This is a genomic window from Halosimplex rarum (assembly GCF_047715405.1).
GTDB lineage: Archaea > Halobacteriota > Halobacteria > Halobacteriales > Haloarculaceae > Halosimplex > Halosimplex rarum.
In genome coordinates, this window is the sequence record NZ_CP180412.1 from 2,000,085 (window position 1) to 2,230,770 (window position 230,686).

Consider the following 230,686-nt stretch of genomic DNA (forward strand, 5'->3'; position numbering starts at 1 on the left):
GCGAGCACGACGATCTCCGCGTCGACGGCGACGAACTCGCCGGTGTCGATGTCGACGGCCGCGGCGCCCAGTACCCGGTCGCCGTCGGTGATCAGGTCGGAGACGAACAGGTTCTCGCGATAGGGGATCTCGAGTGCCTGCGCGCGCTCGACGAGCGTGTCGAGCATCGACTCGCCGGTGTGGTCACCGGCGAAGGCCGTCCGCCGGAACGACTGGGCGCCGAAGTACCGCTGGTCGATCTCGCCGTCGGGCGTCCGACTGAAGGCCATCCCCCACTCGTCGAGTTCCCGGAGGAGGGCGGGCATCCGCTTCGTGACCGTCTCGACCTTCCCGGGGTCGTTGACGTGGTGGCCCTCGTTCAGCGTGTCCGCGGCGTGGATCGTCCAGTCGTCCTCGGGGTCGAGCGTCCCGAGCGCGCCGTTGACGCCGCCGCGGGCCCACGTCGTGTGCGCGTCGCCGTGGCCTCGCTTGCCGACGACGAGCAGGGCCTCGGGATCGACGCCCTGTTCGACCAGTTCGATGGCCGTCCGCGCGCCGGCGGCGCCGGCGCCGATCACCAGTACTCGCCGCTCGACCGTCTCGTAGTCGTCGGGGTCGACGGCCTCGCTGTCGGCCGGTTCGAACGACTCACCCGTCGCTGTCCAGTGAGGACTGTTCATAGAGAGACTCGGGGCCGGAGAGACTTAACACCAACAATCAGATCGGTCGAAAACGTACGGATCAGGCCGTCGACGGGCAGAATTCGTCATCGACGATCGGGCCGGGTCCGTCCGGGCGGGGAGACCGGGCGCTCCCGCGGATCGAACCGGCGACTCCGATTAGATTTAAAGGGCGACGCTCGGTACAGAGTGATATGTTCGAGAAGGTCCTCGTCGCGAACCGCGGCGAGATCGCCGTCCGCGTCATGCGCGCCTGCGAGGAGCTCGGCGTCGGGACGGTCGCCGTCTACAGCGAGGCCGACAAGCACGCCGGCCACGTCCGCTACGCCGACGAGGCGTACAACGTCGGCCCCGCCCGCGCAGCCGACTCCTACAACGACGGGGAGGCCGTCATCGAGGCCGCGAAGAAGGCCGACGCCGACGCCGTCCACCCCGGCTACGGGTTCATGGCCGAGAACGCCGACTTCGCCGCCCGCGTCGAGGAGACCGAGGGGATCACCTGGATCGGCCCCGCCAGCGAGGCGATGGAACGGCTGGGCGAGAAGACCCACGCCCGCCAGGTGATGCAGGAGGCCGACGTGCCCATCGTCCCCGGTACTACCGAGTCCGTCGAGGACCCCGAACAGGTGGTCGAGTTCGGCGAGGAACACGGCTTTCCCGTCCTCATCAAGGCCGAGGGCGGGGGCGGCGGCATGGGTCAGGAAGTCGTCGAGAGCGCCGAGGACGCCGAGGAGGCCCTCGATACCGCCCAGCGAGAGGGAGAGGCGTACTTCTCGAACGCGTCGGTGTATCTGGAGCGGTTCCTCGACAACGCTCGCCACGTCGAGGTGCAAATCATCGCCGACAAACACGGCAACGTCCGCCACGTCGGCGAACGGGACTGCTCGCTCCAGCGGCGCCAGCAGAAGGTCATCGAAGAGGGTCCCAGCCCCGCGCTGACCGACGAGTTGCGCGAGCAGATCCGCGAGGCCGCTCGCCGGGGCGCCGACGCCGGCGACTACTACAACGCCGGCACGTTCGAGTTCCTCGTCGAGGACGAGGACCGCAACGAGGAGGGGCTGCTCGACGCCGGCACGGACTTCTTCTTCCTCGAAGTCAACACGCGCATCCAGGTCGAACACACCGTCACGGAGGAGCTGACGGACATCGACCTCGTGAAGTGGCAGATCCGCGTTGCCGCCGGCGAGGAGCTGACCTTCGAGCAGGGCGACGTCGAGCTGGAGGGGCACGCGATGGAGTTCCGGATCAACGCCGAGAACGCCGCGAACGACTTCGCCCCCGCCACGGGCGGCGAGTACGAGGTCTACGACCCGCCGGGCGGTATCGGCGTCAGGGTCGACGACGCCCAGCGGCAGGGCGACGACCTCGTCACCGACTACGACTCGATGGTCGCGAAGCTCATCACCCACGGCGAGGACCGGGCGGAGTGTATCGCCCGCGGCAAGCGCGCGCTCGCCGACTACACTATCGAGGGGTTCCCGACGATCATCCCCTTCCACCGCATGATGCTCACCGACGAGCCGTTCCTCGAAGGGAGACACACCACGAAGTACCTCGACGACGACATCGACCCGGAGCGCATCGACGCCGCCCAGGAGAAGTGGGGCACCGAGACGGAACCGAGCGGCGACGGCGACGAGGAGGTCGTCGAGCGGGAGTTCACCGTCGAGGTCAACGGCAAGCGCTTCGAGGTCGACCTCGAAGAGCGCGGCGCGCCGGCGATCCCGACCGGCGGCGACGGGGCCGGGGGCGGCGGCCAGGCCCAGCGCCCCCAGCCGGGCGGTGGCGGCGGGTCGAGCGGCGGCGACTCCGGCGGCGTCTCCGCCGAGGGCCAGGAGGTCGCCGCGGAGATGCAGGGCACCATCCTGGAGGTCAACGTCGCCGAGGGCGACGAGGTCGCCGCGGGAGACGTGCTCTGCGTCCTCGAAGCGATGAAGATGGAGAACGACATCGTCGCCGAGAGCGCCGGCACCGTCACCCACGTCGAGGTCAGCGAGGGCGAGTCCGTCGACATGGGCGACACCATGTTCGTGATCGATTAGCGCTGCGTCGGGCGACGGAACCGCCGAATGTCTCCGGACCAGCCGTCGGCGCCGACGTCGACGTCGAACACCACTGTTCCATCCCTGACTGCCTCGACGAACTCCCACGGGTAGTAGTGGGTCCAGCCGTCGACGTGCGAGCGGTCGACGTCGTCGACGACGACGTACGCCGCCGCGCCGTCGCGGAGGTCGGTGAGCAGCCGGAGTCGCTCGTCGCGCGTGGGCATCATCCCCGAGTCGACGCGCGGGGCGGTCGCCGCGAACATCGTCCGGAGTCCGGGGTATCCGTGGAGGTGCCACTCGATCCGCATCATGCCCGCGAGTATCCGCGATCGGACCCGGCTGACGCCGAGTTCGGCGAGCAGTTCCGGGACGCCTGGGACGCCCGCTTCGTAGCGGAGTCGCTGGTTCCCGATCGCCCACACTTCGACCGCGTCGCCGTCGTCGAACGCCCTGAGCCACGCCAGCGGGACCGCCTCTCGGTCGGCCGGCGGGTTGACGTCGACGGTGTCGTCGCGGTCGACCGCGAGGATCGTCGTCATCCCCCTGACCGAACGGAGCGACACCGGTAGTAACACACCGGTGAACGCGGGTCTCGACTTTGTTCGTAGGCGACCCGAAACTGCGGTTGCAGACGCGGCCGCGGCGAGTCGGTCGAGCGGGCGTCAGCCGGTATCACTCGTCGTCAGCCTCCGGTGGGCGGCGTCTCCTCCCCGAAGCGGACGTCGCTACGTCGTCGAAGTCCCCCTCGATATAGAACACCGCGAGCGGACTCGTGCCCGCTCGTTGCCGTCTCGAGCCGTCTGCGGGTCGGGTCGAGGTTCTCGGGCTCTCCGGGTCCGAGTCCGCCGCTCCGCAGTCGCAGGGACAGTCGCTCGCTCGCGGTGGCCGCCCCTGGGGACACCGCCTGCGTCGCAGCAGCGACAACGTGACGCGGACGGCTAATCGCGAGGACGCCGAGAGGATCAGGCCCACCACCGCCGCGAGCACCAACCACTCGCGGCCGCGATAGAGCGCCCACAGCGCGACGACGAGGAGCATCTGTCGCAATCGACCGGGCCCCGATATCGCCTTGAGGAGGCCACAGACTAGCTGTTCCGGACCGAGCGCGAAACCGCCGACCCCACCGGGGTTCGGATCCGTATCGCATCCGTTGTTTCGTACTGTCATCGTTTGACGAGGGACGCGTCTACGCCTCGCCGCAGTCGGCTGGCGAACTCTCCGTCCCCCTACGAACGGTAACACACCCCATACAGATAGTATTAAGAACTGAACGTCGTTCACCGTTTGATTATTCCGGGCAAAGCGATCCGTTACTCCCGGACCGGAGGCGGTTCGGGCGGTACGTGGGTCTGGCGGCCGCTGGCGGTCGAAACCGCCCGTTCCGCCCGCCGGAAACTGGCGCCTTCGCCCGTTTCACCGTACTTACGGCCGGGACGCCGTCGCGTCGTCGCTCTAGTGCCGTCCGCGGAATGGTCCCCTTACCAGACGCAGCGCCGATAAATGGCATATAGATCACTAATAACAATTTACCTGTTGGTAGAATAACTGCTCGTAGGGGTTCCCGTCGGCTCGTCGGGCCGCGACTCAACCGATGGGAGTCGGCCGGGAACCCGACGGAGACAGTGCAATGTACGTCGGCATAGACCACTCGACGACGGGGATCAAGATCGCCGCAGTCGACGACGGCGGCGAACTGACGACCGCGTTCCGAATCGACCGTCGGAACGTCGAGTCTGCCGAGGCGGTCCTGCACGAACTAAACGACCGTGTCGGGCTCACGCGGATCTCGCTGGCGACGGTGACCTACGCGTTCGGCGACGCGATCGACGAGATCGAGGGGATCGACCACGTCCCGAACAGGGGCGTCACCGACCTCGTGGGGCTGGACTACGGCACCGGCGCCGGAGCGACCGTCTTCGACCGGGTGCGCGACTCCGACGTCCCGACCGTCGTCCTCCCCGGCGTCCATCGCGACCTCGACACGCTCCACGGGTTCTTCAAACACTACTCGGCGCTGGCCGGGCCGGACAAGGTCGCGTCCATGCGGTGCGCGCTGGAGCGGTTCCGGGCCGAGTTCGACGCGGCGGACACTTTCGTCTGGGCGTGTGCGAGCTCCTCCTGCATGGCGGGGCTCGTCTGCGACGGCCGCCTGCGGGGCTTTTTCCACTGGGTCGGTCCGGTCCACGGCTGGCCCGACCCCGAGGCGGTCCGCCGAGGCGTCGAGACGGACTTCGACGACGTGTTCATGCAGTGCGGACTCCTCCCGCGATGCGGTGCGGACCTGACCGAAGTTCACGACCTCTCCGACCCGGAACTGTTCGAGAGCGTCTACTGGTCGACCATGCTGAACGTCTACGCGCTGTATCCGTTCGCCCGTGAGCTGGGGAGCGACGGCCTCGACGCGATCGTCCTGAGCGGTCGGCTGATGCGGCGCGAGCGGCCCGTCCCGCTCGGGCGGCGGGTGTACGAGAGCTGTGTCGACATCGCCCCGGTCCGGTTCGCGGAGCCGTACACGTCGGCCCAGGGCGCGGCGCTGGTCGCCAGGGACGTGGCCGAGGGCGCCGAGCACGTCCTCGGTATCCCCGTCGGAGATGTGCCGGAGGTTGCGGGAGAGTGACCGTGCGGACGGTCAGATCTCCGTGGTGTCGGCGGCGTCGACGAGGCCGTCGAAACACGCCTCGGCCCAGGCCAGCGCGGCGGCGGTGTCGTTCACGATGACGCCTTCGAGGCTCCCGCCGCCGTCCCCGACCGGGACGGCGACGACGTCGTCGCCCACGAGGAGCCCGTACATCTCGGTCGTCGTCGTCTCGTACACCGTGGTATGGGCCGCTTCCGTCAGGTCCGCGAAGCGGTCGGGGTAGTTCGCTTCGAGCGTCTCCACGACGTCGGCGGTGAACACGAGCGTGGCGGGCATCTCTCGGTCGACGACGAGCGAGTAAAACGCGTCGACGTACGAGGGCAGCACCGTGCTCGAATACCCCCGTATCTCCGTCGCGTCCGCCGCGGCCTCGACCACGTCCAGAAACGGCTCCTGCGGGGCGTGTTCTTCCGCCCGATGCGCGGTCGCGCCCTTCAGCAGTCGCATGTCGATCGGCGAGTCCCGCGGGAGGACCGACAGCACGTCGCTCAGCTCGGTGATCGTAGTGAGCCCCGCCCGCGTCCGCGTGAACTCGCGGCAGAACAGCTGACCGAAGGCCGTCAGCTCGTGCGCCGTCCCGGACGACCGCAGCACGCCGAGTTCCTCTAGCTCCCTGAACGAGCGGTCTACCGTCGGCCGCGAGCAGTCGACCTGTCGCTCTATCGCCCGCTTGTCGAGCGTCCCCGCACAGACCAGACACAGCAGTTCTCTCCTCCTGTTATAGATATCGAGAACGTCAGCGACCGATGGGTCCCCCATTAGTGTCACCTTTTCCAGTCAACAAGATATAGTTAACGGGCGTTATTGATAAATGAACTATAGTACGTGGGCACCCAGATCGGTGATGCCGACGTACCGAAGCCCATCTCGACGCCGTCGGGACCGAAGGGCACGGCCAGTTCGTCCTCGACAGCCACGCCAGCGCCCGCTACGGCGACGTCTGCCGCGGAGGATCACGCGGTGCGCGTCGGCGAGATCGACTGAGTGTCGGTTCCATCGGGGGTGACGACCGACGCGCTCCGGACCACTTACGTCCGACCGCTGGCTACGCGGAGCCATGCAGGAGACGCGAGAGCGCGTCCTCGACGCGCTCGTAGACGGGCCGGTTACCGGGCCGGAACTGGCCGAGCGACTGGACGTCTCGCGGGCGGCTGTCTGGAAGCACGTCGAGGCGCTCCGCGACGAGGGGTTCGACGTCGAGAGCGGCAGCGACGGCTACGCCATCGACGAGTTCCCGGAGTTCGGCGGGTCGGCCGTGGAGTACGGTCTGGAGGCGCCCTTCGACGTGGAGTTTCACGAGTCGATCCCGAGCACGAACGCCCGAGCGCGCGACCTCGCACAGGAGGGCGCCGACGACGTGGTCGTCCTCGCGGACGAGCAGACGGGCGGCCGGGGCCGGCTCGACCGCGAGTGGTCCTCGCCGAGCGGCGGGATCTGGCTCAGCGTCCTCGCACGGCCGGACATCCCCGCCACACACGCGCCGGCGTACACGCTCGCCGCCGCGGTCGCCGTCGCCCGGGCTGCACGGGAGGCCGGCGTCGACGCCCGGATCAAGTGGCCGAACGACGTCGTCGTCCCGGGGACCGACGCCGACGGCGAGGCGGTCGAGCGGAAACTGGCCGGCGTCCTGACCGAGATGGAAGGCGAGGCCGACCGCGTCTCGTGGGTGATCGTCGGGACGGGGATCAACGCCAACGTCGATCCCGGCGACCTCCCGAGCGAGGCCGAGCCGACGACGCTTCGCGCGGAGACCGGGGACGTCGACCGTCGGGTGTTCACTCAGCGCGTGCTGGAGGAGTTCGACGACCTGCGGGAGGATCTGGACGCCGTCGTCCCGGCCTGGCGGGAGTACGCGACGACGCTCGGCAAGCGCGTGCGCGTCGACACGCCCGGCGGCGAGGTCGTCGGTGAGGCCGTCGACGTTTCGTTCCCGGGCGCGCTCGTGGTCGACACCGGCGACGAACGGGTGACCGTGACCGCCGGCGACTGCGAGCATCTGCGACCCGTCGAGGACTGAGATCGATCGGCAGACGGATCGATCGGCAGGCGACGTAAGGCTCCCGTTCAGGAGCCTTCGACGCCCGGCGTCCGGTCCGCGTCTGCGTCGGTGACGCGTTCGGATTCGGGGACGCCCCCGGGTTCGGTCGCGGGCTCCGCCTCGGCCGGCTCTTCGGTCTCGGCGGCCGCGGCCGCTCCACCGACGGGCACCGTCACCACCGGAACGGCCGACTTTCTGACGACGCGCTCGGCGACGCTCCCGAGGAGGAGCCTGTCGATCCCGCCGCGGCCGTGGGTCCCCATCACGACCACGTCGACGGGCTGGTCCCGGGTGTAGCGGACGATCTCGGTACTGGGCGTCCCCTCGACCGTCGTCGTCTCCACCGGCACGTCGTCGGGCGCCACCCGTCGCAGCTGTTCCAGGGCCGTCTCCCCCTCCGATTCGAGCACCTGCCGGACCCCCTCCCAGGACGTCTCCATCGGAAGCCCCGTGAAGCTCGTCGCGTCGATAACGTACAGCGCCCGGATCGTCGCGTCGTGGACCCGCGCCAGCTCCCCCGCGTGTTCGATCACCCGTTCGATCCCCGCCGACCCGTCTGTCGGCAAGAGGATCGTCTCGTAGAGACTCATGCTATCAAGTACCACGCGTGGCTGTATAACCCTTCGGCAGGTGCGAGAACTGGGGAAAGCGGAGAACGGGTAGGAGGGGTACGACCGGGCGTCGGCCGCCGAGCGACGTCCGCGGTGAGTGCGCGACAGTCGGCGCGACGCCGATCAGGCGCCGGCCATGTTCCGGCAGGACTCCGCGCACTCGCGGAGCACGTCGGCGCAGACCTGACAGTGGTTGGCGTCGTGCTGTTCGCACTCGTCGGCACACGCCTCGCAGGCGTCTGCGCACGCCTCGGCGAGCTGGCTGCTGCTGTCGGAGCCGCGGGCCATGAACCGCGCGTGCAGCGACGCGAGGTCGGCCACGTCGCGACAGAGTCGCGCGCACTCCTCCATGTCCGGGTCGCCGAGGCACTCGTCGGCGCACCACTCGCAGACCTCGGCGGCCTCGTTGCAGTTCTCGATGCAGTCGCGCTGTTCGTCGCTCAGCCGGTCGATCTTGGAGACGGTGTCTGAGAGTGACATTGCGGGACGAAATTGGGCCCGATTCCCGTTCAACGGCGGGCCTGTATCTCCAAGGCGGCCGACCTCGGTACTCGGGCGTGTGCCGCCTGACGCTTAATGACGGGACGGAGACCGGCCCGGTACTCACCGGCCGGACAGGTACACCTCGGAGACGTCCGCGACGCCGGCCCGTCGCACCGCCGCGCGGACGGGGTCTTTCGCGCCCGAGAGGTTGTCGGAGTCGCCGTCGAGGACGAGCAGTTTCGCGTCCCGGCCGGGTTCGACCAGTCCGCAGTTCAGCCCGGCGATCTCGGCGCCGTTGACGGTCGCCATCCGCAGGACCTCGCGGGCGCTCACGTCGGCGATCTTCGCGGTGAACTCCATCTCGCGGAACATGGAGGGGCTGTTGAGGAAGACGTTGTCCGTTCCGAGCGCGACCGTCGTCCGTTCGAGCAGGTCGGCGATCGGCGGGAAGCCGACGTCGGTGACGAGGTTCGAGCGCGGGCAGACCGCGACGGGGATCTCGCTGTCGGCGACGCGGTCGAGGTGGAGTTCCTCGGCGTGGACCATGTGGACGAGGAAGTCCGGGTCGAGGTCCAGTGCCGGGTTGATGTCCGAGGCGTCGACCTCGCCGGCGTGGATGCCGAACAGCTTCCCGGCGCGGGCGGTCGCGTTGCGCTCGCGGCTGAAGTCGGCGTCGTTCGCACCGCTTGCGCCGAACCCGTCGCTGGCCTCCATCGCGTCGACCGTCTCGCGTCCGAGGACGACCGGGTCGATGTCCAGGCCGTGGGCGGCCCGATCGAACGCTTCGACGCCGTCGACGCCGCCCTCGCGGAACTCGATGCAGGCCGCGGTCCCCGAGTCGACCATGAACTGCAGGGACCGACGCATCGCCTCGACTTTCTCCCGCTGGCCGGCCTGCCGGAGCAGGCGGTGTTTCAGGCCGTCCGGCGGGGCGACGAGTTCTTCGAGCGAGAGGCCGCCGCCGGCCTCCTTGGCGATGGAGTCGCCGATGTGCGTGTGCGCGTTGACGAACGCGGGCAGGATGACGTCGTCGCTGTGGGTGGACTCCTCCTCGATAGCGGTGATCTCGCCGTCCTCGACGACGACGCGTCCCTCGACGGGGTCGAACTCGCGGCCGCGCAGGACGGTGCCGGCGAACGTCGTGGAGTCGGTCATTACAGTGAGACTCCGCTGGCGTCAGTTAAAGTCGTCGAGGGTCGCGTGGACACCCGGGCGCACGTCGCGAACCCTCGTATCTTCGAGGTCGAGACCGAGCGCGCGGACGGCCGCGTTGCCGACGCGTTCGGCGGTCTCGTCGGGGGCGTACACGCCGAGTCGCCACTGGTCGTGCTGGGCCGCCCGGAGCGCGCTGACGAGCGTCGACTGCTCGCTCAGCCGGCGCACCTGGCCGTTGACGAGCACGCGGCTGCTCGACTCCCGCATCGACGGCCGGGGCGGCACGTCGAGGATCACCGCGTCGGGGTCGACGTTCGCCGCGTCGGCCACCGTCCGCTCGTGCTCGCGGATATCCTCGTGGTCCGCGTCGATAAGCGACTCCGGGACGGCCTCCATCTCCGCCCAGACAGCCCGTTTGTACAGGTCGCGGCGGTCGAGGCGGTGGGCGAACGCCGCGGTCGCCTCGCACTCGCGGAGGGCCACCCGGAGCCCGTAGTCGTCCATCCGCCGCAGTTCCTCGCCGTCGATCTCGGTGTGCGCGAGCAGGCGCTGGGTCCCGCGGCGTAGCATCGCCTTGGCGATGCGGGAGACGTGGTGGCTGTAGACGGTCGGGTTCATCAGCGCCCGCGAGAGGAGGAGGCTCTCGGCGGCCTGTACGTTCCCCTCGTCGAGGACGAGGTCGCCGTCGACGAACCGGAGCGCCCGGACGAGCCGCTCGGCGTCGATCGTGCCGTAGGAGACGCCGGTGTGGTGGGCGTCCCTGACGAGGTAGTCCATCCGGTCGACGTCGAGTTCGCCCGAGACGATCTGGCCGAGTTCGCCGTCGCCGGCGACCAGGTCGGCGACGCTGTCGGGGTTCAGCCCGTGGTCGGTCAACACACGCGCGACCGGGCCGCTCCCGAGGAGGTCGCCGACGTCGTCGTGGTACTTCCCGGTGCGGCGGTGGACGACGTCCTCGATGTTGTGGCTGTAGGGGGCGTGGCCGACGTCGTGAAGCATCGCCGCGGCCCGGACGCGCTCGGCCTGCTGGCCCTCGATCCCGAGGTGCGACAGCGCCTCGGTCGCGAGGTGGTAGACGCCGAGCGAGTGCTCGAAGCGGGTGTGGTTGGCGGAGGGATAGACGTAGGTGACGGTTCCGAGTTGCTTGATCCGACGCAACCGCTGGACGGGCGGCGTGTCCAACAGATCCGCCGCGACGCCCTCGACCGCGATGTGGTCGTGGACGCTGTCCTTGATCGTCGTCATTGCGTCGAAATTACGCGGCTCCCGACATAAGGGTCAGCATCCGCTGTCGGGGCTGGGGAGCCTGCCGTCACCGAACACGACGCCGGGGCCGGCGGTCAGGCGAAGGTAGCGAGCAGGTCGTACAGTTCCTGCTCGGTCGCGTTGCCCCTGCGAACGGGCTCGCGGGGCTTGCGGCCCGTCACCTCGACGGTCTCGATGGCGCGTTCGGGTTCGTAGCCGCGGTCGTGGGCGAGCCACGCCGCGAGCACTTGGCCGGTGCGGCCGATCCCGTCGAGGCAGTGGACGACGACCCGTTCGTCGTCCGCGACGGCCTCATCGAAGAAGGGCAGCAGTTCTCTGTCGAGGAGGGCGGGCTCGACGAGGCGGCCGTCCGGGACGGGCGCGTGGAGTACCCTGCCGTCGCCGAACGCGTCGACGTAGCCGTCGTCGCAGTCGTCGGCGGACTCGGGGCCGGGCTGGAGGCTGCAGACGCGCTCGACGTCGTGAGCGCGGACGACGGCGATCCAGTCGGCGAGGGCCTGAGCGTGACCGGCGGCGCTGTGCCAGTCCGGGCTGCACGCACCGTAGACGTGCTCCTCGTCCGGTGCAGCGGGGGCGAATCGGTGTGCGTCTGCACCCGATTCTCGGTTGTGAACGTCTGGCATCGGATCCTGGTCGGATCACTCGACGACCCCCCTTGAGTCTAGAGGTGCAATTCTCACGTCTGACAATGGACCCGGAGTGACGAGCCGGTGCAGTGTGGCGATTCCAGACTGCGCTGCGGTCCGGAGTCGCTGCCGCGGACGCAAAGCTTTAGCCCGGGGTCACCCCTACGGCGGGGTATGGTGACGTTTCTGTCCGGCGGGACGGGCACACCGAAGCTCCTGTCGGGCGCCGACGCCGTGTTCGAGCCGAGCGAGACCGCCGTCGTCGGCAACACCGGCGACGACGTGGAGCTCGGCGGCCACCTCGTCTGCCCGGACGTCGACACCGTCCTCTACCTCCGCGGCGATCGCCTCGACCGCGAGACCTGGTGGGGAATCGCTGATGACACTGCGACGACCCACGAGAAGCTCGTCTCGCTCGCCGAGGCGGCCGGGTTCGAATCGGGACCCAGATATCTCCCCGACGACCGCCAGACCGCGGGCCGACGGATCGCCCGCTGGCGCCGGTTCTCGGGCGTCGGCGAGTTCATGCTCATCGGCGACGCCGACCGCGCCGTTCACCTCACGCGGACGAGCCTCATCGACGAAGGACGCACGCTCACGGAATCGACCCGCGTCCTCGCGGACGCGTTCGGTCTGACCGTCGACCTGCTGCCGATGAGCGACGACCCCGTGGCGACCATCGTCCACACCGAGGAGGGACCGATGCACTTCCAAGAGTTCTGGGTCGCTCGCAGTGGCGAACCCGTGATCGAGTCCGTCGAGTTCCGGGGGAGCGACGATGCAGCGGCGACGCCCGCCGTCCTCGACGCGCTCTCCGAACCCGTAGTCGTCGGCCCGTCGAATCCGATCACGAGCCTCGGGCCGATGCTCGCGCTGGACGGGATCCGCGAAGCGCTCGCCGAGACGCCGGTCGTCGCCGTCTCGCCGTTCGTCGAGGACACCGTCTTCTCCGGCCCGGCCGACGAGCTCATGGAAGCCGAGGGGTACGAGGCCAGCACCGCCGGCGTCGCCGAGGCGTATCACTTCGCCGACGCGTTCGTCCTCGACGACGCCGACGGGACCGACCTCGACCGTCCGGTCGTGCGCACCGACACCCGGATCGACGACGGAGACGACGCGACCCGCGTCGCGCGCGCGGTAGAAGACGCGCTGGAGGCAGTCGAATGAGCCTCGACGATGACGACGGCACTGGCGCCACCCACCACGACCGCACTGGCTCCAGCCACGGGGACGTACCGTTCGAACCGCGTCTCGCGCTCGCCAGCCTGAGCGGCCAGTCCGACGCCGACTGGGCGACCGCCGCGAGCGAGTACGCCGGCTGTGCCTTCCTCGGAGGGATCGCGCTCGACGAACCGACTCGCGACGCTGCACGGGCACTCGTCGACCGCGACCGCGACGAGTTCCTCCCCGACGATCCCCTGGCGTTCATCGACCGGCAGCTATCCGCGCTCGCCGATTCGCCGCTCAGACCCGCGTTCAACGTTCGCGCGAGCGGGCCGGAACCAGTCGGGGAGGCCGCCGCGGTCTGCGCCGACCACGCCGCAATCGTGGAGGTCAACGCCCACTGCCGGCAGGACGAGATGTGCGCCGCCGGCGCCGGCGAGTCGCTCCTGCGCGACCCCGACCGACTCGCCTCCTACGTCCGAGCGGCCGCGGAGACGGAGGCGACGGTGAGCGTGAAGGTTCGCACGGAACTCGAAGGCGTCGACCTGCCCGCAGTCGCCGCTCGCCTGGACGACGCCGGTGCTGATCTCCTCCACGTCGACGCGATGGACTCCGAGGCGGTCGTCGCCGACGTGGTCGACGCGGCCGACGCGTTCGTCGTCGCTAACAACGGCGTCCGCGACCGGGCGACGGTCCGGGAATACCTCGACTACGGCGCCGACGCGGTCAGCCTCGGCCGACCGAGCGACGATCCGAGGATACTCCGGCGAGTCCGCAGGGCCGTCGACGAGTGGTTCGACGGCGCCGAGAAACAGAAGTCCGAGCGGGCCCCCAACGCCGAACCGCGGGGGTCGGACACGTGAGGACGACCGCTCAGAACGCCGAACTCGCGCTCTTGCTGGAAGTCGCCGGAACACCGAAGCCCGGGAACGTCGACCGCCACCGCGAGTACGAGGACCTGCGCTTCGAGCACTTCCTCGCCGGTGCCGTCGGCGCGCGAGCGGGCCTGGAGATGGCCGCCGCCGGCGACCCGCTCGGCGAGTCGTTCCTCGCGACCATCGAGGGGATGAGCGAGCAGCGCGGCGGCAACACGCAGTTCGGCGCCCTCCTCCTCCAACTCCCGCTGGTCGCCGCCGCGGGCGACGAGAATCGATCGCTCAGCCCGGAGGGAGCGACGGCGGTCGTCGACGCGACGACCGTGGCCGACGCCGCGGACTTCTACCGGGCGTTCGAGGCCGTCGACGTGGCGGTCGATGACCCGCCGGAGGGCATGGAACCGCTGGATGTGCGCCGCGGGAGCGACGCCGTGCCCGAACTGGAATCGCGCGGGCTCACGCTCCGGGACGTCATGGAGCGCTCCACCGACCGCGACGGCGTCGCCCGCGAGTGGGTGGAGGGGTTCGAGCGCGTGTTTGCGGCCGCCGACGCTGTCGAGCAGGGCGAGGGTCCTGTCGCCGACCGCGCCGCACGGGCCTTCCTCGAACTACTGGCCGACGAGGTCGACACCTTCGTCGCGACGAAACACGACCGAGCGACCGCCGAATCGACGAGCGAACGGGCCCGTGCGGCTCTCGACGGCGAGATCGATCCGGAGACGCTGGCCGACGAGTTCGTCGCCGAGGGTATCAATCCCGGCACGACCGCTGACATCGTCGCGGCCGGGTTGTTCGTCGCGCTAGAGCGAGGGCTGGACGTATGACTGTCGACGAGAGCGCGGACGAGGGTGCCGGTGACTGGCCGGTCCACCTCTCCGGCGTCGTCGAGTCGGTGGTCACCACGCTCGGCCCGAACGACCGCTGGAACGTCGCCGCGCTCGGCCTCCACGCCGGCGACCCCGTGACGGCGCGCACCTACGGCCGCACGCGGACCCGGCGGAACTTCCGCGACCGCGGCGCCGGCTACGTGCAGTTCACTCGCGACCCCGTCGACTTCGTCGACGCCGCGCTCGCCGTGCGCGAGGTCGACACCCCGGTTCTCGACAGCGCCGACGCGTGGACGGAGGTCGCTGTCGACCGGATCGATTCGACCAGTGAAGACGGAACGGACGTCCTCATCTGGCGACTCGATCCGGTCGACAGCGGCGTCGAGCGGCGCGTCGTTCCGACGACGAACCGCGGGTTCTACGCCGTCGTCGAAGCCACTGTCGCCGCGTCTCGGCTCGGCGTCGAGTCCTACGACACCGAAACGCTCCTGGAGCGACTCGATTACTTCGAGCGCGTCGTCGAGACCTGCGGCGGCGAGCGAGAGCGGACGGCGTTCGACCGCATCGATGACCTCGTCGACGCGGAGTGGTAGCTGCGCGGACCTGTCCGTCGTACCGACAGAGCAGCCGACAGTGTTAGACCACGAACATTTATACCGGAGAGGGAAGCACCAGCGAGTAGAGGATGCTGGACTGGGATCGGGGAAGTCTGACGGCGGCGCTGTGTTTCGCGCTCGTCGCCGGAACGGTGGTGAGTTTCGTCCCGGGAGTCGCTGGAGCGGCGAATCTCGGGACCGAGGCGCCGTTGGCCGACGCTGGACTGGACCAGAACGTCACCGTCAACGCGACCGTGTATCTGGACGCGACGGGGTCGCGAGACCCGGACGGTGAGATCGACGGCTACGAATGGCGGCTCGAGACACCGGACGGCAACTACGAGCACCCCGACTGCCAGACCTGTGGCCGGACGTCGTTCGTCGCCCGGGAGATCGGGACGTACAACGCCACGGTGACGGTCACCGACGACGACGGCACGACCAGTAGCGACACACTCCGCGTCCACGTCGAGGAAGCCGATGGTCCGACGGTAACGCTCTCGGGACCCGAGGAGTTGAACACCGGCGAGGTCGCCGGGTATACCGCCTCGGTGTCGGCCGGTAGCGCAGACGTCGCGGCGGTGACCTGGCGAATCGACGGGGACTGGCAGAACCGGACGAGTATCGCCGGCGAGAGTGCGACCGCGGACTTCCTACACGCGTTCACGGCGGCCGGCAGCTACACGGTCAGCGTGACCGCCGTCGACAGGCTCGGCCGCCAGCGTACTGCGACCAAAGAAGTGACTGTGAACGGCCCTGACGCTGATATTAGTAGTGAGAGCGGTAGCCCGGCGGAAGTTAGCGGGACCGGTGATGGCGAGAGTTGCTCACAGTACAACCGGGACGACGCTACGTACTGTAACAACGATCGCATGACCCTCGACAGCAACGGGATCGTCATCTCTGACGCCGACAACGACGGAACGACCGAGTGGGGCGGACAGACGTTGGACGCGGACTTCGCAGCAAAAAACGAGGGAGTGTCTTTCGACTCGACTGATGGGACCGTCGAATTCGACAGTCAAGAAGCGTACAAGGAGGCGTTAGAAGCAGAGACAGTCAACGTAAATCCTACTGCTGATGCCAACCAAGATACCGATCAAGAAGACACAGGAGACTCCGAAGATCGAAACAATGGTGGCCCTTTTAGCGACGATTCCGACAACACAGACGGTAATTCGGAAGATGATGAAAGTAGTGACGGTGGTGACGACGGGAGTGATGATGCCAATAATGGTGATGATAATGATGGCGGCACTTCTGACACTAATAAAAACGCAAATGGGGAAGATTCCGAGGAAGGTGAAACTGAAGGAAGCGACAACAGTAGGAACCGGACGGGCCGAGTTCCCCATAATGGCCCAGGTGGATTCTAAAATCCCGAATACAAGCATTCTATTAGACAATGTCATTTAGAAAAACGGACAATGATCATCACGCAGTGAGCTCAATTTCTATTTTGGGGATTGGTTTAGTGCTTGCTATCGGATTGGTTCTCGCGCTAACATGGATGTCCGGTGGTGTGTTAGAGCCGGAAAATGATCAAGCAGTATCTAATTCAACTGCATCTACAGAGGGCCCCGTTGAGAACACAACCGCTCCTGTAATACAAACTCATGAATCCACAGATAATTCCGTACCTACACCCACGCAGTCCCCCAAACCGACACCTACTGGCACGCCGTCACTGCCATCTACTACAGCGATCCCATCTGCGACCTCCACACCAAGTCCCTACGCTAACGACAGGTACAGTGGGTTTGTAAGTACAGTCTACGGTGAGGTCAAAATCAGTACAGACGTCCCGATGAGAATCCGTGGGTGGAGAGTTGTAAGAGGAAAAGTATTGATCATGGTATTGAACCTAAGTGCCCCATCAGAAAACGAAGTCCGTCGAACAAGACAGATCAATACTCTTGTGACAAGCGGATATACTCAAGCGGTTGCTCACTATGACAACGGTAAAATTGACGGGAAGATTCCAGACCAATTACGAATTGCAGAAGTGAATAATACCGGCACTCCCCCGAAAACTTGGTACGTAAATACATCATTGGCACGAGACTATTACTTAAATAATCTAAATGCCATGGAGTTTACTGACCGCTATTGGAACTCAATGAGAAATATGAGCGTTAAAGAAGAGAAATATATAAATGAGATGGACAGGGCAGGTGGAAACACTACTTACTTTAATAAGAGTTCAAAGTAGACAGAAGTCACTCAGTATTGGCTCATTTGGGGCATGATGTTATTATGAAAATAATTATTTATTCCTGTCACAAATGGTGTTAAAAATGTATTATAGGTGAGGCCGAAAACATTTGGTCGCACCGTCCCGGAATCCGACCATGGACTACGACGAGGCGGGAGCGACCTGTCAACGGATACTCGACGCCGTCGGTGAAGCGGTCATCGCCGACGAGCGGTTTCTGGAGAGCGTCCTGACGGGAGTTCTCGCGCAGGGGCACGTGCTACTGGAAGACGTGCCGGGAACGGGGAAGACGCTGACAGCGAGGAGTTTCGCCAGCGCGCTCAACCTATCCTTCTCGCGCATCCAGTTCACGCCTGATCTGCTACCATCGGACATCACCGGATCGAACGTCTACAACGAGGGGACCGGCGAGTTCGAGTTCGTTCCGGGGCCGGTGTTCTCGAATCTCCTGCTGGCCGACGAGATCAACCGCGCGCCGCCGAAGACCCAGGCGGCGCTGCTGGAGGCGATGGGCGAGGGGCAGGTGACGGTCGACGGCGAGACGACCGAGCTGCCGAGCCCGTTTTTCGTCATCGCGACGCAGAACCCGATCGAGCAGGAGGGGACTTTCGGGCTGCCCGAGGCCCAGCGCGACCGCTTCGTGTTCAAACTCGCGATGGGGTACCCGGAGTTCGACGACGAGCGGACGCTCATCGACCGCCGGGCCGACCGGACGTCGCAGTCGCCCAGCGTCGAGGCGGTCGTCGACCGGGAGACTGTGGCGGAGTTGCAGTCGGTTCCCGAGACCGTCTCCGTGGACGGAAAACTGCGGGACTACGTGGTCGAACTCGGGCGGGCGACGCGCGAGGACGACCGCGTGGAGGTGGGCGTCTCCCCGCGCGGAGTACAGCGGCTGTTCGAGGCCGCCCGGGCGGCGGCGGTGATCGACGGGCGAGCGTACGTGGTCCCAGACGACGTGCGGCGGGTCGTCTATCCGACGTTCGCTCACCGGCTCGTGCTCACGACGGAGGCGAGCGTCCGTGGCGCGGACCCTGCCACGGTGGTCGCGGACGTACTCGACAGCGTCGCCGTCCCGGCGGTCGAGGAATCGGGCGCGGAGGACCGACGAGCCCGCGACTCAGCGGAGCGCGGCGACCAGCAGGACGAGCGCGGCGACGGCCGCTGAGATGGCGAAGGGGATCGTCGTCACGTCGGTGAGGACGGTCCCGGCCGCGACTCTGTGTATCGCCAGCGCGCCGATCGCACCGATGGTGCCGACGGCGAGCGCGGCGGCGAGATGAACGGCCTCGGGAGTGGCAGTCGCTCCCGCTCGTCCGACTTCTCGGCCGAGAGTCACGCCGAACTCGCCGGCGTCCCAGACGACAATGCTGGCGACGAGTCCCCCGAGAACGACCGGTGCACCGACGCCGGCGCCAGCGGCGAAGCCGGCAGCGACGAACGTCCCCGCGGCCGCGAGCGCCGGTCCGGGGGCAGACTCGGGCAGCGCTCCGATCGCCATCACCAGCGCGAGCGCGAGCGAAAGGGCCGCTGTCATGCCGACGAGCACAGCCGAGACGGTGATGACGACGGCGAGCGAACCGTAGTAGTCGACGACGGCAGTCGACTGGCGAGTGAAGGCCGTCGCGAACTGACCGGGCAGCGCGTCGGCGACGAACGCAAGCGTCGGCGAGAGGACGACCCCGTGGAGCGCGGCCGCGAGCACCACGACTACTGCGCCCCCGACGAACGGCGTAAACGCGACGAGCACGTCGCTGGTCGCGGTGCGAGTCGACCGTTTGAGCGCCCAGACGACCGTCGCGACCCCGCCGGCGAGCAGCGCGAGCGCGACGAGCGCGGTGCGGAGCAGCGGACTGGCGGTCACGCCGGCCACGAGCCCGTACACCGGTACCGTGAGCACGGTCCGCAACGCTGATGGCGAGACGACGACCTCCACGAGCGTCAACGGTAGCACCGCGGCCGCGGCGAGGGCCGTACGGCGAGCGGTGCGTTCGAGCGCGGCCGCCATCTGTTCGATCCGGTCGTCGGTCTGGGGCGTCGACAGCTCTTCGACCGGGAGCGCGTCGATAGCGCGGGCGACCGCCACGGCGGTGGCACCGACGACGAGGCAGAACGTGAGTAGGTGCGTGCGGCCGGGGACGGGAGCCAGGAACGCACCGACGACGTCGCCGACGGCAGTTACCAGCGGCTGGGCGATCGGAGCCTCGTCCGGGCCGCCGAGTCGGCCGAGCAGCGTCGAGAGCAATAGCACGGCGGCGACCGACAGCGGGACGACGAACGTCTTGACGGCGAGCTTCGCGTAAGCCCACGCGCTCTCCGTGGTCAGGCCGCCGGCGAGCGTCGAGAGCGCGCCGACCATCGCGACCGTCCCGCCGAGGACCACGACGGTCGCGCTGGCGACCCGGAGGCCGCGGGGGCGAATCTGGGCGACCGACTGTACCGGGTACAGCGCGGCGACCAGGTCCAGAAACGTGTAGCCGACGGCGGCGGCGAAGCTCGCGCCGACGACCAGCGCGAGCAGTCCGGCGCTCGCGGTCGCCCCAGCGCGCCACCGATCCCGTCTGACCAGCCACAGGCTCCCTGCGAACGTCACAGCGTGGGCGAGCGCGAGAGCGACCGCGAGCGCCGGACCGAGTCGTCCGATCAACGCGCCGGCGGCGACGACCGTCAGCACGACGACGATCGCGGTGCTCACCCGCGACGGGTCGGTCGTGATGCCGGTCGCGGTGGGGTCGTCGGTCGTCGCGTCGCCTTCCGACCGCACGTCAGCCATGGGATCCCCCCGGCAACGACGCGAGCGCGTCGGCGAGCGCAGCGTCGACCGCGTCCGAACGGTCCCAGTCGACCACCGTCGCGCCCGTCGCCGAGAGATCTTGCATGCGAACGTCGCGCTCGTGGCTCGCGACGCGCGCGCCGAGCGAGTCTGAACCGGTCGCGCCGGGACTGAGGACGGTGATCGGATACTCGCGCTGGCGGACCCGGCGGACGAAGTTCACGGGCCAGTCGTCCAGCACCGGCGTCACGAAGACCACGTGCGCCATCGGCGGGAACTGCGACAGCAGATACCGGACCGCGTCAGCGCCCCCGTCCGGCGTCGCCGTCTCCGGCGCTGTCGCGCTCTCGTCTCCAGACGCGTCGCCCGATAGTTCGATGCCGCCCGGCCGGTCGTTCGCGTCGGCTCTTCTCGCGTTCGTTCGTGGAGATTCGACGTTCGTTCCACCGGTAGCCGAGCGAGCGCCGCGGCCCCCGTCGTCGGGGTCGTCGGCGACCCGCTGGACCGCGTCGAAGAGGGCGCGAGCGTGCGCCACCGCGTCGTCCCGATCGCCGGCGATCCAGGGGACCGGTCCGACGCCCGTCGAGACGGACGGATCGGCGCCGTCGACGCCGAACGCCGCCGCACCCGTCGTCACGTCGGCGTCGACGAGGGACTCGTAGATCCGCTCGGCGGCGTAGCCGGTCAGCGACGCCGCCGTCGGCGCGCCAGCGTGTGGCCTGACGCGGCCGACCGGCCTGGCGTCGACCACGACGACGACCCTGACCGCTCGTTCCTCGCGGTACGAGACGGTCGTCAGCTGGTTCGTCTTCGCGAAGCGCCGCCAGTGGATCCGGCTGATCGAGTCGCCCGGTCTGTACTCCCGCGTCGAGTGGAACTCCAGCCCCTCGCCGCCGCTGTCGGTCGGGTGTGTCCCCGCCCGGGCGAGCGTCGCCGACCCGACTGGCGCGGCCGAAACGGGATCGAGCGAGGAGAGCGTGCCGTCGCCGGCCGCCGGAACGGACTCTGTGACGACCCGACCGGCCGCGAACGGCCGCAGTCGCACGACCGGGTCGGCGAACTCGAATTCGCCGCGCAGTGCCACGACATCGTACGTCAGCGTCGCCGATTCCCCCGGCCGGAGCGTGACACACCGGCGCGGCGACCCGTCTACGACTGCCAGGTCGTCGGGGACGCCGTCGACGATGCGGACGTCGGGGAGCGTGCCATCAGAGACGTTTTCGACCGTGACGTCCACCGTTACCGACGCGCCCGGCCGCGGCGTCGCGTCCGAGAACGACCGTTCGACCCGGATCGCGGCGTCCGCCGGAACCGTCGAGAGGGCACCGTAGGCGACGTACGCGAGCGGGACGGCCGTCGACGCGAGCAGGAGCGGCGACGCGAACAGCAGTCCGAGTGCGACGAGCGCCGCCGCCGCGACGGCGCCGATCCGCAACCGGTAGACCCGTTCCCGACTCACTCGCCGACACCCCCGTCTCGGATCGGCTCGACTCCGGGGGCAGTTCCGTCGGTGTCCGCATCGTCGCCGGTCTCCCCGTCGATCCGCTCGTCCTCCGCAATTGCGTCGACCGCCGCGACCGTCTGCCGGACGCGTCGCTCGCGCTCGGTCGCCGGGTCGAGCCACAGCCGGAGACGCGACCGGAGCGACGGAACCACCCCGTCGGCCCCCGAGAGAAACGCCGCCGCGATCCTGTCGTCAGTCCACTTGCCCGTGGCGACGGCATCGGCTGCCGAGTCGTCGTCCCATCCGCCCCGTTCCAGCCGTGCGACCGCGAGCCGGCGGATCCGGTCGCGGATCTGGTCCATCGCGCGCTCGTCGCCGTCTACCGCTCGGTCGACGGCAGCGTCGAAATCGTTCGCCGCCAGCGTCCGGTCGGGGGCCGTGACGGTCTCGGGCGCGTCAGTGACGAGCCGCTCGAACCGTTCGGCCCCGCTCCGGTCGCCCTCCACGAGGCGTTCCTCCGGCGACTTCCAGACCGCGCCGAAGAGGTACAGCCCGACCGCCGCGCTACCGAGGACGAACAGCGTCCGCGGTCCGAGCGCCGAGGCGGCGCCGACCAGCGTCGCCAGCGGCTCCGTCTCGGCGACGAGATCGGGCGCCCCGACCGAGAGCACGGCCAGTCCCGTCGCGAACGCACCGACGACGCCGAACGCGGCCCGGAGCGGTCCGTGCATCAGTCCGCACCCCGCTCCGCGTCGCCGTCGGCCGCCGAAGCGTCGCCTTCGCCGTCGGCCGCGTCCGCAGCGTCTCCCGACGACTCGGCGGGTTCGATAGCGCGTTCGATCCGATCGATCGCCGCCTCGACGGCCGGGGCCGAGTCGTCGGGCGAACGGGGGCCGTACTCGACGGCGCGGAACTCGTCGCGGAGCGTCGCGACGGCGTCGGCGGGCAGGCCGTCCGCGGAGACGGCGTGGTCGGCCAGCTGTCCCGGCGTCTTCGTCCACGGTCGGTTCACCGACACTGTGCCCAGAAATCGGCCCCAGGCCTCGCGGATCGTCACGTGCGCCGCGTCGTCCTCAGCCGACCCTGACCCGTCGCCGTCCGCGGGGGTTCCGCGACCGTTCGACGGCGTTCGCCGGTCGACGGGGCGGCGGAGTCGAGCCGCCCACGCGGCGACCCACGACCGGAACGCCCGGACCAGTTCTGCCGGCGAGCGCTCGCCCGAGACCAGCGCGGCGAGGTGGTCGAGCGTCCGCTCGATCCGGGCCGCCGCGGCGATCGCTGCTCCGACGAACGCCCGAACGGCCAGGCGACCGGCCGTCCGGAGGGGGACCGCGAGACTGCGAACGAGTGACCGGGGTCTGAGCGACCGACGACCGACCGTGACGGCCGCACCGACGAGTACGGCGAGGGCGGCCACGACGACGCCCGCAGCGTTCGCGATCGGGTTCGAGACGGTGGTCCGGGCGGTCTGGCCGTCCGTCTCGACCGCGATCGGCACCGCCGATTCGAGCGGTAGTCGAGTCCTGAGCGTCCCGTCGACGCCGGTCTCGCCGACGCGTTCCCCGCCGATCCGGACCGGGGCGCCGGCGACGGAGTCGTTGCCGAGACGCGCCGACACCTCGACCGGCGTTCCGGCGACCGGGAGCGGCCAGATCGGCTCGGCGGAGACCGTCAGCCCGGCGAGCCGGAGCGTCTGTGAGCCGGCGACCGGATCTCTGTCGACGCCGAGCGTCACGTTCCCCGGCGACCCGGGGAGGCGAACCCGCGCCTGGCCGCCGTCGTCCGTCCGCGCGACCGGCTCGCCGTCCAGCGTCACCCTCGCGTTCTCGACGGGGACGCCGTCGACCGTCGCAGTGACCAGCGCGGTCTCTCCGGTGGCCACGTCGCCGGACACCGACAGCGTCGCCTCGGTCGATACGTCGAACGAACGCGTCGTGTTGTCGGGCTGAGCACGCGCTACGAGGGAGTCGGCGTCCGGCGGCGGGAGCGACAGCGGTTCGGCCATCGACAGCGCCGCTCCCGACGGGGCCTCCGAGTCGACGGTCCGCCCGACGATGACATTGACCGAGAGATTCTCGGTGTAGGGTACCCGGCCGGCGACGGTCCCGCCCCTGTCGGTCCGGCCGATCGGTTCGCCGTCGAACTCGACCAGCGCGCCGACGATGGGCTGAGCGCCGACCGTGACGGACACCTCGACGACCGCCCCGGGCACCGCCGTGCGATTGAGTGTGACCTCGATATCACTCATCGACGGGTCCGCGGGATCGCTCGGGACCGGCGTGTCGTCCTCTCCACCGGGCGTGTTCGGTGTCGGCTGCGGCGTCACCACCGTCCGGTCGTCTCCCCCGGGATCCGCCGGCGTGGCGGTCGCCGTTCCGTTGTTCCGACCGGGGTCCGGCGAGAACGTCTCGCCGGGGCTCCCCTCCTCCTGCGGGCTGTACTCCCCAGGTTCGCCGCTTTCCTCGTAGGACTGCTCCTCTTGCTGCAGGCGCTCCGTGCCCGGCGTCGGGTCGAAGCGCACCCAGCCGACGCCCTCGAAGTAGACCTCCACCCACGCGTGGGCGTTCATCGCCCGGACCTGGAACGTGTTCGCCCCGACCTGCTGGCCCGTCGAGTAGCCGACGACGTACCGCGCGGGGATCTCCTGCGAGCGGAGCATCGCCGTCATCGCCGTCGCGAAGTACTCGCAGTAGCCCGCGTCCATCTGCGTGACGAACTCCCTGGCGACGTGATCGCCCGACGGCTGCGAGACGTTCAGCGAGTACTCCTTGTTCGCCTCCAGCCACTCCTCGATCCGCACCGCCGTCTCGTACGGCGTGTCCGCCCCCTCGGTGACGTTGTTCGTGAACGGTCGCAGCGACACCGCGCTGCTGGGCGGGAGTTTCGTGTAGCGACGCTCGATCGCGTCCGGGTAGTCGCGACCGGTCGCCCGGAGCATCTCGGGGTCCCGCGGCGGTTTCCGACTCACGCCCACGTAGCTGGTGCCTTCCGGCAGCGGCTCGTCGGCGCGCGCCAGCCCGCCGTCGGTCAGTTCGAGGCTGTCGGGCCCGTCGACGCGCAGTGGCCGCCACACCGCCGGCGCCGACGTCGTCGGGCGCGCCAGGTCCACGCGGTAACGGACCTGTCTGCCCTCCACCGGTGCGGTCGCGTCGCTCGTCCCCGACTGCGACCAGCCGTCGCCCGTGTAGGTGTCGTACGCGCCCGTCCGCCAGTACCCGGACTCCTCGCTGCGGACCTGGAAGTGGACCTCCGTGTTCTGCGATCGGAACGGGTTGCCGTCGCTCTCCCCGAGCGACCCGCCGACGGACGTCCGGTTGCCGAGGTTCAGCGCGCCGAATCCGTCACCAGTCCCGAAACCGCCGCCGGAGTTCCCGCCGCCCGAGCGTTGGTCCGCTCCGGGGGGCACCGGGATCAGCGACTCCGCCGGCGCGCCGCCGAGGCCGACCGAGGCGGCCGCGGGGATCAGCGTCGTCGCGAGGATAACCGCGACGATACAGCCGGCGACCAGCGCGACCGACCCGTACTCGCGGTCCGCCGCGTCGCCGGCGAACTCGAATCGCTCGTCGGAGTCGCTCATGTATCGAACAGAATCGGAGTGTGCAACCGGATCGTCACGTTCCACTCCGGGCGTTGCATTCACCGAAAGGAGGCCTGCCAGGAACAAATACTTCGTGGTTGGACCGCCCTCACGCGGTCGAACGGGGCTGTTCGACGCTCGCGACCAGGCGCCCCACGGCCGGGAGCAAGGGTTTTGTGCCCCGGTGACCGAACGCAGGCATGATCGACGGATCGAAGTGTCCCGACTGCGACGGGCACGTCAGCACGACCGACGGCACGACCTACGTCTGCGACGACTGCGACCGCGAGTTCGACGCCGCCGACCTGTTTCTCCCCTGACCGCTCGGGCTATTCCGACCCATCCTCGAGTCGACGCCCCCTCCGGCGGGACGAGCGATGTCGTCTGGCCCGGGTGAGGGATGCACTCACGCGGTCGCTTCGAGACAGGCCTCGTGGACGGTTTCGCCGTTTTCGTTCGGCGTCCGCCGCTCTCCCGGAACGATGGGCTCTCCACAGTACGCGCAGCGCAGTTCGCCGCTCTCGTCGCCCTCGTCCATCACTCCGGTACCGATGCTTTCGATCACCTCGTCGGGCTCGGCCGAGCCGCTCGACACGCTGTAGCCGAGTGCGGCCGCGCCGACTCCCGCCAGCACGCCGCGCGTTCGCTTTTGCTTCCTGAACGACTGGATCGCGACGATCACCAGGACGGCGGTGAGAACCACGCGAGCGAGTCGACCGCGATCACCGAGTTTCTCGGACAGCTCCATACCTGCCTATCGGGTGCCGCGCCCTTGTAAGTCATCCGTCACAGTCGATGCGTTTGCGCGGATCGACCACTCGACGAATGCCGAGCAGGAAAGGAGAGTACGGAATCGTGTTACTGCCGGAGGCGGCGGTCAGTCCAACGGTGCCTCCGGTGCCGACTGTTCCGGCAGGATACCGCCGTCGTCGCTCCCGCCGTCCGCTCGTTCGCCGTCGGTCGCGTCTTCGGCCACGACGAACTGGAATTCCTCGGTCCCCTCCTCGGCGATCTCCTCGGTTCCCACCACCGTCTCGGTAGCCGCCGTTTCGGTCTGTCCGGCGCCCTCGGCGTCGGTGTCGGTCGCTTCGCCGCCGGTGGGAGCCCCCTCGTCCGTCGGGGTCTGCTCGCCGGTCTCCGCCGCCGACGGGTCGAAGTACCCGACGGCGAACCCGCTGTACGCGGTGCCCGCTTCGGGAGAGATCTGGGCCTCCTGGACGGAACCCTCGTCGCCGGCGTCGGTTTCGGTCTCCGCGCCGGCGGTCGTCGTCTCTTCCGCGTCGCCCTCCGCGGCACCATCCGCGGTCGGGGTCTGCGTCGCGGCTTCGGTCTCCGTCTCGCCTTCCCCGTCGCCACCGCCGAAGATGCCGCCGCCGTCGCCGCCGTCCTGCACCGCGACGACCTCGAGCGCGTCGGCGTCCAGGACCGCGTGGAAGACGCGGATCCGCGTCAGCTCCGCACCGTCTGTCTCGGTCTCCTCGCCGGCGGGACTCGCGCCGTCGGTCTCGGTCGCCGTCTCCTGGCCGATCGCGCCCCCGTCAGTGGGCGTCCCGTCGGGCGTCTCCGCACCAGCGGTCGTTTCCTCATCCTCCGCGGCGGAATCGCCCGGCGCGGAGAGGTCGTCTTCGAGGAGTGCGACCGTCAGCGGCCGGTCGTCGTCCGACGCCTCCCCGCTTCCCGTCACGCCGTCGTCGGTCGGGGTAGCAGCGTCGTCAGTCGGCGTCTCCGCACCGACGGTGTCTTCCCCCGCGGCGGTCGTTTCACGGAACTCGAGTGTGTAGTCGCCGGCCTCGGCGGTGAACGACTCGTGTTCGCCGTAGGCGAGCCGGTCGATGACGACTTCTCCGTCGGCGTCCCCGCCTTCGGTCGTCGCCGTCGGCGTCTCCTCGCCGAGACCCGGCGTCTCCGCCTCGTCGGTGGACGTGTCCTCGCCGTCGGTCGGCGTCGCCGCGGTCTCTGTGGGCGTCTCTTCGCCGAGACCCGGCGTGTCCGTCTCGGTGGACGTCTCACCGAGGGCTGTCTCCCTGAGTTTCCCGTAGGCCACCGCGGTGTAGGTGGTCCCCTCCTCCAGTTCGACTTCCTCGTCGTAGATGACGCGCTCATCCGCCTCGCCGAAGATCCCCTCGAGGAACCCGGTGCTCTCCGTGGCGACGATCCGGATCTGATAGGTCCCGGGGTCTACCTCGTTGTAACTACTTACGTTCCCGAACTCAAGCCCATCGACCAGCGGGCCGTCCCCGCCGACGGCCGTCTCAGTGCCCGCTCCGCCGTCCGTCTCCGTGTCGGTTGCATCTCCCTCCGCCGACCGAAGGGTGACGTCGATACTCGGTGTGTCGGGTGACGCGTGGGCGACGCGGAGCGCCGCTCCGTCCTGTTGGACGGCGGCGGAATCGCCGGACGCCGACACGAGGGCGTTCCCGGCGACGCCCGCGACGCCGAGCGCGCCGACTCCCTGTATCACTCGCCGTCTGGTGACATTCGGACTCATGCGTTCGTACCGTGGACCTCGACAGCCTTTGTTAGTGAGAACAATTACACGTTCAGCTACATGACCGACGAATCTGATAACGGAAACTGCAAATTTCCGCGACTATGTCCGATCGCGGAACGGTCGGCGGACACTCAGTCTGCGACTGTTATCACGATCGAAACCACAGACTTCCGTTGCCGTCGGTGGAACCGTCTACCACTGGGAATCGAATCCATCCGTTCTCACCGAGCAGACTGTTTTCGTCCGGACATGACTGTGTAGTGATGTTAATCCACCGTTCGTTTCGCCCGTTTCGCCCGTTTCGACAGCGAAGCGGCGCGAAAGGTCGAGCTATCCGCGCCGTTACCGTAGTTACTCGCCACAGCCCGCTTCGTGCCCGTCTCGGCTCTGGCGTCTATCTCCATGGCCATTCGACGCGGACCGGATCGTAGGCGCGATCGACGACTGATCGTCCGCAATTGGGTCCCAAGTCATCCTACTCATCTTTCCGCCCAGATTGGGCGAAGGTGTTTTCTCACTCCTCGTCGGGATCTCGCGTGTCTCGGTCGACTCGTCCGCCGGGGTGAAATCCGTGTCACTGACCTGTCCGGTGAGTCGAACGGCCGGGCCGAACGTGCCGTCAATCAGCCGACGTATCCGGGCCGTCTTTCGAAATCCTTTTTTCTCCCCTCCTCGCAGTCGGAGATGCGCACGACGGCGCGCCGCCTTAGCTCAGACTGGGAGAGCACTCGACTGAAGATCGAGCTGTCCCCGGTTCAAATCCGGGAGGCGGCATACCCTTCTCGGTTTACATGCCGGAACGACAACCCCCGTAGGAACCCCTACGTCTCGTCTATCGACGTCTTGCGTTAACGGAGGTGAGCGCGGTTGCAGCTGGTAGAGACCGCGCCTCACGAGTTCGCCGCGCACTTCCTGTTCGCGGAGCACGGGCTGTCCCCGTTCTTCGCGTGCGACCGGCGGGTGAAGGAAGGCGGCGGGAGCCAGCGCGCGACCTTCCAGTACGAGAGCGAAGAGTGGGAAGCGTCACTCTCGTATCGAGATTCTGGACTTGCTCATCCCGGCGCGACGCTCCCGACGGGCACCTCATTCGAGTTGGACGAGATGCGCGAGTTCGACCTCTACATCCACAGCTGCTACGACCAGGTGGGCGAGCGCTCGCTGCACGCCCACATCGCCCCCCGCTGGCAGGGGATGGAGAGCAAGAACGGGAAATCGATCTCTGTCCCCGACGACCTCGACGAGGGAGTCAACCTCCATATCCAAGGTTCGAACATTGAGTTCGAGCGCTACCAGCCGCTGATTCGGAAGGCAGCAGCGTCAGTGGGAATAAGTCCCGGTTACTTCCGGCAACTCCATGAGTTCTCGACGATTCTCGACGCGGAGCGGTACGTCCGTCTCCACGAGGGCGTAAGCGGCTCAGTCCACGCCCGCGACGGCCCAATCGCACAGCTGGGGCACTTGCTCGAAAACGACCGGCAGGGCCGTCGTAAGCTTGTCCAGTACGACAGCGACGAACGGGGCCGGAATCAGCCTGGATACTATCACACGGCCACGCTCGGCCCGAGACGTATCCGCGAGGCGTTCCCTGAGCACGAACTCCCGAAAGAGATCAAGCACTACTACGCGAAAGAAGCGGCCGGGTTAGACAGCGGCCGCGCACTTTCGCATCCCAAGGTGGGGGTGTCTTACCAGAAGTCATTCTGGGATGACCAGCTCGGTGCATCCGCCAGCGCTCTTGAACAGCTCACCGTCGAGTTGGAAGAGACGCTGTTCAGTGTGCTCGCAGAAGCCGGAGTCCCTCTTCAAACCGGGATGGGCACCTACGTCGAGGACGCGTATTTCAGCGCGGAAGAATCGAACCGAAATCGAGACGTGGTGGAGCTCGACTTCACGCAGATCAAGCATCGCCAAGAGTCCGTCGTCATCAAGCACATCGCGGACGGGCTCGCACCGACTGCGTGGGATGCTCTTCAGGTCCTCGTGACTGACGGGGGCGAGATCAGTCCGCAGGAGATTGCCGAAGAGGCGGATCGGCATCCGGGGAGTGTCCGGCGGGCACTCGACCGCATCCCGGAGCTGGTGGAGCGGGAATACGGAAGCGTCTCTCTGCGCTCGAAGTACATCGCCGATCTCGTTCACGATGCTGTGAAAGAGGCGAAAGAAGCGACGAGGCGGGCAGCAGAGGCGGGAGCGAAGGCGATGGAAGCCGCCGAACGTGGCGTTGACGAATCGACGAGCGCGTTCATCGCTTGGGCGGCGAAGCATGATATCGATGTGCAGGATCGAGACGGCGGTGATCTGAAACTCGACTTCGGCAAGGTCGACGACATCAGGAAGAAGTTGCGAGAAGGCTTCGATCTCTGGACTTCCGCCAACATGCCGGAAGAGCGGTATCGGATGGCGAAGGTCCGCTACAGGGAAGACGTTGGTTCGAAGGGTAACTACCTCTCGACATCCGACGTGAAATCATTCGCAACGACGGCCTGGCGACTCCTCGACTGAAGCGACCCGAGTAGTGGCAACACTATGGACCGGGGCTAATTCCCGGTAACATTCGCTGTTTTCACCCGGATCTCAAGCCGACCACCCCCCGCGGGGGGTGCCGAGGGGGTGGGCTGTGTTTTGATCTCGTCCCCTTAGGGACACACTTAAGCAAGAATCAAACAGGATAGGGACGAAAAGTCGCCAGCCACATAGCGTCAGTCGCTTGTTTATCTCGCGGTAGCGTTGAGCCACCCGAGACACGAGACACAGACTGGCTCCATATTCGACCGCACGTAGGGTCCGTTGTTGTTGACCGGTCGAATCGTGAGTTCATGTTCACGCCCACCACAACGTGCACACTCACGTTTGCCCTGTTTGATGACGTGGTAAACCATCCGGGCGCGGTAGAACGCCGGCACAGCATTGATCGGGTTCGGGGCGTACTCGAACTCTGTCTCGGCGGGTATGGTGAGGTCGTTATTCTTCCCTCGATTACAGAGTTGGCACGTCGCCTGAAGGTTATCGAGGTCATCAGTACCGAACATCGAGGCCGCCTCGATGTGGTCCACTTCAGTGCGATGGCCGATCCCGTTCCCGTACGGCTTGTAGGGGTCGTCGCGGGTTAGGGTCACGGGTACGTCGTCAAGCGGTGCATGACAGTGCGCACACCGGCCCCCCTGCTCACGGAGTAATTCGTCTTTTTGCCAGTCTGTGCCGCCGGAACTCCCGCTCTCCCAGTGGTCGAGTAGCGTTGCGACACGCTGGGCGATCGGGTGGACGTCAGGGTGATCAGCGTCGAAGCCCAGCGTTTCGGTCATGTACTCCTCGATGAGGGTCGCCCGCGAATGTCGCCCCATGGGGTCGTATTCGATTGCCTCTGGCGGCGAGAGATGGACTGCTAGTCGGAGTTGTAGTTCTGTCCGGTATCGCTCCGAGATCTCTATGTGTGCGTCCAGCACCTGCTCGATGTGTGTCTGCGCCTGCGGTGCGTGATCGAGTTCAGCGACCTTCGCGTCGCTCTCGGGCGAGAGAAAGAGACGGTAGTAGGCCAGTTCGAGTGAATCGAGACTCATGTAGCAGTTACTTTGTTTGCTTGAACAGTTTCATCGAGCCGATCTGGCGGTCGTTAGAGGCCTTCTCCATCTGCTCGCGGAAGAACTCCCGACCCTGGTGCGTGTTGAGACTCGATTCGGTCCACTCGCGGGTGAAGAACTCCTCGGGTAGGTCAGCCAATACCATGCGAACACCTTCATCGACCGCGTCGAGGTCGGCGAACATGGTATCGGCACTGCGGCCACCCATCACCGGCGTGCTGAGGAGTTTGAGACGGTCGAGCAGGAATTCCTGCAGGGTATCCAGCGCGATCTTCTGGGTGATCTGCCGCTCGACGTCGGTAGCATCAGGTTCGCGGGCCGTATTCCACGCATCGGAATACTCGTCCGTCACGGCGTTCCAGAAGGTGAGGAACACCTTCAGTCGGTAGTCATAGTCGGGGTCCTGCTCCCAGTCGTCTACGCCGTCATACAGCCGCTTGTACGAGGTGTTGGGCTTGACGAACGACTTCACGAGGTTGAACGAGATGCTCTCCTTGATGATCCCCTGACTGTTGGGCAGACCGAAGTCTACCATGTGCTGGAATGGTGAGTCGTCACGGCGGTGGAGCCGGTACGAGAGTTTCGCCTCGCGAGCGTGAACGCCTGTCTGCTTGAAGCGCTTGAACAGCACCTCCAGTTCACCGTTTGACAGCGACGTACTGATGACCGCGTGCAGTTGGTCGCGGCTGAGCGGTGACGCCGTGCTATTGAGGACGTAGAACTGGAAAACCTCCTCGGGGTCTGTCAGGCCAGGGATGATGACCGCGGGGAAGTCGACGTCGAACTTCGTGACCTCCTTCGCGCCCCAGAGCCGGTGCTGCCCGTCGATGATGTTGCCTGGCACCGCGAGACCCTCCACGTAGTCGGAGACGGCTTCCTGCCGATCGTCGCTGAGGCTGTCCCAGTCCTCTGAGGCCTGCTTGAGTTCCTTGGTGAGCTCGGCGAGATGCGACGCAGGGAGACTCCCGTTCTCGTGGTCGGCCGGGTCATTGCTGATCTCCCCATCGACGAACCTTTGCTCCTCGTCGCTGAGACGCTCGTAAAACGCCTCGTACTGCGCCTGGATCAGTTCGTCGGACTCGTGCTGGTTGTGTTCGATAGTGAGCGTCACGACGTCCCCATCCTCATCGATACTAACAGCGTCTTCGTCGACGCCGATGAGAACGGCTCCGGGGATGATGTTCTGGTCGGCCGTCGTGAGGTAGTCCTTGATGTCGTCGTAGCGCTCGTTAAGATCACGCTGGTATCCAGCCATGAAGTCGTCCTTCTTGCGGGGGACGTCGGCCCATTCGAGAGTCTCCGCGGCGTCGACTACCGTGGAGTACATCGTGGGGGCACCCGGTTTTTGCTGGATCTTGAGAGCCTGTAGAGTGGTTGAACTCATGTTGCAGTCGAACCGAAGAGTTGTACCGCTATAAATCTTACTCGCTCAGCATACAGAAACCCTTCAAAACACGATTTATATTCGAGTGTTCGATACTAACTGTGCAGGTGTGGACGTACCAAAACCTTCGAACGCCTGTATTATACAGATACAGGGTGATTTATGCTGATGGGGGAAATAGAAGTCTGTATAATACAGCATGACCGACGACACGCCGAACAACACAGGCGCCTCTGAACGTCCAGCAGGCTTTCGCTCGAAGGTCGGTGAAATTCCGGGCGCGCCGGAAAAAACGGCTTTATTGAGTCTCTCGACACTGGATCCGGACCGCGCAATCCTGGAGTTATGTGACAACAGTATCGACGCTGCCCGTGTGAACGACCTGACAGCCACCGACATTGAGCTCGTCCTCGGCGAGGACTACGTCGAAGTGCGAGACGGTTCCGGGGGAATTCCTGAAGACTCATTAGATGTCTGGCTTACACTCGGCGCATCGCGACAAGCAGACGAAGAAGGCTATTTGCTTCCCGATAGCATCGGCTGGGCGGGCGTCGGTGCGATTGAGGCTTCTCTTTCCATCGGACAGAGCGTCATGTTAGCCAGCCGGGCAGAAGGTGCTGATCAGGGATACGCCTACTACATTGACGAGGAGTACATCCAGGCCGACGACTGGAGCCTTGATTATTATGAATATGATGGACTTGACCCGGGGGAGACAGTCGTACGCATCGAAGACCTCACTATCGACAGTCATGACCTTTACGGTGAATACGACACACTTGCCGATCTTCTAGCAACGACGTATGAACTCTATCTCGTCGACACGAACGCAGTTTCATGGGCAGAAAATATCCCAGATCTTGATGTCGACATGACGATCGTCGACGAAGTGGACAATAAGCGCGAGTCCGTAACTGCGGACGTTTCAGTGGACTGGTCGTATTTAAACTTCGATAGCGCCCACCCACGTGCGTACCAATCATTCAAGTTGGCAAACGAAACTACAATGGGACGCGTCCGGTTAGACATAATTTGCGGACTCTCTCGTACGAAACACCCCAAGCCAGGGGTTCATTTGTACGCGAATGGTCGGAAAATATTCGATGGCGAAACCAGTTACGAGGCCGGATTCGGGTTCCCTAATGGACTCAATCAGTTTCGGTCTGAACGACATGGGCGGCTTGTTATCCTCGTATTAGTGCGTTCCTTGGATTCGCCCCGTGACGTACCCACGGAGAACAATAAGACTACGTTGCGGGACGGGAGCGATACGACGAAGGAGATTAAGAAGCGCATCGGTCGGACGGGACTGATGTATATGCATCTGGCAGATGTCCACCGTGTCCCGACCCCAATGAGTGAGGCGTACCCTGCCGAACAGACATTCGCTAGCAATGGCGGACAAATCGAACTGCTGGACTATAGTGAGAATCAAGATGTTCGCGATCATCCTGGCGGCAAGCGTTCGGGACGATACTACGAACTCGAAGAACTAGAGGCCTTTAAGCAGACGACGAAGCGACATGCGAAGCTTTGTCTCTCGTGCGCAGACGCGATAGAGCCTCGTCATCGGCCTGCATATCACGGTCTTCAGCATGAAGACCTCGACACAGATGTAGCCGTCGAGCAATACGACGAGACAAAGGGCTTCCTTCAGGACAGGTTCGATTCCCTCTACGATGCTGAGTCCCGGTACTGGGATGAACCAGTTCAGATAGAAAAAGACGAGCTGCCCGATGTGGATATCGACGTGGATGCACGCATGGGAACGCTAGAAAAACTTGCTCGTCGGCATGCACAAGCAGATGAGTCATTCCGGTATACAGGTATAAAGCCATGGGAGCAGCCGTATTACCTTCAACAGCTGTATCAGTTTGCAGGGAGAGATCCAGAGGAGTTACCCGAAAAAGTACACCTGCCACCAGAAGACAAGCACCTGTACGAACACGGGGCGTTGCCTGAGGAAGCATCCGAAGAAAGCGAAGTAGATAACGCGGAGACGCCCTCTGAAACGCCATCAACAAACGACTCCAGTGATCTATCACTATCCGAATTCATTGCGGCAAACGAGAGTACGATCACAGCGGCGGCTCACGAGGATGAGTCCGAGTACGAGACTGTCACTCGAATGGTGGAAGGATACGCATCGCTGACATCTATGGACGAACTCGGCGAAATTCCTCTTGACGCTGCCACCCCAGAAGAGAAACTTCGTCGAATCGTTGAAAGATACAAGGAGATTGTAGGAGTTGCCACAGATAATTGACCCCCATCTAAGAAACATTGACTAGTTGGGAGACATAAGTTAATCACAAGTGAGATGGATAGAGAACAAGACTACAATTCAGCTATCTATCGGATTTAGATTTGATCCACACCAATAGATCTTTGAGTTTTGAGATTGGGAAATAATCCAGCAATGAGTACCTCCTATCACGATAACTTGCGCAACCAGTCACCCCAATAAGATACACAGTCGTAGCTACCGTGCCGGCAGTTAAGATCAGTAAATATATTGGACGTAAAACATACGTGGTATATTCATCCAACAAGATCAGTGGGGGAGGGAGAATAAAAAGGAAAGAAAACAGCATCAAATGCTTCTTCCGTAGCATTCCGGAAAAGATTTCTAGGAAAAATGGCACTTCTTCATTTCTGATTTTGAGCATATATTCCCATGAGCTGAAAAACAGAGTGAAAGCTACAACACTGTATGTAAGCAATCTACCGGCGGGAATCATCAACTGCTCTTGAGATTCCTATGCAGTAAAAATATACCGATATATCCTAAACTTCGTGACGAATCTTATTGCGGACGAACTCCGCCTTCTCAGGATCGTTCTTTAGGATGATACCGGGGGATCCAGATTCTCCGAAATCACGGAAGTCATGTTCGTCCATCCGGACATACTTCTGATCAAACACCATGTAATGCCGATCTAGCTCTGACGCTGCCTCGCTGAGATGGACGTTTTCATTGCTTTGGGCTAAATTTCGAAGTTTAGAATACTCCTCTCTATGAAGGTGGTCTTCAGCACGAGGATCGAACTTAATTGTAACTTCCACACCTCGTTGAGCAGCATCTGCTATCGAATCAAATATTTTTCTCTCATTATCGAAGCAGTCAAGATCAGTGGTTATGTAGATCTCATCCTCCGTCTTGGCCATTAATTCTGAGAGTTGCTTTTGTTTCCTCCCCTCATCAATATCATTTGTAACCCGCCGAGCAGAATCGATAGCGGCAGCTGCTCCGAGGAGGGCGGCGCCACCAATGATTGTTTTTCCGTCGATATTTGTCATGGTTTATCACCCGGTATTTCTTCGGGTGTGTACTTAAATATTGGCCCCAGCTGTACTAAATGGGCAAATATTGTACAGCCCGCGTGACGGTCACTCATCGCTTTCCGGTACTCATTCTAGATACAAATACTCCACGAATTCCGGAAATACTTTCTTCGCGATAGGACTCAACACCTTGCAGGATAGGCACTGACAGTGATCATTATATTGCAGTCTAGTTATTCTCTATGATTAGTCCCGTGATTTCATCCAGGAAGCGTTAGTTCTCACATGGTCGTGCAATGGAACAGTTGTTGAAGAACTCCATGGTGTAAGCCATGTTGTTGACTGCAGTTAACAACATTCCCCGAATCTTGTGTTCCGCAGTTTGCAGAATGCATCCATAGCTGGGAATGGGTTTTACGAGAGGTGAGAACCCATTCTCCCAGAACTCAGAGAGTTATGACTCAGTTCTTGAAGAACTACGACACGGATCACTCGATACCCGGCTGTTCGCCGGGGGATCCGACCCAAACGGTGGTTTATGATGTCGGACTTGTCATGGACAACTATCCATGAGAATCGAGCGGAACGAGAACCACCACTCGTATCGGTGCTGGCTCATGCCCGAAGAGTACAAGACGCTGAAGCAGACCGCCGGGAGTTACCGCGACTCGCTCATCGTCCAGCTTGGCGGCGAAGTCGGACTCCGGTCCTTCGAGATCCCGCAGATCCATCCGGAACACATCAAGCACGTCGACGGCCACGCTCGTCTCCGCGTTCCCCAGGGGAAGGACACCGAAGGGAGCGGTGGGAAGCCCCGTGACGCCTACCTTCCTGAGAGAGTCGAGAGTGAACTCCTACGCTACGCCAACGTCGAGGACATCGCTCGCGACGAACCGATAGTCGACCTGAGCGAGCGCTCCGTGCAGCGGCGTGTGAAGGCAACCGCCGAACAGGTCGCCGAAGACACCGGGGACTCAGACTGGGAGAAGGTATCGAGCCACGATCTCCGTCGGTACTACGCGCAGACGCTGCTCGTGCGAGAGCGAATGAATCCGCGCGTGGTGATGGAAGTCGGCGGCTGGTCATCGTTCTCAGCTGTGGAGCCGTACTTGAACGCGCCTACAGCAGAGGTAGTGAACGAAGAATTTGATGGGGTCTCACTTTCCTAATCGTCTGGAGCAGTCTCATCGAGCCACTTCTCTTTCGCGCTGTGGGCTCCGCTCTTACTGGAGTATCCGGCGCGCTCCGCTAACTCACTGGTCGAGATCTCACCGCCGGTCTGTTCAAGGAGTAGGTGAACTTTGGCCTGCTTCTCTGTGAGATTTTGAACGTTCGAAATCCCGTTCGCTCGCTGTGGGTGAGCGCCCCCATCGCTGGGTAGTGCGCTATCTCTATTCGACGGCTGTTCTCTCGCTAGCTCTATAGGCGCCGTCGTGCGATTTTGATCTGTGCTCTGTGGGGGCGAAGCAGAGCTATCTGTCGCTGTTCGTTGCCGTTCGATCTCGCGCTCGACCTGCTCTATCTGAATAGTCTCACCAGTGTACCAAACTTGAACGGCGGGAGACTCCCTGAGATGATTTACGACCGTCTCCCCCAGCTCTTCCTCTAGTGACCGATTCTCTGTCGATTCAGGGGGCTGCTCCGGTTGACTGTGTTCGGACTCCTCTGCATTCGGGAACCGGGCCATAGAGATATACTGGTAGCGGGGTACTGTAACCCACATGTTGGGAGTGCTGTGTGGCATCTTCAGAGGGGGGTAGTCCACTGGTCGAAAAGTGACGGAGTTCGAGACCAGCCAGAAGGTACCAACAAGCACCCTGAACCAGCACAGGATCCAGAGAACGGCCACCCCCGAAGTACCCCTCGATTGTTGGTGGTCGCATGACCCCGTTCTATCCACTGACCAAGGATAGTGGTATTGAGTGCCTCAAGGACAGCAGAAACGCGGAATCGACCGGGGGCACGAGGGGGCGAGTTCCGGGTGGTCGTACCGGCTACTCAGGCCGGGACCAGCACGACCAGGCGGGGAAGGAGGTGGCCAACCCCCGGGTGAGACCCCCTCAGATGGGTGGTCTGCCCCCTCAGTCAGCGTTGATTTACAGATGAACACTCTCAGCACCCTGAAGCGACACAGAAGTTTGCTTCGAGGGGGGTGTTCGAAGGGGTATTGAATACCCTCAACCACCCCCTTCGAGGGTGGTCGTTAGATGTCGTCCTCGGGGAAGACCAACTGGATAGGACTATTGAAATCGTACCGCCAATGATACGGTTTGGCAGGATACAGGGCGCACATCGGTTATTGATATTTCGGCAACCGATGAGAATATGAATTGATATAGAAAGGACACATCGCTATCGATTTAAAATCTTCAGTCACAGAACCCCGGCTAAACTAATAACCCAATGAGAACCAGTTTGAATCCGAGAGCAAGGATAGCCAACTGCCGTGCCCTCATTGCGCTCTGAAACTTTCCGAAATACAGGATGTCCAGTGCTTAACAATTAAGATGATAGAGATAAACTCTGTGAGCAACTGGTGACTGGGCGTGCTTGATCAGGACATTAAATCGGCAATACGGACGTACTTGGTTGACCAAGGAGACACTGGATACCTATATTTCGATTTTTATTTTTCATCGAAACGGTTGTCTGAAGACTTAACAGTAGAGTTTCTCAAATCGTCCCTCGGAACAGTCGATATCTCCAAGCATAATAGCATCCAAGGGGACGGCCATTTGATTCGGATTGGAGATGCCCCGATTTTGTTTTGGGAGTTAGACAATCAGAAATGGTTCGTCGTATACTCAAGCACTGGACTCTCTCAAGCCAACCGGAATAAATTGTCTAAGGCTCACAAGAAGGTCGGGTGGATTCTACCAGCGCAACTTGAAAGCGACGTGGTAGATAACTTGTATCAGGAATTTTCGCGAGAAGAAGAATCAGTTAATATTGAACGTCGATGGGATCCGTACTGGGTCTATGAACGCGGGTCAGAAATCCCGGAGAGCCTGAGAGACTACTACAAAGAGAACATTGAGGAGTTTGTCGAAAAGGAGATCGAATTCAATGTGAAGACCCCTGGCTGGTTGGTTGATACAGCATTCAAGCAGGGAGTGAAAGAGGATCTTCTCAATAAGTCTGAAATCTCGCAGTCTCGATTCACCTATGACCCCGACAAATCATCAAGCACAGTCAGTGACGGCGGTGTCTCAGCAGACGAAGATTTCCAGTCGTCCGTGACAATCCGCCAGCGTGGGGAAGTTGTTCACCGGTCAGGAGTCCCAGAAGCCACATTCACGCTGCTGGATGAGGTTGAAATCAGAGATAGTCTGTTTGACGAACTCGCAGAAATTGTTCCTGAAAGAGAGACGCACCGCAGGGAGAACGGGATCGTCGACACGACTCACTTCAACCCTGGCGGCGAGCTCCACATTACATTCAAAGAGAAAGATTTCGACCAGGAAGCAAGTATCACGCTCTCAAATCTCTTGACGGTCGGGCAAGACGATGTTAAAATCCACGGTGTAATACAGTGGCGAGACGAATTAGAATTCCTCGCAGAGACTTACACGCCATTCGACGAGGGGGAGTACCGAATCTTGTTCACTTCCGTTGAAGATGATGATGGCGATGAACGTGCATCGCTACATATACGCCCAAGATCGGCTACAGCAGCAGGCTTAGTATATGTTTTCCAGAAATTGAAGGAAAAGTTCGATCCGCGTGTCGAATACGAGATTGAACACCCGAAATCGATGGAGGTGTAATCTATGGCGGTTAGCAATTATGACGGGAATTCCTGGCATCAGGAGTTCACGATCTACTGGAGTCAACTGTACGCTCTATATGCTCATGAGATCATCTGGCAAGACCAACTCTGCGACCACGGGTATCGTGGGTACCCGGACCCGCAATATGAGACTGATGACGGGGAATTAAACCCTGATCTTACCGGATTCCACGAGGAAGGGGATGCACATCACATCGCTATCCGGTGCTTTGAGGACATCAAGGACGGTGGCAACAAGTATGTAGAAGGGCATGAGGACTCGGTGACTGACGAGATTGAATCTCTGAGCAAGTATCACGATATTGCATCTGAGGAAGTTTCAGACTGGCTTTCCTTTCGAGACCATGATTTTGAACCGAATAATCAGGAAGTAGTTGCGCTAATCCCCCGTGCCCTCTATGCAAAGTACAGTTCTGTAATCGATTCAGCTGCATCTGAGAACGACATCATTGTATGGACTATCCGTCCGAACGGCTCATCAATCATAGAGAAGCAGTGTGGAAACCACTCAAACAGACGATTAGAACGGGCAGTATCTGATGAGTTAAAAACGTATCCGAATGCGACCGATCTACTGCAGTTCAGTAGACGGACCGACACGGAATTTTTGAAATTTGTTTTTGTCAGGAAACTTGTGAACCACTGCTCCCGCGAAAATAAGCTCGAATTCACCTTCGACGAAGTAGATACAATTATGACAGAGAGTCAACCTCCTGTGTTAGGGCACCTTCGGCGTGAAACCAGGGAAGAAGAATTCTGGAGAGATTTCCTCTACAGTATGTTAAGACGCTTCAAAATCATCGAGAAAGGGAACGATGAGAGTACCTACCGGTGGAAGCGGAAGAATTTCATCAACGAACCGCGCTACCAAAGCCGGATCTTAGAGAACGTTCGCGAAGACTTAGGAATCGGTGAAAATGCATGATCGCGTCAATGGAAATTGACCGGCAGGAACTGCGGAACACATTAAACGGGCTTCAACAGTCTACAGAGGTGGAAGAAGAGTCGTTTGAGGATTTCAATCTGATTTCGATGAGTAATCCGAACAGGTTGAAGCTGTACGTGCGACATTTTGAGCTTTTCCAAGTCGTACATACATTGTCTGACTCGGATGCAGTATCACTTGATGTGAAGCAAGACAAAGAAATGGTATTCAATTCTGATGTGCTTACATCTTTGATTAAAAATTCTAAATCCGAGCGGCTCAACATCAGATTCTATGAAGACAAATTCTCAGTAGAAGCTCGAGATAGTTGGTTCTCAACTCCTACTACATTCACGCTAAACCTATTTCAAGAAGATGAATTCCAATCGATTTTGAGCCTCTCTGACTTTGAGACGCTTGCTTCTATCGACCGACGCGAACTGGTTGAGAATTTAGAAATGATGTCCATCGTCTCAAACGTCGTTCAACTCAAATTGACTAGCGACGAATTCTGGATTTCAGTCAGTGACGCTGTGCACGGTGAAGGGAAAGTCATGGAGGCAGTAAACAGAGACGAAATTAGTCTAAATGATTTCGAGCAAAAATACCGTATAGACATTATTGAGTCGTTCCTGGGATCGTTCAACACTGATTTTGTAAATGTTCAGATGAACGAAAACCAGGTACTGCGACTGACTGCTGAAGACGGCGGTCACACCGCTGAACTAACGTTAGCCCCGCGAGTCCGCTGATGCCTCACTGAAACCGCTTGAGAGACCGATTCTCTGCCGATTCTTTACTTGCTTCTAACTTATCCAACTGAGTCTTGATTTCATCAGAAACCCCATCAATCCGGATACCAAGACTGTTTGATCGTTTTTTAATCACTGTTGCAAGATCCGCTTCCCGGATTTCTTCAGCATCTTCATCCCAGTACGTCACGGTGATCGACCAAATTTCCATGTCGAATGCCCCCTTATCAAGTTCCTCTCCAAGTGACGGATGAATCGATTCAGTTCGTAATCGGCGAATAAGCTCGTTCAGCGCTTCTACCTGATAATAGATCTCGTTCAAATCCTTGTATAGATCCGTATCCAGTGAATCGATCACACCCTCTTCGAGTGCAGCTTGCCATGAATCATCAGACAGAACGTCAATAGAGTAATGAGACGTATTTCCGCCGTTTTCACTCTGGAGATGGGAAATCACATCGATATTATGATTCACAGTTTCTCTGTTTCGTTTCAGCTCCTCTTGCACGGATAGCAAATGTTGTCTTGTCCGCTGATATTTTTTTGCCTTGTTTATCTGCCGATCATTGAAAAATGCGACTATAACCCCAATAAGAGTGGCAAACAGAGTCGAAAGAAACCCTGTGAAAACACTGAATCCACCCATCAATACCTTAAAATAAGACCACTCAAATATATCCATCGCAAAACCACCGTAGATACTTTCAGGTCACCGACTACGGCGCAGAAACAGTCGAAATACTGTTACGTCACCCTCTGCAGACGAAGCAAAACCCTGCAATACACTCCTACCGGCCAATTCATACAGTACGTTCGAAATAAGCGGATACGCCGTGCTGATTGTAACCCCTATATTCAGGATACCAAACCCCTCAAATTACAATTAGTTTATCAAGGGAAATGGATTCTATTCGGGGAGTCGCCACAAGCGGGTCATGCCCACTTTCCTACTTTCGAGATAACCCTCGTCGTACAAGGATTTGAGCCGTCGATACGCAGTATCTCTATCACACCCAATCTCTTCGGCAATCGCCTGTGTTCCAGCACCCGGACCGAGCTCACCGACGGCTTCCAGAAATTCCTCGTTAGTGTAACTCGTCGTGTATTTACCTGTCTCCTCATCTCGGTCCTTACCGGGCATCAACTGGTCCATGAATTTCTCTCCGCATGGTGATTTCGGTCGTGACCCCCGAACCACCATACATTATACAATGTATGGGCAAGACTTATCCATACATGCTTCAATGTATGGTCTAAGAACTCGGCTATCTGGGCACCTTCAGTAGGAAATGCCCGGGTGGTAGAGACACCCGAGCCGGGTTCTTGGACCAGAACCCATGCCAACCGACGACACTCAAACGAAAGAAAGCATCGCCTCGGAAACCGACCACAGCCAGCCGTCCCGCCGTGAATTCTTGGGAACTACCGCCCTTTCTGCGCTCCCACTCTCCGAGACCCAGTTCGGGCGAGACAGTGTCCCGGAAATCGTAGCCGCCGAAGTCGCCGCGACGTACGTCGACCCCGCTCGTAGCGACCTGGTTGGGAAACAGCCCGACCCACAGAGGGCGGTTCAGCGATTAGAACACGCTGTCATCCGCCTACGCGATGAAGCGACTCATTCGCTTGACTCGGAACAGGGTCCAGAGTCTCCACCAGCCGAGAGACCATCTGACGACTCACCAATTGCCACCTTCTCAGTCCCGCCAAACTTCGAACGCGAGATCCGGGCTCAGTACCACCGCCACCTCGTACAGACCAATGAAGAAGCTGAACTCGGCTTCGACGAATTTCTAGACGAAGTGGTGACGATTAGAGACGATCCTGCCCGTGGTCTATCTATTTCCTTCGAGGGTTGATTAGTTAATAACTTATTAACTTAACAACAGGTTTGAAGTATGATGGTTTGGAATTTGCATTGTGTAGATGGGCACGAAACGTTGCCGCAGTTCCCTATCGAACGAACAGCCGCTCGATGAGTGAATGACCTAGTGACTCATTCATTCAATCGTTGACATGAACTAAGTAGATCCGCCCGAAACGAACGAGATACACGACCCAAACCAACCCGACAGATCACAACGATGACTCTCCACAGTCGTATAGAACGAACGTATGGCCTGATGTGCTCACCAAGCCTCGGCCATACGTTACGAAAGGTGGACCGGGAAGGGTTCTTCCCAACTGCTGTTACTAGCGCTAGATACTTAGCAATTGGGGATGGTTCCCTCCCGGTCCGGTGTCGCCGGCCTAACCGGCCTGTCATCGGACGATGGAATCCATACACGATGAACTAACGCCGTCCCGTTGGAGTATCGCCTACCACCCGAACAGTCGCCAGACCAGGGGTGATTGGGATGCTTGAGCGGTTCGGACACGACAAGCTCCGGCTCGTCGAGTGCCCCGTCTGCGGAACCGACCTGACGGGTCGGAAGCCCTCCCACCACATCGAGGATCACGCGCCGAGTGAGTTCGGACTCTCGCCGAAGGGGGTGATTCAATGACGGCGACCACTCCCGACGGAGAAGAGTACGTCCGCGAGAACAAGGACCAGCTCGTCCGGATCATCAAGCACGGTGACGATGAGTTTGCCCGTGCTCTCGCACTTCGTGCGCTCGTCAAGTTCGGCAACGAGCCGGCGCTCCACGACGTGGAGAAAGAGATCGAACGAGCGAAAGAGGGGGTCGGACGGTGAGCGCAGGATCAGTCCGCGCCAGCGTCGACGAACTCCCGCGCCTCTCGGATGAGGTCGGGGTTGTCGTCGGCGAGTTCGATGAACTGCTCGACGCGGTCGAGATCGTCCAGGAGTTCCGGGTCGTCGCTAGCAATCTTCAGCAGCTCCCGGCGCGTCTCCCGCTGGTCCTCTTTGATCTGCTCGACCGAACTGCTGTCCATCGCCTGACCGCACCAGACGCAGGTGGGTTCGTCTCGGGGCGTCTCACGGCGGCATCGCGGACACTCGACCGGCGCAATCGGGTCAGTCTCGTCCTCTTCCACGTCGACGCCGTGCGCCTTCGCGACAGCCCGATCGTTCGCATCGCCGAAGACCGCGACGTACCGGGAAGCAACATCAGAACCGCGATCCCAACCGTGGTGGTCCTCGATGTGGGCCTGGTTCACGCCGTCCGACGCGAGATAGGAAGCGGACGACTTCCGCATCCGGGTGAACGTCACCTCGGTATGCGTGACTCCTGCCTTCCGGGCGTGCTTCTTCAGGATCTTCAGCTTCATCTGGTAGCTGATGTCCTCCGGCTTGCTGAGTTTCGACCAGAGAGGTGCATCCGGGGTTTCCGGTGCTGGGTGGACGTTCAGCCACTGTCGGAGATAGGGGACCGCGGTCGTCAGGATAATCGACCGTTCACCCTTCTTCCCGTCGACGGAGATGCGGAGCCCGTACTTGTGGTCAGAAACGTCTCCGACAGAGAGATCACGTATCTCCCCGCTTCGGGCACCAGAATCCCATGCGACGGCGATGAGTGCCTTATCGCGGGCGTGGCGGCACTCTTCGAGCATGGGCTTGATGTGGTCATCCCACCAGAGCATCTTCGACGGGTTCGGCATCGGGTTGTAGTCTTTCGACGTGGTGGCCGAAACCCACGCGATGCTGTCCGGGATCTCGTCCCCGTCGGAAACGTGCTTCCCGTACATACGGAGCGCGACCCGGTAATCCCGGTTCGACTCCTCGTTGTCGTAGGTGTCGTGAATCCAGCGGACGATGTTTTCAGTCGGCCGCTTCTCGTCGAGGGTGTCCGCCAGCCCGCCGACTTCTTCAGCCATTCGCACGCAGTGCCTGAGAAGCTTCTCACGGCGTTGCTTTCCGTACTTACTACCGAGGAGGGCGAGCTGGTTGTCGAAGGCCCTGAGGACTTCTCGGTCGTCCTCGCTCAGTTCCTTGGCGTCGTCGATGCGCTCCTGCAACTTCTCGATTCGCCGGTCCACCGATCGGGTCATCTAGATGGGGGGATGTCTTATCGGCATGTAAACCACCAGTTGATATCCGGGAGGCGGCATCCTCTCACCGCTTGATTTGTGACCCACAGCTTCTGCGTTCTCCAGTGACACCGTTCTATTTCGGCACAATTCGCTCCTCTGCGATGTCCGTACACGCGTATTCACGATAGTCCGGTCGTCGCCTGTCGACTCGAGAGGGCGTCCCACAGCAGGTCGCTCTTCGGGAGCGGTTTTCCGCGACCGAGATGGCGCAACCGAGAACGGGGTCCACGCAAGTACAGCGTCTGACTCGTCTGCGCGACACCGTCCGCCGACGACGTGCTGGCCTCGGAAACGACCGCTCCGTCGTTGCGGATCTCGACGGTGAGTCCCGCGGCCGTATCGTCTCGTTTCTGCCCGTTGACGGAGATGATATCCACGTCGTCGGTGATGTACTCTCCCTGATCTCGACCCCCGTTCGTGACGTGCGAGGACAGGTCTGGCTACAGTCACTTCGGCTGCCGGCCCAGCCGTCACTCGCCGTCTCTTCCGCAGTATCGACCGGTTCGACGGATCGAGTGGCGCCTACGCTCCCGGGACGCCGACGGCCTCTAGAGCACCGATCCCGACGGCCGCGAGCACGTAGAGGACGACGAGCGAGGCGATCCAGGCGATGAGCGCGATGAGGATCGCGTCGCCCCAGCCGCCGGGGTAACGGAACTGGATGACGGCCACGTACGCGACCAGAACCAGAATCGGCCCGAGGAGCGGGATCCAGCCGAACAGGAACCCGACCACTCCCCAGATGATCGCGCCGATCAGTGCCGTCACGATCGCGTACGTGTAGTCCTCGTGATCCGTGATGACGCTCGCACCGATATAGATCCCCAGCGCGCCGACCAGCAGGCTGACCACGAACACGATTATCGAGTCGAGGAGTGCCATATCGGATGAAGTGGGGACAAGCCCGTAGTTACTACACTGTTACTCTCCGATATTCGCGCGTACGACCCGGAGCGAATGCGTAAGTTCGACTTATCGGTTCCACGTCGTTCGCGGCGGGGACGCACTCCCGGTAGACGATTGACCGTTGACGGCCCGATCGCACTGGAACGGCCGTGGACGTGTCGGAGGGGGAGTCACTACAGCAACCGCGGGACGTGAGTCCGGTCTGCGTGACGTTCCCGTCTTCGGACCTAGGCGAATTGACGCGGCAAACTCGATAAGTCGACGTTACCGAGCGAACGGCGCAGCGGGCGCGAGCGGGCTGCAACGGGCGGGAGTAAGCACTCAATTGCTATCGGTGTCGGCGTACAAGTTCGGGCGACAATGGCCGCACAGCCGAACGTCGTCGTCGTCGTCGCCGACACGACGCGTGTCGACGACGCGTACGATCCGCAGGTCGCGCCGACGCTGACGCAACTCGCGTCGACTGGGACGCGGGCCACGCGCGCCGTCTCCGCGGCGCCGTGGACGCTCCCCTCGCACGCCTCGCTGCTGACGGGCGTCCCGCCGTCCGCCCACGGCGCTCACGCCGATCACGAACGCCTCGACGACCGTCACCCGATGCTATCGGAACTGTTCCGCGACGCCGGGTACGAGACGGTGTGCGTCTCGAACAACACCTGGCTGAGCGCCGAGTCCGGGTTCGACCGCGGCTTCGACGAGTTCCGCCAGATGTGGCAGCTCGTCCAGTCCGAGAACGCGCTGAGCGAACTCGTCGACGTGACCGAGGAGAGCCGTGCCCGTCTCGTCGCCCGGAAGCTGTTCGCCGGCAACCCGCTGGTCAACGGCGCGAACGCCCTGTACCGGCGGCTCGTCCGCGACCGCTCCGACGACGGCGCCAAGCGATCGACCTCGTGGATCGCGGACTGGCTGACAGGCCGCTCTCGTGACGACCCCTTCTTCCTGCTCGTCAACTACCTCGAACCGCACCTGGATTACGAGCCGCCCCGCCGGACCACGGAGCCGCATCTGCCCGAGGACGCCACCTACGAGGAGGCGCTGGACGTCCCCCAGGAACCCTGGGACTACCTCGCTGGCATGCTCGAGCTCTCCGACCGGGATCTGCGGCTGCTCCGCGACCTCTATCGCGGAGAGATCACCTACTTCGACGAGCAGCTGGCGGCGCTCAAGGAGGCGCTCGTCGCCGCCGGCGAGTGGGAGGACACGATCCTGGTCGTCACCGCGGATCACGGGGAGAACGTGGGCGACCACGGCCTGATGGACCACCAGTACTGTCTCTACGACACGCTCGTCCACGTTCCGCTGGTCATCACCGGCGGCGCGTTCACCGGCCGGAAAGACATCGACGACCTCGTGAGCCTGCTGGACCTCGCGCCGACGCTCCTCGACGCCGCCGGCATCGACGCGCCGAGCGCCCGCGAGGGCTTTCACGGCAGCTCGTTCCACCCTGACGCCGACGTGCCCGCCCGCGAGTTCGTCGTCAGCGAGTACATGGCTCCCCAGCCCTCGATGGAAGCCCTCGAACGCCACATCGGAGAGGTCCCCGAACACGTCCGACAGTACGACCGATCCCTGCGCGCCATCCGCACGGAGACGCACAAGCTGATCCGGGGCTCTGACGGCTCCGAACGCTGCTACGACCTCGAATCCGACCCCGGCGAAACGACTGACGTGTCCGAGACGAGCCCCGACGTCGTCACCGACCTCGGCGACGCCCTCGACGAGTGGCTCGAAACGGTCGACGCCGCCGGCGACCGCGAGTCGGTGACGATCGGCGACGAACGCAAGGAGCGACTCGAACAGCTCGGCTATCTCCAGTGACGGGTCGAGGGGTCCCCGCTGATACCCGAGAAACGCCGTCGAGAATCGACAGCCATAGCGCCGCTTCTCGGCAGTCACGCCCATTTCACCCATCGAAAAGGATGCAAGAACTTGCCGGCAGGGCGCCCTTTCGAGTGGGGTCCCTAACCCGCCCGTGAATCGAACAGAATCCGAGTCGGTCTCCGTATCCGGCCTTCTCTCGGTCGTTCGAACGCTGTCGGTGGTTGTCGTCGTCGTGACGTCCGTCGGCGTGGCAGGCGTCGCCGCCGGCCAGCCGGCACAGGACGCTTCGGCGAGCGAGGCGGTCACCGGCCTCCAGGACCAGAGCGACCAGACGAACAACACGACTGCGGGCCAACAGAACGAGAGCGACCCGGTATCGCTATCGATCGAGAACGTGACGAACTGCGGCGTTCGATGTCGGACCGTGACGGCCAATCTGACGAACACCGGGAACGAGACGTTGGAGAACGTCACCGCGGACACGCGGATCCTCGCCGACGACACCCGGGTCTGGAACCGCACCGTCCGGTTCGACAACGTCTCCGCCAACGCGTCGGTGAACCGAACCGCGCGGATACGCCTCTCGTACGTCGAGGCGTTCACGATCGCCAACAACGACGGCTGGATCCGGCTCAACACCACCGTCCGCTGGGACGGCGGGAACGCGACGTTCTCCGAGCGCCGCCGAGTCATGCGGTAGCCAGTGCCCGAGACGACCTGGCACGGCCGCCCTGCTCCCCGACGGTACCGCGCGAGTACTCCCTTACGCGCGTGACACTCGGCCCGGATGTCGACTAACGGTGCAGGTAAGCGACCGCTATCTCGCGGGCGAACGAGCGAGAAGGTGCAAACGGAGTCCGGCCTATTTGCGGACCCGGACGCCACTGCCCACACGGGTCACGTACCCGCGATTCGTCATGCACCACACACACCACACAGGAGCCGACCAGCAGGACCGACAGACGCACGACCGCCAGCAGCGACAGGGACAGCAACACCGCCAGCAGGACCAGCAGCATCAGCAGCATCAGCAGGGCCAGCAGGGCCAGCACCAGCGCGGCCAGCAGCAATCCCACCAGCAACGAGGTCAGCACCAGCAACACCAGCAGGGCCAGCACCAGCGCGGCCAGCAGCAACAGGGTCAGCACCAGCAACAGCAGCACGGTCAGCACCCCCAACAGCAGCACGGGCAGATGCAGGGTCAGCAGACGAACCGAGCGCACCAGCCTGGCCAGGGCCAGCAACAGCACGCCGGCCAGCAGATGCACCAGCCCCAAGGCGATTTCGGATCCCCGTCCGCACAGATGCCCCGACAGGATGAGTTCCAGCACCACCGTCGGAGTTCCGGGCAACCGCAACAGTCGGGACAGCACGGCGGCAGCCAGCACCAGCAGGGCGGCCAGCAGTCTATGACTGGCCAACAGCGCCACCAGACCGGCGGGCAGCAACAGGGCCGCCAAGCGAGCAGTCATCAGCACCACCCCGACAGTCAGCAGCAGAGCCACCAGGGCAGTCAGCAACAGAGTCGCCCGACGGGGACCCAGCGCCAGTTCCAGCAGGTGAGTAGCCAGCGAACGAAGCAGACCGGTGGCCACCCGGGTAGCAGCGGCCAGCCCAGTCAGCCCAGCCAGCGCGCGAGCAGCCACCAGCACCACCCCAGCGACCAGCACTACTGGCAGTCCGAACGCCAGGAGCGACAGCACACCGGCGACCAGCAGCAGCGTCAGTCCGGGGTCCAGCACCAGCAGCAGCCGCAGATCGGAGGACAGCACCAGCAGCAGCCCCAGACCGGAAGACAGCACCAGCAACAGGGCCGTTCTCAGCAGGACCAGTTCGGCGGGTCGGGGCAGCCTCGGCAGCCGAACCGACAGTCTATCGACGACGTCGTTCCCCAGTCGAACCAGCACTCGGGGTCGTGGTCCGAGGAAGGGCTCCTGTACGGCGGCGAGGCGCGCCACGACCACGACCCCCAGCACGTCGGTAGCGAGCAGAGCTACGGCCGCTGAGACGCCGGCGAGTTTCGACGCCGACCGTCACCGTCTCCGTCACTTCCCCCGGTAGACCGGCCACCTGACGCCGAGGGCGGGAAGCCGCCACCGGACCTCGGCACCGATCCACGCGAGCGTCGCCCCGATCCCGAGCAGCGCCGCCGCGAACTCCGGGCGGCCCATCCACACCGGCGAGACGAAGATGACGCCGTTGACGACCCGCGAGGGGACGACGAACGTCACCAGGTCGCTCAGCGGATCCAGCGGGTCGAACCCGCCGCCGTCCGCCCGCTCGGCCGTTCTCGATTCGAGGCCCAGGCGGGCCGCGCTCTCGCCGCCGGCGCTCTCGGACCCAGTCTCCAGTCGCTCGGCGTCGTAGGGGTGGGAGACGGGCACCGACCAGACGACCTCGCCCCGCTGGTTCACTTCGAGGACGCGCTTGCCGTGGGTGTCGGCGATCAGCGTGTTGCCGTTCGGAAGGCGGTCGGCGTCGCGCGGCCACTGGAGTCGGGCGTCGCGCCACTGCCAGGTCCGCTCCCAGACGCCCTCCGCGGCGGTCGTCGCCTCGCCCGACTCGGGGTCGACGCGCTGGTACTCGACGATCCGGCCGTTCTCCGAGTCCGCGACGAGGAGGGCCGGCCCGCCGCGCTCCGGTGGGATGTAGTCGGGGTTGTGCTGCTCGTAGAGCGTGTCGTGGTCGCCGTCGCTCCCGAGCGTCCAGTTCTCGACGAGCCCCGTCTCGCGGTCGATGAAGACCACCTGATCCTGGTTGCGGAGGCTGACCACCACGCGGCCGTCGTCGAGCAGTGAGACGTCGTTGATGTGCGCCCAGTCCTCGGGGTACGCCCCGCCGCCCTCGACGGGGAAGTCACTCTGGGCGTCCCAGCGCCACTCGACGAGGTCCGTCGTCGTGTTCACCAGGAAGACCTGGTCGTCGACGATGTCGGCGATCAGGATGCGCTCGTCGTCGACGCGGACGTGGTCGTGCCACTCGGCGGCGAGTTCGCTGTCGTCGTACCGGGCGTATATCTCCCGTGTCTCGCCCGTCGAAAGGTTCACGCGCTCGATCACGTTCCGGGTGCACGGCGGCGACTCGCAGGTGGGACCGCTGGTGTGGATCGTGTCGGTCGCGGCGTACTCGACGGTCAGCGACTCGTTCGCCACCGGGTCGACGTCGAAGTACTTGGTGTGGGTGTCGTCGTAGTAGAGGAGGCTACCATTCGGGCGCCAGGCGACGATCGTCCCGAACTTCGCCGACTCGGTGACGACCGTGTGGCCGTCGCGCGGCTCCGGTCGCGGGACGTCGCCGGCGCTCGCGGTCGTCGGTGCCGTCGCCGCGCCGTAGGCGAGGCCCGCGATCGAGACGACCAGTAGCGCCGCGAAGACGACTCTGACGGCACGGCGTGAGACCACTGTCGTGCGACCGTATGACCGCCGCCGACAAGAAACTGATCCACGCCGCGCGCTCGAAACGGACTACGAGAGCGGGTCTGGCGACGGGTCGGAGCGCCGCCGGTGCGGTCTGGCCGTCACCGGAACAGTCGGAGCGCCGCCGGCGCGGTCACAGCCCGATCAGATCGTCGATGTCGACGTCGGTGACGCGGCCGCCACAGCCCGTGCATTCGCTGACGTTGGACGGCGCCGGGCCGCCTTCCATGTGCAGGAGCCCGCAGTCGGTACACACTTCGAGTTCTGCCTGGAGCATGCGCCCGGGATGTCACGGCGGTCCGACATGTGTCTTGTGCCGGTTCGGACGAGAACGGGTCGATCCGGACGGGAGGATCCGGCGACCGAGATGGACGTGTTCGGCGGCCGACGTGGACGGGGCCAGCGAGAAGTCGACTACTGGTCGATCGAGTCGATGCGGTCCGCGAGCGGGGCCGCGCGTTCGTCGTCGGCCAACCGTGCGCGGACGCTCCCGACGTCCGCGGCGAGTCGGTAGGTCGGCCGCCCCTTCCCAGTCGGGGACGTGGCGTCCCGCGTCCCGTCGACGAGTCCGGCGGCCTCCAGTTCGTTGAGAGTGCGGGCCACCTCCGCTTCGGTCACCGTCCCGAGTACGTCTCCCTCAACGGCGTCCATCGCCGCGTTGCACGTCCGCCGGATCTCCCCCGCGTGGGCCGGCGTCTCGTCGCGGGTCGCCAGTTCGGTCACGCCGGCGAGGATTACCTGCGTCGACAGCGACGCCGACTCGAGGTCCTCAGAATCGCTCATACCACACCGTTCGGCCGGACGTGTCATAACGATTGGGTGCGGGATCAGCCGGTATCGTCCGTCAGGTCGTCGTCTGGGTCGTGTTCCGCTGGGGGATCTTGGGGATGAGCCACGAGAGGAACGCGTCGGGGCTGCGGGTCTGTGTCCACACCGTCCCCTCGCCCTCGAACTCGCAGACCAGTCCCTCGCCGCTGAACAGCGTCGACTTCAGGCCGCCGACCTTCCGCACGTCGAACGAGAGCGAGTCCTCGAAGGCGACGATGTGGCCCGTGTCGACGACGTACGACTCCGCCCCGTCGAGTTCGTGCTCGTCGATGGCCCCGTAGCTCGACAGGAACAGCGGCCCAGTCCCTTCCATCCGTAGGAGAAAGAGCCCCTCGCCGCCGAAGAACGTCTTCGCGCCGCCGAACTCCGTGTCGACGGTGATCGACGGATCCGACGCCAGGAACGACGACGACTGCACGTAGAGCGTCTCGTCGTCGAGCGAGTGATGCTGGACGTCGCCGGACAGCGCCGGCGCCAGCTGGATCCGGCCCGGTTCCGAGGCGGTGAACGTGTTCATGAAGAACGACTCGCCGCCGAACAGCGACCGCGACAGGGACTTGAGCAGCCCGCCCTCGGCCGCCGTCTCGACGTCGACGTGCGGCGACTTGCTCACCATCGCTCCCGCTTCCGACCGGACTGACTCCCCGGCGTCGAGGTCGAGGGTCAACTGCGCGTACGACGGTCTGTGACTGATCTCGTGGTCCATGCCATCAGTACGCTGTCATCACGTTAATCAGTTCTTGCTCGCTTGTTGCCACGATCCGCGGGCGCGTGTGGGCGCTGACCCTGGCCGCCGGACCGGTAACCCCACCCAACCGACTGCCGACGCCGAGTGCCGGTCTGCGAGTACCACTGTCTTACTCCGGGACGCCGTGCACGTCCCCGCTGACGGCGGGACGCGGCCGCGAGCGGCGCCGAAGTTCGCCCGTCATAACAATGGCCGTTCCGCTCCGGCATCGGGTATGACGCTCGAAACGCGGGCGGGGAGCAGTACGGTCGGTCGGCGATCGCTGCTGCAGGCGCTCGCAGCGGCGGGCGCCTTCGGCACGGCGGCGACCGGGGTGACCGCAGCGCGGGGCGGGCAGGATGGCGACGACGACTCGAACGACGACGCCGACCCGCTGTACGCCGTCGAGCAGGGCGACGAACGCTACGAGATCACGCCCCTCTCGGGGAGCGAGCCGGTGGAATCGTTTTACGACCTGCGCATCCCGGAGAAGTACGTCGGCGAAAACGGGGCGACCGACCCCGGAGAAGGCCCGTATTACATGTCGGTCGGCACGCGGGACCTGCAGCGACCGTCGACGTCGCTGCTGTTTTTCTACGACGGTCCGGACGGCGTGAGTCTCGTAGTCGTCCACGACGCCGACGGCGACGACGGCGGGTCGGCCACCTGGACGGTCTCCGGCGTCCCGGCGAGCGCCGAGTGGCTCGTCAAGGACGATTTCTACCTGTTCGAGTCGGGCGAGCGACCGGAGAGCAACTACGACAACTGGGACACCGACGGTTCGAACCACCGGATCGACTGGACCTGGGGCGCGACCAGGGGCGACGGCGGCGTTCTAGGGTATCTCGACCCGGGGGCATCTATCGGGATCAACCCGCAGTTCAACGAGGAGGCGGCGCTCTACGGCGAACACTACGAGGGCGATATCGACGAGTGGCAGCTCCTCTCCGCCGACGGGGAGGGCGGGGTCACCCGGTCGACGCTCGACCTCGGCGCGCCCATCACGGTCGCCGTCGAACGGGCGTCAACCGACGGAGGCGGCGACGGCACGGATCTCGACCTCTCGGTCTCCCCGCCGGACGCGAAGATCAACGTCGAGAGCGAGGGGCTGGTCCCGGTCGACATCGATTGCCCGGACCCCTCGGCGATCGACCTAGACTCGATCTCGTTCGGCGCGCCGGAGGCGGTCGACGGCGGTGACGGCGCGTCCCCGAAACAGCACGACCACGCCGAAGAGAGGACGTGCAGAGTTCACTTCCGCGTCGACGAGACGGATATCGACCCCGAGAACGCGCTCGCGAAGGTCGTCGGGAAGATCCGCGGTTCGGGCGACGGAGGCGGCGGAAGCGACGAGTTCTCCTCGTTCTCGCTCGACGACGCCATCGACGCGTTCGATCCGACTGACGACGGGGAAGACGACGGAGATGACAGCGACGATGGGGAGGGCGAGGAAGACGGACAGAGGAAGGACGGTCGCGGTCCGCCGGATCACGCCAACGACGACGAGAGCAACGGGCGTGGAAACGGGAACGGAAAGGGCAGGGGGAACGGGGAGGGCAAGGGGAACTGACGGACAGCGAACGCCCGAACAGGACGATGTCGTATTTCTGCCAGGTGTTGTTGACGGCGGGAGTTCTCCCGGATTCCGGACTATCATCTGGGCAGCCGCGGAAGCAGACGAATCTGCGGTCGGGAACCGCCGGTTCCGCCGTTACTCGGGGGCGAGCGGCTCGTCCGCTCGGTACGTGATACCCATCGGGAGCCCCTCGGCGTCGGTGTCCGGATCGGTTGGGATCGTCAAGAGGTCACCGTCACCGGGCGCGGCGGTGTACGCGAGGGCGACGGCGTCCAAAACGTCGGCGACGGCCACTTCGTAGCCCTCGGTCGCGGCGGCGGCCGCCTGGACGGTCGGCGGCGCGTCGCGGTCGTACCGCGCCAGCGTGCGCATCCGCTCGGCGTAGCCCGCCGCGTACGCGCTGGAGTGTTCCAGCGGTTCGCCGGCGAAGGCCCGGTAGCAGAGTTCGGGGTGGGACTCCGCGAACGCCGCGTTGGCCTCGGGGACGTTCCGGAGGAGTTCGTCGACGGCGGCGATGCCGTCGCTCATCGCGAACGCCCGCTCGGTGATCCCGCGACCCGCCTTGCGCTCGTTGACCCGCTGGGCCGCGGGGTAGCGGCGCTTGCGCGTCGCCTCGCGGACCGGGGGGACGACCACGGTGTCGGCCATCGGACCGAGGACGTCGCGGGTGAGGGCGTCGCACCGGCGTCCCTCCTCGCCCTCTTCGACCAGTCCGATCGGCACGTCGACGAGAACGCACTCGGCGCGCTCCTCGTATCGGACCCAGAGGTCGCCGATCTCCGTGAACGCGGCGGCGTGGTCGAACCCGGCGCGGTCGAACGCCACCGCGAACCACGCCGCCTCCGACCAGTCGACGCCGACGTACAGCGGTCCCCCTGTCTCGCTCATGCCTCGAAATTTCGAGTCGGCGGACAAAAATCCCTTGCCTACGTGGGTTCCGCCGCGATCCGGCGCGCCACGGCGCACAGCACCCCGAAGGGTCGTGGTAACGCTTCTCTCGGAACTCTTATACATCCCCCGACGTTGTGTTTAGAAGCAATGGCATCCGGTAAGGTTGACTTCTTCAACGACACGGGCGGTTACGGTTTCATCGAGACTGAGGACGCTGACGACGACGTTTTCTTCCACATGGAGGACGTGGGCGGTCCGGACCTCGAAGAGGGACAGGAAGTGGAGTTCGACATTGAGCAGGCGGACAAGGGTCCGCGAGCGACCAACCTGGAGCGCCTGTAACAATGGCGAAAGGTAAGGTCGACTTCTTCAATGACACCGGCGGGTACGGCTTCATCGAGACCGACGACGCGGACGACGACGTGTTCTTCCACATGGAAGACGTCGGCGGCCCCGACCTCGAAGAGGGTCAGGAAGTCGAGTTCGACATCGAGCAGGCCGACAAGGGCCCGCGAGCGACCAACCTGGAGCGCCTCTAATGGCCTCCGGTAAGGTCGACTTCTTCAACGACACCGGTGGATACGGTTTCATCGAGACCGAGGACGCGGACGACGACGTGTTCTTCCACATGGAAGACGTCGGCGGCCCCGACCTCGAAGAGGGACAGGAAGTCGAGTTCGACATCGAGCAGGCCGACAAGGGCCCGCGCGCGTCGAACCTCACGCGACAGTAAGTCGCACTCTCTAACTGCGGCGTCAGCGTTCCGCTGACTCCGAATTTTCATATTATCACGCCTCCGAGCGACAGCGCTCCGAACGACGCCGCTCGTGCGGTTGCTCGCGGCGGATCGCTATCGTCCCGGCAGCGACGGGAGTCGAGAACAGCGAGAAACCCGCTTACTGCGGGTCGATGTCGTTCAGTTTCGCGAGGTCCTCGTCGGTGAGGTCGACCTGCGACGCCGCGACGTTCGATTCGAGGTGGTCGACGCTCGACGTGCCCGGGATCGGGAGCGTCACGTCGGAGTGGTGGAGGAGCCACGCGAGCGCGACCTGGCGACGACTGGCATCGCGGCCGTCCCCGACTTCGTCGAGCACCTCCGCGATGCCCTCGTCGTCGACGGTGTAGAGCGGGCCCCAGGGGATGAACCCGACGTCGTATTCCTCGCAGGCCTGCAGGACGTCCTCGTCGTCGCGATATCCGATATTGTACTGGTTCTGGACCGTCGCGATGTCGACGATGTCCCGCGCGGTCTCCAGTTGTTCCACGGTGACGTTCGAGAGGCCGACGTGGTCGACCTGCCCTTCGTCTTTCATCTCGGCGAAGGCGTGGACCGAGTCCTCGAAGTCCGTGTCGGGATCCGGGCGGTGGTACTGGTAGAGGTCGATCGAATCGACGCCGAGTCGATCTTTGCTGACCATCACCTGATTGTGAAGATAGTCGGGGTCGCCGTGGGGCAGCCACTCGCCGTCGCGGTGGCGCAGGAGGCCCGCCTTCGTGGCGACGACTGGGTCCGCGTCGACCTCGGCGAGCGCCTCGCGGAGGATCCGCTCGCTGACGCCCGGGCCGTAGGAGTCGGCCGTGTCGATCAGGTCGACGCCCAGTTCGACCGCTCGCTGGACGACGCGCCGGGCCGTCTCCTCGTCGTCGGGCCGGCCGATGATGTCCTCGCCGGTGAGCCGCATCGCCCCGAATCCGAGTCGGTGGACGGTCAGCTCGCCGTCGATGTCGAACGTGTCGCTCTCGTTGGATACGTCGTCAGCCATAGCGCCCGATTCTGTGGCTTCCACGCACTAAGCCGTGGGGAAGCCGGAAGGACGTGTGGGGTTCGACGGCAAGGGATTTGTCGGCGGTGACCGATACCGCACCCATGGACGATGTGGTCGTCGCGTTCGAACCGGCGGAGGAACCCGGTCTCGAGTACGCCGAGGCCCTCCTGACCGACGCGGACCTGCCGACCGCCGACCTCGGGAGCGACGCCGTCGACTGCTACGTCGCACGCGCGGCGGGTGAACGGGTCGGCGTCGGCGCGCTCGAACTCCGCGGACCCCACGCGCTCGTCCGCTCGGTCGCGGTCGAACCCGACCGCCGGGGGGAAGGCTACGGCACTGCGATCGCCGACGCGCTCGAAACCGAAGCCAGCGACGCGGGCGCCGAGCGCCTGTTCCTGCTCACCACGACCGCGCGCGACTTCTTCGCGGCCCGGGGCTACGAGGTTGTCGACCGCGAGGCGGTCCCTGACCCGATCCGGGCGACGAACGAGTTCGCCGACCTCTGTCCCGCCTCGGCGACGGTCATGCGCAAGTCACCGTAGCGCCTCGCGCGCGACGAACACCGGCTTCGGCTCCGGCCGCTGTCCGGACAGCACAGCGCCCGCCACTTCGTCGGGTCGAGATCCGCGACGGGCTCGCTGCGAGTGGATCGCTCTCGGCAGACCGAGCGCTCGCAGGTGCCGCAGTAGCGGTCGGCTTCGCTGATCACACCGAGAGTACGGCAACCGATCGCAGAACTGACACACCCGAACAGCGGGGTGCGGGCCGGACCGGGGTGGACCCCGGTAACGGGCCGGACTACTCCAGGTCGAAGCGGTCGGCCCGCATGACCGTGCTCCATGCGTCGACGAAGTCCTCGACGAGTTCGGCCTCGCCGTCCTCGGAGCCGTACACCTCAGCGACCGCGCGCAGTCGGGAGTTCGACCCGAAGACGAGGTCGAAGCGGGTTCCCTCCCACACCAGTTCGCCCGTGTCGCGGTCGCGACCCTCGTAGACCTGGTCGCGGCTCTCGGTGGGCTTCCACTTGGTGCCCATGTCGAGCAGGTTCACGAAGAAGTCGTTGGTCAGCGTGCCGGGCTGGTCGGTGAACACGCCCAGGTCCGAGTCCCCGTAGGTCGCGCCCAGCGCGCGCATGCCGCCGACCAGCGCCGTCATCTCCTCGACGCTCAAGTCCAGCAGGTCGGCCTTGTCGACCAGCAACTCCTCGCCCGGGCTGTCGACGTCGTCCGCGAGGTAGTTGCGGAACCCGTCGGCCTTCGGCTCGAGCGCCTCGAAGGAGTCGACGTCGGTCTGCTCCTCGCTGGCGTCGACCCGACCCGGATCGAACGGGACTTCGACGTCGTAGCCGGCGTCGGCCGCGGCCTGCTCGACGGCCGCGTTGCCGCCGAGGACGATCAGGTCCGCCAGCGAGACGCGCGTGTCGTCGTCCCGGTCGTTGAACTCGGCCTGGATCGACTCGTAGGTCGAAAGCGCCGTCTCCAGCCGGTCCGGCTCGTTGGCCTCCCAGCTCCGCTGGGGTTCGAGACGGATCCGCGCGCCGTTGGCGCCGCCGCGCTTGTCGCTGTCGCGGTAGGTCGACGCCGAGGCCCAGGCCGTCTCGACCAGTTGCGACCGCGGGAGGTCGCTGTCGAGGAGCTCCGCCTTGAGGTCGGCGACCTGCTCGTCGTCGATCAGGTCGTAGTCGCGGTCGGGCAAGGGGTCCTGCCAGATCTTCGTCTCGTCGGGGACCTCCGGGCCGAGGAGCCGCTCGGGCGGCCCCATGTCGCGGTGGGTCAGCTTGTACCACGCCTCCGCGAAGGCCATCCCGAACGCCATCGGACTCTCCTGGAACTCCTCCATGATCTCGCGGTAGTCGGGGTCGCGCTTCAGCGCGATGTCCGTCGTGAGCATCATGGGGGTGACCTCCTCGTCGGAATCCGAAGCGCCCGGGGCCGACTCGACCTCCTCACCCTCCTTGGGCGTCCACTGCCACGCGCCGCCGGGGCCCTTCTCGGGCTCCCACTCGTAGTCGAGGAGGTTGTCGACGTAGCCCATGTCCCACCAGGTCGGGTCCTGCGTCCACGGCCCCTCGATGCCGCTGGTGATCATCTCGCCGCCCTTCGTGCCGTCGGTCTGCCAGCCGAGGCCCATGTTCTCGATGGGCGCCGCCTCCGGCTCCGGCTCGTGATGCTCGTCGGGGTCGTCGGCGCCGTGGACCTTCCCGAAGGTGTGGCCGCCGGCGATCAGCGCCGCGGTCTGCCTGTCGTCCATCGCCATCCGGGAGAACGTCTGGCGGATGTTCTTCGCGGACGCCATCGGGTCGGGCTGGCCCTTCGGACCCTCGGGATTCACGTAGATGAGTCCCATAACGGAGGCGCCGAGCCCCTCCTGGATCTCGCCGGGCTCCTCGAAGCGGTCGTCGGCCTCCCACTCGTCCTCGGGTCCCCAGTCGACGGACTCGTCCGGTTCGAAGTCGTCCTCGCGGCCGCCGCCGAAGCCGAACGTCTTGAACCCCATCGACTCGATGGCGACGTTGCCCGCCAGGACGATCAGGTCGGCCCACGAGAGGCTGCGGCCGTACTTCTGCTTGACCGGCTGGAGCAGTCGCCGCGCCTTGTCGAGGTTCGCGTTGTCGGGCCAGCTGTTGAGCGGCGCGAACCGCTGCTGTCCGCCGGCCGCCCCGCCGCGGCCGTCGTAGGCGCGGTAGGTCCCGGCGCTGTGCCACGCCATGCGGATCATGAAGGGTCCGTAGTGGCCGTAGTCGGCCGGCCACCAGTCCTGGGAGGTCGTGATGACCTCCTCGATGTCGGACTTGACCTCGTCGAGGTCGAGTTCCTGAAACGCCTCCGCGTAGTCGAAGTCGTCCCCGTAGGGCCCGCTGTCGCGGGCGTTCTGGTCGAGGATGCTCAGATCGAGCGTGTTCGGCCACCAGTCACGGTTGCGCTTCCGTGTCTGGGGGTTCGGCTCCTTGTTGCTCATTAGTCATTGTTATAGCGGTGTTGTTGTTCCATAAGGTTTCCTTTGGATAGGAACAATCCGCTCCCGTCGACCGGATCGGTGCCGGACGCGAACGACTCGCTCGCCCCACCGAACGGCTCGATCTCGTGACCCGAGCCCGACGGCAGTGGGTCGCGCAGGGCGGGTCCGCGAGACGACCAGCGAGGGGGTTTAATGGGCCGCTTCCGTATCGGCCGGTATGCTCGTATTTCACGCCGCCTTCCTCGCCCTGCTGGTCGGGACGGAGGCGTTTTTCACCTGGCTGGCGGCGCTGAACGTTCGCTACGGCGCCGATGCGGTGCGCGAGGCCGACCGACAGGAGGCCTCGGACCGAGCGAGCGGTGATAGCGCGGAACGAAGTTCCGCAGACCGTTCGAGCGGGCGAAGCCCGCGAGAAGAGACCGCGAACCGCGAAGCCGCGTGGTTCCACGACCGGCTCGACGTCGACGACACCGACGAACTCCTCGGCTACCAGCGCGCGACGACCGGCGCCTCCCAGCTAGAGGCGTGGGCCGGTCTCGGCCTGGTCCTGCTGGTGCTGTACTCCGGGCTGCTCGTCGACGCCGTCGCAGCGGTCGAGTCGCTCGGCCTCGGCACCGTGCCCTCCGGCGTCGTCTTCTTCCTCGGCGTCGTCCTCGCGCTGCAACTCTCCTCGGTCCCCTTCGACCTCTTCGACACCTTCGTCGTCGAGGAGATCTTCGGGTTCAACGAGCAGTCGCCGCGCCTGTGGGCCCGGGACCAGGTCGTCGGGCTCGCGCTCTCGCTGGTCATCAGCGGCCTGCTCGCCGCGGCGGTCATGTGGGTCGTCGACTCGTTTCCCGGCCTGTGGTGGGTCGGCGCCTGGGCGCTGTTCGTCGCCTTCTCGCTGGCGATGATGGTGATCTACCCCAGAGTGATCGCACCGCTGTTCAACGACTTCGAGCCCGTCGAGTCGGGCGACCTCCACGACGCCGTCACCGAGGTGTTCGACCGCGCCGGCTTCTCGTGCTCGCAGATCTACGTCATGGACGCCAGCCGGCGCAGCGGCCACTCCAACGCCTACTTCGTCGGGTTCGGCGCGACCAAGCGCGTCGTCCTGTTCGACACGCTGGTCGAGCAGATGGAGACCGACGAACTGCAGAGCGTACTCGCCCACGAACTCGCCCACTGGAAGAAGGCCCACATCTGGAAGCGCGTGGGGAGTTCGGCCGTTCGGATGGGCGTCGTGTTCTTCGTCGCCTACCAGCTGGTCACCGGCCCCTGGCTCTACGAGATGTTCGGTCTCGCTTCGGGGACGGGGCGGCCGGTCTACGCCGGTCTCTTCCTCGCGGCGCTGGTCGTGTATCCGCTGAACCGCCTGACCGCTCCGCTCGAAAACAGGCTTTCGCTTGCGCACGAGCGGGAGGCCGACGCCTTCGCCGTCGAGGTGATGGGCGACGGCGAGCCGATGGTCGACGCCCTCTGTCGGCTCGCCGGCGAGAACCTCTCGAACCCGTTCCCCCACCCCCTCTACGAGACGTTCCACTACACCCACCCGCCGATCCCGGACCGCGTCCGTAACATCCGCCGGCAGGCCGGCGACGCGGCGACCGCGAGCGACGAGTCGAGCGCCGCGAACCCGGGGTAGCGCCCCGTTACCAACCGTTCTGCCGAGGCGTGAGAGAGTGAGTGACAGCGCGCACCTGCAAGCCGCGGCCATACCCCCCTGGCGGGGTAAATACGCGTAGTCCGTCATGGAGAGGACACACCTGCGAGCCGACCGCGTCGAGACGGATCTCGACCGCGTGCTCGCGTCAGCGGGCGACGACCTCGTCGTCGCATCGAACCGCCAACCGTACAGGCACGACTACGACGACGACGGCGACGTGACCGTCGACCGCCCCGCGGGCGGCCTGACGGCGGGCCTCGACGCCGTGATGCGCCGCGTCGAGGGCACCTGGATCGCCTGGGGCGACGGCGACGCCGACGCGACGGTCGTCGACGAGGACGACCGCGTGACCGTCCCGCCCGACGGGGAGGACACCTACACCCTGCAGCGGCTCTGGCTCGACGACGACGAAGTCGAGGGGTACTACTACGGGATCGCCAATCAGGTGCTCTGGCCGCTCTGTCACGCCGCGCTCGGCACCGTCGAGAGCTGCGGCGACGCCTGGGCCGACTACCGGCGCGTCAACGACCAGTTCGCGGCTGAGCTGGCCGCGGCCAGCGACCCTGGCGGCCTCGTCTGGCTCCACGACTACCACCTCGGGCTCGCTCCGCGACAGGTCCGCGAGCGCACCGCCGACGCGCCCGACGATCCCACCGCGGACCGCACGCTCGCTCACACCTGGCACATCCCCTGGCCGAGCTGGGACACGTTCCGCGCCTGTCCCCACCGGGAAGAGATCCTCGACGGCCTGCTCGGCAACGACGTCCTCCTCTTTCACGTCCCGCGCTACTGCGCGAGCTTCCTCCGATGCGCCGAGCGGGGGCTCTCTGACGTCGATGTCGACCACGATGCCGGGACCATCACCCACCGCGGCCGGACGACGACCGTCCGCGCGGCGCCGATGGGCGTCCCGGCCGACCGCATCCGCGAGCAGGCCGGAAGCATGGAAGCGAGCGGCTTCTGCGCCGCCTTCCGCAAGAATCGCGGGATCGACCGCGACACGAGAATCGCCGTCGGCGTCGACCGCCTCGACTATACCAAGGGGATCGTCCAGCGCCTCGACGCGCTCGAACGCCTGTTCGAGGAGCGACCGGACTACCGCGGCGAGGTGACGCTCGTCCAGATCGGGACGGAGAGTCGGTCGTTCATCGACGCCTACCAGCGCTACCAGGAGCGCGTCGAGGCGGTCGTCGAGCGGGTCAACGGCCGCTTCGCGACCGACGACTGGCAGCCCGTCGTCTACACCACCGACATGATCTCCAACGAGGGGCTCGCCGGCCTCTACCGCGAGTCCGACCTCGCCGTGGTCAGCCCGGTCCGCGACGGCATGAACCTCGTTGCCCAGGAGTACGTGGCCGCCCAGGACGACGACCCCGGCGTGCTCGTCCTGAGCGACCAGGCCGGCGCCCACGACGTCCTCGGCGAGTGGACGGTCTCCGTCCGCCCGCACGACACCGTCGGGTTCGCCGACGCGCTCGACGAGGCGCTGTCGATGAGCGAGCGCGAGCGCCGGCGCCGTGGGAACGCCCTCGCCGACTACGTGAGCGACAACGACATCGAGTCGTGGGTCGGGACCGTCCTCGGGACCGTCGCGAACCTCGGCCACGCCGACGGAGGTGTGACGACGCGTGCAGGCGACTGACGCGACCCCCCTCTGGCTCGCCCGCGAGGACGTCGCCGACAGCCTCGCCGCCGCCCCGGGCGTCGTCTGCGCGCTCGACTTCGACGGCACGCTCGCGCCCATCGTCGACGACCCCGACGCCGCGCGGATGCCCCCGCCCGTCCGCGAGCGCGTCGAGCGACTCGCCGGGCGTCCCTCAGTCGACGTGGCCGTCGTCAGCGGTCGCGAACTGGCCGACCTCCGCGACCGCGTAGACGTCGACGGGATCGCCTACGCCGGTAACCACGGCCTCGAACTCCGCTACGACGGCGGCGAGGTCGTCAACCCCCAGGCTCGGCGATGCCGCGACGCCGTCGACCGCGTCTGCGACCGCCTGGCCGACCGCCTCGCGCACGTCCCCGGCGTCGAGATCGAAGACAAGGGCCTGACCGCGACGGTCCACGTCCGACAGGTGCCCGCCGAGCGCGTCCCCGAAGTCGAGCGGACCGTCCGCGCCACCGTCGAGGAAGCGGTCGCGAACGGCGCCCCCCTGGAGACCCGCGACGGGAAGGCGATCCGGGAGATCCGCCCCGCCGTCGACTGGGACAAGGGCCGCGCCGTCGAACTGCTCACCGACGAGGTGCCCGACGGGTGGCTCCCGATGTACGTCGGCGACGACGTCACGGACGAGGACGCCTTTCGAGTCCTCGACGACGAGAGCGGATCGGTCGACGGTGTCGGCGTGCTCGTCGGCCAGCGCGAGACCGCCGCGGACTACCGCCTCGAAGAACCCCGCGACGTCCGCGAGTTCCTCGACCTCGTCGCCCAAGCGCAGCGCGAGTGAGTTCTTTGTTAGTTACGTAGTGTGGGAAGTGACGCCAGACCGCCTCGTAGCGCCGCCAACAGTAATGTAGAGCGAAACCGTAGGTTGTCGATATGCGGGACCTGCTCGGAGACGTGTTCGCGCCGACGCGGTACAACGTCGCCGCAGCGGTCGCCGTCGCGGGCCTGCTCCTCGTCGCGTACGTCCTCGTCCCGCACCCCTACGTCCAGTACGGCGCGTGGCTGGTCATCTTCACCGTCTGGATGGTGTGGTTCGTCTACGTCGGCGTCGACCGGATCTACGGCGTCGACTCCTGACGCGAAAATCGTTCCCCAGCCGGGGAAAAGCGCTCGTTTCTCAGTCGTCGTCGGCGGGCTGTTCGTCGCCGCTCTCGGCCTCGTCGGCTGCCTCGACGCGCGGCCCGCCCGCGTGGCCCTCGTGGGCGACTGCGGTCGCGAGCAGCTCCTGCGAGAGAGCGGGCACGTCGCCCGAGGAGACCGGCCCCAGTGCGTCGATGCCCTCGGCCGACCGCGGGAAGGGACGCAGATCCATGTGGACGGCGATGCCGGCTTTGGCGCCCTGACCCATCGCGACGGGGATCTGGTTGTGTCCGGGGGTCACGTCGCCGACGGCGTAGACGCCGTCGACGCTGGTGCGACCGTGGTCGTCCACGTCGATGGTCCCGTCGTCGGTCAACTCGCAGCCGACGGCCTCGGCCAGGTCGGTGTTGTACTCCGAGCCGTACATCGGGAAACCGCCGCGGTACTCGCGGACGGTCCTGTCTTCGAACTCGAAGGATTCGAGCCAGCCGTCGTCGTCGCGGTTGGCGGCCGCGATCTCCTCGTGGATCACCTCGACGGGGTGGTTGCGGAGCATCTCGTCGGTGTCGTCGCTCCACTCGGGATCGTCGCCGCGGGTCAAGAGATCCACCTCGTCGGTGAAGTTCAGCATGATCATCGCGACGTAGGCCGCCGAGTCGCCGGTTCCCATCACGTAGACCGGCTCGTCGGCGAACATGTAGGCGTCGCAGTGCAGGCAGTAGTGGAGCCCGCGGCCCGTCGGCGGGAGCGGCGGGTCCGGGGTGACGTCGGAGAACCCGGTCGCGAGGACGACTCGGCGAGCGCCGTAGGTCGCGTCGCCCGTCTCGAGGCGGAACCGGGGACCGTCCGCAGTCTTGCCATCTCCGCCGTCGGCGCCGTCGACGCGCTCGATCCCGCCGACGAACTCGCGGTGGACGTCGGCGCCGTACGATTCCACTTGCTCGGCGGCCTTGCCGAGGAACTCGCCGCCGCTGACGTCCTCGGTGACGCCGATGACGTTGTGGGTGTCCTGCATCATCGCGGCGCGGCCGCCCCCGCGGTCGACGACCGCTGTGTCCAGCCCGAGCCGCGTGGTGTAGAGCGCGGCCGTCAGTCCCGCCGGACCGCCGCCGACCACGACGACGTCGTACTCGCTGTCGGTCATGTACGAACGGCTAACGAACGAGGCGGCTTAAACCCCGTCAAAGCGGCGCGCGCGGTTACTGACGGGTAATCCCGGCTGGGAGACGGGGTGGCCGCGTCGGTACCGCTCCGACCCGTCCCAGTCACCCGCTTTCCGGGCGAGTCTCGTCCGTGAGCGTGCCGTTCCCGCATTCGCCGGTCCGGCGGAGGACGACGGTGTACTGGTCGACGCCCATGTCCTGCGGGTCGCCGTACTGCATGACTCGCGGGCGGGTCCCGACCCGGAGCAGACGCTGCCACATCCGGGCGCGCCCCTCGCCGCGGAGGAACCGGGGTTCGCGTCCGTACTCGCCGGCGATCTCGTAGGGGTAGGTGTCCTCGGCGAGCAGGTCGCCGACGAACGCCTCGGTGCTCGGGTTCGAGAGAACGTCGGCCCGCTTGCCCCAGGAGTCGGGCGCGAGATACAGCAGCGACTTGTGGTAGTTGAGGACGACGTAGGCCGGACAGCGGTCCTCGAAGGTCCTGACGCCGAAGCGGGGGCGATAGTCGACGCGCTCGCTGTGGGGAACCGCGGCGTCCTGCGGATCTCCCGTATAGGTCTCGATCGTGTCGTTCGTCCCGCCGTGACTGGTCAGGTAGTCGACGGCCTGGTCGCGTGGCTGGGAAGCGTAGGCGAGCGTCCCCGCGCCGGCGTAGGCGGCGCTCGTCACCAGCAGGAGGGCGACGAGCGCCCGACCGACCGCGGGCCTGCGCTCGCGCAGGCGGACGAGTGCCACCGCGAGGACGAGCGCCAGCAGCGCGAGTGTCGGCAGGAGGTGGTGCGTCCGGACGTATCGCCACGTGGAGAACACGAGGAGGTACGTGCCGACGCCCGCCAGCGCGATCCTGAGTGCGTCGGCCGTCAGCGACCGCTCGCGGAATCGTCCGATCGCGGCCGCGACGCCGCCGACGAACCCGACCAGCAGCGGGATCCCGGCGCCGTTGAGGTATCCCCGGAGGATCCACCACCAGCTCGGCTGGACGAGCCACCCGTGGGGTTTGGACTTCGCGCCGAACGCGCGGCTGATCCGCGCGCCGAACTCCTCCGGGGCGCCGAAGACGATGCTCGGGAACCCGACGACGACCGTCGCGATCCCGATCAGCACGCCGATGCCCAGGAACTTCGGGCGGACGAGCGACCCCATGAGTCCCTCGTCGGAGCGCCGAGCGCGGTGGACGTGTGCCACGCCGAGCATCACCGCGCTCACGCCGCCGGAGAGCTTGAACGCGATCGAGATGCCGCCGAAGAGACACCCCCAGTAGAACAGCCGGTCGACGCCCGACTCGACGTAGCGGACAGCGAAGTACAGCGAGAGCAGGAGGAAAAACAGCGACGGGACGTCCTCGCCGCCCTCGTGTGCGAGGACGAGGAATCCCCAGGAGACGGTCAGCAGCGCCGCGGCGAGTCGGCCGACCGCGCGGTCGCGCACCGTCGTTCCGATGCGGTAGACGACGTAGACGCTGCCGACGGCCATCGCGACGTTCGCCAGGCGAACCGGCAGGACGCTCCAGGTCCAGATCCAGCCGGGCGTCCGGAGCCAGTGGGGCCAGAAGCCGACGCCGACGTGCCGGCCCATGTCCGCGAACGACGGGAGCGCGTCGCTCGCCAGGACGACCACGAGCACGGGAACGAGCGCGATCGCCGAGAGGTACATCGCGGAGCCGTAGGTCCGCCAGTACCCCACGCCCTCGGTGATCGAACCGAGTCCCGGGTCGTCGAGGTACGCCGCGAGTACCTCGATCGGGTCGACGACTCGCCAGCGCTCGTCGCGCGTCGCGAAGTTCGGCAGGCGGTGCCAGATCCAAAAGGACGACAGCAGGAGGGCGGCGACCAGGATATACGGGAGATACGGGTCCGCGCGGAGGTCCTCGGCGACCTGCCGCTTCGCCCGCTGGAGGGGATCCGGGAGGGGCATCTGTACGTATCCGTTCGACCGAGGGAACGGTTAAAAACGACCCGCCTTCGACGCGGTAGCCGGTGGATAGGGTCCGGCGCTCCCGCCGGTGGCAGCGACTCCAAGTCACCGCCGCCGTCGTCGTCTGCTCTCCGACACCCCCGTTCGCGGCGCGGTTCGCCCGCTCGGTCACCTTTTTGCCACGGCGTTGCGAACGGAGCGACGACATGACACACCGCATCGCGATCGCCGGGATCGGAGCAGTCGCGACGATGCACGCCGAGTCCATCGCCGACATCGACGGCGCGGAACTCGTCGCCGGCTCCTGCCGTACCGAGGAGCGCGGCCGTGAGTTCGCCGACGAGTACGACTGCGCGTGGTATCCTGATACCGAATCGATGCTCGACGGCGAGGACGTCGACGTCCTCAGCATCTGCACGCCGAGCGGCGCCCACCTCGAACCCGCGCTGGCGGCCGCCGAACGCGGCGTCGACGTGCTCTGCGAGAAACCGCTCGAAATCACCACCGACCGCATCGACGAGATGGTCGCGGCGGCCGACGAGGCCGGGATCCGACTCGGCGGGATCTTCAACCAGCGCTACAACCCCGTCGTCCGACAGCTCCACGAGGCCGCCGCAGAGGGCCGATTCGACGACCTCTCGGTCGCCAGCGCCTACGTACCGTGGTGGCGCGACGACGGCTACTACGACGGCGCCTGGCAGGGGACCCAGGAACTCGACGGCGGCGGCGCGCTGATGAACCAGTCGATCCACGGCATCGACGCGATCCAGTGGCTCGCGAGCGCGGCCGGCGCGGCCGGCGCGGACAGCGCTGCGGACGGCGCGGGGAACCCGAACCCCGTCGAAGAGGTCTTCGCCTACACGGATCGCCGCGCCCATAGCGACGAGATCATGGAAGTCGAGGACACCGCGGTCGCCGTCCTCCGTTACCGCGATGGGACGCTGGGCCAGATCCTGGGCGCGACGTCGATGTACCCGGGCTCGCTCAAGCGCCTCCAGATCGCGGGCCGCGGCGGCACCGCCGAGATCCTGGAGGACGAGCTCGTCACCTGGCAGTTCCGCGAGGCGCGCGACGACGACCCGGAGATCCGCGAGGAGTTCGGCGAGACCGACTCCGGCGGCGGCGCGGCCGACCCGATGAGCATCGACTACGCGAACCACCGGCGCAACATCGAAGACTTCCTCGACGCCCGCGAGGACGACGAACCGTACATGCTCGACGCGAGCGAGGCGCGCAAGGCCGTCGAGATCATCGAGGCGATCTACGAGTCCGCCGAGCGGGGCGAGCCGGTGCGGATCGAGTGAGCGGTCGAGTTTCGCATTACTGATTCAGGAGTCGGCCGATATCGTCCACGAACTGCTGCGTCCGTTCGAAGAGTGAAGCGACGTCTTCATCTATCGGAGCGTATCCGTAGTCGGCCTGCTGTCGAAGATCAGCGAGCGTCGTCAGAAGACGGCCCTGATCGCGAGACATGTCTCCATCGAGAACGAGGTGTTCACCGAAAAGATTCCGAACTGCGCCGTGCGAAGACGGTTCGACCCCACAGTCATACAGCGCCGCCTGTGCAGCGTGAAAGCAGGCGTAGTAGAGACGATTCACAATACCGGCATCGCTCCCACCACTAGTTACGAGGGATTCTGCATCTCCCAGCGCCACTCTTGCTTTCGAAAGTTCCTCTTCGACGTACTCCCGATCAGCCATAGATAGACTGTCCGTCTTCGATCACAGTGCGGAAAAATGGGTGATCCTCACGGCGGTCCATCGTCGATTCCGTCACTGCGTGAATGCTGAACGTGGCACCGCGTTCGAGCATTACGTCGTAGGCGATATCCCGCAATCGCTCTTCGGTTGCAGAGACGTCAGCGCCGTCGTCGAGAACGGCGAAGATGTCGATATCGGAGTCCGACCGGTGGACGCCACGCGCCACGCTCCCGAAGAGGTAGAGTCGGTGGACGGCATCGAGACGCCCATCGTCGACTCGGTCGACGAACGCGTCGACGGCGTCTCGATGGGGGAGCGTCGATTCGGCCATACCGGAACTTGCTCACGACTGTATTTAAATTTCAGCCGCACGTATGGGTAGCCTGGCTACTGGCATCCCTCTCCGCGGTGGCAAGACATACGGTCCCACGCCGCGACCGCGGAGACATGACCGCCCCCTTCGTGATCAGCGGATTCGCCGACGAGATCGCCTCCGACCTCGACGACCAGCTCTCGACTCTGGACGGGCTGGACATCGACCACCTCGACCTGCGCGGCGTCTGGGACGAGAACGCCCTCGACCTCTCGGACGAGCGGCTGGACGAACTGGAGGCGACGCTCGACGAGCGCGGCTTTTCGGTCACGTCCATCGGCTCGCCCATCGGCAAGATCGGGATCGAAGACGAGTTCGAACCGCACATGGAGCGCCTCGACCGCGCGCTGGAACTCGCGAACCGCTTCGACACCGAATACGTCCGCGTGTTCTCCTACTACATCCCCGAGGGCGACGACCCCGCGGACCACCGCGAGGAGGTCCTCCGGCGGACCCGCGTCGCTGTCGAGAAGGCCGAAGACGCAGGTGTGACGCTCGTCCACGAGAACGAGAAGGACATCTACGGCGACACGCCCGGGCGAGTCCGGGACCTGCTGACGACCGTCGATTCGCCGCACTTCCGGGCCGTCTTCGATCCCGCGAACTACCTCGAGATCGGCGTCCGTCCCTACCCCGACGCGCTCCTACAGGTCGTCGAGTACGTCGAACAGGTCCACATCAAGGACGCCGAATACGGCGAGCGCGGCGAGATCCGTCCCGCCGGCGAGGGCGACGGTCGCATCGGCGAAACAGTGGCCGCGTTACGGGACCGGGGATTCGAGGGCGCGCTCTCGCTGGAACCGCACCTGTCGTTCGCCGGGTCGGCGTACGGCTACAGCGGCCCCGAAGGGTTCGAAGCGGCCGCCGAGGCGCTGAAGGGTGTCCTCGACGAGGAGGGCGTCCGCTACGAGTAACGACGCGAAATCGGAACCGCAGTCATTAATTCGGGAGGTGACATGAGATCGGATTCATGCCGCCCGACGAGCGCCCCACCGTCGCTGACGCGTACGATAGACTGGCGCAGACGTACGAGACCCAGGAAGCGGACCCGTACTGCGCGGACCTGGAATTTCCCGCGACGACGGACCTCGTTCCGGACGTCGAGGGGAAGCGAGTTCTCGACGCGGGTTGCGGTCACGGTCGGTACGCGGAGTGGTTGGTAGAGCGGGGAGCGGACGTCGTCGCCGTCGACGAGAACGCCGAGATGCTCGAACAGGCGAGACGGCGGATCGGCGAGCGAGCGGCGATCCGCCGGGCAGATATCACGGAGCCACTGGAGTTCGCCGACGACGGCGATTTCGACGGCGTCGTCTGCGGCCTCTCGCTCCACTACGTCGAAGACTGGCGAGAGCCCTTCGCGGAGTTCGCCCGCGTCCTCCGACCGGGCGGGTTCCTCGTGTTTTCGGCGCAGCATCCGGTCGACGAGTACGTCGCGTTCGACGCCGAGAACTACTTCGAAGTCGAACGGCATCGGATGACGTGGTCGGCCGACGACGAGGAAGTCGACGTCCCGTTCTATCGCCGGCCGTTCTCCGAGGTCGTCAACCCGCTTCTCGAAACCGGGTTCCAGCTGGACGAGCTGGTCGAACCGAAGCCCAGCGAGGGGTTCGAAGCGAAGAAGCCGGAGTCCTACGAGAAACGGCTGACCTACCCGACGTTCCTGTGCGTTCGAGCGTCGAAATCCGCATAGCGACCGAGTATCGAGCGGAGCAGACGGGGCGTTTCTGATCGGCCTCGCCCGCCGACCAGTCGGACCACTTTCGCTCCGGACCCGTAGCCTTTTACCCGACTTCGGACACAGGTCACCGTATGACCGAGGCGACGGGTATCGTCGGGGAGTTCCTCGCGCTCAAGGAGGAGACCGACGCCGACATTCTGGCGATGCAGTGCGGCGACTTCTACGAGTTCTTCGCCGAGGACGCCGAGATCGTCGCCGACGAGCTCGATCTCAAAGTCTCGCAGAAGGGGTCCCACGGCTCGTCGTACCCGATGGCGGGCGTGCCGCTCGACGACCTGACGCCGTACCTCTCGGCGCTGGTCGAGCGCGGCTACCGCGTGGCCGTCGCCGACCAGTACGAGACCGGCGACGGTCACGCCCGCGAGATCGAACGGGTCGTCACGCCGGGAACGCACCTCGCGACGACCGACGACGACGCGCAGTACCTCGCGGCCGTGGTCCGCGACGGCGGGACCGACGGGAGACAGACGGGGGACGACGCGACCTACGGTATCGCCGTCGCGGACGTGACGACCGGGCAGTTCCTCGTCACCGAGCAGTCGGGCGCCGACGCGACCGCGGCGGCGCTGACGGAGCTGTACAAGTTCGACCCCGCAGAGGTGCTTCCCGGGCCCGACGTCCGCTCGGACGACGCCTTCCTCGACGAGGTACGCGAGCGCACCGACGCCTCCCTGTCGCTGCAGACGACCGAGGCGTTCGCACCCGGACGAGCACGCCACCGCGTGCGCGAGCAGTTCGGCGCGGAGACGCTGGAGAGCGTCGGCATCGCCGACGCAGAGGCCGCGGTGCGGGCGGCCGGCGCGGTCATCTCCTACGTCGACGAGACCGGCGCGGGCGTGCTGGCGTCGATGACCCGCCTCCAGTCGTTCGACGAGTCGGCCTACGTCGACCTCGACGCGACGACCCAGCGCAACCTCGAACTCACCGAGACCATGCAGGGGGATCGCGACGGATCCCTCTTCTCGACGGTCGACCACACCGTCACGAGCGCCGGCGGGCGCCTCCTCCGCGAGTGGCTCCAGCGCCCGCGCCGCTCCCGCGGTGAGTTGACGCGTCGGCAGTCCGCGGTCGCCGCGCTCGCCGAGGCGGCGATGGCCCGCGACCAGTTGCGCGAGACGCTGGGCGACGCGTACGACCTCGAACGGCTGGCCTCGAAGGCCGCCTCGGGGAGCGCCGACGCCCGCGACCTGCGCGCCGTTCAGGAGACGCTCGCGCTGCTGCCCGCGGTCGGTGACCTGATCGCGGAGACAGACCGCCTGGCAGACTCACCGCTCACGGACGTGCTGGACCGGCCAGACCGGGAGGCGGCCGCGGAGCTGGCGGCCGACCTCGACGAGGCGCTCGTCGAGGACCCGCCCGGGACGGTCACGCAGGGCGGGCTGATCCGCCAGGGTTTCGACGCCGAACTGGACGAGATCATCGAGTCTCACGAGTCGGCGCTGGCGTGGATCGAGGAGTTACCCGAGCGGGAGAAACGGAAGACGGGTATCACTCACCTGTCGGTCGACCGGAACAAGACCGACGGCTACTACATCCAGGTCGGCAAGAGCGAGACCGACCGAGTGCCCGAGGAGTACGAGCAGATCAAGACGCTGAAGAACTCCGAGCGGTACGTCGTCGACGAACTCGAGGAGCGCGAACGGGAGATCCTCCGGCTCGAAGAACGGCGCCACGAGATGGAGCGGGAGATCTTCGAGCGCCTGCGCGACAGAGTGGCCGCGCGGGCGGAGGTCCTGCAGGAGACGGGCCGAGCGCTGGCGGAGTGCGACGCGCTGGCGAGTCTGGCCGCCCACGCCGTCCGCAACGATTGGACGCGGCCGGAGTTGACCGACGGTCGCGAGTTGGCCGTCGAGGGGGGTCGCCACCCCGTCGTCGAGCAGACGACGCAGTTCGTGCCGAACGACCTCTACATGGACGACGACCGGCAGTTCCTGATCGTGACGGGGCCGAACATGAGCGGGAAGTCGACGTACATGCGCCAGGCGGCGCTGATCACCCTGCTGGCGCAGGTCGGCAGCTTCGTCCCCGCCCGCTCCGCGCGAGTGGGACTGGTCGACGGCATCTACACGAGAGTGGGCGCGCTAGACGAGTTAGCACAGGGCCGATCCACCTTCATGGTCGAGATGCAGGAACTCTCCAATATCCTCCACTCCGCCACCGACGACTCGCTCGTGATTCTGGACGAGGTGGGACGGGGCACCGCCACGTACGACGGCATCTCCATCGCGTGGGCGGCGACGGAGTATCTCGTCAACCGGATCCAGGCTAAGACACTGTTCGCGACTCACTATCACGAACTCACGGCGCTCGGTGAGGAACTCCCGACGGTGGAGAACGTCCACGTTGCCGCGGACGAGCGCGACGGGGATGTCACCTTCCTGCGGACCGTCGAAGACGGGCCGACGAACCGGTCGTACGGGGTCCACGTCGCCGACCTGGCTGGCGTCCCCGAGCCGGTCGTCGACCGCTCGCGAGACGTGCTCGATAGACTCCGCGAGGAGAAAGCGATCGAAGTCCAGGGGAGCGACGTGGCCGACGGCAGTGAGACCGAACAGGTCGTCTTCGATCTGGGGTCCGGTGAACTCGTCGCCGGTGACACGAACAGTTCCCAGCAACAGGTCGCGACCGACGGGAGCCAGATGGAGGTGCCGGCAACCGATTCGAACGGTCAGTCGCTCGATCCGGAGACCGAAGCCATCCTCGACGAACTCGGTGATATCGATGTCAACGAGACGCCACCCGTCGAACTGATGGCCAAAGTTCAGACCTGGCAGGAGCAACTCGACGACAGCGACGCTGATTAGCTGAACTGCGATACCGAGACGTCGAGACTATAGATATCGCGTCGATACAGTACCTCGAGCTCCTCGTAATAGGGGTGTGGCTAAGGCCACAATCTCAAAATACACCGCACGCTATCTGCAGAGTTGAGCTGAAATCCGCCCCCTTTCGGGGCGCGCGAAAATTTAGGGGGAGTGTCAGCACCCGTTTACCAGGGTTATTATAAGACTGTAAATTAATAAGATAGGTCATGTCTGGGACATCGATAACCCCGCAAGTTTCGTCCAAGAATAGCCATGTTGTCCGGGTGAAAATGAAACCAGCGTTGGATGAGTCCCGGATTGAAGAACTAATGAGAGCAGGTATCGGTGTATTAGATTTCGACGCCGGTGCTTCAGTTGAATCAGATGCCGCATCTGGTGGTGGAGCAGACCGGTCGTTCAGTTCCTACATCACATTCACACGCGATGGAGGCTATGGAGTGTTGACGAACGAAAGTCATACTCTGACGGTAATCGGCTTTGTTGAGGGACCGTGCGCGATGTTTCTCGATGAAGAGTATGATGGCGAGATCATCACCGAGAAAGCGTTCCAGTTCGACCGATACACTGTCATAGAGGACACTAAATCTAGAGAACCCGAACTCTACCAAGTTCTGCGGAACTATGATCCTCTTCAGACGATGTCGAATGTCACTGATGAGGAAAACAAGGGAGTGATCTACGAGACATTTCATGAGGCCGAGGAACAGGGAGATGTTCTACGGGTTTGAATGGTTTACACATTCACTGAATAAGGCGTTCTGGACGTACTCTGCTACTTGAGTTCCCCCTCCGTATGTGGCAAGCCACCTCCACACCTGTCGCAGATCTGAGCGGAAGGAAGTCGTTTCTCTCGACCAGGTTCGGAGTTCCAAGGCGCGCGTTCCTATTCTATAATATGGGACGTGCCCGGGTTACTCCAGGCACGTCCAAACGTCCAATCGACGGACAGTCCGGAGATTGACACACGTTCACCGAGGTGTAGAGGGAATGGTTCCCTGAATATAGGAACTCAACCAAGTAATTTCTTCTAATCTCTCAGAGATAAAATCTGATATTCTTTCTACCCCGCCATACACTCCATCAAGCTCAAATCGTAAATTTCCAGTCCGAACCAAATTATGGTATTCTTGGATTGAATTTACCCTGGTAGCATAATCGTCAAAAGGTTCAAAAGCCATAGACCAATTTGCACGGTTACCTCCACCCGCTCGGGAATCAGTTCGTTCGATTAGGTCAAGATCGGAATCGGGGTTACAGTGATCGGGATGTCTCGAGCACTGGAAGCCAAGAACATCTGCTATCGCTTCCACAGATTCTCCTCTGGTTGGCCAACTCTCATCTGGAATTATCTCTATTCTAGAAAGTGGTTGAACGCCTGTAAGCGGGCCAGATAGTACGTTCTTCGCAATGATTTTCTCACCTTGATCTGTTTCTCCCTGTTAATGTTCCGTAGACTCCGTCTTTCAAGTGGCCTTCTGGGTGCTCTACGGTCTCAATTTCTAACTTCCTACCTTCAGTTAGCCAAATCTCTATTTTCACAGAGTCCTCTTCAATATCTAATTCAGCTGTTCGGCTGAAGACCCATGAATGATGATCGATATAGCTCCGAGATGTCGACATTAGTGTACTGAGAGGTGATTTTGGGCGCTTTGTATAAAGGCACGATCAATATCTAAATTTAGGACAATTAATACTCATGCCTGGTCTGATTTGCTCTGAAATCTACGAGCTTCAAATTGCATTTTCTTCACTACAATCGACGACCTACACTCTCGCAGAACTCGAATAACATATTGTGGATCTCGTGAGGGTCTGAGGAATGGACTACTAAATAAACCTCCTCGATCAGCTCGTCGCCTACCTGTTGAACAGCTTCAAACCCACTTGAATCCGTGTTTTCGACGATCTCTCTGATTTCCTCAACCTCGGTGAGATGGTATTCACGGGCAAGATCGCCAATAAGGCCTGGTCCAATAATTTCCAGTTTTAACGCTGTGGCTCCTCCAAGCAGATCCACAGTGATATGCTGTACACGGCACGGCCCAATCCGATAAGAAGACGAGACAAGCTTCTCTCTAATCTCTTTCTCCTTCTGTAAGTCAGGAGAATCCGCAATTTGAGCTGATATCTTCTCTAGGGTCTTGTCTGATAGACTTCGGGCAACTCCTCCAACCACTGCGCCAGAGAGTGGATCCATACTATACTGTGGTAGGAATTCCGGGAAAAGTGTTCGCCCAATATCCAGTGATCTCCCTCAGATTTCCATCACAAAGCTAGGCAGGATCATCTGATGAGAGGCAATTCAGCGATTCTCTACAGGGTGTAGTTCCCGATATACGTCTCTCAACCCCGGTTATGTTCCGGGTTTATGGTGAAACCTCAAATACTTCGAAAAGATACGGCTATATGCAATGGCACATATTACCAAAGGTGCTCAAGTTGCTATTGAAGCAGTATGCAATCATCCCGACCCAGAGAATCCTCTAGAAGACTTTCTGGCTGCCACAATGTTCGTTGCGGGAAATCAAGAAGATCCAATCGGCTACGTCACTGATGGGGAGTTAGCGGAGATCGTCGTCCATGCAAACGAGGACGGACCTCGTGGTGTAGCCCAAGCGTTGTCGACATAAGTCTAAGGGTTCTATATCGGCTAATTGCGGCGCCGATGACTTTGATTGGTTCAAGCGTTTTCTTCTCACAACTATCTTCGGAAAGCCACATAGTTCGTACTCGCTTCTCCACTCATCGAATAAAATCGACGCTTCGTCCGTTCTGGACCCCTCCTTCGCGGAACCAACGAGTATTCCCGCCAGTCTCGTCACTTGGTGGCCGGACCAGAATTTGTTTGGTTGCTCCTCACTGGGCGCTACTCTGTCCGGTGGCTGCCCTCTCGATTACTCTCCCAAAGTCTCCATTCCGCTCCATTGGTTAGTTACATTGAAAGTACATGAGGGTATCAGGATGAGACACGAGGGGGGAAAGCAGATGGTAAACTCGCAAGGACTGCCCGGTCGATTGTCATCGAGCTGGGTCGAGTTCCTCGCGCAGAGTCGTTCCCAGTACCGATTCACCTGCTTGGGAGTCAGTCCACATCCCAGCCAGCGGAGACGGATGCCACCAAGAATGTACCTACCGGAGGCCGGTATCAATGGCGACTGACGTGCCCGAGGGCGAGACCGAACGGCGAACAACGGCCGACTCGTCGGCACTCCCGGTCGCAGTTCCGGACGAGATGCAGGCGGCCGAGTCCATGCCGGCCGCTGACGCTATCGAGCCGCGACCGTACATCGAGATCCGGCCCGCGGAGACCGGGGTCGACCCGGTGGCCGTGACGCGGGCGATGGAACAGGTGCAGGCGCTGCTCGCCGAGCACACGGAGACCGGGCTGATCGCGACGCTCCGTCGGTCCACACAGGTGCCACAGGTCGAGTGGTTGCTCGTCTCCGACGGCCGTCCCGACCCCCAGATCCGGTATCTCGTCGGAACGAACCACCCCGACCTGATCGAGGACCTGATCGGCCTCCTCCGGCGCTGTTTCCCACCGACCTACGAACTCCGGGAGGTGACGTGGCACCCCCGATACGTCGAGGAGTTCCTGCCGATCGCCGACCCGGAGACGGGGCGACACTCGATCACGTTCCCGACCGGCGAGGTGGTCGATACGACGGTCCATCCGTACGTCGCGGGTGTCGAATACTACGGCCGAACGAAGCGCAGTCGTGACTGGCAGACTCCCCTGACGCCGTTTGCCGGTCGGACAGGGTCGAGTCGTCGCTCGAATCCCTCGACCCGTCGCTCACAGACATCGACCCGGCGAACGAACACGATGGGCCGCCAAAACGATGGATCGTCCGGGCCGTCGATCGCACCGCTGATCGAGACGATGGCCAACGCATCGGTCCCGGTCGTTTACCAGTTGGTCTGTGAATCCCACGACGACTGGAGCGAGCAAGCGGACGACTACATATACGATCTCGAAGACGGGACGGCCACGCTGGGAGCGCGCCTCTGGGAGGCCGTCTCACCGCGCACCGAGGAGGAGCGCGAGCAATACACGCCGCCGGCGTCGGACCGCAAGCGAATCGAGGCCATCAACGAGCGCGACCCACAGCGGACGCTCCGTGTCTCTGCACGCGCCGTCGTTCTGACACGAACGGACAACGAGCGCGCCGACAGGGTCGCCCGGCAGCTGAAGACTGCGTTGAGTGACGTCGACGGTCCGCATCACGAACTACGGGGCGAGATCGTCACCGACGCGGATCTGAAACCGCTGGGTGAGACGCCACCGGGAACGGCGCTCTTCGAGGAGGTGATCGAGCGCACGGTCCACCCGGTCACCTACGAATCGGTCGCGAACAAACTGCCGTGGAACTCCTTCGAGAGTCGGGGGATCGTCGTCGCTCCCGAGGAACTGCCGGGACTCTGTCTCGTCGACGGCGGGGACCTCACGCCCGACGGCACCCGCGCACTCGAGACACGGCCGGCCGAACAGACCGCGCTGATGCTCCCGCCGCCACAGCAACTCATGCAGTATACGCCGCCGGGAATGGCGCTGTGCATGCCGCTGACTCACGACCGCCAGCCCTACGGTCAGCCGTTCTACCTGAGACCGAGCCAGCAGGACCGCCATCTCGTCGTCGTGGGGGACACCGGCTCCGGGAAGTCCGTGCTCATGGAGGGTGGGATCGTCACCAACGCCGCGGCGACCGACGGCCCGGAGATCCTCTTCGATTACAAGGGCGGCGGGACCGCCGAGGAGTACCTCCGCGCCCACTACGCCGAATACGGTGACCTCGACGACGTGCTGTACTTCGACCTCTCGCGCGTGCTGCCGGCCTTCTCGTTTTTCGACATCGAACCGCTCCTCGAGGCGGGCGTCCCCAGAGAGGAAGCCCGGTCACGGAAGGCGGGCCACTACGCGGAGATCCTCGAGGGCGTGATGGGCGCCGAGAACTACGGCAAGGCCGCAGAGTCGGTCAAGGCGATTGACAATCACATCCGCGCGCTCTACGACCCGGTCCACGGGAGCGATACGATCGACCACGACGATCTGATCGGCGCGCTTCGACAGACCCAACGCGGTGAGGCGGTGCCCTCGACGACCGACGAGAACCTGACCGACTACTTCCACAGCCTCGACGACCTCGACCGGGACGTCTTCAACGCGATCCTCGGTGGAGCGGTCGGCCGCGTCGAGAACATCGCGACCGACGGCCGGCTTGCGCCTGTCTTCGAACACACCCCGGACGAGCGCGACGACCCCGACGAAACCGCTACAGGCGACTCGAACACGGCCCAGCCGTCCTTCGACTTCACGGAGGTCATCGACGAGGACAAAGTCGTCGTCTTCGATTTCGCGGGGATGGAGGGGAAGGCCAAGCGGACGCTGACGCTGGTCATCCTCTCGAATCTCTGGACGGCACTCAAAGCGCGCGACCAGCGCCGCGACCACGGTGACGACGACCCCCCGCAGGTCAATCTCTATCTCGAAGAGGCCCGCGACGTCGGGGCGACGAAACTACTCGACACGCTACTCTCGGAGGGGCGCAGTTTCGGGCTATCGATCGCCCTCGGTCTGCAGTTTCTCGAACAGCTGGAGTCACCGGATCCCGAGAACAACACCTACCAGGAAGCGCTCAACGAGACGGCGACGTTCGTCGTCGGGAACGTCTCGGTCGATACCGACCTGCCGCGCGTTCTCGCGACCGAAGCAATGTCTGTCGAGGAAGTCGACAGGCGCCTCACGGGGATGAGTCGCGGCGAGTGGCTCGTCCGGCCCGGGACCGACTTCGACGAGCCGGCGGTCAGGCCGTTCCTCGCCCAGTCGCTTGCGGCCCCGCCCGGTCACCCGGCCAGTGACGACCCGCTCTCGGGGGCCGAGGAACGCACGTTCCAGACCGCTTTCGAGCGAGTCCGCGACCGAACGGCCGCAACTGCGGGCCTCCGCCAGCACGACGCCATCGAGACCGCTAATGCTGAAGCGGCCAACGACACCGACGAGACGGACAGTGATCCGGACGCAGACACGGCTGACTCGGAGTCAGCGCCACAACACGCCGAGCAGACCCATCCCGACCTCCGCACCGATACGCTCCTGCCACACACGCGGCGCATGCCCGACTGCGTTACGTACGACGACGAGGTGGACGCGCTGTGCTGTGCAGCGTGTCATAATCGCTACGACCCGTCTATCAACGGGATGGTCCGGGCCATCGAGTGCTGTCACTCCATGGGGGAGGTCGACTCCGACGACATCCCGATCTGTGAGTTCAATCTGAAACTCTCGCCGGAAGAGATCGTGGCCTCGGAGTGGTCGCTGACGCAGTTGCTGTTCATCCAGGCCGTCTACAACGCCGAGCAGCGTCGCTACGACCCGCGGGAGTACGACCTCAAGACCGATTCGATGCTTCGCCTGGAGGAGTACGTCGGGATCGACAGGGAGGACCTCCAGCCACTGCTGGACGCGGATCTGGTCCGCCACGACACCGACCACCCACACCGGCTGTACTCGGTGTCACCCGATGGTCGAACGGTGATCGGCGAAGCCTATCGGCGCGGCATCGATTACGGCCACGGGCGAGGCGATCTCGAAGAGTCCAGCGAGCACGTCTTCGGCGTCGAGGTCGGGATCGAGTTGCTCGAACAGCAGTACAGGGACGACCCCGAATCGCCCGTCGAGACGGTCTCCCCCTATCACGAACTTCAGGAGGGGTCGCTCCCGGCAGCAGCGTTCATGGGCGACGGCTCCGAGGTCGACAAGGACCCCACGGGCTACGATCGTCGGCGACTCGACGTTGCCGGCCTCGACAGCGAGGGGAACGTCGTCGTCACCGTCGAGGTCGAACGCGTCAACAACGACGTCCACCGGGCGGTTCCCGAGGACTACGACAAGATGGCCGCTTGCGACCCGGAAGAGGCCATCTGGATCGTCATGGCACGCAAGGACGGCCACCAGGTGCTGTCGGTCCTGAACGACCCACCCGAGGGCGACCCTCGTGTCGAGAAGACCTACAGTCGGAACACCCCTCCCCGGGACTTCCGGATCGACACGCCGGGGTTGACGGCGATCTATCCGGCCGAGTACGTGCGAGATACGCTCCTGAGCGACGATTAGATCGCCGGCCAGCGAACTGGCACACAGGGCACCGCTTGCAACGGTGGACGCTATCGCCCGCGGCTCCATCGCGAGTGAAGTGAATTCGAAAAAGATAAATTAATTACCAGTACAGATGACAATATGGCCGCCATCACTGACGAGTTCCGTGTGTATCCGCTGCCGGACGGAATCGGCCATCACAATCTCGTCCAGCTCAACCCCGACGGTGCCGACGAGCGGGTGGCAAACCACCGCGTGTTCGGTGTGGAATCCAACGCATATCTGAGTGAGTTACAAGCGCAGGTCAATGGGCTTACGCGCGGTACGAAAATCCGGGCGACGATACGCGATGTCAACTCGCCAGGGGCAGCGGTGTTCGATGGCCAGTTCGATCTCCTCGGCGAGGAAAGCGTCTACATCGACTACTGCCGTATCGAGGCGCTCCCTGACGAACTGCAATCGATGGTGGCCGGGCTGACCGAGCGAAGCGCTCCCGAGACGGCAGTGTTCGACGAACGCATCCAGGAAGACGGCCCAGGTGTCTACGTCGAAGTCTATCCGCTGGGTGGGCAACACGCTGGCCGATGGCTCGACGTTCTCATCGGGAAGTCCCCTATCGAAGACCGTCTCACCTCACTCCCCTGCATCAACGAGCCTGCCCAGGACGTCCTCGTCCAGATTCCCTACTACGGGCAGGCGTTCACGATCTACTACTTCTCAGCGGATTCCTACGAGGAGATGACCGAGTATCGGTCGCTCGTCGACACGCCCCGTGGATCGACCCGTGAACTGAACTCATTCTTCGAAGACGACCACAACCACGACATTAGGTCACGCTGACCGGAGCACCCGCGTAGCTAGCGAGCAGTTGTGTACTTATCACTCACCACACATTCGTTCGATTGCAATGGCCCCTCGACCGACACAAAGATGACTGCACCGAGCAGCCGCCGAAAACCACCGAATCAGTACAGCCCTCCCCAGCGGGAGATCGTCAGCGACGAATTTGCTGCTGAAACATTCCTCCAATTCGAACCGACACAACTCCAGTAAGGCTTCGAGACGAAACGATGCTTCCCGTCGAGATCGCGACCGCTAGTTGGCAGGTGGTCACGGCCTGGTTCGCACAGATCCGCGACGGTGACCCCGAGAGCATCCTGCTGGCCTGGGGGCTTACCATGGTCGGCAAGATCGTATTGCCGAGATATCTACGCAGGTTCAGAGTGCGATTCAGGCTGCTGTGCGAACGATACGGACTCCGAGACGAACGGTCAGTCGAACGATCGGCTGATCCGTCAGTTGTGACGACTGAACAGCTCAAACGAGCCGAAACAGCGAATACGCAGGTTTCTGCTGCTGATCTGTGGTGGACATTCGAGACGGTCGTCCTTGTCCCCGTTATCGAAGAAATCGTCTTCCGAGGGGTCCCTGTGCTCCTGACTCGGCAAGCGACCGGTTTCGCCGAGATTGCGTTGCTGGTGTCGATCGCAGCCACCGTCGCCTGGGCGTATCTCCACGTCTACTTCGACCAAACATCATTCCTCCTCCCGCATCTCCTCTCCGGGGTGTTGTTGCTGTACCTGTGGCTCCACGGTTTGGGCTACGTTGCTATCGGGATCCACATGTTGACCAACCTGGTCTCTGTCTCCGGCCTGGTCGTCCGGCGATTCGTCAGAATCGTTCACCCGAATAAACTCGCTGCAGGTGAAGAGCACTGGGTCACCGTCAGCCCACATAGGAAGCCCTCATATGGACTCTACAAGGCGAAAACCAAGGATGGACGGCGGGTTGGCGTGACCGATGTCACCCCGGGGGAAACATGTCTGGTCCGTGTCGCGACCGCTGGTCTTAGTGCGAAGGCCTACCCGGTCCGGGAGGAGGAAGCAGAAAGGACTGACGGGACAAACTATTGATAGTTCGTCATGGACCAGATACCGGTCGGCTGTTGTCCAATCCGGGTCGTGGCTGCGCGCGCAGCGGTGTTCTCGTGAGCGCAGCGAACGAGAGCACGGAAGAGCTTGCTCTTCCGGAGCGAGCACGGAGCGGTGGGTGGGGAGGCGGGGCACGGGCGGTCAGGCTCACCCCCATTCACCGTCTGGGAGCAGAAGGGGCGGGAACCAACAGAAATACGTCCGCCTGATCAACGCACTTGCCCGGCAAGTGACCGACAGCTACTCTGGCAGTTCCTTACACCCGGTCCGAACACATTCCCAGCAGGGAAATTCGCCGATGCAGTCCGGACACTCCTCGTCGTCAGCCGCTCCTGCCTCGTCCTGTGCCGACGTCGCTTCGGGCGTGTTTGCTGCCGACGCTGGAACGTGGCCGCCGTCTGCGGCGACCGACTGCGAGCCGTCCGCGGCTGTGACCGCATCGAGAAGTGGCCGTCTGATTGCGACGGCAACACGATGTTTGCATGCGCCCTCATAGTGGTCATCTGCCGGGCACGTACACTCGATCGGAAGCCCGTCCTCGACGGTGACGAGATACTCGTGTTCGCTTGGGTTCGCGTGGCTTCCGTTGCGAATGGATACGTTCCCCGCAACGAGAGAGAACTCGAAAGCTTCGTACTGGGCACGCTTTGCAACTCGGGTCGAAAATTCCAGTTGTTCCAGTGGATGCATGGATGGCCGGAACACCCAGACATGAGCGCTCCGCCCATCGAGGCGCGGACAGACCGAACCGTTCGCGCCTACCTGATCTCGTAGGTGGCGATGGCCGACCGCCCACAGGCCGGACACGACGTCGTCGACGAGTCCACCGATTTCCCGCAGTGGCGACATTCGTGAACGCGCTCTACGGTCGGATCCAGGCCGGGGACGCGTCCACGGAACCAGACGAGCCTCATCGGTCCCACGCCTCCCGTTCGGCCTCGATCGTATCGCGATGGTCGCGGACCGTCGCCGTGCTCACGTCCGCTGCTGCGGCGAGGTCGAGTTGTGTGATGTCCACGCCGTGGTCACGGCAAGCAACCGCGAGACACGCCGCTGCGAAGCCCGCTGGATGGACGCCGATGCTTTCCTGGGCCTGCCAGGCCCGCTCGGCGAGTGCGCGAGCGTGACACTCGGTCTCCGTGGGAACGTCCATCGACGAGGCGAGACCTGGGATGAACTCCTGCGGTCGCTGTGGAGGCGCGGGGAGTCCGAGTTCGTCGTTGAGTACGTCGTAGGCGTTGGTGACGCGGTCGCGGTCGACCTGCGCGACCGACGCGACCTCACCGAGTGTCCGGGTTGCATTCGTACACCGACAGACAGCGTAGATTGCGGCCGCTGCGAATGCCTCTATCGAGCGTCCATGGAGTAAGTCCTCGTTCTACGCCGAGCGGAAGAGCGCGCTGGCCTGCTCGCGGTCGTCCTGATCGAGGTCGAGCGCGCCAGTCATGCGCGCGATCTCCGTACAGCCGTGGGCGAGGTTTCGTTCGGCTTTCGACCGCCACTTCGCGCGTGTGTGTTCGCGGCGTAAGCGACCCAGCTGCCGTCGCTTCTGTCCGGAGAGTTCGTTCCCCTGCCCGTCGATTTTGCTCCCGATCTCCGTGGAGAGCCCGCGGTCGTGACGGGCTTCAGTGAGCGGCGCGCCCGTCCGTTTCCGGTTCGTCTCGTCTTCATCGAAGATGCGTGGGCCGCGTCGATCGAGGCGACACGCCTCGACGACGAGCCCGCAGTCCGTACACCGGGTTTCGCCGCCGTCCGTGGCGAGTCGCCCGTCGCACTCGGGACACTCGTCGGCAGGGATCGTTCGACCACTCTGTTCGTCGAAGTCGCTCTCGTAGGGTTCTGTCGTCGCCATCGAAGGTCAGCGCGAGGCCTCGTTTGATGCCCCCCGCACCCCTCTCAGGGGGAGACAAAATCACACGATAGCGCACACCGGAGTTCCAGTGAATTGTCTACTGTTATTCGACGAGCGTTGGTCTACGGACGATGAGTTCTTCCTGATCGTCGACCCACTCGTCGAGTTTCGCTTCCAGATAGTCGATGGCGTCGGCGTGGGTGAACACGCCGCGGTCGAGCAGGTCGCCGGCGACATCCTTGAGCCCCCGGAACTCGCCCTGCGCGAAGCCGTCACCGACTGGCTCGCCGTCGTACCAGCGCACGGTCCGAAGCGCACCGTTGCCGACTGTGGGTGCATCCTCGACGGCCTTACAATCGAACTGTAGGCCGAACCAGTGCGTCCGGTAGGCAGTAACTCGGAAGTCGGTGTCGGCGACGTAGCACGCTTCGTGGTGTAGGTAGTCCAGATGCTCAGTGATGATCTCGTCGAGAGTGAGCCCGATCGCCCACGGTTCGACATCGATCTGTCTCGACGGGATGGCGTGAGCGTCGAGGACACGGTCGACAGTGTGGTCAGTCGTTGCTTCACGGAGTCGTCGGTGAACGTTTTGGATCGTCTCATCCGGATCGTCGCCACCGAATGGCGTTGATGCCGTAATGGCTCGTTTGAGTCGAAGGTGCTGGGCACCCCAGTGGGAGTAGTGCAGGTTGTAGGTACTGTCCGGCCGTTCGTAGGCGATGAGTGCGCGATGTCCCATTGTACTCCGCGGGAGTTTGGGAGCCCCCGCACCCCTTCCAGGGGGAAATAAACTCCCGTGCGGGACGCGATCTATGTCCGACGAGTGATCCTGCCCGATTGCACCGGTGCCATCTTCGCGATCTGCTCCTCGAATGTATACAGAACGTTCGGATCGTACGCTTCGTCGACGTGGTTGCTGTTTCAGGACCCAGATCGGCGTCTCACAGGAACGGACGAGTGCAGTCCGAGCCAGTCGCCAGCACGCAGATCGATCGGATCTGTCCGGAAATTGCTCACGAGAGCGAGCGAGTTGCGCACGATATAGGCACGGCCGTTCTCGGGCCCAGACCTGTCGTCAATGGTAATTTCATGGCCAGTCGAGGAAGACTTTTAATTGTTACCTGATTATTGGGAACTACCAGATGTACGAGGTTCTCGATGACACAGCGGCGCAAATCGTCCTCGCCATCGAGAGTGGTGACTCCATCCGTCGGGTCTCTCAAAACCTGCACACGCCGTACGAGACGGTGAGACAGGCCGTCAATCGGCTCGAAGACGCAGTTACGTTTCCTATGACGACGGCCTCAGTGTCGCCGACGAGCGCGTGAGAGACGCTGCTCGCGAGCTCGTCGCTGCCAGCGCCGGCGTCAGTCCCCCCTCCATCGAGGAGGCCTATGTCATCCCACAGTTCGGTGACTGGCGGTTCGCGTTCACACGGATCGACGCCGTCTACGTGTGGACCCAAGGTGGTTACCAAGTTGGGCGGAATCCGGATGACTATCCGCTGTTCCTCGCTGTTCGTGAGCAGGATGTCGACGCCTGGGAGGCGTTTTTCGAATCGTTCGGCCTCCCCACCGCATTCGAGCGACAGCCCCGAGAGGAGCTGGACGGGCCACTGCAGATCGTCCTCGAGCCACGCCCCTCACTCGACATTGAGCACATCGAGGGATACCCGGTGATCCCGAGGACCGAGACCCTTGAGTACATGCGCGAGAACTACACTCAGTTCCAGTCGGCGCTGGCGATGCTCGACCGGATGTACGAGGACCTCGACCTCGGCGTTAGCTACCGGGAGACGGAACGGGCGCAGACATGAGCTTCAACAACCGAAGTGACGCACTCATCGAACTGCTTGAGGAGCTGACCCCAAGAGGGACAAAGGATGTCCACTTTACGGTAGAGGGATAATTCAGTCCTGTTGTGTAAGGCGTTGAAATGGGTTATAATCCAAGCAGTGGAGTCCTGCACGTACCGGTCACACCGTCACGATAATGCGCCCCAGTTGAATTGTTTCCCTTTGAAAATGCGAAAGGCTCTACTCTGGCAACTACTAAGTCGCTAACGAATAAGATCAGGTGAATATCCCACGGACTCTTCCCAGAAAGCCGCTCTCTCCGTCGTCATTGGGGGTCTCTCTAATTTCTTCCTGAGTGTTTGTCTTGGCTTCCGTATCAGGCAGATCAACTCCGGCAGGTGGTGTCCCCAACCATCCAACGAATTCCTTTGGAGACTTGATTAACAGGTCTCGGCCACGTTTCTCTACCCGTGCAACTGTAGGAGGATCCCGCATGTAGGTGTAGGTCTCTGTCGACATCTCCTCCGGAAAGGTGACGCGCAGCGTATCTCCCCGGTCTTCAGTAGAAACATCCTCACGTTGGAGCAGATCGTACCACCTGTCTCTCCCGGAGTCATGTTCCTCGTCCGCGGGTCGCCGTGGGAACCAGTCTGGAACGGGTTCGTTGGCGTACTCGTAGATGTCGATCATGACTTCACGGGCGACCCGGAGCGCATCGTCATCGTCAGTCAGCTCAAGCTCTCGAGTGAGGAGCTCATGGGTAAACCAGAGGAAGAGGGGGTTCTCTTGATCAATAAGTCGATTTACCTCCGCCTCGCCCTTGTAACTCGTGTCGAAGTTGACGTCGAAATGGAGGATCTTCGCCCTGTTCCGGAACCACTCGTCTGGACGCTTGTCATTGCTGATGAACGCAAATAACGGATAGCTAGCTTCGGAGGTCCAGTTACCCCAGTAGTTCCGGAACGTGTCTAACCGATTGACGGTGTCTTTGGTGATGTCGTCGACGACGACGGGGAATGCCGTGTTAGCGGATCGCATTCCTCGAATCTCTCTCTTTCCTATTTCGTCGGCGTCTACTGGCTGTTTGACGCGGCCGCCACTAATGAGCGATAGTGCGAACTCGGCGAACGTCCCTTTGCCTGCGTCGGATTCTCCGTATACGTACAAGTTGGGGAGTGCTTTGTCGAGATCGATTCCGTACTGGCTGTAGAAGGCGGCGGTCCGATTGGCAAATGGTGCCCACATCATCCAAAGGAGCGCCTCAGCCATGTGTGCCTTTACAGCGTCTGGATCGTTGCAGTTCCCGTATTTATCAACCGTTTCAATGTAATCTTGGATACCTTGGAGAGCCGACGTAACTCGGTCGCGCTCATCTGGAAGTGACTGTCCGATTTGATAGACCTTCCCGTCAGCGTGGAACGTCAGGTGGTCGCCAAACTCAACGTCGTTCGGTGTCGCGTTCTGCTCGTCGGATTCGATTCGGGAAACGCGCATCGTGGGGACCTCGAATACGTCACGTTTGTACTGCTGAACGGCCCGCGGAGTAGCTGTTAACGAGTCACCGGAAAGCGACGCATCGAAATCAGTCATCTTCGCTAACGTCTCAATCGCTTCGTCGCTGTGCCCTACGAGTGAGAGATTGATGCGGGTATCCCCCGAGTCACCAGGGTCAAGTTCGGCTACTGATTCCTCGCCGTTTTTGGCTTCTTCACCCTGACTGACGTCGTCCATCGAGGCCGCCCGTTCTTCAACGGCTTCTTCAACATCCTCGCTGAGGTCGATATCGTTCCCAAGCACGAGATCGACCTTATCAGCCTCTGCCTCAACCCGTTCGTCGAGGCGTCCGTGGAGTTGTCCTACTTCGTCACGGGTTTTGACCTTGCCCTCCGTATAGAGCGTGAGGACCTCTTCACGATCGTCGTCAGTGTTGGCGATACGCTCAGTCAGATCATCGAGGAATGGACCGTTTTTGTTGTACTCGCGGTGCTCCTCGTAGAAGTTCTCCAGGTCCGACCAGAGTTTGGTGGCCGTCGACGTTTCGAATACTGCTCCTGCGTTCGCTTGTCGGGTCCACGCATTGCTGGAAAGATTTGGTGAGCCAATGATTGCGGTAGCTTCGCGGACCGGAGAGAGTTCTGTCTCCTCGGATTCCTCAGATAGCTGTTCTTCGGACGAATCTTTGGATTCCTCCTCTACCGCCGATTCTACTGTCCCAAGCGTCTGCTGATTAGCCGTTTCGTCCCCAGTTGACGAGTCTAGTGTGTCCGACTCGGCTTCTCGGCGAGAAGCGTCACTACTTGGGCCGTATTCGATGAGATATACCTTGCTGTGGACTTCTTTATTCTCACAGAGGTAGATTACGAGCTTTCCATCGCGTTTCAATTGTTCAAGTCTATCCGCGAGTTCTGGCTTATCGATGAGACGTTCTCGGTAATCGTCGATATCACCGACGACGACTTCCAGATACTCCAGCGTCTCAACTCGGTCGAATAGTTCGAGGATGAATTTCGGCGAGTCGCAGTACGTAACGACCTTCATTCTGGTCGCATCCTCGAAGTACGACGCAAAACGATTGTAGCTCTTGAACAATTCGACCCGACCGCTGTCGTCCCCTCCGAAGGGGAGTTCAAATGATTCAGTCATTTGTAGTGATCTGGTTTTGGTGAGTTGAGATATTTCGTGAAGCGGCCTACTCTACACATATGGGACTCCTTTGAGAAGTTCGCCATTCAGGAGATACCCTTTCCTCGCGTGTTCGGCACACCGGTCCGCGTAGTATGTAGTGATCGGCAGGCGGGTCGATCGACTGATCGACGCAACGTGGGCTTCCGACAGCCAATAGGCCTGCTTGGTCAGCGTGGAGAGGTCTGTCGACCCGTGTCGCTTTACGACGCGGATCGGTTGTGGAGTTCCGGGAAGCCGTTCTGGTTTGCCTGTCGTCGCTAGATAGGCGTGATCGGCGTTTTCCGACTCAAATGCAGCCCCTTTCCGTGCACTCTCGAACCGGTCGCCCGTGTAGGAGGCGATACGCGGATTCCCACTCTTTCGGATCTCGACGAGATCGAACTTTGGGATGAGATCACTGGCCTTTTCGAGTCGTTCTACGAGGGCTTCGAGATCCAGATAGAACTGGCCGTCGCGATGGATGACGACGTGGTTCGGTGTTCCCTCTTCCTCTTCGAGGTAAATGTTCAGGAGATTCTTGATGACGTCGACGATATCGTCAATCTGGAATGTCTCTCCGTTCTGCAGCGACGTCGACTGTGATGCAAGAATAGAGCCATCCCCGAGAACGACGTTTGCGCTCGCACCGACGTGCTGTTCGGTTTCAGCGTCGTAGGTGACGTCGAGTCCGATGAATACGTCGGTATCTCCGGGAACATCGTGAACTCGCCACGGTATGCCACCGCATTTTGCCACGAGTCCAGCAGCGATGTTCCCCAGGTAGTCATCCTCAGAAAGGCTGGAGACCGCGACCATCTGGGAGGGGAGTTTTTTCTGTCCGAACTGTTGTTTGAACTCTGGGTATGGGTCGTCGATATCGGTCTGCTTCTCTATCCAGCCCTCATCCGGCACAACCGCAACGACGCCGTCGAAATCAGTGGCTTGTTCGGCTACCTGGGTGTAGTCGAATTCAGAGCCGAGCGCGTACGCCTCTCGTTCGATCTTCGTTGGACTCGTCCCGTAGGCGTGGAGCTTCTTGAGGAGAAGCCTGACGAAGTCACTACTCTCGTCTTGGTAGCGCTGTGGGTAGAGGAAGAGAAGATCGAATGACGGAGGGGACTGATACACTCCGTGTCGGTCGAGTCCTTTGGCTCCATAAGATTCAGTCTTCCCGTTCTTGAATCGCAGATTTGACCGATTTGCATCAATCGAAATTTCGTCGTAGCAGACGTTGGAAGGACAGGAATCGGGTGATAGTGCTAACGACGGCGTCGTTCCGACTGACTCGATGAACGACCGAGCTATGCTGAACCGTTCGTTAGGCCGCTTTCGAGATACGGATTGGAACCGTCCGTGGAAGTCTCCGTCGAGGAGTTTCAACTGGTCTAGCGTCGGGACCACAGAGCAATACTCGAGCGCCTGGAGTCCGTCCATCGTTCCATAGTCGATCTGAGCCATGATGGGCTCACTGGCAGCGACCGTTTGTATGGTCTCCTCATTGACGTATCCACGCGTTCGGTGATACTCAGCGATGGAGGACCCCATCTCGTCGACGAATTCCTCGTAACCAGTCTCGACTAACTCCTGTACCGTTCCAGTGCCACCGTTCTCATAGACGTCTGTATCGTGCTCGACGGTGACTCCCTCGATCTCGTGACCATTTCGGACGTATTCGGCCGCAGAGAAGGTTGACTGGAGATGGTAGCTGCTGTCCACTCCGCAAATGACTGTCCCATCAGGATCTATCCAGATACGGCACTTGTATTCTCTGGAGGCTGTGAAGTCCCCGCTGTTCGCTCGGATTTCCGGCTCAAATTCAATGATAGAGTTGATCGCCTTGACGTCGTACTGACCCACTAGTGCTGCTTTCAGATCTTGCTTGACGAGTTCTCGAAGTGGCTCCCGATCATCAAATGAACGGGCTTCTAGCGTTTCTACCCCGGTATGCTCTGGCTTGACCGTATGGCCGGCCACTTCTATGGGGTTGGACACCTTGCTGACACTGTAAATCCGAAGAGGGCCGTTTGTCGTTACCGGCCCTTGCGTTTGATATCGAAACTGGGCCGCTACACGGGCGGTGAAGCCAACAATACCATTTTCGACTCCATCATCTTGTTCGTCTATTCCACCGGGGACCCGAAGTTGGTAGCTATGTACTTGGAGCTCTGGGAGCTCTCCCAGACAGTAATGTAAGAGATAGTTTCCTCTTCCGAGGGAATTAGCCGACTTTGAACTAGTCGAATCTTGGGCTTCGGCTGACTCCTCTTCTGAGAGTTGCCGGATTGCCTCGTCGGTGGCCTCAGAGGGTGTCTTATCGAGTGAGACTATGTTGAAATCCCAGGAGGGCTTGAGTTGCTTCTCTCCGTTATAAACGTCGCCTACGGCTTCCTCGAGTCGATACCAACGACCCACGTTCCATTCGTACGACGCACAGTCATTGTTGTTGAAAATCGTCAGCGAGACATTATTCCCCTCGATATCTGTCAGGAGTATCTTCCGGGCTACTGTATGGTGGTCCCACTCGTCGATCTCTACGACTCCCACCGTGATATCGATACGCTCGTCGGACCGGATGTCTTTTCGTGTATGCATCCCTCGTCCCGTAGTTCCGTCAATGCCGGCCTAGGTGATAAACCTAGTGACTAACTCCATCCCAAACTAACAAACTCGGATATACGTCCATCCCAAAGTAAATATATACGGGAGTCCATGTCGCTACAATGGCATCGAGTGTTCAGACAGCGGAGGACATCGTCTCCACTGCAAAACAGGACGAAAACAGCCTCCGAATTCCCCTCAGGATAGACAGTATAGATGAAACTGAAGACCACGACTATTGGGCACAGATAGTCCACTGCTCTGATGTAACCGGCGTTCACGTGAAGATAACCGTCTTCGAGGACTGTGAGCTCGCCGGGTACGAATTCATCGAGGGGTCCTGGTACGAATTCGATGACGTCAGGCCGGATATCTATCAAGGCACGATCGGCATTCAGGCAAAATGGGAACGGCAGATTCAGGAGCTAGAAAACTGTCCCGCGCCTTCATCACCCTCTGGTGATGGTGTCGTCAAAAAACTCGGTGACGCTGAATCCATCGCTGCCTTGGATATTGAGACCATTTCGACTGTATCGGAGAGTGACCGCGAGGCGACGAATCCCGATCATCAGGAAATCCTCTGTATCGGTTTGGGATATCGAGCGGATTGCGACTCGGAAGTCGAGACCGAGGTTCTCTTCCGAGAGGATCAGACGGAGACGGCGGAATTAGAAGCAATCGAAGCAGTTGTCGACTGGATCGAGACACGTGATATCGAGGTTATTGTGACTTTCAGTGGGGCGTGGTTCGATTTCCCCGTGCTTCTAGGGCGTGCAAAAAGAGCTGCTGTAGCTACTGGCGAGCCCGAAAGAGGAGACCGAATTCGAACAGTACTCGAATCCCACCATCATGCGGATCTCTCAGCGGCGAAGAATAGAGCTCTCGGCGCAGGATCTCTCGAGGATATGGCCAGCCATGTCGGTTCTCCTGTCCCAACGACCTGCTGGACGGATTACGAAACCGGCCTTTCACCGCGAAACTGGCGTGGTGACCAATGGCAGTTGATGCATGAGAACGGTCGAACACCGCCGTCCTACGATTTGGACGATACGGAGATCTTCAATAGCGACATCCCCTATTTCGGTGCTGCCTGGTTAGAGGCGCCTTCCGATGGATCAGATACGCGCGCGACAGAACTCTATGACTGTATAGAGGATTATACCAAAGCAGACATCCAGCCGCTATTTTCGATAGCCGACCACGAGATCACACGGGGGCAACCGGCGTTCCAGATGTCCTACGATGTGAATGGAGGATAGTTTCGTCCGGTAATATCTCATTCGTGTTTCTACTTCCAGTAGAGCTATAGCACTTAAATAGTCATGTTGGTCCATGGCATTGCCTGGCGACGAAATCGCTCCACAGACCACTGAGAACCACTTCACCGATCCCGTTGAAATCCGGGAGACAGCCTATAATATAGAGAGGTACATCCATCTGGTACCGCTCGATTGGTTCCTCGTCGTCTCGGGCGAAATCCACGCTTGGAACTACGAGCACTACGTCGATAACGAGCAACACTTCGAAAAGAGAGGTGGGCAGTACTCTATCGACAATGTCTACTTCGAATACGAGAGCGAGCCAAACCCTGATGGAACGGGCAAGCCGTTCAAAATACGAGTAATAGACCCCAACGATGACGAAATCAAATGTCACCCTCGGACCCACTATCTGCTATGGCTACTCGACTACGACGAGGAATCGTACGAAGTCGTTAGAATAGCTCCCACCGAGGAGCACGATGCCGTTCTCGTCACTATCCAAGAGCGACTTCCCCACGTTCCCCGAGAAAATTAGGATACTCTGCTCCAGAGAGTACGAACACTGTCGTGGTAGCTGCTTTAATCCGCTCTCAGAAATGCAAGTTCTAGTAACGAATCAGTCGCTGATCTTCTGCACTGTGTACTTCTCGTCTGCACAGGGGAGCTGGTTGTGAGTACACCAACGGCAGTGGTCGTCCGCCTCATATTGATTGAATGTCGTCTCGGAAATTTGCTCTATCGACTTCGTGATCGAAGAACGGACTGCTTCTAGATCAGACGCTCCGTATGATCGCGTGACTACTTTCGGCCCGACTTCACCGACGTACGCGTATCCCGCTCGGTCAACCGGTTCGTCATAGAGGTCGCGACAGGCAAGCAAATAGAGGGGAAGCTGCCGATTCGACTCAATATCACGGGTACGTTCCGTCGCTTTGTAATCTATGACCACGAGCTCGCCATCGGACGTACGATAAACGGCATCTATGAATCCGACGAGTTCGTGCCCGTCGACCTCGACCTGGAACTGCCGTTCGGCGTCGACGACTTCCCAGCGACTTATCTCGAGTTCGAAGTACCGGTCGATGCAGGCCTTCGCGGCAGGAAGGGCATCGCGGGCACGGCGTTGGCCGGCGAGTCGTTCACAAATCTCGTGCCATCCGTCGGGATCGGTCGTCTCCTTCTCGGCAGCGATCTCTGCTGTATCGTGGAAGAGTAACCCGATATCTTGCTGAGAAACTCCTTCGACCTTGCCACTGGTCTCCCTGTAATCGTCGAAAGCACCGACGACGTAGTCCAAGTAGTGTTGACGCGGACACTCCTCAAACGTCTCAAGCGACGTATAGCTGTGACGCAGTGCGGGCATCGGCGTCGACGGACCGGTGAGGACGTTGACTTCGAACGTTGGCTCTTCGATGGAGGACTCAACGTTCCCCTGTAGTGACTTTGTCGCAAGGGAGAGCACCTGTTCGCGACCCTCATCCGGCTCCAGTCGGTCGCCACTATAGGTCACGCCACCGCCTACGAACCCGACGACGTTGGTTGCCAGAGAGTCCGTCCAGTCGCTAGCCCCAGCTGGGAGACATGCGTTCAGGTCTCGCCAGAGCGGAATGTGACCACTGTCGGGTTCCCAGGGAACCGACGACGGGAGAATTTCGTCCACGGCTTCGTGCATGGATGGACCTGGCTTTTCGTCCGATTCTTCCCCTGCACTCTCCTCGTCGCCGCTCCGTCCTTGGAGTACGAGGATGTCTTCTGTACGAGTAAGCCCGACGTGGAGTACGCGCCTCGTCTCTCTCGCGTCACGGGCGACGAAGTCTTCGTCGAACGCGGCTGTTGGCCCCGTAGCGAGGGCCTCTTCTAACGCGCCGAACGTTCTCGAACTCGGTTCCCACTCATCGGCCGTGAGTCGAGGCATCAATACGACGGGGAAGTCGAGACCTTTGCTCTTGTGAACAGTCATGACGTTGACCGCATCGTCCGCCAGATCCGGCTGACTCGATGGAGTGGAACCACTCTCGTCGAGCAACGAATCGTAGTGCTGGAGCGATTCGATGAAATCTGGGGATAACGGTGGCTGGACGGCGCCAGTTCCGTACTGCTCTATGACCTCGTCAAGCCGGTCCAGGTCCCGACGTTCCTGACTGCTCAAGTACCACTCAATGTCAGTCAGGTCCTTGAGTTCTCGATAGAAATGACCGAGCGACGCAGTGTCTCGGAGTTCTAACAGCGTTTTCACGTGGTTTCGGGCCTCCCGTATGGTATCTGGTTCCTCGAACTGATTGAGAGGTACGTCGAGAAGCGCCGTGAGTAATCCATCATCGTGGTCGTTAAGCAATCGGAGATCGCGATCACAGAGGCGATACCGCATTGTCAGGACACGATTCCAGCTGACCTCGTCTGTCTCGGGACGAGCGAGGGCTTTGAGATACGCGACGACTGTGCCCACGCCGATGGACTCTGTTGCGAGGTCGCCGGATACCTGATAGGGGATTCCGGCTCGGTCGAACGACTCTAGTATAGGCGTCGCGTGGTCGTTCTTCCGTACGAGCAACGCGACATCCTCTGGGTCGTAACTCTGATCGAGGTCCTTTGCCTCACCACTGAGCAGATTCCTGACGAGAGTGACTAGCTGTTCCCCTCGCTGCTGAGCCTCCTCTGCCTCTTCGATAACGGCGACTGACGTCCCATCGTAATCGGGCTCCTCGACTCTCGTAAGCGTTTTCTCGAACTGCCGCTCGTCGACGAGTTCGAGGGCTTCGTTAGCCAGATCGAGAATTGGCTGGCGGGAACGGAAGTTCTGCAGTAGTGGTTCGTCCGTGAGGGACTCGCCATACCTGGCATCCAGTTCGGAGGTAATGTTGTCGACATTTGCCCCTCGCCACTCGTAGATGGCTTGGTCGTCGTCGCCGACGACGAAGAGTCGATCGTCGGAGACTAGCGCGGTGACGAGGTCGAACTGGAGGCGGTCCGTGTCCTGGAATTCATCGCAGAATACGTAATCCCACCGACCAGCTATCTCGTCCGCGACGTCACCTTGAAGAAGTTTCTGAGTCTCAACGACGAGTCCGTCGAAGTCGATGAGCCCCCGCTCGGTTAGTTCACGTTCGTAAGCCTCGTAGCCGGCCGTGAGGTCTCGTGCCGTCTTGCAGTCTTCCAAGAAGTCCTCCAGGTGGTCGGGCAGTTCCATCTTCAGGTCGTTTGGAATCCCACTCGGAGCGCCGCTGCTGTACCCGCCGAGGAGGTACTTCGGAAGTTTGTGGGCGTTCTCCGGGAGCGATTGCTCACCGTCCTGGTGGGCCTCGAAGGCCGCCTCTAGTGCATCACAGAGATCGACGAGACGATCAAGAAAATCTCGGAGACATCCTTCGACGCCGTCTGATTCGAGGCGTTCCCGTTCAGCGGCGATGTCTCGACTGGCGTCAGGAATCCCATCGAGCACACTACCGACGGAGCGACCGCCGAGGTGGTCACCGGCGATCGCTCCAATCCGTTCGGGTAGGCTGTCCAGTTCGTACAGCCGTTCTGCCGGCCCGAGGAAGGAGTCGACATCCGCCGGGACGATGCCGTTACGTTTCATCGATCCGATGAACGAGAGGAGTTTTGACGCAGCGCCGTCGGCGAAGGATTCAGGGCCATAGACGTTCGGCTTGACCGACCGGTACTCAATCTCGTCGAGCACGTCGAGGACGATAGCGTACTTTTCGGCGTCAGTGATGATATCGAAGTCCGGATCAACGCCGGCCTCGTAGGCGTAGTCCGTCAAGATCTCGTTGCAGATGGAGTGATAGGTGTACGCGTCAATATCATAGCCGGCCGTCCCGAGTTTTGCATTGAGCTTTTCGCGCATCGAATCGGCTGCGTTGTTCGTGAAGGTCAGCGCGAGAATTCGGTCGGGGGAAACGCCCTGTTCGTCGATGAGATTCTCGATCTTCCGCACCATCGTGAAGGTCTTCCCCGTTCCGGCGCCAGCAAGGACCCGCATTGGATACGTCTGCGATTCGATGATGGTCTGCTGTTGCTCTCTCGGAGTCTGTTCGTCTTCAGCGACGGGCAGCCAATCGGGCTGCTCCGGAGTCATCGGCTTACCCTCTCGGCGATGTACTCGGCACACGCATCACTGTAGTCACAGTCAGGACAGGCCTCGTCGTTGATCAGGTCGAACGGTTTCGGGTCATAGACATCCGACGTGATTCCATCGTGCGCCTCCTCGATCAATGACCAGATCATGTCGTTGTATTCATCGTAGATACCGGTCGTTTCACGTGGGTACCCTCGAGCAGATACCTCGTAACCGTCGGGTCGGCTGACGAACGATCCTTGGTTCATGAGTCCGTAGAAGCTGAACCGGACCGTCATCCCGTCCTCGTACAGCGTCGATTGCTTAATCCCCTCAATGTACGTCGCCGTCTGGAAGGCGTTTTTCACACGCTTCGGCTCATGGTCGTCACCGTTCCTGTGGTCTTCGAGTCTCGTTGCGGTTCCCGACGAAATGACGTCACGGAGGTTGCGCTTGTAGTCGATCAGGTGGAGCTCATCCTCTGTCTTGAGGATATTGTCCACCTTTCCGTGCAAACCCCGGCCGTTTCGCTCGAACTTGACCCATCTCTCTGTTTCGACGGAGCTTCTGGCGTGCTCGATACCATCCCCACCATTCGGATCAAAGAACGTATCCAGCGCTGCGCGATTCTCTGCCCGCTGGAACTCTTGGTGTGATTGAGACGCATAGTCGGCGGGATCGATGTGATCGGCCCAGGTCTCCTCGAAGGTAGCCATCGCCCGAGCGTGGATCTGCTTGGGTTCGTCGTCAGGTTCTGTCTCGTTACAGACGACCTCTATTGTCTCGTGATACGCGAGTCCCTGATTGAGATACAGCGTCGTCTCGTCGGGTGTTTCGACACGCTGTTCGTACTTGTGATCGTACTTCCGGGCACAGTCTGCATACGTGGCCAGCCGCGACGGCGAGAGGTAAACTACGTCACTCACGGCGGATCTCCCCCATAGCGAAGTCGACACGCGCATGAAGTGCATCTCTCAGCCTCTCTCCGCGCCGACCGCTGTTTTCGAGAAGCTCGTGAACCTCTGCGAGATCCGCCTCGAGGTCATCGAGTGCTACGGTCACGTCTTGACTGCGGCTGCGCCGAACGTCGGATAGCGCCCGATCGACGCGCGATAGAAGATACTCTTCGGCTGCTCGTTCACTTCGGATCGTCTCGTCTGGCGCCTCGGTGATCCAGGAGAGTGTCCGATAGGAGTCTGCGAGAAAGCGAGAAGCCTGTGTCCGCTCTTCCAGTGCCGTGTCCTCGTATTCGTAGAGGCAACAGTACAGTCGGTCCGTCGCGGCCGCCGCACCTGATGCCAAACGCCGTCGCGATAGTTCCGCGTAATATCGCCTAAGAGGTCGGCTTGATTCGGTTGAGTCAGTGCTGAAGGTTGCCTCGACATCGTCAGCGTCGACATTCGTCACGCCGGGATAATCTGGCATTCCAGCCACACGTTCCTGTGGAAACAGCCTCGTCAACCAGGCATCCCCAGGATACTCCTCATCGACGAGATCGAGAAGAAAGACAGCTCGGTATCGCCCATTCTTGATCGCTTCGACGTGATCGACCTGAACGCCACCGTCGCGTTCGGTGGCGCTCGTCTGATTATGCTGGGGCGCATACTCGTGTGCTCGCTCTAACATGTCCGCGAACGACTGCCAACTCGTGTCGATGAAGGCGGTGTCCTCAACGAATGACGCCATTCGGAACACGCGCTCGACGTCGCTGAACTGGGAGCGGGCATCCAGAGGATCGTTCTCGTCGACGATGCGGTGCTTCAAGTTCGAATCAGTGGCCCAACGACGAAGGGGAGCAGCAAGTCCGTTCATGGCCTCGATGTCCTCGAGGAGTCCTTGGTCTAGCGCGGAGTGATCGGCGAGAATCTCATCCCGGTGCTCTCCCCCTGACCCGAGGTAACGAGTCACCTGCAAAAGCTCTCGGACGGCAGGATCGTCGCCGAACCCTACGACAGTGGACGATTCGGTCGGCAGGCCAGAGCGTTCTAGTCCTCGGAGAGTATCTTTAAGGGCCGAACCACTGTGCTGGAGTCCGACGGCGAAGTCGTCATAGTTCCATTCTTCCGTCTCGCGGAGCCGTTCGATTTCGTCAGCGACCTGGTGGAGCTGCTCGTCCGAGGTTTCGGTGGCTAGGACGTTGACCTGACCTCGCTCAGGATCGTCGGGCACGATTCCGCGAGCCCAGTATGCAGCCGCCGCCTCGGGACGTCTGGTGATGTCTTCTCGGTCGAGTGTTTCCTCGTCGGTGAACGAGACTTGGTCGGCAAGCGACCCGGACTCCATTCGCGTTCGACGAATGCTGGCGTCCGTTTCTGCGACGCACACGAGGTCTACTCCGTCGGAAATCGTCTGAAGGTAGCGGCGGTCAGGGGGCAAGAACTCCTCGAACTCGACCGCGAGAATAGCCGAAGCGTCGACGATATCGTTTCGCTGATCGGGGTCCTCCAGGACGGATGTCGCTTCGTTGATTAGCTGACCCCGGACCATGTGGTCGTGATTGGCGAGCCACTCGTGAAACGCATCTCGTACTGAGGTTATCTCCTCTAGCTCTCGAGTCGTATCGAGGGCAGCGTTTTGCCACGTCGCGGTTTCCATGAGCCCGCCGATGTCCTCTGCAAACGACGGTTGTTGGGCGGCTCGGTGGAGGTAATCACACTCCCAGTCGTAGTCCTCGAGAAATCGGTGGACGAGTTCACGACGGAGAGTATCCGAAAGGATCGTCCGATCGTCGGTTTTGTTGACTACTTCCGTTGCCTGTACGACGAGCGATGTCACGCGAGGAACAGCGGCGCCTGGAACTACATCATCGAGGAGCGTGCGGAATGTACCCATGCTCGTCGGCGATCCGGTGAGTACGAGTAGCTCCTCGGAGTCGTACTCGTCGAGCAGTTGCTGATATCGGTCTACGACAACGTCTCTGACCATACCGCTAGCGAATGGGGTCATAATCAGTGACCCATCGAACGAGTGCTCACCAAGCACGGGATAACCTCCCGACCCGTATCGAACTCGCAAGCATTGAGGAACCAACCGATGACATAGCCAATAGCTTCGGTTGAAGGGCCAAATACATGTCCCTCGGATTCGTTTGCGATATTACTGGTGAGCGAGTCGGGACTTCAAACGGTTCATGCTTGAATTGGCTACTTCAGTATACCTACTGGTAGAACTGGATAGAACCCAATCCAAAATATATATTTATTGACTCTTTCTGGTCTAAAAGCAGAAGAAGCTGGTTACCTTATCACGCCGCAATCGGGTTTTAGTCTCATTCAATTCACGATCCGATCTAAAGGCCGCTTTCGACATCTCAGAAGCTCAAGTGAAATCATTCAATGTGTAGTTAGGATTGTGATGATGTTTCGTCTGCTCAGTCTCATCTAGTACCCCCTCCGAGACAAATTGTTTAAAATACGCCTTTGGCATTCCCTCGGCATCAGAGTGGCATTGAACACACAATGTAACGAGGTTTGAGTGTCGATGGGCAACCTCGAAACTCGTGGTGCGCTCGTATTCGCGTAGGAAACGATTGATGTGGTGGACGTTAAGGTCACGCCCAAACTCGTGCATGTGAGTATCACGTTCAAACCCGCAAATGACACACTCCTCACCGTCCCGTTGGATGATTTCTTCTCGCCGTTTCTCCCAAAGAGGCCCATAGCTTTGGCTGTCTCCCTCACCTGGACTGACGTATCGCGGTTCTTCCCCGAACTTCCGGACCGCCTCATTCCAGCCGCCGTACCGGATATTATATACTGCAGCTGAAAACGTCCCGAGTTCGTTCATCTCAGCGCCGGATGGAACGTGTCCAAGCGCTTCCTTGAGGCGATAGAACTCCTCCTTGAGTTCATCATCAGATATGTGGCTTCGTTTGGAGGGTTCCAGATCAGCCGCTCGGAGTGCTTCGTTCCATGAATCAAATCGGCCAATGTACAGAGCGGGGTCATAGTCGCTGCTGCCGACTATGTCGTTAATCGTTGGTGTTCGGCCGAGTTCGTCCGCAACCCGCTGCAGTTCCGCGACCAATGATTCATTGGAGACATCGTGGTTCCGATGGGGTTCAAACCCTGCATTACGAAGTGCCTGGTTCCACGAATCAAACTCCCGATAGTACCATTTTGACTTGATAGTACTGTGTTTCCGAATATCGAAAATCTTGGGGATCCCATCGATCGACTCTGCAATCCGTTCAATTTCGTCAAGAAGTTGCTCGCACGAGACATCTTCGAATGAGAGGGGTGTCTCGAGTCCCGCTGCTTCGAGAGCCTCAATCCACGAACCGAACCGGTCGAAATACGGAGGCGTAGAGAATTTCCCCACCTCATCCATCTCTCTTGCCTTAGGTGTCCGATCGAGCTCCGTGGCGAGATCATTCAACGCGTCAAGTAGCTCAGATTCGCCGATATTGTAGCGGTGGACTGGTTGGAATCCACATTCTTCCAAAGCATCATTCCAGGAGCCAAATCGGCGCTTATAGAGGCTAACGCTAAACCGACCGTTTTCTACGACATCTGATTGTCGCGGCGTTCGATCAAGTTCATCCGCTAATGACTCGAGTTCTGCCAGCAATTCGCTATCTGAAACATTGTGAATGTGAGTTGGCTCAAATCCCGCAGCTCGTAATGCTTCGTTCCATGACCCAAACTCCTTCGCAAACCAGTCCGGCTGGAATTCCGAATGTTCGGTAACATCCTTCCGTCGCGGTACTCTTTGGACCCGGGTTGCGAGTTCCTCTAATTCCTCACAAAGATCTTCGGCGTCGACTTCGCTCCATCGCGTCGGAACTTCAAACCCGGCCGCAATGAGAGCCTCACGCCATGATCCAAATCGGTCACTGACGATTTTGGCGGACATTTTCCCATCCGTCTGCATGTCCGTCCAGGTGGGAATCTTCCCACTGTTGGAATCTGAGAGTCGACGGAGTTCTTCGAGAAGATCTTCGTTCGTATACTGTTTCCGCTGTGCGGGGACCTCTAGTCCAGCCGCCTCGACGCCTTCACTCCATGTTCCAAACCGCCGGGTGTAGACCGCTCCACTGTACTTGCCACGGTCGTTCATTTCAGAGCGCTTGGGTGCTCGCCCGAGTTCACCTGTGAGCCGTTGCATTTCGGCTATGAGATCCTCGTCGGATATATCGTGCTTCTTATTTGGAGTGAGTCCAGCTTTCTCAATTGCTTCGTTCCAAGATCCAAAGCGCGTCTGGTACGGGCCATGAGAGTACCGGGCCGTTTCATCCATATCCGCCATCGTTGGCGTCCGGTCCAGTTCGTTGGCTAACTTCCGGAGTTCGGCAAGGAGATCCTCGTCCGAGATATTCTGTTCTCGATTCGGTTCGAGCCCGGCTTCGTTGAGGGCGTCAGTCCAAGAGCCAAACCGGAGGCTGTAGGTGCGACTACTATAATTTCCGTGCTCTCTCAGCAGTGTTGTCGTTGCTTTTCCGTATTCGTCATGGAGTCGGTGGATCTCGGAAAGCAACTCCTCCCTGCTGATTCGGTTACCCACTGTCACCCGTATTTTCTGTTTCCTATTTATTTTTAGGGCGATTCGGGAACTTCCGAGTGCCGCTCCCGAAGCTATTCACGAGTCGGACGCTCCTTGCAGCTCTGCACGCACCTTTCCGACGCGGTCTTCGACGTCGTTCTGAATGCTTCGCAGCTCTTCGTCGATCTCGTTTGCAGCCTCGCGGATGTTCGTCGTCTTCGTCCGGACCCGACTGAAGCGACCGATGGCGTCCTCGATTTCTCCAATATCGTTTTGGATAGCTTCTGGCTCAAGGTCTGCCCCCGCATCGACGTAGGATTGGACGGCACGAGCCCGCGCCCAGTTGGTGGCGATGCGAAGAAAACCAGGTTCGACGTCGTCGTCTTCGTCCGCACTCAACGCAACAGAGAGCCGGTCGTCGTCGAACTCCTGGAAGTATCCGACCTTGTCCGGCACGTACGACTCGCACTCGAAGACAATGAGCGCGTAGTCGGCGTCCCTGTTCTCGATGGCCTCGGCCAGCTCCTCCTTGATCTTCGGCTGTGAGTAGTTCGTCGCACTCTTGGCCTCGACGACGATTCGCTGACCAGTGTCACCCAGGGTGAGCACGAAGTCCCCGACCTTTCGGTCTGAACGCTCACCGAGTTGCTCACCGGTCGGTTCGACCTCGTCCGTTGTATTCCGGACGACGTCCCCGAGGATGTTACCGACGGTCTCCTCAAAGTCGTCACCTTTGAGCGTCGTCTCCTGCTTTAGTTCCTCTCGCGTCTCCTCTTCGGTTTCCTGTTCCTCGATCTTATCCCGAAGAGACCGAATCTCGTCCAGCAGTGCAGACTTCAGACGGTAAGTCGGCGTTCCCTCGTCGTCTGGGTCGAGTGCTTCCTGAATCCGTTCGCCGTCCTCACCCAACTCCTCATCGAGCCTGTCGACGAACGGCCCGTCCTCACTGAACGCGTGTTCGATGTGTTCCTGGAGCTTTCCGTCTTCTCCAAGATGCTTTTGAAAAATCTCGGGGACGTCACCATCGCTCCCGAACCGTTCCTCGACTTCGTCTTCGATACGCTCGATTTCAGCTTCGAACTCCTGGTGCATCTCACTGAACTTCCGCTCGACAAACTCCTCTTCGCGAGAGGTCTCGGCGAGCTGTAGGGTTTTTACGCCCACGTTCAGCGCATACTGGATCGCCTCTTCTCGGTCCTCAACTTCGATTTCCTCCAAGTATTCCACCACATCCGAGTTCGTGATCTCTAGCTCAGAGACCTGGACACGATCTGCCGCCAGTTCTACTTTGGGGGCCGGTTTCTGACTCATGCGCTTTCAACACATACCAATAACCTCCCACCAAATAAAACTAGTCACCGCGCTTCGCCTATTATTCAGATTGAACCATTGAGATGTGCCTAATCCACAGAACTATATTGATGGACTCACAATTCAGATACATGGAGATTACCTACCAGCACGCAAATCCGCATTCGGGGAACGAATCGTTCCTCTTGCGCATTCGCGAAAAACACGAAGCACGTACGCCGTGCATTCTCGTGGACGCTGGAGATGGCGTCGATGCCGGGGAACTAATCGGTGACGACGAGTATCTGGCAGCGATTCTCCTCACGCACGCACACGTCGACCACTACCGGTCCCTGGACGACGCCCACCGTGACCGAGCGCCGATTCTCACCTCGCCGGGAACAGCGGCGATAGTCGAGGACGTCTTCGCCGAAGGCAAACGTCACTACGGACTCAGTGAGACGGAAGCACTACTCGGACATGTCGAAGGGATCGACGGCTGGCGTGATGTCGTGGCCGGGACTGTCCGCGTCCATCCCGTTCCGGCAGGGCATGCACCCGGTGCGTGTGGATTCCTCGTGGAGGTCGGCGACGAAGATCCGTTCCACGCGCTCGTGACCGGAGACTTCACTCGTCGGGACGCCGGCGGGTATCCCGGCTTCGAGCCGGAGAACTACTTCGACATCGACGCCGTCTTCCTCACGGCGGCGACGAACGATGACTTCGAGGACGAGCTCACGGAAACCGTCGGAACGCTCGTTCAGCGAGCGAGCGAAGGATCGACGACGCTGTGTACGACGAGCGGGCTGACCGGCGTCCACCTGGCGACGCTCCTTGCGGGCGTCGAGCGGGATACCGAACGGGCCGTGCGGGTGATTCTTGCCGGCCAGGTGGCGAAACTGTACGACCGCCTCGGATACGACCACGACAACGTCGAGACCGTTCCAACGTACTCCGATCCGAAGACCTGTCTGAACGCCGGTGCCGTCACCATCGCTGGACCAGAGGTCCCGGTCGAGGGCAGTAGCGCTCGGCTCTTCCGAGAGATCGAGGACGACCCAAACGCGACGCTCGTGCAAGTTCAGGGCGGGAACACCGACGCGAAAGACAGTGGCGACGCGAAAGGGACGGTCTCCTCGACGATGTTTACGAATCACCCGTCCGAGGACGTCCTCGACGACGTCGTCGACACTATCTCGCCGATCCACGTCGTCGTCGAACATCAGCACGGCCGCGCAACTGAACGGTACAAGGACAAGTGGGACGCCTATACGTGGGCGAACGGCGACGCGACTGAACAGACACTCTTCCGAGACGGTTCCATCGTAGCCCCGCCGTGGGTCGGCGAAAAAACCCACAGTCGCGTTCGGGGACGTGAGCAGTCTCGAACAGTAGCCGCGAGCAACGACGGGCTCCTCGAACAGCTGTCGCTACCGGAAATCGGGAGACGTGACCAGATCGATCTCGCGGCCGAAGGTGTCGACGTGAAGCGCCTCCGCAAGCGGCTTCGGACAGGCCGGCCTGCCCCGGAAACCACGTCCCAGCCGACTCCGAACGCGGAGGCGAGTGGCAGTTCCGGTGGTGAACGTCGGGCGACCGTTGCCGACGGTGGACTGTACGAGACGACGGGCCCGGCCATCAGCGAACAAAAGCGCGCCCGTGTTACAGTGGACACGGGCGATGCGGACCAGTCCGAGGAACTTTTCGACACGGTCTCTACGCAGGTAGCGTTGAGCGCCGAAGCGGATACGATGAACGATAGCGCTCCCGAATCCGTTGATACGGCGCCAGAGCCAACTCCAAAAGACGACGTAAACACGGACGACGAGGACGGTACCGATGCCGTCGAGCGCTTAGAGTCTGTTACTGGGTCGAACGAATCCACTGGATCGATCGAGGCGGACGAACGCGGTGAGCCTGAGCAGACTCGGGAGGAAACAACGGAGGAACCGATAGATAACGACGGCGCTAGCGAGCAGTCTGTTTCCGGTGTTCGCTCCTCAGCGGCCATGGAAGGCGGCGCTGACGATGCCACGACCGTTGAGATAGATCCCGTCGTCGGGTCACTCGCAGCCGAGTACGCCGACGACTGCGGGACAACTATCGACGCTGTCGTCGCGGACGCCGTCGAGGAACTATTGGCTGCCGTCCTTCGTGGCGACAACGTCCACATCGAGCCAGATGCGCCGGCGACAACTATCGATGCGGATTCCGCTCTAGAGCAGGTGATCGAACAGTCAATGGCTGACGATGCAGATGTATCGACTTCTGTCAGACGGACTCTCTGTAAGGGTCTAGGCATCGACCCCGATGCTCGAACAATATCAGTCGCTGGTTTCGATACCTTCGCGCCTCTCGTAGACGCCATCGCTGAAAATGATGACTCCGCAGTCACCGATCCCGACCAGATTGTACAGGTTGCGCTCGAACATCACCTGACCGACCAATGAACCCACGGATTAACCAGTGCATTACATTACAGAAATCCACAGATTTGCGACATCAGAACGAATGATTATTTATGTCCAGCACGGAGGATAGAGCAATATGATGGAGTCGTCTGAGTCTACCGCTTCCTTCCTCGAAGATGCAAAGCAGCATAACCAATGGTGGGATGGGGAAACCGGCAGTCCGTCAGATCTCACCGAGGTCACGGAGCTTGAGCCACGTTCCGACGTCGTGAATTGCCTCAAACAACTCGATAGAGAACACGATGGAGAAACGGATGGTCTCGTTTATCCTATCTACGGACCAACGGGGATAGGAAAGACCACTTTATTACTACAGATTGTTGCAGCTCTTCTTCGAGAGGACACGGTGGCATTCGACCCGAGCCACCGCGACTTAGAACTCGTCGGTAGTATTGATCCTCGACAAGTCCTGTACATTCCGTTGGAGGACTCGCTTTACCATCTCGAGCCTTCGGAAGATGCCATGGCAGCACTCGGCAATGTTGTTGATTACTTCTATACCCATATTGCCCCACGGACCGGTCGGAAGTTCATTTTACTTGACGACGTCGGCGCACTCCGCCTCGAAGGTGAAGAGAAACAGCAGCTTCTCGATCTTATCGACGACGACACGTCTCTCGTAGTCACGGGGATCGTTGAATCTGAAGTGAATATGGAGGAGGTCACTGGCAGTGATGAGGTCCAGGTGAAGTGGGCTAGACCTATGCTTCCGATGAAGTTCATCGATACCGTTCAACACGGGGTCTACAACAAGTCCGTGTTCGAAGACGTCGATTCGGATCTCGAATCGATAGTCGAAACGCACCGGACGACAAGCTTCGATGAGGACAATTCGTTAATCAGCGACGTTCGAAATAACCTATCAGATGCCACAGCGCTCCCAGACGCTATCGAAGCCCTTGAAGATCTTCACTACAACGTACTCTCTGAAGCTGACCGGGACGGACTACACGAAGCTGCACGGCGATACTTGCAGAAAGGAGGGTTGTTCCAGCGAGTCCCCGACTACTCCGTAAACAACGAACTCGTCCACTCGCATTTCCTGCTCTACCTCTACAAGGAACTTGCACAGTATGAATCGATCAAGAACCCGGAAAACCTCCATCGGCTCGCATCGCTTGCAGCGAGCCGTGCTGGGCAGGAGCTAAAGTACACTGATATAAGCGAACGACTGGGTGTGGACCGCCGTACCGTTGACACGTATCTCTCCCTTCTTGACGAAGGGCTCTCAGTTTCGGAATCACACGATTACTCTCTACAGCGATACCGGCGGACCCGACTCTATCTGCGTAATCCTCGGCACGTCGTTCTCCTCTCACAGCGGCAGGAACACTTCGGATTCGAATCGTACGAGCCAACGGGGCGCCTCAATCACGACTTCGAGTATAAACTTGCTCGAACTGTCGGTTTCGACCACGCCAAGCGGCTTGCATACCAAGTCGAGGATGATTTCGAGGGAGAAGACCCACAAGTCGAATACTGTGAGACCGAAGCCGGAACGGTGGATTACGTCCTCCGAAATGACGAATTGGTCCTCCCATTCGTACTCTCCTACCACCCGCATACCGACGCGTCAACGTCGATCGCGACGGCATTTGACCCATCCGTCGGGAAACATCCACAGGAAGATGGGGAAGATCTCATCGACCTCGAGTATCAGGCGCCTTTCCGGTTTATTGTCACAGATAGCCTCCCGAAGGACCTTGTAAAAAGCGAGTCCCTCGTGATCGAGAGAGATGGCTGGAAGCTCTGTTATTTGCCGTACTGGCTCTTCTTGCTCATCTGCTAAGTTTCTGAGTGGGTATGCTATGATAGACGAAACATAAAGTAGGTCCGTTCAATCCACCCATACATGACTCTCATATCCGACGGCGGTGACGCGCCCATCCCCTCTTTGTCTGGGACGATCTCACCAGACGAAGTCAACATGGATCTAACGATGTGTGGTCTCCTCGTTGAGCGAGCCGAGGAGCTCACTCAACTTTATGCAGATCACGGAAACTGGAACGATGTGAAGAACATCTGGTTCGACGAACGCCTATCGAATCGGAGTACACGGGGAAGCTCGCAGAAAATATTTCGGGTCCTCACATCTCGCTTCAAGAACGCACCGACAACGCTCCCGAACCCCAGTTTGCTCCCCCAGGTGTTCGAACAATGTGAGACGACGCGAGACAAAGCACAAATCCTCTATTTGTATCTTGTTACCGACGATACCTTGGTTCGATACGTCGTCACCGAATACAGCAACCGTCTTGTTTCCGAGGAGCCGAAACCATTGGACTTCTCTAACGAAACTCTCCTAAACATCCTCAACAGCTTGACGTATTCTGACGGCAGCAGCTTCGATTATGCAGAATCGACAACCGAGCGTTGGTGCGAAGGGATCCGGTCAGTGATGCGCGAGGTCGGAGTTCTCGAGGGCCAACAATCAGTGACTGGAGGAACTCCTTCTGTCGGAACTGTGCCGCTACTCGTAGCGATGGATTATTCATACGAAACTGGCGACGAGGAATGGATCGCCTCCCCACGGGGTTTCCTATACCTCTTTCAACCAGAGAACCGCTGGGAAGAGCTGTTTGATCGAGCTGCTAGCACCTCTGCATGGGAGTATCTCGAACTCCACGGTGACCTTGATCTCCGCCCCACCGAGAAACCGTATTCGTGGATCTCCAGGGGAGGTGTCAGTTGATGGTTGACGCGAGTTGGTTCGAAGACCTTCCAGAAGACTTCGAGGAATCAGTTCGCATCGACAGGGATGAGTGCGATCATCGCGAACGCGCCATCAACTCATACCACGTGACTGCGGACTCCCAGCGCTTTATTCGAGACTTCGTCAATCGGACACTTGGACAGGCAGACGATATGCGTACAGGTTCGAACTATTGGCTCTATGGCTATTACGGCAGTGGGAAGAGCCACCTGCTGACCGTCCTCGACGGACTACTCGACTCCGACTGGCTTGACGGACGATACGACGACGTCTGGGACGACCTTACGCAAGTAGCAGAAGACGACGATGTGGACCAATTGAGGAACCACTGGCGTACAATCCACGACGAATACTACGTGATTCCTGTTTCGATCAATCTTCTCAAGTATCAGGGGCAGAAGCAGCGGAGCTTCAGTGAGATCGTTCTCAGGCATGCCCATCAGGATCCCGATCTGACCGGAGTCGACGACGACATCTCGAGGGGGCTCTCCTCCCAACTCGACGTAGCGTATTTCGAGAAGTGGTTCCGGACGACCGACGCATGGCCTGAACGACAGACTCGGGCCCAGGATGCGCTTGAAACAGTCGCGGCCGGACATAGTGGGTACGACTTGGATACGGAGAATCTCTGGGAAGACATCCAGAGATACAACGCTCTGGCAGATGTGGTTCTCCCGAAGCTCTTCGAGGAAGTCAACGAAACCCGGGACGGGTATACCGATCTTCAACCCTCTGACATCGACCCAGAAGAGGTGGTGACTCGGTTAGACCAATTGCGCGCAGAGCGGGAGGAAGAACTAGAGAAACCGGTAAAGCTGGTCTTGCTCCTCGACGAAGTGAGTCTCTTCATCGGGACTGACTTCGAGCGTTTGACCGAACTTCAGACGCTCGCAGAAAATATCGACGATATCGGTGATGGCGATATTCAGTTAGTCGCGACTGCTCAGGCGAAAATCGAAGACGTGCAGCCGAAGTTCGCCGCACACGGTGCAGACTTTAGCATCGTCAAGGATCGATTCCCCCACCGTTATCAACTTCCCAGTAAGCATGTCGGTGATATCGCTAAGCGGCGTCTCTTCGAGAAGTCCGACCAGGGCGAATCCCGAGTCGATGAGGTGCTCGAAACTGCCTCTGTGAAGCCCACAGAATCACTGGTATACAACGAAATTAAACAGAACACAAAGCCACCACTCGACAGCATCGACGAAGATGCACTCGTTGAGTTCTATCCCTTCCTCCCCTATCACGCACCGCTCTTTCTCGAGATACTGTTTAATCTCAGGCGAGAAGCCACCGATCCCGCAAAGTCGATCTTCTCAGGAACCGCTCGCGCAATCCTCGCGCTCATGCACAACCTCCTCCAGCGCTGGATTGAGAATGGGAAACCCGACCACGTCATTACCTTAGTCGATTTCTACGAGTTGGTCAAACCAGAGCTTCGCGAGATTCTCACTCAGGACATGCGAGTCATCGAGGGATCGGACACGACCCGTGGGATCGCAGACGAGGTTGAAGACGGCAATCTCGAAGAGTTCGACCTTGCTGTAGCGAAGGCGGTTCTGTTGCTACAGCACGTCCACGACATCGTCCCTCTGAATGAAGGGAACATCGCTGTCTCGGTCATGTCCGATCTCAACGGGCGGTCGTGGATCAGCACGCAAAATCGGGTCGAAGAATCGCTCGGTCGACTACAGAAGTTCATTCGACCCACTGAGGACGAATCTGGCGCAAGATACCGGTTCGCCACACAGGAAGAACGCCTCATCTACGATGACACGGAAGCAAACGAGGAGAATCCAGATTGGGATGCCATCCTCCATGCGTTAGATGAGCATCTCTGGAAGCGTATCATTCAGGATCTTGCTCTCCCGGAGTCCGTTCCATACAGCGACTCCGGTGACGAATACCCGGTTGCATACAAGTATCGTGTCGACGGGGAAGACTTTGAGACGACTACAGAGGCTGAAGGAGGGTTAGAGGTTTCCATCGCAGTGCAGGGTGTTCATCCCGACTATTCGTCTCACAATGGCGATGGAGAGACCCTCTACTGGGAAATCGATACCGACGGCCTCGAAGACCTTCGTAAGCATCTCGTTGAGTGGTGGGCACTTCGAGACGCGATTTCGACACACAACGCCCCCTCAGCGGTAGAACGTGATCTCGAACGGCGAGCCAGTGCTGTCAAGAGTAAGCTCGTTAGCGCCATGCAAAGCGGTTCCTACACCGTAAAGGATCGAACGGATATCGGAAGTCTCTCGGAGGCAGTGCAGACTGCGATTGACGTGGGGTATCCAGATGACTTCCACCCCATGATGCTCCAAGTGGACGAAGATCGTCTTCAGGAGCTCGCAGAACTTTCCACCGAAGATCCGCTGCCAGCCTGGTCACATACAATTCAAGTACCGTCTTCTGACCCAACGGCAAGCCAGGGGAAGAAAACGATACAGAGCAACGTGATGGCGCTCACGGGTCGACAGCTAAAGGATAAAGAAGACGGCTTGAACATGAATACGGTCCTCGATGGAATTGCAGACAAAAAGCCGTTCTACGACGACGCTCGTCCGGCACTGTGCGCCATTATCTGGGGCTTCTGTCGGGAAGGACGGCTTGTTCCCATCGACGAAGACGGGAATACTCTCGAAAATTCGGTGGTGCTGGATCAGAACCGGCTTTCGACGACGAGGCTGAAACTCCTCCCACGCGAACCGATCGGGAAGCTCCTCGAAAAGGGTGGCTTCAAAGAAACCACAGAGACAGTCGCTGACGGACTGATCAACCTTCAGGAATCAAATCAGCAGCTCCACTCGGCGCTCACTGGTCTTCGAGAGGACATCCAGCTCGTTGCCGACACCGACATCCGGTCAAAAGCCGTCAGAAGCCTTCTGGCGTCTCTCGCTGACGAGCTATCTGAACGGATTGACGCCGCTTCGGATCGTCTTGCTGTCGTCAGGTCACAGGGCGACGGGATCGGGGATGCGATTGAACAGACCAATGACGAACAGGAATGGCTCGATGAAGTTGTGGACGTTTGGAATCGTCGGCTGGTATCACTCTACCGCTTCGATGTCCAGCTCCTCCTGGGCGATAGTGAGTTCGAATGGATTGACGAGAATGCTCAGTCGTTGGTAGAGGAACAACGTGATGCGCTCGCGACGTTCGAAGGGAGTTGGTGGACGACCGAAGGGTGGAAAGTGCTCGTCGGCGAGACGGCCACGGGACTCAGCGACGAGCTTCAGCGATCGTGGGACGAGTATGTCGACGGCCAAGGCCTCGCTGCGTTCGTCGAGCGTCTCGAAGACCACCCCTGGATCGTTGACGCGACGGAACTTCCGACAAGTGTACAGCCTGCGTTTGAGCGGACATACATTACGCCACTCCGAGAGCTTCGCCGGTGGTACCATACCATCGAGGAAACAGTCTCCGCACTCGGTGCTGACGACGAAGACACGCTCGTTTCGGCGGCTGATGACGTCTCAACCGTTGAGTCTCGTGAAGAGGCTATCGAGGACGATATCGCTGTACTGGAGTCTAGACTCGAACGCCTCTCGACAATCGTCGGGGATCAGGAACCTGACGAAGTGGACCGGATCGGAGCCCTTCCGGACGACAGGCAGGCTATCAATCAGCGTCTCGAACAGCTCGTGGAGAACCGAGAGCTGGACATCGAAAAGGTGGATTCGGGGGTGATCGTTCGATGACAGACTCGCCGTATCTCGCATTCAAAGAGAAACTGTGCACGTTTGCCGACGGGCAAGCAGGAATCAGAAATCCGTTCGTCATCGCAGCGGTCGAACCAGCGGTCGAGCATCGGGTTGCAGAGCGGCTCAGTGCATGGGCAGTGGATGCTGACGAAGCACCAGCCGTCGAAACCGAGATCTCAGTACAACCAATCTGGCTCGACGAGCTTCTTCCGAAGACCAAGGTGTACAACCTATCGGTAGCACTGGGCGGCGAGACGACTGCCGAGCGTATCGAAGAGACGCTGCAAGATCGTCTAGCGGAAGAGCTCGTCGAGGAGATGATTGCGAACGAAATCGACGACGACCGCCTGCAGAGTCAACAGCACGTGGTATTGCTCCTCAATCTCGGCAGCCTCTATCCATTCACCCGTGCATCTGAACTTCTCGATGAACTCGACCGTCGTAACGTCAGGTCCACTATCGGCATTCCCTTCCCCGGCGACGTCGTCGGCGGGAAATTGAGTTTCTTCGGCGGCGATTCACGACACTACTACCCGGCACATCAGATCGACGGGCAGATTCGGGAGGTGCATCTCCAATAATGACTATCAAAGAGCTATTCCGTAGTGACCCCACGCGACAACTCGAAGAAGTCCAGAAAGTAAACGCCAGAGAGCGGGCTGAAACCGACGTTGCAGAGTTCCACGAGACCGAGAGCGCAAAACGCGTTCTTACGGAACTCGGAGAAGTCATACAGACACATCCGGGGGAGGCTGCACGTTTCCTCTATCTCCACGCGACCTTCGGTTCGGGGAAGACACACTTGCTGAAACTGATCGGCCTCGTAGCCGACAGCGAGTCCGAATTCGCGCACCTTGGAGACGAACTAGCCCAACAGTGGCCTGGGTTCGACAACCTAGCCCGGTCGATCGACGAGTCGCACGTCGACCGTCTCAAGCCGGTTTTCCTGAACCTTCTCGATCGGGACGCCTCCAAGGAACCGCCTCTCCCGTTTCTCATCTTCGAGGCGATTGGTCGTGAACTCGGATACCCGACGGACCCCAACTGGCTGCTCGAGTGGGCCTGGACCGTCGATATGGAATACGATGGTGTCTGGGATGCACTCATTGCCGCCGAGCAAAACGGACAGACCTTCGAGGACGTCCTCGAAGAACGAGCGTCGCTGCGACGCTGGCTCTACGAGACGCTACCGTCATTGCCGGAGACGAGTGGAACCGATCTCGACAGAAAATCCGGCGTCAAAGCGTCTATCGAGCATGCAGAGGAGGAGGTCGACCCGGAATCGTTCGACCCCGGGGAGCTGGTCGACCGAGTCGAGGCCGTCACTGACGCGTTGAACGAAAGCGGACCACAGACGGAGTTACTATTGGGGCTCGACGAGGTTGCACTCTTCGTCGGTGATAGTCGTCACCGATACCGAGAGTTCGAGGAGACGATGGAAGCACTCCAGTATGGCCCGAATCCGGTCGTCGTCACGACCGGGCAGTATTCGCTCCCGGCGACACGCGAGAGTCTCATCGGGGAGCCAGCGGACGACCACTGGACCCATCAGCAGGTACCTCTCGAAGGCGCTGACACGGAGATTATCGTCCGGAAACGGTGGTTGCAGAAAGACGGATCCAGCAGTGATCGGGTATCCTCGCTCGTCTCATCGATGCCCGATCTCTCTTTAGAGACGTATTCGGCAGTCGAAAGTGCCGATCCAGACCCCGTCGAGTCGTACCCCTTCCGCGAATACGACCTCACTTTACTTCGAAAGGTGATGCAGGAACTGATCACACAGGGACGAGCAACCGACCGAGACTACATCCAAGGCCGAGCGCTGCTTGTGTTGGTTCGCTCGCTGTTCACGAAATTCGGGTGGGCGACGGCCGAGGAGGGAGCACTCGTGACGTGGGACGAGCTGTTCGATCTACTGGTAGAGGAAACCACGTACGTCCCGCTGTGGGTGCAGGAGATGCTCGATAATACGTTGATTCCGACCTTCGACGGCGATGAGAGCGCCTGGGAGGTCCGGGTATCGAAAGCACTGTACCTGCTTAATCAGACACCAGCAGTCCCAGCTACACCAGAGAATCTGGGCCGGTTGATGCTCGCCGACGTCCACTCTTCAGTTGATGAGACGGTGGACAACACCGAATCAGCGCTGAATACACTCGTGGACAAGCGAAAAGTGCTCACCGAAACCAACGACAAAGGTGACGAAGTATATACACTGGTTTCTGAGGAGCAGGAGAGTATTCTCAGTCGAGCACAGACCAAAGCTGAGCAGATCTCACCTCACCAGTTGTCTGCGTGGCTAGAAACGCGGCTCCGGGAAAACGACGACTTCTTCCGGAGCGATAGTAGCGTTCCCGAGGCCGATGTCGGCGACGAACGCCTCGTTCCGCTTCGGTACGAGTACTCCATTCTCGACCCCGTCGGTCGAGCACCCACCACAGAATTCGATGCCGTTCGAATCCGCATCTTAGCTGATGATCCGGATACGGTCACTGATCAGGTCGAAACGTGGAAGGACGTAAACGACGGCCGAGCAGGAGGCGAGCACATTCTCATCGCGATCGACGTGCCCGAGACCACACTCGATAGGATTCGAAACGTCCTTGGGATGGGAGAAGTCCTCGAAGCGGAGACTGAGACACACGAGGAGCTCGAACGGGAACATCGGACCGACAAACGGCGGTTGGAGTCGTCCGTGAGCGATCTCCTCGAAAGTGCGTCTATCCACACTGTTCACGAGTATCGCGGTGAACGTCCGGGTGTACTCGAAGAAGTCGTCGAGGACCAGGTTCAGTCTGTCTTCGGCTCTACTCGGAAGGTACTATCGCGCCCTCTCGTCGAAGTCGACGATGCGAAGGGGTTAGCGAAGTTCTTCCGCGGTAGCGGCGAATGGCCCCTCGCCGACAGCGATGCGGTCATGTTAGGAGTAGACAGATCTAATCGTCGGATCGGAGACAGTGGCTGGTGTCGAGAGTTCATCGACGAGTACGAATCACAGAGCGCAGTCGACGTGGAGACGTTGCTCCAGCAAACCCGTACCTCCAACGGAGACTATCGGGGGACGCCGCAAGAGTCGATCGCAGCACTCCTCATCACGCTCGCGACGTCGAACGAGAAGGTCGCTCTGAAGCAAGACACCGACTACGTGACGGAGCCAGCAGCAATCGGTCGGCAGGTGCGTACGAAGAGTGGACTCACTTCGTTGCAGGTCCGGTTCGGCGTTGATACGATCAATCCCAAAGAGATCCGTACAGTCGTATCGACTGTTCTGGGTCACGAACCAGACGGCGACGACCCCGACGAGTGGGTCACCGAGCTCGCGACCTGGGTAGATGAGCAGAGCGTCCTCGTCAAGCGAACATTCAAAGGAGTGTCTCGGGAGTTCGATGTCTCTCTGGAATCGCTCGAATCTGCACTATCGCCAGCGTACAGTGGTGGCGAAATCTCCACATCGGATCTCGTCGAAGATGGCGTTAAATCGGATGCAGAGACGTTCGCAGATGCGCGTGAGCTCTTCGCGGTCGAAGACGACGAGAAATCTCTCTGGACGCAGTTTTCTGAGACGTTAAAGTTAGTAGAATCGCTGTACCCAAGTGCGACGATTACGTCGCGAATGCAGACTACAGCCGAAGGCGGTTCTGTGCCCACGAAGGAGACACTGGCAACCCGGATCGCTGATGCGACCGGTCATCGTATCGACGTTCTCTCTGAACAGTACCGGCGAATCACAGGCGGAACAATCGACGTATCGGATCCAGCAGAGATCTGTGCAGACCTCTCCGCGTGGGTGCGAGAGAACGAATCAACGGTCAAAACGCTACTCGAGCATGCTACGGATACGTTCAGTGGTATTTCGTTCGACCACCTCGAACCGGTGTTCGAAACAGCTTGGGCCGGTGACCAGATCGAGGAAGAAGCACTCGTCGCCTCTAGTGTGCGCCAACAAGCGAAAGCCTACGAGAAGATCCGTGGGATCCTCGATGGGGATCCGAGTCCGTGGAATCAGTTGGAGGCAGCCAGGGAAACCCTTCGTACGGACCATCCAGACTCACCCACGACCGCGGCAGTAGACACCGTCCTCGATTCATCGCGACCGCCGTCACTTCAGCGCGTGCAGCAGCTCATCGATGAAGCAGACGATCCGAAGCCACCGGATGCCGACGACGATGTCTGGGCGGAATTGCAGCGTGTCGCAGAGGACCTCCGCCAAGAACTGCCGAACGCGAAAGTCACCGATGAGGTGACTACGGTCGTGGATGCTGACGAACGGCCAACCGAAGAACGGTCAGAAGAACTCCTCTCAGAAGCGAAGACGATCTTGGAGCGGATGCGGACGATGCAAGAGGAGTTAGATGGTCTGGATGACGACGATATCGTGCTGATCGACAGAACTGAGTGAATGGCTTGGAGAATCTGAACAGTCGAATCGATGCCATCGAAATACCCTGGAGGAATCGAAGATCCTGACCGGTTCCGAGAATTAGTCTCGCTATTTGAGGCGCAAGAGCAGCGAAATTACTACTATGAGCAAGCGTTGGCAACGGTCGAGCAGGAGTTCGGCCCAGGGTGGTATCATTCGGACGAATTGATATTGGGTGGTCCGATGCTGTTGATGTACACCTGGAATTTCGCCGCTCGAGAAACAAAATCGTTAGATGCGGATACTGTGAGTAGCATCTTCGAGCGACATCATCAAGCAATTGAGGAGGTCCGGTCCACTGCATTGGTTGATGCTGACCTACAACCAGGGGGTCCCGCTTACGAGACAGTGAAGAATGTATGGGCCGATATGAAAGATCACTTCGGCCAAACTGGTACCTCAAAGGTGCTGAGTCTTCTCGCACCAGAACTCTTCGTAATGTGGGATCAAGATATTCGAACTCGATCCCAGAGACGGCAAGGGGATCCGAGGGACAAGAAACGAGAGGACCGAGGCGTGTATTTCTACCTCAAGGAAGCAGGCTACTCACCCGAGAACAATAAACCCAGATTCGGTAGAACAGCAGAGGATTATATCTTATTTCTTCAATACTGTAAGGAGATTCTTCAGGAAGTGGTTTCTCATCCGGTTCTCCAAGAGAGAGACGCAACACCGGCTAAATTGCTGGATGAGTCTCTTTATGCATTTTACAAGCTCGAAAACGAATAGCAGTTGAAACACCAGGCAAACATGAAGCCACCGATCATAGTGGTGGATACCAAAGAAGGCAATAAACACATTTGTGCCCCCTCCGAGTAAGCCGGTGGTATGCCGAACCCGCTTTTCTCCACCTACACCCAGGGCGAGAATCGAGTAACTTCGACACTATTAGCGGTTCTCGAGCACGTGAATAGTCGGTTAGCCGAGGATATTCTGGAAGCGATTACCGACGAGTCTGACCTTTCTCTGGTCGGCTTCGATAATCAGGTTACAGGGACGGATTCAGTTCCGGATGCGGCGATCCGGGCTTCCACGGCATTGTGGTTCGAGACGAAGACCAGTCGCGACGCTGTCCGTAGAGAGCAGTTGGATAATCACTTGCAGGCACTGGATGAGGACCCATCTGATCTCCAGCGGTTGATAGTCCTCACGCCAGATACCCGGGTTCCCCCCGAAGTACAGGCAATCGACGACGAACGGATCGTCTGGGCGAGTTTCGATACCCTCGTCGGGAGTATTGAATCGGTTCTAGAGCGGGATGTTGGGAGTGCCGAAGCGAGTATGTACGTTCCGACCGAACGCGAAGCATTCCTGCTCCGTGAGCTCGTCCGATTTATCTACGACGAATCACTCGTAAGCGGGCAAGAAGAGCGAGTGCTGGTCGTCGCTGCCCGCAAGGCGTGGCCGGAGTATCACAAGTATGATCTCTACTTCTGCCAGCCGAATCGCTCTTTCAAACCGGTTTCGCACCTCGCGTTCTACAAGGATGGGGAGATCAAAACAACCGTTCCGAAAGTCACCGGGTCTATCGAGAGCGTCACCCTCGACGAGGAGACGGTACGTGGTCATCCCGACCTCTCCCAGCATCAGGAGAGCGAACTGCTAAGGGCCGTGGAACTGATGCGGGAGAATGGCTCCGATCGGTACCGAGAGACGGAGAAAGTCCTATTCCTGGAGGAAGACGTTGAGCTGGAACAGGCAATTCGGAACGACAAGACTGCGAGCGATTCCAATCGGACGGTCGCATTCGTTCAGGGCCACCGCTACGTGTCGCTAACGACACTCCAGGAGAACCCGACGTATACCGCCGAATTAGAGGAGTGAGTGGGCCGGAGTGATGAAACCGTACATCGCACAGCGAGGTCTCAATTTGTAGCCGAGAGATACACTTATTATTGGAACCTCTTAATCGGCCATCGTGAGTCCCGAGACTGACTTTTCGGTATACCGTTTAAAAATACAGCCTGGCGGGGCAATTGAGACTGCGAATCCGTACGAATTCTGTAAGGGCGAGGGCATTGTTGGAGTTGGATGGGGCTACAATCCGGCGGTGTTGCTCGAAGATGGTGAAATTGAGAAGGTAGATGAGATGCCGGACACTGAGTCTGCAGTCGACCGGCACAACGAAATCGAACAAAGGTTTCGCGAACGGAAGAGCGACGATTACACCCCCTCTCGAGTGAAACTCAATGGCGACCTCAAGTCCTCCTTGCGATACATGATCGAAGACATCGAGAAAGGGGATTTTCTTTGGGTGAACGAGGGAAGCGAATTCGCTCTCTGTAAGGTAACCGGAGACTGGGAAACTGACCTTGATCTGAGTGCCGAGAAACAGGACGAATTCGAGAGCAACGACATTCGGAATTTCCGTGAGGCAGATTGGGAGGCCGTCCCGTACCCGATGGTCCCAGGTTTCGTAAAGCGCCGGTTCGCTGGCCAGGGGAACACGCTAAGCCAGATGCACATCGAGGATGGTCAGAAATTGATTACAGAACAAATCTTCGCGGTGAGTGAATTTGACGATGCTACTGAGGGGCTTTCCGCGGCTGTGTCAGACCAATTGCGGGCAGATGTGACGGCTTCGCAGTTCCTTGGTATTCTTGATCCCGCTGAGATCGAGGACATCGTCCTTCTGAAGCTCCAAGCGGGTAAGGGAGATTGGTCGATCATCAAGTCGACGACCAGCAGTTCTGAAGCAGACATTGAGTGCGAACTACGTCGGATTCGTGATGATGAGGTTGAACGTGCGTTCGTTCAGGTGAAAAGCGGAAACGCGTCTGTTTCTGAGGAAGAGTACGTAGAGAAGGCAGAATATGGAGATGTATTCTTCTTCGCCGAGGAACCGATCGATGTTGGGCAACACGGTAATATGTTCGAGATCAGCCCCGACGAAGTCTTCGAGTTCGCAAAAGAGCAGACGGGCCTTCTTCCCGACTCCGCATTATTGAAACTCAACGCCTACCTCTAAATTTGCTGGACGAGGGGTGTCTCAGAATTTATTAGCATAGGATACCACCGTGATAGTATGAGCTCAAAGGGCCAGCTCCGGCGATTCGAGAACAAGGCACAGTTGCTCCGGCACATCGCTGAGGAGACTGGTACGGACATCGACACTCTGTGGGACGAGTACGAAACCCAGATCTAGAACACGTTGACTCGCTGTCGTAGAGGAAGTCATAGAACAGTTCACAAGACGATTGATCCTCAGAATTGAGGAGTGAATCACCTGCTCAACCGGTGTGCGGTTTCAACGAAATTGTTCTTCAAACTCGATTGAATCGAACTTCTGTCTTCCGCGGCTGATTAAGAGGTCGTACTCATCTTCTCGGACAAAATCAACGACGGGCTCGTTATCCATATTGTACCGGATACGGTCAGGAGCCCATCCCAAGATGGAGAAGTACTCGAGAACGGCATTGGGATAGATATCCGTTCCACGGGTCTCACCCGTAACCTCGATGCGATTCTCCCCGGATTTCGCCGTGGCCCGCACGTGTTCACCGATGTCCTGTTCCAGACCTGCAATAACCTCATCTGCGTCGGAATCAGAGGATACCATACTTCGGGGAAGAGTATCTGGGCAATAGAATCTATCGGCTGTATTGAGTGAACAGGGATTAGAAAGCTAGGCGCGTGAACTGTTCTATGACACCCTTCTTGCTGGAGAACGTTAGCGAACGCTCGCCGCTAGAATTATAAGTCCCGCTCCTTTTAGAGTCTACTAACGGCAGGTGAGATTCATGAGTGAGAAAACAGCGGAACTGTGGGCGCGTGCAGAAGACTGTCATGAATCACCTGCAGATATAGAGGCAGCACTCGAGGAACTCAATCGAGATCTCGACTGGGATCGAGAGAACCTCATCGCAGAATCAGTCAGCCAGCGAGAATCGGTGCTGGCCGACGACTGAGTTCCTGAATGCTGATTTTGGACAGCAATGTCTGGATATACATAGCGACAGCAGCGGAACTCCCCGTGGAGATCTACTCCGATACGCTCGGCGAACGTCTCTACTTCACTGAAGAATTCTACGACAGTCGTCATCAGACCGTGGTTTCGGTGTATATGGTGGAAGAAATCCAGCAGGGACTCCATCGGTCAGAGCGAGTAGAGAGTGAGGAAATCGACGAGGCACTCACACTCCTGTTCAAGCTATTCGGTAGCTGTGACGACGTGATCACGACCTTCGACGGAGACGAACTCGAGGACCTCCAGTTACGAGACGTTCGACAGAAACCCCACAATCAGCTACTGGGACACCTGCTGGACATCCAGGCGAAAGACGTGCCTATCTTTTCGCTGGCGTACGAGTACCGATACGAACGGCCGCATATCTTGACCGACGATGGGGGTTTCGGGGAACTATCGCCGGCAGCGTTCGGTCTACAGAACATCACCGTCGAAGAGCTCTCACTGACGTGGTGAGTGGGAGGCCAGTACCCGGCCGCCCTCGGCAACATTGAAGTTGGTGGTGGTCAGTTGAGAATACCATACAGGTCATCTTCGAATGGAAAGCGAGTCTCTCTCTCAGCGGAAGGCGCAACTGGACAAGGGCGAACGCGAGCATCTCGAAGACGTCGTCGCCGAGATGCGAGATCGCGTCGAAGACAACGTACGGTTCCAGCTCACTCAACAGGACCTCGACAGCGAGCCAGAAGACACTGAAACACTGGACGAGGACACGACTTCACTGGTCGAGGCTATCGAACTGGAAGCCGTGGACGGCCACTCCTGGGACGACGGCTTCGAGAAGTACGTCACGAGCGTCGGCTATACGATCGTCAATCGGCTAGCCGCCCTCCGCTGTATGGAGGTTCGTGACTTCATCGACGAGGAAGTCACCGTCTTCAAGGAGAACGGCCTGACGCCTGCCGCGGAGACGCTCGTCCACGAGGAGTTTCTCCTAGAAGACGAAGCTATCCTCGAGGCGTACCATCGGGCATGTGACTCACTCGCCGAGGAGATCGAGATTCTATTCGATCGCTCGTCAGCATACAGCCTCGTTGATCCTGATGACGATACCTTCGAGGAACTCTGCGAAATGCTGGACTCCGTTCCCGACGAGGTCTGGCGGGCCGACGACGTGCTCGGATGGGTCTACGAGTACTACAACGTCAAGTTGCTCGACGATCTGCGCCGCAAAGGCGACCGGGAAGGCCTCGACCCTGAGGACGTTCCCGCGGCAAATCAGTTCTATACGCCCCACTGGGTTGTCCGGATGCTAACCGACAACTCTCTCGGGAAACTCTATCTCGAACACACCGGTGAATTGCAGGATGTCGTCGAATCGCAGGAAGCGTTCTCCCCGGACGAGCGAAAGAATCGACCACTCTCTCCAGACGAGTCGCCCGATATCGCAGATTTCTGTACCTATCTCGTTCCTTCCGAAGAAGAGGGTGAGCCGACCGACTTCGAGCACCCGGAGGAACTTCGCGTTATCGACCCTGCCTGTGGGAGCGGGCACTTCCTGCTGTACGCGTTCGACGTACTGGAGCGTATCTGGCGTGCGGAGACGGACCTCTCTGACGAGGAGATCCCGCGGAAGATTCTCCAGCACAATCTCTACGGTGTCGACCTGGACATGCGGGCCTGCCAGCTCGCGGCCTTCAATCTGTATCTGAAGGGTCGGACCCGCGCAGAGGCGGAAGGTGCTGATGGGTTCGACATGCCCGAGGTTGGCATCGTCTGTGCGGACGCCAAGGTGGCCGACATCGACGGTGTCGAGGCAGTGTTCGACGAGGTGGCTGGTGACGATCCGAAGGTTGAGGACGCTCTCAGGCGAATCCTCGACGCCTTCGAGGAGGTCCACGGACTCGGGAGCCTGCTCGACGTTCGCGGGACGCTCGGTGACCTGTTCGAGGACGACAGCCATACGGAGGGCGTCCAGATCACGCTCGACGACGACCCGACGGCAGACCACACACTTGGTCAGGTGCTACACAGTCTGCGTGAGGCTGTCGAAGAACACAGAGACTCGGACTCGTTCCTCGCACAGGACCTTCGGAGCTTTGTGCGGCTACTAGATATTCTGGCGCAGGACTACGACGTGGCGCTGATGAATCCGCCGTATGGTTCAAGAAGCCGGATGCCAAATACCGTTCAAAAGTACATTGAAAGCCGATATCAGTATTCACCCGAATTCTATATCAACTTCTTCGAGGTCTGTGATCGATTGAGTAAACCCAACGGACGTACTGGGATGTTAGTCCCTCGTACGTTTATGTTTAAGAAACAATTTTCCGGGTTCCGGGAGGATTTCATTGGTGAAGAGGGTAGCTTTGATTTCTTAGCAGAATATGGCATTGGTGTTCTTGACAATGCCACTGTTCGCACAGTTGGGACTGTAGTTCGTTCAGGAGAGGACCGAAATTCCTCTGGAACGTTTATTCGTCTACACGATATTGAAAGCCAAGAAAAAGAACCCACTTTCACAAATGTTCTTGCAGATGACGCTGACATCAATCGTCTTTTTGAGATTGATATGCGGGAATTTCACAATATTCCTCGTTCGCCTATCTGTTATTCAATTCCAAGTAAGGTACGTGCGTTCCATAAGACAAATCTAAAAATTGATTCAGATCAGGCTGAAGTGGAAGGAGATTCAGCATGTCGGGCAGTCCCAGGCCTACTGACAGGAGATGATGACCAGTTTGCACGGTTCCACTGGGAGATAGAGGAATTAAACGAATTCGAGCCGATCTCCGAAGGAGGAGCTAAAGCATGGGTTGTCCCCCATATTACTGAGACTGTCTACTGGAGAGGGGATGGTAGGAGGCTTAAAAGAGCCAATCAATCGGTTCGAACGCCCAATGAGGATCTATACGGAAAAGAAGGCCTGACATGGACATATATAAAGGATACTGGCCGGAGATTCGGATACTATCCAGGCGGTCTGTTCAGCCATAATGGGTTTTTATTGACTCCTCTGGAAGAGAAATCTCTCTGGGAAATGATGGCAATCTTAAACTCTAGCCTGTATCATTCACTCATTTTATCACAAACGATTGAACGTAATTGGAATGCTGGAGAGATAGGTAGTATACCCTGGCTGGAGGATCTAGAGGGCCAAGGTCTCGGAGAGAAAGCCCGAGAGCAATTCAAAGAGGTCCTGCATCAGAGGAGTTCTGACAGTAGTAGTCCATACTATATAGGCCCCTCACTCCTTCCCAACAGTGTCGATAGAGAATTCTTCTACAATCATCCACATCAAGAAGCCCTGATTGGCGAATTCGAACTAAATATCAACTCTCCGTCTCCTTCCACAGACATTAAAGAAGCATCCAGACAAAGCGAGGTAGATGCCCTATCTCGCAGAAAACAATTAGAGTCAATATCAGAGAAGATTGATAATGACATATATGATACAGTAGATTTAGACGAATCTACGCAGGAGCAGATTCGTCAAGAAATCTTCCTACGAACCTCAGAGTCACCAAAGGATCGCGAAGTTCCTGACCCTGAATCAGTACCAGAGATTCCTGAAAATATCGATGTTCAGGTCAAGGATCTTGTCCACCACTTCGCAATGGAGGCCGTCCGTCAGGAATCAGATGGGATAGTCCCACTCCATAGCACCGAAGAACAAGCCAATATGTTGGAGCGCGTCATCGAGAGGTTTGAGGACGCCTATGGTGAGGACGCAGAAGATCGCCTCGTCGAAGTCGATGAGATTCTTGGAGCCAGATCCGCCGCCGAAGAGGCATATCCCAACCTCCGAGCGTTCATCGAGAATAACCTGTTTGACTACCACGTCGACAGGATGGAGAATACGCCAATTCTATGGAAGCTCTCTACAGAGCGCCTTATCGCTGACTCGACAGGTGAGGGTTTTGCCTGCTTCGTCGACTACCACAATCTCGATTCGGGACTCTTAGACCGACTCACCAACCAGTACCTCGAACCTCGAAAGGCCGAACTCCGGGAGCGCCGCAGCGCTGCGAATCGCCGTCGGAGTGACGAGTCGCTCTCGACTAGTGAACAGGCGGAAGCCGCCGAACAGTACGAGCGCTGTGCGAGCGGGCTTAACCAGATTAGTGTCTTCGAGGACGTACTCCAAGAACTGGGAAGCACCGACGAGCGCGACTTCGAGGACGAGGATCGACAACTCGTCAAGGAACTCGCTCCGAAGGTCGCCACCTTCCGAGAGGAAACCCGTGAGCGCGTGGAGACGCTGTCGGAACTGCGCGAGCGAAACAGCGAAGAGTGGTTCCAAGACACCTTCTCGGATAACTTTTGGAACGCCGTCGAGGAGTGGCGAGAGGAATGGATCGACGCCCTCAGCGAACTCGAACGCGCTTGTGAGGAGTACGCCAAGCCCGCCGACGAGTCCGTCGAGGCACACCTGGCGGATCTGTTCGACTACTTCAACTGGCGACTCAAGGGGTCGGACCACTACTCCAGCACGGGTATCCTTTTCATGACATACTACTTCGAGCGCGAAGGGGCAGATCTCCTCGACGATGACGGAGAGCCGTTCGATACCCTGACTGATGACGAACGCCTGCTCGCCTCGCTCGCGACCGGTCTCGACGACCCCTCGGTCGTCGACGAGGAGTTCCTCGAAGCGATAGCCGACGACGAGGGCGTCGAGGAAGTCGACGATCTCCCGCCGCTGGCAGAGTTCAAGGCCCTGGCAGAGGAGATCGACGACCGCTGCCAGACCATCGACAAGCAAATTCCTTCGGATTGGACTGACCGCGCGCTCTCGGAGATAACGACCGAAGGGTACCAACCGAACCACAAGCACGGCGTCGAAATCAATATCACACCGCTCGCACAGGCCGAGATCGTCCCGAAGACGGTGGAGGATGACGTTCTCTAATCATGACAGCGACGAAGACACTCCCCCAGTGCGCTCACGACGCTATCGAGAGTGCCATCGACGAGGCCGTAGACGAGGACCCTGTCGTCCTCTGGTGGGACGACGGTGGCTACCTCCGTGACATCGTCCGAGAAACCAGCAGCCAGCTCGGCTGTAATTTCCGAGCCGCGGAACAGACGCCGCTGGAACTCCGCGCAGAGGCACCACGGGACCAAACCGTCTGGTACGTCCCGCAGGCCAGCAGCGACGACGTCGACTGGTTCAAAGACGTCGAGCACACCGGCGACGTGATCGAACAGCACATCGGGAAGCTCGCAGCCCGCTGCTTCGAGAACGACCGACTGCAGGCGGCGACGATTCGGACAGCCTACGAGGACGCCGACGACCGGGAGAACGTCGCCAAGACGCTCTACGACGAACTCAACGGCGAAGGTGGCCTCCCGTCGCTCCAGGGCCTCCAGACGAAGATCGTCCTCGACGGACACGACGACCCCGTCCAGTTCGTCCTCGAACACGGCGCCGAGAATTTACCCAGCGACGAGGACCTGAGAGAGATTCGCGATCTTCTGGTCGACAACGGGGTGGCTGCCGTCGACGGCGTAAGCGACGCCCAGACTATCGTCGAACGAACGCGCCGCTGGGCCGTCGCGGAGTGGCTCGTCGACGAGGGACTAGACAAATCCCTGCTCCCCCAGGAGTACCAGCCCGAGTCCAGTAGCGGATTCGGCGTCTCCAGACCGGAACTCCGCTCCGTCCTGAGCAAGACCGAACGCAAGCAGGAACTGGCTCGCGTCTATCTCGACCCAAGCCAGCGGTTCTGGCACGATATCGTTCGCACCTACGACGACCCGTGGGAACTCGTCGACTGTCCCGTCGACGCCTCGCTCGAACACCGCCTCTGGGACGAGTGGACGCAGTCGTTCCACGCCGGCGACTACGAGCAATGTGCAACCCAGGCGGAACAACGCCACGAGCGCCTCGACGCGACCTACGGCGACGTTCCGTGGACACAGCTCTGGGAGCAGGCTATCGACATCGCGACGCTCGCGAACGAACTCGAAACGTGGGAGGAGAGCGGCGATACCGGAGATGTCGTGGAACTGTACGGCGACGTAGAGGATGGAACGTGGCAGATCGACAACGCCGTGTTCAACCTCATCGTCTCCGGCGAACCGGAAACCGCCCTCCCGGAAGAGCATCCAGCAACCGCGAAACTCGAAGACCTCCGCTCGTCGCTGGTCGAATCCAGATACCTGGAGTATCTCACCGATCTTGGCGACCTCGTCGGGGACCAGATCGAGGCAGGCTCGCCGTTCGTCGGCGAGAACCACGCCCACCAGTTCTTCGCCGAAGAACAGGAACACCTCCAGAGCGGCCAGAGCGTCGCACTGTTCATTGTCGACGCCCTGCGCTTCGACCTCGCACACGAACTCGCAGAGTCCATTCGAAGTGAGCTCCCCAAGCTCGAAGTTGACGAGAGCAAGTGGGTGGGAACACTCCCCTCTGACACCGAGTTTGGGAAAGCCGCGCTCACCCCAGGAAGCAAGTTCAGTTTCAACATCGAACTGCAAGACGGTGAGCTCGTTCCTGAACGGAACGGACGCGAGATCACGAATCATCGCCGACAGACGCTCCTCGAAAACGACGGCTGGAGCTACATCATGCAGGACGCCGAGGACGAGGTCGGCTGGAGTAACACGCGCGTCGCCTACTACTGGAACGACATCGACGAGACCGGCGAGAAGGAGCTCACGGACTTCGAGGAGCTGTTCAGCGACCGCATCGATGCCATCTCCCGGATCATCTGCGAGAAGCTCCGGAAAGGCGAGTGGGACCGTGCGTACATCCTCTCAGACCACGGCTTCGTCTCACTCCCAGAGCACGTCGATATCGACGACCTGCATCCGCCGAGCAACGCCGAGAAGGTGACTCGTCGGTGGGTCGCCGGCGCGGACCTGGACGACGACACGCCTGGTGTCTTGCTGGACGAAGACACGCACCTAGGCTACCTCGACGACGATACCAAAATCAGCGTCCTCACCGACCCGATTCAGCGTTTCAGGAACCAGGGGCTCCCAGATGCTCGTTTCTACCACGGTGGCGTCCTCCCGCAGGAGTTCGTCCTGAATTTCGTCACGATCACGCAAGAGTAAATAACTCTTTGCAGCCCGCGCCACCAATCATACACTCTCATACAAAAGGGCCTGATGAGGGCGTCAAAAACTGTTCAACTGCTATCTGTGGGAATTACTCCTCATGTACGAGCGGCGGAAAATACGAGTCGAAAGTCCAGTAGAGATCGACGAGGGAGTTGGAGAAACCAAGTACCACTAGTACTGGCCACTGAGCAAACGCAAGGCCCAGCACAAACAGTCCAAAATGGCCTCCATTATTGATTCCCCACTTTGTCTGCGTAGCCGGATCGTTGTGCAATGCTAGACTCCCCATCTGGTAGGAGATAAGTATCCCCCAGAGCCCGTCAATCAAGAGAAGTACCGCAAATACGGTAAAGAATCGGTATGGCATAGTGACCAAACCCCCCAATATTATTATAATTCCTGCGTCAAACAATAGCATGCTGATATCGACCGCCCTGAATCGCTGACTGCTAACTTGTGACTCCGTAATCTTGGTAAAATCTGTCTCAAGATAGGTCGTATCGAGATGCCGAACCCCGCCCAAAAAGAATCGAAGCACAACCAGAAGAAAGACACTGAAAGTGAGTAACGTCGGGAGTTCACGTCCGAAGTTAGATACCGAGAGCCTTCGGAATTCGGTCAGTACTGAATTGAATCCTAGAGATAAGCCGATCGTGAGTAACACCGTATAGAATAGCCGATAGGCATCGTGAGTGTTGGTCAGATACTTTTCCCGGGCTTCGGGATCATCCTTGCTCATCTGTGGTCTAAATTGACATTCATCGCCGCCCATGAAGTATCTCAGCAAAATACATAATGTGCTCGCGGGGGGTTAGGTAGGTATCCAATCCCTATGCGTGCAAAGCTAGAGCCCGGAGATACGATTCTCCTCAACGATCAGCCCGCAGAGGTCATCAAGACGTATTCCGTCGGCGACCTCGATTATCTCAGGGCCTACGTCGAGAACGTCGGTGTAAAAACCGTCTGCATCGACGACGTGAACATCGAACCGAAACGTGAACAACTCGGCACACTCGACACCGCAACCGCCGGGCAACTCCATCCTGACCATGAGGCGGTTTCGGCCGAGTGGTTCGACTTACGGTCACAGGCGCTCCAGCTTCAGATCGCCCACGAACAAGGTCAGTTACTCAGTATCTCGAACTCGCTCGTTCGTCTGGAGCCCTACCAACTGGCCTGCGTCAACTGGGTCATGCAGAAGCTCCGTCAGAGAGCGCTCATCGCAGACGACGTCGGGCTGGGGAAGACAATCGAAGCGGGGCTGATCCTCAAAGAACTCACTGCACGCAACCGTGCAGATCGGGTGCTGTTCGTCGTCCCGGCACATCTCCAGAAGAAGTGGATTCGGGATATGGACCGCTTCTTCGATATCTCCCTAACGCCTGGCGACCGCCAGTGGGTCGAGGGCGAACGCCGCCGACTGGGTGAGGAAGCGAACATCTGGAATCAGGACCACCAACGGATGGTCGCGGGCATGGCGTTCCTACGCCAGGAAGAGTTCCGGGACGAACTCGACAATGCATTCTGGGACGTTGTCGTCGTCGACGAAGCGCACAAGGCGGCCAAGCGAGGCGAGTCCCCCAGCAAGACCTCGAAGATGGTTGAACGAGTCGCAGATAACTCCGACTCGCTGCTCCTCCTCAGTGCGACGCCCCACGACGGCAAAGGAGACGCGTTCCGCTCTCTCATCGAATATATCGATCCGTTCCTCATTGCGGAGGACCAGGACCTCTCCAAGGAAGCAGTCGACCGCGTAATGATGCGTCGCGGCAAGCAGACTATTTACGACGACGACGGGGAACGGCTTTTCCCGAATCGAGAAGTCGGGACGATCCCGGTCGAGCGGACGCACGAAGAGAAGCAGTTCTATCAAGCAGTCACAGAGTACGTTAAGCACGTCTACAATCGCTCAGAGCAGCTCAACGAACCCGCAGTCGGGTTCGCAATGGCGTTGATGCAAAAGCGCCTCGTGAGTTCTATTGGAGCTATCCAAGCCACCCTGAGCCGTCGGCTGGCGAATTTAGTCGATCAGCAATCCACCGCAACCTCACTTTCCGAAGAGGCGTCCGCGTACCTCGAAGGTGAAGACCTTGAGGAGACTGACAAACAAAAGGCCGAGGAAGAACTTGCAGGCCTCACCATCACCGAGAGCGACGCCCAGCTCGAAGAAGAGATCGAAACACTACGTGACCTCGTCTCTCTCGCCGAAGGAATTTCGGTAGATTCGAAAGCCCAGAAAGTTCGTCGGTATATCCAGCAGCTGCTTGAGGAGAACCCGAACGAGAAGGTGTTGCTGTTCACGGAGTACCGAGACACGCTCGATTACATCCTCGATCTTGTGAAGGACGAGCCGTGGGCAGATGAAATCCTCGTGATTCACGGCGATGTCGACAAAGAGGACCGAGCGAATATCGAAGACGAATTCAATCACGGCCAATCTCGTCTGCTTTTCGCAACGGACGCAGCGAGCGAAGGGATCGACCTGCAGCACAGCTGCCACATCATGGTCAACTACGAGCTGCCGTGGAACCCCAATCGACTCGAACAGCGGATCGGTCGTCTCCATCGCTACGGGCAGGAGAAGGAAGTGAAGGTGTGGAATTTCACGTTCGAAGACACTCGCGAAGGCGAGATCTTCGAGATGCTGCAGGAGAAGGTCGAGAACATCAGGGGGAAACTCGGGAACACCGCCGACGTCCTCGGAATGCTCGACGACGTCGACGTGGATTCGCTTATCATGGAATCCATCCGGAACGACGAACCGGCGAGTGCGACGAAAGAGGAACTCGAGGAACTCATCGACGAACGGCAACGGACGCTCGCAGAGTGGTACGAGCGCAGTCTCATCGACACCAGCACCTTCGACCAGGAGAGCCGAGAGAGGATCCAGGAAGTCATGGATCAATCCGAAGATGTCTACGGTAGTGAGGCCGACATTCGAGAATTCTTCGAGCGCGGCATTTCGGCACTGGGCGGCGACGTCGAAAAAGCTGGGACCAATCTATTCCGAGCCGATCTACCGGAGACTCTTCGTCGAGCCACCGATGGCGACCTCTACGGGCCGTTCACATTCAACCGCGAGTTCGCGATGGACCACGATGACATCGACTACGTCTCTCCAGACGCGCGGCTGGTTCAAGAGTTGATGCAGCGTGTCCTCGACAGTGATCAGGGCTCTGTGGGTCTGAAAATGCTCCCGTTCGTCGATGATCCGGGAATTACCTACAACTACCGAGTCCGATTTGAGGACGGTACCGGCGAAGTGATCCGTGAAGAGATACTCCCGGTTTTCGTCGATGCAGCACACAACGATCCACAAGAGCGTCTTGGACAGCGAGTCGTTGATGGGGACAGTATCAAAGGCAGCCCTGAGGAAGAGCCTGTTCAAGTGCTACTGGAAAACGAGAGTGAGATGCGTTCATCCGCTGATCGCTATATTAGTCAGCGTGTCGAATCTCGCCGAGACGAACTCCAAAAACGGCGGCGAGAGGAAACGGAGCAGGAGCTTACGGACCTCGAAGCATACGCAGAGTCTGAACGAGAACGAATCGAGACGTTCATCGCGGACTACGAGCGGAAAGCCGAATCAGGAACCGACATGGATATCGCGATTAGAAGACAGCGAGACCGGCTTTCGAAGCTCGAGGACAGAATCGAGCAACGCCGCCAGGAGCTTCAGCGAAAAGCTCAGGTCATCTCACTTGCCCCAGAAATCGAGAACCTTTGCTTGACACTCCCCATCTAATTCTTCCGTAGACCTTGAAATCCCCTTCATTGAGGGCCGCACAGGCACTATACCAATCTCCCAGATTCTGATGAACCACTATAATACGCGGAGTAGGGACTTCTAGCGGCATATATGATCGAACGACTTTGCGATCCGCCAAAATAGAAAATAGATACATCGAAGGTCCGCTAGTCAGAAACTATAAGCCGGGGGATTCCCATGGTAGGCGTATGACGAATTCACGAAACGAGGGGCAATCTAGCATGAACCACCCGGACCAGGGAACAATCCACCTCTGAGATATGGCAAGCGACCCTGGGGTTCGTCTGCTTGCCCTCCGCTGCGACGCGTTAGCCGACGCATCGACGAATGCCATCGCTGACCTCATCGACTACTTCGATGCAGATCTCATCTACATTATCGAGGAAAAGCTGGATATGCGGACCGCGAGCACCGTCGAGCGTACCGCCTCGTGCCCGGTAATATATACTCGACGTAGCGCGGTTTGCACCGAGACTATTGACGACGTCACCGTCTCCATCGTCAGTTCCCTCGACTTCGTAGGTGGGGCCTCTTCTGCCAGCGGGCACGGAATCCCAGACGGCGCCGACTACGTCATCTGCGATGAGATCCAGACGAGTGCCGACTCAGTCACGATGGATGTCTCGCTCGATGGCCTCGAACACCTCGCTCGCTTTCAGCACCGAACTGACCGAGAGGCAACGTTCCTCACCGGGGCCATGGAGGCCAGTTATGACTTCGTCTGGAAAGCGGACGTCGACGACGAGAGCGTTCGCCTTCCAGTCCGGGGTCTTGCTCCGACCCGCCGGCAAGGGGCACCAGAACTCGCCTGTGTCTCGCTTGATTCAGACGGCCGGATCGGCGTGTCCACGACACCCGCAGATAAATTCGGTCTCCGGGCTCTTTCGGGAGTGGGTAAGGGGACTGCTCCGAAGCTCGCTCAAAACGGGTACGAGACGCGTGACAAAGTCGCAGCCGCGACGGAACGAGAGCTTCGGGAGATTCGAGGCATTGGTGAGTCGAAGGCTCAGAGCATCCGACAGAGCGCCCACGCGCTGTCCGAGGGCTCCGTCATCCGTCTCACGAACGAATCTGTCCCCGCAGCAGAGTACAGCCCACTATTCATTGATATCGAAACGGACAGCCTCAACCCGAGTATCATCTGGCTCATCGGCGTTTACGACCCAGAAGCAGACGAGTACGTGGACTTCATCGATAGGGAACCGTCGCGAGACAACCCGGGAAAAGCCACCCGAGAGTTCGTTACGTGGCTCGCCAGCGAATACGATCGCACGTCACTCATCGCGTGGAACGGCCACGACTTCGATTTCAAACACCTCAGCCGGTTCATTCGAGGATACGCCCCAGAATATGCAGACTACTGGTCGGACTCCGTGTTCGAGTACGACCTGCTGGACTGGGCCGTGCGAAAGGACAACGCCGTCCTCCCGGGCCGGACAAACCGGGTTGAAGACGTCGCCGAAGCCCTCGGGCATGGGCGTGACGCGGCTGCTGCCGCCTTTGACGGGAAATCCTTGGCAAAGACCATCCAGCGGCTCCTCAGATCTCCAGAGCGCGCTCGCGACGTAGACTGGGAGGCAGCCCGGGCATACTGTGAAGCGGACGTCCGTGAGTTGGCCGCAGTTTACGAAGCCATCGCCGAGGCGACGCCCGGCCAAATGCGTGCTGGCGGTCCTGGTGATGAAAACACCACACAGACTGGACTCATGGACTTCTAACAATGCACGACGACCACGACACCGACTACGGCCAGACAGACCTTACGACCAACACGGAGAGCAATACGAGCAACGATGAAGTCGACATCGAGACGGATATCCTCCAGCTGACCGGCGAGGAACTCGAGAGCACCTACCCAAATAACCGCTACTTTGGGCAGGTCCACGAGATATTCGAGATTCCTGCTCGGGAAGAGCAGACCGTTCCAGCAGGAGACGTTCTTCCTCCGGAGATCGCTCGGAGCCTAGAGTTTGATCCGTGGAGTCACCAAGCAGACGCCCTCGAAGTGCTCGATCGGGGTGAAAACGTCTGTGTAGCAACCAGCACGTCCTCCGGGAAGACGCTCGTATACGGCCTTCACATCGCGCGTCAATACCTCGAGGATCCGGAAACGCGGTCACTGATCGTCTATCCGACGAAGGCGCTGAGCCGTGACCAAGAACAGGAACTCAACGAGTTCTTTCGTGACACCCTTGGCCTGGATATCAGTGTCGGTGTCTACGACGGCGATACGAAAAGCGAAGAGAAGTCTCGCATCCGCGATGAGTGCAACGTCGTAATCACGAACTTCGTGGGGCTGAATCAATACCTGGAGAGTCACCACCTGTGGGCAGACTTCCACTCGAACTGCTCACTGGTCGCTATCGATGAAGCACACATGTGGACTGGTCTCGGTGGAATGCACGTCGCCTGGATACTCCGACGTGCACAACGGATCATCGGTTACTACGGCGGAGATCCACAGTACGTTCTCACAACAGCGACTATCGGCAATCCCTCGGAACATGCCCTCGCACTCACCGGAGAACCTGCGGCCGTCGTCGACGAAGACGGTTCGCCGAGGGGCATTCGTCATCTCGTCTTCTGGGATCCCCCCATGAGTGGTGACGACGGTCTTACCGACGAGATCGACTCTCCGCCACTGTCGAAACGTCCGGCAACGGTTGAGGCCCCGGAGGTGTGGGCACACATGTGCCAGAAGAACGTTCAGTCACTCTTGTTCTGTGACTCGCGAAAGCTCACCGAGTTATCCGTCAACCGCGCAAAGCGGTTCATCGGCGATCCAGAGAACCGGTATCAGGGGAGACCAGATCTCGCGGCCTACCACGCTGGACACGGCAAGCAATCACGTCGGGGGACGGAGCACCAGCTCAAGGAAGGCCAGCTCGACGGCGTCTCGACGACGAGTGCCTTAGAAGTCGGGATCAACATCGGCGGCGTCGACGGGACCGTCCTCATGGGGTATCCAGGGTCGCGACAATCGTTCTGGCAGCGGATCGGTCGGTCAGGCAGGGGAACCCGGGATGCGCTCTCTGTATTCGTCCCAAGCCACTCCACGCTCGATCAGTACATCCTCCAGCACCCCGAGTACGTCCTCGAAGAGGACCACGAGAGCGCTGTCGTCGACCTCGACAACAATCCAGTGTACCTGCAGCAACTCGAGTGCGCTGCGCAGGAACTACCGCTGACGCTCGATGACGCAGAGGATTTCGGAGGTGAGGAACGACTAGAGCGTGCCGTCGAGTACGGCCGACGGAACGGCGACCTCGAGGGGTCGCTCGATAGCGGTGTGATGTACGCCCATCGCGACCGCCCACAGGAGGAGATTAGCTTGTATTCCTCCGGTGGAAACGCCTTTGACGTCCGGCTTGCTGGTGACGGCTCGATAGATCATCAGGCGATAGGCCGTGACCGGGCCTATAGAGACTACCACGAGGGTGCAACTGTTCTCCACCAGGGTGAGCAGTACCAGGTCGTCGAACTCCGAGAAGACATCCCTCAGCCGTATATCTCGCTTGAAAAAGCGAATGTGAACTACTACACCCAGTCCCAGGGCCAAGTCAACATTTACGACACCGTCGTCGAAGATTTTCGTGAGGTCGGGCCGTTCACGCTGAATTGGGGGTATGGAACGGTATCGGTCCACTACAGTACGTATCTCAAACGAGAGATCGGGAGTGGGGACGTGCTCGAACTGGGTAATGAAACTGGTGTTCCGCCGTTAGAGATGCGAACCCAGTTGTGTTGGGCTGAGACCCCTACCGACATCGAACAGGCGATGCTCAACAAGCACTCGGAGTATCACAACCCGGAGTGCATCAACCTCCCACCGCGGCTTCACGGATATCTCGGTGGGATTCACGCCGTCGAGCACGCGATGATCGCCGTTTCGCCGCTTGAGCTAAAGGTCGATGGGGGTGACATTGGAGGTCTTGCAACGAATCGTCTACCAGAGAATCCTGAAAAGAGCGGATGGTTCATCTACGACGGTATCGAGGGGGGTCTCGGGTTTTCGCGGTCGATATATGAACACTTCGAAGACGTGGCACAACGCGCCCACGACCTCATCGTCGACTGCTCATGCGGTCGCGATGAAGGATGTCCCGCCTGTACGATGGACGACCGGTGCGGAAACGATAATCGTCCGTTGTATTCTCCTGCAGCCGCAGACGTACTTGAACATCTCCTCGGTGATCAGGATGAGGAGGATCTCGCTGAGAATCTGCCGGACACAGAGAGTGAAGTGACGCCCATCGATGAACAGCGACCCCCTGCCTCAATCTCATGATCAGCATCCCTCCGTGGCCCAAAATACGCCGATGCCGGCTTGCCAGATCCATGCTCCGGACGCTTTGGTCAGCAAACGGTGCTGTCTCGCGATCGAGGAACCAGCAGTCAATACGAGCAGCCGCTCTCCCTCGTGCAACTCGCAGGTTGAACGGGACCAAGTCTGGAATGTCAGAGGTAAATGAACGACCCGACAGCCACGCTGCACTCCCTCAATACGATAGTTTCGGCTTCGACTCTTGGTTGTCAGATGCCACTGGAGCCGTCCTGGAGGGGGCCAGACGTCCGAATCCAGAAAGAAGAGGCGGAAGGTTCTCATGCGGGTCACATGACCGAACTGTGGTTTCAGCTTCACACCGAGGGAGGTAACCATGTCTAGCTACGATCCAGACGACTCTATGCCACCACGACAAGACGAGGAATGGGACAACATTCGGCTTCCCGAGAGTGAAGATCAACAGCGTGTGATTACCCCCGCTCGAATCGGGGAGTACATCGGATTCGAGCAGTGTCCTCGCTATTTTAAACACTCCGTACAGGATATCGAGTCTTCCCGTTACCACGATGGCGACGACTTTCAGGAATCTTTTCAGCCGCTCAATATCCTCCTGACGAAGGCTGGGGAAGAGTTTGAAGAGCGTGTTTGTGACGAAATCCTCTCCTCAGAGGACGCGCTCGTCGATCTCGCGAGAGACGCTGAAAACTTCGCACCAGATGACGATGCGATCATAGAAGTCCTGAGAACGGCATGCGAGGAACCGGCAGCCCCGGACGAGCCAACTGTACTTTATCAGGCTAGCTTCGTGGATAATATCGGCGACTGGCATGTCGCCGGTGACGCGGACCTCATTCTTGTCTGGTCGACTCCGGATGGCGCAAAAGCACGCGTACTTGACGTCAAGAGTGCGCAGGAGGAGAAGTCCTACCACCAAATTCAGGCCGCGACCTACGTTGACTTGTTGAGGAGGCTCATCGACGAGTCTCAGAGACTAAATGAGGATGCCATTACTTGCGAAGGTGGGATCATCACTCGGGCAGATTCATACACGCCGCCTTCTCCAGAGAACGTCCCCCGTTTCGACGTAGAACCTAGAATCATCGATGTTCGTCGACTGCTAGCGCCGGACGGAGAGCTTGACAAACTCGCCGACAAACCGTTTGAGGAGGTTCCGTACCAGCTCAATGATAAATGTGCCAATTGTGCGTACAACGAGAGCTGTCTAACAGATGCTTACGAGGACGGCCACCTGAGGCTCTTGGGACTATCGCCGGCCCAGCAAGCAACGCTTGAGGAACACGGAATCGAGACGGTCGACGACCTTGCAGATATCGCCAGGCCGCCTGATCCCGAAGACTGGTATCCAACGGAGTACAGAAGTCCCACTTTTGAACGAGAAGAGTACCGTGAGTTGAAGGCTACCCCGGGAATTGGAGAGGAGTTCCCCACGCTCCTCTACCGAGCGAAGGCAATGGCCGATTACTTGGACCCAGATGGTGGAGAGATCATCGATCGATTCGTCCCGTGGATTCCCAGTACGGGACGATGCCCACTCCCAGAAGATGAACCCCCCGAAGACACGAATATAGCTCACGACTGGCTCCACGGTTCCATGGTCCGGGTGTATCTGAACATCCAGGTAGACCATCTCCGAGATCGGTTACTTCAGTTGAGTGCTCGCGTATCTGCTACGGCGAGTGAAGCGGAGAGTCAGCGTATTTCCGTCGTTTCACAGGGGGCGCCCGACGGTGCCTCTCAATCACAGGCTGCTGAAAAAGAATTGCTTGAGACGTTCATAACGCGCCTCTATGACGCCATTCGGGCAATATGCGAGGGAATCGAATTTTCTGGGATTGATCAGTCAGATCCCCCTCTCCACTTCTATCTCTATACGGGAATGGAGCGGACCGCTTTAGAAGACGCTTTTGACCGACATACGACCCCGGTTATTAATTCGTTCCAGTCCATGCTCGAAGGATCACCGGGACACGATAGCCCGATGGTGTCTCGACTACGTCCTTCAGTAGATACGCACACCGCTGTCCCCGCTCCTTCTCCGGGACTGCTCCCAGCGTACGACCACCTCTCTCCTGTTTCGGATGACGTATATCGCAAATCGAGAGACAGCGACGAATGGTCATATACCCCCGATAGTACGGACGAAGCCGAGTCGATCCACCTGCGGTCGGTCTTCAGTTACCGTCTGTTCGATTATAGCGTCACGGGCGAGAAGCGGTCTGATCCGGGGGTTAAGATTGACCCGACAGAACGAGACTTCATTCACGGGATCCCTACGAAAGTCCGTTATGGAGCAGAGATCCCACTTGGATACCTCTGGTCTGCTGTCGGGCGTATCAATGATGAGTGGGTTGAAGAAGTAAAATCGAAATACGACATCGCTGGGCGTGAATTGGCTCGATACCGATATCACGATATCCGAACCAAGGACCGGGAAATTGACTCCGAAGATATTCGAGCCCTTGGCCGACACTTCTGCGATGCCCTGGAACACGTTGAACGCTCTCTAAACAGTCGTGACGCGGTACTCAACAAGGATCCCTATCCGATGGGACGATTGGCCGTCGATGCCTACTCACCACCATCACTCGCAGCAGCTTGTCACCGGTATCTTTGGATAGAACATACAGCCCAACGAAAGGAAGAGTATGACCACTATCGAAAGCTTCCGACTCAGCGGATGTTGTCCGGAAAATCGATCCCCGTTTCGATCAACAAAGTCGAAGAGAAGAACAGTCGCACGCTTCACGTCGAAGGAGTAGTTCGATTTGATCTGCCGTTTCTCAGGAACGAAGAAGAAATCCGACGCGCGTGTCGGCAAAAGGGGAGTGAGGGGTCTTCGAGCGGGTCTTGGATGGTGGCGAATCCCTACGACTTCGGTCGATTGGATACCGAGACCACACAGCCATACGAAATTGAATCGGGCGTTCAGGTAACGCTGGAAACCTTAGATCTGGATAGTAGAGCCATCTCCTTCGATGCACACAACTTCTACGGCGAGGGCGACGATTTCGGCCGGACGCACGATAAATGGACTACTGAAGAAAAATACGACACGTCAGACAGTAATCGGACCTACTTCGCTAATGGTGAACAGGTCATTCTTGACCCGCAAACGGACGATATCACAGCTGGACGAGCCAAAGCTGCATTAGAGCATGCGGACACAAACGAACTTCATGAAGTGCTAGAAGCTGTTCGGTTTGAAAACGAGCTTTCGCCCAAAGCCAGCGGTATCAGCGATAATGGGTTGGATACGTTCGCGGACTGGCTCTCTGAGTCGTTTGGTCCTGACTCACTCCCGAGTGATGAGCAGCGAGCATTCATTACGGAGGGCACTGCACAAATCGTCGGTCTCCAGGGGCCTCCTGGAACGGGAAAGACTGCCGGTGCGTTCGCACCGGGATTGTGCGCGCGAATGTATGCCGCAGCTGCCAATAACGCTCACTTCGCTGGGCTCGTGACCGCCCCATCGAATACCGCGATAGACGAACTCCTCGAGGATGTCGCGGAGACGATGACCGACGCGGAACAGGCGTCTGGGAAGGATACCTCGCAGCTCAAAGCGTCGCTCGAGAATGCTCATCTCGTCCGCATAGCCAACGACGAGCCAGAAAATGCGCCAGAAAACGTCACTTATATCGACTACAACGATTCAGATGATGCAGAGAAGTTGGAACAACTTCGAGAGTGGGTGACCTCCGGCGGCAGTGCTTCAAGCGAAACAGGCTCGGGTGGACAGTCGAGGCTGAGTAACTTCGGTGCTGTCGCAAACGACGATAGTGACGCCGACGAGTCCGTACAAACGCTCGTATTCGCTACACCAGGGCGTGCATGGCGTCTAGTGAGCAAGTTATGTCCTGACTCTGAAGACGAGGAAACTGCTGATCAAGGGTACTGGGATGTGCTTGCAGCCGACGAAGCCTCGATGCTCACGCTCCCTAATTTCCTTCTAGCAGGAAGCGCACTCGCCCCGGGAGGGCAAGTATTGGTCGGGGGCGACCACCGGCAACTCCCGCCTGTACAGAAGCACGACTGGGATGATGAATCCCGAAGGGACATCCGTGCGACGGTTCCCTACCTGTCTGCTCTCGATTATCTTCGTCTTCTACGCGGGGAAGACGACGTCTTGGATGAGGAGCGGCAGAGTGAGTGGGAGCACGAACATCGGGCGTCCACCGAGGCCACCGGCATTCCTTTCTTCCGATTGTCCAGAACCTACCGATTTGGGTCGACAACGGCGGACCTGACTCGACAGACCGTGTACAAAGCGGACGGCATTGACTACGAATCGGGACGGGAATCGGCACCCGTGGAAGTCTCTGATGCCGACTTACCGAGACCAGTGGATGCTATCCTGGGAGATGCATCTGTGACACTAGTTACGTACCAAAGTGATGAGCATTTCCAGCAGTGGAATCCAATCGAAGCAGCACTAGCGACGAGGATCCTCGAGGGGCGCAATAATACCACGTCTGCAGGAGTCGTCACACCACACAATGCACAACGGAGTAGGGTGACAGCTCTACTCGAAGATGCGAAACTCACCAACGAAGACAAGAGTGAGATCGCGGTAGAGACAGTAAATCGCTTCCAGGGAGGCGAGCAGGATCTGATGGTCGTGAGTGCGACCGTTTCTGACCCACAATATATCTCTAAAGAGAGCGACTTCTTGCTAAGTCAGAACCGTGTCAACGTATCACTTACCCGCCATCGCGATAAGCTAGTAATCATCGCCCCGGAAACACTCTTGGGCTATATTCCAGCAGATCCGGACCTCTACGACGAGACGCTCATCTGGAAAGAGATCGGGATAGGTAGTGGTGAAGCACCAACAAAACGTGGTAAAAATCCGATATGGAGTGGGACGCTCAGTGAAATTCTCAGTACAGGGCTACCGTCGTCTATCGATGAAGATCCGCAAATTTATGCCTATACATATGAGAACCTCCAATAAGGGAAGGACCTCATTCAAACATTCTAAATTATATTTAGGTTGTCATTGAGGATCAGACGGTACAGATTAAATATAGCGTGCAATAGGCCCGGTACCCTTAACCAGTCATCAAAGAGGAAGTATCTGTTCTTGAGGTATAATCAGACCTCTGTATAGCCTGTTCGGATTCCAAACGTATCAAGAGTAGTTAGTCGAGATGGGGAGAAACTGCTCTTTCAAGATCAAGGTTTTCACGTCTCGAGTGACGAGTGTCTTGATTAAAGTGATATAAGCTTCAGGCCGTTCGGTCATCGCCGCGTGTCCGGTTCGCTCGAGCCGACAGAATACACTCTCGGGAATCCGACGCGCCGTGTTACGTCCTACTTCCACGGGAACGATCCCGTCTGCAGGCCCGTGAATGACCTGTGTCGGGACATCGATCTAGTCCATCGTGCTCTGACCGTCGTACCCCCAGAATGCCTCGGAAACGGTCGTCCATGCCGATCACCGATTCGGTAACGATTCGATTGCAGGAAATCCTCGATCACAGCCCTCGATGTATCCTCGTGGAAGCCCACAGTGTAGGCTAGTTGCCGGATGAGCCCGTCGTTAACAGGTCCTCGATAGAGGCGAAGTACGAGAAACAGACATAACAATAGTTTTCCTACGACGGTCTCGTCGGCGAAGCGCTCGACTGCCTGCTCCGCTCGCTTCTGGACTGCGTCGACGTTCATCGTGGTCGGCCCCCCATCGCGCATCAGGACATCACCGTCGACGAGAACCGTCTCAACGTCTGCCGGTGCAGCGTTGTTCACCACGTGAGCGGGTATGTTCGTCAGCGGGGTGAACTTCGGCTTGTCGACGTTGAGGACAAGTAGATCCGCCCGCTTGTCCGGTTCAATGCTCCCGATCTCGTCGCCGATACTGAGGGCACGAGCCCCCCTCAATCGTAAGTATTCGGACGAGCTCCATCAAAGAATACTGGCCGGTCGCCGCTTGACGTTGGCCGCGAGGCGGGCCTGCCGTGCTTCACCGAACATGCTGTAGGAGTCGTGCCAGTAGTGATCGTCGATGCCCAGCCCGACGCCGACGCCCGCTGCCCGGAGTTCGGGGACGGGGTCCACTGCATCTCGGCGTCTGGATTCCAGTAGGCGAACACCGACGGGCAGTGTGCGACGGACGCCTCCGCCTCGGTTGTGGGTGTAATGTCTTCGTCGTCAGCGACGCGAAAGTGAGCGGCGACCAAGCGGTCGTCGAGGAGCGCAGGCTCGGGCAGACCCAAACGGGGTACAAGGAGTCGGCCGTCGAGCAGCTCCAGCAGCATCACACGACGACGGTCACCTATGCCGGCGACATCAACGTCACGTATAACAAGACCTGCGAGCCAAACCACGCGGATATCTCCGTCCAGTCGATCGAACCGGTGTATCCCCCGGAAGTTCGGCACACGACCGAGCTCCAGGAGTACACCTACCCCTACGAATACTACGCGGCAGGCCGGTCACGAATAATCGCCGAGGACGGGATCCATCGGTGCGTCCACTGTGACGCGAACGGTGGCGACGAGACATACGCCTACTGTCCGAACTGTGGGGATATCGCCTGCCCCAGCCACACCAAAACGGAGCGACTGGAAGGCGAACCAGTCTGTACGGGCTGTGCGGTGGCGGAACGGTTCGGGTTGAAGACGAAGTACTTTTACGACGGTTAGAACCTTGAGGCGTTCCGCGAAGAGTACGCCGAGATGCCGCTTCACGAGAAAGCGTTGGAGAACAAGTTCCTGGCCGGCGGGATCATCTGAGCGGGTTCGGTATTTTGTCGACCCAGCGACCGTTCCTTTGAGTCTTTTCTAAAGTGTTGCTGATCAATTCACGCATTCTACGATCTACCGGATCTCATACTACGCTCATTCCCATGAGGAATTGAATCGCTCCCTAGCGCGATATACAGTGTGGGTTTACTGGTCACTCCCTGTTCGAGATTATCGATTTGGGCGCTCTCAGCTGCCTTAGGTACCAGTCGCCGATTCACTTCTGATCGATCTCATCGCCGCAGCCCTCATACGCTATCCCTCTCCGCTCTGCGGCACACCTCGATGCGATTTTCCCCGGCACGCTGACGGTCATATCCGCTAACACTCGCACACCTGACAAAGGATTTATAGTGGCTGCGTGTCATCCTGACGAGTCACCATGGGAATAATCACTGACATCATCACCCTTCCGTTCAAGATTATCGAAGCGATCTTCAAGCTCATCGCAGCCACAATAGACGCCGTGTTCGCGTTAGTGGGTGCTATATTCGATATCACATTTGCGCTCATAGACGGAGCTTTCCGGCTTTGTGCGTTTCTCTTGTTTCTCCCTTTCAAGATCCTTGGAGCATTGCTTCCACCCTATGGCACGAGTAGTGGGAGCGATTCGAATGGCCGGAAGGGCCGCGCGAAGTGACTGCTTCTGACTTTGAATACGGGCCTTGCTATCTCGTAAGAGGCGGTCGCTCTTTCAGTCGCTGACTAAGGCGACCGGAATCGGTATCCCGTCAATATGTCTTTCGCAGTCGTGTTTGTGCTGCGGGCCTGCGACGTAAGGTAACGCTCCACAAGCCTTGCAATAGCCTGAGTGGGCCTGGTCCGTGTGATAGAGCGGCAGCGGAGCGTGGTACTCACAGCTTGAGTCGTGGTGTGACCCCTCAGAGTCAGGTTTCGATTTACAAGATGAGCAGGCAACGTCGTAGTTGCTGGCGGTAACACTCCATGTCGCGATCGCGGGGATGCCCCGCGGGCAACTCCCTTCGTGATGGAACCCAGACACTGCGGGCCGGGCCTCGCAGTGTCGACAGTCAGAGTTGTGGGCATTTTCGGTGTCCAGTTTGAGGTATGCGTAGTGGAACTGACATTCGTCTTCGTGGTGAGGGCCGTCAGCGATCGGGGAGACTGAACAATCACTACAGCTTGATGTATAGTCGTCAGCGTCAGTCACAGACAGCGGAATGAGCGTTGTCGAGACGAAATGCAGTAGTAATGCCTTCTGCTCTCGCTCTGTGAGTGCACTATCGCTCCCAGAACTGCCCCCCTTCGGGCTGTTATCCGGAGATTGCAACGGCTCGCTCGGTGCGTGGAATGAGTTTACCTCCGATTGTGCTGTGTCAAACGCTGACATTCCGTTTTCGAGCGGGTCTATTCTATCGTTCACGAACGGATCATCGGGTGATAGTCCGACTGAGCTACCCATCAAAGATTCATCCTCGTAAGCAGCTGCAACACGGCGTCGCTCACGATTGGCTAGTTCTTCTTGGGCTAGGTCCTCCACAATCGGTCGGAACTGGGGATCATTCATCTGATGCCCCAAGGTCTGATGATTGACCCTCCCGAACTGGTCCAGTCGATTGAGCTCGAAATCACTAAGCGTCCCCAGATCGTTCCGTATCGACTGTTTAAATGTCATATGTGACTGGTTGCGTTACAATACTAAATCATTTTGGGCGAACCGACTTCCCCTGATTTTCTACCCCGATAATCGAATTGCTGACCTGTTGTTCAAGCCGTTTGACTACGTCCGCCGGTGCCTCTTCCGTCGGGATTGTCTGTATCTGTGACCGTAGCTCGCCATACAACGCTTCGACCCCATATTCCGTCATTACATCGTTGATGGTGGTTGGGCGCTTCCCGTTCGCATACCACCATGCCACCGCCCAGTGTGAGAGGCAGAACGTGAGCGAGCGGAGTGAGCAAGCATGTCGCTCTTGCTGTCGGAGATGCCGTGCTTGCTGGAATTCGCTGAGGGCCTCTGACATATTATAGTGGACTGTGTGTTGGGAGAGTTCAGTCTCGAATAGTGTGTTCCGTAATGCATCAAGCTCCCACTGGCTCCCATAGGAAACTTCACCCGTGAGCAGGGGCTCGGTCGCATATACTGGGTCCAACGTGCGGATGTACTGATTCAGTTCTTGTATCGAGAGCCGAGTGACATCCCAGTGGGCCAATTCAAAGTTTTTACGTCGCTCCTTCGACCGATAGAGCGCTACTAGATCGTGATCGTTCGGTGCTAATTTCTCTGTTATCCAAGACCCGTACCGAAGGATCAACGCTGCGCCCTCCTCGATGAGGTACCCCTCGATCTCTGACTTTGGCTGCATACACAAGGGCTCGGCTGTGCCCTCTTAGAAGATGTGTCCGTGATGAATCTGAAGAGAGGGAATTCCAAACAAGCAGACACCACACTTCTATGCGAAATATCCAATCCTGCTCACCCAGTCGTAGATCGCGAACAGTCCAAAAGAGATGAGATATCCCACTGCTCCTGAGATCCATACGACTGGTGGAAAGTCAAAATACAGACCGATTGCGGTGTAAAGGAGGGCTATTGGTAATATCTGGAAAGAACCTACTGTCGCGACACCACTGATTATTGTCACAAGTATGCCTGTTTCCATTTCGACCGCATCAGAGATACTTTGTAGGTCGCTGTTACTGAGTCTTGACGAACTATACATTGCTAGCGAGAGATAGAGGAGGGGTATCGAAATCGGAGGCTGCAGTCGAATTGAACCAAAGAGCAACATCGTCCCGGCACCAGAGCACACCGGTAGTGGGAGCAGCGAAATGACTATTTCTCTCCAAGGGCTCTCAGTACTATAATGTCGAACCCGCCCCGCGGGATTATCCTCCGACGTCCAGTCCAAATAGTTGGGCCACTGCCAGTAATTGACTTGTATGATCTCCGCTCCCGTTAGCAGACACCCTAGTGCATGCGATAACTCATGTAGAACGGTTCCGGGCAGAAAGACTAACATACATATCGTTCGTCCCAAATCGAGGAATTTGAGACCGCCGCGATAGAATGTCTGCCACATTTTGCTGAGATACCTTCATTCATAGAGTGTTTATCTGTTCGGATTCCGGAACCAGTCTCGGAGCTACCTATCGTTGGCTAACCTCGAACTCACTGCCTCAGAAATCCCCTTATCAGTGATAGCTGAGCGTAGGTAGTCGTAGTGATTAGGGAACGTGTCTGCCTGTCCGGGCGGCTTGCAACCCTCCGAATGCCCAATCACCCACACGAAACGTCGACATCCTCCACATGGAGGGTTCCATTCTGGTTGATAGAAACGCTCGAGACCCCCGCGTCACCGGGGTTGTGTACGTACGAATGCCCTCTGGTAGTCGGGATCGCTGTCAGTCCGCGTTGGTGGGTGTGTCCAGAGAGACAGGCGTCGACACCAGCCGCCGCCAGTGCAACCCGAAGCGCTACGGAGCCGAAATGGTAGTCTCCATCGTGCGAGTGCTGTCCGCGGATGTCGAACGGTACATTGAATGGAGAGATGTGGCTTGTAACGACGGTCGGGCTGTTGACTCCCTCTACTAATTCGATGAGCGTCTCAAAGCGGGCATCGAGCAGAGTGAGCGACGTCTCGAACGAGGGGTTCGTCGCCTCGGTACCAAGTTTGTGTGCGAGGTTCGTTTCGGACAGGTCGCCGGCGAGGTATTCCCCTACCGCACGGAGAAGAGTGCTTGCGACGGTATCTGGCGTCCGTGCCTCGCCTTCGATTGGGATGTCTGGATAGTCAGGGGACAGCAGGGCTGGCGTGAAGTCGAACTGCTCACAGCCCCAACCGGCAACGGAGAGCGACCAGTCTGCCCCTACGACCACGTTTCGAGTAACGCCGTGAAGTGGATGGATATTCGTGAGTCCCTCGCTCAGCCGCCGGGTGCAGTCGACAGGGTCGTGGTTCCCAGGTACTGCGAGTACTGGAACTCCCTGCTCATCGAGACGCTCGAGGAATACCCGGCCCTGTTCTTCGTAGGCTTCACCAGCCGACACAGACTTGGCATGCTCGCGGTTCTCGTCGACCACGTCACCGAGAGACAGCACGATGTCGTGTGTTTCGACCGGGAGCTCTGCAACTGCATATTGCGCTCCTGTGGGGCGGAGGTGCAAATCAGAGATGATCAGCAAGTCAACGGTAGGGCCCTCGACACTGCAGATCGGTTCGGGGCTCGATTCAGTCATTTGCCTTCAGGGCGTTCTCAGCGGTGGTTCGGTCGGGGAATCGTTCGCCGTAGGCCATATAGTCGACTAATCTGTCGGCCGCCAGCGGTCGGTAGTCCAGTAGCTCAACCGAGAAATTGATACGTCGAGTATCGTGGTCGATGAAGGGGTACTGGTCCGGCCAGTTGTTGTGGTGGTGGCCGTGAAGTAGCCACCCATTCCAGTTCGAGGGGCCATCCGCTGGATCGTGGATGGCGTGGAACGGGATTCCACGGTGCTCGAACCGAAACTCTTCCACAAACTGGACCCCGTCCCGCTCTTCTAGTATGATACCGTCGTGGTTACCCAGTACGAAGACGATCTCGCCGTTGAGTTCGTCCAGCCAGTCCAGTAGGGCCGGAGCTGACGTCCGAATAGTCAAATCGCCACCGTACAGAACCTCGTCATCTGGGTCGACTACGTCATTCCAATGCTCGACCAGCGCCTCGTTCATCTCCTCGACTGAGCTGAACGGTCGGTCGCAGTAGTTGATGATATTGTCGTGGTCAAGGTGAAGATCCGAGATGAGATAGTCCATGGTTTGCTCGTTGCCGAGTGACTACTCGAAATTTACGCCCGGGTGGACGGTGGTAACAGGGAACAATACAGGTTCTACGGCTGGATCGCCATCTGTAGACAGACAGTCGGACAATCATCAATATGACTACAACCACTCGACGATGTTTGTGATTTCGGTCGTGTCTGCATTCATCGGCTTGAGGATGATGGGAACATCATGCGCTCGATGGAAGACGAACACACATCAGCGGCTTTGTTGAAATCCTATTATCTCGACAACTTTCCTGCAGAAACAGCTGTTAGATAGCTATGCGAACTGGGTTAGAAGGCACCAATATGGAACAAGCTTACTATCAGTGCTAACGCCAGAAGAATTGCTGATGCTGCGATGTCCGCAGCAGAATATCCTATTTGAATATGTGTGACGACTGCTCCAGCCATCGCGAATGTGGATTCGGTCCCGCGGTGGTGTTTACCCATCGCATCACGAGAAACACAACGTCTCCGAAACCATGTTTCTCGTTGATGCTGGTGGCCGCCTGACTGCCCTCCCTTGCCACGAGCTAAGCGGTCACATTTCTGAACTAGATAGTGCCTCCGCAACGAACTCTCAGTGAGAGAGGAAGAATTTAACTATATGGTCACGTCATACTATCGAAAGACTATGTCCTCGTCAATTCACCCTCAGGAAGAAAGGCGACGTTCGTTATTCCTTTATCTGATACTGACGGTCATGTTCGCGTTCCCCATGGTCCATCTCTTCTACACGATGTGGACGAAGGGCGCCTATCGCTTCGTCAGCGAACAGATTCATCTGCCGCTCGGTACGGCGGGCGGGTCCAGTGTTCAGGTTCTAGCGATGCTCGGAAGCGGCCTCTATCTGGGCTGGCTGGTACTATTCGCGAACGACTGGCGAAAGCGCTATCAGGGATACATCTTGCTTTTCGGTTCTGCCCTCGTCACGGCGCTACTCGCCGTCTTCGGGATCGGTATCCCGAACATCGACTTCAGTAGCCCCGTCAACATCGCCGCATTCGTTTTCGGTCTGAGTATCGGGATAGCGTCAGAGGCCCGCGCAGGAGACCAGTCGCTGGGTGGGGACCTGATGAGGCTGGACTACTCCCATCCGGATAACTCGTGGGCACACTGGATGACGAACGAGCAGGGGAGAAATTCGCCCGCGGAGTTCCCGGTCGCCTACCGCGGGCTCGTCCTGTTCATGTTTACAGTGGTAGTGGCCGCAAACGCACTGAACACCCTCTTCAATCCGAACCCGTTGCAGGTTCTCTTTCACCTCGGGACGAGCGTCGGATTGCTGTACTTCCTCTACCAGCTACTCGACGTGAACGTGATGGTACTTGAGGAAAAGACCACCGAGTCGACGTCGGCGATCAGTTTCGAGGAGGAGGAGGAAACGCCAAGCGTTCAGTTCGAGGTGCTCGGTCCTCAGCAGTCCGGGAAGACCTACCTGGCTCTGGGTCTCCACCTGACAGTTACCCGGGATGACAAGTATGATGTCGAGGCAGTAGAGGGCAGGATGCCCGACATCATCGAGGAGCACACCAATCGGCTCGTCGGGATACGGTCCGGCCTGACCGGGTGGGGGATCGGGAACACGATGATCGACACAGCAGAGAAGGTCAAGATCCGGTTCACCAAAACCGACACGAAGCGCGGCAAGTCGCTGCGGGCCACTGTCAATATGTTCGATTACCCCGGCGAGGTGCTCAAGGACCTGGCACAGCGGGTGGAACAGCGGAAAGGACAGAAGATGACGGACGGTGGAGAACCGCGGGACGAAACCGCTGACGGGCCGGATCCGCTTGAACAGGAGGAGCAAGGCAACCTGGAAACTCTCGACGACGTCGTCGACGAGACGAAGCGTTCAGAGGCCGCTGGAGGCAAGCCTCGGGACGGTGACGACTTGGGAACTCTCGACGACGTCGTCGACGAGACGCTCGAAGACGGGATAGACGAAACGCAACGACCGGGCCCGGAGGCCGGTGTGCCCGACGATGTCGACGGGAGGCCCGCCGCCGAAGACGCCGACGGCGATGTGGGCGCGAACACCGACCTCGGCGGTAACGTCCGCAAGAAGGTTGAAAACGCCCTGATCACGAACGTGGGTGACGCCGACAAGCTCCTCGTGTTACTCGATTCGCAGCGGTTCCAGACGGGTGAAGACATCGTCGAGGACGACCCCGGGATGATGCTGCGTGAGATGACAGAAATCGTCCAAGGCGCCGATCCCGACGAGATAATCCCCGTCGCGACGAAGGCCGACTATCTCCTGGAAGACTACGACGGTCTATTAGCCGACGAACCGCCCACAACCGAACAGTACGTGGAGTTCAGAGACTACGTGAACGACCGGTACGAGAACGGGAATCCGCTGGCGGACACGCTGATCGAGTTAGCCGATTACCCGGTCTTCCCGGTCTACTATCTCACCGGCAAGGACGAGAATGGTGAGTACAAACTGAAAGTGGAGAATGGGAAGGTTCAGCCCGTCGGATTTGAGGAACTGCTGAACGCAGTCGTGAACGCATAACTGTTTCCGAGATGACTACACTGACGGTATACAACACGAACGGCGCCGAAGTAGCCTCGGAAGGATCGGATGGCGCTGCAATCACCGGAGACATTCAGCGGTTTATCGACAATCAGATCGAATACTACGTCGATACGAATCGGCCGACCGTGATCGCACTGGTCCGTGCCGACGCGCCCCAGGTAAAGGGCAGAGACATCGCCAACTTCTGGGCAGCGTACCGGGGGGATGACGCCGAGTCACTGCCGACAGAACTGGTCGCACAGTTAGACCATCTTGCAGCGAACGAAGGGTGGACATTCTACACAGAGGACCCGAGGTTCGCGGTTCCATGGTCACTCGCCCAGGCTGGAGTCCAGAGTCCGGAGGATCTGAACATCGATATGGGCCCGCTGTTCACAGTCAAACGGCTGATCGAGGACCACAAGTGCCTCGATTTCGGGTTCCGGGGGTACGAACAGGCGGCCCGAGCGCTCGATTACTTCCTGCGGGCGGGAAACGACCACGTCGAGTACGCTGTCGCATCGAATGGCCGGATCGGACCAATTTCCGACACGGAACTCGTGCTCGTCCCCGGCCATGATAACAACTTTGATATCTTAACGGAAGCGACAAGAACGCACATCTCATCGAGATACGCGGAACTCGAATCGGAAACGAAATCGTACTACCAAGACCAAACCATCGCCTCCGTTGAGACACTCGCCGAGGACGCCGACCTGAGCCCGGTTCGAACGCTGGAGGAACTGCATCGACTTGAGCGATATTTCGCCGATTCGACCGGATATGACGGTGCCGATTCCGACTTCTATAGTGAGCACAGTCAGGCGGTCGTTACCCGAACGGATGCGATCCAGTCGGGAACCGCAATCGGGAACGCGCCGAGCCCCGCAGTCCTGGGCCGGGGGACGAGAGATGACATGATCGCCGATATCCGGGACGCTGTCACGGAGACGCGCCGGACCTATGCCGAGAACCTCGACGAATACGTACGCGCAGTTCTCGACGAACGTCTGCGGACGCTCGGTCACGCCACCCCGAGCACCGAACTCGTTGGACTGCGAGCGGTCGAGGATCGATTGTTCGAGGACCCTGCCACTGCACCGGCTGATCCGCCTGAACCCGCGAAGGAAATCACTGCGCTCGTCACCCGGATCGAAGATACCAGCGTCCTGCCGGAATCCGAGAAAAGCGAACTCGCCGGTCTGATCCGGTCACGCGTGGCTAACCGAAAATCCCAGCTCAGATCCGAGGTCGAAGACGACCTTCGTAACAGGATCCGTTCCTGGATAGACGGCCTCCCGCCCGAGGACTCGACGCTGGCGCTCCGCATCGCGAGGAAAACGGAGACACTACAGACGGCTATCCGGAACCCCGACAGGGATCTCGAACTGGATCAGACGCTTTCTCGCTCTTCGGAGTCGTTCACCCAGCTAGTGCGGCGCCTTCACAGTAACGAGATCATCGAGGAACATACCCGGTCCCGGCTACTGAGGGAGTTCTGCGACGACCTGTCCGCATTCGAGTCCGACGTCGTCGAACAGGGAAAAGCGCATCTCCGGGCCAAAACCGAGGACGAACTCGACCAGCTGCAGGAGGACACCCGGCCGGCAGAAGAGTACGCGATGGTTTCCCAGAGACGGTCACTGTTCAGTCAGCACTCGACGGTCGACCAACCTCAGTTGGAGGGCCTCGCCGAAATCGTCGAGACGATAGACGAAGAACCGCTCTTCACCTCTGAGGAAAGAGAGGAACTGCGATCCCACGTCAGGCGTGCGTTACGGAGTCGAGAGAAGCAACTCGAACAGGAAGAGAAGGAGAAGTTCGAGTCCAGAACGAACTACTATCGTAAGAAGGCGGTTGAATCGCAGCTGGAGTCCGGCAGGAGAGCGGACGCGATAGACGTCCTCGAATCCGTCGAGAGGTATCTGAACGGATGGAGCAGTGCGAGGTCGCTCCCGGACACGCTGCGGACGTCGTACAGGAACAAGCTACGCGTCCTCGCAGGTGACGACGAACATGAATTTCTGTCCGACGAGGACCTGGAGGAGATCAGCGCGAATTTGGCCGATGCGAGAGCGGACTCGCTGACGGAACTCCGTGAGGACGAGTACGAGGAAGTCCGACGCTCTATCGACGCGGAAGTCAAGGAACTATGCGAGGCCCTGAACGACGACCCGGAACCCTTCGTCACCGTCCTCAAACACCTCAGGGACTACGCCAGAAAGAGAGATCCACCGTCTGACGGGGCGGCGGAGCTTCCGGATACGTCCCAGAGCATGAGCGCCCGGGTCCAGCGGATTCGACGATTAGCCGACCGAGCGAAGGATCCCGAGGACGTCCTCACGCGCGACCACCAGCGACGTCTCCGGCAGCATCTCAAGTCGACGCTCGACTCGTCGCTCGACGCGGCGCGAGACGACTTCGTCGACGACAGGGTGACCCGACTGACGGAGTTTCTCGAATCGGAATACGCGCTCGACGACCCCACTCTTGAGGACGTCGACGAGAGTATCGAGTCGCTCGACGCTATCGAATCGGCCGTCCGCGGCGAGGAACCCGACGCTTCGATCCCGGACGCGGCCGCTGCCTGGATCGAGGAGATGGACGGCGACTTGGTGGACGACTCCCACGAAGCGGAGTTCGAAGATCGAGCGGTGTCCGCGGTCGATGCCGTCAGAGCGGATCTGGAACAGCGAAAGGATGTCCTGCTCCGCGCCGAGGTAGATTCGGAGATCACCGAGATAGTGAATGGCGATGGTCCGATGGAGGCGAAAATCCGAGAGCTACGAGACCTCGCGAGCGTCGTGAACCCCGAGACGATTGTCCAGAGTCCGGGTCTGGACTCGTCCGTCGTCTCGAAGTGTCGCTCGCTCACCGAGGAGACGAGAACGGAGTTGCACTCTCACGTCAAGGGCCAGATCCGGTCGCTCTCGGAGATGCACACCGACTCATTGGTCGACGATATCGTCCAGGACCTCGAGGAGGTTCTCCAGAAGGTTACGTACCCTAGAAACGCGGTCGAAACCTTCGAGGACTACGTGAACGGGAACGCGTCGATCACCGACAGCAGCGAGTTGAGGCCCGTGTGTGACGAGTTCGACCGACTCGAACGGCTTCGCGACGATGGGGTCGTAAGCAGGAGTCAATTCGAGTCCGCTCGGAAGGAGCTACTCGAGGAGGTCGTAGCACTGAAAGGCAGATACGGACCGGATTCACTGAAGGAGCGGTTCGTCTACAATGTGAGGACCGTCGTGTGGCGTGTCCGCCGTCGGACTAACTGAACCGACGCTCCCGAACTGGCATCATCTGCTGTCTCCCGGTCGAGGCGTACCGACGAGCGAGTCTCCGTCCGCGAACCCGAGGACGTCATCGCAATCGACGGTCCGGCGGTCGACCGGCCCCAGATTACGGTGGTCACGTCAAGCCGTCGAGTACTTCGACCCACTCGCTCGCGGACGGGCGTATGTCCGGGTTCTCTCTGCCCTCGATGAAACAGCGCTCGAAGTGTCTCCGTATCTCGGCGGGTAAACTGACGTATCTATCGACGTCGACGGGCGGTTCGTACTTCCCGTCCACCGGGTCGCGGTACGGGAACGGGTTCTCACGAATCATCTTGCTGTAATCACCACGGACGGTCTCTTCACCCTCTGCTTCGTAGGGGTGGACGCCCGAGAGAAGGTGCTGGAAAATGTGAACGGCCAGACTGAAACGGTCTCCCTTTCGTACCGCGTCAACCGGGCCGTACAGCCCCTCCGGCGGCGTGTACCGGGGCCCGGAAATTTCGGCGGCGTGTGTCTCTACTTCCCCGCTGATACAGTACGTGTCGCAGTTCGTCAGGATCACGCACCCATTCTCGACGAACACCGTCTCGTGATCGAGATTGCCGATGGCGTGGCCCGCGTCGTGGATCTCGCCGACTATCTCCGCCAACTGGCGCGGGACGGCGAACCTCTCGTCGCTCGCTGAAACGACGCCGGCCTGTTGGAGGAACGACGTAGTCGTCTCGATCAGCGACCCGGAGCTCGTCTTCGCTCTCTCGCTTCCCGCTTCCAGGATGTTATCCGGACTCTCAAGCCCGGAAAGTGTCATCTTGTATCCGAGGAACTGGTCCCCGTCGGCGGCGACGACGAGGTCAGTCGGCCAAGCGCATTTCGCACATCTAGTAGCGTTCGACAGAAAATTGGGATAAGTGTCGGTGAGGGCCCGGATCTTACTCCGTAAGTCGGCATCGAACCTGCGCCCGGGCTCATACACCTTCACGAACTCCTCGCTTGTGCCTTTGACCCGGAACGTGGAACTCTCCTCAGCCGTCGCGACGACGTCACCGAGCGTGAATTGTTCGCCCGTTCGCGTTTCGACGTCCGTACCGAGGAACTCTCCGGGCCGCTTCACCGCCTCTGTCTTCCGGAGGTCCCTGAATAGTTCTCTCGCCGCTAGCACTCCCTCGGGGAGTCGGTCAGTCGGATCGGTCTCTGTCTCCGGAGGTGTGATCCCTATCGCGATCGTCTTGTCGTCACTACTTGTGGTGGTGTAGGGCGGTTCTGTGAACGCGCTCACCATCTCCTCGCGAGCGATGTCCGGATCTTCGATCTTCCGTACCAGTTCGAACACCTTCTCGAAGAACTGCTCTTTGGCCGTCTCCAGGTCGTCCCAGGCGAAGTTTTGGAACCCGTCGGAGAAGACTGCGACCCCGTCGTACTCCTCTCGAAAGCCGAAGCGATAGGAGCGTTCCCATATGTCCTGCTGAATGACGTGCGTGATGTGAGATTCGTCGATGTCCAGTATCTTTTCTTCCCTCGGAACGAGCAGTGAGTACGATTCTCGATTCTCGTACACAATCCCGCCGTCGCCGACCACCGCGCCCGCGATTCCTGCTGGGCCGCCCACGACCGCGAGTAGCGTCGTACCTAGGTCCCTCGGAGAGAGCTCTCGTTTCTTCGCCTCTACCCCCAACTTTTCTCTGGTCCTGACAAACGCTTCTTTGAACGCCCTTTCGGCCGTCTTTTCAGTGAATTCACGGTTGGACTCGAGATATTCCGTGAGGGCATCCGTGACCTCCCGGGTCGCGATTTCTGACCCCATAGCCGCTTCCGGGGCTTCGCCTAAACCGTCGGCGACCGCCAGAACGAACTGGCCGTCGGAGAATCGCTCGCCGTTCCAAGCGTCTTCGCACGGACGGTCCTTCTCCTCGTGTTTCGGACCGGTCACTGAACAGCCGACGATACGCGCTTCCCCCGACATTTGATCTGTCATCTAATAATTCAGGCGCGAACCCTCACTCGGGTCCTTCGACAGCGTCGTCGGCGTCCTCGTCCGATGTCGCCTCCTTCGACTGGTGTTTCGAGGTCTCGGACACGATCCGGAAGAACTCCTTGAACTGCCCCTTATCGAGCTGGAAAGCCATCGCGTTCCCGTCCTCGGCGACGGAGATCAGGTCCTCCAGCTTGTCCATGTTCGCGTCGTCCCCGATTCCGACCGCGTAGAAGAGGAAGTGGTTATCCTTCGTACCCTCCTCAATGACCTCCTGCGCTAGGTCCCAGTCGTCGGACCCTCTCCGCATGTCCGGTTCTCCGTCCGTCAGAACCCACATCAGCGCGCGATTCCGCGGGAGTGCCTCGTCGTCCACTTCCTCCGTGTAGTCCTGGAGATGATCGGTCCCTTCCACGATAGCGTTGCACATCGGCGTACCGCCGGACGGGTCCTGTAACTCCGGCGGCGTCCACTGCTGGATCGGCGTGAACTCTTGGACCTGGTCGACCGTTCCGCCGAAGGTGAACAGAGAGAGGTCAACGGCCTTCTTCGTCTGATAGTCGTTCTCGACTTCCTCCTTGAATAGTTCCAGCCCCTCGTTCAACAGTTCTATTTTCTCATATGTCGAGCCGTCAGGTGCAGTGGTCGAAAACCCCATAGACCCCGAATTATCTAGAAGCATAACGTTCGGCACCCTGGCCTCCGTCGGTTCGACTTCATCAAGCCCGAATCTCGCCATGATTTCGTAATACCTGTTATTTCGGAGGTGTATTCAAACTTGGGCTTCTCTTCCTTCTGTCCCGTTAATCTCCTGCATCACACTCATTTCCGGAATGGGTTCTCTTTGTCATCGCTCTCGTCCTCTCCGCTTTCACTTCCCGCCCCGTCTCGTCTGTTGCTCCAAGGATCTCCGTCTCCGTCAGTGTCGGACTCGTCACCCCCGTTTGTCGAACTATCTGTTGTCTTCTCGTCTCCGTCTTTGTCTTCCCGGAACGGATTCGCCGTCGGATTGTCCGAAGACCCGCTGTCGGTCGGACTCTCCGACCCTGCAGTTGACGTGTTACTGTCGAATGGACTCCCCGTTCTCGCGGCTGACTCACTGTCACCTCCAGTTCCACCGTTCGACGTGTCGTTTCCGAAGGGATTGCCGTTCCCCGTTTCCGACGTGTCGTCTCCGAAGGGGCTGCCCGTCTCCGTCTCGGTGTCGGTGTCCCTCTCTGTGCTCGAACCGGGCCGCTCTCCGCCCGCGTTTCCTCCGTTCCCTCCTGCCACGGAATCGGTTATTCCCTGTATTGACACCCCGCGGAGATCAGCGAACGTCTTCGCCCACTCTATCGCCGACGGCCGTCCCCACCCCAAGCGTTTCCCGGTCCTGTTGAAGCAACTGTCGAACTTATCCTTGATTTCGGACGCCAGTTGATCGTAGTCCGGTGCCCTGCTGTGTGGTTCGTAGCGTCCCGGGTCCGGATTCGCGTACGGGAATCGCTCGTTCCCCTGTATCATATCCTCGAAATCGCCCGCGACCGCATCTTCTCCCTCCGCGAGGTAGGGATGGATACCTTCCATCACGATGTTGAAAATGTGGACTCCGAGACTGAACCGGTCCGCTTTTCGCACCTTCCGGAGTTTGTCGTCCCGTGCCCCTTCCGGTGGTGTATACTTCGGGAGGAACGTTTTCCCCTCGTACTCCCGCTTGTCGCCCGCGGTGTGGAACGCGTCGCAGTCGACGAGTATGACCCGTCTGTCGTCCGTCACGAGGAAGTTGTCGTGGTTCCAGTCCCCCACCCCGTGACCCTCGTCGTGGATCCGGTGTATCGCTATGGCAAAGTTCTGGGCTACCTCGTACCGGTCATCGAAATCGCTCGGACCCCACTGCAGTTCCTCGCCCACATACTGGTTGACGGGCCGCACTGTGTCGAGGTCCAGGTAGGGCATCCCGTATCCGACGAATGAACCGCGAGTGTCCCGTATCACCGTCTCCGGCCACACGACCGACGTTCTGTCCCGGATGTCACTTGAGACGCCAGTGGGCGCGTTTTCAATCATCGCCGGGATCTTTTCCTCCTTCTCCGCCCGATACTCCTCGTAGAATATCTTCGCGACGTTGTCGGACCCCTCTATCTGGTAGACTTCCCCCTCCTGACCCGAACCGAGCAGTTCTCCGAGCGTCCGGGTTGTCGAACCAGTCTGCCCTATCCGAACCGTGTCACCCTCCAGATCCATTTTCTCGTCTAAGGTCATACCTACCCGTTGATTCTCCCTTCTGATGTTTCTCGTATAGACGGCTTTGCATATTGTTCTGTTGGCTTTCGCCCCGCTCTGATCTTCCGTCACACCGTTCTTGCACGGAGCGCCTCATCGTCCGAGCACGATTGATGTCTCTCTGGTCGGAGCTGTTAACAATTATATGGGTGACGACTCAACCGACAGGACATACCCGCAACCTCCGGTCGACACCTGTCATGAGCATCCCTGATACTCCTGTTGACGAGTCCGGTGAGATACCTGTCGGTAACGAAGTCGGGAAGGGAGCGGAGGGGGTCGTTTACAAGATCGTCGAGTCTGACGAGGTTCTGAAGGTCCTCGACGAGGATCGCAGACGGGAGAAGGCCGACAAGGTCCGTACGATGGTGGACAATCAGCCGATCGATCCGACGTTCCGAAAACACGGCATCCGAACGATCGTCTGGCCCTCGTCTGTCGTGTACGACGAGAATAGCGAACAGTTCGTCGGCTATCGGATGCCGTACAAGGATCTCGACGAATGCGAGTCGTTGTCCAACTATCTCCTGAAGAACAAGCTGTCTTCTGAACGCGATTTAAGTCGGCGGTTCATATTGGCTCGGAATCTCGCTATCGTAGTCAGCGAGATTCACCGACAGGGGCACGCGCTGGGGGACATGAATCCGAAGAACATTCTCGTCAACGATCTCGTCGTCTCCCTGATCGACTGTGACGGGTTCTTCATTCGAGGTCCGGACCGTTCGTACCTGGGGGGGACGTTCCGCCCTGCGTTCACACCTCCTGGGGGGTTAGAGGATGACATCGAGGAGGCTCGCCTGTGTGATAGGTTCGGGCTGGCCGTCCACATTTTCAAGATTCTGATGGACAACTACCACCCGTTCCACGCCCGGGGGGCGGGATCCGTCTCTGGGTCATTCGATGACTGGATCCGGGCGTACGAGTTCCCGTACGAAGAGCCGAAACCGGGCCGAATCGAACCACCCATTGACGCGCCCGACTACGACACGCTCCCGACCCGCGTTCGGGAACTGTTCGCCACATGTTTCATCGAGGGGAAACGGGAGGGTGAACGGAGACCCGCCGCGAGTGAGTGGGCCGAAGCGCTCAACGAGGCATATCGATACAAGGGATCGACGGCAGAGTCGAGTCAGAGCGATATCTGGACCGGGTGGGAATTAAGGGGGGATGCGGGACGAGACGGAGTCCATTCGGAGAACCCCTGGGAGGAGTGGATATTCCCCGGTGCCCGGAGGCATACTGACGGGTCCGAACCCAGCGAAGACCCGTGGAACGGGTGGGCCGCGTTCGATCGAAGCGAATGAACGCGTCCTCGTGGTTCCTCCGGCTCCACGTCCTGTCGAGGGAGTATCGCCGACGCGCAGATGTCGAATTTCACCGCGAGAGCGAAGTATCCGGTGGGCGGGTTCGGACCCCATTGCTACCGGTATCGTTGTTCCCAGGCAACAGGCGGCCGAACGTCCGCCGAGAAGGGATCGGGGCCGGGAGCGAGAGTCAGTAGAAGTTCTGGGTCGCGTACACGGCCCCGTTCGGATCCAGGTGGACTCCAATCCCCTCCGCTCGGAAGCTCTCTCGAAGCAGGTTCTCTCTGTGGCCGTCGGAGTTCATCCAGCCGTCGACGATGGATCGGGCGACTTCCTCCGGTGACGCCGTGAGGTCCGGGTTCTCAAGTGCGATGTTTTCGCCGACGCTTCGCGTATCGTGGCCGAACTTCCGGTATCTGTCTTTCGCCTCATGCCCGTCGGGAGACGTGTGGTCGAAGAAGTCTCGCTCGGCCATGTCGCGACTGTGTTGCACAGCGATCGCCGACAGGTGATGGCTGTAATCGAGCGTCTGGCGACCGTGATCCGCGCGACGCTTGTTGGTCGCTTCGTGGATGGCGCGTTCGATCGCTTCCGGACTCGCCGTGGGCGTGAAGTCCAGGGGGACATCTATCGGGTTTCGTTCGACCGACGACCCGCAGTTCGGACAGGTCGCATCCGGTGGTGCTCGGTCGCCGCAGAGGGAACACCGCCACTCGTCGCTGATGTAAATTATCGGGGCGTCACATCCCGGATGCCGTCCCCGGACAGCCGTGGAACCGCAACTTACACACTGTGTCCGGGCAATCGGAACAGTCAGCCTGGGTCCCTGTGCCGCTTTCGGATTCTGGATCGTCCCACCCTCGACATCGGTCCAGGCCTCCTTCTCGAGAACGCCATCGATCCACGAACTCCCGTCATCCCCGCGGTCCTCGCTGTCGGTTTGTCGTCCTCCGCTGTTAACCTCCTCGTCCTCTCGACCTACCCTCTCTTTTACGTCATCGACCCAGGAATCGTTTCCCATTGTTGGTCTCTGAACCAAGGTATTACCCGTGGGGCATAAGGCATTTTCTAGCTCGCTCTTCTGTCGAACATTATTGGTGGATAGATGTCTGGCGATTTTGCTCTCGATACCTTAAAGAAAATCATCTCGAAAAACAGAGCTATGAGCGAGTGAGTAAGGGGATCTGGTGACTATCGTTCAACGCCGAAATCGTCCCCAACAATCTGCTTCACAAGAGCGTTCTACGATAGCAAGGATCTCACGCTGTTGCAGGCGCACAACTACGACTATGTGATGTCGATCATCAGATTAAGTGAGACGATTCAACAAGAACTCTCGGAAGCCTGGAGCCATGTTATCGAACATGACCTGACAGTGAAACTCGACAGTCACAGCTAGCCCGTCGATTTTTCCGTCTACATCGACTGTACGTATCTGAATTACGGTATGAGGAGAACGGTGTGGCACGTCACGGCTACGCCGTTGACGTGCCGTTCATTGAGATCCCACGCGACGCTTGATACCACCATAGCAACCGCTTCGGTATCGGGTCGAGCTATCGCTTGTCCGAGCAAACGACAGCGATGACATCCATACGAGACTCGACGGTGAGACTGCTGTTCATCGTGGTGAGCCAGTTGGTGCAGAATACGTGGCGGTATCTCCATTACGAATACGTGGTGACACCCCGTTGAGGAGGGCGTCGCCTCTGGCAGTGGCCGAACAAGGAGTTTGTGAATATGATTCTGTGAGCTGCGTAGACGGCCCTCGCGGTTCGTCGGGCTGTCCCTGCCAACCTGCCACTAGACCGGTTCTACCGGTAGTACTGACCGAGCAAGAGTCTTCGTAAATGGCATGGCTGTCGCGTTAGTAGCTGACCGCCGCTGATAGGACAGGTTTGCCTTCGATCAGCGGTGCTTAACCGTGATCGACGACTCACTATAATAGAACAGGTGGCTCAAGTTACGCTAACTGGCGATGCTTTGTGAAGTGCTGAAGTTAATCTGTCTCGTTCGACACGATCCACGAACCCACAGTCAGACACCATCTACCTGAGGATAATTACTATCATACGTGCCGTGTTCCGAGACAGTATCAGAGTATTGCCGAAGGGCCAGGGAACGCGCTGGAGGTGGCATCGGCATACTTCTGCCTGCCTCCACGCTGATGAACAGTCCGGTGAGCGTTGACGTCATCTACCCGTACTCCGGCAGAAGTGACTCTGAAAAAGTTTGCACTCTCAGATTCGAGTGCTGGGTTATTGATCTCGACCGGTCAGAATGGTGTGACCGAACGTACCGCTCCCACTAAGGCGCTCGAAGACACGCCCACGAGCACTATCGCAGCAATCCAAAACCCGATAGAGTACCCCACAGTTCCGACCATGAACGAAACAACCTCGCCGGCAAGTGATTGGTAGTCATAAATCGCAGCTCCGGCTAGACAGAAAATGATTCCTGCCTTCCCCGTGGTATTGAGGGTGCTCGGTGCGGCTCGTAGTCGATAGGTAGCGCCGACGACCGCAATCGCGAACGACATCAGAGTGTAAATGAGCGCGACATCGTAGGCACGCCCACGGACAACCGGGTCCGACGTGATGACATACGCGACTAGCGAGAACCCGACTAACGCGATGAATGCAGCGAGGAACTTGAACTTCAGGCGTGGTAACAGCCCGCGCAAGACTCCCCTGAGTGATCCCGACCCACTTCCGCCGCCAGCTAGGAAGTCGACGGCCTTCTTGACAAAGCGCAGGGAAGCAACACCTTCGATCACCTTCGCCAGAAACAGCAGGTACATTGATAGCAGTCCAACCGAGGCGTACTGGCGGACGAGTGCCGTCGCGATACAGAGGTAGCCGACGACCAGAGACCCGACGATTACTGTCCGTTCCCGGGAGGGGATCGCCCCCACTTGCCCCGCCGCAGTCGCACCGACGACATTCCCGAAGTACCACGTCAATACGAGCTGAATCCCAAAAAAGATGGCTGCAGCCGGAAGCCATGCCGGTTCTGCCCTGACGAAGGGACTGATCTGGAGCAGCATTCACGATACCCCCAGCAATCCTCTGACTGCGATGACCGTCGCCACCGCCGGGGCTAGGACCGCTGTCAGGGCCGCTATCAACTGGACTACTTCGAGCAACTGTGGCCGCTGGAGCAACGTGTAGTAGCTCATCAGGCCCATACACGCAGCCATTGTGATGCGCATGCGAGCAGGGATATCGAGTACCGCTCTGAGCTGAACAGTCATCAGTAGCGACATCCCAGCTAAAACGAGCGCGACGCCGACTCGCAATAGGCGACCGATAGCGAACGCGTGGAACGGGTCCTCGATAGCAGGCACGAACGTAGCTCCCATGATTTGCTGGCGAACGCCCGCGGTTATAAATAGGTGGTCAGATTAACCGACGAACGTTGTCGTTCGGCTTGACCAATTGTCTTCCTTCGACCTCGTCAGTTGTCGTTCTGGGAAATGTACCTGTCGGCTATCTTGTGCATGAACCAGTGCTTACTTACCTCAGAGACGGCGCCTTGGAATCCCTCGGTTCTCTCGTCGAGCTTCCGGTCTATTTACTGACTGAACTCGCTCTGTTTCAGGCCGAGATCCGCTACGAACGCGGAGACATTCTCAGAAGCCGAACCATCACGATGTGAGAACCATTCTATGACACCTTCGGGTCCTCCTAGGCAAGGTCCTGTCCGTCATTTTCATTACTAGTTACACTAACGTGGTCAGTTAATGCGTCAATCCATTCGCTTGGAACAGGGCGTTTCTCTCCAAACGCTCTGCCATGGTGGTGGAAGCAGCGTTCAAACAATTCTCTAATATCAGCTGGAAGCTGGTCATAGTTGGGGGCATTATCGTGTGGTTGGAAACTTGTGTTTTCTGCGCCGTAGGGGAACTGATTCTCGCGTATTAGGTCCCCAAAATCACCGTTCGCAGGCATGGGACCTTGCGTGATGAAGGGATGGAATCCTTCCATCAAGAACTGAAAAGTCCGTCGCGCATCCACACGATCTCTCCCAGTATGAGGTGCTACCACCGGAACTAGCCGGCTACGACTAAGTGCGGATCTGGGGGACGACTGAGACTAATGCCACGAAGAAACAGGCCGCGATCGACCAACTCACCGCTGGCGATTACCTACTGTTCTATCACGACGGCGTCTTCATCGCCGGTGGACGTGTCGACCGAGCGTTCGAGAGTACCTAGGCTGGCACCCTGCTGTGGGACGAAGCTCGGAGTCGCCACTGTTACACCATCGAAGCATACACGACCGCCGTCCCCACAGTCGATGAAGTCTGGGAGTGGCTCGGATACGATGGCCGTCCGGTCGTACAGGGGTTCGCCCGCGTCGCTGCTGAGCGAGTACGTACACTTCGTGAAGAACAGGGGGCCCTGCCGACTGTGCTCCTTGGCGGTGACGCAACACAGCAGTCCCCGATTGGGGGTGAACCACAGATACCCGACGCCATCGATACGTCTACCCTGACCGACGAGGACCAACAATTCATCGAACAGCGCCGCCGGGTACGCGATACAGCCTTCAGGCGACGCGTCCGTGCAGCCTATGAAAACCGCTGTGCGGTCTGTGGACGCCACCGGACCACTCCCGATGGGACTCCGGAAGTCGAAGCTGCCCACATCTATCCAAAAGGCGCTGGCGGCCGCGATGTCGTTCCCAATGGGCTTGCTCTGTGCAAACTCCATCACTGGGCATTCGACTCGGGGTGGATCTCGGTATCCGATGACTACGAAGTGCTCGTCAAAGACGCGCCAGATCAGCCCGGATACGCGGAGTTCAGTGAACTGGCCGGGACCCTGCTTCACCTCCCAGACGATGAATCCCACTACCCAGCTGTCGAATTCCTTCAGGAACACCGCTGTTTGCACGGATTCGACGATGAATGAGACGGGTGGTTCTATATTCAACTCCAAAGCGGTCTCGGAGGCAGACGAGTACGTAGCTTCAACACGGTCCGCGGAAAACGCCGTCTCGATGGGCCGGATCGTGTAGCTTGAGATGCACTGGCAGAAAGCGTTGTCTCGATGCGCCGAGCACCCTGAGAAACACTATATCCGATTCGCCGAAGAAATTCTGGAACATGCGGAGCGAGCCAATCTCGTCGACAGTGTCTGACCGACCGAAGCGGAATTCGTCGAGCGGGAAGTCACCAACCGCTTCTTATCAGTCGCGGAGTTCCGCAACCGATCGCGCGACCTTTCGAACGTGCTCGCTCCGCTCGAGATCGAACTCTTCGGCCAGGTGGTCGACGGTTTCCTCCAAATTCATATCTGGGTCGAATCGGTCTGCGGCCATAAGTCTAGTGCCAAGCATCTATGCGCGTCGACCCTCGCTCAGGAAAGCTGTATCGGCCTCTGTTCCTGATCACAACGTGAAATCCTGCCACGGGGGCTCGGGTTGGGCTATCGCCACCTTAGAGCAAAATGGATCCGGCCATGCGACTTCTACTGAAGAGCCTTCGGCAGCTCATGAAGCAGTTGTTAGTTATTCAGATATCCAATGAGTTCTCTGGCAGTCTGACTGATCCGTTGGAGCCGAGCCCGGATCGCGTCCGCGCATTCCGAATCCCACGCGGCGAGGTAAAACGCGGACCCGCTCATATCCAGCTCACAGTGGCGACCGACGATGTAGGCGACCGCTTCCGCTTCGATCTCGCGTTTCGCCCGCTCAGACCTGTCGAGGTCCCCGGAATGTAAGAGCGCGTGGGCATACTCGTGGACGAGCGTCCCGGCGACTGCGGCTCTGTCCGGTCGGTCCCGTAGCTCGACGACCGGCTCCTCATCCCGTCCCTCAGGCCACCGACAGACGCCGTCTGCGTTCCCATGTGGCCACACTTCGTCGGGCACGACACGTACGGATACCCCAACTTCGTCGGCGATGTCGAACACCCGGCCGAGGAGGTCACCGGCGTCCCCGGCCGCGTCGGTCTCCAGCTCCGGGAGCGGCTCACCCTCGGTCTGGGAGATGTCGAAGACCGGCGCGGGTGTGAACCCGACCAGCCCTTCTGACCACGCTTCAGGTTCTGTTTCGTCGTAGTCACACCCGATCTGCTCGTGATAACTTGGCGCGTTCTCGCACTCGGGACAGCGCGTCGTGATGATCGGCGCCCAGATCCAGATGGCCGACTCGCCCTCCCTCACGTACCGATCGAACTCTTCCTGCCACGTCCGATACCCCGCGACTTTCGTCGCGTCGGGGCACTGCTGTTTGATGAGAAGCGTATTCCGATACGAGTAGTCGTGGAAGCGCTGCTGGATGTCGAGCCATTCCTGGAACTCCTCGCTGGCCCGTACCTCGTCGACGGCCGCGACCAGATCGTCGATCCACTCGTCGACGGCACTGTGCATCTCGGCGTCTCGTGTGTCGGCCTCGTCGAACGAGACCGACGAGTCAGTCGACTCCATATGTAGCGACTCCGTTCGTCGGAGCGCCTCCGGCAGGACGCGCCCCACCCCTCGGGGGCGCACAAAAACACCACGTCTCTCCCAGTACCCGTCAGAGATACGATCAGCACCACCGCCGACACTAGTTCCAATTGCCAGCGCGATGCCACCACGAATACGACACTCACTGAGGCCCACACCGATCGCCCGCACGAAAACAAGTATATTATTACATCATTGAGTTACACATTCGATCGACGGCATCGGCATACAACCACCTGAATCAATCACGTACCCATGGTCCAATTGCCCTTCGATACGACTGAACGCCTTCCAAAGGACGTCACCGCCCGCGCCGCGTTCGAGAAACCACGACTGGAGCCGACACGGTTCGACGAGCGTATCCTCGCTCGTATCGACGTCCCCACGGTCGTCGTCCATCTCCCCCACGAGTTCCTCCCGACAACCGAGTACGGCGCCGCCCGGCTGCAGGCGATCAGAACCATCGAACCTGACTTGACGGTCGACGACATCGCTGCCGACCTCGACACGGCCACGTCACGACTCGACCCGAGCTACGGCCCGCAGACGTTTTATTACAGCCTCCGAAAACACGCGGTCCAGCTGTCGTCGAATACGTTCGGCCGCTTTATCGACGACCTGTACTGTATCGACAGTCTCGTCGCCGACATCGAAGCAGAGAGTCCCAGAATCGGCCCCGATCCCACCAGCGATACCGACTCCCGGACCATCAACCCCTCTGACACCGTGACCGGCGCCTGTGTCTGGCCGACGGCCGATGGCCTGTTCTACTGCAAGGTCCGACGAGGTGACCCGAGCGATAACTTCAGCGCCGAGTACGGCCTCCTCAGTCACGGGCTGCCGCTCAACATGACACGCATCCAGCGGTTGTTCGAAGCGGTTACCGACGACCCGCCAGCCCGCACGCTCCCGTGGCCGCTCCGCCGGCTCACCCTCCAGGGCAGTACGACGTCAGTCCCCTTCCTCCACGCGGTCGACGAAGCGATCGACACGCCCGAGGCCGATACCACGCCACGGATTTCGCACGCTGGGCAGAACCCGGTCTTTGGCATCTTCAGTGAAAATCTCCCCATCGATACCTCTGGGCCCGAGCGCTCGCTGTACAATCACCTGCGATCGGTCGGCACACTCGGGTACACGACGCCCAGCGGTCCGCAGCCCGACGCATACACCCTCGATGCGATCCATGCACTCGATCCGCCCACGAACGGAGTCATTTTCGTGGCCGCCTCACTCGAGCGGCCGTGAGCGATGGAAGTCTCACCGCAACTAAGAGCACAAACCAATACGAGTCACACATCCACCCGCTAGGTCCATGGAGAACTGCGGGATCGGTGACTGAGGTCGTGGCTGCGCGCGCAGGAACGAGCACGGAGCGGAGGGTGGGGAGGCGGGGTTCGGGCTGGTCCGGCACTAAATAAAAAAGAGGACAATCAGTGACCGCTACTTAGTCCACCACCGACCGCGATCCGGGAACTCGATGGTACTCCAGCCAGTGACAGCCACCGAGACACGGCCCTCGTACCAGCTCTTCTCCACCTCGCGCAGTCGTACCGTCTGTCCTTCTTCAACCCACGGTTTGTCGCTCTTCTCCCAGATGGTGAACTTCGTCCGCCCTGAGTCGTCCTCGATCAACCCAACTTGCTGAATCGCTGGATTATCCGACTTCCAGAGCGTCGTCACTGTTCCTTCGATGTCGACTGTCGACCGTGGCACCGCCTCGAGCGTCTCGATTGGGACTGGCACCCCGGGTGAGGCGTGCATCTCCTCTTTGACCAGCAATGCCGCGTTCAGCATGTCCACGCCTTCGGCGACCTTCTTGGCGAGTCGATACGCCGCCCCTGCTCTGGAACGTCCGTCCAGCTCATCCGCAATCTGCGCTGCACGCTTGTTGACTTCCGCCAACTGCTCCTGACTCAACTTGGTCCGTGGATCGTCTGGCCGATCTTCCTGGGTGTATCGCGTCTGTGACCCGACCACGTCGCGCGTCCGCTGTTCACGGTTCGAGGATTGGCGCCGGTCCCACCGTTGCCGGGTGCGTCGAATCTCGACTTCCCGTGCTCTGAAGCGTTCTTCGCCTTCCAGGGTCATGCCCTCGGGCCTGGCCTCGGGATGGTTCGTATCCACCTTCCCCTGAATCTCCTGATCGACCGACCGCCGCAGTTCCGGCGTCTCCTCGACCGCCGCGTCGACGTCTTGGTCGTCCGCCTGTGCGTCCGAAACTTTACTACCGAATCGCGTTTCACTAGACATTGGGGTTCCGACTCCTGAAGGCGCTCACGCGCCTGCCACCGCGATGCCCTTACATCGCGGTTTTCCGACGACCACGACCGACAGACTCGTCTGCGCGTCTCGCTCGCGCCTTCGCGAGCGCCCAACAGGCGCGAGCAAGAAGCGCTGTCGGGGCGACCAAAAACCAGCCACGCGCGGGTGACCCGCCCGGAGCGAGCGGCCAGCGGAGTAAGCGTGGGGGGTGAGCAGCCACGCCGCGCAACCCCCCGCGCTTACCCGCTGGCGCGAGGGCACATGCACTTTAGCCCGGCAGCCCGCCCGCTACTGCAGGCAGGCAGCCCGGAATGGTCGGTCGCGAGCGACGCGCAGGGCGGCACGCACCGCGCGTGGCGAGCCGTCACGACGCACACAGACAACCGACGGCGAGTTCAGGGACCCAACCGCGCACCTGGCGGACTGAAAGGGCGAGGCGGGCTCGCGTGCAGTTCAGTCGCCTGCGCGGGCACTATCCGTGCGGGCGGTGCGGAGAGTACGGATATCCCGTCGCAGCGACCGCGAGCGCGCCGAGGGCTTTCACCACTGCCGACGACTGCGATCACTATCATTTGCCAATTTGGAGGGCCCAACTGGAAGATACGATGACGCTCGGTCTTCAGCTGCTGCTGTGTTTCAAGTGTGGCTGTGTGTCAAGCACATCTCTCGTACTACGGGACTCAGCAACAAAGTCGACAGACTTGCTGTTGGGACCACAGTTATCGGTGAGTTCCGGCATCGCTCTCTTTACCGTCGTCGCTCCCGTCATCGTCATCGTACTTCTTGCGGAGAATATAGTCGGAGATTCCCACCATCACCAGCACCGAAATCAGACTAACGACAATGACACCGCTCCAGTCTGGGGAGGTGATCAGGAATCCAATACCGGTGGAAAAAGCGACGAGTCCGACAATAAGGAAATTGTACGTATACCGCAGTTTGTCGGCCTTCGAGGCGAGAACGCGATTGTTCTTCTCGATGTTCTTTGCCAGGTTCTTCGACACGATACCCGGGTAGGCCTCCGGGCTGACGTCGCCGTCAGTTAACCCGTCTGTGAGGTGCGTTCCAGGGCCATAGCCGACTTTCACGTTGAGAATACTGACTGCAGCAAACACCAACGATATTAGCAATGAGACCACTCCCAGAATCAGAAAACTCAGAACGGCTGGTGAGAACGTTCCCGTCGGGTTCTCACCTTGCGCAACGATCGAGAGCCCAGTGAGAAGAATCCCGAGCAAGATCCCGATGAGACGGGCGGCCCGCCAGGCGTTCGTATCGACATTTGTGAGCGCACTCAACTGACTTTCGACCATTCGATCGTACTTCTCCGTCAGATGCAGGTGTGACTCTCGTTCGTCCCTTGCTGAGGGATCATCCCCTGCCATAGTCGGTCAATACTCCCCGAGAGTGGGTTGTGTGTAATCGGGTGCCTCCATGTCACCCGTCGGGTCGCTCGGCTCTGTCAGTTCGTGTAGATCGCCCTCGTCAAGCTCCACTTCGTTCTCACAGTGCCACCCTGCGAACAGCATCGCCAAGTCCGAAAACTCCCCACCACGAACGACGACGTCTTTGTACTCCCGGCGTTTCTCGCGCAGGTTACGGAAGTCGACCCGATATTGGGTGTCCGTCAGCTTGTGTGCTGTCTCGACGATGCAGAGGTATTCCAACGTCTCGTCGACCCAGTCTGAACTGACCGATCCATTGGGGATATAATACTCGTTGAGGTCGTCAGTTAGCGAATCAACCGCAACCTCGAACGTGAGTGTCTGGTCAGGGTCTCCACGCTGCCACTCGATCTGCTGACTGTCATTGAGTTGGTCGTAGAACACCCGATCCCACATGTGGCACGCGAGATAGAGACTCGGGGGCTGTTTGTTGCAGAGCACACCGGTCGCCTTGTGCCGGTCGAAATCCGTGATCGGGATCTGAATAGTAGCCAAGTTGCCGTCAGAAGAGAGTCGTGGACTCATCTGTGCGTGGTCGGGTAGGGATCCATCCCGGAAATTCTCGCCGACCAACGACATTCGTTCGAATTTGTATTTCGGCTTGGTGTCTTGGTCGATGAGACTGAATTCTAATGGAACGAGGTTGGGGTCTCGAAGGAATGTATCGTCGAACGAATCCAGATGGACCCGCGCTGTTTGGGCCTGCTCGTCGGCGATGAGGAGACAGATGTCAACAGTCTCTGGCTTCGTACCGTTGATCGCGAGATCGGTTGTTTCGATGGTCGTGAAGGGGGCCAACTGTTCCCGGAAGACCGCTACATCACTGGCGACGTCTTGGACTACGTCGGCCACGAGGCAGTACTCCGGGGTGAGCGATGCAGTGAACGTGGGTGTTTGTTCGGCAGCAGCAGCCGCCGTGATGGGGTCAGGGAACCACTGGAAATCGAACGCATCCGCTACGCTGATGTCGCTGAGAAACTGCTCCCAGGCAGCCACGATATCGACAACTTCGTCGTAAGTGCGAAACTCCGCGAATGCTTGCTCGACACAGTGTTCATACTGGTTCTGTCCCCTCACGACGTGTCACCCTGAGACAAAATACTCCTCGGGGTCCTTGCTGCGGTCGTTCCCTTCGGAGACATCACCCTCGAGGAACCCCTGGTTGATCCGGTCGCAGATCCGGGACAGAGACTTCCGAGAAGCATTGAAGCCGGGAACAATACTCACGCGGCGATCTGAAGTGAGGAAGACGTCAGCGTTCGTCCCATCTTCGTAGTCCAAGACCGACGCATGCATGTACGGATTTTTGTGATAGACGGTAATCGAGGAGCGTTTGAGACCCTCCAGTGCGTTGATGAGTCGGACATTCTCCTCGCGGCCTTTGATCGCCCCCTCCTCGTAGAGGATCTCTATCGTGTCTGCTTCCCGGGATCCGTACTCCCGAGCTTTATCGTTGAAGAGGTCGCCTTTTGCTGAGAGGAGTGTCGCCAAGTTCGGGAGGATCTTCTTGAAGTAGATGCTCTGATTGCCACTTACGTAGCGTGAAACTCCCTTTCGAGAGAGTTGCCCGCGGAACTCGTGTCTGGACTGTCGGAGTTCGAATTCGATTTTATCGACGTAGTAGTTCTGTTCACTGACTTCCTCGATGTTGAATAGGTCGAAATATCGGCTGTTGTCGAAGTATTTGACTTCGGTGTCTCCGCCGGGAGATTTTGTCACTCCCTTCGTCACATAGAAATTCCCGTTTATCTCGTCGCTCAGCTTGTTCAGGAGCTGTCGGAGCTCGCCAGTGGAGAGGAACGAAGTCGAGACGGTAGGCGGAAGTCCCTGGATGTACCTGCGGACTGCCTGATTGAAGAACTCCCGGTCAGAGACAGCAAAGGCGGTGTACGCTTCCGTCTCGGGATGGCCGAAGACAGAGACCGTCCCCGAGAGGAATTTGTACCCATCCTCGTTGTAATCCTCACCGGACCCTTTGATGCGGCGTGTCAGATCGATCTGCAGAAATTCTTCGCGCTCCTCGATCTCGACGGTGAACCCGGTAGGAGTGTCATTCGCGAAAATCTGCTTCGGGTTCTCTTCTGCAATGAATGTGAGAGACCGGACCGGGTTCTCCTCCTGCTCGATGGCCTCATTGGCCCACGCGTACAGCGTCTCTAAGGTTTCGAGGTCAGTGAACTGGTACAGATTGGTGTCTTCCACGGTCGGGTCCTCGTTTCGGTCGGGTTAGGTTGCAAATTTGCGGGCTCGCATTAGTTTCTTGTCTTTCAGGTGAGGATAGCGTGTGCTCACGTATCAATCTGGGGAGAGCGTAGTGGAAGTGATTTCGAAGAAGGGGATGGATCAATTCCATATCCGACTTGGGAGAGCCGTCGTCGGGTAGCGATCCACCCCTGTTACTCGGACAATTGTGTGACTCGCTTCGTGGATCCGTTTTTTCGAATCCGTCCCGCAGGCTGCTATCGAGATGAGTGCCGTGTGACTGTTCGAGCGGGATGAGAATATCTCGGGGCTTCGCTCTGAGGAGACCGCGAAACTCTCAGATGGGTGGAGACAGCCATCGCAAGCGAGTCCAGCACTGTTAGCGCCCGCTATCACGGTCGTCGAATCAATCGAAAGCAACAAAGAATCCAGACGCAAGACTGAGTCAATACGATAGCGATACGCGGAGCGTGGACGGATTCGTCGGGATCTACATCACTCGACTTCACGACGAATGTCACGCCGTCACGACCGCCGAACGGGCCACTCGGGCGTGCTCGAGCCACCGCTTGTGTGTCACGATCGGCGATAGCGACCGGTAACAACGGTCTCGTGGCGATCCAGCCGTGAGTGTGAACTTCGAGGGTCGATGAGGTTGGTAGCATTCGTCGATGGGAAACCTCCCGTTGTAGACGCTCGTCGCTCTGATTTCAGCGATATCGTGACTCCGGCAGGCCGACTGTTCGTGCTCGGTTCTGGACGCCACCTGCCGCCACAGTCGAAATCGCAAGACGGCAGCCGTGTGTGACGATCGACTGTGCGTGTACACAGCGACAGTGTGCCTGTCCCATGCGTCTGCCGTCTCGTGAACGGACACTCTCACACCCGTCTCTCGTCCGTTCCGCCCGAGTGTGCTACGAAACTGGCATGCCCCCACTCACGTCGCTCCAGTCACACACGAGTGTTTCTCCCCTGGGAGACTGTTTATACCGGCCAAAAATGCCAATCGTGACAATTTGGTACGGACGGGAGAATCCATTTGCGGAGTACAAAATTGATGTTAGTTCCGCTGGGTAGTCGTGTCTCTCTGGAGTTGAAATGGTGGTCCGGGCGAAGACGCTGTTCGCGACGCACTACCACGAACTGACGACGCTGGCCGACCACCTCGACCGCGTCTACAACGTCCACGTCGCCGCGGACGAGTCCGACGGGGACGTGACCTTCCTGCGGACGGTCCGCGAGGGGCCGACCGACCGCTCGTACGGGATCCACGTCGCGGACCTGGCAGGCGTGCCCGACCCCGTGGTCGACCGTTCGCGCGACGTGCTGGAGAAGCTCCGCGAGGAGAAGGCCATCGAGGCGAAAGGCGGGAGCAGTGGCGAGCCGGTGCAGGCCGTGTTCGACCTCGAACAAGGGGAATTCACGGCCGATAGCGATAGCGGCGGGGATTCAGAGCGCGGAACGGCTGCCAGCTCGGACACCCCTGCGACGGCCGACGGCGGTGAACCCGACCCCGAAGCCGTGCTCGCCGACGAGTTCGGGGAAGGCGTACCCGAAGTGCTGGAGACGCTGGCCGACATCGACGTCAACGAGACGCCACCCGTCGAACTGATGGCGAAGGTCCAGGAGTGGCAGGAACAGCTAGACGAGGAGTGATCGGTGAATCGGGGTCGAGCGGGCGCTACTGATCGACGTCGACCTGCGCCGGGTTCGGGTCCATCTTGAAGACGACGCTCGGTTCCCACAGCAGCCGGTGTTCCTTGTAGGTGCCCTTGCCCATACCGCCGTGTTCCTGATTCGACTCGGTGACTTCGAGGAAAGCGAGTTCGCTGAGCAGCCCGCGGATCGAGTCCGTGGTGAGGTCGTCCGCCCCTTCCGCGGCGCAGACCTTCTGGTACACGTCGTAGATGACGGTCGTCCGGAACCAGTCCTGTTCCTCGGACGTGTTCGCGGTGAGGTTTGCGAGAGCATAGAGAACGTACTTGCTGTGAGGCGGGAGGCCGGCGATGAGTTCCTTCAGCCGCTCGACCTCGGCCTGCTCCTGCGCGCGTTCGAGGTGGCTCTCGGTCACCTCTGCGATGCCGTTGTTCTTCGCGTAGTCGCCGGCGTGGCGGAGGAGGCGAATGGCTTTGCGCGCGTCACCGTGGCGCTGGGCGGCGAGCGCGGCCGTTTTCGGGATGACGCCGGCGTTCAGGACGCCGTCGCGGAACGCGTCGCGGCGGTTTTCGAGTATCTGTCGGAGCTGTTCGCCGTCGTAGGGGTCGAAGATGAACTCGTTGTGGCCGAGGCTGCTCTTGACGCGCTCGGTCATCTGCTCGCGGAAGTTCACCTTGTTCGAGATGGAGATGATGCCGATCGGGACGTCGACCTTCCCCGCTTCGCGGGCCCGGGAGAGCAACATCAGGACGTTGTCGTCGCCGAGGCGGTCGACCTCGTCGAGCGTGATGAGCGCGGCGTCGTACTCCCGGTCGAGGATCTCCCAGAGGCGGTTGTAGTATTCGTTCGTCGAGATGCCGCGCGTGGGGATCTGGACGCCCGTGTCGGGCGTGTTGATGCCCTCGGCGATGGTCTGGATCGTGTCGGCTTCGCCCTTCGCCTGGGCGCAGTCGACGGTCACCGTCGCGAGGTCGTTGGCGCGCCGCTCGGCCTCGCTCCGGGCGCGCTCCATGACGTGGTTCGCGACGAGCGACTTCCCGGAACCGGTCTTTCCGTAGAGGATGACCGAGTTCGGCGGCGAGCCGGTGACGGCCGGGCCGACCTCGTTGGCGAGGTCGCGGATGTGTTCGTCGCGACCGACGATCCGGGCCTCGTCCGGGACGTGGTCGATGTTGAGTAGCTCCCGGTTCGCGAATATCGTGTCGTCACCGCCCTCGTCGACGGACTGGAACAGCTCGTCCCCCTCCGCTGTCGCCGCGTTCCGACGCTCCTGCATGACTCCCCTGTTCGGTGGCCCGCTGAAAAATGTTTCCACTACACTCCGAGTTAGTTACCCGCCAGTAGAACCTATCTTTCAGGATAGGGGCGGATTCGACGTAACTCCGAACTCGGTAATCCCCCACTAGATTCCGAGTTAGCGTCAGACGCTCGGCGTTCGGTACCGATCACGCCGGTCCGGCGACTCGGCCCGTGGCGACAGACGGACGGTGATCGACCACCGCCGATGGGGGGACACACACCTAATTCCGAGTCACCGATCGACCGAACGCTGGCAGATGGCCGTCGATCGGGGACCCACACCCGATTCCGAGTTAGTCGGAGGCGGATCCCTGGAGAACGGGAACAACGTCCCCGAGATATTGCTCGAATGGCATATTTCGGGGAGGAGATCCGGTCCGCTCGGGACGGACACCGGATTCCGAGTTAGTTTCGCGGGACGGAACGGTCGTCCCGAATCCGATCCGACCGGAGACACACCCGATTCCGAGTTAGTCTGACGGCCACCGAACGAACTACAGAACCAGACACACACCGGATTCCGAGTTAGTTCGACGACAGTATGACACTCCGTGAGGACAGACAGATCGATTCACGGCCAAACAGTCCCAGTTCGATAGGCTACTCAAACACACTAGCGTTCACCCCACCTAGCACCACCCCCACCAAGCACCACCCCCACCAAACACCACACAACTAGTGCCACTCAGCTAGCATCATTTAGCTATCAGCACTTAGCTAGCACTACTGTCTTTTTCTACGTTCACTACAATAATCTCGACAGAATGCTAGTTCTAGTGCGAACACACCGGATTCCGAGTTAGTTCACCCTCCACAGAGACACTCGACCCCGCCGAACCCCCCACTAACTCGGAATCCGGTGTGTGTCCCCCCAGTCGCTACTCCGACCCCATCTCGATCGGGACGGTTCGACACGCGTTCCTCGGTGATCGTCCGCAGACAAGCCGCATTACCCGCGACGACCGCGTCACCGCCCGTTCCCGCAGACTGAGAGCGGGCTCACCCCCTTATCCGTTCCGGCGATAGAGACTCGAATATGAGCGACAGCGACGACGCGTGTACGTACTGGGCGCCGACGGAGTGTGAGGGATCGATCCACTGTCCTCCGCGGTGTCCGCGATTCGTCGACACGGAGGGAGACCGCTGGGTCGTCCGCCCGCCGACGGCCGACGACCGTGACGCGCTCGTCGACATGTACGACGATTTCGCGCCCGGCGAACGAGCGCAGGGACTGCCGCCGCGGAATCGCTCGCGGATCGTGGACTGGCTCGACGGCCTCCTGGAAGAAGGGTGTAACTTCGTCGTCGTCGGGCAGGAGCGAGTCGTCGGTCACGCGCTGTACACGCCGACCGACGACGCCGAACCGGAGTTCGCAGTCTTCGTTCACCAGGACTACCAGCACCGCGGTATCGGGACCGAAGTGAGCGAGCACGTCCTCGCGACGGCCGTCGTCGGCGACCGCAACGCGCTCACCCTCGTCGTCCAGCCCGGCAATCGGCCCGCTCGCCGGCTCTACGACACCCTCGGGTTCAAAGCGGTCGAGGACGTCTCGTACACCCAGACGGGGCGACCGAGGAGCGTCCTCCGGATGCGCCGGCCGCTTGACTCGTCCGCCGACACCGTGTCGTGTCGGCATCCGCCGCTGGTCCGTGGGGACCTCTCGCCGACCGTACCGGGCCCGGCCGCGTCCGACTAAGCCGGCCGCGTCGATACCAGCCGCGCCGGACTGACCCGCCCCATTGGGACGTAGCCAGAGCGAGCGGGCGAAAACCATACGCAGGAAGGACAGCAGACGACGAATGAGTGCGGAAAAGAGGGCTATCCGAGGACGTATTCGAGGACGGGGTAGCGCTCTCCGAGCGTCTGTCCGCCGAGGTCGTAGTTCTCGATCCACGCGTCAAGGCCGAGGATCCGGCCGGCGCCGAAGGCGGCGACCGCGAGGAACACGAGCATGTACGCGAAGTCCCCGTTGATGAGGCCGTGGGCGATGTCCCAGTTCCCGAAGTAGAACATGAGCATCATCAGCGCGCCGAAGAACGCCGCGAGGCGGACCAGCGCACCGACGAGTAGCCCGAGCCCGATGAACAGCTCGCCCCACGGGACCGCGACGTTCGCGAACTCGACGAACCACGGCGTCGACCCCATCCAGGCGAACAGCCCGGCCAGCGGGTTGCCGTTCGTCGCCGCGCTGTGGGCCAGGTAGCCGCCCGCGCCGAACGGTTCCGCTGCGGTGATCTTCGTGAACCCGGAGTAGGCGAACGCCCACCCCATCATGAGACGGAGTGAGAGGACGAACCAGGCAGACAGACTGTGGGCGCGCCCGCCCACCGTGTAGCCGCCGACGGTGCTCTGGAACGTGTTACGAGTGTCTGGGGAAGTGGTTGCTGCGGTCATAGTAGGCGGAAGAGAACTTCCTACTTCTATAGACGACGTATGGGGTAATAAAGTGATATGTATACGCGGTAGCATGGTTCTCGATACGTTACGAGAATTATTCGACTCGGGCCGTCGAGCGAGACAAATGGCTCAGTACAGCGGTGCGATCTCCTCCGCGCCCTCGTTGAGCAGTTTGTCGAGGTTGTCCTCGCGCTCGGACTGCAACTGGTCGATGTTCTCCCTGGCCTCGATGGCAACCTGCTGGAGCTCCTTGATCCGCGGCACCTTGTGGATGCCCGAGAAGAGGACGGCGCTCGCGACCGTTTCGGAGTCGGGAATCGGGTAGTCGCCCCCGCGAACCTCCATGCTCCCGGTTTCCTCCTCCACCCACGACCGCCCGCGCTCGATGCCCTTCCGGTTGAGGAACTCGGGCGGCCCGCCGACGACCAGCAGCGAGCGCTCGGCTCCCGACAGATCACAGGGGAGCGTGAGCCGACCGAGCGCCGCCTTTCGCACCAGCGACGTGATGCGATTGGTCGTGTTCGCTTCCTGCATGTCGTCGACGACGCTCTCGTCGCTGGCACCACCCATCCGCGAGAGGAGCCCCCCGTCGTCTCGTTCGACCGTCTCGGAGGCGTAGCCGACCGTGGAGACGCCGCCGCCCGCGAGCGTGTTGATGATCTCCGAGGAGTCGACGACGCTCTCGGCGACCTGGTCGTTTCCGACGGTCTCGCCGGCGGCGAAGAGCATGCCGAACCGGCGGACGATCTCGCCGTTTATCTGGTCGTAGCCGCCGGCCATCGACTCGCCGGTCTGGCGCCAGGCGTCGTTGTCGAACACGAGCACGTTGTCCGTCTCGCGGACGAACGTCTGGAACGACCGGGCGGCGTTGAGCGTGTAGATGCCGCCCTCGTCGGCCGCCGGGAGGACGCCCAGGCCGAAGACGGGCTCGGTGTAGATGCGCTTGAGGTGCTTGGCGAGCACCGGCGCGCCGCCGCTGCCCGTCCCGCCTCCCAGCCCCGCCACGATCAGGAACGCGTCCACCTCGTGAACCGGTATCTCGTCCAGCGCGCTCTGGACCTCGCCAACGTCCTGCTCGGCGATCTCCGCGCCCAGTTCGTTGTCCGCGCCGACGCCGTGGCCCTTGACGCGCGCCTGTCCGATGAGGACGCGGTTGTCCACGGGGACGTTCTCCAGTCCGCGCAGGTCGGTCTTCGCCGTGTTGACCGCGATGGGGGAGCTGAAGATGTCCAGTCCCGTCCGGCGCTCGTAGTCGACGAACTCGTCGACGATCTTGCCGCCCGCCTGTCCGAAGCCGATGAGTGCTACTTTCATGGTTGCCTCGTGACGGGGGTCAGTGGTCGGCACTTACCCGCGGTAAGCCCTCGATATCCCGACGCCGACGTCGCCCCGTGTCGCTTCGGACTCGCGGCCGACACGGGTATTGTTATACGGCGTCTTACCGACGCTCTCCGGCCTGGACGCGCCAGCCAGACCGACGGAGAACACGGCCCGACCGCACGGATTTACGCGTCGAGGCCCAAGGGACGGACAGCATGAGCCACGGAGACGCGAGTCACGAGTCAGTCGACGAGCGCGGCGACCGCGACCGGCAGCGCGACGCGGGGAGCAGCGGCGGGAAGATGGAGCAGATCTCGGGATACGTGCGGAAGGGCGCACGCTCGGGCGCGCTCGCCGGCCTCGGTGGCGGCGCGACCGTCGTCAGCGGCCTACGTGACATCCGGGCCGGCGACCGCGCTCGCGGCCTCGGCCGGCTCGCGGTCGGCGCCGGCCTCCTCGCGATCGCGGCCGTCCAGCGCCGCTCACGCCGCGACGGGGGCGAGCGGATCGACATCGACCAGTCGGACGTCGTCGACACGGCCCCGGACATCGAGAGCGCCGCCGGCGAGTTCGAGAGGCAGCCCGACCACGCGAGCGGTGACGAGGCCTCGTCGGTCGTCGACACCGGCGTTGACGTCGGGAGCGCGGTCGAACCGGGCGACGAATCGGGCGACCAGACGGGGGGGCAAAAGCGCGCGGAGTCCGATGAGTCGACCGGCGAAGCGGCCCCGCTCGCCGACGATCGGCTGGGGGCGGCGGCCTTCGACGAACACAGCAACGAGGTACCGGCGCCCCAGCGTGCGTTCAATCAGGAGTTCCTCTCGATGAACGCCGAGGTCGTGTGGGGGATCCGCGACGACGACGGGGTCGTCGTCTCGCAGCTTTACGACCCGATCGAGGAGGGCGAGGACGTCCGATACGTCGCCAGCACGCAGGTCGACGAGAACCGTATCGTCACCGTCCCCGACGAGGTGCTCGACCACTGGGAGAGCGTCTACGACGGCGTCCGCGTCGCAGGCGGTGACGATATCGTGTTCGCGACTGGCGACGAACTGGAACGAGACGAGCAACTGCTCGTCGTCCCCGCGGCGCACGCCGACGCCGTCGTGAGCGACACCGCCTGACCGTTCCGCAGTCGGTCAGTTCTCTCGGAACTGCGCGCCCGTCGACCCCTCGGGCGGGGTCGCGTCCACCCAGTTCGATTCGTCGAGGACGAACCGCGCCGCGACCGCGGCGACGCGTCGGGCGGTCTCCTCGCGATCGAACAGGGAGATGCTTCCGAGCGACGCGCCGACGCTCTTGCTCGCCTCGCGGGTCGGGACCCCCGGGTCGCCGACCAGGTCTTCCAGTTCGCGCGTCAGCCGCTCGTCGAGCTCCTTCCGCGCCGGCCTGGCGAGTTCGCTCCCGGCCGGCAGGAGGTCGTAGGTGACCGCGTACCCCTCCTCGTAGCGCTCGACGGCGAAAAACGGCGTCCGCTCTCGCTCCGCGCGCTCGTACTCCGCGTCCCGGGTCGCCTGGTCCTCGTAACACGGCACCTCCGCCGGGTCGTATCCCTCTGTCACGTCTACCAGTTGGCGCTTCGACACCATAAACGTCTGGCGGCCGGGGGCGGTCCGATGTGGGCTGGGCGTTCCCGTCGGCTCGCTGGCGTCCGGCCGCCCCCGTGTAGAACGGGTAACTAAAGGCCCCATTTGAGTAAGCGAAACCTACTACGTAGTTGCGGGTTTCGGATCGATCACATGTCCAGAACGGAAACCGCAGCCGCCTGCTGGCTGGCCGCGCTTGTCGTCGCCGGCACGCTCGCCGCAGTCGTGCCGGCGGGTGCGGCCGCCGCAGGGCCCTCCACCCCGTCCGCCGACGCGGCGGACACGCAATCGAACAGTCCCTCCGCAACTACAGTCCCGATAGCGTTCGCGGGGACCGACGACGGCGGCACCGTCGTCGGCGGCATCGAACTCCCGGAGAACTACAGCATCCGGATGGGTTCCCCCGCGCTGAACGGCTCGCTCGTCCGCTTCGACGAGGACGATCAGGTCGACTGGAAGCGGACGTTCTCGACGACCAACGCCACCACGCAAGTGGCCGACGTGGCCGTCGGCGACGGCGGCGACGTGTACGCGCTCGTTACCACGCGGGACGTCCAGGTCGAGACGTACCCGGCGGAGACGACCGTCGAGGTCGTTCACCTCACGAGCGACGGTGACGTCACCTGGCGTCACGAACTGAACGCGAGCGCAATGTCGGCGTACGGCGGGACCGCCGACACGATGCGCGCGACCGACCAGGGCGTCGCCGTGGCGTTCGGGCTTCCGGGCGGTGACGGCGTCCGCCTGACGGAACTCTCGGGCGGCGACGCCGTCTGGAGCGAAACCTACGGCGTCGACGCCTCCCCGACGTCGCTCCGGACGACCGACGACGGGTTCCTCGTCGCCGGGAACGCCGGCTATTCGAACCCCTGGGTGCTCCGGACCGGCTCGTCCGGCCAGGTGCAGTTCAACCACACCGTCCGCGGCTCGGTCGACCAGAGCGTCGTCGGCGCGGTCCCCACGGACGACGGCGGCGCGCTCCTCGCGGGCACGCAGTCCGGCTTCGGTGGCAGCTACTCGACGAACGCGTGGGTCAGCCGCGTCGACGACGACGGGGTCACCCGCTGGAGCCGCCTCTACGGCGTCGGCAACGAGAGCCGAGTCCAGCAGGTCTTCGCCCACCGCAACGGCGTCGTCCTCCTCGAACAGGGACAGAACCAGTTCCGCGGCGCGACGACGGTTCGGGTCCGCGGCGTCGGCGACGACGGGCGCCAGCTGTTCGACGAGGCCTCGCAGTTCAACGGCTCGCTCACCGCGGCGAGCCGCGTCGACGGCGAACTCCGACTCGCCGGCCTGACCGGCCTCCTGTCCGACCGCATCGCGACCACCGAGTCGACGATCACCATCCCCCGGACCAGCAGCGGCGACAGCGACCGTCTCCGGGCCGACGTCGACGTCACCTCCAACGAGACGGCCTACCGCGGGCAGAACCTCCGGTTCGCCGACCGCGGTGCCAACGGCGCCACCTACGATCTCGTGCGAGTGCCCGACGAGACCGACTTCTTCGAACCCCACGTCGTCCGACGGGTCTCCCTCGACGACGGCGAGGCCGTCCTCGAATCGGCGACGCTGACCGACGGCGAGTACGTGCTCCGGAACGACGACGGCGAGTCGCTCGTCCTCGAAGACGGCGCCGTCGTCGGCACGGGTACCGACTCCGAGGCCGCGTTCACCCTCGCGAGCCAGGACTTCTTCTACCTGGAGACCAACCGCACGTTCGTCGACGCGGCCGCCGGCGAGGACCGCGTCTCGCTGTCGCTGCGCTCCGAGCGTCCGGACTACGACCTCCAAGTCGCCGTCGAAGACAACCAGGGCGAGTCGGTCTCGGCCGACGAACTCCGGGACGCGTTCGACGACGTCGACGGGTTCACCGGCGTCGAACGGGTCGGCGGCGATCCCGTCGCCGCCTTCGAAGCCAGCGGCGACGTCAGGATGAACGCCTCCGCGGCCGCCTTCGACGCCGGCCTCTACGAGGTCGAGGTCAGCGCCGTGGACACGCGCGAGGCCGGCGCGTCCGCCAACGCCCGCCTCGTCGTCGCACACGAGTCCAACCGCACCGTGGGGCTCTCGCTGAACGAGTCGTCGCTGACCCTCCCGATCAACGGGACGGCGCAGACGAACCTCACGCTCTCGGGCGTCGACAACGGTATCAGCGCCCTCTCGATATCCGCGAATCGGACCGGTCACCCCGCCGTCTGGCCCGACCTCGGACTGCACATCAACGCCTCGCGGCTCTCCGCGGGGGCCGGTGGTAGTTCCGACAGCGCCGAGGCCTCGGCCACGGCTTTCGACGGCAACACCGGCAACGGGACCGTCACCGTCGGAACGTTCGGCGTCGAGACGAACACCTTCGGCAACGAACAGATCGAGCCCGGGAACAACACGATCACGCTCCGCGTCGACTGGGTCGTCGACGAAGACGGTATCCCCTACGGCGTCCCCGACGCGATCACCGTCCCCGTCGAAGTCGTCGAGTCGACTAACGGGACCGACGGCGAACGCGACGAGGGAGGCGTCGGCATCAGTGGCGGCAGTAGTGGCGGCGACAGCAGCAGCAGCGGCGGCGACAGCGCCGGTGGTAGCAACAGCGCCAGTGGGAGCGCCGGTGCGACCAACTCGACGACCGCCGCGGCCGCCGAGTAATCGCGGAGCCCACCGCCCTTTTTTCCGCAGAAACAGTCGGTAGCGTCGCCTACCACGCCGCATCGAGGACGGCTTCGATCTCCTCCGCCGACGGGTCGAGCCCCTCGGGAGCGCCGCCCATCAGCCCGTCGTTACGGATCGCCTCGGCGATGGTCGGGAAGTCGTCACGCGCGAGTCCGTCGATAGCGCGCAGTCGCGAAGGGAGTTCGAGGTCGTCGCTGACTGCCGCGACCGCGTCGACGGCGCGATCGGCGGTCTCGTCGTCGCCGGTGGCCGGGTCGTCGACGTCGAGCGCCTCGGCGAGCAGATCCCGTCGCCCGTCGACCTCGTCGAAGACGTAGCGGAGGACGTGCGGCGCGACGATGCCGTGGACCGTCCCCTGGTGAGCGTCGTAATCGTGGGAGAAACCGTGGCCGAACGCGTGGATGACCGAGGCCCGATACGTCCCGGGCGTCGAGATGCCGTACTGGGCGAGGACGACACCCGCGACCGCGTCGTACAGTTTGCCCTCGTCCATCTGATCCCGCGGCAGCGTCTCGAACCCCGACTGCATGAGCGAGAGCGCCCGCATCGCCGTCCCGTCGGTCACTGGCGTCCGATAGCGCGAGTAGAGGCACTCGATTGCCTTGTCGAACCCGTTCATCGCCGACGCGCAGAGCACGCCCTTCGGCGTGGTCTCGAACAGCGCCGGGTCGTAACAGAGCGCCGTCGGCATGAGTCGGCGGTCCCCGACCGAGCCATTGGGGATCTCCCGGTCAGAGAGCCCGGACGGGTCGAGCGTGAGGCCGACGCCGGCGATGACGGAGAGGTCCGCCCCCGCGAGCGTCGTCGGGACGGCGACGACCGGCGTCGGATCGCCGTCAGTCGCGACGGTGACCTCCCCGGATTCGAGCGCCCCCTGCGCGGCGGCCTCGACGTCGTCGTGGCTCGTCAGCGCGCTGATCACCTTGGCGACGTCGAGACTGCTCCCGCTCCCGACCGCGACGAGCGCGTCGATCCCCTCCGAGCGGACGCGGCGGGCGCCGTCGAGCCCCGTCCGCAGGTACTTCGCGGGCGTCGTCTCGTCGAACACGCCGGCGAGTCGGTCGTCGAGCCCCGCTTCGACCGGGTCCATCACGTCGCGATTCGCCCCGACGTTCGAGCCCGTGACGACCAGCGCGTCAGTCAGGCCGCGCTCGGCCAGCACCGCTTCGAGTTGGGCCACGCATCCCCGAGCGCAGCGGAGTTCGCCCGGGTCGTAGTCGAACGAGAAGCCGCGCTCTGAACCGCGTGCCTCGGGCGCCATATCCCCGAATTCGGCCGATCGATCCATAAGTCCGTCGGGGTCGACGATCGCGCCTGACGCCCCGTGCGCTGTCGGGCGTCCCGCCCACGGAATCGCCGGATCGCTCCGGGATCGAAGACGGGACGAAAACGGTTATTTCCCTGCAGGAGACACCACTCTCGCACGCTCCCGGTTTGGGACGCTCCGCTGTCGGACGCTCGCACTCTGGGACTCCTCGTAGTCCGACGCCCGTCCCCGATCGACGGCATTCGATCGACGCCACCCCAGTGTCATTCTCCGAACGTCCGAAACTGGAAGTCCGATCGTATAAATAGCGATGGTATGATGAATTATTTATTGTTATATACCGTAGTGTATTCGGGGATGTCGCGTAGTTTCGTTTTCGCAGGACTGTATCGGGTCCCGCCAGCGAGCTAAGCAGACGATCAAAATCACACTTCGAAACCATCTCACCAATAATACGCTGATTTTACGTCCATTACGGTGTATCTGGACCGTTCTATTCGAACGACCGAATTCACGGGCAAATAAATCAAATAGCGGATATCTTCTCAATCAAGTCACGAACCTAGACATATTGCGGACGGATCGATCACGTCGACTCACCGGTTGGGACGAGAACGACGAATCGCGACGACACGGTCGCGACGCTCGCCGATCGGGCGACAAGGAGTGATACGGGGTTCCGCGGTGCCGCGTCGAGAAAGCGGCGGAACCCGAGTGACGGCCCGGAACCGGTCAGGCCGATCCGAAGGCGGCGGGTCGATGGTTCAGTCGAGGCGTCTCGGACTTCGAAGGCGCGACGGCCGACGGGCCGGTCCAGGTCGGCTTACTCCGGCGCCTGGAAGTCGGTGTCGTAGCTGGCCTCGATGAGCCCGCCCAGGATGAGCGTTGAGCTGATACCGAAGCCGCGCTCGTAGTCGAGTCCGCGGTGGCCCGGCTCCGGCCACTCGAAGTCGCGGACGTTGCCCCAGGCGCCCCAGTTGTACTGGTGGAACACGAAGTGGGGCAGGTAGTAGTTGTAGTACCGGGCGCACTTCTGGTAGAGCTCCTGAAGCTGCTCCTCGGACGTCTCCGGATCGCGGATGTCGTAGACGATCTCGGCCAGGTTGATCTCCTCGCCGTTCGAGAGATCGGGGTTGATACCGGCTTCGTCGGGAGCGTCGATGGAGCCGACCTCCGAGGGGATCTGGACCTGGAGCGGCTTGCCCTGGGAGTCCTTTTCCGTGTCGCGGTCGACCCGCGTGGACGGGTCGTCGGCCTTGCCCATCACCAGCGTGCCGGCGAGCGGACCGGCCGTGCTGTTGTAGTACCCGAACGGGTTGCCGTAGCCGTGCCAGAAGACCGAGGACTCGTAGTTGAGCCCGTCGCTGGCGTTGAGGTTGCTCTGCCAGGTCGACCAGCCCTGGCTGCTGAAGTTGACGCCGAACCCGATCTCGCTCAGGTTCGCCTTGATCGTCTGGGCGGCGCCGGCGTAGTCGGCGATGGCGGACGGGTAGATGATGTCGATGCTGGCGGGGTTGCCGCTGGGGTCGACCCACTGGCCGCCCTGCTTGCTGTAGCCGCCGCGCTGCAGGTACTGCTCTGCGGCCTCGGGGTCGGACTCGACGGGCCAGCCGTGGAGGCTGTCGAGGAAGTCGCTGGAGAACGTCGCCTGCGACTGGGCGTCGAGCAGGTACGTGTGGTTCTCGATGGGGACCGACCGTTCGTCGCCCCAGCCGTTCGCACCGGCGGCGCTCCAGTCGACGGCCGCCACGAGGGCGCGGCGCACCCAGAGATTCTGGAGGTGGTCGCTGTGCCAGTTGAACCGCCACTTGTCACCGCCGGACGAACGCAGCCAGCGGGTGAGCTCCTGCATGTGGTCCGGCAGGCTTTCGCGAGGGAACAGGCTGTTCGGTGCGATGATGTTGCCGTTGAGGTCGAGCGACCCGTTCCCGGCGAGCGTGTTCCGGCGGTCGCCCTCGCCCCACATGAGGGCGAGCTTGGAGACGTTGGTGTTGGCGGCGTTCGGGTGAGCGACTTCCGTGTCACCGTTGCTCGCCGCGGCCTCGTCGCGGAGACGTAGCGTGAGCCGCGCGGACCCGATGTCGTCGTCGGAGCGCAGCTCGTAGGGGCCGCTCCCCCAGCCCTCGTCCATCAGTCGCTGGAGCGTGATCCGGTCGCCGATCAGGTCGTCGGTCACCGCCTGGGACTCGTCGGCCGAAGAGGCGTCCTGGTAGCGCTCCAGGTACGGCTGCGTGAAGTCCGGGTGCAGCGGCATGTCGCCGTCGTTCGGCGCCGCGTCGGCCGCGAGGATGTGCCTGGCCTGCGGGTTGTCGTCGAGCCCGTTGCTCCCGTCGGCGTTCCACCGGTGGTACTCCCACTGACTGACGGCCTCGCTCTGGAAGGCCGTGTCCTCGTTGAACTTGTTCCCGTTCTGGAAGTAGTGGACGTGGTCGTGGATCTCGCGCGCCTCGGCGTCGAAGGGGTCCCCGTTCCAGTAGGTCGCCCGGTCGTCGTGCATCTCGTAGATGTCGTACGGCGCCTCGACCTCGTAGCCCGTGTACCACGTCATGATAGAGACGCTGTCCGTCCCGGGCTTCCACGGCGCCTCGACCTCCAGGCCGCTGTAGGCCATCTCGCCCGTGTGGACGTTCTTCATGGCGTGGAGGTCCGTCATGAACCCCATCCCGGTCGTGTTGTCCTGGGGCGCCCAGAGGTTGGCGTCGAACACGTCCGGCGAGTTGGACTGGAAGATCCGGATCTCGTCGGTCACCGGGTCGCCTTCCGGCGTCGGCTCGTCGGTCGCCGTCTCACCGGACTCGTCGGTGTCGGACGGCGTGTCCCCGGACCCCGAGTCGCCCGGCGTCTCCGTCGGCGTCGACGCCGGTTCGTCGGTCGCCGTCCCGTCTCCACCCTGCGACGGACAGCCCGCCAGGCCAGTGATCCCGACACCGGCCAGCAACTGTGCGTACTGCCGTCGCGACAATCGATCGCGCAGGTTGTCATACTCCCGCATAGTAACCCACTTCAGCGCTTGCTATAAAAAAATTACCTAGTAATTCGTGACTCACTTGCCACTCGCTTCACAGGGGCTCGTGAGTGCGATGTCGGGGGATTCCGACCGACGACGTCCTCGCCACAGCGCAGTCTACGCCGTCTACTGAGCGACGATGGTCGCCCTCGCGGCGTTGTACGATGACGATCGGAACCGGGTGGTATCGTCGTGCGCGCCCGCGGGAAGATTACTGACATCACCGCAGAAGGTCTCGGAGCGACTCACTGAATCGCCGCGATTCACCGTCCGTATAAAAAGGTCGTCGACGAGGTTTTGCGTTTCACAATGTGGGAAATATTGTGGGGAATCTGGCAACGAGACAGCTTGAATCTACCGATACCAAGCCATGTTTGGTGGAACTGGGTGTAAAATTACATCGATATCATAGTAATATTCATTATCGACTGCGAATATGTACCGAATCGAGACACGTTCTATCGTTTCATATAGTGGGATTTTCCGAGAGAATCGCCGGACCGCGGACGGCCACTCTCGCCCCGGTCTCTCGGATGGAGACGACGGCACCGAAGGGAGAGCACCGCGAGACTAGCGACGATAATATCGGATAGGACCATATAAGCGCTGAATCGGACGTTTTTGGCAGTTTCACAGACGGCACTCGTATCGATTGAGGCCGAGACACTGGACAGTGACAGGCCTCTGGGACAGCGACGACTATCAGCGAACGGGACCGACCGCTGGCAACAGTCTGTCAGCGCCACTACAGCCGGCCGAGACCCCGCAAAGCTCGAACGCTGCCAGGCGATTACAACATTAAGACTGTAAGCCGAAGGGAACCCACCGGGATCGCGCCTCCGGGATCATCCATCCGAATATATCGGACGAACCGTCGCCGGCCGCAGAGGTCACATTTATGTCCACAGTAGCGGATCGCTCAGACGGAATGTCGACATCGCTGTTCGAGTACGAACCGAGAGACTGGCGAACCGACGCGACGGGCACGGTCAGATTCGCGCTCGTCGGGATCGGGTGGTGGACCAGCGAGTACGTCCTCCCGGCCATCGAGGAGATAGACCACTGCACGACGACGACGGTCGTCAGCAGTTCGACGGAGAAGACCGACCGCGTCCGCGAGGCGTACGACACCGTCGAACACGGCCTGACCTACGAGGAATTCGCGGACGGCGAGGCGGCCGACGCGTACGACGCGGTCTACGTCTGCACGCCGAACGCGACCCACCTCGAACACGTCGAGGCGGCCGCGCGCAACGGAAAGGCCGTTCTCTGCGAGAAGCCGATGGAGGCGACCGTCGAGCGCGCCGAGTCGCTCGTCGAAGCCTGCGAGGAGCACGACGTCCCGCTGATGGTCGCCTACCGGATGCACACCGAACCCGCGGTCCGGCGGGCCCGCGAACTCGTCCGCGACGGCGTCATCGGCGAACCGCAGCTCGTCCACGGCGAGAACTCCCAGCCGCTCCTCCGGATGATCGAGAATCCCGACCAGTGGCGGCTCAATCCCGACCTCACCGGCTACGGGACGTCCGTGATGGATCTGGGCATCTACCCGCTGAATACCGCGCGGTTCGTCCTGGACGCCGACCCCGTGCAGGTCCAGTCGACGATGGCCTCCGAGCACGAGGCGTTCGACGAGGTCCCCGACGAGGTGGCGACCTTCTCCGTCGTCTTCGACGACGGCACGCACGCCGCGTGCTCGTCGTCGCAGAACGCCCACGACCACACGCGCCTGGAGATCGTCGGGACCGAGGGCCGCATCGAACTGGAACCGGCCTTCCACATGGAGACCTCGCTGACGGTCGCGCAGGGCGAGACGACGGTCGACGTCGAGACCGAGCAGGTCGACCAGATGGCCGAGGAGTTCGAGTACTTCGCCCAGCAGGTGCTCGCGGACGAACCGCTGTACGCCGACGGCGAGCACGGGCTGGTCGACATGAAGGCGGTCCGGGCGATCCACGAGGCTGCGGAGTCCGGCGAGACGGTCGACGTCGAGTAAAAGCGGTTTCCGCGGTTTTCTACGGTTCCGCGGTGGGACAGACGATGTATCCAGTTTCGAAGGCGGAACGGCGGCTCAGCGCAGTTCGTCGGCGCGCTTCTCCCAGTCCTCTTCCCAGAGGTCGATGGTGTGGACCGAGTCCTCGGTGTACTCGTGCTCCTCGACGACGTCCATGTCGAGTTCGATACCGAAGCCGGGGCCCTCGGGCACCTGAACGTAGCCGTCCTCGACCTCCAGCGGATCCACGAGCAGCTCGTCGACCCAGTCCTCGTCGTAGGTCTGGAACATCTCCTGGATGCGGAAGTTCGGGATCGAGGTGCAGAAGTGCGAGTAGATGGCGCCGGCGACCGGCCCCTGCGGGTTGTGCGGAGCGATGTCGACGTGGTCGGCCTCCGCGAGGCCCGCGATCTTCTTGCCCTCGGTGATCCCACCGGTGTTCATCAGGTCCGGCTGGAACACGTCGATGTCCGTCCGGGTGACGAGCTCGAAGAACTCGTGTTTGGTCATGTGGCGCTCGCCGGTGACGACCGGAATCGGCGACTTGTCGGCGACCTCGGCGAGGCTGTTGATCGAGTCCGGCGGGCACGGCTCCTCGTACCAGGCCGGGTCGAACTGGTCGAGCTTGCGAGCGATGTCGACGGCCTGCGCGGCCGAGAAGCGACCGTGACACTCGATGAGCAGTTCCACGTCCGGGCCGACGGCCTCGCGGACCGCGCCCACGATATCGACGGCGTGGTTCTTCTCTTTCGTGGTCATCGACTGCCAGGCGGTCCCGAACGGGTCGAACTTCATCGCGTCGTAGCCGTCGTCGACGACGCGCTCGGCGGCTTCGGCGAAGCCCTCCGGCTCGCCGTCGGCCTCGGTGTACCAGCCGTTGGCGTAGGCGCGCAGCTCGGTCCCGTGATGGGCACCGCCCAGCAGGTCGTAGACGGGCTGGTCGAGCACCTTGCCCTTGATGTCCCAGCAGGCCATGTCGACCGCCGAGACGACGGTCGTGTTGATGACGTTCTTGGAGAACCACTCGTTGCGGTACATCTCCAGCCACAACTTCTCGGTGTCGAACGGGTCGCGGCCGATGAAGAAGTCCGACATCTCCTCGATGGCCGCCACGACCGTCCGCGGCTTGTCGTGTGTCGTCGCTTCCGCGATGCCGGTGACGCCCGCGTCCGTGTGCAGACGGACGAAGACCCACGGCTTCCACGGGTTCGCTACCAGGTGCGTCTCAACGTCGGTGATTTCTACGTCCGACATAGTTGGGTTGCTTCCGAGAGACATAATAAAGCTACCGGTGCAGGCCGAATCTGTGCGGGTCAGCCCCCGTCCGACGTTGTCGGACGATTAATGTGGATCCGGCCCCGTGATATCGGTATGCACGTCGAACGGGACCCGCCGATCAAGTCCACCGCGACGAGCCTCGACGTCATCGAGACCGTCCACGAGATGGGCGGGGCGACCCTCCCCGAAGTCGTCGAGCGCTTCGAGAAGCCCCGGAGCACGGTCCACGACCACCTGAAGACGCTCACGGAGGCCGGCTACCTCGTCAAGGACGACCGCACTTTCCGCGTCAGCGTCCGGTTTCTCAACCTCGGGGGTCGCGCACGCGCGGAGTCACAGTTCTTTCAGGTGGCCGAGGGCGAAGTGCGGCAGCTGGCCAGCGACACCGGCGAGCACGCGAACCTCATGATCGAGGAGAACGGCCGCGGTATCTTCCTCTACAAGGTCAAGGGGTCGCGGTCGGTGAACCTCGACACCTACGAGGGGATGGAGGTCGACCTGCACACGACCGCGATGGGGAAGACGATCCTCGCCTGGGTGAGCGAGGCCAAACGCGACGCCATCTTCGACGAACACGGCCTGCAACCCGTGACGAGCAGGACGATCACCGACCGCGACGAACTGGAAGAGGAGCTCGAAGCGATCCGCGAGCGCGGCTACGCGATCGACAACGAGGAGCGCGTCGAGGGCGTTCGCTGCGTCGCGGCCCCGATCGTCACCGACGACCGGGTCGTCGGCGCGGTGAGCGTCTCGGCCCCCAAGAGCCGAATGAACGGCGAACGGTTCGAGGAGACGATCCCCTCCGAGGTCCTCAGCACGGCGAACATCATCGAAGTCAACCTCCAGCACGCCTGATCCGGCGATTCCGGATGGCATTTGTGCCACGCTCCCACGACGCGGGCTCCCCCGTAAACGTCGCTAACACAATCTTTATGACTTCGAACTCACCATGAGGGACTATGCGTTACTATCGCATCGAGCGAGGGGAGTCTCCGTCGCTGATTGTCGAAGACGAGTCCGCCGCCTACGACCTCACAGCGACCGAAGCCGAACCGACGTCGTTTCTCGAACTCGCGTCAGCCGCGTCGCTGACCGACGAGACCGTCGACGACGTGGCCCGGGGACTGATCGAGGAGGCCCCGACCGTCGAACTCTCGACCGTCCGGGAGCACCTCGTCCGACCGCTCGACCCCGACGAGATCTGGGGGGCCGGCGTCACCTACGCCATCAGCCAGGAGTCCCGCGAGGACGAGGGCGGCCTCGCCGAAGCGTACCTCAACGCCTACGAGGCCGACCGGCCCGAGGTGTACTTCAAGGCGACCCCGAGTCGGACCGTCGGTCCGAACGAGACGGTCGGGATCCGCGGCGACTCCGACTGGGACGTCCCCGAGCCCGAGATGACGATCATCCTCTACGAGGACGAGATCGTCGGCTACACCGTCGGTAACGACATGTGCAGCCGCTCCATCGAGCGCGACAACCTGCTGTACCTGCCCCAGAGCAAGATCTACGCGAAGAGTTGCGCCATCGGCCCCTGCATCGCGACCGACGAGGCCATCGGCGACCCGCTCGACGTCGAGATGAACATGGAGATCATCCGCGACGGCGACACCGTCTTCGAGGACTCCACCTCGACCAGCGAGATGGTCCGGACCTGCGAGGAACTGGTCGACTACTACACCCGGTACAACGAGGTGCCCGAGTCGACCGCCCTGCTCACCGGCACGTCGATCATCCCGCCGGACGACGTCACCCTCGAGGAGGACGACGAGATCCATATCGAGATCGAGAACGTCGGCACGCTCGAGAACACCGTCGAACAGCTGTAGCCCATCGCCACGACCGCCGTTCGGTCTATCCCGGTCCGAACGGCTGACTTCCGTCTGTTCCGTTCGCGAGAGCCGTCTCAACGGCTACATCGGGCCGTTCGTCGCCGTTCGGACCGATCATTTTATACGACGGCCTCGGGATACCATACGTCTGTATGGCAAACGCCCGCGTCACCGTTCACACAGAGGCAGGTATCGACCGCATCGAGCCCGAACTCCACGGCCACTTCGCCGAGCACCTCGGACGCTGCATCTACGACGGCATCTACACGGACGACTCCGTCGACGAGGACGGCTTCCGCGAGGACGTCGTCGAACTGCTCGACGACCTGGAGATGCCGGTCCTGCGCTGGCCCGGCGGCTGTTTCGCCGACGACTACCAGTGGGAAGACGGCATCGGCCCGCAGGAGGAGCGACCCCGCCGCCGGAACCTGTTCTGGGGCCAGGGCCGCGAGATGATCCCCGAGGAGTCCAACCGCTTCGGGACCCACGAGTTCCTCGAATTCTGCGAGCGCGTCGGCACGGAGCCGTACCTCGCCGCCAACGTCGGTTCCGGCGACCCGCAGGAAGCGGCCGACTGGGTCGAGTACGTCAACTACGACGGCGACACCACGCTCGCCGACCGCCGTCGCGAGAACGGCCGCGAGGACCCCTTCGAGGTCAAGTACTGGGGCCTGGGTAACGAGAACTGGGGCTGTGGCGGCCAGATGGACCCCGAGCAGTACGCCCGGGAGTACCGCCGCTTCGCGACGTACGTCGGCACCCAGACCGCCCACATGCTCGACCACGACCTCGAACTCATCGCCTGCGGGTTCGAGGGCCACGACTGGAACCACCAGTTCATGGAGGAAGTCGGCGGCACGCCCTGGGGCGTCGACTACCCGCTCGACCACCTGACGCTGCACCACTACTACGGCCGGACGATGTCCGTCGCGGAGTCCGACGAAGACGACTACGACGAGTTCTTCCTCGAGGCGCTGGAGATGGACCACCACATCGAGCGCCTCGCCTCCGCTATCAACGCCTTCGCGTCCACGCGCGACATCGGCGTCATCATCGACGAGTGGGGCTCGTGGCACCCCGAGGCCCAGGGCGGCACCGGTCTCGAACAGCCCGGCACCGTCCTCGACGCGCTGTCGGCCGCCGCCGTGCTGGACATCTTCAACGACCACGCCGACGTCATGACGATGTCCAACATCGCTCAGACGGTCAACGTCCTGCAGTGCCTCGTCGAGACCCAGGGCGACGACGCCTTCGCGCGCCCGACCTACCGCGTCTACGACCTCTACGCCCCCCACAAGGGCAACGAGGCCGTCACCACCTCGATCGAGACGCCCACGCGCGAGGTCGACGACGAGGAGCTGCCGCTGGTCGGCGCCTCCGCCTCGGTCGACGAGGACGGCGAGGTGTACGTCACCGCGACGAACCTCGACACCCGCGCCGCCCACACCGTCGAGTTCACCGTCGAGGACGCGACCGGCGACGACGTCGACGCGCAGGTCCTCTTCGAGGGCCAGGAGCCCGACCTGGAAGTCGACGCCGACAACGCCGACGCGTTCGCCGCCGACGAGCTCGACGTGACCGTCGATAACGACGGCACCATCACCGCGGAACTCGAACCGGCGACGGTCGCCGGCATCTCCGTGGAGTGACGCCGCCGTAGACCGGGCCCGACTCCGGTCGCGTTCGCTGTCATGGATGCGTGCGGTCGGCCGCCGGTATCACGCGGCCATCTCCGTTTCTCTCTCGCCGTTGACGGTGATCACCGAACGGAACGTCGGGACACGTCTCGCCATCTCGATGGGACCAGTCAGTGGTCACCGGCCCGCCGATCCACTCGTCCTCCGCCCTCCGGACGACCCCGTGACGCACCGGACGCCCGAACGGCTCGCGACCGCTCGTCGGTCGCAGCGGGACGGTGTTCTCGGTGCGACGACGGTCCATGAGATCAGCGATACCCGGATTCGGTCGCCGTACCCGCCGGTTCCCACGGCGAGAATTGCTAGCGTTTCATCAGATTCCCTCTCGATCTCGGACCCGATCGACGCACCCAGTCGTCGGCGTCGGTCGACACGAACGCGGTCGCGGCGCCGCACGGCGAATCGAGCGAACGTTCGACCGACATATCAGGGACTGAAGTAGTACAGCCGACGAATGGATCGCCTTGCAGTCTTGCGATTATGACGCCATCTACAGGTGGTGCCAGCGAATCGCCCCTCCGCCTCACATCGCCCCTTCGCCTCACATCGCCGGGACGCTTTCACGGGCGGACTCGCCGAACGAGTGTTCGATGTCGAGCGCGGGCCAGCGGTCCGCAGGTCTGGGGTACCAGTGCGTAGAACGGCTGTCCGTGTCTGCGGAACGGAAGCGTATCGGTTCGGAACGGCCCTGGCATTTCGAACGTCCGGAGCGAACCAGACTCCGGCCCGATCGAGCGATCTGCGGGCAGATAGCGCTCTCCCGGTGAGACGAATCGCTCCATGGTCGATCATCCGAAATCCTTATATGAATCCAATTTGGAACAATAGCCCATGCCATCAGATGGCAAGCCGACAGACAGGGCAGCAGCGCGAGGGCGCCGGTTTTCGCGACGGCATATTCTCCGTGCCGGCGCGATGGGCGGTGCAGCGGCGCTCGCAGGGTGTTCGAACAACGGCGACGGCGGCGACGGCGGCGACGGGAGCGGTGACGGAGAGGATGGCGACGGTGGCGACGGAACCTCGGACGGGACTGCCGGGGGCAATTTCACGCCCGCGGACAACGCCATGACCGAGGGCGACACGGTCAACCCGACGAACTACCAGTTCAACCACCTCAATCTGAACCAGACGTTCAGCCACGCCATGCAGAACGACTGGTTCCAGCGGTACAACATCGCCAACGAGGAGATCACGCCCTACGCGTTGGAAGTCACTAGTTTCGAGGGCGAGACGGCGGAGTTGAAGGTCCGCGACGGCCTCACCTGGCACAACGGTGACCCGGGCGACCCGGTGAACGCCGACGACCTCTACGCGAAGTTCGTCACCGACACGCTCACGAACGGGACGCTGGGCAAATTCTGGACGGAGATCAACCGCTCCGGCGACAGGTCCGTCGAGCTCACCCTCGACGGGACCATCAGCCGAGAACTGTTCGACGACGGGCTGAACTACTACGCGCTGGAGACGCCCTGGCGCAGGTACAAGGACTACGTCGAGCGGTGGGAAGACGCGACGACCGGGACCGCGGCGTCGAACATCCGCACCGACCTCCGCAGCAAACGGTTCGAGGAGCCCCACGGTAACGGCCCCTTCCAGGTCACGGACATCTCCAGCAGCCGCCTCCGGATGGAGAAGTACGAGCACCACCCGGACGCCGACAACATCAACTGGGACTACTGGGACATCGAGAAGGTGTCGAGCGACACCGCCAGCGTCCTGATCGGGATGGAAGTCGACGCGTTCCGGAACTACAACCCGCCGCAGTCGGTCTTCGAGAACGTCCCCGACGCCATGGAGTCGGCGGCGCTCCCGGCGCTGTGGGGACAGTCGCTGCCGTTCAACCACAACGACGAGGACTTCGGTAACGTCCGCGTCCGGCAGGCCATCTCCGAGTTCGTCGACCGCGCGGCCTGTGCGAACAACTACGGCCGCTGGGGGCAGCCGGTCGAAGCGCCCAGCGGACTCGTCGGGAACATCAACGGTCAGAACGAGCAGTCTGACCGGTGGCGGAACAAAGTCTCCGACGAGATGGCCGACACGTTGCACCGCTACCGGAACCCCGAGCGGGGCCGACGCCTGCTCCGCGAGGAGGGCTACCAGAAGGACGACGGCACCTGGTACAAGCCCAACGGCGACGTCTTCGAGTTCTCCATCAAGGTGCCGACCTACAACGACTGGCACCCGATCTACCAGACGATCGTCGACAACCTCACCAGCGAGGGCATCGAGACGGAGATGCAGACCATCGAGGCGACGGCCTACTGGGGAGACCACTTCACGGCCAACAACTACAAGGTGGCCTCGACGGGCTGGACGCTCCAGCGGTCCAGCCCCTACTACGTCTGGGACCAGTACTACAACGTCGACGTGAACTTCCTGGGCATCGACCCGACGAGCCTGATGGCCCCGCCGGTCGGCGAACCCGACGGCGAGCTCCAGGAGTTCAACCTCAGAGAACTCCACTCGGAACTGCTCACCGCCCGCGGTGACCGCTACGCGGAGCTCACCGACAAGCTCGCCTGGATCACCAACCAGACGCTGCCGATGCTGCAGATCCACGAGATCAACGACGCGACCTGGTACCGGACGGACAACTGGGAGATCCCGCCGACGGACGACCCGGCCTACCAGGCCAAGTTCCCGCTCTGGTGGCTCCCGCGCCAGGGCAAGCTGCAGGCGAAATCGGAATAACGGCCCGATCGCCGGGCCCGAGGCGCATCGAGCGAAACAGTTATGCCATTTCATACCACCATTCTTCAATAATCGATGTACGTTGCCAAACGAGTGGGACAGGCGTTCATAACGTTCGTGGCCGTCGTCACGGTCACCTTCGCCCTGGTGCGGTCGATCCCGGGTGGGCCCGCAGACTTCTTCAGGGCGCAGGTGATGCGAAGTGGCGGTTCCGACCAGATCAGCATGCGCGAGCTCAACAATCTGGTCGAATCGTACACGAACATCGACCCGTCGACGCCGCTTCACGTTCAGTACTACAACTACGTCACGAGCGTCCTCCAGGGGGATCTGGGACAGTCGATCCAGTACGGGCGGCCGGTCGCGGACATCCTCATCGAGGTAACGCCGTGGACCGTCTTCCTCCTCTCGATATCGATCCTGCTGACGTTCGCTATCGGGATCGTCCTGGGAGCGGTCATGGCCTACCTCGAGGGAACCCGGTTCGACGTCTCCTCGACGATCACCTCGATGTTCCTGAACTCCGTGCCGTACTACATCGCCGCGATCTTCCTGGTCTACATCGTCTCCATCCAGTGGGGATGGCTCCCGCAGTCCGGCCGACACGCGTCCGGACTCGAACCGTCCCTGACGCTCGAGTTCATCGTTAGCGTGTTGCGCCACGCGATACTCCCCATCATTTCGCTCGTCGCCACCGGGTTCGGCGGCGTCGCGATCACGATGCGGGGCAACGCGATCCAGGAGATCGGCGAGGACTACATCCGCGTCGCGCACCTGCGGGGCGTCCCCGGTCGGCGGATCGCGACCCGCTACGTCGGCCGCAACGCCGTCCTTCCCATGTACACGAACTTCATGATCTCGGTGGGATTCATGTTCGGTGGGTCGGTGATTCTCGAGGAGATCTTCGCGTACCAGGGCCTCGGTGAGGTCCTCCTGGGGGCGATCCACTTCCAGGATTACCCGCTGATGATGGGCGGGTTCCTGATGATCACCCTGGCCGTGCTCATCAGCATCCTCATCGCCGACCTGACGTACAGCAAGATCGACCCACGTATCAGCGACACCGGCTCACGGGAGGCCTACTGACATGGCGGAGAAGACCTCTTCGTTCAACCAGTCCGACGACTCCTCGACGGCCGCCGGACAGACCGCCTCGAAGGCGGAGATCTACCGCGAGTGGATCGACATCGCGATCCTGACCCCCATCAGGGTCGCCTGGGACGACTGGCGGACCCAGACCGGTTCGATCATCATCCTGTTCTACGTGCTGCTGGGTACCGTCGGCGTCGTGCTCGTCGAGGCGCCGAACCAGGGACAGGGCGACCGGTACACACAGCCCTTCCAGGACTGGTCGGTGCCGCTCGGGACGAACAATCTCGGTGAGAGCCTGCTGTCGTCGACCGTCCACGCGACGCCGCCGATGCTCCAGATGATCGCCGCCGGCGCGGTCTTCTCGACGGCCATCGCGACGGTTGTCGGCACCGTCTCCGGCTACAAGGGCGGGGCTATCGATCGCCTGCTGACGACGCTCACCGACATCGCGATGACGATCCCGGGGCTGCCGCTCATCATCCTGCTCGCTGCCGTGTTCGAGCCGACGAACCCGGCGGTCATCGGGATCCTCATCACGATCAACGCCTGGGCCGGACTGGCTCGCTCCATCCGCTCGCAGGTGCTCTCCCTTCGCGACCACTCGTACGTGGAGGCCTCGCGCATCATGGGCGCGTCGACGCGGCGGATCCTCCAGGACGATATCCTGCCGAACATCATGCCGTACGTCCTGATCAACTTCGTCAACTCCGCACGCAACGTGATCTTCGGGTCCGTCGCGCTGTACTACCTCGGGATTCTCGGCGGCGTCCACGAGAACTGGGGTATCATGCTCAACGGCGCCTACAACGACGGCGCCATCTACGCGCTCGAGTTCATCTACTGGCTGCTCATCCCGATGATCGCCATCATCGGCATCTCCTTCGGCTTCGTCCTCTTCGCACAGGGGACCGAGAAGCTCTTCAACCCGCGCATCCGCGCACGCCACGCAGAGACCGTCGAAGACGACGCGCCCTACCAAGAATGACCATGCAACAGACACACACCGCGGCAGTCTCGGACCCGATCTTCGAAGTGCGCGACATCTCCGTGTCGTTCGACATGGACCGCGGGGAGTCGCGCGTGCTCGACGAAGTCGACATCGACATCCAGCGGGGCGAGATCCTCGGCGTCGTCGGCGAGTCGGGGTCGGGCAAGTCGATGTTCGCCTCGGCCCTGCTCGACGCCGTCGTCGACCCGGGCGTCCTCACGGGCGACATCGCGTTCCACCCCGAGGACGGCGAGTCGATCGACCTGCTGGACCGCAGCGACGACGAGGACATCAAGGACATCCGCTGGCGGCAGATCGCGATGGTCTTCCAGGGCGCGATGAGCTCGTTCAATCCGACGATGTCCATCGAGGACCATTTCCGCGAGACCCTCTCTATCCACGAGTTCGACGTCGAAGAGGGCATGGAGCGGGCCCGCGAGTTGCTCTCGGACCTCTACCTCGAGGCCGACCAGGTGCTCGGCTCGTATCCCCACGAGCTGTCGGGCGGGATGAGCCAGCGGGCGCTCATCGCGCTCGCGCTCGTCCTCGAACCCGAAGTGCTCGTGATGGACGAGCCGACCGCCGCGCTCGACCTGCTCATGCAGCGCTCCATCATCGAACTGATCAAGGACATCGCCAGGGAGCGCGACCTCACGATCGTGTTCATCACGCACGACCTGCCGCTGGTGGCGAACCTCGCCGACCGACTGGCCGTGCTGTACGCCTTCGAGTTCGTCGAGGTCGGCCCCGCCGATGACGTCCTGACCGGCGCGAAACACCCCTACACGCGGGCGCTGCTGAACGCGACGCCGAACCTCGACACGCCGCGCGAGGAGATGCGCCCCATCGAGGGCGCGGCGCCGGACCCGGTGAACGTCCCCGAGGGCTGTTCGTACCACCCGCGGTGTCCGCTGGCCGACGAGACCTGCGTCCGCGAGGATCCGCCGCTGGACGGCGACGACGACGCCCACGCGGCGGCCTGTCACTACGTCGACCGGGTCCCAGACGAGGTGCCGCTGACCATCCGGGAGGTGACCATCAATGACTGACGAACCCGTCGTCTCGATGGAGAACGTCGAGGTCCACTTCGAGTCCGAGGGGTCGATCCTCCCGTTCGGCGACGATCCCGAGGTCGTCCAGGCGGTCGACGGCGTCTCACTGGACATCCCCGAGAACGACGTGGTCGCGCTGGTCGGCGAGTCCGGTTGCGGGAAGACGACGCTGGGCAAGACCGCCATCGGCACCCAGCGCCCGACCGGCGGGTCGGTGAAGTACAAGGGCCAGGACGTCTGGGAGGCCAAAGACGGCGAGGGCGACGTGGAGATCCCCTTCAAGGAGATCCGCCAGTCGCTGCAGATCATCCACCAGGACCCCGGCGCCTCGCTCAACCCGAACAAGACGGTCCAGCACTCGCTGGAGGCGCCGCTTCGCCTGCGACACCCGGACATGGACACGTTCGAGCGGCGCGAGCGCATCCACGAGATGCTCGTCCGCGTCGGGATGGAGCCGCCGGAGGACTACGCCAAGCGCTTCCCGCACCAGCTTTCGGGGGGCGAGCAACAGCGCGTCGCGCTCATCCGCGCGCTGCTGATGAATCCGGACCTCATCCTCGCGGACGAGGCGGTGTCGGCGCTCGACGTGAGCCTGCGGATCGACATGATGGACCTCATGCTCGACCTGCAGGACACCTTCGACACTTCCTTCCTGTTCATCAGCCATAACCTCTCGAACGCGAGCTACATCGCCGGCAAGTCCGACGGGCGCATCGGCATCATGTACCTCGGCGAACTCGTGGAGATCGGCCCGATCGACGAGGTGCTCGGTGACCCCCAGCACCCCTACACGAAGGCGCTGATGTGGGCGACGCCGAACCTCCACCCCGAGGCGGCCGGTCGCGGCGACTCGCCGCTCCGGAAGATCGACGTGCCGGACCCGCGCAATCCCCCGACCGGCTGTAGCTTCCACACGCGCTGTCCGGAGGCTCGCGAGGCCTGTACCGGCGAGATGCCCGACGCCGTCACCGTCGGCGACGACCACGACGTCGCCTGTTACCGCGCCTACGACGACCACGAGTACTGGTCGAGTCCGGAACTCGCCGACGACGCTCCCGAGAGTCCGGGGACAGCGGACGGTTCGACAGCGGACTAACCACCGCTAGCTGACCACGGCTCACCCGCGGACTGACCGCGGGCCTACTACGGATCGACGGCTGACGTGGTCGGTTCCCGTTTCCAGTAGTTCTTTACCCGCGACGGAGAAAGAAGCGGGCATGCACGCGAGCAAGGCTGTCTTCCGGGCGCTTCTCGCCGTCGGACTGGCACTGCTCGTGATGACCGCCGGGCTGTTCGTCCTGCAAGAGCCGGGGACCGCGGGGTACGTCATGTCGATTCTCTCCCTGGCCGTCCAGCTCGTCATGGTCCTCGTGGGCGCCGCCGGCCTCTACTACGAGTGGGACCCGTTCGCCCCGCTCATCGAGGAGTGAGCGGCGACCCCCCGACAACTGAAATCAGAGCAGTGCCGTCCGCCGTTCGGGAAGCGAGAGAAAGCTGTTAGTCGTCGCGCCCTCGTCGCCGTTCCGTTACCGTTCGTCAGTAACTGCTGTGACCGCTGTTGCCTTTGTGTCCGCTGCGGTCGTCTCCGGATCTCTTGCCGCGGTCTCCGTCGGGAACGTTGCCACCGCGGCCGTCGGCATCGTCACGGTCCCAGAGGTCATCATCGTTCGCGGTCCCGGTCGTTGCGGTCCCTGTCCCGGTCGCCGCGATCGCGGTCCCTGTCGTCGCGGTCCCGGTCCCTGTCGTCGCGGTCCCGGTCCCTGTCGTCGCGGTCTCGGTCCCGGTCGTCACGACAGCGATCCTTGCGCCCGCGTCCGTTCCCCCGACCGTCGTCATCGTCGTCGTGCCCCCTTCCGCGGTCGTCGTCGCAGTAGTTCTCGTGGTAGGGCTCGCCGTCGGGCGCGACGTCGATCCCGTGCCAGACGCCGTCGTCGTCGACGGTGTCGGGGCGCCCGCGGTCGTTGTCCACGTAGAGCCTGACGACCGCGGCGGGGTCGAGGGTCAGCGAGAGCGTCCCGTCGTCGGCGACCGTCTCCATCGACGTCTCCGCGACGTGGTTCGTCGGTTCCGCCCACGACTCGGGGAAGGCGTGTGGGAGCGGCCGCTCCTCGGCGGTCGGCCGGACCGCGACCGACTCGACGGACTTGCCCGCGTACCACTCGCCCAGGTCCAGCGTGACCTCGGCGTTCTCCCGGAGGTTCCGGTTCGTCAGGAAGACGGCCAGCTCCTTCCCGCGGCGGTTCTCCATGGCGGCCGCGTCGACGTAGGGCACGTCCTCCATGCGCCGGATGCGCGGACCGGTCTCCGGGATGGTCCGGCTGTCACCCTCGATGTCGACGTCGACGGCGTGCCACTCGGCGTTGCCCTCGAAGACCGCCGAGTACAGCGCCGTGACGGTACCCGACGGGGCCAGCGGGTTCGGGTCCGGCGGGTAGTCCTCGTTGATCGGCGGGAACATCCGCACCGGGAGCCACGTCTGGGAGGCCTCTTTGACCGTGTCGCTCTGCCGGATGAAGGCGTTGAGCATCCCCGCGATGTACGACCCGCCGGGCATCGTCTCCGGGCCGGGATAGGGGGCGCCGTCGTCGACGCCGGGGAACAGGCCGTACTCGCCGACGTTGATCCGGAAGTCGTCGACGCCCGCGTCGGCGGCCTTCTCGCTCAGATCCGCCATCAGCTGACCGAACTCCGTCGGGAACATCACGAGGATCTCGTTGTAGTCGATGGGGCCGGCGTCGTTCGCCTCGTACCAGGCGTCCCGGTCCTCCTGATTCTCGATGCCCCAGTTGTAGCGGTGCAGGTCGAAGCCGTCGAGGCGGTCGGCGGCTTCCGCGAACAGCGTCTCGTTCCACGTCGCCGGGTCGGGCGTGTTCGCCTCCTCGTATCCGGGATCCATCGCGTCGGCGTAGACGAGGATGTCGTCGTCGACATCCTTCATCGCGTCGTAGTACGTCGTGAACCCGATCCGCTCGTCGGAGCCGCTGGCGTACTCCGAGGCGTCCTGCGTCGACCCGCGCTGCCAGGGCCCCCACACCTCGTTGCCGACCTCCCAGTGCGTGATGTCGTATGGCTCCTCGCGGCCGTTCTCGACGCGGAGTTCGCCCATCTCCGTGTCCGCGTCGCCGTTGCAGTACTCGACCCAGTCGGCGGCGTCTTCGGGGAGCGTCTGGCGCTCCGACGCCCAGGCCGGCGGGTTGTCCCACCAGCCGATCGTGATCCGGGGCGTGAGATCGGCGATCTCGCAGAGTTCGAGGTACTCGTCGGTCCCGAAGTAGTTGGGGTTGATACCGCCCCAGGCGTGGTTGAACCGGACCGGCCGCTCGGATTTCGGCCCGATCCCGTCGCGCCAGTTGTACTGGCTGACGAAGTTCCCGCCCGGCCACTTCAACCAGGTCGTGTTCTGCTCGCGCATCAGCTCGACCGTGTTCGGGTTGTACTTGCCGCGGATCGCGTCGTCGGCCGCCAGGTTGATCCAGTCGAGGTCGACGTGGCCGCTCCCCTCCGCGGTGAACTCGACGGCGTACTTGCCGTAGGGCGTGTCGACGTTTCCGATCGCGCCCGCGACGTACTGGTCGCCGCTGGCCTCCGCGAGTTCGAGCGTCACCTCGTGGCGGGCCCACTCGCCGGTCACGTCGAGTTCCGTCGACGCGAGTTCGTCGCCGTCCAGCGAGGTCAGCGCGGCCCGGACCGTCTCGACGCCGTCGCCGCGGACCGACACCGAGAGGTCGTACCCGTGGGTCCGGAAGTCCGGCAGGACGATCTTCTGGGAGATGCCGCCGCGGGCCCCGTCGAGGGTGACGCGCTGGTAGTTCGTCGTCTCGACCGCCGAGACGCCGCCCTCACGGGACTCGAAGGAGACCCCCGCCTCGTCGCCGCCGACTGGTTCCCACGGGAAGGGGATCCCGCCGGCCCGTTCGATGTCGGACGCGGGATAGAACGTCCGCGGACCGAAGTAGTCGTCTTCGGAGTAGCTCCGCGGGTAGAAGGAGGGGTTCTTGACGTGCTCCGAGTAGACGCCGGGGTAGATCGTCCCCGACTCGTAGCTCTCGCAGAGCCGCCCGAACAGCCCGTCAGAGACGGGCTCGTCGGTCCGATCGCCGGCATCGATCGTGACGGTGTTGCCGACGGTCGCCCCCGTCGCGCCGGCGGCCCCCGACGCGCCGGCGGCCGTCCCGGTGGCCGCCCCCGCGACCACCGCCGCCTGCAACGCCATGAAGTTCCGTCGACTCAGTCCACCCGTGCCAGTGCTGCCGCTACGTGCGCCCCTGTGAGGGTCGCCATCACTCACCATACGGGACCCACATCAAAATCAACATACAAAAACATTCCTGAATGATTCTGACTGATCAGCGACAGATGCCGCGGTGCGGTGACTGCGCCCATCCGCACCGGTCGCTGCGGAGGGGACGTCTCGGATCACGAGAGAAAATTTTAAGTTCGAGAGTTCGAAAGCAGAAACCGGCAGGCAGACTCCGACTCACTGTCAGTTCGGCTGACCCTACGTCCCCTCGTAGGAGCACATCCCCACGCCGTGACTCGATCCCTCGAATTGCCTGCCGCACCATCTCTCTTTCCCCTCTCAGGATTTCGCCGGTTCGGACGAGCCGCCGTCACCGCGGACGGGGCAACTATCTGCCGAGTGCGAAAATAACAATTTTATTTCATAGACATGGAAATTATACTTTCGCAGATTACGTCAGAATTCGTTGCACGAATCGGCGACGGACGAGCGAGTGGCTATCCGACGGTGGGATCCCAGATCGGTGGAAGAATCCCGGTGATGGGGGCGAAGAAACGGGGGAGGAGACGCCAGGGGCGATCTGCCGGGGGAGCGCGCCCTCAGAGGGCGTCGGACCACTCGGAGTAGGTGGTGTTGAACTCGACGACGCCGACGACGTTGCGGAGTCGCGAGGGGATCTCCGAACGAAACCGCTCGTCGGTCAGTCGGTCGGCGGGGCCCGAGACGCTGATCGCGCCCAGCAGTTCCCCGGAGCGGTCCGAGATAGACGACGCGACGCAGCGGACGCCCTCGTCGCGCTCCTCGTCGTCGAAGGCCACGCCGCGCTCGCGGATCTCGGCTAGCGACTCGCGCAGTTCTTCCGGGTCGGTGATCGTGTTCGCCGTCCGACGGGGGAGCGGATTGTCGGCGAGAAGGGCGTCGAGCTGGTCCTCGGGGAGTTCCGCGAGGAACGCTTTGCCGGCGGCCGTGCAGTGGAGGTCCTCGACGGTGCCCGCGTAGGTGGGCGGGTCGTCGACGTTGTCGCCGGCCGCCTGGTAGAGGGTGATCCCGTGGCCGTCGCGCTCGACCACCAGTCGGGCCTGTTCGCCCGTCGCGTCGGCCAGCCTGTCGACGTTGGGCTTCGCGACGTGGTAGATCCGCTCCTGCGTCCGGGCCTGGGCGCCGAGCGTGAACAGTCCGAGCCCCAGTCGGTACGTGCCGTTCTCGCGGACCAGGTAGTTGTCGGCCGCGAGCGTGCTGAGGTAGTGATGGACGGTGCTCTTGGGAAGGTCGAGCGCCTCCGCGAGTTCCGTGACGCCGACGCGGTCGCGCTTGCGGACCGCTTCCAGGACGCGGAACGCCGTGGCGACCGACTTGATCTGCTCGCCTCGCGGCTGCGAGTCCCCGTCGCTCATGGACGACCCTCACGGGGCCGAGCCTTAAACCTGTATCAGCGTCGACCGCTCAGACCCAGCCGTGGTCGGTCGCCTCGTAGATGCTGTCGATCACTCGCTGGACCGCCAGCGCCTGCTGTGCGGTGCAGCGGTCGGGCGACTCGCCCGTCTCGACGGCGGCGAGGAAGGTGGCGAGTTCGTCGCGGAACGGGTCGTTGGCCGGCGGGATCAGTTCGCTGTCGACGTAGTGGTCGACCACGTCGCTGCGGACCTCGTAGAGGCGGAAATCGCGGACTTGCGTGTTCGACGGTTCGACCGACTCCAGCGGGTTCGTGATGTCCATGGAGACGCCGGCTTCGGTCCCCCGGATGTTGTACTCGTGGCACCGCCGGGCGTTGGCCGCCCACGCGACTTCGAGGTGGGCGGTTCGGCCGCCCTCGAACTCGCAGAAGGCGGTCGCGGCGTCCTCGACGTCGTACATCTTCGCCTCGTCGTCCTCGCCCCACATCTCCAGGTACGCGTAGTCAGATCGGTTGCCGAAGTCCGATTGGGCGGTGGCGATCACCTGCTCCAGTTCCGGCCAGTCGTAGAAGTCGAGGACGAGGTCGATCAGGAAACACCCGACGTCGATGAGCGCGCCGCCGCCGGCGATCTCGCGGGAGGTGTACCACGTGCCGCGACCGGGGACGCCCCGTCGGCGCATGTACCGGGCGTCGATGTGTCTGACGTCGCCGAGGCGCCCGCTCTCCACGTAGGCTTTCGCCAGCTTGCAGCGGTTCCGGAAGCGGTGGAAGTAGCCGCACATGCAGATGTTACCCGTCTCCTCGGCCGCCTCGACGATCCGTTCGGCGCTCTCCAGGTCGTGCGCCAGGGGCTTCTCGATCAGCACGTCCAGCCCGGTGTCGAACGCTTTGAGCGCCGCCGTCTCGTGGAACTTGTTCGGCGTCGAGATGATCACCGCGTCGAGGCCGGCCTCGAAGAGCGCGTCCAGCCCCTCGTACATCGTCGCGTCGTACCGGTCGAGGAACCGCTGTTTCACTCGGGGATCGAGGTCCACCGCGTGGACCGTGTGCCCGAGCTCCTGGAGGAACTGCGCGTGCGTCTCCCCGTGCTCGCCGAGCCCCACGAGCCCGATGTCCATCCGGGGGGAGTCGTCGTCCATAGCCAACCCTCCGCGCCGACGGTTGTATTAATTTTGGTCACTCCGTGAGGAAAATCCGCCCGTACACCGTCCGAAACACGTGAGAAATCGAACCGTTCCGAAGTCCTACCAGGACTGTTATCTTTATTTCTCCCCGATTCTCGTCTCCGGAGTCGAACGGCCGGCTCGGTCGGAGTCGGCGGAAACGTTGAAGGCCGTCCGAACAGCAAGCAATCACAATGGCCGAAACGTATTTCAGGGGACACGTGACGCAGCGCGGGATCGTCTTCGGTCCGCGCGGCGACGTGCTGCTGGTCACGAGCGGGCTGCGGCCGTGGACCTTTCCGGGCGGTCGGATCGAGACCGACGCGGAGCCCGAGGCCGCGCTGCGCCGGACGCTCCACGACCGGGTGGGCCTGCATACGACGGTCGAGGAACCGGTCAAGACCGTCACCGACATCTGGGGCAAGGGCGACGAACCCGTCTACGCCGTGCTCTACCGGGTGCGGGCCCGCAGTCGCAACGTCGACCTCGACGACACGCACGACGACTACTGCTGGTACACGCCGGAAGGCGCCATCGAGGAGATGCACTTCAAGTCGCTGGAGACTGCCGTCGAGCGCGCCGTCGCCAACCACCAGAGCGACGGCGCCGAAGCGGCCGACGACTGACCGGTCCGGCGACTGACTGGCCCGAGACCGGTCGGTCCGGTCGATCTCAGGCGATCTCGGTGCGCGAGTAATCGACGGCGAGGACCGCGAGACCGAACACGAGGAGGACGAGCCCGGGATCGACTGTCGCGACGGCCGTCGCGACGAGTTGTGCGACCCCGTCGACGGCCGTTCGCGCGCCGCCGGTTCCCGCGGGTTCGAGCAGCGGACTCCCCGTGGGAGTCGCCGCGACGAACCGCTCGCCGGCGTAGTGCAAGACCGCGCTGGCGGCCACCAGCCCGGCCGTCGCCCCGAGGTACTCTTCCAGCGAGCGGCGGGCGTGCTCGGTCTCCTCGGCGATGACGACGGCGCCCTGGGCGGGCGCCCAGACGGTCATCTCCTTCCCTTTCTCCGAGTAGTGGGTGCCGACGGGCTCGATGAGCGTCGCCGACTCCAGTTTCGTCAGGTGATACGAGACGGTCTGGACGGACTTCTCCGTCGCCGCCGCCAGCGCCGAGGGGGTCCGCGGCTCCTCGTGAAGCGCGCGGTAGATGCGCCGCGCCGTCTCCGAACTGAGCGCGTCGAACACCCTGTCTTCCTCCTCGCTCCCGAGTTCGACGAACCGCGGCGTCGCATCGCGGTCGTCCGTCGTGCCGTGTTTGATACGTGAAATCTTGCTCATCTGTCTCGCCTCCAGGCGACCGCGCGTCCGCGTCCTCGAACTATCGACGCGACCCCGAGTAGCGGCGCCGCGAGCAGCGCCAGCGGCGCGATGCCCGGCAGCGCACGCTCCGTCCGTACCGCCGAGTCCGACGCGACTCGCTCGACGGCCCTGCGTACGTCGAGGCGCCCGTGGCCGGCGATCGAGTCGGGCGTCTCCCGGTCGGCGCTCGCTGCCGACGATTCGAGCGCCCGCTCGACACCGCCGGGGCCGAGCGACGGGTCGGCGTCCAGTACGAGCGCCGCCGTCCCACCGGCGTACGCGGCCGCGACCGACGTTCCGGTCGCGCCCCGGCCCGGCCACTCGTTCCAGATACCCACGGGCGCGACCACGTCGACGCCGCGGCGCCCGTCTGCAGTCGGACCGCGACCGCTGTGGACCGCGACGTTACCCGTGTCGCCGTCGTACGCGCCGACCGAGAGGACTCCCCGGGCGGTCGCGGGCGCCGCGACGCTCCCGGCCGGTCGTGCCTGTTCGAGCCCGTGCGTCGTCGACTCGATCTCCAGGCGCACGTCGGACGCGGAGGCGCTCTCCGGTCCCGAATCGGTCCGGACGGTGACGTAGTACGACCCGGGGCCGACCGACGTCTCGATGCGCTCCCTCTCTGTACGGCCGGTGCGCGGGACGTCCCGCCGGACGGGTTCGGAGGTGGCGACTCGCTCGGGTCCGGCAGGCGCGTCGCGGTAGAGTTCGAGCGTCAGGTCGACGTCGTCGCCGGCCGGGTCGGTCCAGGTCACCCACAGTTCGACCGGGCCGGCGGTCGACGACCCCGACGGCGACAGCGGGACGAGCCCGTTGCGGACGCCGTCGGGGAACTCGTGGGCGCCCTCGCGGTCGGGGCGGAGCGAGCCCGCCCAGTGACCGCGCGCCTGGTTCCCGGTCGGCGCGACGACGAGGACGCCCGCGTCGCGAGCGCGCGTTGCGGCCCGCGACAGCGGCGCCGTCCCGTCGTCCGGGGCGCCCAGTCGGTTGAACTCGACGACCACGACGTCGGCCCCGCGGTCGACGAGCCACTGCATCCCGCGCACGGCCGCCTCGGGCGAGTCGGCGTTCGCGAGCAACAGGTCGGCGTCGGGCGCCGTCGCCGCGACGGTGGTCGCCGCGGCGGTGCCGTGGGCGGTGACGCCGCCGTTCCCGACGCGGTTGCCCGGTCCGAACGCGCGAGCGGCGACGACGCGATCTCGGAGCGTCGGGTGACCCGTGGCGAACCCCGTCGCGTCGAGGACGCCGACGGTGACGTTCGACCCGGTGACGCCCCGGTCGTGGGCCTCCCCCGCTCCGTCGGGGAGCGTGAGGTTGCTCCGCTCGACGGTCGGCCCGTCGTCGGCACCGATGGACCCGAGCGCGAGCCCCAGCGACGCCGAGACGGCGGCCGCCGCGAGCGCGCCCACGACCACGCCCACCGCGAGCCAGCCCAGATCGGTCAGCAGCCCGCCGTCGTCACCTCCGGCCATCGTCCCTCCTGGGGCGTCGACCGGCCCTCGCTCGGCGGCGGATTCCGGACGGCCGACCGACGCAGTCCGGCCCATCAGTCGCCATCTTCGCCCTCCTCGACCCGCTGCATCAGTCGCCGATACCTCGTCGTGGTCTCCTCGGGACCGAACAGGTGCGGCTTCAGGTGGAACTCCCCCTCGTCCGCCCAGGCGAGGAACTCCCGGACGGCCGCCGACGCGTGTTCGCCGACGGGCACCGTCGGGACCGCTCGCTCCAGTTCCCAGCGCCGGGCGGCCACCTCGGGCCGGCACAGCCAGTTCGCGTAGCGGAGGCCGGCGAGCGGCCGCTTGCTCGCGGTCGGCACCGCGGAGAAGTCGCAGTTCAGGATCGCCCCCTCCGACGGGACGACGTACTCCAGGGGCACGCCCCGCTCGAAACGCGCCTCGTACACCGCCGGGAGCGACAGCGACCCGACGACGGCGTCCTCGGCGACGAACCGCTCGACGGCGGCCGGCCGCTCGCGGTCGTCGTGCCCGTCGACGAGCTTGGGCCGCTGGCGACGCAGGACCGACTCCAGCCGGTCGAAGTCCGGGTCGCGCGGGTCCTCTCCGGCGTACAGCGCGGCGAGCTCCGGGTGTCCGTAGACGACGTCCGTGTCGACCAGCACCTCGCCCTCGTCGGCGCCCTCCCAGAGGGCGCTCCAGGAGTCCGGCGGGCGCTCGAAGTAATCGGCGTTGTACACGAGCGGCGTACACTGCGCCTCGACGGGGAGCCCGAAGACGTCGCCGTCCGTCCGGTGGACTCCGACCGAGCGGAACACGTCGAACACCCGGTCGAACGACGGCACGTCCTCCGCGGGCAGCGGGTGGAGCAGCCCGTCGTCGATCGCCGTGCGGAGGGAATCAGTCGTCGTGACGACGGTGTCGAACGACCCGTCGGGCTCGTCGCGCGCGCTCGGTTCGGTGAACAGCCCCGTGACGCGGTCGAACGCTCTGCTGAGCACTCCCGGGGGCCGCTCGCGACCGCCCAGCGAACGTGAGGGGTACCAGGCGAACGTCCGGTAGCTCCGCACCTCGATGTCGGTCCGGTCGTGAAACGCCTCACGGGCCCACGTCGACCACTGGTCGTAGTAGTCCCCGGTGACCACGGTGGCGGCGCCGGTGTCCGGCGGCCACGAATCGAGGCGCCGCGGCATCTCCGGGCTGTCACGGCTGAGCAGGTGGCCGCCGCCGACGGCCGCCGCGCCGGCAGCGACGCCGACGCTCTTCAGGACCCGTCGACGCGAGAGCGGTCGCGGGGACCGACCGCCGTCCACCTCGTCCATGCCTGCGAGGAGTCGCCGGTATCACATATAAGCTACAGAAAGTTTCGAACGGCGTCGAAGTCACCGCCGGGTTTTACTCCGGACCCCGCTCAGGTGGGGACACGATGGCGACGCCCCGCGACCGGTCCGACGCGAACGAGCGGGATCGGCAGCGAGACCGCCGTTCCGACCCCGCGGACCGCGACTCCGGGCCGGCGGGCTCCGCGCTCGCGGTCGCGCGGCGCGACCTCGCGGCGCTCCGGCGCTCGACGCTGCTGTGGGTGATCGCCGTGGTGATGGTCGCGCTGACCGTCGCGCCGGTCCACGACCTGGTCGGCAGCGACATCCTGGTACAGACACCCTACGACGTGATGACCCGGCTGCCGTCGCTCTACTACGTGACCGTCGGCGCCGCCGCGGCCGGGGTCGGCTACGCGGCGAACGGCGCCCCGCCCGCGTCCGGCCGGCTGGGGGCGCTTCGCCGCCGTGTCGAACGTGCGTGGGGAGCGACACGCCGGAACCGGACGCGCCGGACTGCGGCGGCGCTCGGAGCCGCGTCTCTCGCCGTCCTCGCCTATCTCGCGATCATGCAGTTCGGCCCGAACCCCGTCGCCCTGGCGCTCGTCGCGCTCGGTCTCACTGCGTACGTCGCGGCCGGCGTCGACCGGCACCGCGATCACGAGTCGAACCACGCGATGGCGACGGATCCCGACCCGAGCAGCCGACGGACCCGCGGCGGGCTCCCGGAACGGGGGCGGACCGCGTTCCTCGGGTTCGCGCTGAGTCGGTCGGCGGTCCTGCTCTGTCTGGTCCTGGGGGCGTATCTGCTCCAGGGAGCGCTCGTCTTCGTCGAACTCCGGGCGTTCGAACCGGCCGCCTACGCCGCGAACGCCGCGCTGCTGTCGGTGTTCACGGTGATGTGGGCGGCGATCGCCGTCGGGTTCGGCGGGCTCGCGTCGACGCCGAGGCGGGCGTTCGCCGCCACGCTCGGCCTGTACGCCCTCGCGAACCTGACCCACTTCTGGCACAACACCGTCTCGAACGTCGTCGGCGCGCTCCTCCTCGGCGACGCCTACGCCCCCCACGAACTCACCAGCCTCGAGAACCCCTACTCCGGGGACCCCTGGTGGGTGCTGTACCTGGGCTGGTTCAACCCGTTCGACGGCTTCCGGGGCGTCAGCCACTGGCTGTCCGTGAAGCTCAGTTCGGCCCACATCGTCTACGACGGCGAGGTCCACGAGGTCACTATCGGCGGGGATCCGATCCACGTGGCCTACGCCGTGGCTGTCATGCTCGCCTGGACCGCGGCGTTCCTCGCGGCCGGGTACTACGCCTCCGGCCGTCCGTAACCGATCTGAACTGTGGCTTCGGCGTCGTCTAAATATACGGTAGTAGTTAATTTCTCACCGCGTAACGTAGCTTCGAAATCCGTCTAACCTATCGGATATTTTACCGTCTATCGGGGCGATCGTCCGGACGAGATGGCAGCAATCGAAACCACCGCCCTGACGAAGGAGTACGGCGACGTGCGTGCCGTCGACGGGCTCTCGCTCACAGTCGCGGAGGGTGAGATATTCGGCTTCCTCGGCCCGAACGGCGCGGGCAAATCGACGACGATCAACATCCTGCTGGACTACGTCCGCCCGACGAGCGGCAAGGTCTCGGTGCTCGGCGTCGACCCGCAGGAGCGACCGCAGGCGGTTCGGGGGCACTTGGGCGTCCTCCCCGAAGGGTACGCCCTCTACGACCGGCTCTCCGCACGCAAACACCTCCGCTTTGCCGCCGAGATGGAAGGGGTCGACACCGACCCGGCGGCGATCCTCGACCGGGTCGGGATCGCGGACGACGCCGACCGCGCGGTCGGCGGCTTCTCGAAGGGGATGACCCAGCGCCTCGCGCTCGGGATGGCGCTCGTCGGCGAGCCCGACCTCTTGATCCTCGACGAGCCCTCCAGCGGCCTGGACCCCAACGGCGCCCGCGAAATGCGGGAGATCGTCCGCGAGGAGCGCGACCGCGGGGCGACCGTCTTCTTCTCCAGTCACGTCATGGAGCAGGTAGAGGCCGTCTGCGACCGCGTCGGCATCATGAACGACGGCGACCTCGTGGCCGTCGACACGGTCGACGGTCTCCGCGGCCGGCTCGGCACGGGATCGACGCTCGTCGTCACGGTCGATACGGTGCCCGACACGAGCGGCGTCGAAGCGATCGACGGCGTGACGGGCGTCGCCGTCCGCGGCGACGCGCTCCGCGTCTCGTGTACGGACCCGGGCGTGAAGGCGGCCGTCATCGAGCGCGTCGGCGCCGCGGGCGCGACGGTCCGCGACATCGACGTCGAGGAGGCTTCGCTCGAAGACCTCTTCACCGAGTACACGGGCGCCACCGCTCCCGGCTCCGACTCCGACGCCTCGGCGGGGGTGACCGAGGCGTGACGGCCCGGGCGCTGACGATCGCGCGGAAGGACCTGACGGACCTGGCGCGGTCGAAACTGATGTGGGTGGCGACGCTGGTCGTGCTCGCGGCGACGGTCCCCCAGACCTACGACCGGGCCACGGACTCGTGGAACGTGTTCGTCGACTCGACGCAGGACCAGCTGCTGATCCCGTTCGTCCTGTTCGCCGGCCCGGTCGCCATCGTCGCCGCGTACGCCTCGGTCGCCGGCGAGCGCGAGTCCGGGAGCCTCCGCGTCCTGCTGAGCTTCCCGACGGACCGCGGCGCCGTCCTCCTCGGCAAGGCACTGAGCCGGACCGTCCTGCTGCTGGCGCTCTCGCTCGGGACGTACCTCGTCCTCGGCGGCGTGTTGATCCAGGCCTACGGGACGCTCGACGGCGTCGAGTACCTGCTCGACGCGGGGCTGCTGGCGGCGTTCACCGTCGCGTGGGCGGGCCTCTCCGTGGGCGTCTCCGCGGCCGTGGCGACGAAGGTCAGGGCGGTCGCGGTCCTGTTCGGGCTCTACCTCGCGCTCGGCCCACTGAACCTCTGGCGGGCGACGGTGGTCCGGCTGGTCGGGACGGTCCTCGAAGGCCCCGGGTTCGACCCGTCGACGCTCCGGTCGCTCACGAACGCCGGCGGCGAGACGCCCGAGTGGTACCTGTACGTCGGGCGGCTGAACCCGATCCAGGCCACGCTGGCCGCCAACGAGTGGACCAGTCACGCCCTGACGCCGTCGGTCTGGTCGACCGGCCCCGCCACCCTGGCGCACAACGCCTTCGGCGTCGCCGCCGTCCTCGCGTGGGGCGTCGTCCCCCTGGCGATCGGTCACTGGCGCTTCGGGCGCGCCGATCTGGGGTGATCACCATGCGCGAAGGAACTTCCAAACAGCTGGCGCTGGTCGCGCTCGGCGTGGTCCTGCTCGCCGCGGCCGCCGTCGTCCCCGTCGACGCCGTCCGCTGGCACGACACGTCGGCCGACCAACCGCACTTCGCGGCGGGCAACGCGACCGAACTGCGCGGCGAGGGCTACGATATCGTCGCCTACGAGAACCTCTCCGACCGGGGCAAGGAGCTGTACGTCGCGACGCTGGAGAGCGGCGGCGAGTACCGCGTCCCCGCCGGCGAGGGCGCCGAGGACTTCGCGTACCCGTCGCGAGCTGACGTGATCGAAGACGCGAACCACTCCGGTCTCGACGCCCAGGCCGCGATGCACGTCGCCATCGAGCGCCCGAACGGGAGCGCCGACATCCCCGCGGCCGACGAGCCGGTGGACGACGCCCGGTACGACGTCGTGCTGACGAAGACCGCCCCACCGCCGCTGCTCACGGGTGCCCGTGCCCCGCAGGTCCTGCTCGCGCTGGCGGGACTCGCGGCGCTCGGCTACGGCGGGTCGCGGCTCGCGACGCTGTGAGGGCGAACGACGACCGGACGCCACCGGCCGGAGTACTCAAGGGCGTCGGCCGATCACGGAGGGGTAGATGAGCGACGACGCCCCGACCGGAACGATCCGCCGCCTCGACGAGGCGACCGTCGAGCGTATCGCCGCCGGCGAGGTGGTCGAGCGCCCGTCCTCGGTCGTGAAGGAACTCGTCGAGAACAGCCTCGACGCCGACGCCTCCCGCGTCGAGGTGAGCGTCGAACGCGGCGGCAAGGACGGTATCCGCGTCGCCGACGACGGGATCGGGATGACCGAGGACGAGGTCCGCCGCGCCGTCGAGGAACACACCACGTCGAAGATCAGCGACATCGACGACCTCGAATCCGGCGTCGCCACGCTGGGCTTCCGCGGCGAGGCGCTGCACGCCATCGGCGCCGTCTCCCGCCTGACGGTCACGACTCGTCCCCGGAGCGATCGCGACGTAGACAGCCCTCGCGGGACGAAGCTCACCGTCGAGGGCGGCGAGGTGACGAGCGTCGAGCCGGCCGGCTGCCCCGAGGGGACCGCCATCGAGGTCGAGGACCTCTTTTTCAACGTCCCCGCCCGCCGGAAGTACCTCAAGCAGGACGGCACGGAGTTCGCCCACGTCAACACGGTCGTCACGAGCTACGCGCTGGCGAACCCCGACATCGCCGTCTCGCTGACCCACGACGACCGCGAGACGTTCGCCACGACGGGCCAGGGTGACCGCCGCGAGGCCGTCATGTCCGTCTACGGCCGCGAGGTCGCCCAGTCGATGGTCGCGGTCGAGGCGGACGAGTCGGATCTGCCGGACGGCCCCCTCGACGGCGTCTCCGGGCTGGTCAGCCACCCGGAGACCACCCGGAGCACTCGCGAGTACCTCTCGACGTACGTCAACGGCCGATACGTCACCGCCGGAGCCGTCAGAGACGCCGTCGTCACGGCCTACGGTCACCAGCTCGCCCCCGATCGGTACCCCTTCGCCGTCCTCTTCCTCGACGTACCCGCCGGTGACGTCGACGTGAACGTCCATCCCCGCAAGCTGGAAGTCCGCTTCGCCGACGAGGAGGGCGTCCGCGAGCAGATCCGGACCGCCGTCGAGTCCGCGCTCCTGGAGGAGGGACTGCTCCGCAGCGGCGCCCCCCGCGGGAAGTCGGCGCCCGAACAGACCGAAATCAATCCCGAACGGAGCGACGAGCCCGGGGGCAAGTTCGATCGAGACGCGGACGGCGAGTCGACCGACGACGCAACCACTGGTGAGGCGACAGACGACGCCACCACGGGCGAGTCGCCCGCCGCCGAATCGGGCGGCCAGTCGAGCGAAGCCGGGGCCGCGGTCGGCTCCGAACCCGCGCACAGCGCCGACGAGACGACTGACTCCACCACCGCCTCGGTCTCGGGCCCGACGTTCTCGTCGGACCCGTCGGCCCCCTCGCCTCGGTCGTCACCGTCGACCGACGGACCCTCGAAGGAAACGCGCCCGACAGACCGGTCGGAGACGGGTGAGGAGAGCGGTTCGGTGGACTCTCGCGACGCGACGACGGCGGACGTGACGGGCGAAACCGGGACCGAGACGACCGAAAACACTGACACAGACGTCGACACCGACACAGACGTTGGCACCGACACCGAGACGCCCGGTGACGCCGACTCACACGACCGGGCTCGGAAGTTCACGGGCGGTCACGGGCAGGCGCGCCTGGGCGGCAGCGAGCCCGAGACCGGACCGACCGACTTCGACGCGCTGCCATCGATGCGCGTTCTCGGGCAGCTGCACGAGACGTACGTCCTCGCCGAGACTGATGAGGGGCTCGTGCTGGTCGACCAGCACGCCGCCGACGAGCGGATCAACTACGAGCGCCTCCGCGACGAGTTTACCGGCGAGACGACGACGCAGGCGCTCGCGTCGCCGGTCGAGCTGTCGCTGACCGCCCGCGAGGCGGAGCTGTTCGAGACCTACGGCGAGGCGCTGTCGACGCTGGGTTTCCGCGCCGAGCGCGTCGGCGACCGGACCGTCGAGGTGCGAACGGTCCCGTCGCTGGTCGCGGACGCCGCCGACCCCGACCTCCTTCGGGACGCGCTGGCGGCGTTCGTCGAGGGCGAAGGCAGCGCTGCCGAGACCGTCGAGGCGGCCGCGGACGAACTGCTCGCCGACCTGGCCTGTTACCCCTCGATCACCGGCAACACGTCCCTGACGGAGGGGTCGGTCCGCGACCTGCTCGCGCGGCTGGACGACTGCGAGAACCCGTGGGCCTGCCCGCACGGGCGCCCCGTCGTCGTCGAGTTCGACGCCGACGAGATCGAGGCCCGCTTCGAGCGCGATTACCCCGGCCACGGCGGCCGCCGGGACTGACGCCCCTCGCGCCGTCGGTTATTCTCGCGGTCTGCCGCGATCTGCCCGGTGACGCACGAAGACCCAGTGACAGGTCCATCCCCCTATGAATTATACCGAATGCTGTCCATGGACGGGGTATGACGGAGCTGGTTACGTTCGGCGAAACGTCGCTACGGGTGTCGCCGGTCGGGGACGAGCGCCTCGAGACGGCCGGTGAGATGCGGATGCGGGTGTCGGGGACGGAAAGCAACGTCGCGGTGGCGGCGAGCGCGATGGGTGCGGACGCGACCTGGCTCTCGAAGCTGCCGGACTCCCCGCTGGGTCGGCGGGTCGAGCGGTCGCTCCACGAACACGGCGTCGACACCGAGATCGCGTGGGCCGACGAGGGGCGACAGGGTCTCCAGTTCGCCGAGCAGGGCCCTCAGCCGCGCGAGGAGCGACTGCTCCAGGACCGCTATCACGCCGCCGCGGCGTCGGTCACGCCCGGCGAGCTGCCCATGGACCGCGTCCAGCGGGCCGACGCGACGTTCGTCGCCGGGAGCACGCTGTCGCTGTCCGGCGACATCGTCGAGACGGCCGAGGCGATCCTGCGAGCGGCGGGGAACGGCCTCGTCGCGATGGACCTGGACTTCCAGCCCGGTCTCTGGTCGGTCGAGGAGGCCCGCGAAACGCTCGACGGCGTGTTCGACGCCGTAGACGTGCTGATCGCGAACGAGGATCAGGCCCGGCGCGTGTTCGACCGGACGGGGTCACCGCGGGAGATCGCCCACGCCATCGCGTCGACCCGGGAGTTCGAGACCGTGGTCATCACCAGGAGCGAACGGGGCGCGCTGGCCTGCCGCGGCAGCGTGATCAACGAGCAAGACGGGATCGAGGTCGACGCGGTCGACCCGACCGGCCAGCACGAGGCGTTCACCGGCGCGTTCCTCGAACGCGTCCTCGCGGGCGCCAAGGCGGACGAGGCGCTGGCCTACGGGGTGGCCGGCGCGACGCTCGCGCGGACGATCCCCGGCGCGATGACGACCGTGACTCGGGCGGAAGTCGACTCCCTGGTCGAGGACCTGCAGAGCGGCCGCTGACCGTCGTCGGCCGCCGGCGGGCCGGCCCGGGATATCCCTCGGCTCCGGGCTGGTGAATTCTCTGGGTGCTCACGGGCGCAGTCGGGAACCAGGAGGCAAACAGTCGACAAAGATATGGGGCCGCCCAATGAGGTTCCAGTCATGGTACGGGCACACGCGCGACTGACTTCGGTTCTGTTCTCGCTGTTCGTCGTCAGCGCGTCCTTCGTCGGGGGCGTCGGCGCGTCGACGACGCAGACGGAGACCGTCACGCTGACAGTAACCGTCGTCGACCAGGGCGGCAACCCCCTCGGCGACGCCCGGCTCTCGGCGACCTGGGAGGACGGCGGGCCGGTCAATCGGACGACCGCCGGCAACGGGAAGGCGTTCCTCGACGTCGCGGAGGGCGCAGACGTCACCATTCGGATCGATCACCCGCACTACGTCCGTAACGAGCCCTACGTCGTCGAGAACGCGAGCGCTCGCGACGTGACCATCGAAGTCGCACAGGAGGGGCGAGCCACCGTCACCGTCGAGGACGAAAGCGCCGCGGTCGGCAACGCCATCGTCCGCATGTTCCACGACGGCCGGCCGGTGGTCAACGCCCGGACGGCCGCCGACGGGACGTTCACCACCGACGACATCGAACAGGGCAACTACACGCTCATCACGTTCAAGGAGGGGTACCTGCGCAACCGGACGACGCTGACGGTGGACGGACAGGTCAGCCAGTCGATGACCATCGAGCAGGATTCGGTGCTCGTCACGTTCGGCGTCACCGACGACCACTTCGACCCGCCGCGGTCGGTCACGGACGCCAACGTCACCGTCCAGGACGTCGCAGACGTGACCACGCAGGGGACCGGCAGCGTCACCGTCAGCGTCCCCGTCAACGACGCCTACGACGTGACGATCACGAAGGCCGGCTACGAGCGCGTGACCGAGCGCCTGTCGGTCCGCGAGTCTGAGACCACGCTCAACGCGTCCATCCAGCGCGAACCCGCTATCAGCGTCCGGGCCGACAGCGACCGCGTGGTCGTCGGCGAACCCGTCCGCGTGACGGTCACCGACGAGTACGACAACCCCGTCTCCGGCGCCTCGGTCGGCGTCGGCGACTCGTCGGTCGGCGAGACCGACGAGAACGGCGTTATCAGCGTCCCCGTCGAGAGCGCCGGGAACGTCACTATCTCGGCCGAGTCCGACGGCCGCGAGGCAAGCGTGACCGTCGAGGGCGTCCAGGCGGGCGGCGACGACACGCCGACGCCGACCGCGACGGCGACGGCCACGTCGACCGTCACCGACACGGACACCGACAGCGGTGCCGGCCCCGGATTCGGCGCGGCCGGCGCGCTGGCTGCGCTCCTCCTCGGTGCCATCGCGGCCCGCCGCCGGGACTGACTGAACCCGGCTGAATCGCGACATTCTATACCTCGGACCGGTCGGGAACGTCCTGCAGGGGAGTGCATACCGGTAATCGTCGCCGCCTCGCGGACGCTTAGGTGCGGGGGAGCGGACCCACGAGTATGGCCACCGAGGCGCCGAGCGTCCGGTCGACGGTGCGGCAGTTCTTCTCGCTGGAGCGGGACGTGCTCGTCCTCTCGCTGGCGATGTTCGCCTTCAGCCTCGGCTTCCAGATGACCGGCCGCTACCTCTCGGAGTACCTCGTCGTCCTCGGCGCGACGCCCTTCGTCGTCGGCCTCTACGGCTCGTTCGGCAATATCATCAGCGCGGTCTACCCCTACGCCGGCGGCGTCTTCTCCGACCGCGTCGGCTCGCGGTACGCGCTGACCCTGTTCGGCCTGCTGTCGACCTTCGGCTTCCTCGTCTGGCTGGTCGCGCCCCTCGTCGGCCCCATCGACCTCGGCGCCGTCGTCCTCGAACCGTGGCTGTGGATCTTCGTCGGTCTGGTCCTCGCGCAGGCCTGGAAGTCCTTCGGCCTCGGCGCGACCTTCGCTATCGTCAAACAGAGCGTCCCCGACGAGCGCCTCGCGCGCGGGTTCGCCAGCACCGAGACGTTCCGCCGGACGGCGTTCCTGGTCGGCCCGCTGCTGGCCGCCGGACTGCTTTTTTACTTCGGCGGGACCGGCGAGGAAGACATCCTCCCCGGCTTCCTGTACGTCCTGGCGGTCGCCGTCGGCTTCGGCGTCGTCGCCACCGCGATCCAGCACGTCCGCTACGAGACCGACGCCGACTCCTTCGGCAAGCAGTTCGAGGGCGTCGCCCAGATCCGAAGCGACCTGGCGGACCTGCCAGAGACGCTCCGCCCGCTGCTCGTCGCGGACACGCTCGTGCGCTTCGCGAACGGGATGGTGTACGGCTTCTTCATCCTCGTCATCACGCGCGTCTACGAACTGGACGTGACCCTGTTCGGCTACTCCCTCAACCCCGCCGTCTTTTTCGGCGTCCTGCTCGGCGTCGAGATGGTCGTCGCGCTCCTCTCGATGGCGCCCGCGGCCATCGCCGCCGAGCGGGTGGGATTGAAGCCCGTCGTCGCTCTCGGGTTCGCCGTCTACGCGGTCTTCCCCGTGTTGCTCATCTCCGCGCCGGCCGACCCGCTCGTCATCACGCTCCTCTTCGCGTTCTCGGGACTGCGCTTCGCCGGCCTCCCCTCGCACAAGGCGCTGATCGTCGGTCCCGCCGAGCGCGACGCCGGCGGGCGCGTCACGGGCGCGTACTACCTGCTCCGGAACACGATCGTCATCCCCAGCGCCGCGCTGGGGGGCTACCTTTACGACAGCGACTGGGTGGTCGAGTTGCCCGCCGGCCCGCTGGACCTGCTGACGGCCGGCCCGGAACTCGCCTTCACCGTCGCGAGCGCCGTCGGCGTCGTCGGCGTCGGCTACTTCCTCGTCTTCGGCGAGGAGTTCGAGGCCTACGCCTGAACGGCGCTCCGGAGCCCCGTGAGCGGCGCCGGGCCGGACACCCCGTGAACGCCGGCGACAGGCCTATCTCTCAGCCAGTGCTATGTGGTAGCATGGCTATCGACGGTGAAACTCCCGGCGCGGACCTGACCGACTGCGAGGTCGAGGCGCTCCACGAGGTCGAACTCGGGCTGGAGTGGCTCAGGCGCGCCCACGGCAAGCTGGTGGAGTTCCACCACAACACCGGCCACGCGATGGAACATCTCGACGAGGCCGAGACGCTGCTCCGCGAGTGCGGCCACGAGGGCCTCGCCGACGAGATCCGCGAGCGCCACCTCCCGCGGGGGGTCGTCGACGAACACCGCTGGTCGTACGACGTGCTGGAGTCGTTCGAGGACGACTTCATGACCGAGATGTCCGCCTTCGCGGAGCACACGCGCACTGACCTCGCCGACGGTCGCCGCCACGTCGCCGAACGCCGGCAAGAGCGCGAGTGGAAGCGGGGCGCCGAGGAAGAGTGAAAAAACCGGATTTGCCCCGGAACGAACGCGTCGCATCCGCCGAGCGCAGAGAGGTCGGCTCTAGTGATTCTGGATCGCGTCGATGACCATCGCCGCGGCGACGATGGGCTCTTTGGGGACGTTGGAGGCGTCGTCGATAGTGACGTCGTAGCGGTCGCGGATCGAGAAGTGCGCCTGGAGGGTGCCGACGTGGCCGCCGTTCGGGTCGGCGATCTCGTACTTGTGAGGGATGAGGCTCCCGAAGGGGAGGTAGTGGCGGGCGAGGGTGTAGAGCGCACCCCGGGAGTCGAGCGTGGCGAGTGCCTCGCCGGTGTCGACGTCGCGGACCGTCCAGGTGTCCTGGAAGATGGAGAAGTCGTTGTCGAGGACGACCAGGTCCTCGCCGGTCTGGGAATCGGTCAGGGTGTAGTTGCCGGCGACGTCCAGCATGCTCCCGGCCTTGACCGAGAAGACGTCGTTGCCGTCGCCGTCGACGAACGGGAACTCCTCCTTGAGCTTGAACATCTTCTGCTTGCCGCGCAGGACGACGTTCCCGGCGCTGTCGAGCGCCTTGTACTTGTTCCGGATCAGCGACTGCTCGACGGTGTAGCTGTCGTCGGAGAGCTCCAGTCCCGCGATGTCGTACGTTCCGGCCATGCCCCCAACTGTCCCGCCCCTTGTATATAAAGTGTGACAGTCGGGTGGCGGAAACCGGCGAACCGACAGCGTTTCACACCCCCAGTTCTTGACGTGGGATAGATGAGCAAAGACGTCATCGAGGTCCGCGGGGCAGAGGAACACAACCTCAAGGACGTCGACGTGACGATCCCCCGAGAGGAACTGACAGTCGTCACCGGGCTGTCCGGGTCGGGGAAGTCCTCGCTCGCGTTCGACACCGTCTACGCCGAGGGGCAACGCCGCTACATCGAGTCGCTGTCGGCCTACGCGCGCAACTTCCTCGGGCAGATGGACAAGCCGAAAGTCGAGAACGTCGAGGGGCTCTCGCCGGCGATCTCTATCGACCAGAAGAACGCCGCGAACAATCCCCGCTCGACGGTCGGGACCGTCACCGAACTCCACGACTACCTCCGCCTGCTGTACGCTCGCGTCGGCACGCCTCACTGCCCCGAGTGCGGCCGCGAAGTCGGCGAGCAGTCCGCCCAGCACATGGTCGACCGCATCCTCGAACTCCCCGAGGGCACCCGCGCGAAGATCCTCGCGCCGGTCGTCCGCGACCAGAAGGGCGCCTTCGAGGACCTGTTCGACGAACTCGTCGCCGAGGGGTACGCCCGAGTCGAGGTCGACGGCGAACAGCACGACCTCTCGCTCGACCGCCCCGACCTCGACGAGAACTACGACCACACCATCGACGTGGTCGTCGACCGCGTGAAGGTGAGCCCGGACGCCCGCTCGCGGATCACCGACTCCGTCGAGACGGCACTCGAAGAGAGCGACGGCATCATCAAGGTCGCGCTCCCCGACCCGCCCGAGGACGCCGAACTGGGCGGCGCGACCACTCGCTCGGTCGGTGACCTCGGTGACGAGGGCGAAGACGCGGCCGACGCCGCGGCCGACGACCGCCTCGTCGTCGAGTTCTCCGAGGACCTGGCGTGCACCCACTGCGACATCGACATCAGCGAGATCGAGACGCGCTCGTTCTCGTTCAACAGCCCCTACGGCGCCTGCCCGGCGTGTGAGGGGCTCGGCGAGACGAAGGAGGTCAGCGAGGACCTGGTGATCCAGGACCGCTCGAAGCCGCTGAAACACGTCTTCGCGCCCTGGAGCTACGACCGCACCTACTACTCGCGCCAGCTCGACAACGTCGCCGAGCACTTCGGCGTCTCGCTTTCCACGCCGTTCGAGGAGTTAGACGAGTCGATCCGTCGGCAGTTCCTCTACGGGACCGACAGCCGCGTCCACTTCGAGTGGCGGACCAAGAACGGCACCCGCGAGAAGACCGAGCGCTTCGAGGGCGTCATCCCCAACCTCGAACGCCGCCACGTCGAGACCGACTCCGACCGCGCCCGCGAGCACATCGAGGAGTACATGGCGACGACGACCTGCCCCGAGTGCGAGGGGACCCGGCTGAAGGCCGAGTCCCGCGCGGTCCTCGTCGACGGCACCGCGATCACCGAGGTCAACCGCCTCTCGATCGGCGACGCGCTGGAGCACTTCGAGGGCGTCGAGCGGAACCTGGACGAACGCGACACCATGATCGCCGAGGAGATCCTCAAGGAGATCCGCGCGCGCCTCGGGTTCATGGTCGAGGTCGGGCTGGAGTACCTGACCTTAGACCGGGAGGCGGCCACGCTCTCCGGCGGGGAGAGCCAGCGCATCCGGCTGGCCACCCAGATCGGGAGCGGCCTCGTCGGCGTGCTGTACGTCCTCGACGAGCCCTCCATCGGGCTCCACCAGCGCGACAACGACCGCCTGCTGAACACGCTTGCCGAACTGCGCGACCTCGGGAACACGCTGCTCGTCGTCGAACACGACACCGAGACGATGCGCCGCGCGGACACCATCATCGACATGGGTCCCGGCCCCGGCAAGCGCGGCGGCGAGGTCGTCGTCAACGGCGACTTCGACGAGGTGATCGACTGCGAGGAGAGCACCACCGGCGACTACCTCTCCGGCGAGCGCGCGATCCCGGTGCCCGACGAGCGCCGCGACCCCGACGGAGCGATCACCATCGAGGGCGCCCGCCAGCACAACCTCAAGGACCTCGACGTGGACCTGCCCGTCGGCAACTTCACCGCCATCACCGGCGTCTCCGGGTCGGGCAAGTCCACGCTGATGCACGACGTGCTCTACAAGGCGCTCGCCCGCGAGATGCACGGCAACTCCGACGTGAACCCCGGCGAGCACGACGGGCTCTCCGGCCTCGACAACATCGAGACCGTGCGACTCATCGACCAGTCGCCCATCGGCCGGACCCCGCGCTCGAACCCCGCCACGTACACCAACGTCTTCGACCACATCCGCGAGCTGTTCGCCGAGACGAACCTCGCCAAACAGCGCGGCTACGAGAAGGGCCGCTTCTCGTTCAACGTCAAGGGCGGCCGCTGCGAGGAGTGTGGCGGCCAGGGCACGGTCACCATCGAGATGAACTTCCTCTCGGACGTGCAGGTGCCCTGCGAGGAGTGCGGCGGCGCGCGCTACAACCGCGAGACGCTCGACGTGACTTACAAGGACGCCACTATCGCGGACGTACTCGACATGAGCATCGACGAGGCCTACGACTTCTTCGAGGGCCACAGCCAGATCCGCCGCCGGCTGAAGCTCCTGAAAGACGTCGGCCTCGACTACATGCAGCTCGGCCAGCCGTCGACCACGCTCTCGGGCGGCGAGGCCCAGCGCGTCAAACTCGCCGAAGAGCTGGGGAAGAAAGACTCCGGCGAGACGCTGTACCTACTGGACGAGCCGACGACGGGGCTGCACCCCCACGACGAGCGCAAGCTCATCGACGTGCTGCACCGCCTGACCGACGACGGCAACACCGTCGTCGTCATCGAGCACGAACTCGACCTCGTGAAGAACGCCGACCACATCGTCGACCTCGGCCCCGAGGGCGGCGAAGCCGGCGGCCAACTCGTCGCCGAGGGCACCCCCGAGGAAGTCGCCCGCACCGACGGCTCCTACACCGGGACGTACCTCCGGGACCTGCTCCCCGACGTGGACATGGAAGGCCCGCGCGGCGACCGCGTCGTCACCGCAAACGCGGACGGCGAAGCCGAGACGGCGCCGAGAGCCGACGACGACTGAGTTCGTCCGCGGACAGCCGCCGATTCCCGCGACGTGTTCCTCAAACTCGTGGCCGCCGAGGACGGAACCTCGAGAACTGCTATCTCGACGGACCCGAAGTCCTCGGGTTCGTCGAGCGTCAGGCCGAGGGGTCGAGGAAGGCGAACTGCTGGTTGTCGCCGTTGGTCGCGCTCCAGATCCCGACGTTCGCACCGTCCTCGGTGCTTATACCGAAGACGTCCACAGCGAAGTCGTCGGGGGCGTCCATCGGCCGGAGGCTGCAGTACCCGTTGGCCACGGGCAGGACCTTCCACTTCTGGTAGTCCGCGCCCTCCCAGGAGGCCTGGACGGCGTCCGCGCCCTCCGAGGCGCCGCCGTCGGCTTCCATCACGAGCCCGCTGTTGACGTTCTCGATCCGGTACACGCCGTCTTCGAGTTCCGTCACCTCCCAGCGCTGGTAGTCTGCGCCCTCCCAGACACCCTGCTGGACGTTCGCTCCGTCGTCCGTGGAGCCGTCGGCCACCTCGACGACCTTGTCGTCGGCGGTGTGCCTCGCGGTCAGACGGTAGGTGCCCGCTGCGACGTCGACCGTGACCGTCACGGAGTACGTCGCCGTGCACCCGCTTTCGGCGGTGGCGTTCAGGTTGACGGTGTACTCGCCGGGTTGGTCGTAGCTATGGGTCGCCGACCAACCCGTCGCGGTCGTGCCGTCGCCGAACTCCCACGACAGGGAGTCGATCGAGTTCTCGTCGCCGGAGATGTCCTCCGCCTCGAAGTCGATGGACTCGCCCATGTCGACGCGGGTCGCACTCGGCACGGCCCGCGCGATCGGGTCCAGTTCGTCGATCGTGATCGTCTCGATGTCGGTCGTCGTCTCCCCGTTTTTGCCCGTCGCGGTTAGCTTGACGGAGTACACACCCAGTTCGTCGTAGGTGTGACTGGTCGACCAGCCCGTCGCAGTCGTGCCGTCGCCCAGCTCCCACGACAGGGAGCGGATCTTCCGGCCGTTGCCCGTCAGGTCCTCCGCGTCGAATTCGATCTCGTCGCAGAGGGTCGCATCGGTCTCACTGGCCGAGATTTCGGCGAGTTTGTCGTGTCCGGCGGGTTCGAACGAGGTCTTGATGTCGGGTTTCGGCGGGTCGTCCATCCCGTGGCCGAGGAAGAAACTGGGCCACGGCGGCTGGTTGTACCCGACGTTCTGGCGCGCGATGCCGGTCCGGTACTGCGGGTCGTGCAACAGCGTATACAGCCGGTTGTCGGTCTCGTGTGGCGTCGCGTAGAGGCGCAGGTGACTGCTGTCCTCGGCCCGCCAGATTACCTCCTCGCGCCAGTCACCGAGGATGTCCCCCGACAGACACGGGTTGCCCTTCGTCCAGTTGTTCGAGCGAGTGCCCTCGAACGATTTCAGGAGGTCGAGTTCCTGGGCCTCGGGGTCCCACTTCTGGATGTTGCCGATACCGACCCCGTCGCCTTGCCAGTCGTGGTCGAGCAGTTCGCGGTGGAGGTCGCCCGTCCACCAGATCCCCGAGTTCACCGAATTGATGGCGCTCTCACTGATCGACTCACCGTCGGCGGTGAACGTACCGGCGATGTCACTCCCGGTTTCCAGGGGTTGGCCCCCCCACGCTTCCGCTCCCTCGTAGTTCGGATCGACGTCGGCGACCATCGCTCTGCCGACGTCCGCACCGTTCCTGACGGCCCAGATGTACTCGCCCGTCTCGGCGTCGCGCATCGACAGGCTCGGCGCCCCCTCGGCCGGATACTCGGCGGGGACGAAGATCTCCAGACCCTCGCGGTCTGGGATGAAGTCACCGCAGTGCTGAGCGTCGGGGTTCGACATCGTCGTCGTGTGCAGGCCGGTGCCGTCGTGGTCGATGACCGCCCCGCCGAAGACGATCTCGTCCCTGCCGTCGTCGTCGACGTCCGCGGTGGCCAGGCTGTGGGCGCCCACGCCCTCGTACTCCTCGTTCCCGTCCTCGCTATCGAAGATCCAGCGTAACTCGAGTTCACCCTGCCGGAAGTCGAAGGCGGCGAGCATCGTCTTCTCGTAGTAGCCCCGCGTGAACACGATGCTCGGTCGCTCGCCGTCGAGGTAGGCGGTCCCCGCGAGGAACCGGTCGACGCGGTTCCCGTAGCAGTCGCCCCAGTCGCAGGCGTCTCCGCGCGCGGGCTGGAAGTCCTCCGTCGCGAGTTCCTCGCCCGTTTCGCCGTCGAAGACGGTGAGATACTCCGGTCCTTCGAGGACGTATCCGGACGGGTTCGTCCAATCGGCGTCCGGATCGCCGATGACGTTGCCGGCCGCGTCTTCGGTCCCGTCGGCCGTCCGCACCACGAGCTCCGACTTGCCGTCGCCGTCGAAGTCGTACACCTGGAACGGCGTGTAGTGCGCGCCGGCTCGGACGTTCTGACCGAGGTTGATCCGCCAGAGGTGTTCCCCCTCCATCGTGTACCCGTCGAGCAGGACGTCGCTCGTCTGCCCCGACTGGGCGTTGTCCTTCGCGTTCGACGGGGACCACTTCTGGACGATGTCGAGCGTGCCGTCGCCCGTGAGGTCGCCGAGACTCGCGTCGTTCGCGTGGTACGTGACCGTCTCGCCGTCCTCCCCCTCGACCGGGTCGGGCTTGTTCAGTGGGATCTCCTTGTACTGGTCGTCCCACACCTCGACCGATTCCGACATCCCGGGCTTTCGGTCGTCTTTTTTGCGCTTACCGCCGGCCCGCCCGTTACCGACCGCGCGAACCGCGTAGGTCGAATCGGTCGTCCCGTCGGGGTCGAGGTAGTTCGTGCTGTCAGTGATCGGTTTGTTGTTCAGCCGTTCACCGTCTCGGAATACGTGGAAGCCGAGATCGGCGGGTTCTGTCCCGAACAGTCGCCATCGGAGCAACACCCCGTCTTCCGTCGGAACGGCGACGAGCCCCCGTTCGAGAGACTCCATCTGCCGCGTACCGTCCGTGTCGGGTCCGTTCCGTTTCCCCTTCCCGGTGGTTGCCGCACTGATCCCGCTGGTCCCCAACAACGCCCCTCCGGCAGCGATTCCCCCGAGGAACTCGCGCCGGTTCTGTCGATACCGACCCTCGCTTTCATCTTCATCTAACATTGTGTTTTTCGCCACAACGTTGCCATTTGAAGTCATTTTGTATGAACGTTTGGGTATTGACAACCCTTCACACATGATAGTCTGGCAATTTATTGACCAGTCGTACCCCGTCGGTTCCGTCCGCTTCGAGTGGACGACTGCGGCGGGACTGTCCGGGTCGAGGGCGGGATCCGAAAGGATTTATCGACCACCGGCATGCGATAGCCAATGGTCTCACGGCATACGGGAGAAACCGCGCTACTGGTCGCGGTCGGTATCGCTGGTTTCGTCACCGCACAGTCGCTCAACACGCCCGAAGTGTTCGCCGGTCTCATCCTGGTCGCGTTCGCCGTCGTCGCACCGACCGTGCGCGGCGAACAGCGCCGTCGACGCGACGCCTGAGGAGCACGACTCCAACGGCCAGTTACGCGGAAGGCGGCATTCCCGGCAGTTCGTCCCGGTCGTGGGATGCCCCGAAGTCGACGTCGGGACCGACGGGAACGAACCCGGTCGGGTTGATCTGCTCGTGGCTGCGGTAGTAGTGCTCCTTGACGTGCTCCAGGTTCACCGTTCCTGCGACGCCGCCCGTCTGGTAGACGTCACGCGTGAATCCCCAGAGGTTCGGGTAGTCGACGAGGCGGCGGACATTGCACTTGAAGTGGGTGTGGTAGACGGCGTCGAACCGGACGAGCGTCGGGAACAGCCGCAGGTCCGCCAGCGTCAGGCGGTCGCCGAGCAGGTACCGCCGGTCCGAGAGGTGACTCTCCCAGCGGTCGAGCGCGTCGAACACCGTCCCGACTGCGTCCTCGTACTCGGACTGCGACTCCGCGAAGCCCGCGCGGTAGACGCCGCGGTTGAGCGGGCGGTAGAGTTCGCCGATGTATCGATCTATCTCCTCCCGATGGCCCGCGGGATAGAGGTCGACGCTGCGGTAGCCCGCGAACGCGTCGGCGAGCGTCCGCATGATCTCGTCGGACTCCTCGTTGACGATGGTTCCTGCCCGTTCGTCCCAGAGGACCGGCACGGACACCCGGCCGGTGTAGTCCGGGTCGGCCGCGGTGTAGACCTCTCGGAGGTAGTCGCTCCCGTGGAGGCGATCGGGCGTGCAACCGTCCTTTTCGGCGGTGAACTCCCAGCCGTCGTCGCGGCGGTGGGGGTCGACGACGCTGATCCCGATCGCGTCGTCGAGGCCGAGGAGCGCGCGCGTCAGCAACGTCCCGTGGGCCCAGGGACAGGCCCAGGAGACGTAGAGGTGATACCGGTCGGAGTCGGCCGGATGTCGGTCGGTCCCGACCGCCGATCTGAACTCGGTCTCCTCGTAGTCGAAGTCCACGCGGTCGTCGTTCGTTACGTCGCTCAACCACTCGCCGTCGATGAGTCGTCCCATGGATGTCGTGTGTTCGTCGGTGTGTGTTTGCGGGCGATTCAGACCACGGAGGGGCCGACGGCGTACGGCCAGGCGGCCGTCGAGAGCGCCAGAAAGACCAGCGCCGCACCGGCCAGTCCCGCGTTCTTCAGGAAGTGGATCAGCTCGTTCTGTCGGTCTTCTCCTTCCTGCCCCCAGAAGTCGTGCATCACCGGCGTGACGCCGACGAGGAAACCGATCACGAGGAGCGCGCCCACGGCCGGGAACGCGCCCACCAGGATCGACGCGGCGCCGCCGATCAGCGCCACGCTCGACAGCGGTACCAGTATTCGTGGTGCCGGCGCGCCCTTGTGCGCGGCGTAGCCCACGGTCTCCTCCAGGTCGAGCAGGTTACCCAGCGCCATGAAGCCCAGCACGGCCGCGAACAACCCGCGACCGAGCAACAGCGCCACCCCGGCGCCCGTCGACTCGAAGACCATCAGATCGACACCTCCCCGACAGCGACCGTTCCTGCCTCTCCGCTCACGGCACCGTCCGTCGAACCCGCGTCGGCTGATTCCGCGTCGATGCGACCGTTTGCGTGTGTTGCGTTCATCGCAGTCACACCTTTCGCTGTCGCCCACATTAATATCAGGTATATTATGCTATACCGGGTTGGGTCGGATCGACCAGGTATACCGCGGTGTACCGGGACGTGTCCCAGCGGGAGATTTTTCACGCAGATGGCCGAATCGACGGGTGATGCAGACGAACGACCCGGACGACCCGTTCGCGGACGTGGACCCGCAGGCGTGCCCGACCGCGGAGTCCCTGGACGTGATCGGGACGCGGTGGCGCCTCAACGTCCTCCACGACCTGCACGACGAGGGGGAGATGCGGTTCAACGAACTCAAGGAGGCGACGGGTGCGAGTTCGCGGACGCTTTCGCAGTCGCTCGACGCGCTGACGGAGGCGGGCCTCGTCGACAAGCGCATGGAGGAGGCCGCGCCCGTCGCGACCTTCTACTCGCTGACCGAGAAGGGCGTAGCGCTCGGTCCGGTGTTCGAAGAACTCGACGCGTGGGCCCGGGAATACGTCGACCCCGCAGAGTACACCGGGGAGTGACCGGCTCCTGAAATCGATTTCAGCGAGCAGTTAAACGGTTCCCACCCCTCCGATCGAGTATGACCGACGTCACCGCCTACGCCGCCCTAGACGACCGCCTGCTGGTCGTCCGCGGCAGCGCCGACAGCGACGACTGGTCCACGAGCGAACGGCTCGTCGGCCGCGACTTCGAATCGGTCGCGGCGAGTCCCGAACGGCCCGAGCGAGCGTTCGCCGGCACCGTCGAGTCGGGCGTCCAGCGCACGACCGACGGGGGCGACAGCTGGGACCACGTCGCCCCAGACGTCGACGACCGCGTCACCGCGCTGACCGTCAGTCCGCACGACCCTGACACGGTGTGGGCCGGGACGGAAC

166 protein-coding genes, 1 tRNA gene and 6 pseudogenes (2 of these 173 only partly in view) are annotated in these 230,686 nt (G+C 62.0%); 94 read left to right on the forward strand and 79 right to left on the reverse strand.

From position 1 onward, the window contains the following. On the reverse strand, positions 1-659 hold the 5' portion of the coding sequence (locus tag ACMGFH_RS09835; RefSeq protein WP_415382913.1) for an L-aspartate oxidase. The gene continues 1,228 nt to the left of window position 1, outside the view; 659 of the gene's 1,887 nt are visible here — the first part of the coding sequence; it begins with the start codon at positions 657-659; its stop codon lies beyond the left edge, outside the window. A 194-nt stretch (positions 660-853) separates the two neighbouring features. Between ACMGFH_RS09835 and ACMGFH_RS09840 the strand changes: the two genes are divergently transcribed. Continuing rightward, a complete protein-coding gene (locus tag ACMGFH_RS09840) occupies positions 854-2,701 on the forward strand; it encodes a biotin carboxylase N-terminal domain-containing protein (RefSeq protein ID WP_415382914.1) in 1,848 nt (615 codons plus the stop codon). On the opposite strand, the gene ACMGFH_RS09845 is transcribed toward ACMGFH_RS09840, so the two are convergent. Then, the gene (locus ACMGFH_RS09845) at positions 2,698-3,267 is read right to left on the reverse strand and encodes a hypothetical protein (RefSeq protein ID WP_415382915.1); all 570 of its coding nucleotides are present in this window, start codon (positions 3,265-3,267) and stop codon (positions 2,698-2,700) included. The two genes, ACMGFH_RS09840 and ACMGFH_RS09845, sit on opposite strands and share 4 nt — an antisense overlap. A 1,064-nt stretch (positions 3,268-4,331) precedes the next feature. Between ACMGFH_RS09845 and ACMGFH_RS09850 the strand changes: the two genes are divergently transcribed. Further along, complete coding sequence (locus ACMGFH_RS09850; RefSeq protein ID WP_415382916.1) at positions 4,332-5,321, forward strand: hypothetical protein; 990 nt, start codon at positions 4,332-4,334, stop codon at positions 5,319-5,321. A gap of 12 nt (positions 5,322-5,333) precedes the next feature. On the opposite strand, the gene ACMGFH_RS09855 is transcribed toward ACMGFH_RS09850, so the two are convergent. Beyond that, a complete protein-coding gene (locus tag ACMGFH_RS09855) occupies positions 5,334-6,101 on the reverse strand; it encodes a helix-turn-helix transcriptional regulator (RefSeq protein ID WP_415382917.1) in 768 nt (255 codons plus the stop codon). Between the two features lie 298 nt (positions 6,102-6,399). Between ACMGFH_RS09855 and ACMGFH_RS09860 the strand changes: the two genes are divergently transcribed. Beyond that, the gene (locus ACMGFH_RS09860; protein ID WP_415382919.1) at positions 6,400-7,359 is read left to right on the forward strand and encodes a biotin--[acetyl-CoA-carboxylase] ligase; all 960 of its coding nucleotides are present in this window, start codon (positions 6,400-6,402) and stop codon (positions 7,357-7,359) included. Between the two features lie 47 nt (positions 7,360-7,406). On the opposite strand, the gene ACMGFH_RS09865 is transcribed toward ACMGFH_RS09860, so the two are convergent. The 5 genes from ACMGFH_RS09865 to ACMGFH_RS09885 all read right to left on the reverse strand — a co-directional run bounded on the left by ACMGFH_RS09865 (position 7,407) and on the right by ACMGFH_RS09885 (position 11,518). Continuing rightward, complete coding sequence (locus ACMGFH_RS09865) at positions 7,407-7,970, reverse strand: universal stress protein (RefSeq protein WP_415382920.1); 564 nt, start codon at positions 7,968-7,970, stop codon at positions 7,407-7,409. Between the two features lie 144 nt (positions 7,971-8,114). Then, positions 8,115-8,471 carry a four-helix bundle copper-binding protein gene (locus ACMGFH_RS09870; protein WP_415382921.1) on the reverse strand — a complete coding sequence of 119 codons (357 nt, stop codon included), beginning with the start codon at positions 8,469-8,471 and terminating at the stop codon, positions 8,115-8,117. 123 nt (positions 8,472-8,594) lie between these two features. Continuing rightward, entirely contained in the window at positions 8,595-9,629 is a 1,035-nt protein-coding gene (locus ACMGFH_RS09875) for an amidohydrolase family protein (RefSeq protein ID WP_415382922.1), read from the reverse strand. A 21-nt stretch (positions 9,630-9,650) separates the two neighbouring features. Further along, positions 9,651-10,874, reverse strand: coding sequence for an HD domain-containing protein (locus tag ACMGFH_RS09880; RefSeq protein ID WP_415382924.1), 1,224 nt, complete (start codon positions 10,872-10,874; stop codon positions 9,651-9,653). Positions 10,875-10,969: 95 nt separating this feature from the next. Next, a complete protein-coding gene (locus tag ACMGFH_RS09885; protein ID WP_415382925.1) occupies positions 10,970-11,518 on the reverse strand; it encodes a protein phosphatase in 549 nt (182 codons plus the stop codon). 177 nt (positions 11,519-11,695) lie between these two features. Between ACMGFH_RS09885 and cofD the strand changes: the two genes are divergently transcribed. The 7 genes from cofD (at position 11,696) to ACMGFH_RS09920 (ending at position 18,363) form a co-directional block, all read left to right on the forward strand. Continuing rightward, complete coding sequence (cofD, locus tag ACMGFH_RS09890; RefSeq protein WP_415382926.1) at positions 11,696-12,688, forward strand: 2-phospho-L-lactate transferase; 993 nt, start codon at positions 11,696-11,698, stop codon at positions 12,686-12,688. Next, complete coding sequence (locus tag ACMGFH_RS09895) at positions 12,685-13,548, forward strand: tRNA-dihydrouridine synthase (protein ID WP_415382927.1); 864 nt, start codon at positions 12,685-12,687, stop codon at positions 13,546-13,548. The genes cofD and ACMGFH_RS09895 overlap by 4 nt, the downstream gene beginning before the upstream one ends. Further along, entirely contained in the window at positions 13,545-14,384 is an 840-nt protein-coding gene (locus tag ACMGFH_RS09900; protein ID WP_415382928.1) for a triphosphoribosyl-dephospho-CoA synthase, read from the forward strand. Before ACMGFH_RS09895 ends, ACMGFH_RS09900 begins: the two co-directional genes overlap by 4 nt. Next, complete coding sequence (locus ACMGFH_RS09905) at positions 14,381-14,980, forward strand: DUF447 domain-containing protein (RefSeq protein WP_415382929.1); 600 nt, start codon at positions 14,381-14,383, stop codon at positions 14,978-14,980. The genes ACMGFH_RS09900 and ACMGFH_RS09905 overlap by 4 nt, the downstream gene beginning before the upstream one ends. A gap of 212 nt (positions 14,981-15,192) precedes the next feature. Further along, the gene (locus ACMGFH_RS09910; protein ID WP_415382930.1) at positions 15,193-16,359 is read left to right on the forward strand and encodes a PKD domain-containing protein; all 1,167 of its coding nucleotides are present in this window, start codon (positions 15,193-15,195) and stop codon (positions 16,357-16,359) included. Positions 16,360-16,388: 29 nt separating this feature from the next. Further along, positions 16,389-17,195 carry a hypothetical protein gene (locus ACMGFH_RS09915; RefSeq protein ID WP_415382931.1) on the forward strand — a complete coding sequence of 269 codons (807 nt, stop codon included), beginning with the start codon at positions 16,389-16,391 and terminating at the stop codon, positions 17,193-17,195. Positions 17,196-17,334: 139 nt separating this feature from the next. Then, positions 17,335-18,363 carry an AAA family ATPase gene (locus ACMGFH_RS09920; RefSeq protein ID WP_415382932.1) on the forward strand — a complete coding sequence of 343 codons (1,029 nt, stop codon included), beginning with the start codon at positions 17,335-17,337 and terminating at the stop codon, positions 18,361-18,363. Here the strand turns inward: ACMGFH_RS09920 and ACMGFH_RS09925 are convergent. The 6 genes from ACMGFH_RS09925 to ACMGFH_RS09950 form a co-directional block, all read right to left on the reverse strand. After that, positions 18,316-19,968 (reverse strand): hypothetical protein, encoded by a 1,653-nt coding sequence (locus tag ACMGFH_RS09925; protein ID WP_415382933.1) that lies wholly within the window; start codon positions 19,966-19,968, stop codon positions 18,316-18,318. The genes ACMGFH_RS09920 and ACMGFH_RS09925 overlap by 48 nt on opposite strands. Continuing rightward, complete coding sequence (locus ACMGFH_RS09930; RefSeq protein ID WP_415382934.1) at positions 19,961-21,427, reverse strand: DUF58 domain-containing protein; 1,467 nt, start codon at positions 21,425-21,427, stop codon at positions 19,961-19,963. Before ACMGFH_RS09930 ends, ACMGFH_RS09925 begins: the two co-directional genes overlap by 8 nt. Continuing rightward, positions 21,424-22,143: a hypothetical protein gene (locus ACMGFH_RS09935; protein ID WP_415382936.1), complete on the reverse strand. Its 720-nt coding sequence runs from the start codon at positions 22,141-22,143 to the stop codon at positions 21,424-21,426. The genes ACMGFH_RS09930 and ACMGFH_RS09935 overlap by 4 nt, the downstream gene beginning before the upstream one ends. Beyond that, positions 22,143-24,989 (reverse strand): transglutaminase domain-containing protein, encoded by a 2,847-nt coding sequence (locus ACMGFH_RS09940; RefSeq protein ID WP_415382937.1) that lies wholly within the window; start codon positions 24,987-24,989, stop codon positions 22,143-22,145. Before ACMGFH_RS09940 ends, ACMGFH_RS09935 begins: the two co-directional genes overlap by 1 nt. A 406-nt stretch (positions 24,990-25,395) precedes the next feature. Further along, on the reverse strand, positions 25,396-25,737 hold the full coding sequence (locus ACMGFH_RS09945; RefSeq protein ID WP_415382938.1) for a hypothetical protein: 342 nt from the start codon (positions 25,735-25,737) through the stop codon (positions 25,396-25,398). 129 nt (positions 25,738-25,866) lie between these two features. Beyond that, complete coding sequence (locus tag ACMGFH_RS09950) at positions 25,867-27,450, reverse strand: DUF4397 domain-containing protein (RefSeq protein WP_415382940.1); 1,584 nt, start codon at positions 27,448-27,450, stop codon at positions 25,867-25,869. 730 nt (positions 27,451-28,180) lie between these two features. Between ACMGFH_RS09950 and ACMGFH_RS09955 the strand changes: the two genes are divergently transcribed. Continuing rightward, a tRNA-Phe gene (locus ACMGFH_RS09955) sits at positions 28,181-28,254 on the forward strand. Between the two features lie 93 nt (positions 28,255-28,347). Continuing rightward, positions 28,348-29,982, forward strand: coding sequence for a MarR family transcriptional regulator (locus tag ACMGFH_RS09960; RefSeq protein ID WP_415382942.1), 1,635 nt, complete (start codon positions 28,348-28,350; stop codon positions 29,980-29,982). 209 nt (positions 29,983-30,191) lie between these two features. Here the strand turns inward: ACMGFH_RS09960 and ACMGFH_RS09965 are convergent, their stop codons facing one another. Both ACMGFH_RS09965 and ACMGFH_RS09970 read right to left on the reverse strand, forming a co-directional pair. Then, positions 30,192-31,037, reverse strand: coding sequence for an HNH endonuclease (locus tag ACMGFH_RS09965; RefSeq protein WP_415382944.1), 846 nt, complete (start codon positions 31,035-31,037; stop codon positions 30,192-30,194). A gap of 7 nt (positions 31,038-31,044) precedes the next feature. Continuing rightward, complete coding sequence (locus ACMGFH_RS09970; RefSeq protein WP_415382945.1) at positions 31,045-32,442, reverse strand: hypothetical protein; 1,398 nt, start codon at positions 32,440-32,442, stop codon at positions 31,045-31,047. Between the two features lie 199 nt (positions 32,443-32,641). Here ACMGFH_RS09970 and ACMGFH_RS09975 point away from each other — a divergent pair, with 199 nt between their 5' ends. Continuing rightward, a complete protein-coding gene (locus ACMGFH_RS09975) occupies positions 32,642-34,708 on the forward strand; it encodes an ATP-binding protein (protein WP_415382947.1) in 2,067 nt (688 codons plus the stop codon). 521 nt (positions 34,709-35,229) lie between these two features. Here the strand turns inward: ACMGFH_RS09975 and ACMGFH_RS09980 are convergent. Then, on the reverse strand, positions 35,230-35,742 hold the full coding sequence (locus tag ACMGFH_RS09980; protein ID WP_415382949.1) for a hypothetical protein: 513 nt from the start codon (positions 35,740-35,742) through the stop codon (positions 35,230-35,232). Positions 35,743-36,296: 554 nt separating this feature from the next. Between ACMGFH_RS09980 and ACMGFH_RS09985 the strand changes: the two genes are divergently transcribed. Then, positions 36,297-36,896, forward strand: a complete 600-nt coding sequence (locus ACMGFH_RS09985) for a site-specific integrase (protein ID WP_415382951.1) — start codon at positions 36,297-36,299, stop codon at positions 36,894-36,896. Here the strand turns inward: ACMGFH_RS09985 and ACMGFH_RS09990 are convergent. Next, positions 36,893-37,471, reverse strand: a complete 579-nt coding sequence (locus ACMGFH_RS09990) for a hypothetical protein (protein ID WP_415382953.1) — start codon at positions 37,469-37,471, stop codon at positions 36,893-36,895. The two genes, ACMGFH_RS09985 and ACMGFH_RS09990, sit on opposite strands and share 4 nt — an antisense overlap. 802 nt (positions 37,472-38,273) lie before the next feature. On the opposite strand from ACMGFH_RS09990, the gene ACMGFH_RS09995 reads away from it, so the two are divergent. From ACMGFH_RS09995 to ACMGFH_RS10005, 3 genes are read left to right on the forward strand one after another with little or no spacing between them, the layout of a single operon-like run. Then, positions 38,274-39,494 carry a hypothetical protein gene (locus ACMGFH_RS09995; protein ID WP_415382955.1) on the forward strand — a complete coding sequence of 407 codons (1,221 nt, stop codon included), beginning with the start codon at positions 38,274-38,276 and terminating at the stop codon, positions 39,492-39,494. Positions 39,495-39,497: 3 nt separating this feature from the next. Further along, on the forward strand, positions 39,498-40,442 hold the full coding sequence (locus ACMGFH_RS10000; protein ID WP_415382956.1) for a hypothetical protein: 945 nt from the start codon (positions 39,498-39,500) through the stop codon (positions 40,440-40,442). 8 nt (positions 40,443-40,450) lie between these two features. Beyond that, positions 40,451-41,194, forward strand: coding sequence for a hypothetical protein (locus ACMGFH_RS10005; protein ID WP_415382957.1), 744 nt, complete (start codon positions 40,451-40,453; stop codon positions 41,192-41,194). 4 nt (positions 41,195-41,198) lie between these two features. On the opposite strand, the gene ACMGFH_RS10010 is transcribed toward ACMGFH_RS10005, so the two are convergent. After that, positions 41,199-41,840 (reverse strand): hypothetical protein, encoded by a 642-nt coding sequence (locus ACMGFH_RS10010; protein ID WP_415382959.1) that lies wholly within the window; start codon positions 41,838-41,840, stop codon positions 41,199-41,201. A 261-nt stretch (positions 41,841-42,101) separates the two neighbouring features. After that, the gene (locus ACMGFH_RS10015) at positions 42,102-42,347 is read right to left on the reverse strand and encodes a helix-turn-helix domain-containing protein (protein ID WP_415382961.1); all 246 of its coding nucleotides are present in this window, start codon (positions 42,345-42,347) and stop codon (positions 42,102-42,104) included. Positions 42,348-42,531: 184 nt separating this feature from the next. Between ACMGFH_RS10015 and ACMGFH_RS10020 the strand changes: the two genes are divergently transcribed. Continuing rightward, positions 42,532-43,050 (forward strand): hypothetical protein, encoded by a 519-nt coding sequence (locus tag ACMGFH_RS10020; protein WP_415382962.1) that lies wholly within the window; start codon positions 42,532-42,534, stop codon positions 43,048-43,050. Between the two features lie 641 nt (positions 43,051-43,691). Beyond that, the gene (locus ACMGFH_RS10025) at positions 43,692-43,886 is read left to right on the forward strand and encodes a hypothetical protein (RefSeq protein ID WP_415382964.1); all 195 of its coding nucleotides are present in this window, start codon (positions 43,692-43,694) and stop codon (positions 43,884-43,886) included. 8 nt (positions 43,887-43,894) lie between these two features. Here ACMGFH_RS10025 and ACMGFH_RS10030 read toward each other — a convergent pair whose 3' ends face one another. Both ACMGFH_RS10030 and ACMGFH_RS10035 read right to left on the reverse strand, forming a co-directional pair. Then, the gene (locus ACMGFH_RS10030) at positions 43,895-45,142 is read right to left on the reverse strand and encodes a site-specific integrase (protein WP_415382965.1); all 1,248 of its coding nucleotides are present in this window, start codon (positions 45,140-45,142) and stop codon (positions 43,895-43,897) included. Between the two features lie 564 nt (positions 45,143-45,706). After that, on the reverse strand, positions 45,707-46,066 hold the full coding sequence (locus tag ACMGFH_RS10035; protein WP_415382967.1) for a hypothetical protein: 360 nt from the start codon (positions 46,064-46,066) through the stop codon (positions 45,707-45,709). A gap of 384 nt (positions 46,067-46,450) precedes the next feature. On the opposite strand from ACMGFH_RS10035, the gene ACMGFH_RS10040 reads away from it, so the two are divergent. Further along, on the forward strand, positions 46,451-47,908 hold the full coding sequence (locus ACMGFH_RS10040) for a sulfatase (RefSeq protein ID WP_415382968.1): 1,458 nt from the start codon (positions 46,451-46,453) through the stop codon (positions 47,906-47,908). Positions 47,909-48,143: 235 nt separating this feature from the next. Continuing rightward, positions 48,144-48,611 (forward strand): hypothetical protein, encoded by a 468-nt coding sequence (locus ACMGFH_RS10045; protein WP_415382970.1) that lies wholly within the window; start codon positions 48,144-48,146, stop codon positions 48,609-48,611. Between the two features lie 94 nt (positions 48,612-48,705). On the opposite strand, the gene ACMGFH_RS10050 is transcribed toward ACMGFH_RS10045, so the two are convergent. The 5 genes from ACMGFH_RS10050 to ACMGFH_RS10070 all read right to left on the reverse strand — a co-directional run bounded on the left by ACMGFH_RS10050 (position 48,706) and on the right by ACMGFH_RS10070 (position 52,861). Then, a complete protein-coding gene (locus ACMGFH_RS10050) occupies positions 48,706-49,818 on the reverse strand; it encodes a hypothetical protein (protein ID WP_415382971.1) in 1,113 nt (370 codons plus the stop codon). A 138-nt stretch (positions 49,819-49,956) separates the two neighbouring features. Next, positions 49,957-51,312: an arylsulfotransferase family protein gene (locus ACMGFH_RS10055; protein WP_415382972.1), complete on the reverse strand. Its 1,356-nt coding sequence runs from the start codon at positions 51,310-51,312 to the stop codon at positions 49,957-49,959. A 148-nt stretch (positions 51,313-51,460) separates the two neighbouring features. Next, positions 51,461-51,604, reverse strand: a complete 144-nt coding sequence (locus ACMGFH_RS10060; protein ID WP_274323211.1) for a hypothetical protein — start codon at positions 51,602-51,604, stop codon at positions 51,461-51,463. A 137-nt stretch (positions 51,605-51,741) separates the two neighbouring features. Next, positions 51,742-52,110 (reverse strand): hypothetical protein, encoded by a 369-nt coding sequence (locus ACMGFH_RS10065; protein ID WP_415382974.1) that lies wholly within the window; start codon positions 52,108-52,110, stop codon positions 51,742-51,744. Between the two features lie 61 nt (positions 52,111-52,171). Further along, complete coding sequence (locus ACMGFH_RS10070; protein WP_415382975.1) at positions 52,172-52,861, reverse strand: TIGR00266 family protein; 690 nt, start codon at positions 52,859-52,861, stop codon at positions 52,172-52,174. Between the two features lie 256 nt (positions 52,862-53,117). Here ACMGFH_RS10070 and ACMGFH_RS10075 point away from each other — a divergent pair, with 256 nt between their 5' ends. After that, positions 53,118-54,452 (forward strand): hypothetical protein, encoded by a 1,335-nt coding sequence (locus ACMGFH_RS10075; protein WP_415382976.1) that lies wholly within the window; start codon positions 53,118-53,120, stop codon positions 54,450-54,452. Between the two features lie 141 nt (positions 54,453-54,593). On the opposite strand, the gene ACMGFH_RS10080 is transcribed toward ACMGFH_RS10075, so the two are convergent. Beyond that, on the reverse strand, positions 54,594-55,346 hold the full coding sequence (locus tag ACMGFH_RS10080) for a DUF429 domain-containing protein (protein WP_415382977.1): 753 nt from the start codon (positions 55,344-55,346) through the stop codon (positions 54,594-54,596). A gap of 150 nt (positions 55,347-55,496) precedes the next feature. Here ACMGFH_RS10080 and ACMGFH_RS10085 point away from each other — a divergent pair, with 150 nt between their 5' ends. Genes ACMGFH_RS10085 through ACMGFH_RS10095 form a run of 3 tightly spaced genes read left to right on the forward strand, consistent with a single transcriptional unit; the run spans position 55,497 to position 56,082 of the window. Beyond that, positions 55,497-55,691, forward strand: coding sequence for a cold-shock protein (locus ACMGFH_RS10085; RefSeq protein WP_006883278.1), 195 nt, complete (start codon positions 55,497-55,499; stop codon positions 55,689-55,691). A gap of 2 nt (positions 55,692-55,693) precedes the next feature. Further along, the gene (locus ACMGFH_RS10090) at positions 55,694-55,888 is read left to right on the forward strand and encodes a cold-shock protein (RefSeq protein ID WP_415382978.1); all 195 of its coding nucleotides are present in this window, start codon (positions 55,694-55,696) and stop codon (positions 55,886-55,888) included. Beyond that, positions 55,888-56,082 (forward strand): cold-shock protein, encoded by a 195-nt coding sequence (locus ACMGFH_RS10095; RefSeq protein ID WP_415382979.1) that lies wholly within the window; start codon positions 55,888-55,890, stop codon positions 56,080-56,082. The genes ACMGFH_RS10090 and ACMGFH_RS10095 overlap by 1 nt, the downstream gene beginning before the upstream one ends. A 163-nt stretch (positions 56,083-56,245) precedes the next feature. Here the strand turns inward: ACMGFH_RS10095 and ACMGFH_RS10100 are convergent, their stop codons facing one another. Beyond that, positions 56,246-57,112: an aldo/keto reductase gene (locus tag ACMGFH_RS10100; RefSeq protein ID WP_415382980.1), complete on the reverse strand. Its 867-nt coding sequence runs from the start codon at positions 57,110-57,112 to the stop codon at positions 56,246-56,248. A 104-nt stretch (positions 57,113-57,216) separates the two neighbouring features. On the opposite strand from ACMGFH_RS10100, the gene arsN2 reads away from it, so the two are divergent. Then, positions 57,217-57,660: an arsenic resistance N-acetyltransferase ArsN2 gene (arsN2, locus tag ACMGFH_RS10105; protein ID WP_415382982.1), complete on the forward strand. Its 444-nt coding sequence runs from the start codon at positions 57,217-57,219 to the stop codon at positions 57,658-57,660. Positions 57,661-57,916: 256 nt separating this feature from the next. Here arsN2 and katG read toward each other — a convergent pair whose 3' ends face one another. After that, on the reverse strand, positions 57,917-60,076 hold the full coding sequence (gene katG / locus ACMGFH_RS10110; protein WP_415382984.1) for a catalase/peroxidase HPI: 2,160 nt from the start codon (positions 60,074-60,076) through the stop codon (positions 57,917-57,919). 217 nt (positions 60,077-60,293) lie between these two features. Between katG and ACMGFH_RS10115 the strand changes: the two genes are divergently transcribed. The 4 genes from ACMGFH_RS10115 to ACMGFH_RS10130 all read left to right on the forward strand — a co-directional run bounded on the left by ACMGFH_RS10115 (position 60,294) and on the right by ACMGFH_RS10130 (position 64,461). Next, complete coding sequence (locus ACMGFH_RS10115) at positions 60,294-61,700, forward strand: M48 family metallopeptidase (protein ID WP_415382985.1); 1,407 nt, start codon at positions 60,294-60,296, stop codon at positions 61,698-61,700. 106 nt (positions 61,701-61,806) lie between these two features. Next, positions 61,807-63,363 carry an alpha,alpha-trehalose-phosphate synthase (UDP-forming) gene (locus ACMGFH_RS10120; protein WP_415382987.1) on the forward strand — a complete coding sequence of 519 codons (1,557 nt, stop codon included), beginning with the start codon at positions 61,807-61,809 and terminating at the stop codon, positions 63,361-63,363. Next, positions 63,350-64,165 carry a trehalose-phosphatase gene (gene otsB, locus ACMGFH_RS10125; protein ID WP_415382989.1) on the forward strand — a complete coding sequence of 272 codons (816 nt, stop codon included), beginning with the start codon at positions 63,350-63,352 and terminating at the stop codon, positions 64,163-64,165. Before ACMGFH_RS10120 ends, otsB begins: the two co-directional genes overlap by 14 nt. A gap of 92 nt (positions 64,166-64,257) precedes the next feature. Then, on the forward strand, positions 64,258-64,461 hold the full coding sequence (locus tag ACMGFH_RS10130; protein WP_415382990.1) for a hypothetical protein: 204 nt from the start codon (positions 64,258-64,260) through the stop codon (positions 64,459-64,461). A gap of 40 nt (positions 64,462-64,501) precedes the next feature. On the opposite strand, the gene ACMGFH_RS10135 is transcribed toward ACMGFH_RS10130, so the two are convergent. Both ACMGFH_RS10135 and ACMGFH_RS10140 read right to left on the reverse strand, forming a co-directional pair. Next, a complete protein-coding gene (locus tag ACMGFH_RS10135; RefSeq protein ID WP_415382991.1) occupies positions 64,502-65,608 on the reverse strand; it encodes an NAD(P)/FAD-dependent oxidoreductase in 1,107 nt (368 codons plus the stop codon). Between the two features lie 121 nt (positions 65,609-65,729). After that, complete coding sequence (locus ACMGFH_RS10140; protein WP_415382992.1) at positions 65,730-67,541, reverse strand: ArnT family glycosyltransferase; 1,812 nt, start codon at positions 67,539-67,541, stop codon at positions 65,730-65,732. A 206-nt stretch (positions 67,542-67,747) separates the two neighbouring features. Here ACMGFH_RS10140 and ACMGFH_RS10145 point away from each other — a divergent pair, with 206 nt between their 5' ends. Continuing rightward, positions 67,748-68,845, forward strand: coding sequence for a Gfo/Idh/MocA family protein (locus tag ACMGFH_RS10145; RefSeq protein WP_415382994.1), 1,098 nt, complete (start codon positions 67,748-67,750; stop codon positions 68,843-68,845). Positions 68,846-68,861: 16 nt separating this feature from the next. On the opposite strand, the gene ACMGFH_RS10150 is transcribed toward ACMGFH_RS10145, so the two are convergent. Both ACMGFH_RS10150 and ACMGFH_RS10155 read right to left on the reverse strand, forming a co-directional pair. After that, positions 68,862-69,242 carry a HEPN domain-containing protein gene (locus tag ACMGFH_RS10150; protein ID WP_415382995.1) on the reverse strand — a complete coding sequence of 127 codons (381 nt, stop codon included), beginning with the start codon at positions 69,240-69,242 and terminating at the stop codon, positions 68,862-68,864. Further along, a complete protein-coding gene (locus tag ACMGFH_RS10155) occupies positions 69,235-69,573 on the reverse strand; it encodes a nucleotidyltransferase domain-containing protein (RefSeq protein WP_415382996.1) in 339 nt (112 codons plus the stop codon). The genes ACMGFH_RS10150 and ACMGFH_RS10155 overlap by 8 nt, the downstream gene beginning before the upstream one ends. A 116-nt stretch (positions 69,574-69,689) precedes the next feature. Here ACMGFH_RS10155 and ACMGFH_RS10160 point away from each other — a divergent pair, with 116 nt between their 5' ends. The 4 genes from ACMGFH_RS10160 to ACMGFH_RS10175 all read left to right on the forward strand — a co-directional run bounded on the left by ACMGFH_RS10160 (position 69,690) and on the right by ACMGFH_RS10175 (position 74,906). Continuing rightward, complete coding sequence (locus tag ACMGFH_RS10160) at positions 69,690-70,529, forward strand: sugar phosphate isomerase/epimerase family protein (RefSeq protein ID WP_415382997.1); 840 nt, start codon at positions 69,690-69,692, stop codon at positions 70,527-70,529. A 56-nt stretch (positions 70,530-70,585) separates the two neighbouring features. Further along, on the forward strand, positions 70,586-71,305 hold the full coding sequence (locus ACMGFH_RS10165) for a class I SAM-dependent methyltransferase (protein WP_415382998.1): 720 nt from the start codon (positions 70,586-70,588) through the stop codon (positions 71,303-71,305). Between the two features lie 119 nt (positions 71,306-71,424). Next, positions 71,425-74,157 carry a DNA mismatch repair protein MutS gene (gene mutS, locus ACMGFH_RS10170; RefSeq protein ID WP_415383000.1) on the forward strand — a complete coding sequence of 911 codons (2,733 nt, stop codon included), beginning with the start codon at positions 71,425-71,427 and terminating at the stop codon, positions 74,155-74,157. A 227-nt stretch (positions 74,158-74,384) separates the two neighbouring features. Beyond that, the gene (locus tag ACMGFH_RS10175; protein WP_415383001.1) at positions 74,385-74,906 is read left to right on the forward strand and encodes a hypothetical protein; all 522 of its coding nucleotides are present in this window, start codon (positions 74,385-74,387) and stop codon (positions 74,904-74,906) included. Between the two features lie 1,022 nt (positions 74,907-75,928). Here ACMGFH_RS10175 and ACMGFH_RS10180 read toward each other — a convergent pair. Continuing rightward, a complete protein-coding gene (locus tag ACMGFH_RS10180) occupies positions 75,929-76,375 on the reverse strand; it encodes a hypothetical protein (protein WP_415383002.1) in 447 nt (148 codons plus the stop codon). Positions 76,376-77,326: 951 nt separating this feature from the next. Between ACMGFH_RS10180 and ACMGFH_RS10185 the strand changes: the two genes are divergently transcribed. The 3 genes from ACMGFH_RS10185 (at position 77,327) to ACMGFH_RS10195 (ending at position 83,187) form a co-directional block, all read left to right on the forward strand. Further along, a complete protein-coding gene (locus ACMGFH_RS10185) occupies positions 77,327-81,292 on the forward strand; it encodes an ATP-binding protein (protein ID WP_415383003.1) in 3,966 nt (1,321 codons plus the stop codon). A 123-nt stretch (positions 81,293-81,415) separates the two neighbouring features. Next, positions 81,416-82,114 carry a hypothetical protein gene (locus tag ACMGFH_RS10190; RefSeq protein ID WP_415383005.1) on the forward strand — a complete coding sequence of 233 codons (699 nt, stop codon included), beginning with the start codon at positions 81,416-81,418 and terminating at the stop codon, positions 82,112-82,114. A 230-nt stretch (positions 82,115-82,344) separates the two neighbouring features. Next, positions 82,345-83,187: a CPBP family intramembrane glutamic endopeptidase gene (locus ACMGFH_RS10195; protein WP_415383006.1), complete on the forward strand. Its 843-nt coding sequence runs from the start codon at positions 82,345-82,347 to the stop codon at positions 83,185-83,187. 258 nt (positions 83,188-83,445) lie between these two features. Here ACMGFH_RS10195 and ACMGFH_RS10200 read toward each other — a convergent pair whose 3' ends face one another. The 3 genes and pseudogenes from ACMGFH_RS10200 to ACMGFH_RS10210 form a co-directional block, all read right to left on the reverse strand. After that, positions 83,446-83,895, reverse strand: coding sequence for an SWIM zinc finger family protein (locus ACMGFH_RS10200; RefSeq protein WP_415383008.1), 450 nt, complete (start codon positions 83,893-83,895; stop codon positions 83,446-83,448). Between the two features lie 220 nt (positions 83,896-84,115). Beyond that, positions 84,116-85,057 (reverse strand): annotated as a pseudogene (locus tag ACMGFH_RS10205) (transcription initiation factor IIB). A gap of 103 nt (positions 85,058-85,160) precedes the next feature. Then, a complete protein-coding gene (locus tag ACMGFH_RS10210) occupies positions 85,161-85,796 on the reverse strand; it encodes a DUF6735 family protein (protein WP_415383009.1) in 636 nt (211 codons plus the stop codon). A 403-nt stretch (positions 85,797-86,199) separates the two neighbouring features. On the opposite strand from ACMGFH_RS10210, the pseudogene ACMGFH_RS10215 reads away from it, so the two are divergent. Then, positions 86,200-86,873 (forward strand): annotated as a pseudogene (locus ACMGFH_RS10215) (RNA polymerase subunit sigma-70). 255 nt (positions 86,874-87,128) lie between these two features. Here the strand turns inward: ACMGFH_RS10215 and ACMGFH_RS10220 are convergent. Next, the gene (locus ACMGFH_RS10220; protein ID WP_415383010.1) at positions 87,129-89,495 is read right to left on the reverse strand and encodes a tyrosyl-DNA phosphodiesterase; all 2,367 of its coding nucleotides are present in this window, start codon (positions 89,493-89,495) and stop codon (positions 87,129-87,131) included. Between the two features lie 51 nt (positions 89,496-89,546). Next, the gene (locus ACMGFH_RS10225) at positions 89,547-92,108 is read right to left on the reverse strand and encodes a Piwi domain-containing protein (protein ID WP_415383011.1); all 2,562 of its coding nucleotides are present in this window, start codon (positions 92,106-92,108) and stop codon (positions 89,547-89,549) included. Positions 92,109-92,236: 128 nt separating this feature from the next. Between ACMGFH_RS10225 and ACMGFH_RS10230 the strand changes: the two genes are divergently transcribed. Both ACMGFH_RS10230 and ACMGFH_RS10235 read left to right on the forward strand, forming a co-directional pair. After that, entirely contained in the window at positions 92,237-93,373 is a 1,137-nt protein-coding gene (locus tag ACMGFH_RS10230; protein WP_415383012.1) for a hypothetical protein, read from the forward strand. A gap of 73 nt (positions 93,374-93,446) precedes the next feature. Then, complete coding sequence (locus ACMGFH_RS10235; protein ID WP_415383013.1) at positions 93,447-93,911, forward strand: hypothetical protein; 465 nt, start codon at positions 93,447-93,449, stop codon at positions 93,909-93,911. 81 nt (positions 93,912-93,992) lie between these two features. On the opposite strand, the gene ACMGFH_RS10240 is transcribed toward ACMGFH_RS10235, so the two are convergent. The 5 genes from ACMGFH_RS10240 to ACMGFH_RS10260 all read right to left on the reverse strand — a co-directional run bounded on the left by ACMGFH_RS10240 (position 93,993) and on the right by ACMGFH_RS10260 (position 104,225). Continuing rightward, positions 93,993-97,454, reverse strand: a complete 3,462-nt coding sequence (locus tag ACMGFH_RS10240; RefSeq protein WP_415383014.1) for an ATP-dependent helicase — start codon at positions 97,452-97,454, stop codon at positions 93,993-93,995. After that, positions 97,451-98,359, reverse strand: a complete 909-nt coding sequence (locus ACMGFH_RS10245; protein ID WP_415383015.1) for a PD-(D/E)XK nuclease family protein — start codon at positions 98,357-98,359, stop codon at positions 97,451-97,453. Before ACMGFH_RS10245 ends, ACMGFH_RS10240 begins: the two co-directional genes overlap by 4 nt. Next, positions 98,352-100,379 carry a DNA helicase UvrD gene (locus ACMGFH_RS10250; protein WP_415383232.1) on the reverse strand — a complete coding sequence of 676 codons (2,028 nt, stop codon included), beginning with the start codon at positions 100,377-100,379 and terminating at the stop codon, positions 98,352-98,354. The genes ACMGFH_RS10245 and ACMGFH_RS10250 overlap by 8 nt, the downstream gene beginning before the upstream one ends. Positions 100,380-100,751: 372 nt before the next feature. After that, positions 100,752-102,935 carry a homing endonuclease associated repeat-containing protein gene (locus ACMGFH_RS10255; RefSeq protein WP_415383016.1) on the reverse strand — a complete coding sequence of 728 codons (2,184 nt, stop codon included), beginning with the start codon at positions 102,933-102,935 and terminating at the stop codon, positions 100,752-100,754. Positions 102,936-103,010: 75 nt separating this feature from the next. Then, positions 103,011-104,225 (reverse strand): hypothetical protein, encoded by a 1,215-nt coding sequence (locus tag ACMGFH_RS10260; RefSeq protein WP_415383017.1) that lies wholly within the window; start codon positions 104,223-104,225, stop codon positions 103,011-103,013. A gap of 110 nt (positions 104,226-104,335) precedes the next feature. On the opposite strand from ACMGFH_RS10260, the gene ACMGFH_RS10265 reads away from it, so the two are divergent. From ACMGFH_RS10265 to ACMGFH_RS10305, 9 genes are all read left to right on the forward strand, one after another. Then, positions 104,336-106,654 (forward strand): MBL fold metallo-hydrolase, encoded by a 2,319-nt coding sequence (locus ACMGFH_RS10265; RefSeq protein WP_415383018.1) that lies wholly within the window; start codon positions 104,336-104,338, stop codon positions 106,652-106,654. Positions 106,655-106,754: 100 nt separating this feature from the next. Continuing rightward, on the forward strand, positions 106,755-108,464 hold the full coding sequence (locus ACMGFH_RS10270) for a DUF4143 domain-containing protein (protein WP_415383233.1): 1,710 nt from the start codon (positions 106,755-106,757) through the stop codon (positions 108,462-108,464). A gap of 63 nt (positions 108,465-108,527) precedes the next feature. After that, positions 108,528-109,367 carry a BrxA family protein gene (locus tag ACMGFH_RS10275; RefSeq protein WP_415383019.1) on the forward strand — a complete coding sequence of 280 codons (840 nt, stop codon included), beginning with the start codon at positions 108,528-108,530 and terminating at the stop codon, positions 109,365-109,367. Beyond that, a complete protein-coding gene (locus tag ACMGFH_RS10280) occupies positions 109,367-113,086 on the forward strand; it encodes a hypothetical protein (RefSeq protein ID WP_415383020.1) in 3,720 nt (1,239 codons plus the stop codon). Before ACMGFH_RS10275 ends, ACMGFH_RS10280 begins: the two co-directional genes overlap by 1 nt. Then, positions 113,083-113,670 carry a BREX protein BrxB domain-containing protein gene (locus ACMGFH_RS10285; protein ID WP_274325352.1) on the forward strand — a complete coding sequence of 196 codons (588 nt, stop codon included), beginning with the start codon at positions 113,083-113,085 and terminating at the stop codon, positions 113,668-113,670. Before ACMGFH_RS10280 ends, ACMGFH_RS10285 begins: the two co-directional genes overlap by 4 nt. Further along, positions 113,670-117,488, forward strand: a complete 3,819-nt coding sequence (locus ACMGFH_RS10290; RefSeq protein ID WP_415383021.1) for a hypothetical protein — start codon at positions 113,670-113,672, stop codon at positions 117,486-117,488. The genes ACMGFH_RS10285 and ACMGFH_RS10290 overlap by 1 nt, the downstream gene beginning before the upstream one ends. A gap of 30 nt (positions 117,489-117,518) precedes the next feature. Continuing rightward, positions 117,519-118,238 carry a hypothetical protein gene (locus tag ACMGFH_RS10295; protein ID WP_415383022.1) on the forward strand — a complete coding sequence of 240 codons (720 nt, stop codon included), beginning with the start codon at positions 117,519-117,521 and terminating at the stop codon, positions 118,236-118,238. 99 nt (positions 118,239-118,337) lie between these two features. Beyond that, positions 118,338-119,333: a hypothetical protein gene (locus tag ACMGFH_RS10300; RefSeq protein ID WP_415383023.1), complete on the forward strand. Its 996-nt coding sequence runs from the start codon at positions 118,338-118,340 to the stop codon at positions 119,331-119,333. 94 nt (positions 119,334-119,427) lie between these two features. Next, positions 119,428-120,477, forward strand: coding sequence for a hypothetical protein (locus ACMGFH_RS10305; protein WP_415383025.1), 1,050 nt, complete (start codon positions 119,428-119,430; stop codon positions 120,475-120,477). A gap of 279 nt (positions 120,478-120,756) precedes the next feature. Here the strand turns inward: ACMGFH_RS10305 and ACMGFH_RS10310 are convergent, their stop codons facing one another. Then, positions 120,757-121,068 (reverse strand): hypothetical protein, encoded by a 312-nt coding sequence (locus tag ACMGFH_RS10310; protein ID WP_274325346.1) that lies wholly within the window; start codon positions 121,066-121,068, stop codon positions 120,757-120,759. Positions 121,069-121,249: 181 nt separating this feature from the next. On the opposite strand from ACMGFH_RS10310, the gene ACMGFH_RS10315 reads away from it, so the two are divergent. The 4 genes from ACMGFH_RS10315 (at position 121,250) to pglZ (ending at position 128,481) form a co-directional block, all read left to right on the forward strand. Then, positions 121,250-121,417 carry a hypothetical protein gene (locus tag ACMGFH_RS10315; protein ID WP_161625241.1) on the forward strand — a complete coding sequence of 56 codons (168 nt, stop codon included), beginning with the start codon at positions 121,250-121,252 and terminating at the stop codon, positions 121,415-121,417. An 8-nt stretch (positions 121,418-121,425) separates the two neighbouring features. Continuing rightward, entirely contained in the window at positions 121,426-121,932 is a 507-nt protein-coding gene (locus ACMGFH_RS10320; RefSeq protein WP_415383026.1) for a hypothetical protein, read from the forward strand. An 82-nt stretch (positions 121,933-122,014) separates the two neighbouring features. Beyond that, positions 122,015-126,328, forward strand: coding sequence for a BREX-5 system adenine-specific DNA-methyltransferase PglX (gene pglX, locus ACMGFH_RS10325; RefSeq protein WP_415383027.1), 4,314 nt, complete (start codon positions 122,015-122,017; stop codon positions 126,326-126,328). 2 nt (positions 126,329-126,330) lie between these two features. Further along, the gene (pglZ, locus tag ACMGFH_RS10330) at positions 126,331-128,481 is read left to right on the forward strand and encodes a BREX-5 system phosphatase PglZ (protein ID WP_415383028.1); all 2,151 of its coding nucleotides are present in this window, start codon (positions 126,331-126,333) and stop codon (positions 128,479-128,481) included. A 94-nt stretch (positions 128,482-128,575) separates the two neighbouring features. Here pglZ and ACMGFH_RS10335 read toward each other — a convergent pair whose 3' ends face one another. Further along, complete coding sequence (locus ACMGFH_RS10335) at positions 128,576-129,226, reverse strand: hypothetical protein (RefSeq protein ID WP_415383029.1); 651 nt, start codon at positions 129,224-129,226, stop codon at positions 128,576-128,578. Positions 129,227-129,319: 93 nt separating this feature from the next. Between ACMGFH_RS10335 and ACMGFH_RS10340 the strand changes: the two genes are divergently transcribed. From ACMGFH_RS10340 to ACMGFH_RS10355, 4 genes are all read left to right on the forward strand, one after another. Then, entirely contained in the window at positions 129,320-132,232 is a 2,913-nt protein-coding gene (locus ACMGFH_RS10340; protein ID WP_415383030.1) for a helicase-related protein, read from the forward strand. Between the two features lie 284 nt (positions 132,233-132,516). Continuing rightward, complete coding sequence (locus tag ACMGFH_RS10345; protein WP_415383031.1) at positions 132,517-133,974, forward strand: ribonuclease H-like domain-containing protein; 1,458 nt, start codon at positions 132,517-132,519, stop codon at positions 133,972-133,974. Between the two features lie 2 nt (positions 133,975-133,976). Beyond that, a complete protein-coding gene (locus ACMGFH_RS10350) occupies positions 133,977-136,544 on the forward strand; it encodes a DEAD/DEAH box helicase (RefSeq protein WP_415383033.1) in 2,568 nt (855 codons plus the stop codon). A gap of 370 nt (positions 136,545-136,914) precedes the next feature. Next, the gene (locus ACMGFH_RS10355) at positions 136,915-141,516 is read left to right on the forward strand and encodes an AAA domain-containing protein (protein WP_415383034.1); all 4,602 of its coding nucleotides are present in this window, start codon (positions 136,915-136,917) and stop codon (positions 141,514-141,516) included. Positions 141,517-142,166: 650 nt separating this feature from the next. On the opposite strand, the pseudogene ACMGFH_RS10360 reads toward ACMGFH_RS10355, so the two are convergent. Beyond that, positions 142,167-142,771, reverse strand: a pseudogene (locus tag ACMGFH_RS10360) (amidohydrolase family protein); the annotation flags it as partial. Between ACMGFH_RS10360 and ACMGFH_RS10365 the strand changes: the two are divergent. Together ACMGFH_RS10365 and ACMGFH_RS10370 are read left to right on the forward strand one after the other, a co-directional pair. Continuing rightward, positions 142,748-143,296: pseudogene (locus tag ACMGFH_RS10365) on the forward strand (restriction endonuclease); the annotation flags it as partial. The pseudogenes ACMGFH_RS10360 and ACMGFH_RS10365 overlap by 24 nt on opposite strands. A 391-nt stretch (positions 143,297-143,687) precedes the next feature. Further along, on the forward strand, positions 143,688-143,945 hold the full coding sequence (locus ACMGFH_RS10370; protein WP_415383035.1) for a hypothetical protein: 258 nt from the start codon (positions 143,688-143,690) through the stop codon (positions 143,943-143,945). A gap of 1,024 nt (positions 143,946-144,969) precedes the next feature. On the opposite strand, the gene ACMGFH_RS10375 is transcribed toward ACMGFH_RS10370, so the two are convergent. From ACMGFH_RS10375 to ACMGFH_RS10385, 3 genes are all read right to left on the reverse strand, one after another. After that, positions 144,970-145,632 carry a hypothetical protein gene (locus tag ACMGFH_RS10375; RefSeq protein ID WP_415383036.1) on the reverse strand — a complete coding sequence of 221 codons (663 nt, stop codon included), beginning with the start codon at positions 145,630-145,632 and terminating at the stop codon, positions 144,970-144,972. Positions 145,633-146,546: 914 nt separating this feature from the next. Continuing rightward, a complete protein-coding gene (locus ACMGFH_RS10380) occupies positions 146,547-147,506 on the reverse strand; it encodes a metallophosphoesterase family protein (protein WP_415383037.1) in 960 nt (319 codons plus the stop codon). Continuing rightward, positions 147,499-148,062 (reverse strand): hypothetical protein, encoded by a 564-nt coding sequence (locus tag ACMGFH_RS10385; RefSeq protein WP_415383038.1) that lies wholly within the window; start codon positions 148,060-148,062, stop codon positions 147,499-147,501. The genes ACMGFH_RS10380 and ACMGFH_RS10385 overlap by 8 nt, the downstream gene beginning before the upstream one ends. Before the next feature lie 729 nt (positions 148,063-148,791). Here ACMGFH_RS10385 and ACMGFH_RS10390 point away from each other — a divergent pair. Next, complete coding sequence (locus tag ACMGFH_RS10390; RefSeq protein WP_415383040.1) at positions 148,792-150,594, forward strand: hypothetical protein; 1,803 nt, start codon at positions 148,792-148,794, stop codon at positions 150,592-150,594. 11 nt (positions 150,595-150,605) lie between these two features. After that, positions 150,606-153,878 (forward strand): hypothetical protein, encoded by a 3,273-nt coding sequence (locus tag ACMGFH_RS10395; protein WP_415383041.1) that lies wholly within the window; start codon positions 150,606-150,608, stop codon positions 153,876-153,878. A 133-nt stretch (positions 153,879-154,011) separates the two neighbouring features. On the opposite strand, the gene ACMGFH_RS10400 is transcribed toward ACMGFH_RS10395, so the two are convergent. The 3 genes from ACMGFH_RS10400 to ACMGFH_RS10410 form a co-directional block, all read right to left on the reverse strand. Further along, the gene (locus tag ACMGFH_RS10400; RefSeq protein WP_415383042.1) at positions 154,012-155,850 is read right to left on the reverse strand and encodes a protein phosphatase 2C domain-containing protein; all 1,839 of its coding nucleotides are present in this window, start codon (positions 155,848-155,850) and stop codon (positions 154,012-154,014) included. 22 nt (positions 155,851-155,872) lie between these two features. Further along, positions 155,873-156,586, reverse strand: coding sequence for a vWA domain-containing protein (locus ACMGFH_RS10405; RefSeq protein WP_415383044.1), 714 nt, complete (start codon positions 156,584-156,586; stop codon positions 155,873-155,875). A gap of 83 nt (positions 156,587-156,669) precedes the next feature. After that, on the reverse strand, positions 156,670-158,088 hold the full coding sequence (locus tag ACMGFH_RS10410; protein WP_415383045.1) for a hypothetical protein: 1,419 nt from the start codon (positions 158,086-158,088) through the stop codon (positions 156,670-156,672). Between the two features lie 221 nt (positions 158,089-158,309). On the opposite strand from ACMGFH_RS10410, the gene ACMGFH_RS10415 reads away from it, so the two are divergent. Next, positions 158,310-159,413, forward strand: coding sequence for a hypothetical protein (locus ACMGFH_RS10415; RefSeq protein WP_415383046.1), 1,104 nt, complete (start codon positions 158,310-158,312; stop codon positions 159,411-159,413). 190 nt (positions 159,414-159,603) lie between these two features. Here ACMGFH_RS10415 and ACMGFH_RS10420 read toward each other — a convergent pair whose 3' ends face one another. After that, positions 159,604-160,434 carry a CAP domain-containing protein gene (locus ACMGFH_RS10420; RefSeq protein WP_415383047.1) on the reverse strand — a complete coding sequence of 277 codons (831 nt, stop codon included), beginning with the start codon at positions 160,432-160,434 and terminating at the stop codon, positions 159,604-159,606. Between the two features lie 213 nt (positions 160,435-160,647). Here ACMGFH_RS10420 and ACMGFH_RS10425 point away from each other — a divergent pair. After that, positions 160,648-161,237, forward strand: a pseudogene (locus ACMGFH_RS10425) (ISH3 family transposase); the annotation flags it as partial. 451 nt (positions 161,238-161,688) lie between these two features. Here ACMGFH_RS10425 and ACMGFH_RS10430 read toward each other — a convergent pair. Together ACMGFH_RS10430 and ACMGFH_RS10435 are read right to left on the reverse strand one after the other, a co-directional pair. Continuing rightward, on the reverse strand, positions 161,689-162,459 hold the full coding sequence (locus tag ACMGFH_RS10430) for a hypothetical protein (protein ID WP_415383048.1): 771 nt from the start codon (positions 162,457-162,459) through the stop codon (positions 161,689-161,691). Further along, positions 162,460-162,774, reverse strand: a complete 315-nt coding sequence (locus ACMGFH_RS10435; protein WP_415383050.1) for a hypothetical protein — start codon at positions 162,772-162,774, stop codon at positions 162,460-162,462. A gap of 1,050 nt (positions 162,775-163,824) precedes the next feature. Here ACMGFH_RS10435 and ACMGFH_RS10440 point away from each other — a divergent pair. Further along, positions 163,825-164,328 (forward strand): HNH endonuclease, encoded by a 504-nt coding sequence (locus ACMGFH_RS10440; protein WP_415383051.1) that lies wholly within the window; start codon positions 163,825-163,827, stop codon positions 164,326-164,328. Between the two features lie 594 nt (positions 164,329-164,922). Here ACMGFH_RS10440 and ACMGFH_RS10445 read toward each other — a convergent pair. Then, the gene (locus ACMGFH_RS10445) at positions 164,923-165,846 is read right to left on the reverse strand and encodes an ImmA/IrrE family metallo-endopeptidase (RefSeq protein ID WP_415383053.1); all 924 of its coding nucleotides are present in this window, start codon (positions 165,844-165,846) and stop codon (positions 164,923-164,925) included. Between the two features lie 276 nt (positions 165,847-166,122). Here ACMGFH_RS10445 and ACMGFH_RS10450 point away from each other — a divergent pair, with 276 nt between their 5' ends. Then, complete coding sequence (locus ACMGFH_RS10450; protein ID WP_415383054.1) at positions 166,123-167,115, forward strand: hypothetical protein; 993 nt, start codon at positions 166,123-166,125, stop codon at positions 167,113-167,115. A 195-nt stretch (positions 167,116-167,310) separates the two neighbouring features. On the opposite strand, the gene ACMGFH_RS10455 is transcribed toward ACMGFH_RS10450, so the two are convergent. From ACMGFH_RS10455 to ACMGFH_RS10470, 4 genes are all read right to left on the reverse strand, one after another. Next, positions 167,311-168,120, reverse strand: a complete 810-nt coding sequence (locus ACMGFH_RS10455) for a DNA-binding protein (RefSeq protein WP_415383055.1) — start codon at positions 168,118-168,120, stop codon at positions 167,311-167,313. 731 nt (positions 168,121-168,851) lie between these two features. Continuing rightward, positions 168,852-169,517: a hypothetical protein gene (locus tag ACMGFH_RS10460; protein ID WP_415383056.1), complete on the reverse strand. Its 666-nt coding sequence runs from the start codon at positions 169,515-169,517 to the stop codon at positions 168,852-168,854. Between the two features lie 6 nt (positions 169,518-169,523). Beyond that, a complete protein-coding gene (locus tag ACMGFH_RS10465) occupies positions 169,524-170,654 on the reverse strand; it encodes a hypothetical protein (protein ID WP_415383057.1) in 1,131 nt (376 codons plus the stop codon). Between the two features lie 6 nt (positions 170,655-170,660). Further along, complete coding sequence (locus tag ACMGFH_RS10470; protein WP_415383058.1) at positions 170,661-171,779, reverse strand: hypothetical protein; 1,119 nt, start codon at positions 171,777-171,779, stop codon at positions 170,661-170,663. 1,104 nt (positions 171,780-172,883) lie between these two features. On the opposite strand from ACMGFH_RS10470, the pseudogene ACMGFH_RS10475 reads away from it, so the two are divergent. Then, positions 172,884-173,435 (forward strand): annotated as a pseudogene (locus ACMGFH_RS10475) (MutS-related protein); the annotation flags it as partial. A gap of 25 nt (positions 173,436-173,460) precedes the next feature. Here the strand turns inward: ACMGFH_RS10475 and ACMGFH_RS10480 are convergent. Then, complete coding sequence (locus ACMGFH_RS10480) at positions 173,461-174,711, reverse strand: orc1/cdc6 family replication initiation protein (protein WP_415383060.1); 1,251 nt, start codon at positions 174,709-174,711, stop codon at positions 173,461-173,463. A gap of 1,059 nt (positions 174,712-175,770) precedes the next feature. On the opposite strand from ACMGFH_RS10480, the gene ACMGFH_RS10485 reads away from it, so the two are divergent. After that, a complete protein-coding gene (locus ACMGFH_RS10485; protein ID WP_415383061.1) occupies positions 175,771-176,430 on the forward strand; it encodes a GNAT family N-acetyltransferase in 660 nt (219 codons plus the stop codon). Positions 176,431-176,552: 122 nt separating this feature from the next. Here ACMGFH_RS10485 and ACMGFH_RS10490 read toward each other — a convergent pair whose 3' ends face one another. Both ACMGFH_RS10490 and ACMGFH_RS10495 read right to left on the reverse strand, forming a co-directional pair. Next, positions 176,553-177,128 (reverse strand): DoxX family protein, encoded by a 576-nt coding sequence (locus tag ACMGFH_RS10490; RefSeq protein ID WP_415383062.1) that lies wholly within the window; start codon positions 177,126-177,128, stop codon positions 176,553-176,555. Positions 177,129-177,260: 132 nt separating this feature from the next. Then, positions 177,261-178,445, reverse strand: coding sequence for a tubulin/FtsZ family protein (locus ACMGFH_RS10495; protein ID WP_415383063.1), 1,185 nt, complete (start codon positions 178,443-178,445; stop codon positions 177,261-177,263). Between the two features lie 221 nt (positions 178,446-178,666). On the opposite strand from ACMGFH_RS10495, the gene ACMGFH_RS10500 reads away from it, so the two are divergent. Further along, a complete protein-coding gene (locus tag ACMGFH_RS10500; RefSeq protein WP_415383065.1) occupies positions 178,667-179,575 on the forward strand; it encodes a hypothetical protein in 909 nt (302 codons plus the stop codon). 15 nt (positions 179,576-179,590) lie between these two features. Here the strand turns inward: ACMGFH_RS10500 and ACMGFH_RS10505 are convergent, their stop codons facing one another. Continuing rightward, a complete protein-coding gene (locus ACMGFH_RS10505) occupies positions 179,591-180,013 on the reverse strand; it encodes a hypothetical protein (protein ID WP_415383066.1) in 423 nt (140 codons plus the stop codon). Positions 180,014-180,190: 177 nt separating this feature from the next. Here ACMGFH_RS10505 and ACMGFH_RS10510 point away from each other — a divergent pair, with 177 nt between their 5' ends. Then, the gene (locus ACMGFH_RS10510; RefSeq protein ID WP_415383067.1) at positions 180,191-182,680 is read left to right on the forward strand and encodes a hypothetical protein; all 2,490 of its coding nucleotides are present in this window, start codon (positions 180,191-180,193) and stop codon (positions 182,678-182,680) included. Positions 182,681-182,729: 49 nt separating this feature from the next. Here ACMGFH_RS10510 and ACMGFH_RS10515 read toward each other — a convergent pair whose 3' ends face one another. Then, on the reverse strand, positions 182,730-183,965 hold the full coding sequence (locus ACMGFH_RS10515; protein WP_415383068.1) for an iron-containing alcohol dehydrogenase family protein: 1,236 nt from the start codon (positions 183,963-183,965) through the stop codon (positions 182,730-182,732). Positions 183,966-184,794: 829 nt separating this feature from the next. Continuing rightward, positions 184,795-186,963: an ABC transporter substrate-binding protein gene (locus ACMGFH_RS10520; protein ID WP_415383069.1), complete on the reverse strand. Its 2,169-nt coding sequence runs from the start codon at positions 186,961-186,963 to the stop codon at positions 184,795-184,797. A 943-nt stretch (positions 186,964-187,906) separates the two neighbouring features. Between ACMGFH_RS10520 and gfo6 the strand changes: the two genes are divergently transcribed. Continuing rightward, positions 187,907-188,974: a D-xylose 1-dehydrogenase Gfo6 gene (gene gfo6, locus ACMGFH_RS10525; protein ID WP_415383071.1), complete on the forward strand. Its 1,068-nt coding sequence runs from the start codon at positions 187,907-187,909 to the stop codon at positions 188,972-188,974. A gap of 75 nt (positions 188,975-189,049) precedes the next feature. Here gfo6 and ACMGFH_RS10530 read toward each other — a convergent pair whose 3' ends face one another. Continuing rightward, entirely contained in the window at positions 189,050-190,225 is a 1,176-nt protein-coding gene (locus ACMGFH_RS10530; protein WP_415383072.1) for a mandelate racemase/muconate lactonizing enzyme family protein, read from the reverse strand. A 117-nt stretch (positions 190,226-190,342) separates the two neighbouring features. On the opposite strand from ACMGFH_RS10530, the gene ACMGFH_RS10535 reads away from it, so the two are divergent. The 9 genes from ACMGFH_RS10535 to ACMGFH_RS10575 all read left to right on the forward strand — a co-directional run bounded on the left by ACMGFH_RS10535 (position 190,343) and on the right by ACMGFH_RS10575 (position 201,031). Beyond that, entirely contained in the window at positions 190,343-191,104 is a 762-nt protein-coding gene (locus ACMGFH_RS10535) for an IclR family transcriptional regulator (RefSeq protein WP_415383073.1), read from the forward strand. 104 nt (positions 191,105-191,208) lie between these two features. Next, positions 191,209-192,078 (forward strand): fumarylacetoacetate hydrolase family protein, encoded by an 870-nt coding sequence (locus ACMGFH_RS10540; RefSeq protein WP_415383074.1) that lies wholly within the window; start codon positions 191,209-191,211, stop codon positions 192,076-192,078. A 155-nt stretch (positions 192,079-192,233) separates the two neighbouring features. Continuing rightward, positions 192,234-193,730 (forward strand): alpha-N-arabinofuranosidase, encoded by a 1,497-nt coding sequence (locus ACMGFH_RS10545; protein ID WP_415383075.1) that lies wholly within the window; start codon positions 192,234-192,236, stop codon positions 193,728-193,730. A gap of 879 nt (positions 193,731-194,609) precedes the next feature. Further along, positions 194,610-196,469: an ABC transporter substrate-binding protein gene (locus ACMGFH_RS10550; protein ID WP_415383076.1), complete on the forward strand. Its 1,860-nt coding sequence runs from the start codon at positions 194,610-194,612 to the stop codon at positions 196,467-196,469. 75 nt (positions 196,470-196,544) lie between these two features. Continuing rightward, positions 196,545-197,555 carry an ABC transporter permease gene (locus ACMGFH_RS10555; protein WP_415383077.1) on the forward strand — a complete coding sequence of 337 codons (1,011 nt, stop codon included), beginning with the start codon at positions 196,545-196,547 and terminating at the stop codon, positions 197,553-197,555. A 1-nt stretch (position 197,556) separates the two neighbouring features. Then, complete coding sequence (locus ACMGFH_RS10560; protein ID WP_415383078.1) at positions 197,557-198,546, forward strand: ABC transporter permease; 990 nt, start codon at positions 197,557-197,559, stop codon at positions 198,544-198,546. Between the two features lie 2 nt (positions 198,547-198,548). Further along, positions 198,549-199,598, forward strand: coding sequence for an ABC transporter ATP-binding protein (locus ACMGFH_RS10565; protein ID WP_415383079.1), 1,050 nt, complete (start codon positions 198,549-198,551; stop codon positions 199,596-199,598). Further along, the gene (locus ACMGFH_RS10570) at positions 199,591-200,697 is read left to right on the forward strand and encodes an oligopeptide/dipeptide ABC transporter ATP-binding protein (RefSeq protein WP_415383080.1); all 1,107 of its coding nucleotides are present in this window, start codon (positions 199,591-199,593) and stop codon (positions 200,695-200,697) included. Before ACMGFH_RS10565 ends, ACMGFH_RS10570 begins: the two co-directional genes overlap by 8 nt. Before the next feature lie 121 nt (positions 200,698-200,818). After that, positions 200,819-201,031, forward strand: a complete 213-nt coding sequence (locus ACMGFH_RS10575; protein WP_415383081.1) for a hypothetical protein — start codon at positions 200,819-200,821, stop codon at positions 201,029-201,031. A gap of 230 nt (positions 201,032-201,261) precedes the next feature. Here ACMGFH_RS10575 and ACMGFH_RS10580 read toward each other — a convergent pair whose 3' ends face one another. The 3 genes from ACMGFH_RS10580 to ACMGFH_RS10590 form a co-directional block, all read right to left on the reverse strand. Further along, positions 201,262-203,814 (reverse strand): alpha-L-arabinofuranosidase, encoded by a 2,553-nt coding sequence (locus ACMGFH_RS10580; RefSeq protein ID WP_415383082.1) that lies wholly within the window; start codon positions 203,812-203,814, stop codon positions 201,262-201,264. A 626-nt stretch (positions 203,815-204,440) separates the two neighbouring features. After that, positions 204,441-205,235: an IclR family transcriptional regulator gene (locus ACMGFH_RS10585; RefSeq protein ID WP_415383083.1), complete on the reverse strand. Its 795-nt coding sequence runs from the start codon at positions 205,233-205,235 to the stop codon at positions 204,441-204,443. Positions 205,236-205,284: 49 nt separating this feature from the next. After that, positions 205,285-206,376: a Gfo/Idh/MocA family protein gene (locus ACMGFH_RS10590; RefSeq protein WP_415383084.1), complete on the reverse strand. Its 1,092-nt coding sequence runs from the start codon at positions 206,374-206,376 to the stop codon at positions 205,285-205,287. Positions 206,377-206,594: 218 nt separating this feature from the next. On the opposite strand from ACMGFH_RS10590, the gene ACMGFH_RS10595 reads away from it, so the two are divergent. Beyond that, the gene (locus tag ACMGFH_RS10595) at positions 206,595-207,026 is read left to right on the forward strand and encodes an NUDIX domain-containing protein (protein ID WP_415383085.1); all 432 of its coding nucleotides are present in this window, start codon (positions 206,595-206,597) and stop codon (positions 207,024-207,026) included. Positions 207,027-207,072: 46 nt separating this feature from the next. Here ACMGFH_RS10595 and ACMGFH_RS10600 read toward each other — a convergent pair whose 3' ends face one another. From ACMGFH_RS10600 to ACMGFH_RS10610, 3 genes are all read right to left on the reverse strand, one after another. Further along, entirely contained in the window at positions 207,073-207,687 is a 615-nt protein-coding gene (locus ACMGFH_RS10600) for an ArsR/SmtB family transcription factor (protein WP_415383086.1), read from the reverse strand. After that, positions 207,684-209,180 carry a S8 family serine peptidase gene (locus ACMGFH_RS10605; RefSeq protein WP_415383088.1) on the reverse strand — a complete coding sequence of 499 codons (1,497 nt, stop codon included), beginning with the start codon at positions 209,178-209,180 and terminating at the stop codon, positions 207,684-207,686. Before ACMGFH_RS10605 ends, ACMGFH_RS10600 begins: the two co-directional genes overlap by 4 nt. A gap of 74 nt (positions 209,181-209,254) precedes the next feature. Next, positions 209,255-210,484, reverse strand: a complete 1,230-nt coding sequence (locus tag ACMGFH_RS10610) for an ABC transporter substrate-binding protein (protein ID WP_415383090.1) — start codon at positions 210,482-210,484, stop codon at positions 209,255-209,257. Between the two features lie 104 nt (positions 210,485-210,588). Here ACMGFH_RS10610 and ACMGFH_RS10615 point away from each other — a divergent pair, with 104 nt between their 5' ends. The 9 genes from ACMGFH_RS10615 (at position 210,589) to ACMGFH_RS10655 (ending at position 221,066) form a co-directional block, all read left to right on the forward strand. Further along, complete coding sequence (locus ACMGFH_RS10615; RefSeq protein WP_415383091.1) at positions 210,589-211,812, forward strand: hypothetical protein; 1,224 nt, start codon at positions 210,589-210,591, stop codon at positions 211,810-211,812. A 132-nt stretch (positions 211,813-211,944) separates the two neighbouring features. Next, complete coding sequence (locus tag ACMGFH_RS10620; RefSeq protein WP_415383092.1) at positions 211,945-212,892, forward strand: ATP-binding cassette domain-containing protein; 948 nt, start codon at positions 211,945-211,947, stop codon at positions 212,890-212,892. Continuing rightward, the gene (locus tag ACMGFH_RS10625) at positions 212,889-213,752 is read left to right on the forward strand and encodes an ABC transporter permease (protein ID WP_415383093.1); all 864 of its coding nucleotides are present in this window, start codon (positions 212,889-212,891) and stop codon (positions 213,750-213,752) included. Before ACMGFH_RS10620 ends, ACMGFH_RS10625 begins: the two co-directional genes overlap by 4 nt. Before the next feature lie 5 nt (positions 213,753-213,757). Continuing rightward, positions 213,758-214,303 (forward strand): hypothetical protein, encoded by a 546-nt coding sequence (locus ACMGFH_RS10630; RefSeq protein WP_415383094.1) that lies wholly within the window; start codon positions 213,758-213,760, stop codon positions 214,301-214,303. 67 nt (positions 214,304-214,370) lie between these two features. Continuing rightward, positions 214,371-216,644 carry a DNA mismatch repair endonuclease MutL gene (gene mutL / locus ACMGFH_RS10635; protein WP_415383095.1) on the forward strand — a complete coding sequence of 758 codons (2,274 nt, stop codon included), beginning with the start codon at positions 214,371-214,373 and terminating at the stop codon, positions 216,642-216,644. 119 nt (positions 216,645-216,763) lie between these two features. Beyond that, positions 216,764-217,705, forward strand: coding sequence for a sugar kinase (locus ACMGFH_RS10640; RefSeq protein ID WP_415383096.1), 942 nt, complete (start codon positions 216,764-216,766; stop codon positions 217,703-217,705). Between the two features lie 141 nt (positions 217,706-217,846). Beyond that, positions 217,847-219,082: a PGF-CTERM sorting domain-containing protein gene (locus tag ACMGFH_RS10645; protein WP_415383097.1), complete on the forward strand. Its 1,236-nt coding sequence runs from the start codon at positions 217,847-217,849 to the stop codon at positions 219,080-219,082. A 125-nt stretch (positions 219,083-219,207) separates the two neighbouring features. Next, the gene (locus tag ACMGFH_RS10650) at positions 219,208-220,566 is read left to right on the forward strand and encodes an MFS transporter (protein WP_415383098.1); all 1,359 of its coding nucleotides are present in this window, start codon (positions 219,208-219,210) and stop codon (positions 220,564-220,566) included. A gap of 92 nt (positions 220,567-220,658) precedes the next feature. Continuing rightward, a complete protein-coding gene (locus tag ACMGFH_RS10655; protein WP_415383099.1) occupies positions 220,659-221,066 on the forward strand; it encodes a hypothetical protein in 408 nt (135 codons plus the stop codon). Between the two features lie 60 nt (positions 221,067-221,126). Here ACMGFH_RS10655 and ACMGFH_RS10660 read toward each other — a convergent pair whose 3' ends face one another. Beyond that, complete coding sequence (locus ACMGFH_RS10660; protein ID WP_415383100.1) at positions 221,127-221,702, reverse strand: LURP-one-related/scramblase family protein; 576 nt, start codon at positions 221,700-221,702, stop codon at positions 221,127-221,129. A gap of 102 nt (positions 221,703-221,804) precedes the next feature. Here ACMGFH_RS10660 and uvrA point away from each other — a divergent pair, with 102 nt between their 5' ends. Beyond that, positions 221,805-224,807: an excinuclease ABC subunit UvrA gene (gene uvrA, locus ACMGFH_RS10665; protein ID WP_415383101.1), complete on the forward strand. Its 3,003-nt coding sequence runs from the start codon at positions 221,805-221,807 to the stop codon at positions 224,805-224,807. Positions 224,808-224,925: 118 nt separating this feature from the next. Here uvrA and ACMGFH_RS10670 read toward each other — a convergent pair whose 3' ends face one another. Further along, positions 224,926-227,721, reverse strand: a complete 2,796-nt coding sequence (locus tag ACMGFH_RS10670) for an RICIN domain-containing protein (protein WP_415383102.1) — start codon at positions 227,719-227,721, stop codon at positions 224,926-224,928. A 369-nt stretch (positions 227,722-228,090) separates the two neighbouring features. On the opposite strand from ACMGFH_RS10670, the gene ACMGFH_RS10675 reads away from it, so the two are divergent. Then, entirely contained in the window at positions 228,091-228,264 is a 174-nt protein-coding gene (locus tag ACMGFH_RS10675; RefSeq protein ID WP_415383103.1) for a hypothetical protein, read from the forward strand. 22 nt (positions 228,265-228,286) lie between these two features. On the opposite strand, the gene ACMGFH_RS10680 is transcribed toward ACMGFH_RS10675, so the two are convergent. Together ACMGFH_RS10680 and ACMGFH_RS10685 are read right to left on the reverse strand one after the other, a co-directional pair. After that, entirely contained in the window at positions 228,287-229,249 is a 963-nt protein-coding gene (locus ACMGFH_RS10680) for a glutathione S-transferase family protein (RefSeq protein ID WP_415383105.1), read from the reverse strand. A 38-nt stretch (positions 229,250-229,287) separates the two neighbouring features. Continuing rightward, entirely contained in the window at positions 229,288-229,707 is a 420-nt protein-coding gene (locus ACMGFH_RS10685; RefSeq protein WP_415383106.1) for a DoxX family protein, read from the reverse strand. Between the two features lie 262 nt (positions 229,708-229,969). Here ACMGFH_RS10685 and ACMGFH_RS10690 point away from each other — a divergent pair, with 262 nt between their 5' ends. Together ACMGFH_RS10690 and ACMGFH_RS10695 are read left to right on the forward strand one after the other, a co-directional pair. After that, a complete protein-coding gene (locus ACMGFH_RS10690; protein ID WP_415383108.1) occupies positions 229,970-230,332 on the forward strand; it encodes a winged helix-turn-helix transcriptional regulator in 363 nt (120 codons plus the stop codon). 59 nt (positions 230,333-230,391) lie between these two features. After that, on the forward strand, positions 230,392-230,686 hold the beginning of the coding sequence (locus ACMGFH_RS10695) for a WD40/YVTN/BNR-like repeat-containing protein (protein WP_415383109.1). It continues 779 nt past the right edge of the window; the window shows 295 of its 1,074 coding nt (coding positions 1-295); it begins with the start codon at positions 230,392-230,394; its stop codon lies beyond the right edge, outside the window.

Coding starts and splice junctions, on each gene's coding strand:
- ACMGFH_RS10355 (WP_415383034.1), top strand. CDS start 136,915: ATGTCTAGCTACGATCCAGACGACTCTATGCCACCACGACAAGACGAG.
- ACMGFH_RS10140 (WP_415382992.1), bottom strand. CDS start 67,541: ATGCCCCTCCCGGATCCCCTCCAGCGGGCGAAGCGGCAGGTCGCCGAG.
- ACMGFH_RS10445 (WP_415383053.1), bottom strand. CDS start 165,846: ATGGAGTCGACTGACTCGTCGGTCTCGTTCGACGAGGCCGACACACGA.
- ACMGFH_RS10235 (WP_415383013.1), top strand. CDS start 93,447: ATGGCATTGCCTGGCGACGAAATCGCTCCACAGACCACTGAGAACCAC.
- ACMGFH_RS10120 (WP_415382987.1), top strand. CDS start 61,807: ATGGAGAGGACACACCTGCGAGCCGACCGCGTCGAGACGGATCTCGAC.
- ACMGFH_RS10075 (WP_415382976.1), top strand. CDS start 53,118: ATGACGCTCGAAACGCGGGCGGGGAGCAGTACGGTCGGTCGGCGATCG.
- ACMGFH_RS10225 (WP_415383011.1), bottom strand. CDS start 92,108: ATGCATACACGAAAAGACATCCGGTCCGACGAGCGTATCGATATCACG.
- ACMGFH_RS10240 (WP_415383014.1), bottom strand. CDS start 97,454: ATGACTCCGGAGCAGCCCGATTGGCTGCCCGTCGCTGAAGACGAACAG.
- uvrA (WP_415383101.1), top strand. CDS start 221,805: ATGAGCAAAGACGTCATCGAGGTCCGCGGGGCAGAGGAACACAACCTC.
- ACMGFH_RS09870 (WP_415382921.1), bottom strand. CDS start 8,471: ATGTCACTCTCAGACACCGTCTCCAAGATCGACCGGCTGAGCGACGAA.
- ACMGFH_RS09860 (WP_415382919.1), top strand. CDS start 6,400: ATGCAGGAGACGCGAGAGCGCGTCCTCGACGCGCTCGTAGACGGGCCG.
- katG (WP_415382984.1), bottom strand. CDS start 60,076: ATGAGCAACAAGGAGCCGAACCCCCAGACACGGAAGCGCAACCGTGAC.
- ACMGFH_RS10420 (WP_415383047.1), bottom strand. CDS start 160,434: ATGGGAAACGATTCCTGGGTCGATGACGTAAAAGAGAGGGTAGGTCGA.
- ACMGFH_RS10250 (WP_415383232.1), bottom strand. CDS start 100,379: ATGACCCCATTCGCTAGCGGTATGGTCAGAGACGTTGTCGTAGACCGA.
- ACMGFH_RS10230 (WP_415383012.1), top strand. CDS start 92,237: ATGGCATCGAGTGTTCAGACAGCGGAGGACATCGTCTCCACTGCAAAA.
- ACMGFH_RS10260 (WP_415383017.1), bottom strand. CDS start 104,225: ATGAGTCAGAAACCGGCCCCCAAAGTAGAACTGGCGGCAGATCGTGTC.
- ACMGFH_RS10640 (WP_415383096.1), top strand. CDS start 216,764: ATGACGGAGCTGGTTACGTTCGGCGAAACGTCGCTACGGGTGTCGCCG.
- ACMGFH_RS10690 (WP_415383108.1), top strand. CDS start 229,970: ATGCAGACGAACGACCCGGACGACCCGTTCGCGGACGTGGACCCGCAG.
- ACMGFH_RS10275 (WP_415383019.1), top strand. CDS start 108,528: ATGACTCTCATATCCGACGGCGGTGACGCGCCCATCCCCTCTTTGTCT.
- ACMGFH_RS10010 (WP_415382959.1), bottom strand. CDS start 41,840: ATGGGTGGATTCAGTGTTTTCACAGGGTTTCTTTCGACTCTGTTTGCC.
- ACMGFH_RS10595 (WP_415383085.1), top strand. CDS start 206,595: ATGGCCGAAACGTATTTCAGGGGACACGTGACGCAGCGCGGGATCGTC.
- ACMGFH_RS10005 (WP_415382957.1), top strand. CDS start 40,451: ATGGAAATTGACCGGCAGGAACTGCGGAACACATTAAACGGGCTTCAA.
- ACMGFH_RS10385 (WP_415383038.1), bottom strand. CDS start 148,062: ATGGACTATCTCATCTCGGATCTTCACCTTGACCACGACAATATCATC.
- ACMGFH_RS10265 (WP_415383018.1), top strand. CDS start 104,336: ATGGACTCACAATTCAGATACATGGAGATTACCTACCAGCACGCAAAT.
- ACMGFH_RS10175 (WP_415383001.1), top strand. CDS start 74,385: ATGTCTGGGACATCGATAACCCCGCAAGTTTCGTCCAAGAATAGCCAT.
- ACMGFH_RS10150 (WP_415382995.1), bottom strand. CDS start 69,242: ATGGCTGATCGGGAGTACGTCGAAGAGGAACTTTCGAAAGCAAGAGTG.
- ACMGFH_RS10645 (WP_415383097.1), top strand. CDS start 217,847: ATGGTACGGGCACACGCGCGACTGACTTCGGTTCTGTTCTCGCTGTTC.
- ACMGFH_RS10655 (WP_415383099.1), top strand. CDS start 220,659: ATGGCTATCGACGGTGAAACTCCCGGCGCGGACCTGACCGACTGCGAG.
- ACMGFH_RS10290 (WP_415383021.1), top strand. CDS start 113,670: ATGACTATCAAAGAGCTATTCCGTAGTGACCCCACGCGACAACTCGAA.
- ACMGFH_RS10680 (WP_415383105.1), bottom strand. CDS start 229,249: ATGGGACGACTCATCGACGGCGAGTGGTTGAGCGACGTAACGAACGAC.
- ACMGFH_RS10565 (WP_415383079.1), top strand. CDS start 198,549: ATGCAACAGACACACACCGCGGCAGTCTCGGACCCGATCTTCGAAGTG.
- ACMGFH_RS10515 (WP_415383068.1), bottom strand. CDS start 183,965: ATGGCGCCCGAGGCACGCGGTTCAGAGCGCGGCTTCTCGTTCGACTAC.
- ACMGFH_RS10370 (WP_415383035.1), top strand. CDS start 143,688: ATGGGAATAATCACTGACATCATCACCCTTCCGTTCAAGATTATCGAA.
- ACMGFH_RS10550 (WP_415383076.1), top strand. CDS start 194,610: ATGCCATCAGATGGCAAGCCGACAGACAGGGCAGCAGCGCGAGGGCGC.
- ACMGFH_RS10035 (WP_415382967.1), bottom strand. CDS start 46,066: ATGGCACTCCTCGACTCGATAATCGTGTTCGTGGTCAGCCTGCTGGTC.
- ACMGFH_RS10285 (WP_274325352.1), top strand. CDS start 113,083: ATGACAGACTCGCCGTATCTCGCATTCAAAGAGAAACTGTGCACGTTT.
- ACMGFH_RS10580 (WP_415383082.1), bottom strand. CDS start 203,814: ATGGCGTTGCAGGCGGCGGTGGTCGCGGGGGCGGCCACCGGGACGGCC.
- ACMGFH_RS10620 (WP_415383092.1), top strand. CDS start 211,945: ATGGCAGCAATCGAAACCACCGCCCTGACGAAGGAGTACGGCGACGTG.
- ACMGFH_RS09840 (WP_415382914.1), top strand. CDS start 854: ATGTTCGAGAAGGTCCTCGTCGCGAACCGCGGCGAGATCGCCGTCCGC.
- ACMGFH_RS09970 (WP_415382945.1), bottom strand. CDS start 32,442: ATGAGTTCAACCACTCTACAGGCTCTCAAGATCCAGCAAAAACCGGGT.
- gfo6 (WP_415383071.1), top strand. CDS start 187,907: ATGTCGACATCGCTGTTCGAGTACGAACCGAGAGACTGGCGAACCGAC.
- ACMGFH_RS09880 (WP_415382924.1), bottom strand. CDS start 10,874: ATGACGACGATCAAGGACAGCGTCCACGACCACATCGCGGTCGAGGGC.
- ACMGFH_RS10280 (WP_415383020.1), top strand. CDS start 109,367: ATGGTTGACGCGAGTTGGTTCGAAGACCTTCCAGAAGACTTCGAGGAA.
- ACMGFH_RS10435 (WP_415383050.1), bottom strand. CDS start 162,774: ATGGGAGCTACGTTCGTGCCTGCTATCGAGGACCCGTTCCACGCGTTC.
- ACMGFH_RS09855 (WP_415382917.1), bottom strand. CDS start 6,101: ATGGGGGACCCATCGGTCGCTGACGTTCTCGATATCTATAACAGGAGG.
- ACMGFH_RS10430 (WP_415383048.1), bottom strand. CDS start 162,459: ATGCTGCTCCAGATCAGTCCCTTCGTCAGGGCAGAACCGGCATGGCTT.
- ACMGFH_RS10155 (WP_415382996.1), bottom strand. CDS start 69,573: ATGGCCGAATCGACGCTCCCCCATCGAGACGCCGTCGACGCGTTCGTC.
- ACMGFH_RS09915 (WP_415382931.1), top strand. CDS start 16,389: ATGTCATTTAGAAAAACGGACAATGATCATCACGCAGTGAGCTCAATT.
- ACMGFH_RS09935 (WP_415382936.1), bottom strand. CDS start 22,143: ATGCACGGACCGCTCCGGGCCGCGTTCGGCGTCGTCGGTGCGTTCGCG.
- ACMGFH_RS09925 (WP_415382933.1), bottom strand. CDS start 19,968: ATGGCTGACGTGCGGTCGGAAGGCGACGCGACGACCGACGACCCCACC.
- ACMGFH_RS10390 (WP_415383040.1), top strand. CDS start 148,792: ATGGTCCATCTCTTCTACACGATGTGGACGAAGGGCGCCTATCGCTTC.
- ACMGFH_RS10660 (WP_415383100.1), bottom strand. CDS start 221,702: ATGGCCGGAACGTACGACATCGCGGGACTGGAGCTCTCCGACGACAGC.
- ACMGFH_RS10300 (WP_415383023.1), top strand. CDS start 118,338: ATGCCGAACCCGCTTTTCTCCACCTACACCCAGGGCGAGAATCGAGTA.
- ACMGFH_RS10270 (WP_415383233.1), top strand. CDS start 106,755: ATGGAGTCGTCTGAGTCTACCGCTTCCTTCCTCGAAGATGCAAAGCAG.
- ACMGFH_RS10145 (WP_415382994.1), top strand. CDS start 67,748: ATGACACACCGCATCGCGATCGCCGGGATCGGAGCAGTCGCGACGATG.
- ACMGFH_RS10030 (WP_415382965.1), bottom strand. CDS start 45,142: ATGACCCGATCGGTGGACCGGCGAATCGAGAAGTTGCAGGAGCGCATC.
- ACMGFH_RS09945 (WP_415382938.1), bottom strand. CDS start 25,737: ATGGAGCTGTCCGAGAAACTCGGTGATCGCGGTCGACTCGCTCGCGTG.
- ACMGFH_RS10610 (WP_415383090.1), bottom strand. CDS start 210,484: ATGGACGAGGTGGACGGCGGTCGGTCCCCGCGACCGCTCTCGCGTCGA.
- ACMGFH_RS10295 (WP_415383022.1), top strand. CDS start 117,519: ATGCCATCGAAATACCCTGGAGGAATCGAAGATCCTGACCGGTTCCGA.
- ACMGFH_RS10615 (WP_415383091.1), top strand. CDS start 210,589: ATGGCGACGCCCCGCGACCGGTCCGACGCGAACGAGCGGGATCGGCAG.
- ACMGFH_RS10350 (WP_415383033.1), top strand. CDS start 133,977: ATGCACGACGACCACGACACCGACTACGGCCAGACAGACCTTACGACC.
- ACMGFH_RS09875 (WP_415382922.1), bottom strand. CDS start 9,629: ATGACCGACTCCACGACGTTCGCCGGCACCGTCCTGCGCGGCCGCGAG.
- ACMGFH_RS10600 (WP_415383086.1), bottom strand. CDS start 207,687: ATGAGCAAGATTTCACGTATCAAACACGGCACGACGGACGACCGCGAT.
- cofD (WP_415382926.1), top strand. CDS start 11,696: ATGGTGACGTTTCTGTCCGGCGGGACGGGCACACCGAAGCTCCTGTCG.
- ACMGFH_RS10000 (WP_415382956.1), top strand. CDS start 39,498: ATGGCGGTTAGCAATTATGACGGGAATTCCTGGCATCAGGAGTTCACG.
- ACMGFH_RS10585 (WP_415383083.1), bottom strand. CDS start 205,235: ATGAGCGACGGGGACTCGCAGCCGCGAGGCGAGCAGATCAAGTCGGTC.
- ACMGFH_RS10410 (WP_415383045.1), bottom strand. CDS start 158,088: ATGACCTTAGACGAGAAAATGGATCTGGAGGGTGACACGGTTCGGATA.
- ACMGFH_RS10555 (WP_415383077.1), top strand. CDS start 196,545: ATGTACGTTGCCAAACGAGTGGGACAGGCGTTCATAACGTTCGTGGCC.
- ACMGFH_RS10115 (WP_415382985.1), top strand. CDS start 60,294: ATGCTCGTATTTCACGCCGCCTTCCTCGCCCTGCTGGTCGGGACGGAG.
- ACMGFH_RS10575 (WP_415383081.1), top strand. CDS start 200,819: ATGCACGCGAGCAAGGCTGTCTTCCGGGCGCTTCTCGCCGTCGGACTG.
- ACMGFH_RS09920 (WP_415382932.1), top strand. CDS start 17,335: ATGGACTACGACGAGGCGGGAGCGACCTGTCAACGGATACTCGACGCC.
- ACMGFH_RS10395 (WP_415383041.1), top strand. CDS start 150,606: ATGACTACACTGACGGTATACAACACGAACGGCGCCGAAGTAGCCTCG.
- ACMGFH_RS10340 (WP_415383030.1), top strand. CDS start 129,320: ATGCGTGCAAAGCTAGAGCCCGGAGATACGATTCTCCTCAACGATCAG.
- ACMGFH_RS10310 (WP_274325346.1), bottom strand. CDS start 121,068: ATGGTATCCTCTGATTCCGACGCAGATGAGGTTATTGCAGGTCTGGAA.
- ACMGFH_RS10675 (WP_415383103.1), top strand. CDS start 228,091: ATGGTCTCACGGCATACGGGAGAAACCGCGCTACTGGTCGCGGTCGGT.
- ACMGFH_RS10650 (WP_415383098.1), top strand. CDS start 219,208: ATGGCCACCGAGGCGCCGAGCGTCCGGTCGACGGTGCGGCAGTTCTTC.
- ACMGFH_RS10335 (WP_415383029.1), bottom strand. CDS start 129,226: ATGAGCAAGGATGATCCCGAAGCCCGGGAAAAGTATCTGACCAACACT.
- ACMGFH_RS10540 (WP_415383074.1), top strand. CDS start 191,209: ATGCGTTACTATCGCATCGAGCGAGGGGAGTCTCCGTCGCTGATTGTC.
- mutL (WP_415383095.1), top strand. CDS start 214,371: ATGAGCGACGACGCCCCGACCGGAACGATCCGCCGCCTCGACGAGGCG.
- ACMGFH_RS10135 (WP_415382991.1), bottom strand. CDS start 65,608: ATGACCGACAGCGAGTACGACGTCGTCGTGGTCGGCGGCGGTCCGGCG.
- ACMGFH_RS10065 (WP_415382974.1), bottom strand. CDS start 52,110: ATGAGCGATTCTGAGGACCTCGAGTCGGCGTCGCTGTCGACGCAGGTA.
- ACMGFH_RS10210 (WP_415383009.1), bottom strand. CDS start 85,796: ATGGGACATCGCGCACTCATCGCCTACGAACGGCCGGACAGTACCTAC.
- ACMGFH_RS10450 (WP_415383054.1), top strand. CDS start 166,123: ATGGTCCAATTGCCCTTCGATACGACTGAACGCCTTCCAAAGGACGTC.
- ACMGFH_RS10460 (WP_415383056.1), bottom strand. CDS start 169,517: ATGGCAGGGGATGATCCCTCAGCAAGGGACGAACGAGAGTCACACCTG.
- ACMGFH_RS10165 (WP_415382998.1), top strand. CDS start 70,586: ATGCCGCCCGACGAGCGCCCCACCGTCGCTGACGCGTACGATAGACTG.
- ACMGFH_RS10180 (WP_415383002.1), bottom strand. CDS start 76,375: ATGGATCCACTCTCTGGCGCAGTGGTTGGAGGAGTTGCCCGAAGTCTA.
- ACMGFH_RS10100 (WP_415382980.1), bottom strand. CDS start 57,112: ATGGCTGACGACGTATCCAACGAGAGCGACACGTTCGACATCGACGGC.
- ACMGFH_RS10070 (WP_415382975.1), bottom strand. CDS start 52,861: ATGGACCACGAGATCAGTCACAGACCGTCGTACGCGCAGTTGACCCTC.
- ACMGFH_RS10195 (WP_415383006.1), top strand. CDS start 82,345: ATGCTTCCCGTCGAGATCGCGACCGCTAGTTGGCAGGTGGTCACGGCC.
- ACMGFH_RS09975 (WP_415382947.1), top strand. CDS start 32,642: ATGACCGACGACACGCCGAACAACACAGGCGCCTCTGAACGTCCAGCA.
- ACMGFH_RS10095 (WP_415382979.1), top strand. CDS start 55,888: ATGGCCTCCGGTAAGGTCGACTTCTTCAACGACACCGGTGGATACGGT.
- ACMGFH_RS10015 (WP_415382961.1), bottom strand. CDS start 42,347: ATGGACCAGTTGATGCCCGGTAAGGACCGAGATGAGGAGACAGGTAAA.
- ACMGFH_RS10605 (WP_415383088.1), bottom strand. CDS start 209,180: ATGGCCGGAGGTGACGACGGCGGGCTGCTGACCGATCTGGGCTGGCTC.
- ACMGFH_RS09965 (WP_415382944.1), bottom strand. CDS start 31,037: ATGAGTCTCGATTCACTCGAACTGGCCTACTACCGTCTCTTTCTCTCG.
- ACMGFH_RS10535 (WP_415383073.1), top strand. CDS start 190,343: ATGCACGTCGAACGGGACCCGCCGATCAAGTCCACCGCGACGAGCCTC.
- ACMGFH_RS10085 (WP_006883278.1), top strand. CDS start 55,497: ATGGCATCCGGTAAGGTTGACTTCTTCAACGACACGGGCGGTTACGGT.
- ACMGFH_RS09940 (WP_415382937.1), bottom strand. CDS start 24,989: ATGAGCGACTCCGACGAGCGATTCGAGTTCGCCGGCGACGCGGCGGAC.
- ACMGFH_RS10630 (WP_415383094.1), top strand. CDS start 213,758: ATGCGCGAAGGAACTTCCAAACAGCTGGCGCTGGTCGCGCTCGGCGTG.
- ACMGFH_RS10590 (WP_415383084.1), bottom strand. CDS start 206,376: ATGGACGACGACTCCCCCCGGATGGACATCGGGCTCGTGGGGCTCGGC.
- ACMGFH_RS10520 (WP_415383069.1), bottom strand. CDS start 186,963: ATGCGGGAGTATGACAACCTGCGCGATCGATTGTCGCGACGGCAGTAC.
- ACMGFH_RS10130 (WP_415382990.1), top strand. CDS start 64,258: ATGCGGGACCTGCTCGGAGACGTGTTCGCGCCGACGCGGTACAACGTC.
- ACMGFH_RS10570 (WP_415383080.1), top strand. CDS start 199,591: ATGACTGACGAACCCGTCGTCTCGATGGAGAACGTCGAGGTCCACTTC.
- ACMGFH_RS10220 (WP_415383010.1), bottom strand. CDS start 89,495: ATGACTGAATCATTTGAACTCCCCTTCGGAGGGGACGACAGCGGTCGG.
- pglX (WP_415383027.1), top strand. CDS start 122,015: ATGGAAAGCGAGTCTCTCTCTCAGCGGAAGGCGCAACTGGACAAGGGC.
- ACMGFH_RS10405 (WP_415383044.1), bottom strand. CDS start 156,586: ATGGCGAGATTCGGGCTTGATGAAGTCGAACCGACGGAGGCCAGGGTG.
- ACMGFH_RS10380 (WP_415383037.1), bottom strand. CDS start 147,506: ATGACTGAATCGAGCCCCGAACCGATCTGCAGTGTCGAGGGCCCTACC.
- ACMGFH_RS10500 (WP_415383065.1), top strand. CDS start 178,667: ATGAGCCACGGAGACGCGAGTCACGAGTCAGTCGACGAGCGCGGCGAC.
- ACMGFH_RS09885 (WP_415382925.1), bottom strand. CDS start 11,518: ATGCCAGACGTTCACAACCGAGAATCGGGTGCAGACGCACACCGATTC.
- ACMGFH_RS10510 (WP_415383067.1), top strand. CDS start 180,191: ATGTCCAGAACGGAAACCGCAGCCGCCTGCTGGCTGGCCGCGCTTGTC.
- ACMGFH_RS10080 (WP_415382977.1), bottom strand. CDS start 55,346: ATGAGCGAGACAGGGGGACCGCTGTACGTCGGCGTCGACTGGTCGGAG.
- ACMGFH_RS10200 (WP_415383008.1), bottom strand. CDS start 83,895: ATGCATCCACTGGAACAACTGGAATTTTCGACCCGAGTTGCAAAGCGT.
- ACMGFH_RS10400 (WP_415383042.1), bottom strand. CDS start 155,850: ATGACAGATCAAATGTCGGGGGAAGCGCGTATCGTCGGCTGTTCAGTG.
- ACMGFH_RS09980 (WP_415382949.1), bottom strand. CDS start 35,742: ATGACAAATATCGACGGAAAAACAATCATTGGTGGCGCCGCCCTCCTC.
- ACMGFH_RS09865 (WP_415382920.1), bottom strand. CDS start 7,970: ATGAGTCTCTACGAGACGATCCTCTTGCCGACAGACGGGTCGGCGGGG.
- ACMGFH_RS10495 (WP_415383063.1), bottom strand. CDS start 178,445: ATGAAAGTAGCACTCATCGGCTTCGGACAGGCGGGCGGCAAGATCGTC.
- ACMGFH_RS10315 (WP_161625241.1), top strand. CDS start 121,250: ATGAGTGAGAAAACAGCGGAACTGTGGGCGCGTGCAGAAGACTGTCAT.
- ACMGFH_RS09905 (WP_415382929.1), top strand. CDS start 14,381: ATGACTGTCGACGAGAGCGCGGACGAGGGTGCCGGTGACTGGCCGGTC.
- ACMGFH_RS10415 (WP_415383046.1), top strand. CDS start 158,310: ATGAGCATCCCTGATACTCCTGTTGACGAGTCCGGTGAGATACCTGTC.
- ACMGFH_RS10485 (WP_415383061.1), top strand. CDS start 175,771: ATGAGCGACAGCGACGACGCGTGTACGTACTGGGCGCCGACGGAGTGT.
- ACMGFH_RS09990 (WP_415382953.1), bottom strand. CDS start 37,471: ATGCCACACAGCACTCCCAACATGTGGGTTACAGTACCCCGCTACCAG.
- ACMGFH_RS10375 (WP_415383036.1), bottom strand. CDS start 145,632: ATGCAGCCAAAGTCAGAGATCGAGGGGTACCTCATCGAGGAGGGCGCA.
- ACMGFH_RS10490 (WP_415383062.1), bottom strand. CDS start 177,128: ATGACCGCAGCAACCACTTCCCCAGACACTCGTAACACGTTCCAGAGC.
- ACMGFH_RS10040 (WP_415382968.1), top strand. CDS start 46,451: ATGGCCGCACAGCCGAACGTCGTCGTCGTCGTCGCCGACACGACGCGT.
- ACMGFH_RS10345 (WP_415383031.1), top strand. CDS start 132,517: ATGGCAAGCGACCCTGGGGTTCGTCTGCTTGCCCTCCGCTGCGACGCG.
- ACMGFH_RS10455 (WP_415383055.1), bottom strand. CDS start 168,120: ATGTCTAGTGAAACGCGATTCGGTAGTAAAGTTTCGGACGCACAGGCG.
- ACMGFH_RS10020 (WP_415382962.1), top strand. CDS start 42,532: ATGCCAACCGACGACACTCAAACGAAAGAAAGCATCGCCTCGGAAACC.
- ACMGFH_RS10190 (WP_415383005.1), top strand. CDS start 81,416: ATGGCCGCCATCACTGACGAGTTCCGTGTGTATCCGCTGCCGGACGGA.
- ACMGFH_RS10530 (WP_415383072.1), bottom strand. CDS start 190,225: ATGTCGGACGTAGAAATCACCGACGTTGAGACGCACCTGGTAGCGAAC.
- ACMGFH_RS10320 (WP_415383026.1), top strand. CDS start 121,426: ATGCTGATTTTGGACAGCAATGTCTGGATATACATAGCGACAGCAGCG.
- ACMGFH_RS10090 (WP_415382978.1), top strand. CDS start 55,694: ATGGCGAAAGGTAAGGTCGACTTCTTCAATGACACCGGCGGGTACGGC.
- ACMGFH_RS10685 (WP_415383106.1), bottom strand. CDS start 229,707: ATGGTCTTCGAGTCGACGGGCGCCGGGGTGGCGCTGTTGCTCGGTCGC.
- arsN2 (WP_415382982.1), top strand. CDS start 57,217: ATGGACGATGTGGTCGTCGCGTTCGAACCGGCGGAGGAACCCGGTCTC.
- ACMGFH_RS10160 (WP_415382997.1), top strand. CDS start 69,690: ATGACCGCCCCCTTCGTGATCAGCGGATTCGCCGACGAGATCGCCTCC.
- pglZ (WP_415383028.1), top strand. CDS start 126,331: ATGACAGCGACGAAGACACTCCCCCAGTGCGCTCACGACGCTATCGAG.
- ACMGFH_RS09985 (WP_415382951.1), top strand. CDS start 36,297: ATGAGAATCGAGCGGAACGAGAACCACCACTCGTATCGGTGCTGGCTC.
- ACMGFH_RS10545 (WP_415383075.1), top strand. CDS start 192,234: ATGGCAAACGCCCGCGTCACCGTTCACACAGAGGCAGGTATCGACCGC.
- ACMGFH_RS09850 (WP_415382916.1), top strand. CDS start 4,332: ATGTACGTCGGCATAGACCACTCGACGACGGGGATCAAGATCGCCGCA.
- ACMGFH_RS10025 (WP_415382964.1), top strand. CDS start 43,692: ATGACGGCGACCACTCCCGACGGAGAAGAGTACGTCCGCGAGAACAAG.
- ACMGFH_RS10560 (WP_415383078.1), top strand. CDS start 197,557: ATGGCGGAGAAGACCTCTTCGTTCAACCAGTCCGACGACTCCTCGACG.
- ACMGFH_RS10670 (WP_415383102.1), bottom strand. CDS start 227,721: ATGGAGTCTCTCGAACGGGGGCTCGTCGCCGTTCCGACGGAAGACGGG.
- ACMGFH_RS09895 (WP_415382927.1), top strand. CDS start 12,685: ATGAGCCTCGACGATGACGACGGCACTGGCGCCACCCACCACGACCGC.
- ACMGFH_RS10480 (WP_415383060.1), bottom strand. CDS start 174,711: ATGCAGGAGCGTCGGAACGCGGCGACAGCGGAGGGGGACGAGCTGTTC.
- ACMGFH_RS10185 (WP_415383003.1), top strand. CDS start 77,327: ATGGCGACTGACGTGCCCGAGGGCGAGACCGAACGGCGAACAACGGCC.
- ACMGFH_RS10060 (WP_274323211.1), bottom strand. CDS start 51,604: ATGCTCCAGGCAGAACTCGAAGTGTGTACCGACTGCGGGCTCCTGCAC.
- mutS (WP_415383000.1), top strand. CDS start 71,425: ATGACCGAGGCGACGGGTATCGTCGGGGAGTTCCTCGCGCTCAAGGAG.